Origin of the sequence: Neisseria subflava (assembly GCF_024205705.1) — a bacterium.
GTDB classification, from domain to species: Bacteria; Pseudomonadota; Gammaproteobacteria; order Burkholderiales; family Neisseriaceae; genus Neisseria; species Neisseria subflava_D.
Genome location: NZ_CP073115.1, coordinates 287,680 through 518,365, shown reverse-complemented (window position 1 = coordinate 518,365; position 230,686 = coordinate 287,680). Strand labels below are relative to the sequence as shown.

Sequence of the window (230,686 nt, the reverse complement as noted above, 5' to 3'; positions counted from 1 at the left end):
CAAAACCATTATTGCCGACTGGGGTTTGGACTACTGATGCTGATTCAAGCCATCACCATTTTCCCAGAGATGTTCGACAGTATTGTCGAATACGGCGTTACAGGCAGAGCAAGAAAACAAAATCTTTGGCAGTTTCAAGCCATCAATCCCCGAAAATTTGCCGACAACAAACTTGGCTATATCGATGATCGCCCCTTCGGAGGTGGTCCGGGAATGATTATGATGGCGCCGCCGCTTCAAGCAGCAATTGAAGAAGCCAAAGCAAATTCGCCCAAACCTGCCAAAGTAATTTATCTCAGTCCGCAAGGTCAGCCGCTGACACATAAAAAGGCCGCAGATCTTGCCGAACTGCCCCATCTTATTCTTCTATGCGGACGCTATGAAGGCATAGATGAAAGACTATTGCAAAGCAGTGTGGACGAAGAAATCAGCATTGGCGACTTTGTCGTCTCAGGTGGCGAATTACCCGCCATGATGTTGATGGATGCCGTCTTAAGATTGGTTCCGGGCGTATTGGGCGATATACAGTCAGCTGAACAAGACTCGTTTTCAGACGACCTTTTAGACTGTCCTCATTACACCAAACCCGTAGAATTCCAAGGCATGATCGTTCCCGATGTCTTACGCTCAGGAAATCATGGCTTGATTGCTGAGTGGCGATTGAAACAATCTCTACAACGCACTTTAGAGCGCCGACCTGATTTATTGGAAAAGCGCAGTTTAATCCCAAAGGAATCCCGCCTCTTAAAAGAAATCTTGCAAGAGCAACAGGAAATCCAATCATAACTTAGGAAAAACAAATGAACTTGATTCAACAATTAGAGCAAGAAGAAATCGCTCGCTTGAACAAAGAAATCCCTGAATTCGCTCCAGGCGACACCGTTGTCGTATCTGTACGCGTAGTTGAGGGTTCTCGCAGCCGTCTGCAAGCATACGAAGGTGTTGTTATCGCTCGCCGCAACCGTGGCCTGAACAGCAACTTCATCGTTCGCAAAATCTCTAGCGGCGAAGGTGTAGAACGTACTTTCCAACTGTACTCTCCTACCGTAGAAAAAATCGAAGTTAAACGCCGTGGTGACGTACGTCGCGCCAAACTGTACTACTTGCGCGGCCTGACCGGTAAAGCAGCTCGCATTAAAGAAAAATTGCCTGCTCGCAAAGGTTAATAGCCTTCATCAAAAACCCACTTCAATGAAGTGGGTTTTTTATTTTTATACAATATCTCCTCGTCTTTCTTACACAATCCTGCAAGCCAACCACCATCTCCATTTCACATATAAACTTAAACAGAATCGTAACTCCCTACCTCTTTTAACCTTTATACAAAAGGCCATCTGAAACAAAAGATTCAGACGGCCTTTAATCACATCGGGCGGTTATTTAAACCATCTTGCCAATGCTGGGATACGCGACAACAACATTGTATCCAAAATCCAAATGACAGCGATTGCGGCAATGGCCGTTGGGAAAATCACAGCCAAAATCAAAAGTGGCACAGCCATTGCCCACCATACCGGCAATTTGATTTTCTGTGCAGGAGGAACCAACCCTCGCGCTTCCGAAGGACGGCGTTTCCACCACATCACACAGCCGCTGACACAGATAAAGATAATCGCCAGACAGAACAAGACATTTGCCAATACGCTCCACCAGCCCAGTGTACCCATATGCAAAGCAATACTTGCCGCCATGAATTTACCAAACCAGTTGTAATCATCGAAATGAATATCAGCCAGGATTTTGCCACTGTATTGATCAACGTGTACCGTATGATCCGCAGTCGGACTAATCATATCGTAACTCATTGAGTCTTGCGACAGCGTCCATACACCGGTCTCACCCTTAGGCAAATTAAGCTGATAGCGACCTTTAAAGCCAATTTCGCGCGCAAAGCGGTCAACCGTCTCCAACGTCATCGGCTCACTCGGATTAATGCCGTTTTCACCCATTGTCGTACCGGAAACCGGCATAGGCGTCAGCTCCAAAATCCACGGCACTTCTTTGGATTTACCGTCATTCAGCACATCACCATGGGTTGGTACGGAAGATACCGGATTAGGCTCCACGCCCCATTTACCCGCAGGAAATTGGCTCCACGCCTGAACCACTTTACCGCCCCAAATACCTGCCCAAGCAATACCTGACAGACAGAACAGCAATAAAATCAAAGAAACCCAAGAGCCAAATGCACCGTGCAGGTTGCGCCACCAAGAACGACCTTTGCCTGCTTTAGGCAAAAAAACAGCCTTCAGACTACGCTGTTTTACCCACCACAAATAAATACCGGTCACAATCATGATGATGGTTAGCGACGCAGCGGTTTCCAACAGGTAGTCACCTGTCGCCCCTAGCATAATATCGCCGTGAATTTCATCCATCGTGTGATACCAGCCTTGCCCGCGCGGCATCGTATTCACAACTTTTGCTGTATAGGGATCAACGGCAACCATAGTGGCTTTATCGTCATTGTTTACGCGAAATACGGCAACCATATCATCTGCGCGCGGCGCAATATATTGCACCACAGAGGCAGTTTCCGGATTCACAAACTGTCTGGCAGCTTCAGCCTGAGCCGACAAAGGCTGCACCACTGCCTGCGGCGTAACATGTATGCGTTCGCCTTCTTTACCGGTGATATTGGCAAATAGCAGCATTCCCAACCCTGTAACAGCGAGCAGGGTTAAAAACGGCGCAACCAAAAGTCCGGCATAAAAATGCCATCGCCAAACAGTCAAATAACGGCGGTTAGCCTGTTGTTCATTTTGGGAAGTTGGTTTTGTTTCCATATATTCTCTTTATATAGTTAAAGCAGACTAATTATTACGAATTAGCATCAGACATTTTAATTAAAAATATTCATTTAAGAAACTGTTTTTCCCATGCAGCTTTGAAATACTTCAATATTTAGTTTTCAGGCCGTCTGAAAAAAAAACAAAATAGACAGAAAACAACACTTTACTGAAAATCCGTTTTAATCATTGCGGTTTCGGCAGAATTTGGTAGAATACGGGCATTACTTATTTATCAAGCCGCCAAGCTTTGGCGGCTTGTATTTTTATTTCCAATCCGGCTACCGCTCGTGGCCGGATAAAATTTTAAAAGCATCATCATGCTTTCATGGAGAATTCAATGCAAAAAATCCCTTTGACCGTCCGTGGTGCAGAATTGTTGAAACAAGAACTTCAACACCTGAAAAGCGTAGCACGCCCAGAAGTCATTGAAGCCATCGCCGAAGCACGCTCACACGGCGACTTGTCTGAAAACGCAGAATACGAAGCCGCCAAAGAACGTCAAGGCTTTATCGAAGGCCGTATCGCCGAGTTGGAACACAAACTCTCTATGGCGCACATCATTAACCCTGCTGAAATCCATGCTGAAGGTAAAATCGTGTTTGGCACAACTGTGACACTCGAAGATTTGGAAACTGAAGAACAAGTTACCTACCAAATCGTCGGTGAAGATGAAGCAGACATTAAAGAACGCAAAATCTACGTTGGCTCCCCTATTGCCCGCGCCCTGATCGGCAAAGAAGAAGGCGACGTTGCAGAAGTTCAAGCCCCCGGCGGCGTGCGTGAATATGACATCATTGCCGTGCAATATATTTAAATAAACAAAAGGCCGTCTGAAAACATTTTCAGACGGCCTTTTGTTGTACCTAAAAACACCATAATCAAAGAAAACGAAATCTTCCCAGGAGAAGCATAATGAATCTACCGTACAAAATTATCCAAACCGCTGCCGCCATGTGGCTCGGTATGCAGCTGACCGCAGGCTATGTTACCGCCCCTATCCTATTCCGTCTTTTACCTAAAATGCAGGCAGGAGAAATTGCCGGCATTTTGTTTGCGATTACAGCACTATGTGGCTTAGTTATTTTTGGCGCAGCCTATGCCTTTTTCAGACGGCAACTGGCCTCACTTTCTTGGTGGATCTTGGTACTTTGGCTACTCTTAGCCTGCAACCATCTTTTGGTTACGCCGGTTATCGAGGCACACAAGTACGGACTAGATAACTGGCTGCTGTCCCTAGTTGGCGGAACATTCGGCGTTTGGCACGGCTTGTCCAGTATCATCTTTTTGATTTGTACAATACTCGCCGCTGTTTGCGTATGGAAATGGCCCAAGCCAAACTAATCTGTCTTAATAAAAGGCCGTCTGAAAATAAGTCTTTCAGACGGCCTTTTATTTTGAATCATGAATTCCCCGACTCTTCAATATAAACCATAAAAAAATGCCCTGCATATTGCAGGGCATTTTTCACAAACCGATTAAGGTTTAGCGTAACCGTGAACGCCATTGTAAGGAGCTGGGATCCAACCTTCATCAGTAGCAGGCAATTCGCCTTGACCTTCGATAGTTTGGCCTGGAGCAACTTGACGAGTAACGACGCTGCGGATTTTAACATCAACGCGACGGTCAGGTTCGATACAAGCGATAAGATCAGCACGTTTCTTAGCTTTAGAAACTTTTTTGCCCAATTTAGCAACTTCAGCTTCACAAGTAGCAGTCATGCGAGCTTGAGATTCGCCCAGACCTACTGCAGAGATTTTGCTAGAAGCAACGCCACGACCTACCAAGTAGTTAGCTACTACGTTAGCACGACGCTCAGACAAATCTTGGTTGTATTGCTCAGAACCCATGAAGTCAGTGTGACCTTCAACACGTACAGTTTGTACGCTTTCGTTGCTCAGGCGTTGAGCCAAAGCGTTCAAGTTTTCTTGAGCTTCAGGACGCAGGTTGTCTTTGTCGAAGCCGAACAGAGTTTTAGTAGACAGGGAAACAGTTTCATCAACATACTCAGGAGCTTGTTGTACAGGAGCAACTGCTTCACGATCACCACATTCAACACGGCCTTGGGTAGCTTTGTCGAAGTAGCTGTTTTTCCAGCATTCGCCGTAGTTGTTACGGACGATTTCTTGAGATTGGCTGCTTACGGTGTAACCGTGTTTGGTATGCGCTTCGCTGGCCATTGCGGTGCCAGAGGCAGCCAAGGCAACGAACAATGCGCTTAATTTCAGCTGTTTGGTCATTTTATTCCCTCATCAAATTGTTATGCGGCGGACTAGGAAAGCAACCGCTGCAAAGTACCAATATACAGGCCGCAGTATCAAAACAGCGGCAAATCGGATATATCAGGTTGCACTATAAAGAAGCGCAAGGCAAACTGTCAATACTCGATGCCTTCAAACAATCATGAAGTGCCTGCTTCCTAGTAGTTAATCATGCCGAAAAATCAATCTTGTGTCATTAATTTAGGGCAAAATCAGACAATTCACCTACCTAAAGTTGTACAAAAACAACAAAACCCCTTTCCCTCTTCTTTCCTGAATTTCCTGTTTTCATATCATTAAAAGATATTTTCATTAAAAACAACCATTTTCAAAACTCGGGGCAAAACTGGGCAAAATATGTTAAATTACATGCCGTTTGTCGCACAAAATCCACAATAACAACGTATTCGGTACTGCTACCATGAAACTGCAACAATTACGTTACGCCCTTGAAGTTTACCGGCACAATCTGAATGTCTCCGAGGCTGCCGATGCGCTTTTTACATCCCAGCCCGGCATTTCCAAACAAATCCGCCTACTTGAAGAAGAATTGGGTATCCAAATTTTTATCCGCAGCGGCAAGCGTGTGGTTTCCGTTTCGCAACCAGGCAAAGCCGTGTTAGAAATTTCGGAACGAATTTTGCGCGATGTACAAAACATTAAAAATATCGGCAGCGAGTTTACCGATCATGACAGCGGTTCGCTGACCATCGCGACAACGCATACCCAGGCGCGTTATGCTTTGCCCAAAATCGTTGCGGAATTTGTCAAAAACTACCCTAAGGTCAATTTGACCATCAAACAAGGCAGCCCTCTGCCATTGCGCAAATGGTCAGCAGCGGCGAAGCTGATTTGGCAATTATTACTGAACGCATTGACGATCATCCTGAGTTGGGCAAGCTGCCCTGCTACGAATGGAACCATGCCGTCATTGTTCCGCACGACCACCCTCTTTTGGACTGCCGCAATCCTTTAAGCCTTGAAGATTTGGCTTCTTTTCCACTGGTTACTTACGAATTTGCTTTTAATTCCGGCAGCAGCATCGCGCGTACATTTAATAAAGCGCATATTGAGCAACCTGATGTTGCCTTATCGGCTGCCGATACAGATGTACTGAAGACGTATGTCCGCTTAGGCTTGGGCGTTGGTTTGATGGCTAAAATGGCGTACGATCCCGTTGTCGATCAAGATTTACAGCTTATTGATGCGGCACACTTATTTGAACCGTCGCCCACTTGGATAGCCTTACGCTCGGATACCTACCTGCGCGGTTACGCGTATGACTTTATCCAGATGTTTGCACCGAAACTGACCAGAGAAGTAGTCGACCGCATTCTGTACACGCCGGTCGTGGAAGATTTTTCAATTTAATATCTGACTATCACTTGCGTAACTTAACAATTATTCTTTAATTCTTGTTAAAAAGGCCGTCTGAAATATTTCAGACGGCCTAAGATTCAGATAGCGTGCGAACAACCGGAAACCATTTTCTTCAAGGTTGTCGCATCTAAGATTTTGATGTGCTTGTGTTCAACCGAAATCAAGCCTTCATGATGGAATTTAGACAAGGTGCGGCTGACTGTTTCCAGTTTCAGCCCCAAATAGCTGCCGATTTCCTCACGCGACATCCGCAAGATAAAATCATTGGCGGCGAAGCCTCGTGAATAGAGTCGCTGAGACAGGTTGAGCAAGAATGCTGCCAATCGCTCTTCAGCGCGCATATTGCCCAAAAGCAGCATAACGCCCTGATCTCGGACAATTTCACGGCTCATCAAGCGGAAAAAGTGAGAACGAAGACTGGGAATATCCTGTCCAAGTTCTTCAATATGTGTAAACGGAAGCTCGCATACCTCGCTGTCTTCCAAAGCCACAGCATCACAGCTGTGAATATGGGAACAAATCCCATCCATACCGATCAGCTCGCCCGACATAAAAAAGCCGGTTACCTGATCTCGTCCATCTTGGCTGGCAACTGTTGTCTTAAAGAAGCCCGCACGGATGGCAAACAAAGAGGTAAACGGCTCGCCGGCACGGAACAGGTATTCACCTTTTTTCAGACGGCGGCTTTGACGAATAACCGCATCCAATTGTGAAAATTCGTTAGGCATTAGTCCGACAGGCAAACACAGTTCTCGTAAAGAACATGTGGAACACAAGGTTTTCATTTGATGTGTTGCATTGTGTGTAGCCATAACGCACCTTTAATTTGCTTAATTCTCTCAACCCCTGATTAAGCCGAATAACTATTGACCCATGTCAAAGTCGGCATATCATTATGAGGCATTTTACCAAACTATCGAAATTTTGACTAAAATTTTCCCTAATTTCCTTACTTCATACTACAAGCCCCGACCATGAAAATCATCCCTATCTCAAATAACACGAACACAAACAATGAATTACCGGAATTTGACCGTGAGTTGATTGCCAGTTTGCCATCAAGCGGTCCCCGTTATACATCCTATCCGACCGCCGACCGCTTCCATGAAGGCTTTAAAGAAGCCGAATATATCCAAGCTTTAAACCTGCGCAACATGGGTGCGCTCAACAAACCCCTTTCGCTCTACATCCATATTCCCTTCTGTAATACCATCTGCTACTACTGCGGCTGCAACAAAATTATTACCAAAGACAAAAGCCGTGCCGATGCCTATATCCAGTATCTGGAAAAAGAAATGGAATTGCTGGCACCGCATTTGGGCGGAAGACACCAGCTTGCGCAACTCCACTTCGGCGGCGGTACGCCGACATTCCTAAGCGACGACCAACTCGAACGCGTCTTCGAAATGATCCGCAAATACTTCCAGCTCATCCCCAACGGCGAATACTCCATCGAAATCGACCCACGCAAAGTCAGCCGCGAAACCGTCCTCAAATTGGGCAAACTCGGTTTCAACCGCATGAGTGTCGGCATTCAAGACTTCGATCCTAAAGTGCAGGCAGCCGTCAACCGTATCCAAAGTTACGAAGAAACCAAAGAAGTCATCGATGCCGCCCGCGAAGCCGGGTTCAAATCCGTCAGCGTCGATTTGATTTACGGCCTGCCGCACCAAAACACCGAAAGCATCAAAACCACCATCGATACGGTCTTATCCCTCGATCCCGACCGCCTTGCCCTCTACCACTACGCCCACCTGCCGCATATCTTCAAACCGCAACGCCGTATCGACACCAATGTCGTTCCCGGCAGCGAAGAAAAACTCGATATGCTGCAATATTGCGTCCAAACCCTGACCGAGCGCGGCTATGTTTTCATCGGCATGGACCACTTTGCCAAACCTGACGATGAACTCTCCATCGCCCTCAAAGAAGGCTTCCTGCAACGCAACTTCCAAGGCTACTCGACCTATGCCGACTGCGACCTGGTAGCGATCGGCGTGTCCTCTATCGGCAAAATTGGTAGCACCTACTCCCAAAACGAGCGCGACATCGATGCCTATTACGCCGCACTCGATGCCGGACATCTGCCGATTATGCGCGGCTACCAGCTCAATCAAGACGATATTTTGCGCCGCAACATCATTCAGGATTTAATGTGCCGCTTCTCGCTTGATTATCAAATTTACGAAAGCGTGTTCGGCATTCCGTTTAGCCGCTATTTTGTAGCGGAATTGGAAGATATGAAGCAACTGGAAACCCTCGGTCTGGTTCGTCTCAAACCGCACGGCCTGACCGTTACGCCGAAGGGCCGTTTCTTGATCCGCAACATCGCTATGGTGTTCGACTACCATTTGCGCCATAAAGAAACCAAAGCCAAATACTCGCAAACCGTATAAACAGAAATGGAAAAGATGATATATTGACATGTCAATTATTAAAATAAGTTAATTTCCTATATTTATGTTTTTAATAGATATTTAGTTATTGCATTTTCAACAGAAACGACAAAGAACGGCTGTTTTTACAGCCGTTTTGTTTTGTATAAATTCGTTAAACCGTCTGATGTCGCGCTTTATCAAACGGCTTTTTAGACTTGTGTATATAAAATGCGATTTTTGCCAATTTCTGCATTAGTGCAACGATGATTATCATCTTAGGCTTTTTTGCCGCTTCTAAATTTCTGACAAGTTGAGGAAATGCATTCATGCGATAGGCAACAAGGGCAGGCATGAACAAGGCGCGTTTTAATTGGCGGTGTCCGTATCGGCTCAATCTGCCTTTTTTATTGACACTTGTCCCTGATTGTTCAATTTTTGGACTTAGACCGGCAAATGCTACAAATTTATTCGCTGTTTCAAAATTTTTATCTGTCAGGTGTCTTAGTAGGATCACTGCGGTTTCTTTACCTATTGCCGGTATGGTTTGCAGGTTTTGATATTCGATATTTAGACTTTCTTTCTGTTTTATCATGCCTTCTATCCGCTTTGATGTCTGATCTATTTTTTCTTCAAGTAGTTCTATGATTGCTTCATGGGTTGATTTTATGTATATGTCTTTTGCGGTATGCAACCTGTTTTGTGTTTCTTTTTGCTGTTCTTTTATTTGTTGCAGAAGATTAACCAGCTTATAGAGTATGGGATTTTCAGACGGCCTAAACGGTGTCAGTTTGTCTAAGTGTCGGTTTGCAAATTCGGCGATAAGTTTTGAATCTGCTTTATCTGTTTTGGTATTGCTGAACTGACTTTTTGCGTATTCTTTGATTTTTAAGGGATTAATTACAAAGATCGTATATAGCGCGCTCAAATATTCTGCCGCCTGTTCGTAGTAAATGCCTGTTGCTTCCATACTTATGGCAATTTTTCTAATTCTTTTTGTTTTTATCCAATTAATCAGATTCTCAAATCCTTCTGTATTGTTGGATATTTTTATATAGTCTTTGCTTCCTTTAGTTGTAATCAATGTTGCGTCTATCGTGTCTTTAGATACGTCCAACCCTATGACATTCATTTCATTTTCCTTATTTATTCAGCCTGATACGGCTATGATGATATTCAATCTTTAAGGTAATTGGACGGTTCGACATATCTTTTCCTCAGTTTTCAACTCTGGTCGTTATACTGTCTAAACCGTCTAGGCTTTTGTTTTGCGCTTAAACAAAAACCTGTAAACCGCCTTAATTAAAACGATTTACAGGTTTCAATTTAATTTACCCAATTTCAAAAAGGCGGGAGTTCCCGCACCCCGTTGATATTTATTTAACCGTTGATTCCGCTTAGGCTACATCAACAATTAAATAAATATCTCTTAACTGCCGACCTTTGCACCGTTTTGGAATCCTGTTTTTTCGCCTGCTTCAACATAGCCGTCATACATCAAGTTTTGAGGGCTTTTGCCGCCCATCGTAAGTACTTGTCCATTTTCAGGCGCGTAGGCTGTCTGCGGTGCTGTTTGTGGCTGTTGTACGGTGTGCTGTTCATCCTTATAGGGATTGAAAGGCAGGCCGTTTTTCACGTAGTCCTTACACATGGCTTTATTAACTTCTTTTAGCGGCGTGCCTTGGGTGCTATAACAAGTACAACCACTATTACCACCTTCAACGCAACCGGCGATGTATTCAAAGGTTTTAACTTGTCTTACATTGTCATAGATGGGTTTACTTTCAGGTTTTTCGGCTAGAGTAGGTACAAAATCTTCAGGCTTAAGATTTGTTTTTATATCTTGATGACTTTTAGGTTGATCAGTTTCCGTGATTGCCTGTGGTTCAATTGCAGACGAATCAGAAACAGATTGAACTACTTCAGATTGGCCGCTACCTTGTTTATAAATCTGATAAACGTTGAAACCTTTCCAAGCCATGAAAGCAAAAATAGCTACCAAAGCCCAAACAGCAAGCGGAATATTCTTTTTAAACTTCTGATGCTGGCTGGATGATTTGTAATATTTAAACGCCTCTTTTGGCGGCTTCCAGCTTGATGATTCAACGCCTGTTACTGCGGCAGGATTATCTAGGCTGGTAACACATTTGTACCATGTATATTGCTTCATACCTACTGCTTTGCGCTCAAGGTGCGTATGTTTTGAAACGAGATTGCGTACAAATACGTCAAGCTGACTTGGATGCTGTGTCATTAAGATAACCGTATGGCCGTGGTGACGAAGTTCGGTTAATTCTTGAATATAAGGCGGAACAGGGCGACCGGCAGCGCGAACAGGATAAGTATAATGCGCTTCATCGACAATCAATACTGCACCAGTAGGTAAAATATCCCTTAAAGGCGCAGACATAATTTCTTCTTCTGTGAGTTCGTGTGCGTTGAATTTACGTTTATCCAAACCGTCAATATGGCAGAAATAAAGCGGACGATCTACTTCCGTACCGTCTTCAAGCTTCATTTTGAACAAACCGTCTTCATTGTTCAGAATCATGGATACCACACGCGAAGTCTTGCCGGTACCCATATTCCCAGTAAACAAATAAATCATAACGCTACCTTGGCATAATAAAAGTTAATTTATTTAATGTAATCATTCCAATATAAAAGCTGAATGCGCCGAATAAATAACCGAGACCTTGGCCAAAACCACCTATTAAAAGTAAATTAAGAATATCAGACGGCATAGAATTTATGGCATTCAATGTGTAATCTTTAAATTTATTCAGCGCAATAATATAGCCTGCATACGTTACAAACGTCATGCCAGTAGCAATAATTATTCTGACAATTAGCATTTTGAGCAAAATTGCCAATAAAGGTATAAGACCTGCAAGTAATGGCATAAGTACCTCTTATTTCCTCAACGACCCAAAAACAATAAACGCGGACATGATGATGAATCCGAGCAGAACGGCAAAACGAACTTTTTCCATGAAAACGCAGAGCGGTTCATAGCTGATTTGTACCGGCTTTCCCCAAATGTTAAAACTTTTTGGCTGAGGACAAACGCCGTTTGGCGGTAGGAAATCGTCTGACGACCATGTCCTATCATCGGTAGTTTGAGGAATACTTATAGCGTCAAACATTCCCTCTTCAGGCTTGCCCATTTTGTCACAGGCTAAAATGTCTGGAAAAAAATCACAAAGTAAGCCTTTTGATTCTTCTTTCTTGTTATCTTTTTTATCTTCTTTCCTTTTATCAGATGGATCATCATCCGGATCAGGTTTATCATCCGGACGTTTATCAGGCTTATCATCTGAATCAGGATTGTCATCAGGTTTTTTATCGGGCTTTCCATCAGGATTAGGCGCAGGATCTGGATCAGGCTTTGTATTGGGTGCTTCAGATCCGCCCGGTGTCAGATCGGGACGTTGAGTAGTTGCGACATCTGCCGTTGAATTGCCGTTGGAGTCTTTGCCGAAAGTAATGGTAATTTGAACCGGTTTGCCGTTTTCGGGAGTGACAGGGCCAATGGTTACAACAGTACCGGCAGGGACTGATACTTTTTCGTTATATTCTGGTTTGCCTGTGCCTTCTACAAAGGGCGTTGGGTTGCTATCTATTGAAGGGGTAGCGATTTTTAAGAATTCTTGAGAATCCAAGACTGTAGGAAATGTACCTTCTTTCAATTTGAAAAAAATAGAGCTACGTGAATCACTACCATTTGAAACTGAACAACTTCCGCCGTTTAAATCGAATAAGCATTTACTAACATTGTATTTAAGATATTCTTTATTGCCTGTATCAACTAAATATTGCCTACGTTCAGGCCAATAATTATTAGCCATCGCTTCCATTTTCGATTTCATCAAAAATTCTGCTTCAGACCTACTTTTTCCTCCGAGTTTATATGCTCTAATGATTGAAGAATCAACACCTGTACATTCATATTCTTTATATATTTCATTTGGATATTCGCCCCTTCTATCCCAGATGCACAATTTATTATCCCAATATTTAAGGAATTCTTCAGATTTTTCATCGTATTTGTATTCAGCAGATTCAATGGGGGATTTAACAGCTTGATAAGCTTCGTAGGCAAAATATGCAGCTGTACCCCAACCGGATAAACGTGTGCCTAAAGCAGCGCCTCTTTTTACCAGGCCAAATGCGCCTGAAAGAACGGCTTTTCGGGATACTCTAGCTTCTAACGTTACAGGTACAGTTGAGGTAGATCTAAAGCCTGTTGATACGTCACGGACAGCTAGGGATTTACTGGAATTTTCATGATAAAACATATTCCCACCCATACCACCACGACCATTATCTAAATACCGCCAAGTTCTAACGCCATTTTGATTAAAACCGCCAGTTGAAACACGTACTCTACCATTTGATTCAACAACTAATTCAGCATGAACTTTAAAATTAAATCCTAATAGAATAACGGCCATAATAATAAGCCGTAGAAATTTGACCATCATAGAACTCTTTGCATTCAAAGCCATGTTCTAAAAACTGAAATTTTAAAAAAGAGCCATCTTCAAAAAAAACTAACATATCATCAAGATATGTTCGATTTAAGAAATATTGAGCTGCACTTTTTACCATGTTCTTAAAATCAGAAATTGGATAAATTTCTTTAAGTTTGAACATTTCAGCCATAAAAACATGACACAATTTTTCATTTAAATAATCTGGATTCGTGTCTTTTTTGAATCTCAATTCTTCTTCTGAAATATAAAACATAATACTAACTTTCGTAATGATTGCTGAAAGTTAGATTTTGACATTACCCGAATAGGGTATCAATCCTTAAATAAAATAGCCCCTATCAAAACAGGTACCGCCAGACCCAAGTAAAAATAGTAATCCATCATTTGAGAACCCTTTTCAAAATGGATACGAAATACACAGCAGCCATCACGCCGAACAAGAGCCATCCTGTATCCAAACCGCTTTTCAGATTTTCACTTGGATCGCATTTGGGCAAATCGGCTTTAATCGTCTGTCCGTTGAGTTTCCATACTGTACCGTTGTACTCAGGTTTGATAATTTTGCCGTCTTGGCTAATTTGAGGTACTACCAAGCTGAAATAGACGTTTTCAGCTTGGCTTTGCTCAAGACATTTATTCCCGACTTGGTAGTACATCTTAATTACCTATTAGCGCAATAAGCGTTTAACAATGGCAATAACGAACAAAGCGGCAAATACGCCGACTACCAACCATCCTGCTTCAAGGCCGTCAGTTTTTGCGGCTTCAAGGGCTGATTTTGCACCTTCATCAAGAGCGGCATAGGCTTGTGTAGCCAAAGCCAGAGGAGCTGCGGCAACAACGGCCAGTTTTGCGCCGTATTTACGGCAAGTGTTCATCAATTTCATGATGTTTTCCTTTACGAAATGTTTAAAAAAATGTGTTTGCGGGCTATGTGAAGGTTTTAGAGACCGCCCGCCGAGCCTCTTAAACTTAGTCTTCTTTTGTATAAAAACTGAAAATTAAAAATTCGCCGCCGATTTCTTCAATCGCCGAATTGAAAGCATCTTCATAGCTTTCATATTGACCGGCAGATTTAATATTAGGAGTGAAACCAATATCACCGAATGGATCGGGATAGATGAATTCATGATTTTCGAGTTCTTGAACAATAAATTTTTGCTGATACTTACTCATGATTCAGCCTTTCTTAGGCTTTGGGCGCTGAGCCTTTAACTTGGAAATCAAGCAATTTAGGAACTAGGCCTTTACCTGTTGATTCCATGGCGACGGTTACATCAACCGCGCATGGGAATTTAAGATTTTTCAGCTTGTCGAAATTATGGCTATCGCCAAACTTCATGCTTGCCGCGGTAAAACCTACGGAATTGCCGTTTGAAGGCATGGGGCTGGCTACCAAAACTGTGCAAGAATCGATTTTGTTACCGTCAATTTCGCCTTTGAATTGTTTTGCACCCAACAGGGTTGCTGAATACGTGGTTACTTGGCTTTGCTCAAACATTTTGAATTTCCTTTACTTGTTTAAAAAATTTGAAATAATTTTCTCTTCGAGTTCGATGTCTTTAATGTGTTGTTTTTCCCTGTCTTGTGGAAATGCGGTTTCTTTCTCATCAAGCAAATCATCAAGTAATGTTTGCATATTCAAATCATCAATTGCTTTTTGCTCTTCGTGGATATACTGAATCTTTTGTGTCTGATCTCTACAATCGTATTGTTCAGGTTGTAAACCTTTGGGATAACCTTCAATGCCTTTTACAAGTTCATCGACGATTTTTGTATCATCCCATCCTATATCGCGAAGGAAATTAACCATTTTTCCAACCTGATTACGCGCATGGAACAGTTTGTGATCGAAAGATAAATTTACTGTTTCTGTCTTGGCATCCATCCGCTTAGCTTCTGTTTTGAATATCGCCGAACATATCGGGTAAGCACCACCAAGATACGAACCGGGATAAAGCAAAACATCTAAGGGGATTTCTATATCGCCTGCCCGAAATTCAGTTTCAAACCTGACCCATGGACTGTTGACATCGCCAAATTGTTTTCCTTTCTCATAAACACGGGTAAATTTAGAATTTCCGCGTTTACCTACATAAAAGGTTTTGCCGCTACCGTCATCATTGCGCCATGCAGTACCTCGGCATTCGCTTTTTGGCCTCATGTTATGAACGTCAAAATGGCCGTTGTCATGATCAAGTAATGCCTGATCGGGTGTGTATTCGCCGTTAAAAAAATCATGGGCCACATCAACACGGGTAATTTTTGGACGTATGCACTTACTTAAAAACTCATACAGTCGGTTTTCCCAACCGGGTATAGCAGCCTGACAACCTGTACCATTCAATTCAACCAACATTGTTTCACGCTGACCGCCGTAATGAACCTTGCCATATTCGACGTTATCCGGACCAAGTTGGTAACAGCTTTTATAGAAAAACTTGCCTTTAAACGGTAGTTTTTGGGTAATGCCAAAACCTAAAATTTCTTCTAAAAGCTCGCTATACTTCACAACAAATTCTGTATCTGACACCAATCCTTTACCTGTTACTTTAGGCAAACTGTCTTCATGAATTGTAAAAGTGATTTGGTCAATAAATGCACCGTCATCCCTGCCACGTCTTAAAGGTATTTCGATGAATTTGCCTTTTCCATCGGATACGAAATGGCTGAAATATTCAAACTCAAAGTCTTGGTTATCCGATTTTTCCGCACCCTTCGGATTATGGGTTTTATTTTGCTCCCCCCCTATTAGCCTAGGGGGCAGCCTTCGGCGGTTGTCGCAGCCTTGCCGTCCGCTGACGCGTCCGCCATATCCGCGACCACCGCCACGGCTTTATCTTCCAAGGCTTTCACGGTTGCATTCCTCATTCATCAATCCCCTTACTAAAAGTCTTCCGCATTCGTTTGCGGCGTTTTCGGTTTTTTGTTTCAAAGTAGGATTGCGGATAGGGAAACAAACTGTTTTGATGCATTGGGATTCGTTGTCTTTATCCCTGAACACTTTCAAGATGTATGCTTTCGGGAAAGATAAGGGTTCGGGATTGACGGTATAGAAAATAAACATGATTAAGCCCCTTCACTGGCTAGAGTTAAGGGGCTTTACAAGAATTAAAAATATGCGCCCCTGATGGAACGCAATATATAAGGTCGTCTGAAAATTTTCAGACGACCTTTGTTTTTATTTTCAATACTTTCGGGTAACATAAAACCATATTTTCCGCTTTATCAGAATTCAAAGTTAATTTGTATAGGCGCGTATCCTATGGTTACCGAACAGCAAAACGATATCCTCAGCATCAATCAAGTACAGCTTCTCCTTGCAGAAAAACGCACGGCACTTGCTATCATGCGTACGGGCATTGCCGTTTTCGCACTCCCTTTGTCTATTTTCAGTGCGCTGATTGCGACATCGAAATGGTACGAGGCCGTTGATGTTTGGCCTTTGCTCGTACTGGTCAGTCTGATGAACATCAGCTTGATTATTTTCTCGGTCTATCTAATTACCCGCTCGCTCCGTAGAATGCACCAATATGACCAGCTGATTGCCGATATCAAATACAACAATCAGTCTTTGCGTAAACTGATTAAGTCATAAAATGCAGATAGTTGGGGCTACACATAGGTCGTCTGAAAATCAAAATATAGCGGAACTCCAAATATGTATTAAAACATGATTCTGCCAAATATACCGTAATTGTTCTTGGAGACGTTACTGTACACTTTGCTCCCCCATTTGAATGGATACGATACCATTGCAGTAATTGAGATTAAAATGAACAACAAATATAAAGAATGGATAAAAATCATACTGCTCCCTCATTTAATAACGGCTATTTTTTTAGGGCCGGCAATAATTATTTTTTGGTCAGGTGGATTTATCGGTCTCTATTCTGTTATAAACGTGTTCAGTGAATTAGGTTCGCTTAAATATTATATTTATATTGGAATTCCTTTAATTTTTATAATGTTCTTACTTGGGTTTTATTGGAAAAATCTGACGATAGGGAAGGTACTGACTTCTTCTGCGATATATTTATGGTTTCTCTTAGGTTTTTTATGCCTAGGGTGGCAGATATAAACTTATTGAAATGATCAACTCAATTGGATATTAGGAACCCTGCTGGATACACCGATCGTGTGTAGACAAATACGAATGCAGTCTGCAATTTTGGTTTGTCCGGTCTCTTGTCTCAAACGCTTTTAAAATATGGAACAACCCGATTTTTTCCCCATCCCCAGTCCCTGTATAGGTGTCTGCGAAGCCAATGCCAAAGGTTATTGCAAAGGCTGCCTGCGCAGCCGGGAAGAGCGCTTGTACTGGCTCCAGATGACCGACAGCCAAAAGCATCAAGTCATGCACCTTCTGTCCCTCAGGAAGGCCAAAATTCGCAACCGCAAACTGGAAAAAACCGAAACGGACGAACATCCAGTTCAAAACCTGCTCGATTTCTAAATTGCCCTTGCCTACCGCACACCACAATAAGGAAAAACATGAAAAAACTGCTTGCCTGCCTGCTTGTGCCATTGACCGCCCTCACCCTGGGCGCCTGCAAACCCGCCGCGACTTCACCCGAAAGCAAACCTGCCGAACTTAACTTGCATCAGCCTAAACTGACCAGCAATGTTTGGAAAATCAGCAAAGAAGGCCAACCCGATTCCTACCTGCTCGGCACCATCCACATGGGACGAACCAATCAGACCTTGTCTCCCGATGCAGTCAAACTGTTGCAATCCACCGCCCAACTGACGACAGAAGTTGACGCATTGCCAGACAGCAGTCCGGAAACGAAAAAAATGTATCAAAAATACTTCAAAGAAATCATGAGTACCGAACCGCTCAGTCGCAAGCTTGGCAAAACAGATTTCCGTCTTTTACAAGAAATCTATTCGCAAAATGAAGAAAGCCGCCCCATCGCCCAAATTGCCGACAAGCTCCATCCGTGGGCGGCATTCATTTTTGCCGGCAGTACATTTCCCCAAGGGTATAGCTCAGAAACCGGTGCAGATATGTTACTGACCAACGCGGCTGCCGACATCAATAAGCCGCGTGGTTCATTAGAAAGCTTGGACGATGTTACCGCGATCTTCAAAGCCCAGCCTGAAGAAACCATGCTCAACTTTCTGAAAGCCAGTATTAAAACCAATAAAGAAGAAACCGAAGATATCAAAAAACTCCATCAAGCCTATTCAGACGGCCGCTTTGAAGAACTCATCCCACTTTTGGAAGAAACCGAACAACGCACCCTCAAACGTGTTGATACCAAGTACGCCAAAGCCATGTCCGATTGGCTGAAAAACGACCTCCTGATCCGCCGCAACTTGGCATGGCTGCCTGAAATCCGCAAGCAATCGGCCAAACAAAGCACCCTCTTTGCTGTAGGCATTGCCCATTTACCCAGTGAAAAAGGCCTAATCGAACTATTGCGCCAAGAAGGCTATCAAGTAACGCCCGAACCCAAAGTTCTGATTTGGCAATAAACCCAATCAAACAACAAGGCCGAGACCTTTGCAAAATTCCTTTCTTTCCGACAGCCGAAATCCAAACACAGGTTTTCGGCTGTTTTTGTTTCAAATATCCACTGATTCTACTCAAATACCCTCTTAATCCTCCTTGGATACCTGATTAATCAGGCATCCGGCCGCCTTTTAGGCGGCAACAGGCGCACTTAGCCTGTTGGCGGCTTTCAAAAGGTTCAAACACATCGCCTTCAGATGGCTTTGTGCACTTACTTTAACCAGCCCGAAATAGGCTGCCCGGGCATAGCGGAATTTACGGTGCAGCGTACCAAAGCTTTGTTCGACCACATAACGGGTCTTCGACAAATACCGGTTGCGTTTGGTTTGCGCTTCCGTCAGCGGATGGTTACGGTGTGCTTTGCGCATAATGCCGTCCAGCAGCCGATGCTCTTCCAGATGTTGCCGGTTTTCTTCACTGTCATAGCCTTTGTCGGCATAGACGGTCGTACCTTCGGGCAGACCTTCCAATAAAGGCGACAACTGTTTGCACTCATGGGCGTTGGCGGGGGTAATATGCAGTTTCTCGATATAGCCTTCCTCATCGGTGCGGGTATGTTGTTTGTAACCGAGTCTGTATAAACCGTTTTTCTTTGTCCAGCGGGCATCGCTGTCTTTACTCGGTGTGGTTTGTCCGCTGACTTGTCCTTCTTCATCGACTTCTATGGCCTGACGCTGTTTGCTGCCGGCGGTCTGAATAATGGTGGCGTCAATGACGGCGGCGGATGCTTTCTCTATTTTTAGGTTTTTTTCGGTCAGTTGGCGGTTAATCAGTTCCAGCAATTCGGACAGGGTGTCGTCTTGCGCCAGCCAGTTGCGGTAGCGGCATAAGGTGCTGTAATCGGGGATGCTCAGTTCGTCAAAACGGCAAAACAGGTTGAAATCGATGCGGGTGATGAGGCTGTGTTCGAGTTCGGGATCGGAGAGGCTGTGCCATTGGCCGAGCAGGACGGCTTTGAACATGGACAACAGGGGATAGGCGGGACGGCCGCGGTGGTCTCGAAGGTAACGGGTTTTTTGACGATTCAGGTATTGTTCGATCGGTTGCCAATCAATCACCTGATCCAACTTCAATAGTGGGAAACGGTCGATGTGTTTGGCAATCATGGCTTGGGCGGTTTGCTGGAAGAAGGTGCTCATGGAAAATCCCCTAAATGTCTTAGTGGGAATTTAGGGGATTTTGGGGAATTTTGCAAAGGTCTCAGGCCGTCTGAAAGTCTTTCTTTCAGACGGCCTTTATTTAATCTCTATTAAATGAAGCGGTAAGCAGCGTTGAGCACAAAACTCAATCGCCCAATGCCGCTACCATCACCGCTTTAATCGTATGCATCCGGTTTTCTGCCTGATCAAACACAATGCTGGCTTCGCTTTCAAAAACTTCTTCCGTTACTTCCACGCCATTCAGGCCGAATGTCTCATAAATCCATTCGCCGACTTTGGTTTCGCGATTATGGAAAGCAGGCAGGCAATGCATAAACTTGACTTGCGGATTTTCCGCCGCTGCCATCAATTCTGGGGTAACGCGGTAACCTTTCAGCAAATCAATACGTTCCTGCCAAGCCTCTTTAGGCTCACCCATGCTGACCCACACATCGGTATGGATAAAATCCACGCCTTTCACGGCTTCTTTCACATTCTCCGTCAACAGAATCCGTCCACCGGTCTCTTTGGCAACAGCCTGCACCGTCTCGATAATGTTTTCAGACGGCCACAAACTTTTCGGCGCACCGATACGCACATCCATGCCCAGTTTCGCAGCCAACACCAGCAACGAATTGGCCATGTTGTAACGCGCATCGCCGACATAGGCAAACGCAATTTGGTTCAAAGGCTTGTAGCTATGCTCGCGCATCGTCAGCGCATCAGCGAGCATTTGAGTCGGGTGGAACTCATTGGTCAAACCGTTGAACACAGGCACGTCTGCATATTTGGCCAGTTCTTCCACTACATTCTGTCCAAAGCCGCGATACTCGATACCGTCAAACATCCGCCCTAAAACACGCGCCGTATCCTTAATGCTTTCCTTATGCCCGATTTGGCTGGCAGACGGCTCCAGATAAGTTACCCCTGCCCCTTGGTCGCGTGTGGCCACTTCAAACGCGCAACGGGTACGGGTCGATGTTTTCTCGAAAATCAGGGCGATGTTTTTTCCCTTCATCCGCTGCACTTCGCGCCCTGCTTTTTTAGCGGCCTTCAATTCGGCGGCAAGGTCGAGATAGGTGGTGATTTCTTCCGGCGTAAAATCCAAAAGTTTTAAAAAATGGCGGTTTTTCAGGCTCATGTCGTATTTCTCTTTTCTAGCGTGGGCGTTGCCCAACATTTTTCTCCATGCAGATTTCGTCGGGCTTCCACCGACCTTCTGCTACTCAATTTTTCAGCGTGCGAAGCCTGCCCCTAATGCAGCCTCTTATCCTCTCAAAACAAGGCCGTCTGAACCTCGCCTCGCTCCAAGGCAAGCAACGATTGTTTGCGGTTCAAACCACCTGCGTAGCCGGTCAGCTTGCCGTCGCTGCCGATAACGCGGTGGCAGGGAATCAGGATAGACACCTTGTTCTGCCCGTTTGCAGCGGCAACGGCGCGAATGGCTTTGGGATTACCCAACTGTTGCGCCTGCTCCTTGTAGCTGCGCGTTTCGCCGTAAGGAATGGTCAGCAGTGCCTTCCACACCCGCTGCTGAAAGGCCGTGCCTATCGTTTCCAAATGCGTCGCAAAAACTTTCAGACGGCCTTGAAAGTATAAATCCAATTCTTGGCGCAAAAGTTGCGTTTGCTCATTTTCTTGGAAAATAAACTGCCCGCGCAAAGCTTTTTGGACAGCCATTATTTCCTGTTCCATATGTTTTTGCCCGACAAATTCCAGCAGACACAAACCCTTGCTGCCGAACACCGCCAACATCTCGCCCAACGGCGTGGCAACCGTAGCCGCAGTCAGTTCGTTCGGGCTATCAGGATAACGCGTTTCCAACAGTCGGATAGCTCGGCGGATACGGACATATTCTTCAGGCGCACAACCAATACAGTCAATAAAATCCTGCTCGAACTGCTTGGCTTCGTGTTCAGTAAGACACTCGTGCAGCAAGGCTTCGAGAGTAGCGGGAAAGTCAGTTTCCAATTGCTCTCGGATTTCATTCCACCTTGATGGAAGGTCGTTTAAAGAAGGCAGAGTAATCATATTTTGCCTTGTCCAATTATCGATAACTTAAACGAAAACAAAAAGAGCAAAAGAATCATATCGCCCTATCGTTTTTCAAAGCCTATACGGCCTTTTCACTTCAACAAACGTTTCAACATACCTTCATATACTGCCGACAGCTTCGGAATATCTTCCAAACGTACGTTTTCGTTGATTTGGTGGATGGTCGCGTTAGACGGGCCTAATTCGATGAGTTCTTTGGCAATGGCTTTGATGAAGCGTCCATCCGAAGTACCGCCGGTAGTGGACAATTCGGCCTCAACGCCACAAATCTCGGCAATGGCTTCGCGCGCCACATCGGTCAGTTTGCCCGCGTGGGTTAGGAAAGGTTGGCCTGAACAAGACCACTGCAAATCGTATTGCACGCCGTGTTTGTCCAAAATGGCGTGGACGCGTTGTTTCAGCCCTTCTTCGGTGGACTCGGTAGAGAAACGGAAATTGAATTTGACGTTCAGCTCGCCCGGAATCACATTGGTCGCACCTGTGCCGCCGTTGATATTGGAAATTTGGAAACTGGTCGGCGGAAAGTATTCGTTGCCCTCGTCCCAGACTTCTTGTGTCAACTCTAACAAGGCCGGGGCAAAAGTATGCATGGGATTGATTGCCAAATGCGGATAGGCAATATGGCCTTGCTTGCCTTTGACGTTCAGATTGCCCGACAGCGAGCCACGGCGGCCGTTTTTCAACATATCGCCTAATTTATCCACGGCAGTCGGTTCACCGACGATACAGTAATCAATCAACTCGCCGCGCGCTTTCAACACATCGACGACTTTAGTCGTACCGTCCAGCGCATCGCCCTCTTCGTCGGAAGTAATCAGGAGCGCGATACTGCCTTGATGATCGGGATGTTCGGCAACGAAACGCTCGCAGGCGGTAACGAAGCAGGCAATGCTGGTTTTCATATCCGCCGCGCCGCGGCCATACAGACGGCCTTCACGCTCGGTCGGTTCAAACGGTGGCGAATCCCATTTTTCAACAGGGCCTGTCGGCACGACGTCGGTATGTCCGGCAAAGCAGAACACCGGAGCCTGCGTACCGCGTCGCAACCAAACATTTTTGGTGTCGCCAAAATGAAGCTCTTCTACGGCAAAACCGATTTTTTGCAGGCGTTCGGCCAGCAGTTGTTGGCAGTTTTGATCATCCGGCGTAACAGACGGGCGGGAAATCAGCTCTTTGGCAAGCTCTAGGGATTGAGTTTCGGTCATATTTGTTCACTTTGAGAAACAGGCCGTCTGAAACGTTCTGAAGATAATTTTCAGACGGCCTTGATTTATTTGAAGATACTGAATAGGCAGTCTGCCTTTCGGCATTCTGAGTTATTTTCCATGACAAGCTTCATACAGCGGCAGTAAGTCTTCCACTGTTTCCGCTATCCATTTCGCGACATCCTGCTTACCCAAATCATCACGCTCGATGTGTTTCCCGATACAGAAGAAATCTTTGTCGTCTCGAAGCTTTCTATCGCCGTCGCTTTGTTGGGCGACGGTACGATAATCGTCATATTCGCTTTCCGCGCCGTGCCACATATCGAAGGAAGCGTATTTTTCAGTATCAAAATTATCCAGCCAGCGGTTGTAATCAGGCAGCGCAATGGGAGAAACATCTGCTTTATAGCAATGCCAGTCCAAGCTGACGCTCAAACGGCGGCGATTCAGCAAAATCGATAAAATGGCTGCGGAATTTTTATATTGTTCGTATTTGAAATAGGCAAAGAAATGAGCGCGTACCTGCCAGCCGTTACACCAGCGTTCGATATGCGGCGGCGCGAACGGTGCACCCAATTCAGCGGCAACCTGCTGAATCAGCTGCTGCCATACCTGCCAGTTTTCTTTATAGTCTGCCTTGATTTGCGGAATGCTTTCAGGCTGGTATTTTTTAAGCTGGGAAAACTGGAAAAAAGGGATATTGAACAAATCGCAACTTTTTGGGGTCAGCATAGTGTATTCCTTGAGACGATTGTTTCAGACGGCCTTATTTGCGGCGGCGTGCGGCCATAATTTCGCCGATTTCGGTCAGTTTTTCTTTGGGGATAAAGGTTTTGCCCATATCAAACAGCGGCTCTTCAATCGCCAGATGAACATCATATCCTGCGACAAAGCGTTTGAACGTTTCCGCATCGGGGACATAGGCGTTGTCCGCTTCAAGCTTGGCAAATTCAGCCGCTACGCCGTCCCAGTTGTTGTGCAGGCTGATATGTTGGCGCAAAAGCTCGTCAACGCTTTCTTGAGCTTGCGGCGCATATTGCAATAGAAGCGGGAAGAAATTTTCTTCTTCATCTTCATGGTGTAATGGCGCGGCAACATTAAAATATTGGGCAATCTGGCGGATGGTTTGCAAAACGATTTGATTGCAGCCGTTTTCGGCAATATAGTCCGACAACATGGCAACCTGGCTGCAGAAACGGCGCACTTTGCCATGACAGGCGTACAGCATTTCAATGGGTTCGGCAAAAGTAACGCTTTTGGTTTCAAACGGATTCATGGTTTTGAGGTTTTATTCTTAAATTAATGTTTCCAGATTATAACAAAACAGCCTGCGCAAGGCAGGCTGTCTGTTTTCGAGCTTTAGACGGATTAGTCAACCAAAGTAACTTTACCGTTCATCAAAGCGCCGTGACCTGGGAAGGTACAAGCGAATTTGTATTCGCCGCCAGCCAATTTAGCAGGATCCAGAGTCAGGGAAGCTTCTTCGCCGCCGCCAACCAGTTTGGTGTGAGCAACAACGCGTGCGTCGTCAGGTTTAACGTAGTCAGTTGCAGCAGCACCGGCACCGTCTTTGAAAATACCGTCCATGTCTTCGGCTTTACCGACGACGATGTTGTGACCCATGCTTTCTTTAGGTTGGGTACCGGTGTGTTTCAAAGTGATGGTGAATTCTTTACAAGCTTTGCTTACTTGGATTTCTTTAGTGTTGAACTGCATAGCGTCGTTGGCTTCAACAGTAGTTGCGCAGTTGCCGGCAGCAGGAGCGGCGGCAGCATCGGCTGGAGCAGCTTCAGAGGCAGGAGCGGCATCGGCAGGTGCAGTAGTTTCTGCAGGAGCAGCTTCAGAAGCAGCGGAAGCAGCAGGTGCTTCAGCAGGTTTTGCAGCTTCTTGAGAGCATGCAGCCAAGCCGATAACGGCAGCGGAAATCAGAGCCAGATAAGCTTTCATTGATGTATCTCCTAATGATGAGAGTCTTGTTAAATTCTATTAATAGAACCCGCGCGAATATATTAACAAAGGCAAATGTCAAACTTAAACTTATTCACGCAGAGTGATAAGAAATTCAGGCGTTATTTTGCTACAAACTTCACACGAAATCAAAATTTCAGGCCAAGTTTACATCAGTTTACCTAAAAGAAAACAGTTACTGTTTAGGTCGTATTTCTTTAGTATTAGATGCTATCAGTCAAATGAAATAAATTTTAACATTTATTAACCATAATCCCATTCAGCATGATTTTAGCGGCTGTGCTTGCGTACCAATTCTGCCAATGCCGCTGCCAATTCGGGATGCTTACCTTCCAATTTGGCCGCAGCTGCATCGAAGCTGTCCAAAGCAGCCTCGCTCAATCGCAAGCTGTTGGTTTTCGGCTGAGGAGGCGGTTTTGGGACCACCCTGACCGCCACTTCGCGTATTCCGTCATGCAATGCTTGCAACTTAGGCAATATGGCAGGCAGGATCATTTTTAAACGCGAAGCAGCCATATTGTTGGCAGCAAGCAAAACCAATCTTCCGTCTTCTACGCAGGCCGTCTGAAAATGCGGATGCAGGTTGGCCGGCAAAACCGTTTTGACTTTTGCATCCAATTTCCGCCATTGTTGCGATTGTTGCAACAAGCCCGCCAGTAAATGATCGCGCTTGCCTAATTGTGCTAAATCCATAGTTTCAGACGGCCTCTCAGTAAATTAACCAAACAATTACAATTGAAATACAGCAAAACCGCCTTTATTTCAAACAGCATTACCGCGTTATACAAGCGCTTGTGTTAAAATCCCAATTTCGCCCACTATTATATCAAGGCGCAGGAATTATTCATGCTGACAAACATTGCTAAGAAAATCTTCGGCAGCCGCAACGACCGCCTGCTGAAACAATATCGTAAATCCGTTGCTAAAATCAATGCACTCGAAGAACAGATGAAAGCGTTGAGCGACGCAGATTTACAGGCCAAAACCGCCGAATTCAAACAACGCCTCGCTGACGGACAAACGCTAGATGATATTTTGGTTGAAGCCTTTGCCGTCTGCCGCGAGGCATCCCGCCGCGTATTGGGCATGCGCCACTTCGATGTACAACTGATCGGCGGTATGGTCCTGCACAACGGCAAAATCGCCGAAATGCGTACCGGTGAAGGTAAAACATTGGTGGCCACCCTTGCCGTTTACCTGAATGCATTATCAGGAAAAGGTGTACACGTCGTTACCGTCAATGACTACCTCGCCTCCCGTGACGCAGGCATTATGGAGCCGTTGTACAATTTCTTAGGCTTGAGCGTCGGCGTGATTATAGCCGATTTGCAACCTTTCGAACGCCAAACCGCTTACGGCGCCGACATTACTTACGGTACCAACAACGAATTCGGCTTCGACTACCTGCGCGACAATATGGTTACCGACCAATACGACAAAGTTCAGCGCGAATTGAACTTTGCCGTTGTCGACGAAGTGGACTCCATTCTGATCGACGAAGCGCGTACGCCGCTGATTATTTCCGGCCAGGCAGATGACAACATCCAGCTCTACCGCGTGATGGATGCCGTTCCGGCCCACCTTATCCGCCAAGAAACCGAAGAAGGCGAAGGCGATTACTGGGTGGACGAAAAAGCACACCAAGTTATACTAAGCGAAGCCGGTCACGAACACGCCGAGCAAATCCTGACCCAAATGGGCTTATTACAGGAAAACGACTCGCTCTACTCTGCCGCCAATATTTCCCTGATGCACCACCTCATGGCGGCATTACGTGCGCACACCCTGTTCCACAAAGACCAACACTACGTCATTCAAGACGGTGAAATCGTGATTGTGGACGAATTCACAGGCCGTCTGATGGCCGGCCGCCGTTGGTCCGAAGGCTTGCACCAAGCCGTTGAAGCCAAAGAAGGCGTAGAAATCAAACGCGAAAACCAAACGCTTGCATCTATTACCTTCCAAAACTACTTCCGCCTGTACAGCAAACTGTCTGGCATGACCGGTACGGCCGACACCGAAGCCTTCGAGTTCCAAAGCATTTACAACCTCGAAACCGTCATCATCCCGACCAACCGTCCGGTACAACGTAAAGACTTCAACGACCAAATCTTCCGCTCAGCCGAAGAAAAATTTGAAGCCGTTGTCAAAGACATTGCCGAATGCCACAAAAACGGCCAACCGGTTTTGGTCGGTACCACCAGCATCGAAAACTCCGAACTGGTTTCTGACTTATTACATAAAGCAGGTCTGCCGCATAACGTTCTGAACGCCAAAGAACACGAGCGCGAGGCATTGATTGTGGCCCAAGCCGGTAAAGTTGGCGCGATTACCGTTGCCACTAACATGGCAGGCCGCGGTACCGATATTGTCTTGGGCGGCAACCTCAAACATCAAATCGAAGCCATCCGTGCCGATGAAACCTTGAGCGAACAGCAAAAACAAGCGCAAATTTCCGCCCTTGAAAGCGGTTGGCAAGCCGAACACGACCAAGTTGTGGCCGCAGGCGGTTTGCACATTATCGGTACAGAACGCCATGAAAGCCGCCGTATCGACAACCAATTGCGCGGTCGCGCGGGCCGTCAGGGCGACCCCGGCTCCAGCCGTTTCTATCTGTCGTTTGAAGACCCATTGTTGCGCCTGTTTGCACTCGACCGTGCCGCAGCCATCCTCAACCGCCTGGCACCCGAGCGCGGCGTTGCCATCGAACACGGCCTGCTGACCCGTCAAATCGAAGGCGCACAACGTAAAGTCGAAGGCCGCAACTTCGATATGCGTAAACAAGTTTTGGAATACGATGACGTTGCCAATGACCAACGTAAAGTGATTTACCATCAACGTAACGAAATCCTGACCAGCAAAGACGTCAGCGATTTGACCCGCGAAATCCGCGCCGACGTTGTCAGCGACTTGGTTGATTACCACATCCCACCTGACAGCATGGAAGAGCAATGGGACATTCCGGCACTGGAGCACCAACTTGCCGCTGATTTCCGCCTCCATGTCGATATTAAAGGCTGGCTGAAAGAAGACAGCACTTTGGACAACCAAGACATTAAAGAACGCCTCATCAAACGCATCGAAGACGAATACGCTGAAAAAGTCGAATTGGTCGGCAAACAGGCTATGTCTGACTTTGAACGCAATGTTATGTTGCAAGTTATCGACAACCAATGGCGCGAACACCTCGCTGCTATGGACTACCTACGCCAAGGCATCCATCTGCGCAGCTATGCTCAGAAAAATCCAAAACAGGAATACAAACGCGAAGCTTTCGCCATGTTTGAAAACCTGTGGCGCGGTATCAAACAAAACATTGCCGCTTTGCTGACCGCCGTTCAAATCGAGCGCAACAGCGAATACGACCACACTGCCGCACAAAGCGTCAGCGATGTTCAAACCGTCCACTCCGATGCGCCTGATATGGAAGAATTGCTCGGTCAATCGCAAACCGATTTGGTGACCGAAGCGTTCGACCCGGACGGCACAGACTTCAGCCCTGAAGCGCTTGCACAAAACGGCCTGATTGTTCACCGCAACGATCCTTGCCCTTGCGGCAGCGGCCTGAAATACAAACAGTGCCACGGTAAATTGAACTAAGCAGTCATCTCAAAAGGCCGTCTGAACGGTGAAACGAGAATCTTTGATTTCGTTCTCACATCTGTTCAGACGGCCTGAGAATTATCCAAATAAGCAAAAAACTTCCAAACCCAATTTCAAAAGAGTATCCCTATGGCAGGCAATACCTTCGGACAAATCTTTACCGTTACCACTTTCGGCGAAAGCCACGGCGCAGGCTTGGGCTGCATCATTGACGGCTGCCCGCCCGGATTAGAATTGAGCGAAGCGGATATCCAATTTGACCTTGACCGCCGCAAACCCGGCACCAGCCGCCACGTTACCCAACGCCGCGAAACCGACCAAGTCGAAATCCTCTCCGGCGTATTCGAAGGCAAAACCACCGGTACACCCATTGCCCTCCTGATCCGCAATACCGACCAACGTAGCAAAGACTATGGTAATATCGCCACCAGTTTTCGTCCCGGACATGCTGATTATACCTACTGGCACAAATACGGTACACGCGACTATCGCGGCGGCGGTAGAAGTTCCGCCCGCGAAACCGCTGCCCGCGTTGCTGCCGGAGCAGTCGCTAAAAAATGGCTGAAAGAAAAATTCGGTACTGAAATTACCGCCTACGTGACCCAAGTCGGCGAAAAAGAAATCCAGTTTGAAGGTTACGAATACATTTCCCAAAATCCTTTTTTTGCCGCCAACCAAAGCCAAATTGAGGACTTGGAAAACTATATGGACAGCGTGCGCAAATCATTGGATTCTGTCGGCTCAAAACTTCATATCGAAGCGGCTAACGTCCCCGTCGGCTTGGGCGAACCGGTTTTTGATCGCCTCGATGCAGAAATTGCCTATGCCATGATGGGTATTAACGCCGTCAAAGGCGTGGAAATCGGCGCAGGTTTTGATAGCGTAACGCAACGCGGCAGCGAGCACGGCGACGAGCTCACGCCTCAAGGCTTCCTGTCCAACCACTCAGGCGGCATCTTGGGCGGCATCAGCACCGGACAAAACATTCATGTGAATATTGCCATCAAACCGACCAGTTCCATCACCACACCGCGCCGCAGCATTGATATAGAAGGCAACCCTGTCGAACTTGCCACACACGGCCGCCACGACCCCTGCGTCGGATTACGCGCCGCTCCGATTGCAGAAGCTATGCTGGCATTGGTCTTGATCGATCACGCCTTACGCCATCGTGCGCAAAATGCCGATGTTCAGGTTAATACACCGGACATTGCCAAATTGGAAAAATAACCGTTTATTTCTGAATATTCTCAGAAAAATTTAGCCAAATCACAGTCTTTATACTACAATAGCACCTTATTGTCGTATGACGAAAATACGGATTTATATTAGAGGAATACAACCGCAATGGCACAAGAAACCGCTTTGGGCGCTGCGCTGAAATCTGCCGTCCAAACCATGAGCAAGAAAAAACAGACAGACATGATTGCCGACCACATTTACGGCAAATATGATGTATTCAAACGATTCAAACCGTTAGCCGTCGGCATCGACCAAGACTTGGTTGCTGCCCTACCCCAATACGACCCTGCACTGATTGCACGCGTACTGGCTAACCACTGCCGCCGTCCGCGCTATCTGAAAGCCCTAGCTCGCGGCGGCAAACGTTTTGACTTGAACAACCGCTTCAAAGGCGAAGTCAGCGCAGAAGAACAAACCATCGCCCAACAGCACCCAGCCGTTCAACAGGCATTGGCTGCACAAGCCGAACGCCAAGCCGCTAAGGCTACCGCTGAAACAGAAGCGGCTCCTGTACAAGCGGAGACCAACAAAGCTGCCGAATAATGTTCAGACGGCCTGATAAGGCTTGCACTAAATAAATAGAGACCCCAATTCAATACGACATCTTTAACGTCGATGAATTGGGGCTTTTTTACTGTCTTAACCTTATAGTGGGCTGATTAAAAATAGCTTTGCCTGTTCATAACAAACTAAAATCTCCTCTTATGAACATAAGTAAAGGCCGTCTGAAATATCTTTCAGACGGCCTTTTGAAATAAAATAATCAATTAAAACACGGCTTGTAAAACCAAATAGCTGACAACAGACAAAACGGCAGCGGCAGGCAAGGTAATAACCCAAGCAAGGCCGATCGGTTTCATCAACTTCCAGTTGGCATTGCGGTTAACCAAGCCGATACCCAAAACTGCACCCACCAAGATATGGGTACTGGAAACAGGCAAGCCCATAAATGATGCGGCCATCACGACGGCGGCGGCAGAAAGCTCTGCTGAGAAGCCTGACGCGGGGTGCATTTCTGCCAAGCTGGTGCCTACGGTTTTAATCACTTCTTTACCGACAAACCATAAGCCGACGATCAAAGCGATACCGAAAGTCAACATGGCAATCGGCGGCACGGCGTTTTGGGCAGTAATGCTGTTGGTACGCAACACATCCATAATCGCGGCAAACGGACCAATCGCATTGGCAATATCGTTCGCACCATGGCTGAATGCGAAACCGCAAGCGGTAAATACCTGCATCCATGAGAACATTTGGAAAGTCGATTTATCCAAATCTTTGCGTTTTAAACTTTTGGCAAATACAAACGTACCCATCCAAATAGCCGCACCGATCATGAAAATGGTCAGGAAGCTGTTGACGTTGCTCATGCCCAAATGCAGATTTTTCAGACCTTTGAAAATCAACATGGCCGCAATCATCATGCCGCCGACAGAAGCGATAAACGGCACCCAAGAGTGCAGGGCTTTGTAAGAATCTACTTCGCCCTTACGGCTGTCAAAGCGGTGCAGACCGCGATAATACTCAGACTGCAATTCTTCAGGATCAAAGTCCGGCTCATCATAAATTTGGGCATCGTGCGCCATTTTGGTGGCGTATTCGACTTTTTCAGATTCACTCAAGGCTTCAAAAAACAGGCGGTGTTCTTCTTTATAGGCTTTCTTCTCCAGCTTGATGCCTTTGAGCGTATTATCGGCCCAAGAGTTGTAGTCCAAAACGTTTTTCTTAATTCGTGAAAACAACAGATAGGAAACGATACCGCCCAATACCGGAGACAAAATCCAAGACAAGGCAATTTCGCCCAACTTGTCCCATTGAATCAGCGCAACGGAATCCACACCGTTCAATGCCGCCATACACAAGGCACTACCGACGATACCGCCGATAATGGCATGTGTAGTGGAAACCGGCAGACCTTTGCGTGATGCGAAAAGCAGCCACAATGCCGCAGCCAAAAGCGCAGACATCATAATAAAGACAAACTGCATCGGATCCAGATGCATGCCATTCAAATCGATAATACCCTTACGGATGGTATCTGTTACCTCGCCGCCGGCAATCACTGCGCCGCTGACTTCAAATACTGCCGCAATCAGCAAAGCTTGCGGAATGGTCAATGTGCCGGAGCCGACACTTGTACCGAAAGAGTTGGCAATATCATTACCACCCACATTAAACGCCATGAAGACGCCGAAAAAGGTAGCAAGGATAAACAGGACTGAGTGGTTGTAGTGGGTATAACCCAAACCCCAATAAATAAAATAGCCGACCATGCTCACAAGCATAGCGGCAAAAACCGTATTAATCAGCTTCAAGTTCGCACTCGACTGAGTTTGAGCCATGGAAAGTTTCCTTTTGGAAAACATGTTGAGTCGCGTTATTTTAACCTTTTTGTAATCTTTCTTGCACCAACTATTTACATTAAATGCCGAAATTCCCGTAAAAACGTCAAAAGGCGTTAAAATGTCGTTTTACCTTCTCTTTCTGTAACCGAAATGCAACCCCAATACTATATCGGCATCATGTCAGGAACCAGCATGGACGGTGCCGATGCCGTACTGATTCAAATGCAGGGCAAGCAATGGCAACGAGCCGTTGCCCACAGCTTTCTACCCTATTCAGACGGCCTGCGCCAAGAATTGTTGGCACTGCAAGACATAGGCGAAAATGAATTGCACAGAAGCAATATCCTGGCGCAAACACTCAGCCGCCTATACGCCCAAACCGTCCAACAACTATTGGCAGAACAAAACCTGTCGGCCAAAGACATTGCCGCGATCGGCTGCCACGGACAAACCATCCGCCATGCGCCTGAACACGGTTACAGCATTCAACTGGTCAACCTCTCCCTGTTAGCTGAACTGACCGGCATTTTCACTGTCGGCGACTTTCGCAGCCGCGACCTTGCCTGCAACGGCCAAGGTGCACCCCTCGTTCCAGCCTTTCACGAAGCGCTGTTTCAAGATGCGAATGAAACCCGCGCCGTACTCAACATTGGCGGTATTTCCAATATCAGTATCCTCCCACACGACAGCCCTTCTTTCGGCTTCGATACCGGCCCCGGCAATATGCTGATGGATGCATGGATGCAACATATTTGGCAGCAGCCTTACGACAAAAACGGGGAAAAAGCTGCACAAGGCAAAATCCTCCCTGATCTGCTCGCTTCCCTGCTCGACCATCCTTATTTCAGCCGCCCTTATCCCAAAAGTACAGGCCGAGAGTTGTTTTCCCTAAGCTGGCTTCAAGGCCATCTGAAAGGTAATGAAAAGCCGGAAGATGTGATACGTACATTGGTCTTTTATACCGCACAAACCATTTTTGACGCGGCCAAACAAGCTGCTCCGGTGATTCATCATCTTTATATCTGCGGCGGCGGCATCCGCAATCCTGTTTTGATGCAAGACTTGGAAACCCTGTTTTCTCCCGACACCAAATTGCACAGTACAGCCAAGCTCCATCTTGACCCGCAATGGGTGGAAGCCGCCGCTTTTGCCTGGCTTGCAGCCTGTTGGTGCAATCAAGTCCCGAGCAATCCCCACCATGCAACCGGCGCACATTCACACCGAATTTTAGGCTCAGGACATTACGGCAACTAAAGTTAAATCAATAAAAAGGCCGTCTGAACATTTTCAGACGGCCTTTACTATATTAGCCTTTCCTTATTCTTCTTCCGGCAAACGATTGATTTTCACACGGGCAATCCGTTGTCCGTCCTTCTCAACCACTTCAAAACGCCAGCCATGATAATCGATGAAGTCGCCCACATCAGGAATACTTTGCAATTCTTCCATAATCAAACCGGCAACGGTATGAAAGTCCGCGTCTTCCTCTTGAGCAGGCAGATTTAACTGTGAAGCCAATTCCACATACTCCAATGCACCATCCACAGACAGCGTTTCATCCTGACTGGCTGGAGCAGCTTCTTCTTCCTCACGCTCAAACTCTTCGGGGAACTCACCGGCAATGGTTTCCAATAAATCTTTCATGGTCACCATACCCAGCACCGCGCCAAACTCGTCCACCACCAACGCATAATCCGCGCTGCTTTGACGGAACAATTCAATCGCATTTAACGCCGTCGTACTGTCCGGCAAAATCAATGGTTGGCGCAAGGCCGTCTGAATATTGATTTCTCCTGATTCAAGCAGCTGGTTCAGCAAATCTTTTTTACTGATATAGCCCAAAGGCTCATCTACACCTGCCTTGCCGACAACCAGCAAACGGCTATACGGCGTATTTTTCAACTGCGCATTTTGTTCTTCCCGACTTTGGGAAATATCCAATTTCTCGATTTCCCGACGCGGAATCATCACGCCCATAATCGGGCGTTCCGCCAAAGTCAGCACGCTGCGAATCATGGATTTTTCGTTTTCTTCAAAATGCTCGTCATCGCCGCCGTTATCGCCTGCTTTTGCCAAAATGCTTTCGCGGATACCCATCATACCCAACACATTTTCAGCGGTACGCTTACGCCAAGAAGTGCTGATGTAGTCATTTTTACGGGCATTCTTTTGAGAAACCTGATTAAACAGTTCTATCAAAATCGAGAAGCCAATCGCCGCATACAAATAGCCTTTCGGAATATGGAAATGGAAGGCTTCTGCAATCAGGCTGAAACCAATCATCAACAAGAAACCCAAACACAACATCACTACGGTCGGATGCTTGTCCACAAAGGCGGTCAACGGTTTGCTGGCGGAAATCATCACCGTCATCGCCACAACAACCGCCCCCATTGCCACCACAATATGATCCACCATCGCCACTGCCGTGATAACAGAATCGATAGAGAAAACAGCATCCAAAATCAAGATTTGCGCCACAACGCCCCAAAAAGCAGAATGCTTCTTCTGCCCTTCAGCAACAGCAAATTGATTGTGGCCTTCAAGGCGTTCGTGCAGCTCGGTAGTCGCTTTATAAAGCAGGAAAATACCACCGGCAAACATAATCATGTCTTTGCCGGAAATCTCCAGACCACCCAGCTCAAACAAAGGACGCGTCAGCGTCATGATGTGTGCCATGAAGCCCAGCATGAAAATCCGAATAACGACAGCCAAACCCAAGCCCGTTATCCGCGCCCTATCCCGTTGCAACGGTTTGACCTTGTTTGCCAAAATCGCTACGAAAACAAGGTTATCAATACCTAAAACAACTTCCAAAACCAGAAGCGTGGCAAAGCCTATCCAAGTATGTGGCTCTGCCAACCAACTGAAATCCATAATGATTGCGTTCCTTTAAAATACAAAAAGGCAGCCGTTCCGCTTAAAACGGACAGACTGCCAAAGTTCGGGCATAAATAAAGGGAAAGAAGCGGTATAACAACTACTCTGCTCTGCGTCTTTCATGAAAAAATTATGCCTCGGTCAACAATAATGGCAAACAGTTTATCAGTTTGACGAAAGAAAGGCAAAGTCTGACAGCATATTTTCTTTTAAAAACAGTCTACAGCTGCCAACAAATCACTTTCTCCAGCGTTAACAAAAGGAATCGGTCGATATATTTGGTGATCATAGTTTGTTCGGTTTGCTGAAAGAAGATTCTTATAAGAAATCCCCTAAATGTCTGGGTGAAAATTTAGAGGATTTTGCCAATACCTCAAATCTTACACATTATACCGTCTCATAAATATCAATATTCGGTATGCCATCCAAACCTATGGTGCTCAAAATATCCCACCAAAGCCATTCCAAGTAATACCAAAGGTCTTCAGGAAAGACTTCTTGGGCATATTCCAAAGTCGGCCATATGTCTTTTAATTTCTGCACCTGTTCTTTTGAAGTTCCAGTCAGAGGAGTTCCAATACCATTAGTATAATCATACAAACGAATTGAACCATCATCTATAAGCTCTTCAAGAAAAGAACAGAATTTATCTTTTAAGTTCGGATCTTGAAGATCAATATGCATGTATTCTTTATATGAATTAAAGATCGCAGACAACTTCAAATTAAAATCAAGAATCTCAAATTTTTGTTTCTTATCCACGGGAATATCCTTTATAAATTATTGAAATTTAAGCTCCAATACACCACCCTTAAGAGATGATGGTACCTTGTGGAACTCTAATGTCCATCGAGCGTTAGTTAAATGTTGAAACCTTTGCAAAACCCTCTGTAGCCAATCGCCGCAACCCGGACACAAGATTTCAACTATTCCATATCTAAATTTCTTTTTCCCCAAAAGTCTCCCTTTTCCCCGGATACCCAGATGCTCCTCCTAAATAGGTAGGAATTTAGAAGGTTTTGCCAAGGTCTCAAGCCGTCTGAAAATTGGGATTTTTTCAGACAAAATGGTTTATATTGACATTAATTTTCTAAGAAAATATACGTTTTCCCGATTATACACTTTCAGAAATTACAGATATATTTAATCTCCATACAGTTAAAGTAATTAATCTGCCATCTAAATAAGAATATTCTAATTGAAGAGCATCATCTTCAAAGCAAATATTTCCAGCTGTAAATGTATTACCATCTAGCCTACCTGTTATCTTATATTGTGTACTATTACCTATTCTTTCAAAAGGAATAATAACAGATTCATCTGTATTAACCTCTTCCAATATAAACTCATCAATAATGAAATAGTCAAGTTCCACATTGTAAACTTTATTCACTTCAATAGCCATTGGACAACAATTAAGGAAACAATATAGATTGTTATTTTCTATAGAAAAATATGCAAATTCCTCAATTCTTTCATCCATTTTTTTTAGCTTTGCTGAGTAAATCATTTTTAACCTTTCATAAATTATTTTATCTTTTGGATTGCTACGATTTATAGCTCTCCAAAAGTCTTTTCCACTTTCATATGGATGGTTGTGATGGCACTTTAATAATTTGTTTCTATGAAGGCTAATGAATTAAGTATAATCATTTAATCAATCATCATCAAAATATCTTAAAATATTAACCAATAGATAAAATAAAAACCACCATGTAACATGGTGGTTTTAAAATTTGGCTCCCCGACCTGGGCTCGAACCAGGGACCTGCGGATTAACAGTCCGTCGCTCTACCGACTGAGCTATCGGGGAATTAAAGATGAAATTATATAGAAAATATCAGAAATCTGTCAAGCAACAATCTATATAAAAACAAAAATATTTTTATATCTTTTTAATTTATAAAAATTTTATAAGATTTCAGAAATTTGTTTGGCCGCACGTTTCGCATCCAACAAAATCAAGCCCAATTTACCGCTTTCTTTTGCCATCAATGCCAATACTGCATTTTCACCTGCTTGACTCAACAGAATATAGCCATTTTTACCTTTAACCATTACCTGATCCAACTCACCGCAAGCCAACTCATGTACGGAACGATTGCCCAATGCCAGAAGCGTTGCCGACATCGCGCCTACACGGTCTGCATTCAGGTGGGAAGGCAGCATGGTTGCGATCGGCAGGCCGTCTGTAGAAATAACTGCAGAAGCAGTGATATCAGCAGAGGTATTGTTCAAATCGCTTAATACAGAGATTAATAGTTGTTGCATAGTCGCTCCATTCTAAAATAAATATCGGTCAGGCAAAAATCAACGGCTGCCGTATCGGTGGTACAGCACTTTAACCAAAGTAACAAAAGCCTCTTTATTTAAGTCAGGCATTCCGCCAATTACCAAAATCAGCTTGGTCATGCCAATATACAGAGGGAAAAAGGTCAATTCACTTTGGCCTGAAGGATCACAAATACCCCATGCGCTATTATTGATATGCAGGTTATTGCGAATCAAAAGACGGTGATTGTCTTCCATTTTGGCCACTTCACTCGCCAAAAGACCCAACTCTTCCGCAGCCTCGTGATGGAAATTGGCATTGGCAAAATACAAACCGTTTTCATCAGCCAATAAAGCTTTGCCAGAATTAGACAACTGTTCCAACAATGTAGGCAATTGCTCGTCAGTCAAATGGATGTCGTCTGTGCTGATTTCCTCATTACCATACAAAAATTCCAAGCGTTGGAGGCGGTACAGCAGGTTCAAAGCGGTATTGATGTCGCTGGTATCCGCCCACGCCAAGATTTTTTCGCTGCTGATGGTTTCAGACGGCTCTGCACGCAACAGACCATACAATAAAGTTCTGCTGGCACTGGGCGTATCACTTGAAACAGCATAATACGCACCTGCCGGTGTAATCTTAGGATATAAATTTGCTTGTAAAGAGAGTGTCGCTTCCATCTTATACCTCTAATCCGGGGTCAATTGAGAACAACATGGCAGTAACCAATTGTTTTACATCGTCTTCTCGACGCGCATCAATCTCAAAAACCGGTACATTAAAATTATTCTGTGCTAAATATTTTTGATAAACATCCACGCTTGGTAAGGATCGGATATCCATCTTCGTTACCCCTACAACCAAAGGCGCTTTTTTCAGCAACTCGCGGAACGCATCCAAGAAGAATTGCAAGTCTTTCAATGGGTTGCTTCTTGTATTATCTAAAAGAAGTACCAAGCCCATACTGCCTTGGCTCAGAATTTCCCACATGAAATTAAAACGCTCCTGACCAGGCGTACCATAGAGGTGAACCTTGGTTTCCTCATCCAAATGAATGACACCGTAGTCCATCGCCACAGTCGTGTACCCCTTGCGGACAAGTGTCATATCGGATGCGGATGCATCGGTTTGAACCGGCGGTTCATCAGATAAAGCTGAAATTGCAGTGGTTTTACCTACGCCGACAGGACCGGTAAAGATAATTTTATTTTCTTTCATGACGTGTCCTTTACGATTTACCCAGCAACTTACGCATCAGGCGTTGCAACAGGCCGCGAGGTTGTTCTTTCGACGGACCGGCAATTTTTTGAGCCTCTTTGCTCATTGCTGTTTCAGGTACGTCTTTGCTATTCACATCAATCTGTTCGTTCAACGAAGGCGTATTGTTCGCATCAGTTGCAAACTCTGTATCTGTCGCCAAAAAGCCTGTCATATATGTTGCCGATAAATAATTCAAAATATCAGGCATTTCCAAAGGCATGACTTTATAGAGGATGTTCAGATTAACAGACGTTTTCGTCAGAAATGCCGACAAACGCATAGATTCTGGAACATGCGCCAAACGGGTTAAGTTTGGCCAACGCTTGAGTGTAAAGACTGTTTGCGGCGTCATCGGATAAATCAGACGGCCTGATGCAGTCCAAATAGCCATTTGCCACAAGCATGACATAATGGTGACTTTGGCTTTTTCTTTCCATTGAGGATTATCAGGGACAGCCTTACACACGACAGCCAAGTTATCGTTCTTACACAATTTCTCCAACTCATTGGCACTGACTGTCAGCAGTACTCGCTGGATACTAGGAAACACGATTAATATCGGCTTGCCTTCATGCAAGACGGCAATATCTTGGTGTCCTTGACTGGCAAATTTCAGCGCACCCAACAAGCCTTTATTTGGATTAAATCGGCGAATAGTTGCTTTTCTTGTACCGTCGGAATTTGATTGTTTTTTATTCTCTTCAGCCGCTTGTTGCTCAGACGGCTCAAAAACATTGCCACCTTGAGCCAGGCTACGCAAAACAGGAAACAAGGTATCGAATTTGACCGGCTTAGCCAAATAAGGAGTCGTTACTGTCGGCAACTCGGAAGAAAACATAGCCACAGATACTTCCGGATAAGTTTTCTTCAACTCTTTCCAAGCTTCTACACCTGCCGGAGTATCGGTATCAACCAATACCAAATCCGGTTTTTCATCAGAATCAGGAGAAACGATGACGTAATTCGTCGTATTGTGCATTTTAAATGCCATACGGAATACCGCCTGCTGTTGCTCACCCATCTCCTGTAACATAACCCGTATGGTTTTAATTTTTGGTAAATGATTATTCATCACTCGTACTTTCTACGATTATCTTATTTTTTTGAATATTGGTTCATTCGTTGCAAGAGACGGCTCATTGCCAAGACAACCTCTTCAGGCAAGCTGACAACACGCTCACGCAACAAGCGCAGAAATTGTTCCAAACGTCCCCAATCTTCAACGCGTTCGTACAAATCAAACAAGATAATGTACAACTGCGATTCTTGAGGATACTGCAAAACAGCCTGTTCCAAAGTACCGATGGCCAAATCCAACTGACCGTAGGCCAACAAAGATTCCACTTCTTTCAGAGCTTCATCAGCAGGTGAAGAGCTGGCGCTGATAACTGAAGAGTCTTTTTGAACCAACTCACGATATTTGGCTTTCATCTGCAAAAAACTTGGCTGAATATAACCGCGCTTTAAGCCAATCTCTTTAATTTGCTGCTCAGACGGCCCTTTTTCCAAATCATCAAAAATTTCGTGATAACCAAGGCTATAACCCCAACCAAGCATACGTTCTTTTACTTGACGGCCATATTGACCCAAAGAGTGGTAAAGCTTCCACAGATGCTTGGCAAACTGCCCTACTTCTTCATTCTGATAATCCAGACGCAAGGCATCGATAATGAGACCAGCAGGCTTCGCAGAAGTTTGGATTGCTTTGTTGTATTGATGCAAAGCAGTCTCGTAGCTAATCTTGTCTTTCAGGATTTTTGCACTGCGCTCCGGTTTGGCAAAACCAATAACCGCCCCCATCTCTTCAGGACTGATTTCGCCAAAATCTTTCTTGCCTAATACGATAGGCGCACGTTTGCCCATACCTGGAACAACAATGCGTTCAACCGAATCGCTCTCAAAGGCAATATGCTCGTCGGAAGCAACTTCCAAACCGCTTTGTTCACCAATTTGACGGTCCACTTCCTGCATATTCCAACCGAGATGATGCTCGGCAAAAACACGCAGGCGCAGGTTAGTAGAATCCAAAGCCAGACCGGCTTTCAGGTATTCGGCTACGCTGTCTTCAGAAAGGGAAGCACTATGACGCTCAAGCGTATCCGCCAGCATATCGATATTGCCGACTCGCAGATTCAAACCAATTAATTCATGAACCAGCTTTTCCGGCGCACCGTCTTCCAAAGTATTGAGATAACCGGCTAAAGACTCCGCTGCTTTGCTCTCATAGCCGAACTGTTTATAAACCTGATATTCGGTCAACGGATCGACTTCTTGTGCGGAAACAGAAGCTGTTACATCGTTTGAGCCGCTTCCGCCCCATTCCCAGTCTTGATTATCCGCATTGGAAACTGTCTGGTTGACTTTCTCAATCCAGTCGTTTCCATCCTCAGAGGAGGCTGTATGAGCAGCAGATGTACGGCCGCTTTTTGATGCATGCGCGCTTTGTTTGTCTGAATTGTTACTTTGTTTATGACGAACAAAAACCAACACCAGCAAAAAAAGCACCAGCAAAAAAATAGTTAAAAGTTGATAGTTCAAGAACACCTCCCAGTCTTGTGCTGCAAACTGCATTTATTAACATCTGTTGCTTTACACGCAACTTCAACGTTATTCATTCCCAAAACGAATGATGATAACATGAACGCACCCATTTTTACATTAGAAACCCTACCCACATAAAGGACTTGATACCAATTTACAACTCAAACACACCAATGGATTCAACATGCGAGGTTTGTGCAAACATATTCATGATTCCCGCCACCTTAAACTTATAGCCCTTATCAACCAAGACACCGGCATCTCGTGCAAATGTTGATGGATTACACGAAACATACACTATCTTCTGAGGCAAAAACGGCTTGTGTAGTGATTTGACAACAGCATAAGCTCCACTTCTCGGCGGATCGAGCAACATCTTGTCGAATTGTCCCCACGACTCAACAGTTTTTTCATCAGTATCGAACAAGTCGGCAACAGAAAACGTCATATTCTCGGCACAACGATTTAGGTGGGCATTTTCCTTTGCCCTATCTACCAAATAATCAGCGCCTTCAATACCGACAACCGATGCGCCACTTTTTGCCAACGGCAAACTGAAATTGCCCAAACCGCAAAACAGATCGGCAATCCGCTCCCCTTTTTGAGGATTTAAAAGTCTGACCGCCCTTGCCACCATCACTTCGTTTAGCTGCGCATTAATCTGCGTAAAATCACCGGGTTTGTAAGGCATTTCCACATCAAATTGAGCAAAAGTATAGTTCAGGGCAGGCGCATTCTCAGGGTAAAACGGCCAGGACTCGGCATGATCCTGCAACCATATTTGCCATGCCTTTTCAGCACCCGACAATATCTTATCAAACCAATTACGCAATTCGCTTAATATTTGTCCAAACGGTTGATTTACGAAACGAATGTTGAATACGGTCACATTTTTTCCGCAATAAAACTCAACAAATTTCACTTTCACACCGTCATCATGCAGCTTTTGCAGCAAATTGCGGACATCAGGCAACCTATCGGACACATGCTTAGGCAAAATATGGCAATGGCGGATATTGACGACATCATGGCTTTTTTTGGCCTGAAAACCGAGTTTCAGACGGCCTTGCTTATCCATCGAAACACTTAAACGTGCCCTATCGCGATAATACCAGGAGTAACCATATAAAGGGGGCAAAATTATCTCAGGCTTGACCTTACCTATCCGTTCCAACTGCTCTTCCAAAATCCGTTGCTTTAATGCAACTTGCGCGCCAAAGGAAACATGTTGAAGCGAACAACCGCCACATGTATCAAAATAGCAACAAGCTGGCTCAATGCGTTCGGAAGAAGGTTTTAAAACCGTTTCGACCTGAGCTTCTGCAAACTGCTTTTTTTCTTTATGAATGGCAAACGTTACACGCTCTCCGGGCAGCGCACCGCCGATGAATACAGTCTTCCCATCGACTCTGGCAACACCCCTGCCCTCATAATCCAAAGAAAAAACTTCCGCCTCTTGATACCGTTCTTTCACACTCATACCGTTTCCGTCAGACAGCCGCTTACCGGCCGTCTGACTGTCTTCCAATACCGAAAGCGCATATTTTCTCACAAAAACACAGAGTTTCAGGTATCATGCGCCAAAAACTTTCATTTCAAACCCTACAAAAAAAGACGACATGAAAAAAATACTGTTCGGCCTGACCGCCGCCCTTTTAACTTCAGCCGCTGCTGCAAACACACTTATTCCAGACGTCTCCCCCACCTCTTCCGGACAACACGTCGTTATCAATATTACGCAACAGCGTTTGTTCCTCTACGACAACGGTAAACTGAGCAAAATTTATCCTGTTGCCGTCGGCAAAGCCATGACCCAAACCAATCTGGGCGAACATAAAATAGGCGCAAAAGCCTACAACCCGGTTTGGCATATCCCTAAATCCATCCAAAAAGAACGCAATGACGGAGTTAAAAGCGTACCGGCCGGCCCGAATAACCCGCTGGGCCCGGTATTTGTCCGTCTTGGCGACCCTAAATTAAGCCTTGGCATTCACGGCACCAATGCCCCTGCCAGCGTACCCGGCGTCCGCAGCCATGGTTGCGTGCGCATGAAATCGCCTGACGCATTGGAATTCGCCAAAACCATCGCAACAGGTTCTCCTGCCTCCGTTATCTATCAAATGGCAAGTCTGAACGAAGATGCCAACCAAAACTTGTGGCTGGCTGCCTATCGCGACCCATACGACAAGAAAAACCTTGATACGGCTGCCCTGAAAAAAAGCATTGCCGCTTGGGCAAAAGCACACGGCAAAACCATTCCTGCCGCGCGTGTGGATGCAATCCTGAAAGGACGCACCGGCGCGGCAAACTGTCTGACTTGCGCCAAAGGTGTAAAACTCAAATCTCCTTTGAAGTCTTTAGCATGGACCAGCGGCACGGATGCTTACAGCAAACCTAAAGTCATGCCGAAACCGGCTCCTGCTAAAGATGTGGTATTGCCTCAAGGCACTGAAATCGAAGTCGATGCTACCGACGATACCAACAAGGCAGCATCCGAACCGAAACAAAGCGTTCGTCCAACTCCGGTGAAACCGGCAAAACCAGCTGCCAAACCGGCAACCACTCCGGCCGATGCTCCTGCTTCTGCACCTAAAGCCGCTTCTGAACCGGCTACTGCCCCAGCCTCTGCTCCTGTGAAAGGTGCTCCGGCAAGCAGCGAACCGGCAGATTTGCTGTTCTAAGCAGAACAAAATACATAGCCAAAGGCCGTCTGAAACTTAAATTTCAGACGGCCTTATATATTGCGTTCCATCAGGGGCGCATATTCTTAATTCTTGTAAAGCCCCTTAACTAAGTCAGTAAAGGGGCTTTAATTATGCTTATTTTCTACACCGTAAATCCTGAACCAGCATCTTTTCCAAAGTGTAAGGTCGTGGCGGATTTGTCATAGTTTCGCGGAAATTTTGACACTTTTAAAAATATCGACTGTGCCAAATAAATTGCAATTCAGAAATGAGAACAAAAGCGACGCTACCGTCGCTTTTTATTTTACCAATTACATACGACCAATTCTCCACTGGCTTTACCAGTTTTATTTCTTCCGACTGTATAAGCCAATTCAAGTTGAGTGATACGGAAATCTTTGAACAATTCCCTGATATCAGGGTGGTCATTAATGGATAGCATGACCTTACCCTTACTCTCTGCCATTACCTTGGCCAGTAATTCATACTGCTCCCAGCCAAATGATTGGTCATAGCCTGCGGTCTGCCAATATGGTGGGTCTGCATAGAAGAAGGTGTGCTCACGGTCATATCGCTTGAAGCAACGATCCCAGGATTCATTCTCTATATAAACACCTTTTAAACGGTCTTTAGCAGCCTTTAATTTAACCTCAATCTGAGATGCATCCCATGCTTTTGACGTGGTAGCTGTACCAAAATGCTGATGGACGGTTTTGCCGCCGAAGGCGTTGTGTTGAAGGTAGAAGAAACGAGCGGCACGTTGAATATCTGTCATGCATTCGGGCGGCGTGTTTTGCAGGCAGGAGAATGTCTCGCGGCTGGTAAGCGTCCACTCGAACTGACGGACGAACTCGTCGAAATGGTGTTGTATAGTTAATTAAAATCAAAATAGGATAATAGTGCATCGTCAAATCGAGCGTAATCAGACAAAACGGTTCTCAGATACCGCTTAATATTCGCCCACACCTTCTCAATCGGGTTGAGCTCAGGTGAATAAGGTGCAAGAGGCAATACCTTATGTCCCAATTTTTCCGCCATTTCCCGTAAGACACCCATACGGTGAAATCGTGCATTATCTAAAATAATCACCGATTTTTGAGTCAATGTGGGCTGTAGGCATTGCTGAAACCACGCTTCAAAAAAGACTCCGGTCATCGTATTTTGATAAACCATCGGAGCAATCAGCCGGTTGCCGACTTGTGCGGACACCAGAGATAAGCGTCGGTATCTTTTTCCACTTATCTGCGCTTTCACTATTTGCCCTTTTAGGCTGCGGGCATAGGGACGGAACAGGTAGCGGTCAAATCCTGTTTCATCCAAATAAACACGTTGGTAGTCGGAAAATTCGGCCAGCTGTGTCAAATAATGCGTTACTTTGGCCGGGTCTTGTTCTTTGTAAGTGGTGGTCTTTTTTTGCGCGTCATCCCCATCTGTTTGAGTGCATAGCAAACGGCGGCTGCTGTACAATCAAAATGTTTGGCGATTTCATGCAGATAGGCATCCGGGTGTTGCCCAACATATTGAGCCAGTTTTTGCCTATCCAATTTGACGGCATTTAGACCGGTGACTTGATGTTTTAGGCTGCCTGTTTGTTTTTTAAGGCGAATCCACAGGTAAAGCGTGTTTCTTGACAAGTTAAACGTTGCTGCGGTTTGGCTGATGTTTTTGCATTGTTCGTAATAGTTTAAAGCTTTGTTTCTTAAGTCCGCAGAGTATGCCATGGTTAGACCTTCAAAGTTGATTATTGTACTATTTTGTTTTTAATTGACTATACCACACGATAGAGATTGATGAGCTGTCCGTTGATGTCGTTGAGTACCTCTACTTTAGCAGGCGTTGGGCGCATAAAGAACAACGCTGCGCCACCGGAAAACAACTCAACATAACAAGAATGCTCGGGGAACATAGGCAAAAGATGTTTTGCCAAACGACGTTTGTCGCCCATCCAGGGGATAATAGGTAGAGACCTTTGCAAAATTCCCCAAAATCCCCTAAATTCCCATCAAGACATTTAGGGGATTTTCCATGAGCACCTTCTTCCAGCAAACTGCACAAGCCATGATTGCCAAACACATCGACCGCTTCCCACTATTGAAGTTGGATCAAGTGATTGATTAGCAGCCGATCGAACAATACCTGAATCGTCAAAGAACCCGTTACCTCCGAGACCATCGCGGCCGTCCCGCCTATCCCCTGTTGTCCATGTTCAAAGCCGTCCTGCTCGGACAATGGCAGCCTCTCCGATCCCGAACTCGAACACAGCCTCATCACCCGCATCGATTTCAACCTGTTTTGCCATTTTGACGAACTGAGCATTCCCGATTACAGCACCTTATGCCGTTACCGTAACTGGCTGGCACAAGACGACACCCTGTCCGAATTGCTGGAACTGATTAACCGCCAACTGACCGAAAAAGGCCTAAAAGTAGAGAAAGCATCCGCCGCCGTCATTGACGCCACCATTATTCAGACCGCCGGCAGCAAACAGCGCCAGGCTATAGAAGTCGATGAGGAAGGACAAGTCAGCGGCCAAACCACACCGAGTAAGGACAAAGATGCCCGCTGGACAAAGAAAAACGGCCTCTACAAACTCGGTTACAAACAACATACCCGTACCGATGCGGAAGGCTATATCGAGAAACTGCACATTACCCCCGCCAATGCCCATGAGTGCAAACACCTGTTGCCTTTGCTGGAAGGTATGACCGTCTATGCCGATAAAGGCTACGTCAGTAAGGAAAACCGGCAACATCTGGAAGAGCATCGGCTGCAGGACGGCATTATGCGCAAAGCCCACCGCAACCGTCCGCTGTCGGAAGTGCAAACCAAACGTAACCGATATTTGTTGAAGACCCGTTATGTGGTCGAACAAAGCTTCGGTACGTTGCACCGTAAATTCTGCTATGCGCGGGCAGCCTATTTTGGTCTGTGTAAAGTGAGTGCGCAAAGCCATCTGAAGGCGATGTGTTTGAACCTATTGAAAGCCGCCAACAGGCTAAGTGCGCCTGTTGCCGCCTAAAAGGCTGCTGGATGCCTGATTAATCAGGTATCCAAGGGGGATTAAGGGGGAATTTGGGTAGAATCAGTGGATATTTGAAACGAAAACAGCCGAAAAACTGTATTGGGGTTTCGGTTATCGGGGGAGGAAGGAATTTTGCAAAGGTCTCAGGTAATGTTTGTTGCATTTTTTGCATCATATATACTCCTGAATTATGGCATTCGCGATGCTCTAAATCAGATTTAATATGATGCTCAAAGGCATTCTTTTGATTTATTAATTAGCTGAAAGAATTGATGCTTTTACAACGAGTGCACTTTATTTGTACACAACCGCTGCCTTTTGCCAGCAATTTCCCACAAAACTTACAGCGTAATTCACGATAGATTTGCATTTGCATCCACTCCTGTATCAGATAGAATGCCTCGATCTCTAGAGACTAAGGCGGCCTTAGAAGTCAATGCAGGTATGCTCTGCTTGGCTGGCGTAACAGTGTTGCCGCACTGTTACGTCGCCGTCCCACTTATATTTAAAATCCTCCCAAAGGCCGCCTTATTCAGACGGCCTTTTATTTATATTTGCCTACAAATAGCGCAACTCTTTCGCTTTTGCGATGATACGTTCGGCACATAATTATTTTAAGACGTTATCAAAACCTACAAACCATACCGACAATAGGGAAAGAAACCGCAGTGATCCTACTAAGACACCTCACAGATAAAAATTTTGAAACAGCGAATAAATTTGTAGCCTTTGCCGGTCTAAGTCCAAAAATTGAACAATCAGGAACAAGTGTCAATAAAAAAGGTAGATTGAGCCGATACGGAAACCGCCAATTAAAACGTGCCTTGTTCATGCCTGCCCTTGTTGCCTACCGCATGAATGCATTCCCTCAACTTGTCAGAAATTTAGAAGCGGCAAAAAAGCCTAAGATGATAATCATCGTTGCACTAATGCAGAAATTGGCAAAAATCGCATTTTATATACACAAGTCTAAAAAGCCGTTTGATAAAGCGCGACATCAGACGGTTTAACGAATTTATACAAAACAAAACGGCTGTAAAAACAGCCGTTCTTTGTCGTTTCTGTGGAAAATGCAATAATTAAATATCTATTAAAAACATAAATATAATAAATTAACCTATTTTAATAATTGACAGGTCAATATATCATCTTTTCATTACATCCCAAACTATTCGATATGAGGAAAAATAAAACGCATACGCGAAATCTGCATAGCAGCCACCTTCTGAGTAGCAGAATAATTTTCGATTTTTTCTTGAATTCTGATTTGATGCATATTGCCGTGATGCTTAGGAGCAGATTTTTGAGGCTCGCTTGTCGCCTGCAACTCTTGCTCTGTTTTCAACGCTTCCTCTGCCTCAATCGCCGAAAGTGCTGCCTCATCCCTTACCAAACCGAAACGCTCGATAATGGCATTGGCTTCATCTATATAATGAGATTTGTCCGCGCCATTTTCTAACACTGCATCTTCAAGTACGACCGACAAATGCTTGCCGCAATTTTCGATACGCTCTGCGATACGCGAATAAACCATCCAACGTTTCAACCTCAATGCGCCTGCATCGTCATTGGGTGAAGCGGCATCCAGTTTAATCAAACCATAATGCTTGCCGTAATACAGACGGAACACCAGCTGCTTCAAACCTTCTGTTTCGTCCAGCATCCGATAAAGTTCACGAACCAACAACAGCAAACGGTCAAATGCGCCTGCTTTAGACAGATATTCCGGATCATCGGAAGCGAGCGCGTAAATCAGTTTGGACAGCTTGGCGTTGAGTGCGTTATTCATCTTTTTTCCTTTTATTTTTAAGCGATGGATTGTCTTAAGAGCCGTTCCAAAAAATTTGGTTGCATAGCGAAATGTAAATTTTGCATGAAAACCAAATCATTCAAAACGGAATAGAAAGTATAAAACGGCAGATTGCCGTGAATTTTAAGTGTCTTGCCGTATTTTAACGCAACTATGCTATTTTGTTAAAAAATAGCGCCATCATTTATCTGCCCATCTTCTGTAAAACAATCTGGCAGTCCGACTTCTTCTTGATTAAAATAATTACTAATAGCCCAAACTCAATAAAGGAACACATCATGAAATGGACAGATACCCAACGCATCGCCGAAGAACTCTACGACTTACACGGAGACAGCATCGATCCGAAAACCGTACGCTTTACCCAACTGCGTGATCTGATTATGGCTTTGCCTGAATTTGACGATGACCCAGCGCGTTGCGGCGAGCGTATTCTCGAAGCTGTGCAACAAGCATGGATAGATGAAGCAGAATAAGCTTTCTTCCCTTACATCAAACAAGACCTCAGGCTATTTTTCAGACGGCCTGAGGTCTTTATTAAATCTATTCATACAATTTCGGAAAATTTCGAAATTGACTCATACTAACCTCAAATTTATTATGCAGTCTGACAACAAATAAAAGATATGCAGAAGGTGCATAAGCATGAATCACGCTAGAGAAATCGCCGCTTTAAACAACAGCCTTTCTGATTTGAAAGGCGACATCAATGTTTCGTTCGAATTTTTCCCGCCGAAAAACGAACAAATGGAAACCATGCTATGGGATTCCATCCATCGCCTGCAAACTTTGCATCCGAAATTCGTTTCCGTAACCTACGGTGCAAACTCCGGCGAACGCGATCGCACACACAGTATCGTTAAACGCATCAAACAAGAAACCGGTCTTGACGCAGCCCCTCACTTGACCGGTATCGATGCCAGCCCTGACGAGTTGCGTCAAATCGCCAAAGACTATTGGGACAGCGGCATCCGCCGCATTGTTGCCCTGCGTGGTGACGAGCCGCCCGGCTATGAGAAAAAACCTTTCTATGCCGAAGATTTGGTCAAACTGTTGCGCTCCGTTGCCGACTTTGACATTTCCGTAGCGGCCTACCCTGAGGTGCACCCGGAAGCCAAATCTGCCCAAGCCGACTTGATCAATCTGAAACGCAAAATCGATGCGGGTGCCAACCACGTTATTACCCAATTCTTCTTCGACGTGGAAAGCTATCTGCGCTTCCGCGACCGTTGCGTGATGATGGGCATTGACGTTGAAATTGTTCCCGGCATCCTGCCTGTAACCAATTTCAAACAATTGACCAAAATGGCCCAAGTGACCAACGTCAAAATCCCAAGCTGGCTGTCTAAAATGTACGAAGGTTTGGATGACGACCAAGGCACGCGCAACCTTGTTGCCGCCAGCATCGCCATCGACATGGTCAAAGTCCTCTCGCGCGAAGGTGTCAAAGACTTCCACTTCTACACCCTCAACCGCAGCGAACTGACTTACGCCATCTGCCATATTTTGGGTGTGCGCCCCCGTTAATAAAACAGACGGCCTCACCATTCTGATTTACAATATCGAACATTCAGGCCATACCGGCCTGATTCAAAATTCCAACTAGGAGAGTTAACATGACAACATTACATTTTTCAGGCTTCCCGCGCGTCGGTGCCTTCCGCGAATTGAAATTCGCACAAGAAAAATACTGGCGCAAAGAAATCAGCGAGCAAGAATTGCTGGCTGTTGCTAAAGACTTGCGCGAGAAAAACTGGAAACACCAAGCTGCTGCCAACGCTGATTTCGTTGCTGCAGGCGATTTCACTTTCTACGACCACATCCTCGACCTGCAAGTTGCCACCGGTGCCATCCCTGCCCGCTTCGGCTTCGACAGCCAAAACCTGTCTTTGGAACAATTCTTCCAACTGGCCCGTGGTAATAAAGACCAATTCGCTATCGAAATGACCAAATGGTTCGACACCAACTACCACTACTTGGTGCCTGAATTCCACGCCGATACCGAATTTAAAGCCAACGCCAAACACTACGTTCAACAACTGCAAGAAGCCCAAGCTTTGGGCTTGAAAGCCAAACCAACCGTTGTTGGTCCGTTGACTTTCCTGTGGGTTGGTAAAGAAAAAGGCGCTGTTGAATTCGACCGTCTGAGCCTGTTGCCTAAACTGTTGCCTGTTTACGTTGAAATCCTGACTGCTTTGGTTGAAGCCGGTGCCGAGTGGATTCAAATCGACGAGCCAGCTTTGACTGTTGACCTGCCTAAAGAATGGGTAGAAGCATACAAAGACGTTTACGCTACTTTGAGCAAAGTAAGCGCCAAAATCCTGTTGAGCACTTACTTCGGTTCTGTTGCCGAACACGCGGCTTTGCTGAAATCCCTGCCTGTTGACGGCCTGCACATCGATTTGGTACGCGCTCCTGAACAACTGGACGCATTTGCCGACTACGACAAAGTTCTGTCTGCCGGCGTTATCGACGGCCGCAACATTTGGCGCGCCAACCTGAACAAAGTGTTGGAAACTGTCGAGCCTCTGCAAGCCAAACTGGGCGACCGTTTGTGGATCTCCAGCTCTTGCTCTCTGCTGCACACTCCATTTGACTTGTCAGTTGAAGAAAAACTGAAAGCCAACAAACCTGATCTGTACTCTTGGTTGGCATTCACCCTGCAAAAAACCCAAGAATTGCGCGTTCTGAAAGCCGCATTAAACGAAGGCCGTGATTCTGTTGCCGAAGAACTGGCCGCCAGCCAAGCAGCTGCCGACTCCCGTGCCAACAGCAGCGAAATCCACCGTGCAGACGTTGCTAAACGCCTGGCCGATTTGCCTGCCAACGCAGACCAACGCAAATCTCCATTTGCCGACCGTATCAAAGCGCAACAAGCATGGTTGAACCTGCCTCTGCTGCCGACTACCAACATCGGTTCTTTCCCTCAAACTAACGAAATCCGCCACGCACGCGCCGCCTTCAAAAAAGGCGAACTGTCTGCCGCTGATTACGAAGCCGCGATGAAAAAAGAAATCGCCTTGGTGGTTGAAGAGCAAGAAAAACTGGACTTGGACGTACTGGTACACGGCGAAGCCGAGCGTAACGACATGGTTGAATACTTCGGCGAACTGTTGAGCGGTTTTGCATTCACCCAATACGGCTGGGTACAAAGCTACGGCTCACGCTGCGTTAAACCACCTATCATCTTTGGTGACGTAAGCCGTCCTGAAGCCATGACCGTGGCTTGGTCTACTTACGCTCAAAGCCTGACCAAACGTCCGATGAAAGGTATGTTGACCGGCCCTGTTACCATCCTGCAATGGTCTTTCGTCCGCAACGACATTCCTCGCTCTACCGTGTGCAAACAAATCGCACTGGCTCTGAACGACGAAGTATTGGATCTGGAAAAAGCCGGCATTAAAGTCATCCAAATTGACGAACCTGCTATCCGCGAAGGTCTGCCTTTGAAACGTGCCGATTGGGATGCCTACCTGGACTGGGCCGGCGAATCTTTCCGCCTGTCCTCTACCGGTTGCGAAGACAGCACCCAAATCCACACTCATATGTGCTACTCTGAGTTCAACGACATCCTGCCAGCCATCGCCGCTATGGACGCTGACGTCATCACCATCGAAACTTCACGTTCCGATATGGAGCTCTTGACTGCGTTCGGCGAGTTCAAATACCCGAACGACATCGGCCCAGGTGTTTACGACATCCACAGCCCACGCGTACCGACTGAAGCTGAAGTTGAGCACCTGTTGCGCAAAGCCATCGAGGTTGTACCGGTTGAACGTCTGTGGGTTAACCCGGACTGCGGCCTGAAAACACGCGGCTGGAAAGAAACTTTGGAACAACTCCAAGTAATGATGAACGTAACCCACAAACTGCGTGCCGAACTGGCTAAATAATGTGAGTTAGATGAAAAGGCCGTCTGAAAATTTTCAGACGGCCTTTTTTCTTTATCGATATTTAAACCATAAAGATTACAGCTTCAACAGCTTACAAAATCCCTGTCGTTGTATGATGTTCTTCCACTCCTGATGTATACACATTCTTAGTATGGTGATACACAGTATCTTTAGTTGTTGCGACAATATAGCTGGCTTCTGACAAGATATCGCTCAAAACAACTTTACTGCCGGTCGTATTCACCTTTGTCAGCGCTTCGCCGTTATGGCTATTGCCTTCTGAATACGTTTTGATGTTATTTTCAAAGCGCAACCATGAATCATACAGTTCGTCTTTGATGTCCGTCATGATTTTATTGTTGGCTACATTTAAAGATGCCTTGCCCTTAGGGCTGGTACTGTGTACGTCTACCAAAACATCATCCAGGGCACCACCAAGTTTTAATGTGTTATTGGTGATGTTGTACTCTTTGGCATTACTTTTCAAATAAGCAAATTCGACATAGCCGTCAGATTTTTCACGCACGGAAATTTTGTTGTTGTGAATGGTCACCGCACCATGCATAGCGACATTGCCATGATGTTCTTCCACATAAACCGGTACTGCACCTTTCATAATCTTGCCGATATCGGCATCGTTGCCGCTAATAGTAATGGTACCACTACCAATGCCGTTTTTAGATAAAACGCGGTCGTAGGTATCGTTGATAACGGCAATCAGATATTTGGTGGATTCGCCGCTGATCTTGTTGTTTGCCATATTGAGCGTGTAATCCATTTTGCTTTCATGGTTACGGAACTCAATCGCGTAGGTCTGAATATTGTTTTGATAAACTGTCAGATTTTTAATGACATTATTGCTGATATCGAAATAGCCTTTGTTAGCCGAGTACAAATCTTTGTATTGGGTATTGGTTTGCACCTGGATACCTGAATACATGTGGTAGTACTTGCCCAAGTCATCATCAACATTCAAACGGAAGCTCGGGTCTTGGATAATGGTATTGCCGGTAATTTTGACTTTATCCATAGAAAACTGGCGGTTGTAAGCAGCAATACCATACAGCCGGTCACCTGTTAACACATTGTCTTCAATGACAATGCCTGTACCATCATGCACATCCAAGCCTTTGCGGTAGTTGTGGTTGGTCGTGTTTTTACGGTATGTGACACCGTAATTGTAGCTGCCCGCAACCACAGCCATACCGTAGCCGGTACCGCCGTCCGCTTCGTGGCCGTTCCAATCCAAACGGTTGCCCTCGCCGATAAAGTTTTGTTGGAAACCGATCAGCGCACCGGCAACGCGGTTGTGGTGCAGATACGAATCAACAATACGGTTGTTTTCACCCAAAGGCAGCGCTTCATATTTTTCATCAATTTCGCCGCTTTGTACGCGCTCTTTAAAGGTCAGCTTTTGACCTTTTTCCTTTTCCAAAGAAGCGGTCGACGTGAACATCACACCAGCACGATTGGCACCGGAAACCTCTACTTTACTGATTAAAGTATTGTCCGCATCGTTCACCAAAATGCCGTTTACCTTGCCAAAATAGCTTAAGCCTTTGCGGTAAAAATCAGGGTTGGTATATTGAACCGACAAGTTGGCAATGGTTTTATTGTTTTGTCCATCGATCAAGATACCGGCAAATTGGCGAATGTCATCATGGTTGGTGTTCGGATTGAACACGCCTGTCTGCGCCTTATCAAACGTTACTTTGGTTTTACCCATCCCCGAACCAAACAAACCGCGTGCGCCGGAAACGGTTTTATCCATCACAATCTGGTTGGAAATATAGTAGGTACCATCCAAGAAGACCATGGCTTTTTCTTTATGAGCAGCTTCTAAAGCCGCTTTAAATGCCTGAAGGCTGTCTTTTTTACCCTGCGCATCGGCACCAAAATCATTCACACGAACATAATTACCATACTCTTTAGATTGATACACGCGGTATTTTCCAGAGACACCTGCCCTGTTTTCGGTATGATCGTCAATTTTGTTTTCTTTGACTGAACTGAGGTGGCTATCGTGACTCATGGCTGTTTTTTTGCCGGAAGAAACGCTCACGACTTTGTTATGGCCGTCTGAATCGTTCAAAATCTTTTTATGCACAATTTCGACTGTTTTTTTCCTTCGGCAATTCTGTCTTCTGCCTCTTTTTCTTTGCGGGCAGCGTCTTGTTTGGCTTTACGCTCTGCAATCGCTTTTTCGACTGCTGCTTTATGCGCTTCTTTTGCATGCTCGACGGCGTTTGCTTTGGCTGTGGCGGCTTCGGCTATTTTTTTTGCTTTAGCCTCTTCGTATTTTTTTTGCTTTTCAGCCAAAATTTTTTCCATCGATTGATTAACCGGTTTGTTTACCGGCTCTTTTGAAACAACCTGTTTGTCCGTTACTTTAGACGTAATGGTATTTTTACCAGAAACGTTACTTGCAGAAGCAACACTGGCCCGTACGACACGCATTTTTGTTACAACGCCGTCTGAAGATGATGAGGTACTGTTCAATCTTGCCGCCTCAGCCACATGAACCGCATCTCTCGTTACAGTATTTTTACCGCTTAATTGCTTGGGTTCAGGAAAAACAGACGGACTTCCCCCAAAATTTTGGGTGTGTATCCATTCTTTTAGAGGAGAAGATGATTCGGAAGTGGTTTCAGGAGTTGAGGAGCCTTGACGGATATGGGTACGGCCAAGAGGGGCAAGTTTATGTGACATAATCAGCGTATTTCCTTGTATCAAATATCGTCCTTTTCCACCGCACAAGCGTGCAACAAAAAAGTTCGATGAATAAAGAGGTAAGACGGATTCTGTCGTAACAGCAATTGCCTGTATAAAGCTAGCCACTTTGAGAAACTCGGCAGCGTTTCCCCTTCTGCCGATTTTCTGATTGAAAACGGTAATGGTGTTTGGACAGAACCCTTGGATGGCTTTTATAGGCAATCTGTCCGCGTACCATGTGTCCGGTTATTTTTGACGGAAAATGTATCAGAGTCCCTTTTTAATTAATTAGTTCATCCAAAGTTAAGTTATTTTTGATTTTTATAGCAAAATAAAAATGGTTTTATCTTGCATTGTTTTTCTTTTTGGCGTGACAGAGTTAATACCGCGAAGCCAAAAAGGAGGGGAATTCTAACACAATATGTTTTTAGCATTTCCCATTTAACTAAATTTACAAAATATACAAAATAAATATCTATAAATGTTTTTAACTTCATCGAAAAATCAATAAAATTCGATATTTTCAATGTGTATTTTTACAACATAATTGCGCATTATATACCGATTATCTTAAAATGCTACCGTTTGTTTGTAAAATTTAGCATTTTATTATTTGTCTTCCCTCTCTAAAATCCAATAAAAAAGGCCGTCTGAAAAAATATTTCAGACGGCCTTTTTTATTGAATGCGTTCTATTTAACAAACTTCGACCAACCAGCCATGTTTGTCTTCTGCCAAACCGTATTGAATGTCAGTAATCGCCTTACGGATTGCATAACCGCGCTCTTGGCTCTTCACTTCGATTTCTTCGCCATCAATCACGAAAGAAGTTACCGGAGAAATAACCGCAGCCGTACCGGTCAGAATCGCCTCTGCGCCATTTTCCACAGCTACTTTCAGCTCATCAACGGTAAAGTTGCGTTCGGTAACGGTGTAGCCCAAATCTTTGGCAACTGTCAGTACGGAATCACGGGTAACGCCGTGCAGGAATTCGTCTGTCAACGGTTTGGTAATGATTTCATCGCCGTTAATCAGGATAAAGTTAGACGCGCCGGTTTCCTGAACGTCGCCATTCGGACAGAACAACACTTGGTTTGCACCATATTCGGCTTTGGCTTTTAATACCCAAGGCATGGCGGAAGCGTAGTTGCCGCCGCATTTCACACGACCCATATGTGGGGCGCAGCGGATATGTTCGGTTTCAACTAAGATTTTAACGGGCGAACCGGCTTTGAAATAGTCGCCGACAGGAGAAGCCAGAATGTACAGCAAAGCAGTTTCAGAAGGAGAACCAGCTTTACCGATCACAGGATCGGTACCGATCAAAGTCGGACGCAGGTACAACGCAGCTGGCGCATCAGGGATTTCCTCGGCGGAACGTTTGACCAATTCGATCAAAGCATTCAAATAAGCTTCCGTTTCAGGACGAGGCAGGTGCAGAATATCTGCGCTTTGCTGCATACGCGCGATGTTGGCGGTCGGGCGGAACATCACGATTTTGCCGTTTGCCTGACGGAATGCCTTCAAACCCTCAAAACATTCGCTGCCGTAATGCAAAGCATGCGCGCCAGGGGCGATTGTCAGGTCTGTGGAAGATTGCCATTCTACCGGCTGCCATTTACCTTCACGATAAGCGATAACGGGCATTTCAGCGTGGAAAACGCTGCCGAATACGGCTGGGACTGGTCTGCTCATGATGATTGCCTTTCTTATTCTGATTTGTAAGATAATAACTAAAGACTGAACAATACGCCTTTCAATATGGGTTTGACAAGTACCCGTCAGCATTAAAGATACCCTTCCCATGCCGTCTGAAACATGCCGTCCTATCCGAAATCCGGCAAATCGTTTAAACTGATACCATTTTTCAGACGGCCTGCCCCAACCGCGGCCCACCCGGAGCAACCCATGAAACTCATCTCTACCATCATCAAAATCCTGATTCTTCTTGTTTTCCTCCTGCTGGCCATCACCAATACCCACACCGTATCCTTCTTCTACCTGCCCGGCCAAAACGTCAATCTGCCGCTGATTGTCGTGCTTTTCGGCGCCTTTATTATCGGCATCGTGTTCGGTATGTTTGCCCTCTTCGGCCGTCTGCTGACCCTGCGCAGCGAAAACAACCGCCTGCGTGCCGAAGTGAAAAAATACGCCCACCTTTCCGAAAAAGACCTGACCCCGGTCAAAACCGAAACACCGGCAACGACTTCCGAAGCCACTCCCAAAGCGTAACGCCACCAATCAATAAAGGAATACCATGGACAACGAATTGTGGGTCATCTTACTGCCCATCGTCCTCCTCCCCGTTTTCTTCGCTATGGGCTGGTTTGCCGCGCGCGTCGATATGAAGACCGTCCTGAAACAGGCCAAAAGCATACCGGCCGGCTTTTACAAAAGCCTTGACGCCCTCGTTGACCGCAACAGCGGCCGCGCCGCGCGCGAATTGGCAGAAGTCATCGACCAGCAGCCGCAGTCATATGACTTGAACCTGACCTTAGGCAAGCTCTACCGCCAACGCGGCGAAAACGACAAAGCCATCAATATGCACCGCGCCCTGCTCGATTCGCCCGACACAGTCAACGAAAAACGCGCGCGCGTGCTTTTTGAATTGGCGCAAAACTACCAAAGCGCAGGCTTGGTGGACCGTGCCGAACAAATCTTCCTCGGCTTGCAGGAAGGCGATATGGCACGCGAAGCCCGACAACACCTTTTGAGCATCTACCAACAAGACCGCGACTGGGAAAAAGCCATCGAAATGGCGCAGCTCTTGAGCCATGACGAACAGACCTACCAGTTTGAAATCGCACAGTTCTATTGCGAAATCGCCCAAGCCGCTCTGTTCAAATCCAACTTCGATGCCGCACGCTACAACATCGGCAAAGCACTCGAAGCCAACAAAAAATGTACGCGCGCCAACATCATTCTCGGCGACATCGAATACCGTCAGGGCAACTTCCCTGCCGCCGTGGAAGCGTATTCCGCCATCGAACAGCAAAACCATGCCTATTTGAGCATGGTCGGCGAGAAACTCTATGAAGCCTATGCCGCACAAGGCAAACAGGAAGAAGGCCTCAACCGCCTTATCGGCTATATGCAAACCTTCCCCGATCTTGACCTGATCAATGTCATCTACGAGAAGGCCCTGCTGCTTAAAGGCGAAACTGAAGCGGCGCAAATCGCTGTCGAACTCGTCCGTCAAAAACCTGATCTCAACGGCGTGTACCGCCTGCTTGGCTTGAAACTCAGCAGTATGAATCCGGAGTGGAAAGCCGATACCGATATGATTCGTTCGATTATCGGCCGCCAGCTGCAAAAAAGCGTCATGTACCGCTGCCGCAACTGCCACTTCAAATCCCAAGTCTTCTTCTGGCATTGCCCAGCCTGCAACAAATGGCAAACCTTTACGCCGAATAAAATCGAGATTTGATAAAGCGTTAAGCATTAAAAAAGGCCGTCTGAAATCTATTCAGACGGCCTTTTTATGACAAAGCAAAATATCAAAGCAGTTCAAAACATGGCTGTACACACCAGCAATATCTGCTCAACAACGCTGCTCTGCCCATGCCAACGCCGCTACAATCTGCGCCTCAATATCGGCATTAAATTCGCCTGCTCGGTACGCATCGCGCAATTCTGTGCGACGGGTTTCATCTGCCGCAATTTGGTTTAACACCACTTTCGGAAACTCGTTAAACACAGGCCCTTCCTCTTCATGACCCATCAAAAACAGCGCAGGAATTTTTTGATTGGCGCGGACGATTTCCTGTTGGCGTGGATTATCAAAACGGCTGCTGTCGTCAAAATTGCTGCGGGCAATATAGTTGACGCGGATATTGGGGTTCAGCTCCGCCATTTTTTGAATAAACGGCACAAATACGCGGCAATCGGGACAATATGGCGCAGCGGCAAGCAGCCAGTTTTGCGGACGGCTGATCTTTTTGACCGCCGCTGCCGTTTGCGCCGACAGCTCGGTCGCCTGATAGAGCTGCTGTTGTTTCAATTTGTCTTCTTCGGTATCAAAATCCAAATATTCTGTATAAGTGGCCATGCTTTACTCCTGTTCTGTTGCATTGTTTTTCCCTGCCGCGCTGTTCAAAAGCGGAACAAGCAGATTGACGACAAGGTTTTCAAATAGCGGCTCTTCAAGAGGCGATTCTTCCGAATGACCAAACACCAGCTTCACTTCGGTATATTCTTTCTGCCCTTTGCTCATTTTATTGCCGTTAAAAACCTCATGGGCTTTTCTCAAGGTAGCATCCCAATCCTCTTTCTTGTTGTACTCCTCCGCAGCGGCAAGACTGGTTTTGGCGAAAAACGGCAAGGGGGTATTTTGTCCGATTCGGAAATATACCAACCATTCTTTCAAAAGTGCCCTCGCCGCCTCTTGCCCGATGGCGGCATAGGTTTCGGTCTGCCCCAAGCTGACAATATAGGTTTGTCGGTTTGCAACGGATTTAGGGGCGACGGCGCAAAAAATCAAATGCTCCAGTAAACGGGCAATACGGTTGGGCGCATTGTCTTTTGGGTTTAGAAACACAATGCGGCCGCATTCATAAAGATTGCCGATGGTACCTTGTAAAACCAAGTCGTCAAAGGATTCTTCATAAGGTTCAGACGGCCTTTTGTTGCTGCGTATCAACTCGGCATCCACATTTTTCGCAGATATCTGATACTGCTTCTGCCACAAACCGCCCAACTCGCCTACCGGCATCAGACTTTCGGCATTCAGCCGAATGGCCGTATCTTCAAAATCTTCCCCTTTGCGCCGCGCATCCAAATAAGCATCGGCAATCCGACCTTCATGTTGCGGCTCAAACGGTTCGGCAGACTCCCATGCGCCGTCCAGATACGGCTGATCCCAGCTTAAATTTTTCTTCAGCCAAACTTTGACAGGGTTGCGCCAAAAACTGATGAGCTCGCCTTGATGAATGGTTTTGCCCGGCTCTTCCTGACTTAAAGCCTCAAGGAAAAACGGCTGCGCTTCCGCTGGCGGTTGGCTCAACGCATCGGCGTAATCTTGGCGCGTACTGAAGAGACCATCTGAAAGCGCATCCTTTTGGAAATAACGGCGCGAAAACGCCTGCAACGGATGATGTTTCACCCATTTCTCCGATAACTCGCGCCCACTTTTCCCTGTCATGGCGGCAATAGTATCCAGCAGCTCGCTGATTAACGAAGACGGCGCGAACTCGGCATCATTGCGTATATCGCGGCCGATATAAGACAAATACAACATTTCGCGCGCGCTGATTAAGGCTTCGAGGAAGAGATAACGGTCGTCGTCACGGCGGGCGCGGTCGCCTTTTTTCGGATGTTTAGCAATCAGGTCAAACACCGCCGCTTTGGTATTGCGCGGAAAATCGCCGTCATTCAAACCCAACAGGCAAACCATTTTAAACGGCAGGCTGCGCATCGGCACCATACTGCAAAAAGTAATGCCGCCGCTCAAAAATCCGGCTTGGCTTTCGCTGTCCAAAAAGCGGCGGATATGGCGGATAACGGTTTTACACGGCAACAATCCGTCAAATTCGGCCAACTGCGCCTCTTCCTGCCATTTCGCCAAAGATTGCTCAAACTGTTGCTTGGCGTATTGGTCGTCCGTATCCGGAGCAAACAGTTTCTCCAGCAAATCGCGGCAACGCTGCACCCAACTTTCCACATTAGCAGGCTCATTCCATTGCGCCGCCATATCGGCCAAAGTACGGATAAATTCAGCAAAACCGCTGAACACGTCCAACTGGTTGACATTGCTATGCCACGCGCTCACGCCCTGCCACATGCCGTTGCCGCCTTCAGGCAGCATCCAGCCCAAGGCCAAACGCTCTACCGCCTGCTGCCAAGTAAAGAGGTTGTCTTTGCCCTCGCGCATGGTTTGGTCCAAACCCCAATGCACATTTAATCCGGCAACAGCCTCATGCAGCAGCGGCAAATCTTCCTCGCTCAAACCGAAGCGTTGCAACACCAACCGGCTTTCCAGTAAAGGCAAAACCTTGTCCACTTCAAACCGGCTCTTCAGCAAGTCCAAAGTTTGTGCCAAAGCATACAGCAACGGCTGACGGCGGCTGAGCTTCACATCCGAAATCGAATACGGCAAAGCCTGGCTGCCTGCCTGCTCCTGTCCGAAAACGGCTTCGATAAACGGACTGTACGGCTCAATGTTCGGCGTCAACACGGCAATATCGTGCGGCTGCCAGTCGGGATTTTTTTGCAACACCAGCGACAGCTCTTCTTTCAAAATCTGCAATTCGCGCAAAGGGCTGTGCGCCGCGACGATTTTGACGGAGCCGTCGTTCAGCAGCTTATCCGGCTCGACACACACTGGATTGCCGTCCGCATCGTGAACCTGAACCAAAGCCTGTTGCCCGCCTGCTTCGCCTTCTTCCTGTTGATATAAGCGTTCAGACGGCATGATTAAGTTTTGGATATCGTTTTGCAGACAATGCAACAAGGTATCGTCTTTTTCCTCTTCATAAACCTGAATATCCTGCTCGGTTTCCACTTCCGACAGAAAATCAAAGAAATCGCGTCCCTGCTTGCCCAAAGAAGCCAACAGCGGATGCCCTGCCTGCGACAAATCCGCCTCATCGCCCCTTTTCAAAATCTGCGCCTCATCGATGATCTCGCCCCAATACTGGCTGCTCGGGTTGAGTGCGAACACAAATACATCGCAATGCTTGGAAATTTGGTGCAGCAGTTGCAGATACATCGGCGCCATTGTCGAAATGCCGAATACGAACAACCTTTGCGGCAAAACCGATTTATCCAACTGCGCCAACAGCTTTTCCCACAAGGCCACGCGGTGCGGCGCAGATTGGCTGCCATCGTCCAAATAACGCCACAGCCGCGCCTGCCAATCCTCATCATCGCCCAAACCCAGCAGCTTCCCAGCCTGCCACGCATCAATCCAATCCGGACGGTACACCAAATATTGGTCGAAAATATCTGCCATCTGTCCGGCAAGCTGATAATCCGCCGATGCCGAGCTGTGCAAATAACTTTCCAGCTTCAGGCGCACGTTTTCGTATTCCGGGGCCGTCTGAAACTCTTCGCTGCGGAACAAATCCAGCAAACGCCAACGCATGACCTCAGGCGAAAACGGGCTGAGCGGCGGCACATCGGGAACCAATTTACGCATCAGCTGCCACGCCAAACCGGCCGGCAGGCTGAACTTCAAATTCGCCGCCACGCCGAGTTTGCGCGCAAAAAACACATTCAGATACCGCCGCATCCCCTGGCTCTGCACCACCACTTCTTCCTGCGCCAATACCGCATCCAAAGGCAAGGCCTGATGAATACGCGCGCACATTTCGGCAAGCGCTTCCAAACGGTCGGACTGATAAAGATAAAACATAGCAGACAATCTAAAAAACAATTGCCCACATTATAATGCCATTAGGACAAATGCTTCAGCAGAAGCGGCAAACAAAAACACAGGCCGTCTGAAACACATCGCTTCAGACGGCCTAAAACAAACCCATCGGCAGCCAATTATTAATTATTTATCGACCCCTGTACAAACCGGCTTCTCCTATCCTATAATTCCCCACATTCGGAATGTAGCGCAGCCCGGTAGCGCACTTCGTTCGGGACGAAGGGGTCGGAGGTTCAAATCCTCTCATTCCGACCAAATACAAAACCTGCTTGAGTCCAAGCAGGTTTTTTACATTCGCAAGCCTATATTTCCGGCGGAGGGAAAGGCGCGCCTTCGGGATGTTTGTAGCGGTTGTACATAAACAAATATTGTTCCGGAAAACGGCGTATCCAATATTCGGTATTTTCATTGATCACGCGCGCATCGTTCTCCTTATCGCCGTTCAATTCGCCGCTCAATGGCTCAATGTGCAAGACAAAGCCTTTACCGTCGGGCAGACGCTCGCCGCAGAAAAACAAAGCCTTCACGCCTTTGACTTGCGCCAGCTTGCCCGCCAACGTCATGGTGTAGGCAGGTTTGCCGAAAAAGTCCACCCACACGCCGTCGCCGCCTTCTTCCGGAGACGGCACATGATCCGGCAACACAATAGTCGCTTCGCCGCCGCGCAGGGCCTTGATGATTTGTTTGACGCCCTGAATACTGGTCGGCGCAGTCTTGCCTTTGCCGCGCACGCGCCCTGCCTGCATCACCGCATCAAAAGCCTTGATTTTCGGCGGTTTGTACATCGCCGTCAGCGGAAACGGCAGTTGCTGGCTGATGTAGCGGCCCGCCAAATCATAGCTGCCGATGTGCGGCGTGATAAACAGCAAACCTTCACCCGCGCTCAAGGCCGTCTGAACATGTTCCCAACCGTTGACGCTGACAAACAGGTTTTCAATTTCCTCAGGCCGTCTGAAAAACGCCACCGGCAATTCCAAGCCGCCTTTTGCCGTTTCACGAAAAACTTTTTTCACCGCCTCGTCCGTCGGGTTCAATCCGGCAAGTGTCATGTTTTCGAATACCCTTCGGCGATCTTTCGACAGCACGCGGAAACCCAAACCGCCCAGCAGATTGCCTAATTTGTGCAACCAAGCCAAAGGCAGCGCGGCCAAAAATTTAAAAACAAAGGTGACAAGCGTTTGCATAAGGTTTTACCAAAATGAAGTGGACAGATTGTAAACGAAACAGGCCGTCTGAACAAAACAGACTTCGGGCAAATATATTGCGGCACACCTGCTTTTCTGCTACTATCCGCGCTGCATTAAGAGTTGGGAATTCCATGCCAACCTGCTTTTCAAACGGAAAGGTAAGGTGGACGGTTGAAAAACCGATGTGGCTCGCCAGAGCAATCCAAACCCGCTTAATGCGGGAATTTTTTTGCCTGTAAGAAACGCGCAACAGGATTCCGAAACAGCAGGCAAGTGCTAATGTTTCTCACTTGTATAGAGAAAAAGCGGAGTTTTTGTTATGATTTCCGCTGTCCGAAATAAAAGGCCGTCTGAAAACACAGCAGCCTGTTTTTAATGAAAGAATAGCAATGAGCGAATATCTGTTTACTTCCGAATCGGTATCCGAAGGCCATCCGGATAAAGTTGCCGACCAAGTATCCGATGCGATTTTGGATGCCATCTTGGCACAAGACCCCAAAGCACGTGTCGCCGCAGAAACCCTAGTTAACACAGGCTTGTGCGTATTGGCAGGCGAAATTACTACTACTGCCCAAGTGGACTACATCAAAGTCGCACGCGAAACCATCAAACGCATCGGCTACAACTCCTCCGAGCTGGGCTTTGACGCCAACGGCTGCGCAGTCGGCGTGTACTACGACCAACAATCTCCGGACATCGCCCAAGGCGTGAACGAAGGCGAAGGCATCGACTTGAACCAAGGCGCGGGCGACCAAGGCTTGATGTTCGGCTACGCCTGCGACGAAACCCCGACCCTGATGCCGTTTGCCATCTATTACAGCCACCGCCTGATGCAGCGTCAAAGCGAATTGCGCAAAGACGGCCGCCTGCCTTGGCTGCGCCCTGATGCCAAAGCCCAACTGACCGTGGTTTACGACAGCGAAACCGGCAAAGTAAAACGCATCGACACCGTCGTCCTGTCTACCCAGCACGATCCGTCTATCGGTTACGAAGAGCTGAAAAACGCCGTGATCGAACACATCATCAAACCGGTTCTGCCGTCTGAACTGCTGACCGACGAAACCAAATACCTGATCAACCCGACCGGCCGCTTCGTTATCGGCGGCCCGCAAGGTGACTGCGGTTTGACCGGCCGTAAAATCATCGTCGACACCTACGGCGGCGCAGCTCCGCACGGCGGCGGCGCATTCTCCGGCAAAGACCCGTCCAAAGTAGACCGTTCCGCCGCTTACGCCTGCCGCTATGTTGCGAAAAACATCGTAGCCGCCGGTTTGGCAACCCAATGCCAAATCCAAGTTTCCTACGCCATCGGCGTTGCCGAACCGACTTCGATTTCCATCGATACTTTCGGCACCGGCAAAATCAGCGAAGAAAACCTAATTGCCTTGGTTCGCGAACATTTTGACCTGCGCCCTAAAGGCATCGTCCAAATGCTCGACCTACTGCGCCCGATTTACGGAAAATCCGCCGCCTACGGCCACTTCGGTCGCGAAGAGCCTGAATTTACTTGGGAGCGCACCGATAAAGCAGCCGCATTAAAAGCAGCCGCAGGCGTGTAAAAAAATAATAAAGGTCGTCTGAACGGGAGTTTCAGACGGCCTTTTTACATCTAAATATTCAAAACCTTTTTACGAACGACACATCGTATTTTCACAAAAACAGCGCAACGAAACCTTGGATTGCTATGCTGTCTTTGTGAATCCACATAAATAAAATTGAAAGAATGCATCATGAAAAAATGGCTGCTGGCTGTTTTGCCTGCCACCGCACTGGCTGCTCCGCCTCAAGGCTTTTATCAAAATTACAAAGACTGGGACATTGCTTGCGACAATACCGGCACCTGCCGTCTTGCCGGATATCAGGCAGATGAAACAGAACCACCGGTTTCCATCTTGTTTACCCGAAAAGCGGGGGCGAATGCCGCCGTTGCCGGCGAAGTTTCCCTACTGCCGTTTAACGACGATGACCGCCAACTCGCCCGCGTGGCAGCCCGCAGCGAATTGATGCTGAACGGCAAATCACTGGGCAAATTGGCGTTGAACAAAAAAGGCACAGGCAAATTGAGCAGCGCGCAAACCAACGCCTTGCTCGAAGCGTTGAAAAAAGAAAGCAAAATCAGCATCCGCGCGGGAAAATATGAATGGCACTTGTCCGATAAAGGCGCAGCGGCGGCAATGTTGAAAGCGGACGAATTCCAAGGTCGTCTGAATACGCCTTCCGCGCTGATTCGCAAAGGCGGCAGCAGTCAGGCAGTCCTCAGCCCGCAGCCCAAACCCGTCATCCGTGCCGTTGCCGTGCCGAAAAAAGAGGGCGATATGCTGGAACAAGGCACACCGCGCCACAGCGCCGTCATGAAGCTCTTGAGCGACAGCAACCGCGTTTCCGAAGGCGACGATAATTACTGTTACGCCCTGCACAATAAAGAGCAAATGGATTGGAACCGCAGCCTGTATGTCCATCCGCTCAACGATCGTCAGGTTTTGATTTCGGCCATCTGTATCGGCGGTGCTTATCAAACCAGCGGCTACTATGCCATTGCCGATAAAGAATTGACCAAAATTGAACAAGTGCTGCCGCCAATGACATACGGCGGGCACGGCGGATTCGATGAGAAAACAGCCACCCTTAGCGGCAGCTTCAAAGGCCGAGGGATCGGCGACTGCTGGTCTGGCAATGCAGCGGTGTGGGACGGTAAAACGTTTGTCCGCAGTGAGGAACACACCACCGGTTCATGCAAAGGCTTCACAGGCGGCGCGTGGCTGATGCCTGTTTTTGAAGCCCGTGTTGAACGTTAAAATACACGGAATATTTACGGCAGAAAGCAAAAGCCATCTCAAAAATTCTCGTTTTCAGACGGCCTTTTTCCTTATACAATAGCCACTTGAATTTCTATATACATTCTGAATAAAGGATACGGATTATGTTCGGCAAACAACTTTTTGAAGAAGTCAGCTCCAAAATCAGCGAAACCATCGCCAACAGCCCTGCCAAAGACATGGAAAAAAACGTTAAAGCCATGCTCGGCAGCGCATTCAACCGCATGGATTTGGTGACCCGCGAAGAATTCGACATCCAGCAACAGGTTTTGATTAAAACCCGTACCAAACTGGCTGAATTGGAAGCCCGTTTGGCCAAACTCGAAGCTGCTCAAGAGCCTGAAGAAGCAGCTTTGAAAGCTGCCGAAGCCGCTGCGGAAGAAGCTGTTGCCGAAATCAAACAACAAACCGAAGCTGCCGAATAAGGCCGTCTGAAACATGTCGCTTGCTTTGGTTTACAGCCGCGCCTTAAGCGGCATGAATGCGCCGTTGGTCGAAGTGGAAGCCCACCTTGCCAACGGCTTGCCACATTTCAATATCGTCGGTTTGCCTGATACTGAAGTCAAAGAAAGCCGCGACCGTGTGCGTGCCGCCATCATCCAAAGCGGCTTCGACTTTCCCGCAAAGAAAATTACCGTCAACCTCGCACCGGCCGACCTCCCAAAAGAATCCGGCCGTTTCGATTTGCCGATTGCCTTGGGCATTCTTGCCGCTTCGGGACAAATTAATCCTGAAAAGCTCTCGCAATATGAGTTTGCCGGAGAATTGGCACTGTCCGGCCTGCTGCGTCCCGTACGTGGCGCGCTGGCTATGGCATGGCAGGGAATGCAGGCAGGCCGTTCGTTCGTCTTGCCGCAAGAAAATGCCGAACAGGCTGCCGTCATGCGCGGTATCGCGGTTTATGGCGCGTGTTCTTTAGGCGAAGTGGCCGCGCATTTAAACGGTATCGAACCGTTGACACAAACTGAATGCAAGCTGACGCAAAGGCCGTCTGAACAAAGTAAAATTCCTGATTTAGCCGATGTTAAAGGCCAACATACCGCCCGCCTTGCTTTGGAAATTGCAGCGGCAGGTGGGCACAGCCTGCTGATGATGGGCCCTCCGGGTACGGGCAAATCCATGCTTTCGCAACGTTTGCCCGGTATCCTCCCACCTTTGACCGAAGACGAATTGGTCGAAGTATGGGCATTGCGTTCGCTCCTACCCAACCATCAACAGCAACTCGACAGCAACCGTCCTTTCCGCAGCCCTCATCACAGCGCCAGCTCGGCTGCCATGGTGGGTGGCGGTTCAGACCCACGTCCGGGCGAAATCTCATTGGCACACCACGGAGTGTTGTTTTTAGACGAATTGCCCGAATTTGACCGTAAAGTATTAGAAGTGTTGCGCGAGCCTTTGGAAAACGGCGAAATCCATATTTCCCGCGCCGCACGCCAAGCTGTTTATCCGGCCAAGTTCCAACTTGTTGCCGCCATGAACCCCTGCCCTTGCGGCTATCTTGGTCATCCGTCCAAACCTTGCCGCTGCACGCCTGAAAGCGTTGCCCGCTACCGCAACAAAATTTCAGGGCCATTGCTCGACCGTATTGATTTAACCATCGAAGTACCCAGCCTTTCCGCTGCCGAATTGATGCAACAAGAAGCAGGCGAATCCAGTGCCACCGTATTGGAACGCGTTACCGCCGCGCGCAAAATCCAATACAACAGACAAGGCAAAGTTAATGCAGAACTGAGTGTCGGCGAGCTCGATGGCAAAGCCCGTATTCAAAAAGAAGCGCAAGAAGCCTTGGGAACCATGCTTGAAAAACTGTCCCTTTCCGCACGAAGTTTCCACCGCATCATGCGCGTCGCCCGTACGCTGGCCGATTTGGCAGGGGACGAAGAAGTCAGCAAAACACATGTGATGAAAGCCATCGGCTTCCGTCGCGCTCTTTAACTTTTCAGACGGCCTGAATCTTTATGTTTAAGTAAAACTAGAGTAAACAAAGCATCAGGATTTTGCCGTCTATAACGGTTATTGATAAAATATCGAATCCAACTCAGACAGTCTCCTTTCAGGCCGTCTGAACACATTATTACAAGGTAAGTCATGAAAAAATCTACACAATATGGTAAAGGCTTGTCCGGTTTCTTTTTCGGCCTAATACTGGCAACAGGTATTATTGCCGGTATTTTGTTCTTCTTGAACCAAGGCAACCAAAACGTTTTCAAAGAGCTGACTCAGCCTAAACAAAGCGAAGAACCTGAAATCCTGAAACCTCAGGACAAAGCAGAGAAACGCCCAGCTACAGACACTTCATCTACCCAAGTAGATGAAGAAAAAGCCAAAGCAGAAAAAGAAGCAAAAGCTAAAGAAGAGGCTGAAAAAGCTGCCAAAGAAGCTGAAGAAAAAGCTCAAGCGGAAAAAGAAGCTCAGGAAAAAGCCGAACAAGCAGAACGTGAAGCCAAAGAAAAAGCGGATAAAGCTGAAGCAGAAAAAGTCGAACGCGAAGCCAAAGAAAAAGCGGATAAAGCTGAAGCAGAAAAAGTCGAACGCGAAGCCAAAGAAAAAGCTGAAAAAGCCGCCACCGACAAAGTTGAACGCGAAGCCAAAGAAAGAGCAGACAAAACTGCCGCCGACAAAGCCGAACGTGAAGCCAAAGAAAAAGCCGCAAAAGCGGAAGCAGAAAAAGAAGCCGCCAAGAAAAAACTGGCCGAGAAAAAGCCGAATTAGAAAAAAAACGCGCAGAAAAAGCCAAAGCTGAAAAAGAAGCTGCTGATAAAACTGCAAAAGATAAAAAAGCGGCCGACCAACTGACCGACAAACAAAAAGAGCGTGCCGAGCGCAAATTGGCTGAGAAAAAAGCAGCCGAAGCCAAAAAACAAAACAAGCCGACACCTGAGCAAATCCTCAACAGCGGCAGCATCGAAAAAGCACGTAAAGCCGCAAATGCCTCTGCAACAAAAGAAAGCAGCAACGCCGCTGGCAAACAATCGTCAGAAAAAGCCGAAGCAACTGCCAACAGCGGTAAAAAAGCCTTCCTGCAACTTGGTTCATATGCAGACCGTTCCAGCGCAGATTCACAACGTGCGAAATTGGCTATTTTAGGTATTTCTTCCAAAGTGGTTGAATCGCAAAACGGCGACAAAACCATTTACCGAGTTCAAAGTAACACCATGCCTCAGGAAGCCGCTGTAAAACTGCAAAAAAACCTGCAAGGCCATAATATCAACAGCTTGGTTCGTTCTACCAAATAATGGAATCACTGATGAAGCAGCGTATGAAACAAACTATTGCCGCACTCAGCCTGAGCCTGCTCAGTCTGAGTGCACAGGCTGCTACCGAAGGCGTGGACTATACTGTCCTCAATCGCCCTATTCCGCAGCAGCAAGCCGGAAAAATTGAAGTGCTAGAATTTTTCGGCTACTTCTGCGTCCATTGTTACCATCTCGATCCAGTTTTGTTGCAACATAGCAAAACCTTTGCCAAAGATGTTTCCTTACGGACAGAGCACGTCGTTTGGATGTCTGAAATGTTGGGTTTGGCCAAGGTTGCCGCAGCCGTTAATCTTTCAGGTTTGAAATATCAAGCCAATCCAGTCATCTTCAAAGCAGTTTACGAACAAAAAATCAACCTGGCCGATACCAATGTATTCCGCTCATGGGTGGGTAAACAAACGAGTTTTGAAAGTAAAAAACTGCTTCAAGCCTACAACAGTCCTGCTGCCACATCGGCTGCTGCAAAAATGAAGCAATTGACGGAAACTTATCGAATTGAAAACACACCAACTGTCATCGTCGGTGGTAAATACAAAGTCAATTTCAACGGTACCGACTGGAAAGCCGGTATGAAAACCATAGATGAGCTCATCGTCAAAGTTCGCCGCGAACAATCCTCAAAACCAATTTAACTATTCAACAAAAGAAAGACGGCCTCAAGGCCGTCTGAAAACTTATGGATATTCTGATTTTATTCAAAGCACTTATTCTCGGTATTATCGAAGGTTTAACCGAGTTTCTCCCTATTTCCAGTACCGGTCACTTGATTGTATTCGGTGACTTAATGAACTTTCAGAGCAACGGAAAAGTATTTGAAATTGCTATTCAACTCGGTGCAGTTTTAGCTGTCGTATTCGAATACCGCCAACGATTTACCCATATCATAAAAGGACTCGGTAAAGAACGGACAGCCAATCGCTTTGTACTGAATTTATTTATTGCCTTCATACCTGCTGCGGTTGTTGGCCTCTTGTTCAGCAAACAAATCAAATTACACCTTTTCAACCCAATTACCGTTGCTACCATGCTGGTACTCGGTGGCTTCTTCATTTTATGGGTTGAAAAACGCCAAGTAACAGCCAAACCTAAAGTCAATCATGTAGATGATATGCGCCCAATCGACGCATTTGTTGTAGGATGCGCCCAAATTTGCGCCCTTATCCCTGGTACATCACGTTCAGGCAGTACCATCATGGGCGGTATGTTGTGGGGGCTGGAACGTAAAACAGCTACCGAATTCTCATTCTTCCTTGCCGTGCCGATGATGATTGCGGCAACAGGTTACGACATCTTAAAAAACTACAAACTCTTTACCTTGCAAGATGTCGGACAAATTACCATCGGTTTTATCGCAGCATTTATCGCCGGTTTATTGGCAGTAAAAGCTTTGCTGAAATTTGTCTCCAGTAAAAACTATGTGCCTTTTGCCTACTACCGCATCGTATTTGGTGGTCTGATTCTCCTTACTTGGATGCTGGGCTGGGTCAGCTGGAGCGAATAACCCCTCTCCCCCCAAAGGACGTGTCCACACACGTCCTTTTCTTTTGCCCTTTTTTCTTTTATCCCTTCAGACGACCACCCTATGCGCCAAATGGTTTACACTCCGCATCATTGCCCCTAAATATCTCCTCACCGTCCGTACAACTGCCCTTCCCCTTCATCTTCCCGCACACCACCGCCGTCAGCGACTCATTCAAGCGCAGCACCCTCGGCTCCGCCTCCCTGTCCAGCGCCACCGCCTTCAAGGTAAACTTACCCTCCAGGATACCCTTAGCCTGGCCGCTCATCCTGATACAGAAACCGCCCGCCTCCTTCACCGGCAATTCCGGCCACTTCGTCGACGTCAGCTTAAAGCTGCCCTTTTTCGTATAGAACTGCTCCATAAAGCGCGCATTTTCCAGCAGTGCGGCATGAGCCGCACGCAGGTTGGCCGAGCGGACCGATTCCCGATAGACCGTAAAGGCCGCCGTCGCCAAGATCGAAACCAGCAGCATCACCACCAGCAGCTGTATCAAGGAGTAGCCCCTCTGCACAGTTGCCCTATCCCGTTTTCTGTCAAATGCTTTTAAGTACATATCTTTCTTCCCTTTATCTTCTATATCCCTATCCAACAAGAGGCGCCCTATCCGTTTATCCCTTCACCCCATGTAAAGTCTCCACTGGTTCAAGTTTTATTCCCCCCCAAACAAAGCCGCCCCGTGGCCCAACCGGCAAACGGTTCGGCCGCAGGGCGGCATTACGGTACGATCGTCCGTCAGGTTATTTTTTCACGGCAGGCTGGGCAGCCTTAGGCGCGGCAGAAGAAACCGTCGCCTCCGCCTTCAACTTGTTCAGCACCGCATCACCAATGCCCTTCACGTTTTTCAGCTCCTCCACCGATTTGAACGCACCGTTCTTCTGGCGGTATTCTACAATCGATTTCGCCTTAGCCGGGCCGATACCCGGCAAGGCCTCCAGTTCGGCAGAAGATGCGGTATTGATGTTCACGGCGGCCAAAGAGAATGCTGCACAAACAGCGGCAAATGCACCAAATAAAAATTTCTTCATCAGATTTTTTCCCATAACGTGTTTGATTGAATCAGTCAGGAAGTCTACCGAATGGTTTTATTCCACTCTGTAAACACTGTCACATACGCAGATAGGGCAACAGCCCATACCACATAAATGCTTACGACATATTAACTCAAATATCGTTTGATTTCAAATATTCTAAACAGTTAACCGTAACTTTCGGTACTTTTGTGCAAGAATAACAACAGGGTAAATATTTCCGATCCCAATACCAAGATGCACGAATACTCCATAAACACCGGCACATTACTACCCCAATGTTTGATCCCAACACCTGTTACCCCAATTCTGCCACCAAACCGACAGAAACAACAGGCATGTAAAAAGCCCCCGACATCAGTCGGGGGCTTCGGAATGGTTGTTTGGCGGTGACCTACTTTCACATGGAAGAACCACACTATCATCGGCGCTGAGTCGTTTCACGGTCCTGTTCGGGATGGGAAGGCGTGGGACCAACTCGCTATGGCCGCCAAACTTAAACTGTTACAAATCGGTAAAGCCTTAATCGGTATAAATGGTGATGACTGAATCAGTCAGTAAGCTTTTATCTTTGAAGTTCTTCAAATGATAGAGTCAAGCCTCACGAGCAATTAGTATGGGTTAGCTTCACGCGTTACCGCGCTTCCACACCCCACCTATCAACGTCCTGGTCTCAAACGACTCTTTAGTGTGGTTAAACCACAAGGGAAGTCTCATCTTCAGGCGAGTTTCGCGCTTAGATGCTTTCAGCGCTTATCTCTTCCGAACTTAGCTACCCGGCTATGCAACTGGCGTTACAACCGGTACACCAGAGGTTCGTCCACTCCGGTCCTCTCGTACTAGGAGCAGCCCCCGTCAAACTTCCAACGCCCACTGCAGATAGGGACCAAACTGTCTCACGACGTTTTAAACCCAGCTCACGTACCACTTTAAATGGCGAACAGCCATACCCTTGGGACCGACTACAGCCCCAGGATGTGATGAGCCGACATCGAGGTGCCAAACTCCGCCGTCGATATGAACTCTTGGGCGGAATCAGCCTGTTATCCCCGGAGTACCTTTTATCCGTTGAGCGATGGCCCTTCCATACAGAACCACCGGATCACTATGTCCTGCTTTCGCACCTGCTCGACTTGTCGGTCTCGCAGTTAAGCTACCTTTTGCCATTGCACTATCAGTCCGATTTCCGACCGGACCTAGGTAACCTTCGAACTCCTCCGTTACTCTTTGGGAGGAGACCGCCCCAGTCAAACTGCCTACCATGCACGGTCCCCGACCCGGATTACGGGTCTGAGTTAGAACCTCAAAGACACCAGGGTGGTATTTCAAGGACGGCTCCACAGAGACTGGCGTCTCTGCTTCAAAGCCTCCCACCTATCCTACACAAGTGACTTCAAAGTCCAATGCAAAGCTACAGTAAAGGTTCACGGGGTCTTTCCGTCTAGCAGCGGGTAGATTGCATCTTCACAACCACTTCAACTTCGCTGAGTCTCAGGAGGAGACAGTGTGGCCATCGTTACGCCATTCGTGCGGGTCGGAACTTACCCGACAAGGAATTTCGCTACCTTAGGACCGTTATAGTTACGGCCGCCGTTTACTGGGGCTTCGATCCGATGCTTGCACATCTTCAATTAACCTTCCAGCACCGGGCAGGCGTCACACCCTATACGTCCACTTTCGTGTTAGCAGAGTGCTGTGTTTTTAATAAACAGTCGCAGCCACCTATTCTCTGCGACCCTCCAGGGCTTACGGAGCAAGTCCTTAACCTTAGAGGGCATACCTTCTCCCGAAGTTACGGTATCAATTTGCCGAGTTCCTTCTCCTGAGTTCTCTCAAGCGCCTTAGAATTCTCATCCTGCCCACCTGTGTCGGTTTGCGGTACGGTTCAATTCAAACTGAAGCTTAGTGGCTTTTCCTGGAAGCGTGGTATCGGTTACTTCATGTCCGTAGACACTCGTCATCACTTCTCGGTGTTAAGAAGACCCGGATTTGCCTAAGTCTTCCACCTACCGGCTTAAACAAGCTATTCCAACAGCTTGCTAACCTAACCTTCTCCGTCCCCACATCGCATTTGAATCAAGTACAGGAATATTAACCTGTTTCCCATCGACTACGCATTTCTGCCTCGCCTTAGGGGCCGACTCACCCTACGCCGATGAACGTTGCGTAGGAAACCTTGGGCTTTCGGCGAGCGGGCTTTTCACCCGCTTTATCGCTACTCATGTCAACATTCGCACTTCTGATACCTCCAGCACACTTTACAATGCACCTTCATTGGCCTACAGAACGCTCCCCTACCATGCCAGTAAACTGGCATCCGCAGCTTCGGTTATAGATTTGAGCCCCGTTACATCTTCCGCGCAGGACGACTCGACCAGTGAGCTATTACGCTTTCTTTAAATGATGGCTGCTTCTAAGCCAACATCCTGGCTGTCTGGGCCTTCCCACTTCGTTTACCACTTAATCTATCATTTGGGACCTTAGCTGGCGGTCTGGGTTGTTTCCCTCTTGACAACGGACGTTAGCACCCGCTGTCTGTCTCCCGAGGAACCACTTGATGGTATTCTTAGTTTGCCATGGGTTGGTAAGTTGCAATAACCCCCTAGCCATAACAGTGCTTTACCCCCATCAGTGTCTTGCTCGAGGCACTACCTAAATAGTTTTCGGGGAGAACCAGCTATCTCCGAGTTTGTTTAGCCTTTCACCCCTATCCACAGCTCATCCCCGCATTTTGCAACATGCGTGGGTTCGGTCCTCCAGTACCTGTTACGGCACCTTCAACCTGGCCATGGATAGATCACTCGGTTTCGGGTCTACACCCAGCAACTGTTCGCCCTATTAAGACTCGGTTTCCCTACGCCTCCCCTATTCGGTTAAGCTCGCTACTGAATGTAAGTCGTTGACCCATTATACAAAAGGTACGCAGTCACACCACAAGGGTGCTCCCACTGTTTGTATGCATCAGGTTTCAGGTTCTATTTCACTCCCCTCCCGGGGTTCTTTTCGCCTTTCCCTCACGGTACTGGTTCACTATCGGTCGATGATGAGTATTTAGCCTTGGAGGATGGTCCCCCCATATTCAGACAGGATTTCACGTGTCCCGCCCTACTTTTCGTACGCTTAGTACCACTATTGAGATTTCGAATACGGGACTATCACCCACTATGGTCAAGCTTCCCAGCTTGTTCTTCTATCTCGACAGTTATCACGTACAGGCTCCTCCGCGTTCGCTCGCCACTACTTGCGGAATCTCGGTTGATTTCTTTTCCTCCGGGTACTTAGATGGTTCAGTTCTCCGGGTTCGCTTCGCTTATCCTATGTATTCAGATAAGGATACCTCCTAAGAGGTGGGTTTCCCCATTCGGACATCGCGGGATCATAGCTTTATTGCCAGCTCCCCCACGCTTTTCGCAGGCTTACACGTCCTTCGTCGCCTATCATCGCCAAGGCATCCACCTGATGCACTTATTCACTTGACTCTATCATTTCAAGAACCTCTTTGACTTCGTCTGCCTACCCGTTGACTAGGGAAGCAAACTTGAAATTCCTACTTTGATAAAGCTTACTGCTTTGTTGTGTCTTAATCCTGCCTTTTGTGTTTCAGGATTAAGTCGATACAATCATCACCCAAATACTGTGTTTGTTTTCTTTTCTCTTGCGAGAGATTTTTTATCCTTTGCAAAGAACAAAAAATCAAAACAAACTCATTGTCTTTGTTTGTTGATTTCGGCTTTCCAATTTGTTAAAGATCGATGCGTCGATATTTCACTTCGCAAATCAAAATAAGCTGCTAAGTATAGCAGGCTTCCTTTGATTTGTAAAGTTCTTGGTGGAGGCAAACGGGATCGAACCGATGACCCCCTGCTTGCAAAGCAGGTGCTCTACCAACTGAGCTATGCCCCCGTTCTTGGTGGGTCTGGGAGGACTTGAACCTCCGACCCCACGCTTATCAAGCGTGTGCTCTAACCAGCTGAGCTACAAACCCGGATTCTCTTCTTAAGCGAATCTTGTCTTCACTCAAGCTTTTCTCTTCCGCATCTTTTACAGTTTACCGATAAGTGTGAATGCATCAGACCTCTTCTTTCTCTAGAAAGGAGGTGATCCAGCCGCAGGTTCCCCTACGGCTACCTTGTTACGACTTCACCCCAGTCATGAAGCATACCGTGGTAAGCGGGCTCCTTGCGGTTACCCTACCTACTTCTGGTATCCCCCACTCCCATGGTGTGACGGGCGGTGTGTACAAGACCCGGGAACGTATTCACCGCAGTATGCTGACCTGCGATTACTAGCGATTCCGACTTCATGCACTCGAGTTGCAGAGTGCAATCCGGACTACGATCGGTTTTGTGAGATTGGCTCCACCTCGCGGTTTGGCTACCCTCTGTACCGACCATTGTATGACGTGTGAAGCCCTGGTCATAAGGGCCATGAGGACTTGACGTCATCCCCACCTTCCTCCGGCTTGTCACCGGCAGTCTCATTAGAGTGCCCAACTAAATGATGGCAACTAATGACAAGGGTTGCGCTCGTTGCGGGACTTAACCCAACATCTCACGACACGAGCTGACGACAGCCATGCAGCACCTGTGTTACGGTTCCCGAAGGCACTCCTCCGTCTCTGGAGGATTCCGTACATGTCAAGACCAGGTAAGGTTCTTCGCGTTGCATCGAATTAATCCACATCATCCACCGCTTGTGCGGGTCCCCGTCAATTCCTTTGAGTTTTAATCTTGCGACCGTACTCCCCAGGCGGTCAATTTCACGCGTTAGCTACGCTACTAAGCAATCAAGTTGCCCAACAGCTAATTGACATCGTTTAGGGCGTGGACTACCAGGGTATCTAATCCTGTTTGCTACCCACGCTTTCGAGCATGAACGTCAGTGTTATCCCAGGAGGCTGCCTTCGCCATCGGTATTCCTCCACATCTCTACGCATTTCACTGCTACACGTGGAATTCTACCTCCCTCTGACACACTCTAGTCACCCAGTTCAGAACGCAGTTCCCAGGTTGAGCCCGGGGATTTCACATCCTGCTTAAGTAACCGTCTGCGCTCGCTTTACGCCCAGTAATTCCGATTAACGCTCGCACCCTACGTATTACCGCGGCTGCTGGCACGTAGTTAGCCGGTGCTTATTCTTCAGGTACCGTCATCAGCTGTCGGTATTAGCAACAGCCTTTTCTTCCCTGACAAAAGTCCTTTACAACCCGAAGGCCTTCTTCAGACACGCGGCATGGCTGGATCAGGCTTGCGCCCATTGTCCAAAATTCCCCACTGCTGCCTCCCGTAGGAGTCTGGGCCGTGTCTCAGTCCCAGTGTGGCGGATCATCCTCTCAGACCCGCTACTGATCGTCGCCTTGGTAGGCCTTTACCCCACCAACTAGCTAATCAGATATCGGCCGCTCGAATAACGCAAGGCCCGAAGGTCCCCTGCTTTCCTCCTCAGAGAATATGCGGTATTAGCTAATCTTTCGATTAGTTATCCCCCATTACTCGGTACGTTCCGATATATTACTCACCCGTTCGCCACTCGCCACCCAAGAAGCAAGCTTCTCTGTGCTGCCGTCCGACTTGCATGTGTAAAGCATGCCGCCAGCGTTCAATCTGAGCCAGGATCAAACTCTTATGTTCAATCTCTAACTTATAACTTCTGGTCTGCTTCAAAGAAACCGACAGGACAATGTCTAAAACATCATCTTGTCTGTCTTTCAAACAGTGTGAGGCCTAATGCACTCACACTTATCGGTAATCTGTTTTTTAAAGAGCGAATCGAATTATACAGTACATTTAGCAAATGTCAACTAAAATTATCGAAAATTTTAACTAACTGTGTTATACTGTCTGCTTCGTTTTCTTCACCGCGTCAGCAGCGAAGAACCGAACTATACGCCTCACAATAAAACCAGTCAACACCTTTCGCAAAATTATTTTCAGAAATTTAACCACCGCCCTGTTTTAACAGGGTTTTTATTTTATAAAAAAACTCCAACAACCTTTCTACACAATCCATACATACAAAAAAACACAAAAAAAGGCCGTCTGAAATGCTCTTTCAGACGGCCTTTTGAATTTAACCTATGCTTTAATTTATATTGTTGCCGCTTGTTTTTTGGTATGATGTTTCCTTGATTCTTTTATATCAGCCTCGAGTTTGCTATGTCTGTCTATACCAGTGTTTCCGACGCTCAAATGCGTGATTTCCTACTGCAATATGATTTGGGAGATTTTGTTTCTTTGCAGGGGATTGCTCAAGGAATTACTAATAGTAATTATTTTTTAACTACTTCAACCGGTCGTTATGTATTGACTGTTTTTGAGGTTTTAAAATCAGATGAACTGCCTTTCTTTTTAGAACTCAACCAGCATTTGAGTCTGAATGGTGTTGCCTGCGCAGCTCCGATTGCTCGTAAAGATGGAGGACTGCATTCTATTTTGGCCGGGAAACCGGCTTGTTTGGTTACTTGTTTGAATGGTTCAGATACGGGCTGGCCAACTGAAGCTCAATGCTTCCATACTGGTGCTATGCTGGCCAAAATGCATTTAGCCGGTCAAGACTTTCCTTTAAAAATGAAAAATCCTCGTTATGATGACTGGTGGCATGATGCCTGCACTCAGTTGCTGCCTGTTTTAGATTCTGAGGATGCCGCACTGCTTCAATCTGAAATTGCTGCTTTAGATGAAAATCTGGGAGAGCATTTGCCTTCCGGTATTATCCATGCCGATTTATTTAAGGATAATGTATTGCTTAATGGAGATGAAGTTTCCGGTTTTATCGATTTCTATTATGCGTGCAACGGTAATTTCATGTACGACCTGGCAATTGCGGTTAACGATTGGGCACGAACAGCTGATAACAAATTAGACCCTGTCCTTTATGATGCTTTTATCCATGGCTATGAAAGTGTACGTCCATTATCTGATGAAGAACGTGCATATTTCCCTACTGCACAAAGAGCCGGATGTATTCGTTTCTGGGTATCGCGCCTGCTTAATTTCCATTTCCCTCAATCAGGAGAAATGACGTTTATTAAAGATCCGAACGCATTTAGGGATTTATTATTGAGTCTTGATGAGGGATAGCCATAAGACTATTACAATCCAATTTAGACAACTTTAAAAATTTTTCTCTTCCTTATAATCCTCTAAATTCTTTCTATTCAAATTTAGAGGATTTTTCATCACTCGTGTCTTTTGCCAGATTCTCTAATAACACTCCCCTATCAAATCATTATTCATCCACAAGCTATGAAACATTTTGCTTGATACTGTTTCCATACCCTAAATTCATCTATTAATATGAAAAACTCACTCTGAGACCTTTGCAAAATTCCCCAAAATCCCCTAAATTCCCATTAAGACATTTAGGGAATTTTCCATGAGTACCTTCTTCCAACAAACCGCACAAGCCATGATTGCCAAACACATCGACCGCTTCCCACTATTGAAGTTGGATCAGGTGATTGATTGGCAACCGATCGAACAATACCTGAATCGTCAAAAAACCCGTTACCTCCGAGACCACCGCGGCCGTCCCGCCTATCCCCTGTTGTCCATGTTCAAAGCCGTCCTGCTCGGACAATGGCACAGCCTCTCCGATCCCGAACTCGAACACAGCCTTATTACCCGCATCGATTTCAACCTGTTTTGCCGTTTTGACGAACTGAGCATCCCCGATTACAGCACCTTATGCCGCTACCGCAACTGGCGGCACAAGACGACACCCTGTCCGAATTGCTGGAACTAATTAACCGCCAACTGACCGAAAAAGGCTTAAAAGTAGAGAAAGCATCCGCCGCCGTCATTGACGCCACCATTATTCAGACCGTCGGCAGCAAACAGCGCCAGGCTATAGAAGTCGATGAGGAAGGACAAGTCAGCGGCCAAACCACACCGAGTAAGGACAAAGATGCCCGCTGGACAAAGAAAAACGGCCTCTACAAATGTAAGGTCGCGGCGGATTTGTCATAGTTTCGCGGAAATTTTGACACTTTTAAAAATATCGACTGTGCCAAATAAATTGCAATTCAGAAATGAGAACAAAAGCGACGCTACCGTCGCTTTTTATTTTACCAATTACATACGACCAATTCTCCACTGGCTTTACCAGTTTTATTTCTTCCGACTGTATAAGCCAATTCAAGTTGAGTGATACGGAAATCTTTAAACAATTCCCTGATATCAGGGTGGTCATTAATGGATAGCATGACCTTACCCTTACTCTCTGCCATTACCTTGGCCAGTAATTCATACTGCTCCCAGCCAAATGATTGGTCATAGCCTGCGGTCTGCCAATATGGTGGGTCTGCATAGAAGAAGGTGTGCTCACGGTCATATCGCTTGAAGCAACGATCCCAGGATTCATTCTCTATATAAACACCTTTTAAACGGTCTTTAGCAGCCTTTAATTTAACCTCAATCTGAGATGCATCCCATGCTTTTGACGTGGTAGCTGTACCAAAATGCTGATGGACGGTTTTGCCGCCGAAGGCGTTGTGTTGAAAGTAGAAGAAACGAGCGGCACGTTGAATATCTGTCATGCATTCGGGCGGCGTGTTTTGCAGGCAGGAGAATGTCTCGCGGCTGGTAAGCGTCCACTCGAACTGACGGACGAACTCGTCGAAATGGTGTTGTACCACACGATAGAGATTGATGAGCTGTCCGTTGATATCGTTGAGCACCTCAACTTTTGCAGGAACCGGGCGCATAAAGAACAACGCCGCTCCACCGGAAAACAACTCAACATAACAAGAATGCTCGGGGAACATGGGCAAAAGATGTTTTGCCAAACGACGTTTGCCACCCATCCAGGGGATAATAGGTAATGTCTGTTGCATTTTTTGCATCATATATACTCCTAAATTATGGCATTCGCGATGCTCTAAATCAGATTTAATATGATGCTCAAAGGCATTCTTTTGATTTATTAATTAGCTGAAAGAATTGATGTTTTTACAACGAGCGCACTTTATTTGTACACAACCGCTGCCTTTTGCCAGCAATTTCCCACAAAACTTACAGCGTAATTCACGATAGATTTGCATTTGCATCCACTCCTGTATCAGATAGAATGCCTCGGTCTCTAGAGACTAAGGCGGCCTTAGAAGTCAATGCAGGCATGATCTGCTTGGCTGGCGTAACAGTGTTGCCGCACTGTTACGTCGCCGTCCCACTTATATTTAAAATCCTCCCAAAGGCCGCCTTATTCGGACGGCCTTTTATTTATATTTGCCCACAAATAGCGCAACTCTTTGGCTTTTGCGATGATACGTTCGGCGCATAATTATTTTAAGACGTTATACAAACGCAACGCCTGGCTATACTGCACTTAGCCTTATACGCCAAGCTCTAAAACAGTCGTATCGGGAGCCTGACCAAGGATACGGTTGCTCAAGACATCATAAAACACGCGCTGATTTAAAGCGGCTTGCCCGCTTAAAACAAGATTGCCGCCACTTTGCGTTTGCGCCGCCCATGAGCCGCCGCCCAAATCGCCCGTTATTTTGGCAATGCCGCGCTGTTCGCGCTTGAGTAGTGCCGTCAGGTTTTGATACAGATTAGTCATTTTGTTATCCTCAACAAAAAGATAAAAGGCCGTCTGAACATGGCTTTCAGACGGCCTTTAAAGCATCTTTAAACCAGCTTTAATCATTCGTCAAAATAGCGGTCTATCGTTACATTTTGAGTCACGACAGGCGCATCGTTTTCGATTTTGACTTCGACCGACATACCAACCACCACGCCTTGCCAGCTCCCCGTAGGCTCATTGATTTGCCAAATCTCGCCTAAATTCGCCATAGGAATGGCGTATTTATCCGATACCGGCAAAGACACCGTTTCGCGACCGTCGGCACGCAAGGCAGCCATACTGCGCTCCAACGCAGCTTGTTCGGCAGCAGAAGCACGATATTCGGCTTGCAGGGCTTTGACGGCGGTTGCCTCTTCTTCAGCTGCCTTTTTCTTGGCGGCGGCAGCTTTTTCGGCGGCTTCAGTAGCCTTTTTGTTTGATTCTGCAAGCTCGCGCTTGATTTCAGCGTCAGTTTTGAAAAATTCGTGATATTTATCCAAACTTCCCGTTGTTACCAGACTCTCTATCATGGCGATCGGGCGTGCTATCTCGTCAAAAATACCGCGTAGGCCCGGGATGTGTTCGTATAGGTCCTGAATGAATGATCCGAGGGCTTCACCGGCGGTTACCGCCAACGTCCCAATCAGTCCCCATCGGGAGGCGACCGCAGAGAGTCCCGATGCCAAACCACTCACGCCGCGTGTTTGCGCCGCACCTGCCGCCGCACTTATTCCATATTCTTTAGCCGCCAAACCGGCTTTGCCATATGAAACAGTCAATGCATCGACAGCAGCTTTTTGAGACACCAAACTTTTCAGCGCGGCAGCACCACCAAGACGCACAACTGCAGAATACGCCTCCATTGCAACACGGGCGGCCGCAAAGTAAATCGCCAGCTTGGACAATACCGGGAAATCTTTTGTGAAATCGCTAATTGCCGTTGCAACCGTTTCAACTGTGGATGCCGTTATTTTTAAAATAGGCAATAAGGCATTACCCAGTTCTCCCGCCATATTGGAAACTGCCGCCTTGGCCTTATTTATTTGCCCTTCGGTAGTATTTAATGCAGCTGCCGCCTCCTTCTGCATCGCGCCTTGTATTTGTGATTGGTCGTTTACCAAGCCCAAAGCCTTTTCGTACTCGCCGAGCGAGCCGACCAAGAGGGCGATGTCGTCGCTGTACTCGGTGCCGAAGAGTTGCGAGAGCGTCAGGGCGCGGCTTTGTTTGTCCAAGCCTTCAAGTTTATGCAGGAACTCGGTCAAGGCCTGCTGCGGATTCGCGGCGATATTGGCCGCCATCTCGTCTGCAGACGTACCGATACCTTCCAAGGCCGCCTGAAAGTCTTTGCCCTGGCTTTGCGCGGTTTGCAGTTTTTGCAGCATGGCGTTGATGGCGGTCTCAGCCACTTCGGGCGGTTTGCCCAATGCGATAAAGGCGTCGGCAAGCGCGGCGGCTTCGTCTGCGGCCAAGCCGAACTGTTTCGCCGTACCGCCGATACGCGCCATTGCGGCGACAATGTCTTTTTCTCGTGCGGCGGTATTGTTGCCCAAAACGTTGATGGCATCGCCGAGTTTCTCCACTTCGCCGATTGGGAGCTGGAACACGTTGGCAATCGTCGCGGCGGCATTGCCTGCCTCTTCAGCGGTCATGCCGAAGGCGGTTGCCATAGTCGCGGTAACGCGTGCAAATTCATCCAACTTATCGGCAGCAATACCTAACTGACCGCCAGCGGCAACAATTTCAGCCATCTGCTCCGGCATCATGCCGAACTCTACCGCCAGTTTTTTAACTTGCTCGCCCAACTGTTCGATCTGCTCAGGAGTGCCGTCCACGACTTTCCGAACACCTGCCATTGCGCTTTCAAATTTTACTGCCTCACGAGCAGCGTAAGTCAGCCCGGCAGCACCACTTGCCACCCCTCGGAACTCATTGGCAAAGTCGGAAAGTGTAGGACGCAAATCCGATAAGCTCTTATTCAACTGGAACACTTTATCGTTATAGTGGGCAGTTGCACGGGATAGCTCTTCCTTGGTTAACGTGCCGCTACTTTTTAAAAGGTCATAGCTTTTCTTAAGCTCCTGCAACTCACGCAAGGCTTTCTCATCGGTATCGATACCAAGTTTGATTTTTGCATCGGCAATGGCTTTAAGTTCCGATGCCTCGGCTGACAGCTTATCCAATTTTGCCGTCGCAGTTGCTGTCTCAGCAGTCAGTCGTCTTTCTTCGGCAGCAAGGTTTTTGACGGACACGCCCGACGCATTCATCGCCTGTGTGGTGAGAGCAAGACCGTCTTTCAGACGGCGTTTTGCTCCTTCGAGCCTGTTGACCTGTTCGGAAAGTTTTTGGTATTCCCGTTCCTGTGCCTTGGTTGCGCTGTCCTTCATTTGCGCCGACAAGGCGGATAGGCTGGATTTTGCCGCCTTCAGCGCAACATCCGTTTCTTCAAGTTCGCTGCCGAGCTTGCGGTAATAGTCGATAAGCCCCTGCTGCTTGGCAATTTCAGCAAATTCCCGACCTGCTTCATCGGTACTTTTTGCCAAAGCCGACGTATCCACACCCGCTGCTTCGATTTGTGCCGACAGTGCCTTGATGTTTTCAACACCCTCGACGCCCGCCTTAATCTCAATCCCTGCTTGAATATTCGCCATTATTTTGATACCTTTACTATCTCGAATGAATAACCCTTAACAGATTTCAGCCAATGAAAACCCTCGCTATAACCATACTTTTCGCCGTCGGCGCATTCTTCGGTTTCGCCGCGCTGTATCTCGGTTTCGATATGTTGGCGCACATCCGCGACATGAAACTGCTGGAACTTTTCGCCTTTATGGCCGTTAGCGGATACCTGATTAAATCAGCCCTGTATCGGTTCTAATCTGTTTTTAAAACCAGTTTAAAAAAGTCCGTCTGAAACCTGCCGCCGCTGCGCCTACACGCAGAAGCCAGTTTCAGACGGCCTTTGTTTATTACCGAATCTTTAGTTGTTGTACGACGTGAAGGAATAGGTCGAGGTTTCGCCCGAAGCCAACACCGCCGTCCCTTTGAATTCCGCCTCATTAAAGTCGTCGCCGAACCAGTCAATACTGCCGTCCGCAGCTAGTACGGCATGGGGAATGTGCAGAATGCCGGTCTCGCCGGTAACGCGGTTGCGGCCGTCGACGTAGATTTCCAAATCCAAGCGCGACAAGGTCGCAGCGGACACTTTGTAGCCACCCGAATCGCGGGTTTTGTAGTCGACGGTGATGTTTTCGTCGTCGTTGACAGTATCGGCGGCCGGCAGGATGGTAATCATGCCCAAGGTGGCATTGATGTCCAAATGCTTGGCATCGACATTGTTTTGGGATTTGTTTTTGACTTTGACGGTAGCCGGGTCGATGTTGCCGTTTGCCAGTTTGTACGCCATGCCTTTTTTGCCGATGGTCACGGTCTCGCCCGTAACGGTATCCGCCGTAGCCGCGATGACGGCGGCTTCGCCCATCAGGGCAAGCGCGAGGTTGTCTTTGTCGAAAGTGTCGAGCTTCAGACCGATTTCGGTAGGCTTGACGGTTTTCAGGCTGTCCAATGCGCTGCCGTAAGTGCCTTTTTGCTTGGACACGCGCTCTTTGGTTTCCACGCTGGTTTGCGTGGTCAGGGCGGTGGTATTGCCGATGTCGATAAAGCCCGAGCCTTTTTGGTTGAGGTTGCGTACCTTGACGTCGCCCTCAAAGATTAAGCCGTGGTCGTTTTGTTTTGCCATGTGGCAGCTCCTTTAGTTTGCCTGCACGGTGTCGCAGGCGAATGAAATAGGGTAAAAAGCAAAGCCGTCGTTGTATTCGATGGATGGCGAGGCGATGCGGCGGAAAGGGGTAACGGCATATTCGTCGCCCGCATCCCAGCCTGAAAACGCCCGTTGGATTGCCGTCAGGGTCTCGCCGACCTCGTACAGCGTGGATTTGCCGTTGGCGGTATAGCTGCGCGCGAGAACAAAGGTAAAGTGCAGCGTCGATTTGAGGAATTTGCCGTTTTTCGCTTCGTCGGCAAAGGTCGAGCCGCCGTAAACGACATAGACCGCGCCGTCCAGCGGGGCGGCTTTGCGTTTCGCCACGCCTTGGGCGAGCAGCTCGGCAAGTTCGCCGATCTCCTTGACTGCCTTAATGCCTTTGACGGTTTTCAGACGACCTAGGATTTCGGGATAGACCGCCAATAAGTTTTCATGCTGTTTTAAAGCCATATCAGACAATCAATCCTTCCAGCCAATCGGACATTAAATCGTCAATGTCCTGATAATCTTGCGAAGACAAGCCCAAAAACGGGCGGGCAGGCATGGTTTTCGTACCTTCCTGTACATAAACCGAGTAGCCCATGATTGAGCCGGTAATCACGCTTTTTGCCGATGCCTCGTGCGTAATACTTGCCAAGAGGTTGCCGTGGTCCACCAAAATCCCGCCGCGTCCGTTTTTGGCTTCTGCCGTAGCGGGGCTGACATCCTGCCAGCGTTTGCCGTCAGGCGCGGTTTTGGTTTCGGCGATACGGCGGCGGGTCGAAGATTCGAGGATGCCGCCGATAGCGCGCAAAGGCTCTTCAAGGCTGCCGTTCAACCTGCCCGACAGGCGGTTCAGGCTTTGGGCGATACGCGACAAGTCGTGCGATACCGTAATCCGCATTGCCTACTCCTTCAGCCATTCCCGCAAATCGGGTTCGGCATTCACATAAACGGCACACGTTGACGGTCTGCGGTCATCCGATACGCGGCTTTCGTCCAGCATATTCGGATTTTTGACGACCATCTTCAGCCAAGCGATTGCCGACTGATAACGCTCTTCGACAATACCTGTTACCGCATCGTCGTAGAGGTAGTAGCGGGCGATGTCGCAGACTTTGATTTTCAAAACCTGCGGCGCGGTGTCGTTGGTAAAAAACAGTTTCGCCGCCCGAAGGTAGCTTGCCGCTTCTTCTTCCGCATCGGCAATTGCCGCCGCTATCACCGCTTCGTCTATGGTTTCGTAGTTCTCATGATTCGACCGTTCCGCCATTTCCTGCTCGCCGAAACGCGTAATCATGTCTTGGATGGTAATCATGCCGTCCTCCGTTTTCAGACGACCTTTAAAACTGCCTTAAAGGCCGTCTGAAATCCGTTTAAGACATGGTCAGCGTTGCCAACAACTCGGGGCGCAGCGCAATCGGCAATGGATTGGACTGCATGTGCAGGCTCCAGCCTTTGTCGTGCTGCAATTTCTCGCGGCTGGCGTAATACGGCAGGGCGCGGGTGTTGACGGTCGCGTTCATGTCGGCAGGGGCGAAATACTCTTTGTAAAGATTACGGCCGACCGGCAGCAGAATGGCTCTGTCCGCACCGATGTCGGCTGCGCTGCCGAAATGGTTGGCATACTCGATAAAGCGGATGCCTTTGTGGACAAACTCGGTCGGATTGAGCGTATCGCCTTCGCGGTAGGCGCGTGCTTCGTCAAAGCGTTTGTACACTTCGAAGATGGACTTATGCTCTTTGAGCGCGCTCAAAAACTCTGCGCCGCAATACACGACCCAGCCGCGCACTTGCGCACCGTTGAATTTTTGGCGTTGTTCGGACAAGAGCTTGTCCAATACCGCGCCGACTTTGGTCGTGTCTTTCGACAATTCGATGTTTTGCGTTTTGCGTGTAACGCCGAAATCGGTGTTGATGTCCAAAATCACGCTGCCGTCCGCATCCAAAATCTTGCCTTGCAACGCGCCGAGCATGAGGTGTTCGCGGGTGTATTCAAGGTCGGATTTGCCGCCGGCCAGCTTTTCGTTGACCTTGTCCATGACGGTTGCGGCTTGGGTCGTGCCGAAAGCGCGCAGGTTTTGTACGTCATCGGCACGGATGACGTCATGAATCGGCAGGTGTGGGATTTTGACGGTACGCACGGTGCGTTTCGGACTTTCGACCGCCTGGCCGGCCGTACCGCGCTCTTTGCTGGCTACCAAGTGGACTTTGCCGTCTTGGAACTCAATGTCGGCGTAGGTAGTGGTTAGATATTCGGGCTCGAAAATACCCAGCTCGCGGATTTGGCTTGCGCCCGGGTCGATTTTGTTGACGGCGGTGGTCAAAGCCTGCACGCCGAATTTGCTGTTGTCAGATAAAGGCATATTTTTTCCTTGTAGTTACAGAGTGTCGCCATTTGGTTTGACAGTACGGTTTACAACATAAACGATGCTGTATGGATCGCCGTCTTTATTCAGCTGCTCAATCACATCAGCTGACGATCTCGACATGCCGTCGCGAATTGCATCGTCTGAGCATCGATTCAGATTGATGATGCAATTGTGCGGCTGTACGATGACTTTACCGTCGGTTTCATCTGTCAATGCCAGCAGTTTGTTCTCATTGCGAAACTTCCAACTAACAAATGTACCGGCTTTTGTGCCTTGCGGAGCAGCAATCGCCACACGCGTCAACGGCGTCGCTTCGTATTTCAAAAAGTCGGAAATAGCAGGGCCTAAGATTTCGGTTTTGACTTTAGACATAAGAACCTCCCAATAAGCCTTTGTGGCTGGCGACGGAGAACTTGCCCTCCGCCTCGCCGGTGTGTTCGGATTCGCCTTTGCCTGCGCCTTCGCTCAACAGTGCGGGTGGTACGGCAGACTGGGTGGCTTTCGGCTTCAGATCGGCAATCATGGCTTCCGCCGCTTCGATGTCGGCAGACAAAAGCACGGTCATGGTAGCGTCGGACAAGCCTTCAAACTTGCCGTTTTCGCCTTCCTTAAAGCCGGCGGCGGACAATTTCGCCTTGACTTGGTTTTTCTTGGCAGCCGCTTCGGCTTCTTTCAGCTTTTTCTCGGCTTCGGCTTTTTCAGCCTTGAGCGTATCGACTTCCGCTTTCAGGTCGTCAAACGCTTGCTTTTCTTCGGGTGTCATAGATAACTCCAAAGGTTGTTTAAAAATATCCGGCAAGGGACTGCCGTCCGACAACACCACCGCCTCCGTCTCACTGTCCACGCCGACGGCGGTAAACGATACTTCGCGGATGGTGCAGTGGCGCAAAATCACCGCAGGACCTGTTACCTCGTTGCCGTTGACGGACAATACCGCGCCCGCCGCCAACTCTTCATAGGATTCCGCCTGCGCGTAAACCGACATCTCCCAAGGGAAACCTTGGTCGGCTGCTTCGGCAATCTGCGTGCCAAACTCGTTGGATAACAGGCTGCCTTCCGCAATCAGGCCGTCCGCCGTTACCGACAGGCTGCACACGCCCGCCATTTTCAGCGGCGAATGCTCCAGCAGGACGGGGACGGACGCTTTGTGCGACAGCTGGGCCAAATCAACGACGGTTTGATAACCGCCGTAGCCGAAGGGCTTGCCCGAATTGGCAACGCCTTTAAAAGTACGCACCTTGTCGGCACCGGTCGCCAGGGCAACCGGCAGCGCGGCGGACAATTTGATTTTGAGGGGGGTGTTGTTCGTATCCATTGCTCCATTTTGCCTTGCTAAGTTCAAAAAGACGGACGGCAGGATTTCACTTCCCAATCCAAATGCAAAAGCCGCCTAAAACCCGAATATCAGGTTTCAGACGGCCTTTGAAAATCCTCATGCGTAAAATATGAAAATACCCACTTTAAAACCGCTTTAGAATCGCGTTAGATTGATTTTCGAGATTCTGGCGGGGGTTTGCCTGTCTTTAGTATCCTACCCGCCTAAAATCGCAAATTTGGGGCATATCCGAAAATGCAGACGGAGGCGGTTTAAAAAAACGTTTTCAGGGGGCTTTTAGGGATGCGTCAGATTGCATTTAAACTCTCGGATATATCTTTGCCTATCCTGACCGATAAAACGCGCTTAAACGCGAAATTTGAGCGGTTATGAAAAAAGGCCGTCTGAATCGGTTTCAGACGACCTTCGGAGTTATACAGGTTTAAATCTCGGATCAGCTTCAAGCGCGGTTTTTAAATCGGACTTGTACGGCTTAATCCACTCGGACTTTTCAGCAGCCTCAAGTATCCATCCGCATACACGGGCGAATGCCTCCGCGGATAAATCCGCGATCGAAAACACGCAGCCCGAAAACTCGCCCTGCATTTGGTCGGCTGCTTCCTTGTCGATTTCGGCAAGGCGCGGGTACAGATAGTCCAACAATTCGGACGGGGCGGTTTTACCGCCTAAAAATACTTTTACCTCGCGGCTGACATACAGTTCAGACGGCATGACTTACTCCGATATTTTTACCAATAAGCGGACTTTATCCCGCTGTTCTTTCGGCAATGATAACACACACTGCAACAATTTATGCCGGTTTGCCGCATTCAGATGGCGTAAATCAAGCGGGACAATATCGGCTTTATCAAAATGCTCCTGAATCTTATCGACCTTAGTATTCCACGCCCCGGCGGTGGGCGCAAAATAACGGTTCATCAATTCCGCACGTTCTGGATTTTCGGTAAACATAAAATCCAGTGTTACCCATTGCTCACGGGGCAGGTCGTCTGAAACAATCAGATAATCGGCTTGACCCTTACCTTTCTCTACGGGCAAATCAAACACTTCCAGCCTGTCGCCCGTTTCAGCCTGCCACGCTGCCGCAGCTCTCGCTTCGTGGTCTTTGGTATTGTTGGCAGACTGCTCTTTTGTCAGCCTGCGCACTTCTTTTTCCGACACCTTATCCGGCAAAGCCAACACCGCCACTTTATCAGACGGCACGCTATACCGCTTGTCCAACCACGCCTCACGCTCGGCAATCATGGCGGCCAGGGCTTCTTCGCCGTTTTTCTCGCCAAACAGCGCGTCCATTGCGCCCAGCCTGTCGCCGTGATTGTGCGCGAAGCTCGGCGTGATGTCGTCGGGAATCAATACCGTTTTCCCCGTGCGCGGATTGGTAAACTCGACCATATCTACATCAGGCTCGCCGCTGATGCCCTCGCGCGCCGCCTGCCGACGGGTCAGGGCGGACACCGAACATTTGCAGCCGTAGCCGTTGGGTGGAAAGATGACTTTCCAAATGTCATGGTCAACCGGCAGGACTAAGCCGTAGTAGCGTTTATGGCTGTCGCGCGGATGCCCGGCGGCGGAATGGTTGTAGCGCAAATACGGCAAGGCTTTTTTGTTTGCCTGAATCCGCTGCCACTGCCCCGCCGCAAAGGCGGTTTGCATATTGGTGTTGAAAATGGTCTTCAGACGACGTGTACTGCCGAGCTGTACCAATTTCGGCTCGCCGTCCAGTGGGTCGGTCATCACTTGCTCGCCCCACCAGCCTTTCGCCATCAAATACGGTTTTAAACGCTTTTTAAAATCGGCAAATGCCGTGCCGTTTTGCTGCGCGGATTCGACGGCGTCTTTGACTTCGGCGAGCATATCCGCGTCCATCATCTTGGCGACGGTAAAGGCAAGGCTGTGTTGATACAGCCAAACATCGTAATGACTGAATCCGGGCAGGATTTTCTTGGATTTGAAATGCTCGAAAGCGGCTTTATCGACCAGCCCTGCGAAGTTGTATTCAATCCCGTCCATCGTCCGCTCCGTCAGCCCAAGCCGAAAGGCCGTCTGAAACCAAACGCTGAATTAAGAGATTGTCGCCCTGGCTCAAATTAAGTTTGAACAGTTTCGCCTCAAATTCGGCGTAGTCTTTGCAGCTTTCCAGTAAACCCAACACCGCCTCCATCTTCGGTCGGGCGATTGCCTGCTCCGCCGTATCAGGCGCATTGCGGGCAAGGCCGTCGGACAGTCGCAGGCTGAATTTGGCGGACGCAGGGTTTTCAGACGACGCTTTCGGGTCGCGCAGCTCGAAATGTTCCGGCTCAAAGCCCAAGATGTCGCGGTAGTAGGTTTCGGTCAACACGAGCTGCCCCGTATCCATATACATCTTGTCGCGTTCGGCGCGGGTCTTATCAACTTTGATTTCGTCTTCAAACTCAAACCATACGCCTTTGGGCGCATTAATCGGCTTGCCGTAGGCGTTGTTGACCATCACAAGCGCGTCGATAAAGTGCTGTGCAGCGCGGGAGAGCAGAGCGAGATACGCGCCGATGCGCTCGTCGCGGTTGTTTTCTTCGGTCTCTTGGCTCGCGCGGCTGGCGGTCTCAAGGTCGCTGGTTTTGACTTTGCCTAACAGCGTTTTTTGGATGCGCGCATTGGCGAGGTTTTCCAATCTGCGAAATGCCTGACCGTCCGCGCTGTTTTGCAGCATCATCACATCGTCTTCGCGTTCGATACTCAACGCGCCGCCGGAAACAAAGCGGTAAAACCGGCTCATGAAGCTGTCGTGGTCGTCGTTGCTGTTGGCTTGGATTTTGGCAATCAGATAAGGCTGGGCGTAGCGCGTAATAAATTGCGCCGCATAAATAAAGCCTTTTTTACGCAACGCAACCGGCGCATACAGCCGCGCCGCCGCCATTTCGCCCGCAGGATTGGTTGAAGTGGCGCGGTGGGTAATAAAGAGATACAGCACGTCCGTATTGCAGGCTTCCTCGCCACCGCTGCCGCGATACACCAGCGAGCCGTCGCGGTAGGGAACGTATTTCGCCAATTCGCCGCTTTTGTTGCTGATATGCTTAATCGTCAAAAAGCCGTCGGGTTCGGGCTGATAAACGTACCGACCGACACCATAGCCGCCCAAACGCGCCGTCAACACGATTTCGGCAAGTGCGGGCAGATGGCGTTTCAGCGTTTTCCACAAGCGGTCTTTGTCATCGTCATTCAAGTCCTCGCCATAAATGCGCCACGCCTTGTTCTGCATGGCGGAATGCAAATCCTCCAAACAGGCAGCCACCTCGTCATCGCTTACCACCGCGTCCAATGCCTGCTGCCTGTCCACGCCGAGACGCGAAAGCAGCGCGTCCGTGCCCTCCATATTGGAAAACAGGCTTTCCAGCGCATCTTCAGTCGCGCTCATCAATGTCTTGATGGCGGTTTTCCGCGTTGCGCTTTTAATCAATCCGAACATATTTTCTTACTCCAAAGGTCGTCTGAAACCGTTTTCAGACGACCTTAAAATCAATACTCTTCGCCACGAGCCGCCAAAAAACCTTCAATTCCAGCGACAATAAAATGTAGATTTAATAGCCGCCCAGCCTTATAGCAGGAGACAACCTCTTGCAGATGTGCAATCGCTTTATCCAAACCACGCTCGAGGTACTCAACATCCTCTGTCAGCTCTTTTTCACGAGCAGTTATACGTTCTCTTCCGTCACACATTTTTAAATATCCAACATCGGCGCAGGCAAATCAATCGCTCGCGCTCTGTTTGACACATTGCCCGTCGTTTCCGCCATCCACAGCATATGAAGCGCATCGGGGCCGTCGTCGTGGTCGGCGTCGGGAAATTCCCGCAACTGCTCAATCAATACACGCTGTTCCGGTAACAGTTTGATAAATCCGTTGGCAAAATGCGGTTGGATACTTTCAATCCTCATCACTTTTTCTGCGCTCGGTTTGACTCCACGCGCAGGAACATGCGTCCCTTGTTTTGCCGCCTCTTTAATCAGTTCGTCTTTGAAAAATTCTTGGAACTGGACGGTCTCGATGACCCACAGCAAACAGCCGTATTGCTTTTGCAGTCTGATGACGTCCTGAATAATCAGGCTCGGTACACGTTTCTTAATGGATGCCTCCACAACAAACAGCGTACCTGTGGCGCGTTGGTAGCCGCCGACCAGAATGGCGGACGGGTCAGTGCCTTTACCCTGTTTGCCAAGCGAAGGGTCAACCGCACCAAAATACACGACATCATGCGGCAGAGTGCGGTAATAACAGTTGTCCAAATAATCAGCAAAAATCGCATTTTCGGGATTGCCCGGCTGGTTTTGGTACTCACAGTTGAAGACATGGATACCGTCGCGGGCGCGGATTTTCATCAGGGCGAGAAGCGGTCGTTTGCTCCAACTCACTTCGCTGCCTTCCAACATTGCCGATTCGTTTGCTTCATAAAACGCCTGAGCTGCCTTTTCATTGGCGCGGTTTTCTTTTGGCGTGTTACGGTAGATGTTTTCCCATTCCGCCCACAAATCCATATTGACAGGCCACTTCATGATGGCGGAAAAGCGCACACTGCGCCAAAACGGATTTTTCAACACCCGCGCCAATACGCTGTCCAAACATAAAATCGTACCGACATACAAAATGTCGCACTTCGCGCCCGCACCACCCAAAGGATTGATGACACTGCCTATCCACTTGGTCAGTTTGTCGCGCAGGCGGATGTTTTCGGAATGTTTTTCATTTTCCAAGTCGTCGAGATAGACCGCATCGGGGCGCACCTCGCCTTTTTTCGCGCCGCGGATGCCCTGTCCCGCGCCATAGGCTTTGAATTGGTTGTTTTGGCGGGTTCGGATTTCACCGATACGCCATACCTGCCCCTGCCCACAGACTCCAGGAAAGTCCAACTGCAACGCGGGATTGTCGGTCAGTTCGGTTTTAATGGCCTCGACGATGGCGTCGGCTTGGTCTTCGGTGTCAGATACGATGACGGTATTGTGTTTGGCATTGCGCACTTCGCGCCAAAGGGCAAACGCCTGTACGGTCAGCGATGTTTTCGCTTCGCCGCGCGATGCCGCACAACCCTGCAAGACCGACTCCGGCTCTTTTTCGATTTCGGGCAGCTCTGTGTATGCCCATCTATGGAAAACAGATTCGCTGTCGTCGGGGAAATAATGCGGCAGATAAGTCTTGCAGAAAAAACGGAAAGCCTCGGGCGTACACTGCATCACTTGGGCGCGACGCTCGGCAATATCCGCAGGCGCAGCAGACAATCCGATATCCGCCGCACTGATGCGCCGATTGATGTCTGCCCGAATAGCGGACATTCGGGCACGCAGTTCGGATTGGCTTAATTTTCCCTGCATGATTAAAACTCTTTCTCAATGACAGTTTGAAAGCCTTGCAAGACCGTATCAAATGCAGCCAACATATCTGTATGTTGGTCGGCAATATAGGCAAACAGCTTTTCGATGACTTTAATGGCAATCGCAGATTCTTGAACTTCAGGCAATACCCGCTTATTTGCCGCCACGGTCTTGGTAAACGCATCCGACAGGCTCGCCAACAATTTGGCGCGCTCAGACGGCATCAACTCCTCGACCGACGTGTCTTGCAACATTGTCATCGTTGACTGGTACTGCATCAAAAACCCCGCCAACAGCGAACGGCTCAAGTCTTCGATGCCTCCGCCAGCCAGCGTGTAGGCGGCGCGCACTTTGTCCCAATCGTCGCCGGTCTCTTTGGCGGCACGTTTCCAGCTACGGGCGGTCGCAGTCGGGATTTCGCACATCATCGCCGCGATTTCAAGTGTTTGCCCGTCGCTGACGTACAGTCGGCGCAGCTTTTCGCGGGTTTCTTTCGGGTGTGCCATATCAGCCTCCGAACTTGGCTCGCAGCAGCTCCCAGCCGGTCGTTACAATCACGCCGCCGAGACCGCCATAAACCGCAGCAGATTTCTTGCAGTCTTTCTTAATTTGCTGCAATTCCTCGTCCATGCGCGCCTGATTAGCAAGCAGGTCATCCTGCTTGGCTTCAATACGCGCCAAGGCTTCTAAAATCGGGTCGCTCATGATTTATCTGCTTTCCTGTCCAGTTTTTCGTTTACTTTTTCCAACTTGTTTTCAATTCGTTCCAAGGCCGCCGCAATATTAGTGCTGTCTGCCTTGGCATCCTGCTTGGTGTGATAAGAGAGCTTGACCGCGTGCAACTCCTCTTTAAGGTCGTCGATACGCTTGTCCGCCTCTTTCAGACGGCCTGAAATACCGTTGACCCAAAACCAAAACGCGGCAGTCGCAATCGGCCAAAGGGTTTTGAACCCGAATTCGAAATCCATTTACCCCCCTTAAACCGGCACATCGCCGAATACGATACGGACGGAGTAGCCGTCAGGATGACGACTTGCCACCTCGAATTTGCCATCTCCTGAAAAAATCAGGTAATACGGCGACACCGCAGAATAGACAGCCGCTTGCGCGTTGCCGTCAAACTCCACACAAAAGGTCGTCTGGAAATCCTTATCCATACGCACTGCGTACTCAATGCCTGCCTTATCCAACAGGTCGGAAACATGAATGACAAACGGCTCTTGCTCGCGTGCGCGGCTCAATCCCAGCTCTAAATCCGCATGGCGGCAGGCGACCGTACGTTGTACCAACTCACGATAAGTCGTCATCGCGCGCCCTCCGAACTGTCAACTTCAGCTTGACTGTTGGCCCAGTCGCGCCAAGCCTGATTTTGATTTTCCAGCTCCGCCACATAGCCGCTAAACTCGGCGGCGTGTTCCAACAGCGTGGCCGTCTTGCCGTCTTTCGGCGCATTCGGGCGCACCGGTGCGACCATTAACGCGGCAGGCGGTATCGGCATGACCGCCTTTTCGACAACCTTAATTTCCGTAGCCGAGGGCGCGGTTGTAGAGCTGCAGGCCGTGATGGCCAAAGCCGTCAATACAACCGCCGCTTGCATTTTTACGGTCTTGAGTAAGGACATTTTCGATTTCCTTTTTATTTTCCGTTTTCAGACGGCTGACTTCCGCCTGTTTTTTCGCCAAAGCCATGCCGACGGCGTGCGCCTTGACTTCATATTTTTTAGCTTCCGCACGCGCATTTTCCAGCTCACGCGCATAGTTTTGAGCCGACAACAGCAGGGCTTGCGCCTTATCGTGCTCCATCTTGTCGATGACCGCTTGCTGTTTGGCAAAGGCTGCCTTGTAGCCTTGATGGTGCGACACCGCCAAACCCGTGCCGATAAGTGCGATGATGGCAATCGGCTGCCAGTTATTCGCCAGCAGTTTCACGAGATTCATTCTCGACCTCCTGACGTTTGACGCTGACAAACGAGCGCGCCACCGCATAGCCGCCGACAATGCCCAAATACACCGCCCAAATTTCCGCCGACGGGTCGGGCAACATCACAAACTTAAACGTCCCCGCCGCGCAGGCAACATTTGCCCACAGTTTCGAGTGCGACACATTGCCTGTCGCCGGGTTTTTAAAAATATCCAAAATACGCATTGCTATTCCACACTTTTGGTTTGCAGGTGCCGTTTCAGCATTTCCCGATAATTGGCCAGTTCGCCCTCCGCAAATTCAAACGCAGCCAAATCTGCCTGTTCGCTTGCCTCGAGGCTTTTGCGCGACCATTGCTCAATCATCTTTTCGTAAAACTCAACCTGTCCCATGATTAACGACGATTCTTGCGTTTACGCGCCGCGCGTTTGGCTGCCGCCACGCCTGATTTACCCAAGCGCAGGCTCGGATGTTGTTTCAAAGAGCCTACCCGAACAGGGCTTGGCGTGATTTGGATTTCAGGTAACAGCGGTACGCCAAAACCGTTTTTCAACTTTGCCCAATAGGCAATAGATAAAGCAATCAAAGACTTTTTCATACCTTAGCCGCTCCCAATTCCATCGCAATCGCGTCCGCAATCGCGCGGCAGATGCCCCATTTTGTAGCCTTAAACAAGGCTAAATCAGCATCGTTGCTGATAAAAAACGGCTCAAACACAATGCCGCCGGCTTGTACATAAGCCAGGCGCGAATGCTGGCCCGCATTGTCGGGTTTAAAGCCGTCTTCGCCGCGCAGTTTCCAGCCGGTTTTCTTGGCAACGGCTTTGCTCAACACCTGACACCAGCGTTTGTTTTTGACGGTACTCAACGCCTCAATGCCAGTGGCCGTTTTCGCGGCGGCCGCATTGGTATAGAACTCAATCGCCACATCTAAGCCGCGAATCAGCTTGACCGCTTCGCGAAGCGGCATATTGCCTTTGCCTTCGCCGTCGGTGCGTACGGTCAAGCCGTAATCGTTACGCAGGATTGAAGCCACGATGTTGCGCATATCCTGCGCCAAGTCCGCCTCACGGTCGCTTCCGTTGACCGCGCCCGGGTCGGTGTTGCTGTGTCCTGCGGTTAAAGTTACAGTTTTGCCCATAAACATCTCCGAAAATCAAATCACAATTTATTTTCAAAACCTTATTTAACCTTTTCAGACGGCATAAGACGGTCGGCACAAATGCACTTACTGTTCCGCATACAAAAAAAGCCCTGCAAAAGCAGGGCAAAGGTCCACTCACAAGAAACACACAACACAATCAAGCTACAAATAAATCCGTCTGCGCTCTTGCCGCCGCCTCGCGGTCGGCCTCTTTCAAAATGTATCGGATATTGCGCGTAGACAGCCGATGAGCCAATACCAGCTCGCGCACAATAACCAAATCGCTCAAACCCTCCGCACTCATCGCATCATACTGGCGGCGGATAAATCGGTTGCGCAGCTCGCGCATCGCGTCCCAGCAGCGCGGGATAGCCAAGAAAGGTTGACCGGCATAAGCTCGCTCCAATCGTCCCGCAGCCTCCTCACCAATGTCCTCGACCAGTTGTGCGTGTAAGATTCGGCTCTGGCGCGTATTGCGCCGGCGGTTGGAAATCGGGTAATTCGTCCCGCCCCAAACCTTGACCATGTGAAACGCCGCTTCAAGCCCGATGACCGTAATCATCGCCACCACGCTCTGCGGCAGAAGATGTTTCACATCCTCAAAGTCCTGCTCTGTCATCTCCCAGTTCAAACTCATCCCGTTTTCTCCTTTTTCTTGCGGTTCGCGCTAATCTGCAAAGCCGCCACCAACTTGTGCATATTGCCGTCGGACAACCATTCCACGCGGTCAACCTTAAACATCTTTTTCGCCGTACCGTGCGCATAATTCCAAGACCAGCCGTTATCCAGCAGCAGGGCTTCGATTTTGCGCATCATCGGGTCGGCAGCCTCGCGGCGGTTCGGCCGTCGACCTGCCGTTTTTTTCGGCGCAAACCCATGTTGGCGCAAATCCTCGACCACGCGCTCCAGCTCAGGGATGCTGCACTCGGTACACGACCGCTTACCCGTCACACGCTCCAAGACCGCACGATAGGTAACGTCGTCCAAGCCCAGCTCCTTTTGAGCAATCTTGATTTTCGCAATCAACGCACGGCGCATTCCAAACTCCTAAAACACAATATATTGATTAATTAACGCATATTATACAGATAAAATACTATATGTTGTAGTAAGCCGATGTTTTTTTGCGAAACTGATAGGCATAAAAAAGCCGTCTGAAAACGAGCCTTGCGAGTTTCGCCAAAACGTTTCAGACGGCCTTTTTTACTACAATCTAATCACTGTCTTTTTCGCGCCGTTGCTTTCCCAAGGTTTGCGCTTTACCTCTGTTGATTCCTGCAAAATATCCCAAAGCTACCGCCCCGCCGATTTTGACAATTTCAATAGCGACGCTGTCCTTATCGCGCCATAAAGCAATAATCAGCACGGCGGCAATGAGAAAAGCAATAGCAATCACGGCATTCAGACGGCGTTTGTGTACCTCTTTGAAAATCTCACCATGTTGCTGTTCACCCTGTTTTTGCGCTTCGATGGTAGCCAGTGCAATGCGTTCGTGAGATTGGATTTCGTCCTTACGGCTTTCCAACTCCTTCTGTTTGACCGCAATATCCTGTTTTTGAAGTTCTAAAACTCCTGAAGCATTTTCTGCTGCTCATCGACCGGCAGATTCTCGGATTTTTCCCCGCTCATAAATCAACCGCCACTAAGGTTTTGTAACGGACTTTGAATTTGCCGTAACCCCGAGCCCCGATTTTCGGCGGCACAAATTCCACGGACACAATATTGCTCGTCTTACGGTCTTTACGGACTTCTTCCAAATAATCGGCAGCATTGAGCAGCCGTTCGCGGACTGCCGTATATTCTTTGATGGCATTCATTTTTTAACCTCGCTTAAATAGTGCAAATATTAGCATATAGGATTTATTTTTCAAGAAAATCAAACCTATATAAAATAAATGTATAATATTTTAATACTATATATGGTAAATTTCTTCCAAAAATACACACTAAAATACCATATCTTGATTTACATGCTCGCAACGTCGCACAAATGGCAGGGCATTGATGCCCGACAACAACAAAAGGTCGTCTGAAAACGTTTCAGACGACCTTTTTCTCTGATTATGTTTGGGAAATGCTTGATTAATTATGTGGACACATATATAATTTAATTTATCGGGGCAGTGAAGCCCGATACGGGAAAAGCCCCACCGAAGCGGGGCTGTTACGGGAGAAAGAAAATGAAGTCCTACCTTCAAATTCTGTTCTTTCTGTTTCTGATATTGGTAAGCGGTAAGGCTTACTAGGAAACTGAAAGCTAAGGGCGGTAGCCGCCGCCCTTAGTTCCCATCTTATAAAAGACGGCTAAAAAAATCAAGGAGTTTACCTATGGTTGATGAAAAATTGGCTGAATACCGTAAAAGGGCGGAAGCCAAGCGTGTTATTAAAAAAGTTTCTTTTAACCGCGAAACAGAAAGGGATATTTTGGAAATAGCCAATAATCTTGATTTTTCTCAATGGGTTAAAGAAAAAATACGCGAAGATTTCAAAAATCAGCTTGACTAATTATGTGGACACATATTAATATACAAACACTGCTTAGGCAGTAATGAAATTCCCCCGAAGTTGGAGCTTCGGGGGAACAGGTGGAAAGCAGAGCAGCAACTCTCTTTCCTCGTCATTCACGAAAAATGAAAGGTAATAATACCATGAATACCCAACTCATCCCAACTGTTTCAGGTCAATTGGACAATCAAACACAAGCACTGGTTGATGCTCATGACCTGCATAAGTTCTTAGGTGTGGAAACACCATTTTCTAAATGGATTCAGCGTCGCATTGAAGAATACGGATTTACACAAGCCCTTGATTTTATCGGCGTGGACAAAATTGTCCGCACCGAAGCAGGTTTCTTTGGACAGCGTGATAAAACTGTTCAGGGGTATTATTTATCCCTCGATATGGCAAAAGAGCTGTGCATGGTTGAACGTAACGACAAAGGACGCCAAGCCCGCCGATATTTTATCGAAATGGAGAAACAGGCAAAAGCCCTGCCCGATGCCGTGCTATACCGCATCGATGCATTGGAAGACGCCTATTTCCAAGCCGCGCCCGAAATGCTCGCGCTGCTGCGCTACCGCAGTATGGGCTTGAACCTGACCGAAATAGGCAAACTCTTGGACATGACCCCCGGCGCGGTTTCCTACCGTCTCAAAAAACTCAACGATTTGGGTTTCTTGGAATATGTCCCTAAGCCCAAAATGGTGGCACAACAACAGTCTTTGGGATTGGAGGGTTAAGCCATGAATACCGAATTTGCCTTGAACCAGCTTTCAAACGCTTTGAATTTTATCGGCACAAACCTGTTGGACCGCAAAGCAATGGGGAAAGAGGAGATGGAACAATGTGGCTGCCTGCTGCTAGTGTTGTCCGAATACGCCAACATACTTGACCAAAAACAGAAAGAAGAGGAGGTGTGAGCCATGAATACCACCTATACTCTGACTTTCGACCAAGACAGCCTCAAAGCCCTGAATCTGCTGGTGTTCACGCTCAACCATCTGAAAGTTTTGGATATGGACATGGAAGGAATTGAAGACGGTTTGTCTGCCGTGATTGAAACCGCCTCCGAGAAAGCCGACAAGCTGTCCGCCGCTTTCTACAACGCCGTGTACGAGCAGGAAGAGAAAGCAGCCTGAATCTAGGGCATTAAAAAAGGCCGTCTGAAACAGGTTTTAAACCCCATTTCAGACGGCCTTTAACATTGTTTTAAATCATCACATCAACTCCTGCTCCGTAGGCTCAATCACGTTTCAACACACTGAATTGAAATCAGGCTGTTGATTTTATAGAATTTGTTCGCTCGGCTCAATCACAAAATCCTCAAGCCCCGACACAATCTTAATCCCCGGCACTTGGCCGTCTGAAAAACGCTCTTTTTGATTCAGGATGGCGTCTTTATCGATTTCCTTTTTCGTGCGTACAAACTCAGCAAAGGCGGATTTCTCCGAGAGCCACGCCAAGACGGCAGCCACGCCCGTTACCTTGACAGATGGCGGACGGATGCGCCATTTAATCAGGCCGGTAGTAAAGTCCACGGTTTTGGTTTTACCGTTTTCCGTCAGCTCGTCCTTATGTGCCTCGCAGTATGCGGCCACACGTTCGGTCAGGCTCATGATTTCGGCACACATCGGCGCGGCTTTGGCGGCATATTCTTCTTCGATGACCGCTTTTTTGTCTCCGGCTTCGGTTTCCAGGCGTTTGACTTCGCGTTGCAAATCGCCGATTTTGCGGATAAACGCAGTAACTTCCGCTTTATCTTGTGCCGCTTCGATAGCGGGCTGTTTGATTCGGGTTTTAGCCATTTTTTCTTTCCTTTCAGGTTGGGTTTAACATTTCGGCTTGCTCAAGCCTTGTTCGCGTTCGCGCTTGGCAAGTGCTTCAACTTTCGCGCGGTTTCTCAAAATCTGCTCGGTGGCGGTTTCAGCCGGAGACGGTATCAGTGACTTGCCTCTTAACACCTCTTTAATTACGCCCTGAATGCGGTTTAAAGCTGATTTCCCTTTCGCTTTTTCCTCCGCCGTGGGGTGGTAGCGGTGTTCCAATTTCAGCGGCTCCGGCGGTGGCGGCAGCTTGTCTAAAAAGTCTTTGGGCGACGGCCAGCGGTCGGTTTCATTCGCCAATACCATAAAGGCCGTCTGAAATCGCGGTACATCTCGCGTTTCGTCCCACGCCCGGCCGTGCGCCAATACACGGTTCCATGTTTGCGCAGTCGCGGCCACAGTATCGGCAGCCGGCGAACCACTCAGACGCAGGGTCAAAAGCATGGTCAGGCCGTCGATCATGGCGTTATGCAGTTGAGTAGGCAGTTCTTTCATTTTTTCAGTCCTTGCAGTGAGGCGGCTGCGGTAAGGGTTTGGCTGGGGTTGGCCGGCAGAGCGGCGCGGCGGTTGGGTTGGTTTGTCTGATTCCCTGCTCTTGGCTGGCCAACCCAGCCCGCAAGGATTTCGTATAAGTATCCGTGCGACTTCAGCGGCGTTTTCAGACGGCCTTGGTCGCGTGCGTTGACCGTCTCGTTAAAACCATGAATCCAAGCCTCGGTAGGGGCAGGAAAACAAACCCCGTCGCGTGCCGCCTCCTGTGCCTTAATCATAGGCATTAACTCGTTCAGCAGTTTCGCGGTACGCGCCCAAGAGAGCTGGGACTTGGCAGGGCGGAAGAGACCGATGTAGCGGATAGCCGCTTTCCCGATATCAGCATCAAGTTCCAGCAACATCTTCAGCACTTCGGCTGCTTCGGCGTCGCTGACCAAGCTATCCAAGCTGTTGGCCGCCCCGCAGTTAGGACAACGGCAAATCATGATTCAATCTCCCAAATATCGCGGCGGCGAATAACTTTTTCGGTTTTAACTTTCCTCCGTATCCATTGGCCGCAGTATTCGCAGCACCGGCTGTTTTTATTAACTTCGCGCCATTTATGCGCATGCCCGTCAATAGCACAGGCTCCAATACGTTTGTAATCACACCATTTAACTTGTTCGACAACTTGTCCGCCTGGCTTAAATGCATAAATCTCTACCTTGCCATTGGGTAAAAAACTGATGGGAGCACCGGTAAACCACCCGTCGTTGTCATGCCATCCGATCCTCCAGATACCTAGTGTGTCAAACTTTTCGATAACCGGCATTCCTCTATGCGGTATAATTTTTTTGTTCTTTTTCAAAAATCTATAAATAAAATTGCTATATTTCGGACTCTTTTTAGGGTTGTATTGCTCAATGTCCATCACGCTTCCTCCCATAAAGTTATCGCCTGAGCCAAAGTTCCCGCCTCGGCAGTCTTCCACATCCCATCCGGCGACCGCGCAGCGATTACAAAGCCTTCGCCGTCCTTCTTCATGATCATCAGCTCGCCACGGTCTTCGATCCATTCTGCAATTTCTTTTCCATTCATTTCTTAAATCCTTTTAAATCAATACCTTATATTTTCAATAAGGCAAAAAAATATAGAGCAACATCAACGGCTTACCGTTTTAATTGTCGTCATAACCGTCATGGCCTTCGCCGATCATGTGCAACACGACGATTCGGGCCAACATTTCAAGCCAAATCCCCAGCAGTACCAACACCGCCAATCCGACAACAAACCAAATCATTTTTTCTCCTCCTTCTTCTCGGCAGGCCGTTTAAAACGCGCCTGATATTCCTCGATTTCGCGCTCTCGGTTTTTTTGCGCCATTCGCGCCGTCGCACGCCTGCGGTGTTGTCCCCAAGCCTGCCAATCCGTATTACGTCGTCCGAAACTCATTTCACACATCCTTTCACAATCGCCTTATCGCCATATTTCGCGCGGATTTCCTTAAGCGCACGTTCCAAAGCCTCTTGTTTCGCCGTAGGACTCAATGGCTTATCGCTCATAAACAATCCCTTTCATTTTTTCCTCCGTACTCATCGATTCGTATTGCTCGCCCAAAGCTTGAGCCTCCAAATCCGCCATCCGCTCGCGGCGTGACATTTCCAACTTCGCCGCTGACACCACTGGCTTAGAGCAGCTGTGAAGCATCGTTCCCACCAAAACCGCCCAAAACAACAACCAAAAAGCCAAACTGATCCACTTGGTTTTTCGTTCGCAAAACAAATTAGACATTTTCCTATTTCCTTATAAATCAATTAGTTAATATTTTCTTAAGGCAAAAAAATTATTGCGTACCCAATCCGCCTTAACCTGCGCCGCCCATTCCTTGGCTTCCTCTTTGCTCTCGAAGCGTTTCCGCAGTCGGCGGATTTGCAACCATGCAAAGCCTTCTTTCCGCTTGCCGCGCACATCCGCCCGCCAAATCTGCCTCCGTTTATGGGTTTCATAATCGTGCCAAGTGTCCTCATAGACTCCGGCGTGTACCGCATATTCTTGTCTCATTTCAGCTAACCTTTTTACGCTTTTCGCATGGTTTAATTTCACACTTTTGACATGCTCGCCAGTGCTGCATTTTGATAGGGTTATGCGTCGGAGCGGGGGAGAGAGAGATTTCAATACATTCGGCTCGTTCCATCCGTCGACCTTCAAACGGACACATCACCTTGCGAAATACATCCGTCACTTTCGCAGCAACTTTGTCAGGCTTGCCGTTGTATTTGCCGTTCAAAATCAGACTGATGCTTGTCGCGCTGTATCGGAGTTTTGCCGCAGTCTTCATCAGTCCGTCTTTCTCGACCTCTTCCTTCAAAACCGCGTACCAATCTTCTTTCATATAATCTTTTTCATTCATAATCAGGAACCTCCCTTAATACAATTTCGTTTATATTTGGGTCGTACACCTCTCTGACAGCCAGAAGCTGCGGTGCTTTCGACCCTGTATTCTTCAAAAGGACAAACGATTTTTTCCGAGCGTTGCCCGTATTTTTCAGATAACCCGCCGCTTCAAGGTGTTGAGCATAAACCTTGGCCATACTGCGGCTGACAGGGTGTGTCATATTGACGTGGGCCGTCAGGCTGTCCAAGTCAAAGGTTTTCAAAATCCGCATCGTCCGCCACAAGGCTTCCGTTACCGGACATTTCAACGGCTGACCGTCATCAGACAAGCGGGGCGCATCCACACCCGCATCCCGCTCCAGTCGGTATCCGTACGGGCTGCAAAAGTCCGAACCCTTCTGTATCGACACAAACCCGCCTTTATTAAGAGCTTTCAGATACGTGTACACCGTATTCCCGCTCAGTTGGCAGGCTTTGGCGATTTCAGAGACCGTCTGAAGCCTGTCCTTATTACCCCGCAGACAGTTCCAAATCTCTTGTCGGCGGTTGCGGGGCTTCGTCAATGTCGTCACGCTCATAATTTGACCCCGCGTTTAGGTGCTTCGCCCTTGTACAGGTCGGCTTTCGCACAAACCTCGCGCGTTACCGTATCCAAGCCTTGCTGGTTGGCAAGCTCCAACAGATTGACCAAATTGACCGTTACGCGGCGTACCGAGTCGTGCGCCAAATCCACCAAATAAGACAGCGCATCTTTTTCAAACGTCAAATCAGGCGCGTAAACCTTCGCCAACTCTTCCGCGTCTGCCAAATCGACAGGTTGCGCAGGTACCCAAGCCAGCACGCGGCCGTGGAAACGCTCGAATTTCTTAAGTTTAGTCGGCAACATCTCCTCGCCCACCAACATCAGCGGGGCTTGGCTGCCCTCGTAGATGTCGCGCACCAGCTCGACCAATCCCTTATGCGTAACCAAATAGTCCGCCTCATCCAAAATCAACGGACGTTGGCTGGCGGCCAACTGTTCGCAGATCACATCCAAACAACCCGCCGCCGTCCGGGCAGGCGGCAAGCCCATCTCGAAGCAGATTTTTTCCAACAGCGTCTTTTTGCTCCATGCGCTGCGCAGCTGGACATAGTAAGCGCGTGTCTCATTCGCCACCGCCACCGTCGCCGTCGTCTTGCCGAAACCCGAAGGGCCGTACAACACACCCAAGCCCGGCAAACCGTCCTGACGGTTGACCAAACGCTCCATTGCAACAGAGACCAAAGACAGATTGTTGATATTTGCAATTTTCATTTTTAAAATCCTTTTAAAATAGTGAATAAACCTTGTTTAAGACCCCGAAAGGTCGTCTGAAATCAAGCCAGCATCGCCCGCTTGGACAACGCCTTATACTCATTGCTTTGCGGGTAACGCTCCAGCCATCTTTGCGCCTGCGGCGGCAAATCCGTCTGACCGCAAAGACGCTGATACAGCGCAAACCGCTCCGATGCTTCGGACGGTACCGACCAGCCCGCGGCAGCTTCCGTTTCAGACGGCATTTCCACCGCCTTCACTGCCACAGCCTCGACCGTTAAATCGTCCTCACGGTTTCGGCGTGCTGCCAATGCGGCAGCCTTAGCCTTGATTTGGCCCATATCCAGCACCATCCCCCCGATATTGACCGAGTCCTGATGTTCGATGGTCGGTACGCGGCGTTCTTTCAGGATGTTTTGCTGTTGCAGCTCGTTGCGTTTCAGACGCTCGTCGTTGCGTTTGTCTTCCGCGCGTTCCAAGACGCTGACAGGCATATAGTCCGTCGAGTTGCCATGCCATTCCGCTTTGCAGATAAGCCGTCCCAAATCGTCGTAAATCCAAACCCAAAGCGCGTCCTGCACGTCGTAGCCGACCCTTACCGTTTCGCCGTTGAACTCCATCAGTTCGGCGGAATAATAAGTATTGCTGAACAGCGATACCTCCCCGCGCCGTACCGTGCGCATCACCTGCGGTCGGAACAAATATCCTTCCTCCTCCGGCGACACTCTTGGCGGCTCGCCAAACTCCGCCACCTTCAAAGCCCAAAATTCATTAGGCGACATATGCCGGCGTTTGCCTTCACGGTCGGTAAACTTAGGCAGCGAACGGTGCGGTCGGTCGTTATATTCGTCCACCACCCGTTCGATATAACCCTTAAACTCATCCCAAGTCGGAATCGGCGAATTCAAAATCTTCCCGTGCAGGCGGACTTCCTTACGCGACAGCTTAAACAGCTTCTGCCGCGCCTCATCGTCCATATTTTTCCCCACAAAAGACGGCAGGTTCGCCGCCGCCCGCGTGAAAATATTATGGCTGCGTTCCGACGCGCCCTTCGCTTGCGAGTTATAAGCCCGCGAATGCGTCATCGTCATGCCCAGCCTGCCCATCAGACCCGTTGCCTCATCCGTCATCATCAAGTTTTCAAAGCCACGTCCCCAGTCCACATACCAAAGCGCACCGATGGCCGCGCGGCTCGCGTGGCTTAAAGCCTCAAGCACAGTAAACCGGCTTTCCGCCAATCCCACGCTCCAGCCCATACACCGTCTTGTGCCAACGTCCAAAACCGTCGTAATTTCAGGTCTGAACGGCAGACCCGACAACGGATTCAATACCTCCGCATCAAATGTATGACCGTCGGCGGTGTAGATGGCGGCAGGTTTCAAGTGCAGGAAATCGCGCCGTTTGTGCGGCAGGATATTTTTCAAATCCCGCGCACCGCGTCGTCCGCGTTCACGCTCCACATTGCCAAGCTTTCCCAACCACCGGCGCACTTGATGAATACTTGGCACATCGCCCACTCTCCCCGTGGAAGAGGGTTGGGGAGAGGGCAAAGCCTCCAGCCTGCTAACAAACAAGCGGTAAGCTTCGGAAACAGAAGGCTTCATCGGCAGCCGGTAGCATTCCAAAAACACAGGCAGCCAAGACGGGACGTTCATATCCTCGGTTCTGGATTTCGGCGCAAGGCTGTTAGATTCCCGCGCCGCAAACCACCGCTTGATTGTCCGTACGCTCGGCAGTTTCCCACCGCCGCCACGCCCGTCGGCAGCCAAAGAAAACAGCTTCGCAATATGCTCGAAGCCAGGCATCTTCGCCTGCGTCAAAACAGTCGTCATCGCCGCCTCCTTCGACACACCCGATTCCGCCATTACCCGCTCGACCGCAGACAAAACCCCGCGTCGTGCCGATTCACACAGCCGTTGTTGCTCCGTCGAGCCGTCCGCAACACCGATTGTCAGCTGTCCCCCTCTCACATCAGGAGAGGGCAGCCCCGCCGCCTCGTTGCCTTTTTCTTCATAAGAAGACAGGGGAGTGGGCAAATCTGACAAACCGCCCAAAACCTCGTTCAACTTCTTCGCCTGAATCAGTTTCAATACTTCAGGGGGCGGTGCATATTCGCGGCGTTTTCCGTTTTTCCCCCCTGACAAGAGGCTTCAATAAAAGACCACTTCTCTCGTTCAACCTTATATAAGATTGCTCTATTCGTTTTAGGAAATTTTTCTAAGTTCATTTCCAATAACTCGGAAATCGAGTAATGCGTTTTCATGCTGCTGCCTCTTTATATAAATAAGTGTAGCGAGGGCGGATGCGCCGCCCGTCTTTCGTCCACCGTTCCGGCCACAGCTCATACAATGGCTTGCCCAACACTTTCGCAATCGCCATCTCGCCGGCAGTCGATGGCTTTCTCAAAGCCTGACGCACTGTGCTTTCTCCTATACCTGCCATCGCAGCCACATCGGCAAGCGTCAGCCCCTTCATCTTAATTTCCGCCCGTATTAGTTCTGGGTGCATAAATACTCCTTAATATATGTAGCGTGGGTGTTTACCCACGAAATCAAATTAAAACCGTTTAATCGGTCGTCCGAACCGTTTCAGACGACCTGTTAAACAGTCTCCTTCCTGACGGGTCGGATACCCGTCATTTTTTTGGCTATTTCCAAATTGTTAAAGAACACTGCAAAATCGGTTATACTGTTTTAAAGTTGCCGTTTCGCTGTTTTTAAAATTATATAACTTGGAAATTATTTCGTAACTAAAATTTCCATGCTTTTCTATATTGTTTTAACAAGTGATTGTTTTAAATATGAAAATAATTTCTAAGATTTTTTCCATGTTTTTGATTGGAGCATGGAAATGAAAGAGCCAAAATTCAGCATCTCTGAAATTCAGAATTTGATTACCCAGTTGAATCTAATAAGCCTGCCGAATACAACTCGCGCCATTCAATACAGGGCAGAAAGAGAACATTGGGAATATGAAGAAGCACCTTCACAAGGTGGGAAGAAAGGTGTTAAAAGAATCTACCCTCTTCCTCCTTATGTTATTGATGAATTGGAACAAAAAGGCTTGCTCCATTTGATAGATGGCGCGGAAACAGACACACCGCTTGAAGTCCGCAACACTCAACCCGATGTAGCACATATCGAAAATATGGATTACGCAGACTGGGCAGCACGTCAGGATACGCGCGACATCGTACCCGTCCGCTATTACAAAGAAGTCTTCGCAAGCACAGGCAGCGGCGCAATACCGTGGGATACCAACCCCGAAGCCATGTGGTTCCGAACCGCCTTCTTCAAACACCTGCAGCTTTCCCCCGCAGACTGCTTCTGTACCCGTATCGACGGGGACAGCATGTTTCCAACCCTAATCGACCAAGGCACCGTCCTATGGCAAACCGCCACGCGCTACACCCGTGAAGGAATCTACCTGTTTCGACAACAAGACGAACTCCGAGTCAAACGTCTGCAACGCCTGACCGCCGATACACTCAACATCATCAGCGACAACCCAAATAAATCCATCTACCCGACAACCCAACTGACCCTGTCCGCCACTACCCCCGCTGACTTCCAAATCCTCGGCAAATACCTATGGAGCTGCGGCATATCAAAATAACCAGCTTCCCGATAATTCCCATGACAAAAAAAGCGCGAAACTGACAAAAAACTGTCAGATTTCGTGCTTTTTTCGCAATTCTAAAATTTTCCCCAATTTTTTAAATATCTTCATGTTTTCAATAATTTCTACCTTTTTTTCTCGTTATATATCTATGACAAAACTAACACCACCCCACAATCACCCCCGCCAATGCCCATGAGTGCAAACACCTGTCGCCTTTATTGGAAGGACTGCCCGAAGGTACGACCGTCTATGCCGACAAAGGCTATGACAGTGAGGAAAACCGGCAACATCTGGAAGAGCATCGGCTGCAGGACGGCATTATGCGCAAAGCCCACCGCAAACATCCGCTGACGGAAACGCAAACCAAACGTAACCGATATTTGTCGAAGACCCGTTATGTGGTCGAACAAAGCTTTGGTACGCTGCACCGTAAATTCCGCTACGCCTGGGCAGCCTATTTTGGTCTGCTCAAAGTGAGTGCGCAAAGCCATCTGAAGGCGATGTGTTTGAACCTGTTGAAAGCCGCCAACAGGCTAAGTGCGCCTGTTGCTGCCTAAAAGGTGGCCGGATGCCTGATTATCAGGTATCCAAGAGGGATTAAGGGGATATTTGGGTAGAGTCAGCGGATATTTGAAACAAAAACAGCCGAAAACCTGTGTTTGGGTTTCGGCTGTTGGGGAAAGGACTTTTTTGCAAAGGTCTCACTCTACTTTTTTAAGTAAGCTTTTCATATTAATTGCTCTATCTCCCAACTCCTCATGAGAGCATATTACACATGGTATTCTTATTGTTCTTCCTTATAAAAAACCAACAAACCTCATTCAAGATATAAAAAAATGCGGCCTAAATAGGCCGCATTTACTTTGCTTCGTCTTTTCAGACGGCCTTTTCAGGCCGTCTGAAAGTCAGATTACCATTGGTAACCAACTGCTGCGGTAGCACCGAAGTGACCACGTGAGTTGCCGGAAGCAGTACCTTTGATGATCCAGTTACCACCATCGGAGATGCTAGAGAAGCCGACAGCGTAACCGGTTTCACCGCGGTAGTGACCGCCACCGATAGCCAGCATGCTCTTACCTGGCAAGTAAGCTTGTGGCAGACCGGCAGTAGCCAGAGCTTGAGCCACACCTGCGCGGGCGTTGTTGTCAACCTTGTTCACATTGCTGTTCACATCGCCGATTTTTTGGTTCAACTGGTCAACGTTAACCGCATCGGTACCTTTCTTACCTGGAGCAACATTTTGGATAGTAGTGTTGCCGGCATCGATACCACCTTGGTTGATGGTTACAGGACCTGCTTTCAGTTCGTTAGTAGTAACACTGTTAACGGTCAGATCAGGGTTCATGCTGACTTTCAGCGCATCGCCGTCTTTCTTAACGAAGATGTTTTGAACTTCTTTCTCTGAAGTCTTACCGGTTGCTTTGTCGAATACTTGAACTTTAGTACCCGCATCACCTTTAATCTGAATAGTGTTATTCAGAGGTTTGGAGATAGAGCCGTCAGTAGTACCAGTCTCGTCAACCAGACCGAAGGTGCCATCAGCATCTTTACCGTCTTTACCGTCTTTACCATCTTTACCATCTTTCACGGTTGCAGTAGAAGTAGAGATGACTTTACCGTCTTTATCGAAGTTGTTGATAGTGATGGTAGAAGTACCTTTAGCTTCATCACGCTCAACTTTACCTTCAGCAGACTTACCGTTGTCACCGGTATCACCTTTAGCTGCAGCTGTACCATCTTTAACAATGGTAGTAGTGGTATTACCTTCGCCATCAGTGATGGTTACAGTGTGAGTGCCGTTGCCGTTGTCTTTAACTTCGGCTTTAGCATTCTTACCGTCTGCACCAGTTGCACCGGTAGCGCCAGTTGCACCGTCTTTAACGATAGTAGTAGTGGTATTACCTTCGCCATCAGTGATGGTTACAGTGTGAGTGCCGTTGCCGTTGTCTTTAACTTCGGCTTTAGCATTCTTACCATCTTCACCTTTAGCACCGGTATCACCCTTAGCTGCAGCTGTACCATCTTTAACGATAGTAGTAGTGGTATTACCTTCACCATCAGTGATGGTTACAGTATGAGTGCCGTTGCCGTTGTCTTTAACTTCGGCTTTAGCATTCTTACCATCTGCACCAGTTGCACCGGTAGCGCCAGTTGCACCGTCTTTAACGATCGTAGTAGTGGTATTACCGTTACCGTCTTTGATGGTTACAGTGTGAGTACCGTTGCCGTTGTCTTTAACTTCGGCTTCAGCGTTCTTACCGTCTTTAACGATAGTAGTAGTGGTATTACCTTCGCCATCAGTGATGGTTACAGTGTGAGTGCCGTTGCCGTTGTCTTTAACGTCGGCTTTAGCATTCTTACCGTCTTCACCTTTAGCACCGGTATCACCTTTAGCTGCTGCTGTACCATCTTTAACGATAGTAGTAGTGGTATTACCTTCACCATCAGTGATGGTTACAGTGTGAGTACCGTTGCCGTTGTCTTTAACTTCAGCTTTAGCATTCTTACCATCTGCACCAGTTGCACCGTCTTTAACGATGGTAGTAGTGGTATTACCGTTACCGTCTTTGATCGTTACAGTGTGAGTACCGTTGCCATTGTCTTTAACTTCGGCTTCAGCGTTCTTACCGTCTTTAATGATGGTAGTAGTGGTATTACCTTCGCCATCAGTGATGGTTACAGTGTGAGTGCCATTGCCGTTGTCTTTAACGTCGGCTTTAGCATTCTTACCGTCTTCACCTTTAGCACCGGTATCACCCTTAGCTGCAGCTGTACCATCTTTAACGATAGTAGTAGTGGTATTACCTTCACCATCAGTGATGGTTACAGTATGAGTGCCGTTGCCGTTGTCTTTAACTTCAGCTTTAGCATTCTTACCATCTGCACCAGTAGCGCCAGTTGCACCGTCTTTAACGATGGTAGTAGTGGTATTACCGTTACCGTCTTTGATGGTTACAGTATGAGTACCGTTGCCGTTGTCTTTAACTTCGGCTTCAGCGTTCTTACCATCTTTAATGATAGTAGTAGTGGTATTACCTTCGCCATCAGTGATGGTTACAGTGTGAGTGCCATTGCCGTTGTCTTTAACGTCGGCTTTAGCATTCTTACCGTCTGCACCGGTATCACCTTTAGCACCAGTTGCACCGTCTTTAACGATGGTAGTAGTGGTGTTACCGTTACCGTCTTTAATGGTTACAGTGTGGGTACCGTTGCCGTTGTCTTTAACATCGGCTTCAGCGTTCTTACCATCGGCACCGGTTGCACCAGTTGCGCCGGTATCGCCTTTGGCACCAGTTGCACCGTCTTTAAGGATGGTAGTAGTGGTGTTACCGTTACCGTCTTTAATGGTTACAGTGTGAGTACCGTTGCCGTTGTCTTTAACTTCGGCTTCAGCGTTCTTACCGTCTTTAATGATGGTAGTAGTGGTATTACCTTCGCCATCAGTGATGGTTACAGTGTGAGTGCCATTGCCGTTGTCTTTAACGTCGGCTTTAGCATTCTTACCGTCTTCACCTTTAGCACCGGTATCACCCTTAGCTGCAGCTGTACCATCTTTAACGATAGTAGTAGTGGTATTACCTTCACCATCAGTGATGGTTACAGTATGAGTGCCGTTGCCGTTGTCTTTAACTTCAGCTTTAGCATTCTTACCATCTGCACCAGTAGCGCCAGTTGCACCGTCTTTAACGATGGTAGTAGTGGTATTACCGTTACCGTCTTTGATGGTTACAGTATGAGTACCGTTGCCGTTGTCTTTAACTTCGGCTTCAGCGTTCTTACCGTCTTTAATGATAGTAGTAGTGGTATTACCTTCGCCATCAGTGATGGTTACAGTGTGAGTGCCATTGCCGTTGTCTTTAACGTCGGCTTTAGCATTCTTACCGTCTGCACCGGTATCACCTTTAGCACCAGTTGCACCGTCTTTAACGATGGTAGTAGTGGTGTTACCGTTACCGTCTTTAATGGTTACAGTGTGGGTACCGTTGCCGTTGTCTTTAACTTCGGCTTCAGCGTTCTTACCGTCTTTAATGATAGTAGTAGTGGTATTACCTTCGCCATCAGTGATGGTTACAGTGTGAGTGCCATTGCCGTTGTCTTTAACGTCGGCTTTAGCATTCTTACCGTCTGCACCGGTATCACCTTTAGCACCAGTTGCACCGTCTTTAACGATGGTAGTAGTGGTGTTACCGTTACCGTCTTTAATGGTTACAGTGTGGGTACCGTTGCCGTTGTCTTTAACTTCGGCTTCAGCGTTCTTACCATCGGCACCGGTTGCACCAGTTGCGCCGGTATCGCCTTTGGCACCAGTTGCACCGTCTTTAACGATGGTAGTAGTGGTGTTACCGTTACCGTCTTTAATGGTTACAGTGTGGGTACCGTTGCCGTTGTCTTAACTTCGGCTTCAGCGTTCTTACCATCTTTAATGATAGTAGTAGTGGTATTACCTTCACCATCAGTGATGGTTACAGTGTGAGTGCCATTGCCGTTATCTTAACATGGCTTGTGCATTCTTACCGTCTGCACCAGTTGCACTTTGTCGCTTTCGCCTTTAGCGCCGGCTTCACCTTGTCACCTTTGTCGCCTTTTTCGCCTTTAGCACCGGCTTCACCTTGGTCACCTTTGTCGCCTTTTTCGCCTTTAGCGCCGGCTTCACCTTGGTCACCTTTGTCGCCTTTTTCGCCTTTAGCGCCGGCTTCACCTTGGTCACCTTTGTCGCCTTTTTCGCCTTTAGCGCCGGCTTCGCCTTGGTCACCTTTGTCGCCTTTTTCGCCTTTAGCACCGGCTTCGCCGTCTTTACCGTTCTTACCATCTTTTACGATAGTAGTAGTGATTGAACCATCATCTAAATTAGTAATAGTAATAGTGTGAGTACCGTTTTCGTTATTATCTTCAACTCCAACAGCTAAGCCGCGAGCGCTATCACCTTTTTCGCCGGTATCGCCTTTAGCACCAGCAGGACCAGCATCACCTTTTTCGCCTTTAGGGCCAGCAGGACCAGCATCACCTTTTTCGCCTTTAGGGCCAGCAGGACCAGCATCACCTTTTTCGCCTTTAGGGCCAGCAGGACCAGCATCACCTTTTTCGCCTTTAGCACCACCACCAATTACGCTCAGGGTGTATTCGTTAGTGCCGTTTGAAGTCATTGTCAAACCGTCACCGGCGATCAGTCTCAGGCGGTTTTCGTATATACTCGGGTCACCGGCTGACTTCGGGTTATAGATAAAAGTACCGTCAGGAGCATTGGCGTTACTACCGTTGACGCCTTCGAATACGAACGGATTCAGGTTTTCGATGCGATTTGCAACAGCGTACAATTGAGAGCCGTTGATTGCATCGGTAGAAGTTGCAGAAATACGGCCTGCGGCAACGTTTTGGATTTGACGTTCTTTACCTGCAGAACCTACAGACAATACTGCGCCATTGCCCAAACCGCTGGTTGCACCTGCGAAGCCGCTGTAAGTGTAGCTGTAAACAGTAGCACTTTGGTCAATGCTGTAATTGTAGCTGCGAATAGTAGCAGTGTTAGTAGGTACGAAGTCGCTGGTTGTAGAGCCGTTACCCAGAGCTACGCTGTTTTCGATAGTAGATTTAGCTTCAGTACCCAAAGCCAAAGTGTTTTTAGCTGTTGCTTGAGCATCGTTACCCAGAGCAGTTGCATAATCACCACCATTGGCTTTAGCACCACGGCCTAATGCAATCGCTTGCGTAGAAGCAGCGTTACTTTGTACACCCAATGCTACCGCGTATCGAGCACCTGCTTTAGCAGCAGGACCGAATGCAGCCGCAGAAGTACCATCAGCTACGGAACCACGACCGATAGCTACGTCAGAACCTTGTTTCGCTTGAGCGTCGCCACCCAATGCTACTGCACCGTTTTGAAGGGCTTGGGCGCGCTCACCGACAGCAATTGCTACGATACCAGTTGCTTGAGCTTCTGTACCGATTGCCGTTGCCGAACCGGCATTGTTTACTGAGCCTTCCGCATTAGTACCGGCAGAAGTACCATTGGCTTTAGCACCATGGCCTACTGCAACGTCGGAAGCTTGTTGGGCATTTGACTTAGAACCTACTGCAATAGAGTTATTACCAACTGCTTGAGCAGCTTCTTTTGCCTCCATTGAACCACCGACTGCAACAGAGTTTACACCAGCAGCATTAGCTGATGTACCACCAGCAAAAGAGGCTGTACCTGATGCTTTAGATGCAGCACCAACCGCAGTAGCGCGTTCAGCTGAAGCAGCAGAATAACCACCTAATGCAGTTGCCGAACGACCAGAAGCATTAGATTGGACACCAACCGCAACGGCATTATCAACACTTGCAGCAGCGTTCTTACCTGTCGCAACCGTATTGGCTGCAGATGCATTTGCATTAAGACCAACAGCTACTGCTGCGGTACCAGTACCTTTATCAGCACCAGCTGGTACTTCACCACCAGCTTTTGCATTTTGACCAAGAGCAACTGCGGAATCCGCACTAGCGTTAGAGTATGAACCGATGCCAACAGATTGAACACCCAATGCGGTTGCTGATGTAGCCATAGCAAGTGCATGGTCTTTGCTTGCTACAGCGAGTTCACCAATAGAAATAGCATTGGTCCACTTGGCAGTAGCATCGTTACCAATCGCAATTGAGTTTTCATGTGAGGCAGTTGCGTTAGGGCCTACGGCAACAGCATGGCGTCCGGCAGTAGGGTTGGGCACATTATTTGGCGCAACATTAACTGCATCATTAGTAGTAAGATCCGCGGAAGCAATTGCACCGTTTGACACCGCCAAAGCACCTGCCGCCGCAACTGCAGCAGCTACGGCTTTACGCTTGTCAGAAGCGGATTTTTTGCCGTGCGCATGGCTGATCTCGGAAACCGCGGTCCATGTCTGGGTCGCGTGGTTCCAAATGACTTTAAAGACTTTATTCATATCGATTTTCCTGTAAGGGGTTTGATTTCTTTTGGGACGTGTTGCTCGGCTGTAAACCACCTGTCCACACATTTGCCGCATTTCAGAGTCTCCCCTTTATGCGGTTTCATGCCGTAATCTCCTGTATGCAATTACCGTGCCAAAAGTCTCCACTCGGCCGAATAACAGCTAAAAGCCTGTTTTATGGGATTTTATGCTGATACATTTTGGGAAGCTTGTGAAGTTTGGGAAACGATGTGCCGTTTTTTGTCAGCTTGTTTCTTAACAAGTCACTTTTTGTCAGCTTCTATCAATGCATTCGGAATCCTTGTCCAAATTTTATATGCGTTTGGTTTTACAAATCAATTCTTCCGATAAAGTGTTATTTTTTCGGCCTCAACGGTCATACCCGTTAGATTTACTTGTTGCTTTTTTTAAACGCTTTTTTCTAGTTATTTGATTTTAAAGCTTTATTCTAAAACAATAATGATTATTAAATAATATATGATTTGGATAGTTTCTTTAGTAATAGATTTGAATATTATATTTTATTTAGAAAAATAATGAAGTTTATATTGAAAATCCGATTAAAACGTGAGACGGTTTTCCATAACCTGTTTTCAGACGGCCTTTGACGTTTTCTAACATAGCAAACAGCAGGCAAATGACACGAATTTATGCGCTATTGAGCCGATGGACAGCGTTAAAAAGGCAAGTGTAAAACTTGCCTTTACGTTTGGGATTTGTTTGTTCTCTATTGTAGAAAACTGTGTTGTTTTTTCAGACGGCCTTACCAACGGAATGTTTGGGTCACGCCTGCGGAGGCGCCGTTGTTGCCGGCATAGCCGTAGCCACCGGTATGGCTGGAGGCACAGGCGGTGAGTGTGGCGAGGGTGAGAATGAGGAGGATGTGTTTCATGTTTTTTCTCTGAGTGGGTTGGTTTTAGACTTGTGTGGCGTTGTGTTGCCGTATTAATCGGACGGGCTGGAGCTTGGTTGCTTTGTCCTGATTTACAGTTAGGCCGCTAAATTGTTTGATGATTGAAAAAGGCCGTCTGAAAACGGGTTTCATGATATTGAAACTTTGTTTTCAGACGGCCTTTATTTTATATCAGCTTACTAGAGACAGGAATATTTGAAATCCTAACCACTTATCCGCCCTACTTACTCGTCTGCAGTCAAACGACGGACAAAATCAGCAAAGCTGTCGGCAATATATTCCTCATGAAAATTATCCAAATAAATATTGATAACCGATGGCTCACCATCGGCATTTATATTGCGGTAATCCAGCGCAAAAAATCCGTGTCCGCTATCTTCTTCGGCAAAGTAAACGCCAACATGCGGCAATGCGTGATTTTTAGAATCCTCCAAAAAACGGCTACCCATTTGACCGCACAGGGAATTATTATTCGCAAAACCAATACCATATATACCACGAACCATTAGTTCGCATTCATATCCATCCGTATCGGCATAACGAAAAAAACAGCGTTTCAAACTACCGCCATTTTTCAGGCGCATCAAAGCGATATAGTCAATGGGCAGAGAATAGCCCAGCTCCTCTTCCACGCGCGCAATAATCTCATCCGTAAGCGGCGTATCTCCTTCAAAACCTTCGTCATAGTTAATGAAAAGATTTGCAGCAAAATCTGCTAACTCAGCTTGGCTAAAAGACATGACTTATCCCATTTATTAAAACTTAGGCCGTCTGAAATCAGGTTTCAGACGGCCCTTATTTTATATCAGCTTATCAGTGGCGGAAATGGCGGATGCCGGTTACGACCATGGCGATGCCGTGTTCGTCTGCTGCGTCAAAGACTTCTTGGTCGCGCATGGAGCCTGAGGGATGGATGATGGCTTTGATGCCCTGCTCGGCAATGACATCTACGCCGTCGCGGAATGGGAAGAAGGCATCGGAAGCGGCACATGCGCCGTTGAGGTCGAGATTGGCATCTTGCGCTTTGCGGGCAGCGATGCGTGTGCTGTCCACACGGCTCATTTGGCCTGCGCCGATGCCGTAGGTTTGACCGCCTTTGCCGAAGACGATGGCGTTGGATTTGACGTATTTTGCGACGTTCCAGACAAACATCAGGTCGTTCCATTCTTGCTCGGTCGGTTGGCGTTTGGAGACGACTTTCAAATCGGCGCGGTTGAGGCGGTGGATGTCGGGGGTTTGTACCAATAGTCCGCCGCCGACGCGTTTGAGTTCAAAGCGGTTTGCTCCTGCTTCAAGCGGCACTTCCAATACACGCACGTTTTTCTTGGCGGCAGCGATTTCGAGGGCTTCCGCGGTGAACTTCGGAGCCATGAGGACTTCCATAAATTGGTTGTCGGTAATTTGTTTGACAGTTTCGCCGTCCACTTCGCGGTTGAAGGCGATGATGCCGCCGAATGCGCTGGTGGTGTCGGTAGCGTAGGCGAGCTTGTAGGCGTCCAAGGTATTGGAGGCGATGGCTACGCCGCACGGATTGGCGTGTTTGACAATTACGCAAGCTGGCGCGTCAAAGGATTTGACGGCTTCCCAAGCGGCATCAGCATCGGCGATGTTGTTGTAAGACAATTCTTTGCCTTGCAGCTGTTTGTAGGCGGAAAGGCTGCCTGCGGCTGGGTAAATATCGCGGTAGAACGCGGCGCGTTGGTGCGGATTTTCGCCGTAGCGCATGTCTTGCACTTTAATCCAGCTTTGGTTGAACTGGCTTGGGAACTCGCCGATTTGGGGCTGGCCGCTCAAGACGTCGTCTGAAAGCGAGGTCAGGTAGTTGGAAATCATGCCGTCGTATTGGGCGGTATGGCTGAATGCTTTGCGTGAGAGGTTGAAACGGGTTTTGTCGCTCAATGCGCCGTTGTTGGCTTCGAGTTCGGCGGCAATGGCCGGGAAATCAGCGGTGTCGGTAACGATGGCGACGTGTTTCCAGTTTTTCGCGGCAGAGCGCACCATGGTTGGGCCGCCGATGTCGATGTTTTCAATCGCGTCTTCCAATGTGCAGTTTGGTTTGGCGATGGTGGCGGCGAAGGGGTAAAGATTGACACACACAAGGTCGATATTGCCGATGCCGTGTTCTTCCATCTTGGCGACGTGTTCGTCCAAATCGCGACGGCCGAGGATACCGCCGTGGATTTTCGGATGCAGGGTTTTCACGCGGCCATCGAGCATTTCGGGAAAACCGGTATAGTCGGCAACTTCGATAACGGGAACGCCTGCATCAGCCAAGAGCTTTGCTGTACCGCCGGTAGAGAGGATTTCAACACCGAGCTTGGTCAGAGTTTGGGCAAATTCGACTGCGCCTGTCTTGTCGGATAGGCTGATCAGGGCGCGTTTGATGGAAGACATTTGGATTTCCTTTGTTGAAGGTTTAATCGATATGGGATGAATTTTCAGGGCGGTATTATCCTCTATTTTCGCCTTTTTGGCAGTAGGTTTTTATAGATATTGTTGACAATTTTATTGTAAAAGGCCGTCTGAAACTCGGTTTCAGACGGCCTTTTGCTTATTTAAATCCCATTTTCTTTGCCACCCATACTGCGCCTGCCATGCCTGCACATAATGGCATGAGTAAGGCGACGGGGGCGTAGGTTAGCTCCAAAATAAAGGCTATGGCTGTCAGTGGCATTTTGAGGGAAACGCCGAGGAAAACGGCGGCGCCGACAACGGCCGCGCTTTCGGACGACATTTCCGAGAAAACGCTGTTCCACGCGGCGGCAGCGGCAAAGGCGATGGTACTGCCGAGCATCATGGACGGGGTAATCAGGCCGCCGTATGCGCCGGCGGTAAGTGCCATCAAGACGACCAGCCATTTGACGGCGGTCAGCTCAAGGCTGTGTTGCCAGTCGGTCAATCCGCCAAAGGTCAGTTGGTTGCCTGCTTTGCCGTTGCCCAAAATTTCGGGAAACCAAACGGAAATCACGCCAATGAGTGCAAACATACAGACGGCCAAGGGAATGATTTTGATGTTGTCGCGCTTGATGAAGGGGAACTTTTGGGCGGTGCGCTGGAAAAAGACGGCGGTTGCGCCCAGTATCGGGCCGATAATGACGGAAAACCAAAATAATGAGGTGTTGATGGAAAGGTTGGTCGGATGATATTGCTGCACGTCGCCCAAACCGATGCGTGCGACGGCGGTGGCGATGACTGAAGTCAGCAATGCGGCGGCGACTGCTTGCTGCGTCCATAAGCCAAGCATGGCTTCGAGGATGAAAAGTGTGGAGGCGAGCGGCACGTTATACACGGCCGCCAAACCTGCACCCGAGGCGCAAGCGATGACCAGCCTTGTGTCGTCTTCGCTCAACCCGAAACGGTTGACGCCTACTGAAGCAAAGGCAGCAGTCATTTCGCGCGGCGCAACTTCGCGGCCGAGCGGCGAGCCCAGCCCGACAGTAATGATTTGCAACAGGGCATGGCTGACGGTTTCAAAAAATGGAAAACCCGCGAGCGGATTTTTAACCACGGCTTTAATGCCCGGTTGCGGCCTGCCGTAGCGTTTGAGCAACCACCACCCCAAACCAACCACCGCGCCGCAAAAGGCCATCACGCCGATACGTCGCTCCGGACTTGCCTGCGCTACGCCCTCTCGGAATGAAACGTATAGGCCGTCTGAACCGTAACCATAGGCAAGATGTTGAATCGTATGCATGATTTCGGTTAATACAATGCCGACCATGCCGCCGATAATGCCGGTAATGATGAGGGCGGCCCAAAGTTTATGCGTTTCTTTCACGGGATTTGACTTGAGGTAGTAGTGGTTTAATCAAAGCGTTTTTTGAGGAGACTATTACCCGCCTAAGGGATAGTTTTTGGGGGCGACGTGGGTTTGGCCGTTATAAGGGAAAATATATTTCTGATTTTTATAATTTTTCTTTCTTGATACGCCGCTGAGTTTTGCAGTCAACGCCCATACGCCGGATACGGCAGGACGGCTTTTGTCAAAAGCAATTTTGGCTTCCAGGCTGACAAACGTGTCTTCGCAGCGGCGTTTTTCGCGCCCTTTATATTCATCGCAATTGCCGTAATATGCGCCGTTATCATTACCGCTGATAATTAAGCTTTTACGGACACGGTTGCTATTATCGGTAAACAGGAAATTTTCTCCGGTTGTCGTTTCACCCTGACCTGTATAACCTGATTCGACAGTGTAGCCCCAGTTCTGCTCCCCCATCTGGACAAACCGCCAATCCTTATTCTCCGGTGTTTCGCCCCATGCGCCAATTTCATCGCTTCCATGTTGTTTGATTGCCCACTTTCCGTCTGTTTTTTCCAAAACAAACAATTCCGCCAAACCCGAAGAAGCATGCGCATCCTGTTTGACTTTAAGCTTCATATCGTAGGCAAAACCCGTGTACAACACATAGCGCGTGGCTTTACCGTTGCGTGTTACGGTATGGTCGGCAACGGGTTTCATGCAATACATAATATTGTCAGATGCTGTCTCACTGTCTTTCGGCGGCTTGGCGAGCTGGCATTTGTGCGCGGCAAGCGGTCGGTTGTAGTACTTGGCAATGACGGCCTGTACGGCGGCTTTGTCGTTATCGGGTGCAGCCGACGCCAAAATAGGGCAGGCAAGCAAAAGCAGGGAGATAATGCGTTTCATAGAAATTTTCCCAAAATGTTTTATTGAAAAAAGTACTGCTTACTTCAGGCCGTCTGAAACCATTTTCAGACGGCCTTTTTGTGTTTGTTGCTGACACGCGCCAGCATACCGGCGACAAAAGTGGACGCAATAACGACGGTAATGCCCATCGCAGACATAGCACTTAAATGTTCGCCCAAAATTAGCACCGCCATGATAACGCCAATGACAGGCTCAAGCGAAATCAGCAGGCCGGAGACGTTGGCAGGGACTTTATTCATGCCTTTGTTCCACAACAGATAGGCAAGCCAGCTGCAACCGATCCCCATATACAAAATCGACAGCGTACCGCCCCATGACCAGTTGATTTGATAACTGTCTGCCAACACCAGCGAAAACGGCAGACACAACACCGCCGCCACAGCCATGGAAGCCACGGTAAATGCAGGCGCACCAATACGGGCAACCATCTGCTGGCTCGGACGTATCACGCCTGCAAAACCCAATCCCGCAAGCAAAATCAACAGACAGCCGAACCAGTCAATCGTACCGCCCTCTTCCGCGCCGCCCATTACCATCATGCCCACGCCTGCAAACGCCGCCGCACCGCAAATCCAGTGGTAAATTTTCGCTTTGTCGTTGAAAAAGAAATGACCGACAAAAACCACCAGCAAAGGCTCCAACCCCACCATGGTAACCGCGCTGGCGGCAGACGTGTATTTCAAACCGATAAACTGAAGCATTAAAACGACAACGTAGTTAACAAAGGAAATCCACAACAACGGCTTCCACTCGCTCCGCGGAATCCTACCCAAATGGCGGCGGCACGACGGCAGCACCATCAATGCGGCAATCAACAACCGTGCCTCAACCATCAACGCAGGGTCGATCATCTCGTAAGAATACTTGGCAGCGATAAAAGAGCTGCCCCAAATCAGCAGGGCAAGTATTTGATAGAACATGGTCCGACCTTTTAAAAAGGGTTAATCGTTTCTTCTCTATATTTATTATTCAGACGGCCTGGAGAGTTAGCCTTTTTTATTTTGTCTTCGTCAGCGAATCCAAAAAGTCGAAGAGTTTGGCATTCATTTCACTGAAATCCGCCGCTTCGATTTTATCCGGATGCTGGACATAAGTTTGGGCTTGGCTTTGTTCGGCCACATTTTCGCGTCCGTCCGCCGCAATCAGCAGCCCGACGGCTTCACGGTCAAACTCCAAATGGGCCTGTAAGGCATAATGTTTGGGCGCAAAACGGATAATCTGGCACGGACAGCCTTTGCTGGTTGCCAACACAACCGCCTCATCCGTCAAACCGGGCATATCGCCGTGCCAATGGCCGGTATTCAGGGTTTTGCCCAACAGGGAAACATGGGCATCCGCCAAACCTTCCGCCGTCAACTCAATCGGATAAATGCCGATTTCACGCTCAGGGCTGCGTGTGTGGCGCGCGCCGTAGGCAACGGATAAAAGCTGCGCACCCAAACATACGCCGACAATATATTTATCCGCCGCCATCGCCTGACGCATCAGGAGCAGCTCGGATTCGGGGTCGTAATACGGGAATGCCTGCCTGTCTTCATCAGGCGATTGCGGCCCGCCCATCACAATCAAAAAATCTATATCGTCCACATTGTCAGGCAGGGTTTCCCTTTCGTACACTTTGGTTGTACTGATGTTATGTCCGCGCCATTGCGCCCATTTCAAATATGCTCCCGGCACTTCAAATGCCTCGTGCAAGATGAAATGGATATTTAATTTATTCGGATTTTGCATTGTTATTTCTCCTTCGACCGTCAGGACGGATTGCCCTGCCGTATTACAGCATACCGTGCTGTTGTAATTTTTTACGCAGGGTATTGCGGTTCAAACCCAAAATAACGGCCGCTTTAGACTGGTTGCCGCCGCATTGCTCCATCACGCAGGCAAGCATCGGCTTTTCCACTTGATGCAATACCATATCATACACGCCGCAAGGTTCCGTACCATCCAAGTCTTTGAAGTATTGTCGTAAGTTTTGTTCAATACATTGCGCAATGTCAGTCGTCGTTTGATTCATCGTGATTGTCTTTCTTTAGATTTGTTTTTAAATGATGAGGCCGTCTGAACATTCAGACGACGTTTATTTGATTTGATTGAATTTACCCTATCCGATTTATATTTATTTTTGATTAACTATCGATTTATTTTGAAATAGATTTCTTTAACTCCTGTTCCCAATCCACATGTTCGAAATGATTGCGTGAAAACATAGAATCAGCTTGATGTTTTTTGACAAACAGTTGTTTTAATAAATTAAACATAGGGTTTCCTGAAACCATCTCCTCACGCAACCTACTCCTCAAAGCAAGTAATCTTGCCAACCTTTTCTCCGTCAGGTTCGATTTCTGCTACATTATCTCCATATTTATTACCCCAAAAGAAACGCCCGTTCTCCTCATACCAAGGCTTGCCCAGTACATACCAAGCCTTGTCCAAACTGTCACCGGGGCGGATGGTTTCGCATGTTGCTTTATCCTTCCCTGCACTCAGCATACAAGCATCATGTTGACGACAATCAGGATTCATGCACCTGCCCTTGTCTTCATTCCAATAGCGATCCATTAATTTACAGGCTATCAGATTGTAGTCATAAGCATAAATACCAAATCCTGTCAGCAACAGCGCGGCTATGCCGAAGCGTTTGAACCGTGAGGTCAATTTCATATTTACTTCCCAAAAAGAAAAAGGCCGTCTGAAACCCTTTAGCCTTCCCGATAGTGGCATACCCAGCGGTCGGTTTTTTCTGAAAGCGTCTCAAGATAGGCGGCAAGGGTGTCGTATTGTGCTGCGGTGCTGTCCAAGCGGTTGATTTCTCGGCGTGTTTGTTCGCCATCGGGCATTTCATCGATATACCAGCCTATGTGTTTACGGGCGATGCGTACGCCGGCCACTTCGCCATAAAATTCATGCATGGCGCGGATGTGGTTCAAAATGGTGGCGTTGCATTCTGCCAAGCTTAAGGCCGGCGGCAAAACGCCGTGTTCGGCGTAATGTTTTAAATCACGGAAAAGCCACGGCCTGCCTTGTGCGCCGCGCCCTATCATGATGCCGTCGGCAGCGGTTTGCTTGAGGACGGCGGCGGCTTTTTGCGGCGAAGTAATATCGCCGTTGACCCAAACGGGAATGTTCAGACGGCCTTTGGTTTCGGCAATCAGTTCGTAACGCGCTTCGCCTTTGTACATCTGCGTACGGGTGCGGCCATGGATGGCAAGGGCAGCGATGCCTGATTCTTCGGCAATTTTGGCGATGGTCGGCAAGTTTTGATGTTCGTCGTGCCAGCCCAAACGGGTTTTGAGGGTAACGGGTACGTCCACCGCGTTGACAACGGCTTTCAAGATTTCGGCAACCAAAGGCTCGTTTTGCATCAATGCGCTGCCTGCCTGCACATTGCAGACTTTTTTGGCCGGACAGCCCATGTTTATATCAATGACCTGAGCGCCCAAGCCGACGTTATACCGCGCGGCTTCCGCCATCTGCTGCGGATCGCTGCCGGCAATCTGCACGGCCACCACTCCGCCCTCGCCTTCAAAATCGCTGCGGCGCAAGGTTTTTTTGGTATGGCGCAAGCTCGGATCGCTGGTCAGCATTTCGCACACCGCCCACCCTGCGCCAAACTCGCGGCAAATCCGGCGGAACGGTTTGTCCGTAATGCCTGCCATGGGGGCGAGTGCGATGGGGTTGTCAATGAAATAACCGCTGATGTACATGATGTGTGCGCCAAATTGAAAGGGCTGAAATTGTACAATTTTTAAGCAACTTTTCCAATCGTATTTACATGTTGCACAATGAAAAAGGCCGTCTGAAACTGGGTTTCAGACGGCCTTTTCAGACAAAACATTTAAATAAACAACATAACAACCATCTGCACTGCGGCCTGAATCATGGCGATAATCGGCCAAATCAGTTTGGCCAGCAGGCCGGTAAACAACAGGATCAGGATAATCCATGTACCGTATGGCTCGATTTTACGGAACTGCATGGACTGCTTGGCATTAAGGAAGGTATCAATAAAAATACCGCCGTCCCAAGGCAAAATCGGAATCAGGCTGAATGCGACCCAAATCGAGTTCACCATCACGCCGTAACCTGCCATCTGCACCAATGGCGCTTGATAAGACTCAGGCACATACGCAGAAAATACGACGACAAAGCCCCAAAAGAACGCCAAAATCAGATTGGCAATCGGACCTGAAATCGACACCCAACGCCACGCGCGGCGCGGATCACGGAAATTGCGCGAATCAATGGGCATAGGACGCGCCCAACCAAACAAAAAACTGCCTATCATCAGACACACCAGCGGCACGACAATCGTACCTACAGGGTCGATGTGCGGCAGCGGATTGAGGGTCAAACGCCCAAGCTGCTCGCCGGTATGGTCGCCCCAATAACGCGCCGTATAACCGCGTGCCACTTCGCGCACGGTAATGGCCAACAACACGGGCAATACTGCCAGCAAAAATACGCCTAAATCAAAATTTGCAAACATGTTTTTCCTTATCAAACACGCCGTCTGAAAACAGAAAATATCCTTTCAGACAGCCCGAGGCTTTAATCGTCTTCTTTTTTATTCGAACTGAAAAACTCTTTCAGCTCTTTCCAAGTAATACCCTTACCTTGCGGATTCAATTTGAAGACCGGTTTGCCGTAATTGCTGTACACACTGTCGCCGATAATATTAATGGCCTTATGTGTGCCGTTGATTTGCATATACATGCGGGAAGCCAACATGCGGCCTTTGCGGTCGAGATAATAGTCGACAACAAGATTGTTACCGAATATCCGCTGGACGCTAAGTGGCTGGTTATCACTTATGTTGACAGACATACTGAAAAATTCCCGCGCATTTTTATAATCTTCTTCTGTTGACCCTGGTTGAGGCGTTTTCTGTAATTTCGACAATTCTTCATCAAAAGCCTTAGCCATTGCCTTCATTACGACAGAATCATACTCCGGTTTCATGACATGACGTACACGATAGCGTGCATGGTTTGCCTTACCAAAGGCATCCATTTCTTTAAATACATATGCATCGGCAGGCATAGCCTTATTGGCACTCAAAAAAGCACGTACTCCCGCCTCTGCAACATGATCAAAAGGCATACGTTTCGAATCACCGATTTCTTTCAAACTCAATTTTAAAGGTTCTTTGATTAAACGTTTACCGATTTTCTCATCGGTGTACACACTAATAATGGCAGCAGCACTGGCGGGCGGATCTATATAAATTTCCCATTTTTCCGCATCCAGTTTCATAGGAAGTTTGATACTAAGTTTTTCATTGTGGTTGTTGATGGTCAATTCAGGAATCAACTCAAATTGACGCGTTGACAAATCAACTGCCGACTCATAATTCAGATGAACCCCTTCTATATAACTGGATATGGCAGGATATTTATCCAGATAATCAACGGCAACTTGTGCGATATTGCCGTCCGGCAAGGCATCAAGCATTGCAGTGCGGAACTCAGCCTCTTCTCGTTCAGAAAACTCCTGCTTCAAAGCAGCGTCGTCTTCTTGAGCAACCTTCATAGAGGCTGCCGTCTCCCCCTCTTTGGCTTTGGCATCCTCTGCTTTCGCTTCGGCTTTCTTTTCCACCTTTTCATCTGCCAATACAGCTTCAGCCAATGGGCTGATATATATTCGAGAGCTGCCTGTGATGTTAAAGCTGCGGTCTTCTTTTAAAATACGGTCATTGGAAATCGACATGACCTCGTGTGCGGTTTTGTGATCCAAATTACTGCACGCGCTCAAACCAAATGCCGCAGCAATGGCCAAACCAATTATCTTCTTCATTCTGCCCAACCTTTTTGACGAAATGATTTCATTAGCACAATTTAACACAAGGCACCGATTCCATAAAGGCTTTCCAACGGCATGATTTATTGCTTCTCGCTATCATGCCCAATTCGAGCACCCCATTTATTTCAAGCCTAAAGGCCGTCTGAAACTTCAAATCCAGTTTCAGACGGCCTTTGATTTCCTATTTAAAATGTTTCAGCTGTTTTACAGGCTGTAATACATTTCAAATTCCAGCGGATGCGGCGCCATGCGGATACGGCGTACGTCTTCCTCTTTGAAGGCGATGTAGCTGTCGATCCAGTCTTTGCTGAACACGCCGCCGCGCAGGAGGAATTCGTGGTCGGCTTTGAGGGCGGCGAGGGCTTCTTCCAAAGAAGCGCAAACGGTCGGCACCAATGCATCTTCTTCTGGCGGCAGGTCGTACAGGTTTTTATCGGCAGGGTCGCCCGGATGGATTTTGTTTTGAATACCGTCCAAACCGGCCATCAACAAAGCGGCAAACGCCAAGTATGGGTTGGCGGTCGGGTCAGGGAAACGCGCTTCGATGCGGCGTGCTTTGCTGCTGTTCACAGACGGAATGCGGATGGAAGCGGAACGGTTTTTAGCAGAATATGCCAGTTTGGTCGGTGCTTCAAAGTGCGGCACGAGGCGTTTGTAGGAGTTGGTGGACGGATTGGTAATCGCGTTCAGGGCTTTGGCGTGTTTGATGATGCCGCCGATGTAATAAAGGGCGGTATCGGACAAACCGGCATAGCCGTCGCCTGCGAACAGGTTTTGACCGTCTTTCCAAATGGATTGGTGGACGTGCATACCGCTGCCGTTGTCACCCATAATCGGTTTAGGCATAAATGTAGCGGTTTTGCCGAAGTTGTGGGCAACGTTTTGAATCACGTATTTCATGTCTTGGGTTTGGTCGGCGCGTTTAACCAAAGTGGCAAAACGGGTACCGATTTCCATTTGGCTGCCGGTACCGACTTCGGCGTGATGAACTTCCACTTCGATGCCGAGTTCTTCCAAAACATTGACCATGGCAGAACGCAGGTCTTGACCGCAGTCAATCGGCGCAACAGGTGCGTAACCGCCTTTGACGGTCGGGCGGTGGCCGGTGTTTTGACCGTCCATGTGCAGGCCGCTTGACCATGCGCCGCTTTCGGAAGTGATTTCGTAACGGGTTTTGTGCATATCGGTTTCAAATTCTACGCCGTCAAAAACGAAGAATTCAGGCTCAGGGCCGAAATAGGCAGTGTCGCCGATACCGGAAGATTTCAAATAGGCTTCGGCGCGGCGTGCGATAGAGCGAGGGTCGCGGTCGTAGCCTTGACCGTCGGCCGGGTCGATAACGTCGCAGGTAAAGACAACGGTGGTATCGTCGTAGAAAGGATCGACGAAGGCCGTAGACGCATCGGGACGCAACTGCATATCGGAAGCCTGAATACCTTTCCAACCGCCAATGGACGAACCGTCAAACGCTTGACCGTTTTCAAACCATTCTTCGGGATCGTCGAGGACGATGCGTGCGGGGATGGTAAAGTGGTGCTGCTTGCCTTTGGTATCGGTAAAGCGCAAATCTACGAAGCGGGCTTCGCTTTCTTCAATCAGTTTTACAGCGTCTTTGATGGACATCTTCAGCTCCTGAGGGAATGGGTTTAAGTTGTTATTCTACCACGGTAAGGCCGTCTGAAATACATCAGGGCACCCGTTTTTACGCAATGAAATATAGTTTCAGACGGCAAGATTGTCAACAATATGCTTCGGTTTGTCTGTTCAAAAGCGGAATGCCCGCCCTTTTGTCCGAATGCCGACAAAACAGATGCCGTCTGAAAGCAGTTCAGACGGCATCTGTTGTTTGGTTTAAAAACGGTCAGCGAGGATAGCGGTTGCAGACAAATTTGTACACACTCTCTCCACCCGTACCGGGAATAACATAACTCCATTCGGCATAGGATGGTGTATAAGAACCGATAGGGTTTCCCGATTCGGAATACCACGTTACTGTCAAAGCCCTAAAACGTTTACCACTGCAATCCATTTCTTCCAACGCTTTAGCTGTATTATAAAATTTTCCATTGCTAATCATCTTTTTCGGCTCGGCGTACCTTGTTTCAAACCATGCACTATTGTCCGTACGGCTGTCTGCATCACCAAATATGGTAGTATTGTTACTGTTAATACCTAGCAACACCCAATCTTCCGCCACCGCCGGCGTTGCCAACCCTAATGCAAATACTGCCAAGCACAACATCTTTTTCATGTCCGTCCCTTTCGTCCTTATCAACAAAATAAAGTTAAATTGTAAAAAAATAAAGTTAAATTGTAAAAAATGACTTTTTTTTCAAGAAACAAATATTCCATCATGCTACCTGACAACCGTTTCAGACGGTATCGTTTCCATCTGTACGCCGCCGTTATAAAATAGCCGTCCCGTCTTTTGGAACACGACCATGACTACCCTCCCCCGTTACGCCGTTTTCGGCAATCCCGTTGCACACAGTAAATCGCCGCAAATCCATCAGCAGTTTGCACTGCAGGAAGGTGCGGCCATCGAATATGGACGCATTTTTGTCGAAATCGGCGGTTTTGCCGAGGCTGTTGCGGCGTTTCGTGCCGAGGGCGGGCAAGGTGCGAATGTAACCGTTCCGTTCAAGCAGGAAGCTTTTGCGCTGGCGGACGAACATTCCGAACGCGCTTTGGCTGCCGGCGCGGTCAATACGCTGGTGTGGTTGGAAGACGGCAGGATACGCGGCGACAACACCGACGGTATCGGTTTGTCCAACGACATCACGCAGGTCAAAAACATTGCCATCGAAGGCAAAACCATTTTGCTTTTGGGCGCGGGCGGCGCGGTGCGCGGCGTGATTCCAGTGTTGAAAGAACACCGCCCTGCACGTATCGTCATTGCCAACCGTACCCACGCCAAAGCTGAGGAATTGGCGCGGCTTTTCGGCATTGAAGCCGTCCCGATGGCGGATTTGAACGGCGGTTTCGATATCATCATCAACGGCACGTCCGGCGGCTTGAGCGGTCAGCTTCCTGCCGTCAATCCTGAAATTTTCCGCGACTGCCGCCTTGCCTACGATATGGTTTACGGCGACGCGGCGCAGGCGTTTTTGAACTTTGCCCGAAGCAGCGGCGCGGCCGAAGTTTCAGACGGCCTGGGCATGCTGGTCGGTCAGGCTGCCGCCTCTTACCATATTTGGCGCGGATTTACGCCCGATATCCGCCCTGTTATCGAATACATGAAAGCCCTGTAACCATGTTCCGCATCATCAAATGGCTGATTGCCCTGCCCATCGGCATCTTCATTTTCTTCAACGCTTATGTGTACGGCAACATCATTACCTACCGCGCCGTCGCGCCCAGCAAAACCGCCTTCATGTCCATGCGCATGAGCCAGTTTGCAAGCGAAGGGCGCGATGTCGAGCTGGACTACCGCTGGGTGCCTTACGACCAAATTTCCGTCAACCTCAAAAAAGCCCTGATTGCTTCCGAAGACGCCAATTTTGCCGAACACAGCGGCTTTGACTGGAACGGCATCAAATACGCCATGAAACGCAATAAGCAAAGCGGCGAAGTCAAAGCCGGCGGTTCGACCATCAGCCAGCAGCTGGCGAAAAACCTGTTTCTCAACGAAAGCCGCAGCTACATCCGCAAAGGCGAAGAAGCGGCGATTACGGCGATGATGGAAGCGGTTACCGACAAAGACCGCATTTTTGAGCTGTATTTAAACTCAATCGAATGGCACTACGGCGTATTCGGCGCGGAAGCGGCATCCCAGTATTTCTATAAGAAACCTGCCTCCGCCTCACCCGCCAACAAGCCGCCAAACTCACGGCGCGCGTTCCGGCTCCGCTGTTTTACGCAGACCATCCTAAGAGCAAACGGATGCACAACAAAACCAATATCATCCTGCGCCGCATGGGTTCGGCAGAATTGCCCGAAAGCGATATGGATTAATTAAAAAGGCCGTCTGAACATTTCAGACGGCCTTTATTTTTAGGCTTTCTCTTCCGGCTCCGGTACGTCAAACACTTGGCGCAGGTAAGCGAGGAAGGTGTTGTTGGTGGTCATGGTTTTGCCCGGGGAGTCGGAGAGCTTGGCGACAGATTGGCCGTTACACTCGACAAGCTTCAAGACAATATTCAAAGGCGTGTGTCCCAAATCGTTGGTCAGGTTGGTACCGATACCGAAACTGGTTTTGAAACGGTCTTTGAAGTATTGGTGCAACGCCCATGAACGCTCAATATCGAGGCCGTCTGAAAAGGTCAGCATTTTGGTGCGGCTGTCGATTTTGAGTTTTTTGTAATGCTCGTAGGCTTTGTCGCCCCAAACATAAGGATCGCCGCTGTCGTGGCGCAGGCCGTCGAAGAGTTTGGCGAAGTAAAGGTCGAAGTCGCGCAAGAAGGCATCCATGCCGACCACGTCGGTCAGGGCGATGCCGAGGTCGCCGCGGTATTCGTGTACCCAGCTTTCCAGCGCGGCTTTTTGGAAATTGCGCAAACGTACGTCCAAGGCTTGGAAGGCTTGGAGGAACTCGTGAGCCATGGTGCCGATGGGTGTGATGCCGAGTTTTTTGGCCAGATAAACGTTGCTGGTACCGCGCACGATATCGGGAGCGGCTTCTAATAAGGTACGGATAACGTGTTCCTGCCATGCGAGGGTGTAGCGGCGGCGCGTACCGAAATCTGAAATCAGGAACGGCGGATCATTCGGATTTTGTGTAGCTGCGATTTCTTTCAGCTGTTGCGCTTTGGCCTGCAAACGGCGCTCGCCTTCTTCGATGACGGCAGGCGTTTCCAAGCGGCGGAAATAGAGTTCGTTGACGATGGCAAGAATGAAAATCTCGAAGAACATCGCCTGTATCATCGGGCCTTCGATGCGGATGTTCAGACGGCCTTGGTCATCGGGGCTGACTTGGACGAAGCGGCGTTGGAGTTGGAAAAGTTCGAGATAATCGACAAAGTCGCTTTTGATAAAACGCAGGCTGCGCAGATAGTCGAGTTCGTCATGGGTAAAGCGCAGCTGGCACAGGGCGTCGAGCTCGCGTTCCAAGTCTTCTTGAATATCGGCCAGCGGATACACCATCTCTTTGTTGCGGCAACGGAATTCGTAGAGGCTGTGGGTTTGCGGGAATTGGTGCAACACGACTTGCAGCATGGTGAATTTGTACAGGTCGGTATCAAGCAGGGATTGGATAATGGGCTGATAAGCGGACATAAGTTTTCTCTGAGTAAACGTGGGCGTTGAGGTATCGATTTTAATGGAAAAGGCCGTCTGAAAGAAACCTTATTCAGACGGCCTTTATCTTAATTTAATCCAACTGCGCTACGGAAACCGGCAAAGAGCGGATGGTAGACAACATCGTGCTGGCATCTTTTTGCTGTTTGCGGAACGCGGCCATATTGGTCGGGGTCAATTTCGGCGTCGGCAGGGCGACGGTAGTCGGGTTGACCGGCTGGCCGTTGACGCGTGCTTCGTAGTGCAGGTGCGGGCCGGTCGAACGGCCGGTTGTACCGACAAAACCAATCACTTCGCCGGCACGGACTCTGCCGTCGGCAGGGCTGAACGCGCTCATGTGGCCGTACAGGGTTTCCACACCATTGGCATGGCGAATCATCACGGTATTGCCGTAGCCACCTTTCCAACCTTTGAAAATCACTTCACCATCGGCAGCGGCCTTAATCGGCGTACCGGTCGGTGCGGCATAGTCGATACCGGTGTGCATACGGACGGTATGCAAAACCGGGTGGACACGGTAGCCGAACGGGGAAGAAATGCGCGTGTATGCAACAGGCTCGGTATTAAAGCCTTCTTTTTGTTGCAGGGACTTACCGTTTTGGTCGTAGTAGCTACCGCTTTCTTCATCACCTTTGCCTTGGCTGTAATAATAGGCTTGGTAGGTTTTGCCGTCTTTAACCACTTCAGCCGCCAAAATATCGCCAACCGCCATTTGCTGGCCGCGGAAATACATGCTGTTGTACAAAAGACGCACGGTATCGCCTTCTTTCAAATTGCTCATATTGAACGAGTCGGCAAAGATTTCTTTGAGCTGGATATACACTTCGGAAGGGATTTCGGCACGGAGCATATCGCCGATGGCGGAAGTGCGGATTTGCACGGAGCGCAGGGTCGGCATGGTTTTCATGTCGATTTCAGCATTGGAGATGCGCCATTTACCTTTGACTTTTTCCAAAGCCACCAAGTTGCGTTCCAATTCTTCATCGGTAAAGAATTGAACGTCGGTCACTTGGCCTGAAGAATCAATGCGGATGTTGACGGATTGGTTGGTCCGCAGGTTTTTCATGTCGAGGTTGGCATTGTTTTTCGCCATGATTTGCTTGATGTCTTCTTGGTTGACACCCATGCGCGTCAAAACGTCTGCCAAAGAGTCGCCGGCTTGGACGACTTCTTGCACCCAATAGCTGGATTGATAGGTATTGGTTTCCACATAAACGGCAGGCAGCTCTTCGGAAATACGCTCGACTTTGAAATCGGTTTGTGCAGGTTGAGGGTCGGTAATGGCGTATGCGGTCATGATGCCTGAAGCCGGCAACAGAAACGCTAAGAGGGTTGCTTTGAATCGAGTGGAATATTTGTTTTTAATCACGCGTTATCCTTAATGGGGCGGTCTGTTTTTTTAAAGTTTGCAGAATGCCGGCACATCCGGCCTGCCGCGACCGCCTGCTGGTTTAAACAGTTTTGGGGATAAAGGACTTTGAGTCTTTTTTCCGATCTGAAAATCAGGTTTTCATTCGGAATGAATGAGGTCGTGTTTGAGATTGACGTTATTATCAGGGCTATTGTGTTGATTTACACCCTGTTTTTCTGAAATTTACGCCACACATTCTAGCATGACAGCCCGTTTTTTCCAAACCGGCCGTCTGAACGGCTCTTTTTCAGGGCGTGAGGGCAAGGTTCCGAAACGCATCATTTGTCGCGTAAAATAACGGTTTTTCTATCTATTTGCGCTTATGAAGCTGACCCTCGCCCTCCCCTCGCTCAACCGCTTTGCCGACGAATCCGTCCCTGCGCTTGCCTTACCTGCTTTTAACCGTCTTTTGCGTTACGGCACATTACGCAAAGAAACACTCAGGCCGTCTGAATTTTACGGACGCCATTTGTGGAACGGCAGCCTCATTGCCCAAGTGCAACGTTTACGCCACACAAGCCAAAAACGCACAGCCGCTTTTGCCTCTCCGGTTTGGCAACAAATGGGCATGCACCATGTCAACATTATCAGCAGCGAGTTTATCGGCATCCAAAAAGAAGAGGCGCAGCAGTTATGTGCGGATTTGTCGGCGTTTTATCAAGATAAAGATTGGCAATTCGAGCCGCTTTGCGAAAGCATGTGGCTGCTCAGTATGCCGAAGACTGAAGATTGGGGCGCGGAATGTGTTTTGGATGTGTGCGGACAGCCGGAAATGGACGGTCAGGCACACGGCAAAGATGCGGTGTCTTGGTTGGCCATGCAGACGGAAATCCAAATGTTTCTCCACTCGCATCCGATTAACCAAGCGCGCGAACAACAAGGGCTGCCGGAAATCAACGGTTTGTGGCTGTGGAATGATGCGGACGGCACACAGTCTGCGGATATCGTCGCCTCAGACAGCGCATGGGCGCGTTTTTCAGATACGCCCAAAATCGATGCGCCATATGATTTGAAGGCTTGGTTTGAGATGGTTCAAGAAACAGGCAATGCGGTTTCAGACGGCCTTATCTTTTTGGACGACTTGGTTTCCACCTTACAAACAGGCGATGTTTGGGCATACAAAGATATTTTGGAAAGCTGGGAAACCCGTTGGTTTGCGCCTTTATGGGACGCACTCGATTCAGGCCGTCTGAAAACCGTGTGCATTGCCACAGACGGCGAAAACGGCGGCACGCTGGAAATCGGCCGCCGTTCCAAATGGGCATTTTGGCGCAAAGCTAAAACGTTTAACGGATCATGGTAAACGGTTTTAAGCTTCCAACGCTTCCAATTTGGCCGAAATTTTGTCCCACACATCCTGCAACGGAATCGCTTTCAACAAACGTGTCGGATCGTTGGTGTCGATACTGTCAGGGTGAGGCAGTTCGGCATAATCGCCGGCATAAATGACTTCAGCCTGTTCGGAATACGGACGCCATTTATCCACCCATGACGCGCCAAACAAAGCGATTTGCGGTTTATCCAAAGCAGCGGCGATGTGCATCGGTGCGGAATCGACACCGACAAACAGCTTCGCTCCCTCAATGGCCGCCGCCAATTCACGCAGGCTCAAGCATCCGGACAACACATATACTTTTCTACCCTCCGGAATATTCAGACGGCCTATAATTTCCTGAAGCATGTATTGCTCGACAGTGTCGGGAGAAGCGGTCAATACGACATTCTGCCCACTGTTGAGCAGAAGCTGTACGATGGCGGCATTCTTGCCGTCTTCCCAACATTTGAAATGCCAGCGCGCCCCCGGGTGCAGCAACACATAGTCTTCGCCGTTCCAACCCTGCTCACGCAATTTCTGCCGCATGCTTTCCCTTGCATCTTGTGCCACCCAAAGGCGTACTTTCGCATCGGCCACGTCTTCCGGCTGGATAAGCGGCGCAAGGATATTCAATTGATTTTCAACGATATGATGACTGGTATCAAGCTCATGGTTGATAAAATCATGACAGAAACGCCACCAGAAACCGTCGCGCTTGATGCAGTCCAAACCCACGCTACAACGGGCGCACAGTTTGGCGATTATTGCCGCGCGCCATTGGTCGGACAGGTTGAAAGCCCAGTCATAATCGCGCGCCTTCAGCTTAGACAAAAGGTTTTTCTCACACGCCAACTGCTTGAATACGCCCAGCTTCTTCCAATTTCGATCAATGGTAAAAATCTGCGCAATCTGCGGATTATCGGCAATCAGCTGCTCCGTACCGGCATACACCAGCATATCAATTTCGCAATCGGGGAAACGGGTTTTCAGCGCATCGACCACTGGCGTGCTCAACAGCACATCGCCATGATGGCGCAATTTGATGATCAGAATACGTTTGGGTTGAGCTAAAGACATACAAAACTTTCAGACGGCCTGTTGATTGGTTGCTATTGTAAAGCGGAAAACAGGTTTCATAAAATACAAAACAGGCCGTCTGAAACCTATCCTGCTGATTCATCGTTATAAAATCCGCACAAGCCATGCAATTTATATTACAATCCGCACCCCGTGGTTCGAAAACCTCCCACATTAAAAAACTAAGGAAACCTCATGTCCCGCAACAACGAAGAGCTGCAAGGCATCTCCCTTTTGGGCAACCAGAAAACCCAATACCCGAGCGAATACGCGCCTGAAATTTTGGAAGCGTTCGACAACAAACACCCCGACAACGAATATTTCGTCAAATTCGTCTGCCCCGAGTTCACCAGTCTCTGCCCGATGACCGGCCAGCCCGACTTTGCCACCATCTACATCCGCTACATCCCCATATCAAAATAGTGGAAAGCAAATCACTGAAACTCTATCTCTTCAGCTTCCGCAACCACGGCGACTTCCATGAAGACTGCGTCAACATCATCATGAAAGACCTCATCGCCCTAATGGATCCGAAATACATCGAAGTATTCGGCGAATTCACACCGCGCGGCGGCATCGCCATTCATCCGTTTGCCAACTACGGCAAAGCAGGTACAGAGTTTGAAGCTTTGGCGCGCAAACGCCTGTTTGAGCACGATGCACAATAATCCTATTCAGACGGTCTAACGCACTTTTCATTGCAAGACTTTCTTTATTGCACAGTCTTGCAAGGCTTCATGCCGTCTGAAAAACTTCCGAAAGATTTCCATGTACGAATTTACTGCTGCACAGCAGAAGAAAGCGCTCTTCTGGCTGGTGCTTTTCCATATTTTTATTATTGCCGCCAGCAACTATCTGGTGCAGTTCCCCTTTCAAATTTTCGGTATCTTTACCACTTGGGGCGCATTTTCCTTTCCCTTTATCTTCCTCGCTACCGACCTGACCGTGCGCATTTTCGGCGCGCCGTTGGCGAGACGGATTATTTTTTGGGTTATGCTCCCGGCCCTGCTGCTCTCTTACGTCTTCTCCGTCCTCTTTCATAACGGCAACTGGACAGGCTGGGCATCTTTAGCCGAATTTAACACCTTCGTCGGCCGTATCGCATTGGCTAGCTTTTCCGCCTATGCGCTCGGGCAAATCCTCGATATTTTCGTGTTCAACAGATTACGCCGTCTGAAATCATGGTGGGCGGCCCCTACTGCTTCCACCGTTGTCGGCAACGCTTTGGACACGCTGGTGTTTTTCGCCATTGCCTTTTACGCCAGCAACGATGAATTTATGGCGGCAAACTGGCAGGGCATCGCATTTGTCGATTATCTGTTCAAACTCGCCATCTGTACCCTCTTCTTCCTGCCCGCCTACGGCATCGTATTGAGCATCTTGACCAAAAAACTGACTTCCTTAAACGTCCGTCAAGAAATGCCCGAATCGGTTTTAGCCAAATAAGCAGCAGATAAAAAACAAGGCCGTCTGAAACTTTAATCGTTCAGACGGCCTTTTATGTTTTAAACAATTAACCGGTCAATTGTTTGGTAATCAGTTTTTTCAGCGGCGGGAAATTATTGCTTGCACGCAATACCAAACCGCGCAGCAGTTTCGCCGGAGCAGTTTCATTGGTAAAGAGTTTCAGCAGCATATTGGTGCCGTGGTAAATCGGATGGGCGTGGAGCATATGCTTGGTGCTGTATTTTTCCAGCAGGCTCTTCGCACCAATATCCTGACCGCGTTGCTCGGCTTCAAGAACCAATTTAGCCAAAAGATCGGCACTTGCCAAACCCAAGTTGAAACCATGCGCAGTAACCGGATGCATACCGACTGCGGCATCGCCGATCAACGCGCTGCGTTTGCCGTAGAAACGTTGGGCAATCATGCCGACCAAAGGATAATTGTGAATGGTGCTGACCAATTCCATATCGCCCAAACGGCCTTTGAGTTGCTCTTTCACGCTGGCTGCCAACTCTTCCGGCGACATATTTTTAATCGTTTCGGCTTTATCGCTGTCCACCGTAATCACTGTATTGGTCAAGTGTTCTTCCAAAGGCAGCAACGCAATGGTGCGGCCGTAGTGGAAACATTCATATGCGGTATGCAGGTTGGACAAGGTATGCTTCATGCGGCACACAAACATGGTACGGCTGTAATCGTGCATATCGGAAGAAATGCCCAGTTGACGGCGCGTTTGCGAGAAGCGGCTATCGGCGGCCAACAACAGACGGCCGGTCAATACTTCTCCGCTTTCCAAAATGACTTGCGCCTCATCATCAGAAGTTTTGACTTCTTTAACATTGGTGCCGGTCAGAATTTTGACGTTGTCCAATTTGGACACAACTTCATAAGCGGCTTTGCGGATATTGTGATTGGAAATCAAATAGCCCAAGCAGTCCGCAGGCTCGCCGCGCGCCTGAGTCGGTTGCGGGAAATGGAGCTGGTAATCGGAATGGCCGTTCAACACTTTGGCATCGCGCAAAGGATAAATTTCGTCTTTTGGAATCAAATCCCACATACCCAATCGCTGCATGATTTCACGCGACAAGTGAGTCAATGCGATTTCACGGCCATCATACGGCGGATTTTGCAACACTTCTAAAGGACTTCTTTCAATCAGGGTTATGTTCAACCCGCTTCCGGCCAACTCTGCGGCAAAACTTAATCCGGCAGGGCCTGCGCCGACGACGAGAATATCACTGTGTAAGCTCATGGGAGGAATTCCTTGTATTCAACTGATACGGATTTTTTCAGACGGCCTTAAGTTTACTGTGTTTAGCTACATGAGGGTAAATCAAAGGCATTTGATAGATTATATAGAAAGAGTCGATAGAATAAAACAAAGGCCATCGATTGTAAGCACGTTTTTACTTTGGCCTTAATATAAATCAAGCTTCAAGACATACGGATTTTATCAAACGGACAAAACAGTCTGACAAACAAAAACCGCATTCCGAAAAGGAATGCGGTTTTCAATCGTAAAACGATTATTCTTCAGAACCGGTGTAAGGACGGATGCTGACAGTTTTACGGTTCAGCGCGCCTTTGGTTTTGAATTCAACGTAACCGTCGACTTTAGCAAACAAAGTGTGGTCTTTGCCCATGCCTACGTTGTCACCTGCGTGGAATTTAGTACCACGTTGACGAACGATGATAGAGCCTGCCGGAATCAGCTCGTTGCCGTAGGCTTTAACGCCCAAGCGTTTGGCTTCTGAATCGCGACCGTTGCGGGTGCTACCGCCTGCTTTTTTACTTGCCATTTGTAATACTCCTGAACTTACTTGAAATTAGGCGATTGCCACGATTTCGATTTGGGTGAAATTTTGGCGATGGCCTTGGCGTTTTTGGTAGTGTTTGCGACGACGCATTTTGAAAATGCGTACTTTCTCGCCACGACCATGAGCAACGACTTTAGCTGTTACTTTTGCGCCTTCGATAAAAGGTGCGCCTACTTTTACAGATTCGCCGTCAGCAATCATCAAAACTTCAGTCAGTTCGATTTGGCTGTCGAGTTCGGCTGGTATCTGTTCTACTTTCAATTTTTCGCCAACGGAAACTTTGTATTGTTTACCGCCGGTTTTTACGACCGCGTACATACTCAACTCCATGAGAATTAGGTTAACATTCCGCACACCATGTGCGAAACGAGCTATTCTATTTCTATTTGCCTGTTTTGTCAAAATTTATTTTATTTACAAGTGAAAAGGCCGTCTGAAAGATATGTTGCATGCTTTTTAACTGATATAATCACGCGCTGGATTGCTGATATCTTTATGCAACGTTATTACCCCGACCGAATGTACGGGTTTAAACAGATTCATTGGAGCCTCCGCTCCGTTTTATCAACAGAGAATGTTTTATGCTCGAAAACCTGCCTTACTTCCAACGCCACCTGCCCGATGACCTTGCCAAAGTTAATGCGGTCATCAACCAAGCTGTTCAATCCGATGTTGCGCTGATTTCGCAAATCGGCACATACATCATCAGCGCAGGTGGTAAGCGCCTGCGTCCGATTATTACCATTTTGGCAGGCAAAGCAGTCGGGCATGACGATGAAAAACTGTACTCGCTGGCAGCGATGGTGGAATTCATCCACACCTCCACCCTCCTGCACGACGATGTCGTCGATGAAAGCGATTTGCGCCGCGGCCGTAAAACGGCAAACAACCTCTTCGGCAACGCGGCGGCTGTTTTGGTCGGCGACTTCCTCTATACACGCGCCTTCCAACTGATGGTCGGTTCGGGCAGTATGCGTATCTTGGAAGTGATGGCAGATGCGACCAACATCATCGCCGAAGGCGAAGTCATGCAGCTGATGAACATCGGCAATACGGATATTACCGAAGAGCAATACGTCCAAGTTATCCAATACAAAACAGCAAAACTGTTTGAAGCGGCCGCACAAGTCGGCGCAATTTTGGGCAAGGCTTCCCCCGAACACGAGCAAGCCTTGAAAGACTACGGCATGTACGTCGGTACAGCTTTCCAAATCATTGACGATGTATTGGACTATTCAGGCGAAACCGAAGAAATCGGCAAAAACGTCGGCGACGATTTGGCAGAAGGCAAACCTACCCTGCCATTGATTTACCTGATGCGAAACGGCTCCGAGCAGGCTGCAAACGATGTGCGCCACGCTTTGGAAAATGCCGACCGCAGCTATTTTGAAAAAATCCACGACTATGTCGTTAACTCCGACGCTTTGCCATATTCGATTTCCGAGGCGAAAAAAGCTGTCGACAAAGCCATCGCTTCATTAAACGTGTTGCCTGACAGCGAAGTCAAAGAAGCCATGATCCAACTGGCAAAAGAATCTTTGGCCCGAGTATCTTAATCCGATGAATTTCAGTTTTGTCCCTTTGTTTCTGGTTACGCTGATTTTTTTGGGCGTCGTCAGCAACAACAACTCGATTACGATTTCGGCGGCGGTATTGCTGCTCATGCAGCAGACGGCCTTGTCGCAATATCTTCCCTTGGTGGAAAAACACGGTTTGCATCTGGGCATCATCCTGCTGACCATCGGTGTATTGAGCCCGCTGGTTTCCGGTAAAATCCAGATCCCGCCGGTTTCCGAGTTTATCAATTTCAAAATGATTGCCGCCGTCCTTATCGGCATTTTGGTTGCATGGCTTGCCGGACGCGGCGTTCCATTGATGAGCGAACAGCCTGTTTTGGTAACCGGATTATTAATCGGCACGGTCATCGGCGTTGCCTTTGTCGGCGGCATTCCGGTCGGCCCTTTGATTGCCGCCGGCTTATTGTCTTTTTTTGCCGGAAAGGTTTAAAATCCCTCCTTTACCGCCTCGCCATAGTTCAACGGATAGAACGTATGCCTCCTAAGCGTAAAATACAGGTTCGATTCCTGTTGGCGAGGCCACAGTTTCAATAAAAGCCTTTCATACTTTGAAAGGCTTTTTTGTTATCAATAAATAAAGGCCGTCTGAAACTTTTCAGACGGCCTTCTCATTTCGCTAAACCGTTAACCCGGACGACCATCCGAACGCGGACGAATCAACCAAGGAATATATTTCCATGCGTACAACAGCAAAGAAGCGGCAAACAAAGCGGCGGAGCAACGGATACTGTGCGTATATGCTGTACCACTCACAAAGGTTGCCAAAACACGGACAACCGTTGCGGCTATCATCAACCAAAAGGCAACAGGAACCACTTTAGGCGGCGGATAAATGGAGTTGCCGGTATGGCCAAGCGCAGTTCGCGCCATCATGCCCAAAGTCAGCACGCCGATACCGCCAACGCCGATAAGGTGCACGCCCAAATTCAGGAAATTTGGAACCCAATAAGAAATGCCGACAGCAATCAAGCCCAAGCCTGTAAACAGATAGCCGGCAAACAAAATCCAAAGCATAGGCTCTTTCAGTACGGCTTTATACCACCAGCGGTACACCTGCACGGTAAAAATCACACCGGCAGCCAGAGCAAACAACGCGGCCAGTCCCGGCAAAATGTTATGCGCCATCAGCATGGCGGTCAGCATAGGCAGCCAAAGTGAGGCGTGCGCCACCCATTGAGGGCTGGGAATTTGCGGCACGTTCAGGCGCTTGGACGTAAAGAACGAGATAATCCGCATACCGATCAAACCGATAAATCCGGCCACCATAATCAAACCGGATTGCAAACCGGTCATCAGCGCAATGGCATCAAACGGCTGCACTTTCAGATGGAAGGCGAAATGGGTGCCGCCCAAAACAAAAATAGCGAACACGGCAACATAGTTGCGCTTGTTTTGAGAACGAATTACCGGCAAAGCCATGCATACCGCGCCATACCAGAAAAAAATCGTACCGAATATGCCGCTTGCCGTTACCCCCCAACCAGGAATAAACATACAAATGCGGGCCAACAGCCAAAATGCGGTCAAACCGGCCAACGCCTTACCGCGTGTCGGCGGCTGGCCTGTCCAAGTTGCCACAGCCGTCAATAAGAATGCAATGACAACCAATCCGGCGTAGCCCCAAATCATTTCATGGGCATGCCAATAGAAACCCGGCAACTCAGGCGTACCCTGAAAGCCGAAGCCCCAAAGCAGTATAGACAATGCGCCATACAAAGCCGCCAACGAATAAAACGGGCGGAAGGCCATTGCCCATACAGGATGTTTGAACAAATCGTTCATGGTGGTTCCTTCAATTTTTATATCATAATAAAACAGCAACAGAGGCCGTCTGAAACTTTTCAGACGGCCATCGATTCCCTTCCCTATTACACATTCTCAGGCAAAGGCAAAAAAGGTTCAATCGCAGGAAAAAGCTCGCGTTCCTCAAAACGCGCATGATCGCGCAAAGTCACCGCAAAATCCTTATTCCATGATTCATTCATATATTCAGGATGAGCCATCATCGCACGCAACTTGGCATGATCACCTTCAAAACGCTGTCTCAACGCCGGATCAACCTTATCCCAATACGGCGCAAACATGGTTTCCTCCTCCAAAAAATGTGGCTCAAGCTCAACAAAATGAGGCTCCAGCTCCGCCTGATGGCTTTGATCGGGCGTACGCAGGAGACGGACGCATAACGACAGCGAGCCATGATGTTCGCGGGAAAGTTCTATTAAGGCAGGATGGCGTTTCAAGGGCTTCATAAGTTCGTTATAATGGTAACAGTTTGTCAAACTGGATTAATTCAAATGTTTCAGATATTATGAAACCCAATCCCACATAAAGTCAAACAGCCCCTCTCCAAGTACTACGCTTTTGACATATAATAAAAATATCTAAAGAGCCAGCCATGTATCTGACCCAACATACCGATTACGGATTGCGCGTATTGGTTTATACCGCCATCAACGACGACACCCTCGTCAATATCGGCACCATTGCCGAGACTTACAATATTTCCAAAAGCCATTTGATGAAAGTAGTTACCTCATTAGTCAAAGGCGGTTTTCTGGTCAGCGTGCGCGGCAAAGGCGGCGGTTTACGCTTGGCAGACAATCCTGAAAACATCAATATCGGTGCAGTTGTACGCCATCTTGAGCCGATGCAGGTCGTCGAATGCATGGGCGACAACAACGAATGCCTCATCACCCCATCCTGCCGACTGACCGGCATCATTACCGGCGCCATCAAAGCCTTCTTCAACCATTTAGATCAATACTCCCTGCAAGATCTTTTGGACAAACCAACCTACGACATACTCTATACCCCGCGCATCCCCATCAACGAAATACGCAGAATGGTTGATTAAACTTTCAGGCCGTCTGAAAAACAGTCCAGCTATATCGAAATAATCATCAGCCTCTCAATATAGGGGCATGTAGTATTACTCGGAAAAATTAATAGTAGAAAGATATCGACCAGAGCAAGCAAAAAGTAACTGCTCTCCATTTACTTATTCCCTAGTCAAAAAGTACGCCAAGTATCTTCCCAATCAACGTAACGGTCTTTTTCCAATACAAAATTGGGAATGTTAGTAAAACTTTCGTAGCCATGATGAACATAATTTTGATTATGAGTCCATAGAGTTTTACCTTGTAAATATTTCTTTAGAATATAAAATACCGTCTGGATTGTGAAATCTCAGACGGTATTATTTTGGTTTATAAAATATCAACCATTAAAATGATTACACTTTTTCTACAGATTAACCTTCTGGCAATGGTAATGAAGCCAAATACCGTAGAGTAATTACATAATCAATCTAACGTCCTTAAAATAACAATAGCATTTTTATCATTGCTGAATATTCTATCTGCGTGTGGTATTCCGCGCGATGAAGTGCTTCGATCGTACTCAATATACACTCTTTTACCTGATGGAAGCGTTGCTTGCAAGTCTGGGCGACATATTCCTACACGACAAAAATTTCCATACTGCTAATCTACGTCAGCCCCAAAAACAAAGATTTGTTTTTTTCATTCAACATATCTATCCTAAATACGCCATCACTCCATTGAGTTTTTAATTTGTATTTCGCTCTTGTTAAATGTTTTTCTGTTTGCCGATTTCTTTTGCTAATGTAAAAAATACTCTACCACTCTCATTGGTTAAAGTTTTCAAGTATTCATCAACATCAGTAACATTAATAACAACTGTTTCATTTGTATGTTTATTAAATTCTAAATCAACAATAATATTCCCATTAACCAATATTTCATATATATCTTCTTCTTCAGGCAGCATAGACAAACAATAAGCACTTGAAGCTGAAAACTCTTTTTTCAGATACTGAAGAAGAAAAGTATTTTTAATTAAAACATCATTAAATTCATCTAATGATTGCTTGACTTCTTCCGTTGTCCAATTTTTAACATTATTCTTCATTGTATTCTACCTGGGGTCGTAGTTATGGGGCTTAGGAAGCAAAATCACAAAATATAATGATAAGCTTCTAACAGAAAAATAATTGTAGCAAAGATACAATTTATTCTTAATGCCCTTAAATAAGATCTATTTGATATTTTTTTCCACCCAAATAAAACCCTAAAAAACTTAAGGTCATTCCTTCTGATTTTAGAATTTTATAGACCAATACAAAATTAGTTACTATAGTAACAAGATACAAAAATATCAAACCAAAAAATATATAAGGTATTAATGCTATCATTTAATTTTTCCTTACATTTGCACTAAACTTAGATATTGGTGCTTTTAATCTTATATTTGGTGTTTTTTTTCTTAAATGCTTTCCATTACCACCCCATAGTTCCATTTGTCGAAAATCCACTACCTGAACCTAATTTCGCAGTGTAAATTATCTCTTCACCTTTATCAATTTGAATGTTAACCCCATCAAAAACAATGAATACAAAAATGCCCGAAGCCAAAAGCCTCGGGCATTTTTAATATTTGGTGGGTCCGGTGGGTTTCGAACCCACGACCAAGGGATTATGAGTCCCCTGCTCTAACCCCTGAGCTACAGACCCGTCAAGAGTAGATGCGGATTATAGCATAACTTGTTGCTTGTTCAAGATACCGGGCCAATGTTTCAGACGGCCTGTTGGTTTTCTATTCGGGTATTATGCCGATATACCCAATGCTTCCCAAACTTTCAAAGCGTCCGATGTTGCTTTGACATCGTGAACACGGATGATTTGCGCTCCTCTAGCCACTGTGGCCAAAGCGGCTGCGACGCTGCCGTGTACGCGTTTGGCGGCATCTTGTTCGCCTGTCAGCTCGCCAATCATACGTTTGCGCGATACGCCGATCAGAAGTGGGAATCCGGTTGCTTCCATCAATTCAGGCAAATGTTTTATCAGGGTAATGTTGTGTTGCAGGTTTTTGCCGAAACCGAAGCCGGGGTCTAGCGTGATGCGTTCAGGGGCAATGCCTGCTTGAACGCATTCTGCCGCACGTGCTTTTAAATAACGCGCGACTTCTTCGACGACATCTTGATATTGCGGATTCAGCTGCATGGTTTTGGGCAAACCCTGCATGTGCATGAGACACACGCCTGTATTCGGCTGTTGCGCCAGCAATGCGACTGCGCCTTCATCACTCAATGCGGCAACATCGTTGATAATGTCCACGCCGCCTTGCGCCAAGGCTTTTTCCATAATCACCGTGCGGCGCGTGTCCAAACTGACGGGAACATTCCACTTGGCGACTTCCGCCAAAACCGGCTGCACCCTGGCCCATTCTTCTTCGAGAGAAACATCATCCGAACCCGGACGGGTAGATTCGCCGCCGATATCGAGAATATCCGCACCGTCTTTCAGCAACTGCTCGGCATGTGCCAATGCTATTTGGACATTTTGCGAATAGGTGCCGCCATCGGAAAATGAATCGGGGGTCAGATTGACAATGCCCATGATTTTCGGTTTGTCTAAGGCGATTTCAAATCGGCCTGCCTGCCAAATGTGCGTGTTCATAATGCTTCCATTGATGAAATAATAGGATAGAGGCCGTCTGAAACTTTTCAGACGGCCTTTAGATTTTGACTTTAAAACAGTAAATTACATCCCGCCGTAATTTGGTCCGCTCCCGCCTTCGGGGCAAATCCAAGTGATGTTTTGCGTCGGGTCTTTGATGTCGCACGTTTTGCAATGAACGCAGTTGGCGGCGTTGATTTGCAGACGCGGGCTGCCGTTTTCTTCGACGATTTCATATACGCCGGCCGGACAATAGCGGGTTTCGGGCGAGGCGTATTCTTTGTAGTTTACGTCTATCATGACCTGCGGATTTTTCAGTACCAAATGGTCTGGCTGGTTTTCTTCGTGCGCGAGATTGGCGAGGAAAACGCTACTCAAACGGTCGAAGGTCAACACGCCGTCGGGCTTCGGATAATCAATCGGCTTGCATTCGGCTGCTTTTTTAAGCTGCTCGTTGTCTTTGCCGTGATGTTTCAAAGTCCAAGGGGCTTTGCCTCTGAAAATCATCTGGTCGATACCGGTATAGATTGAGCCGAGGTAAACGCCCCACTTGAATGACGGACGGACATTGCGCGCGGCGTAAAGCTCTTGATACAGCCAGCTTTGTTCAAAGCGTTGCTGATAATCGGTGGTCTCTTTGCCGCTGTCGAAGCTTTCCACTTCTTCGAGGTTTTCCAACATAGGGAACACTGCTTCTGCGGCAAGCATGGCGGATTTCATGGCCGTATGGATGCCTTTGATGCGTGGCATATTCAGGAAACCTGCGGCATCGCCGATTAAAACGCCGCCTTTAAACGAGAGCTTCGGCAGGCTTTGCAAACCACCTTCAATCAGCGAACGCGCGCCATACGCGATACGGCGGCCGCCTTCAAAGGTTTTGCGGATTTCAGGATGGGTTTTGAAACGTTGGAACTCTTCAAACGGCGACAGATAAGGGTTTTGATAATCCAAACCGACCACAAAGCCGACAGCGACTTTGTTTTCGTCAAAATGATAAATAAACGAGCCGCCGTAGGTTTTGCTGTCGAGCGGCCAGCCTGCACTGTGCATCACCAAACCGGGCTGATGTTTTTCAGACGGCACTTCCCAAATTTCTTTAATGCCCAAGCCGTAAGTTTGCGGCTCGCTGTTTTGGTCGAGCTGGAAACGTTCGATGACTTGTTTGGAAAGCGAACCGCGGCAGCCTTCGGCAAACAGGGTTTGCTGCGCCCAAAGCTCCATGCCTGGCTGGAATGAATCGGTCGGTTCGCCGTCTTTGCCCACGCCCATATTACCGGTCGCAATGCCTTTGACCGAACCGTCTTCGTGATACAGCACTTCGGCGGCGGCAAAGCCCGGATAGATTTCCACGCCTAAACTTTCCGCCTGCTCTGCCAGCCAGCGCACGACTTCGCCCAAGCTGGCAATATAGTTCGCATGGTTGTCGAAATTCGGGGTAACGGGTAGATTGAACGCTTTTTTCTCGGTCAGGAACAAAACCCTGTCCTTCGTCACTGTACGCGTCAGCGGCGCGCCTTTTTCTTTCCAATCGGGAATCAGCTCATTCAAAGAAATCGGATCGATGATGGCACCGGCAAGCGAGTGCGCACCGGCCTCCGAACCCTTCTCCACCACACAAACACTGATTTCGCGTCCATTCTTTTCAGCAAGCTGCTTGAGTTTGATGGCGGCGGATAAACCCGACGGGCCTGCGCCGACAATCACGACATCGTATTGCATACTGTCGCGTTCGATGGTTTCTGTCATGGCGGTTCCTGTATTGTCATTATTCAATTTAATCCGCTAATTATACAGCCTGGACATATAGTTACCAAATACAACAAAAGGCCGTCTGAAACTTTACTCAAATTTCAGACGGCCTTGACTGTATTCAAAAGATTATTGCGCTTTGGTTTCCGTTACAAAACCGATTTTGCTGATACCGGCTTCGCGCGCCGCTTGCAGGGCTTGGTTGACATAATCGTATTCAACCGCTTTATCCGCCGCAATCGCCACAATCACATCTTCGTTTTTCGCTTTGGCTTCTTTCAGCTTGGCGGTTACCGTTGCCAAATCCACTTTGGTATCTGAATCTCCGCCAACGATATAAGCACCACTGGCATCAATGCTCAAACGCAAAGGATCTTTAGGCTGCTTATCCTCTTTCGCCGCTTTTTCCGAAGCAGTCGGCAACTCCAAAGGAATCGAGTGGGTCAGCACCGGCATGGTAATCATAAATACAATCAGCAACACCAGCATCACGTCCACCAAAGGCGTAACGTTGATATCCGACATCGGCGCATCATCGCCGGAATTCATTGATCCGAAAGCCATGGTTTAATCCTTTTGGTTCAGAAGGCGGACATGCAGGTCATGTGCAAATGCGTCCATATCTTGCGCGATGGTTTTTGTACCGCGATTGAGGAAGTTGTACGCCAATACGGCCGGAATCGCCACAAACAGGCCGACGGCAGTCGATACCAAAGCCTCGCCAATCGGGCCGGCTACAGCAGCAATGCTCATTTGGCCGCTTTCGCTGATGCCGATCAGGGCATGGTAAATACCCCAAACAGTACCCAACAGGCCGATAAACGGAGCGGTTGCGCCGATGGAGGCCAACGCGGTCATGCCGTAGTCGAACTGACGCATGGTTTGGGACATGCTGTTGCGGATGTGAACAACCAAGTATTCGTTCAAAGGCAATTCGTCAATCAGCGATTTGCTTGTCGTTTGACGGTAGTTTTGGTATGCGCGCAGAGACTCATCGGCAACATTGCTCATCGGTGCTTCTACCGCTGTGGCTTTTTGTACGGCATCAGCCAGCGTAAACGCATTCAGCATCAACTCTTTTACCTGAGCATTGCCCTTTTTCGCTTTGCGGTATTTGATGCAGCGGATCACAATGACGCTCCAAGTCACCACACTCATCAACAACATCAGGACAAATACACCAATCAGTACCACATCACCTGATTTGAAAACTAAACTTAAATCCATAATTTTTCCAAGTTAAAAATAAAATTAAAATTTCTATCGGGTCATTTAAAATTATTTCCCAACAGCATATATTTTCTAATCAATCAGCTTAGGCCTAGATACTTATTCAAGCGTGAATTTGACAGGTACTTTAAATTCAGTCCAAACGCTTGCATGACAGCTACCATCTTTAACGGCTTTACGCGCTGCATTATCCAGACGACTATAACCACTTGATTTATTGACACTAATTGAATCCACTTTACCGCCGGGACCAACCAAGACTTTCAAAACAACCAAGCCCTCTTCACCATTTTCAGTGGACAATGAAGGATACGGAGGTCTTGGAATATGGCAGGTTCCTTTTGCCGGATTGCCTTTACTGCTGCCGGCACCTGTACCGCTGCCACCACCTCCGCCACCGGTACCGGAGCCATGTTCGCCTTTCGCACCGCCGCTGCCGGATCCGCTGCCTTCGCCACGGCCGCTGCCTGTACCTTTCGTACCGCCGCCGTTGCCTTTTCCTTCTCCGCTCAAGGCCTTACCTTCACCGTTGCCTTTACCGTTTTCAGCAGTATTCGGCCCGGTTTTGCTGCCTGAGTGTTCAGATGCTTTGGGAGATGGTTTAGGTTCTGCCTTCGGCTCTGGTTTTGGTTCAGGTTTTGGCTCGGGCTTCGGCTCTGGTTTGGGTTCCGGCTTAGGCTCGGGCTTAGGTTTCTCGATAGGTTTCGGTTTTTCCTTTTGCTGTACGATATCCGCTTTTTCTTTTTTCGTTACCACAGGTTTGATAACAGGTTTGGGCGGCTCGACAGGCTTAGGTTTGGGTTTCGGCTTGGGTTTCGGTTGTTCGGGGGTAGGCTCGGGGCGGCAGGTGCGCCTTCGCCCTCAGGACTACCGTCGCCACCGCCGAAATCGCCTAAATCGACAAATTCAATATTCGCCATTTCGACAGGAGGCGGTTTGTGCGCGTGCCATAAAAGTGCAACCAAACCGACGTGAATCAACGCAACGGAAGTCACGACGGCTGGAGTTAAAATTCGTTTTTTATCCATAATTCCGTTATGTTAATAGCAACAATTCCCGTTTGCAAGTCGTTTTACAGTCAAAATAAGCATTAATGCTTATAGAGAAAGTTTATAGACCTGCTGTTTTAAAGGCTGTATATCATAATATGATATTAGCTCTCATTACTAATATTATCAAACAAGCGGCCATCTGAAAAGATAAACGGTATTAAAAAAGCCATCGACTCTTACAATCTTTATGCCATCCGCACATCAGGCGAATATTTAAACCTCATCAGACCGATAAAAACTCAAATGGTTTCAAATCATCTACATTTTTACCATCAATAAAACATCAGGCCGTCTGAAAACATTCTTTCAGACGGCCTGATTCAAACAAAATTATTTTTTCCGTTTCGCCCTTGGGTGCGCCTCATCATAAACGCGCGCCAAATGGTCGAAATCCAGCTTTGTATAAACTTGCGTAGCGGAAAGGTTGCTGTGGCCCAACAATTCCTGTACGGCGCGGATATCGCCCGATGCCTGCAAAAGATGGGTTGCATAGCTGTGGCGCATCATGTGCGGCGAGATATGGCTGGCGCTGCCCACGCGCACTGCCCACGCCTGCAGGCGTTTTTGAATTTGACGTTGCCCCAGCCTGCCGCCGTTCTTATTAGTAAACAAGGCCTGCTCGCCCTCTTTGGCAATACGCACTGCCAAATAATCACGCAATGCCGCAATGCTCTTGCCCACCAAAGGCACTTGCCGCTGCTTGCCGCCTTTACCCTTCACACTGACCCAGCCTTCGTCCAAAACGATACCGTCCAGATTCAAACCTTGTATCTCGCTCAGGCGCAAACCGCTACCATACATCAATTCAAACATGGCCTTATCGCGCACGTCCAATTCGTCATCAACAGGCGCATGGTCAAGGATATGGTTTAAAGGTTCTTGCGGTAGTGCTTTAGGCAAGCGTTCGGGCAGGCGCGGCGCTTTCATATTAAATGTCGGATCGCTTTCCATGACTTCTATCTGCACCAGCCAACTGCAATACTGCCGCCATACCGACAATTTCCGCGCCAAGCTGCTTTCGCTCAAGCCCTTTTGCGACAGCTTTTTCAATACCGCCACAAAATCACGGCGCGTCGGCAGACCGTTTTCCAGATTATCGGGCAATAGGCGCATCAATTCACTCAAATCGCGCCGATAAGCGGAAACGGTATGCTCCGACTTGCCTTGTTGCAGCAAGGTTTTCAGATAGCGTTCAAGATGAAGCGCAAAATTATTTGATTCCGCCATTTCAGACGGCCTCCAATGCTGCTTTCAAGGCCGAAGGCAGACGGCAGACGCGTTGTTTGCCATAATCAAAACACACCATGCCTGTCTGTACTTTCGCCAGCACAAGGCCGTCTGAAATCCTGCGGATACGGTACAACAAAGAAAAGCCCACACCGGCCATGCCTGCCGCCCCCATTTCTACCGACAGCTCATCGCCATGATGACCTTGCGCCAAATACTGCACCGCCGCATCCGCCATAATCAGGCCTGCCCCTCCAGCATCCATTTCGCTCCAACCCAGCTTCGCCAACCAACGCATCCGCACTTCATGGCACAAACGCAACACAGCATCGTTCGCCAAATGGCCGCCATAGTTCACATCGCCCACCTGCACCGTCAAGGCCGTCTGAAACAAAGGCTTATCACACTTGGCCACCGAAATCCTATCCATTTTGCACACCCGTTTTCAATACCACGCCATTATAAACCGAGACCCTGTTCGTTAATATATAAAAACAATGTAGCAGCTTGTAGTTTTTCATTTCAAAAAACATTATAATTTATCGGATAAATTTACCCTTCACTACTTCAGGAGCTTCTCATGGCACTCGTATCCATGCGCCAATTATTGGACCATGCTGCCGAAAACAGCTACGGTCTGCCCGCATTCAACGTTAACAACCTCGAACAGATGCGCGCCATCATGGAGGCGGCCGACCAAGTCAACGCCCCCGTTATCGTTCAAGCATCCGCAGGCGCACGCAAATACGCAGGTGCCCCATTCCTGCGCCATCTGATTTTGGCCGCAGTTGAAGAATTCCCGCACATCCCTGTCGTAATGCACCAAGACCACGGCGCATCTCCTGATGTGTGCCAACGCTCCATCCAACTGGGCTTCTCCTCTGTGATGATGGACGGCTCGCTGATGGAAGACGGCAAAACCCCTTCTTCTTACGAATACAACGTCAACGCCACCCGTACCGTCGTTAACTTCTCCCACGCTTGCGGCGTGTCCGTCGAAGGCGAAATCGGCGTATTGGGCAACCTCGAAACCGGAGAAGCCGGCGAAGAAGACGGCGTCGGCGCAGTGGGCAAACTTTCCCACGACCAAATGCTGACCAGCGTCGAAGATGCCGTACGTTTCGTTAAAGATACCGGCGTTGACGCATTGGCTATTGCCGTCGGTACCAGCCACGGTGCATACAAATTCACCCGTCCGCCCACAGGCGACGTATTGCGTATCGACCGCATCAAAGAAATCCACCAAGCCCTGCCCAACACCCACATCGTGATGCACGGTTCCAGCTCCGTTCCGCAAGAATGGCTGAAAGTCATCAACGAACACGGCGGCAAAATTGGTGAAACCTACGGCGTACCTGTAGAAGAAATCGTCGAAGGCATCAAACACGGCGTGCGCAAAGTCAACATCGATACCGACTTGCGCCTCGCCTCTACCGGTGCCATCCGCCGCTTCATGGCAGAAAACCCATCCGAATTCGACCCGCGCAAATACTTGAGCAAAACCGTCGAAGCCATGAAACAAATCTGTCTTGACCGCTACCTCGCATTCGGTTGCGAAGGCCAAGCCGACAAAATCAAACCGATTTCTTTGGAAAAAATGGCAACCAAATACGCCAAAGGCGAATTGAACCAAATCGTTAAATAATCCGTATATCGGATTAACACTAAGGCCGTCTGAAAACTTGGCAATAAAGTTTCAGACGGCCTTAGCTTTTGGGAAATTTATAGTAAAATCTTCCACCGACCACACATCAAAACACATCGAAAGCAAACATGAAACTCGCCGTTATTTTGCCGGCCTATTGCGCCGAAGCTTATTTGCCTGAATGTTTGGATTCGGTATTGAATCAAACATTCCGCGACTTTTTCGTCATCGCCATCAACGATGCTTCAACAGATAAAACCGGCGAAATCCTCGAGGCTTACGCAGCCAAAGATTCACGTTTGCAGGTTTTCCACCTTCCGGAAAACAGGGGCGAGCCGTTTGCCTGCCAATTTGCCATGGATATGCTCAAAGACGTAAAGGTCGAATATGTGGCACGAATGGACGCGGACGATATTTGCGCATTGGATCGTTTTGAAAAACAGATTCAGTTTTTAGACAGCCATCCCGAAATCGATATTGTCGGCAGCCAAGCCACCATCTTTTTCGATGATCAAACCGGAAGAGAACCCGTTTTAAGCGACCTTCCCCTGCTCGACAAAGACATTAAAGCCTTTCTCTCCTTTGCCGCCCAAAACATGTTCAACCCCACCACCATGTGGCGGCACGACAGCATTAAAAACCTCGGGATAAACTACACCGCGACAGAAACCGCGCCCGATTTCCATATGTGGGTACAATGCGCCCTACATGGCAAAACCTTTGCCAACCTGCCCGAGCCTTTGTTGTCATACAGGATACACACAACTCAAGAAAGCAAAAAAAGAGACAAAATCAACAGATCCGTCCAATACACCATGGAGTTGTGGATCAGTCATCTCTTCCCTGATTTGAACGCGACGGAAGTAACGCTCTTAAGCCGCATCTTGTACGAAAAGCAACTGCGCTTGACCACTGAAGAGCTGAAAACCATTTTTGCCGCTTATGACAGAATCAGCAAAGACCGCAGCATTTCATTGTTTGGCGAAGACCGCAATACCATGTTCGACATGATAGACAATTTCTTCAATTTCTTAAAAAGCCGGTTGAAATTCACTTAAATCATAAAAGGCCGTCTGAAACCTCGGTTTCAGACGGCCTTTATCTATTTCAAGAGCAATCTAAATTAGAACAAGCCGTGGATCACGCCTTCTGCGTCCACATCAATTTTCTCAGCAGCCGGAACTTTCGGCAGACCCGGCATTTTCATCATATTGCCGCACAACGCAACGATGAAACCTGCGCCTGCGGAAACAGTGATACCGCGCACGGTAATACGGAAGCCTTCGGGGCAGCCCAACAGTTTGGCGTTGTCGCTCAAAGAGTATTGGGTTTTCGCCATGCAGATCGGCATTTTGTCCAAACCCAGTTTTTCCAGTGAAGCGATTTCGGCAGACGCTTCCGCGCTGAAATCAACATCTTCCGCGCCGTACACTTTTTGGGCAATCGCACGGATTTTGTCTTTAATGCTCAATTCGACATCGTAGGCGAAGCCAAAGTTATTCGGTTGATTTTCGATGGCGTTGACGACTTTGTGCGCCAAGTCTGCACCACCCGCGCCGCCTTTGCCCCATACTTCGGTCAGGGAAACTTCAACGCCGTGTTCCGCGCAGGCTTTTTCAATCATGGCCAACTCGGCATCTGAGTCGGACACAAAGCGGTTGATAGCAACCACCACAGGCAGGCCGAATACGTTTTTCAGGTTGGAAATGTGTTTCAAGAGATTAGGCAGACCTTTTGCCAAAGCGTCGAGGTTTTCTTCGCCGAGGTTGGCACGTTCTACGCCACCGTTGTATTTCAACGCGCGGACAGTGGCGACGACGACAGCCGCATCAGGTTTCAAATCAGCCAGACGGCATTTGATGTCGCAGAATTTTTCTGCGCCCAAATCCGCACCGAAGCCTGCTTCGGTAACGGCGTAATCGGCAAGGTGTTTCGCCAGTCGGGTGGCGGTAACGGAGTTACAGCCGTGGGCGATGTTGGCGAATGGGCCGCCGTGTACAAAGGCCGGCGTGCCTTCGATGGTTTGTACCAAGTTAGGCTTAATCGCATCTTTGAGCAATGCCGCCATCGCGCCATTTGCTTTCAAATCTTTGGCGTAAACAGGGCTGCCGTCTTTAGCGTAAGCGACAAGGATGTTACCCAAACGCTCTTTCAAATCGCTGATGTCTTTGGCAAGACAGAATACCGCCATCACTTCGGAAGCAACGGTAATGTCGAAACCGTCAGGACGCATCACGCCGTCAACAGGTTTACCCATGCCGTCGATGATGTTGCGCAACTGGCGGTCGTTCATATCGACCACGCGCCGCCACAGGACGCGTTTAGGGTCGATGTTCAATTCGTTGCCTTGGTAGATGTGGTTGTCGAGCATGGCGGCGAGCAAATTATTCGCCGCGCCGATGGCGTGGAAGTCGCCGGTGAAGTGCAGATTAATGTCTTCCATCGGCAGAACTTGGGCATAGCCGCCGCCCGCCGCGCCGCCTTTGACGCCGAACACAGGCCCCAAAGAAGGCTCACGCAGGGCGATAACCGAGTCTTTGCCGATATGGCGCAATGCATCCGCCAAACCGATGGTTACGGTGGTTTTGCCTTCGCCCGCCGGAGTCGGGTTGATGGCGGTAACCAAAATCAGACGGCCTTGTTTTTGCGGCAGTTTAAACGCTTCGGCAGGATTGATTTTGGCTTTGTAATGACCATAGGGCTCGATGTTGTCAACGTTCAAACCCAGCTTGGCGGCAATTTCACCAATCGGGCGCATGGTGGAAGACTGGGCAATTTCAGCATCGGTTTTGAAGCTCATGATTTTCCTTTATTGAGAGAGGGAAAGGCCGTCTGAAACAATACAATAAAGACGGCTGGAAGAAAAAGAATATTCGTTCTATTATAGCGTTTTCCAAAGACAAACCGCAGTGAAAATTTCGATATTTCATCAACAAGCGGATTCATATTGTCAACAATTTGAAACAAAGGAAGAAAACATGAGCAGCAACGCATGGCTGTTTTGGGCATTGGCATCGGCAGGCTTCGCCTCATTGACCGCCATTTTCGCCAAAATGGGTTTACAGGGCATAGATTCAGATTTTGCCACCTTTATCCGCACCTTGGTCATCCTCGCCGCTTTGGTATTGTTTTTAACCTACACCGGCAAATGGCAGGGTGTGAACGGCTTTACCGGCCGCAACTGGACATTCCTCATCCTATCCGGCCTCGCTACCGGCGCATCTTGGCTTGCCTACTTCAAAGCCCTGCAACTGGGCAACGCCTCACAAGTCGCGCCCGTCGACAAATTCAGCCTGGTCTTGGTCGCCCTGATGGCCGTTGTTTTCTTAGACGAACGCCCAAGTACGCAGGAGTGGATAGGCTTAGGCTTGGTAACCGCAGGCGTATTGACTTTGGCTTTGAAACGATAAAGATTGGAAGATCAAAAAGGCCGTCTGAAAAATTTCAGACGGCCTTTGCTTTGCTTCAAACAATCAGCTCAATATTAATTTGAACCGACTTTGATTTTTTGCCACAAGTTGACAGACAGTTTTTTCGCATCTGCGCTCATTTGAGGCATGACGAAACCGTCTTTCATGTCTTGCTCGTTTGGGAAAATAGAACGTGTGCTCACCAGCTCGGCAGGCATTTTTTCTCGTGCAGGTTTGCTGGCCGGTGCGAAGGTTACGGCGATACCGTTTTTCGCAGCCACTTCGGGATCAAGCGTGTAGTTGATGTATTTGTGGGCATTAACGATGTTTTTCGCATCGGCCGGAATCAACCAAGATTCAATCCAGAAACCCATACCTTTCGGCGTCAACACTTCGACGCCGACATTGTTTTTCACTTCTTCAGAACGCGCTTTGGCCAAGTTCAAGTCGCCGCCATTACCTGCCGCCAAGCAGATATCGCCGCGCGCCAATTCGTCAATGATGGAAGGGCTGAAACGTTTCACGTCAGGACGGATAGACTTCAACACTTCCGCCGCCGCTTTCAAATCTTCAGGATTCGAGCCTTTAGGATCTTTACCCAAGTAGTTCAACAAGATTGGGAACATTTCGCTCGGGGTATCCCACAAAGCGATGCCGCAAGATTTCAGCTTGTTGGTGTATTCAGGTTTGAACAGCAAATCCCAGCCGTTTTCAGGCAATTTTCCGCCCAAAAGCTCCTTGCCCTTCGCCGTAATCGCAATCGTATTCACACCTGAGAAGTATGGAACGGCGTATTGATTACCCGGGTCGGCGGTTTCCAACATCTTCAGCAATTCAGGGTCGATGTTTTTGTAGTTCGGAATCAGATCCTTATTGATTTTTTGGTATGCACCTGCCTCAATTTGACGTGGCAGGAAGGCAATACCGGGCACAACCAAGTCATAGCCGGATTTGCCGGTCAGCATTTTGGCTTCCAGCGTTTCGTTGTTTTCATACAAATCGTAAGTCAGCTTCAAATTGTTGGCTTTTTTGAAGTCTTCGACTGTACTTTCGTCAACGTAGTTTGACCAGTTGTAGATATTCAAAGTATCGGTAGCGGCTGCCTCGGCATTGGCAGCAGGCGCGCTGCCTGCTTGAGGTTGCTCGGCTTTTTTCTCGCCACCGCCGCACGCGGCCAAAGACAATGCGGCCAATACGGCTAATACGGATTTTTTCATACGGGCAGATTCCTGATGAAAGAGTGGTTAATGTCAATAAATAAGAAACCCTGCCCCCCATAAACACCCCGGCGCAGAGTTAGGCTATTGTAATGGAAACGTAAGCAAACGCAAAGCAATATCCATCTGATTTTTATTGAAATAAGGCAAAGCAACACCATCTTTTTACCAAAAGCGTTGCACCGGCTGTCGTTTTTGGGCAAAATACGGCTGATTTGCGCGCGTTTATAGAGAAAAAGCTTGCATACAAGGAAATCTGTCTTTAAAATTGCGCGTTTACAGAATTTATTTTTCAGGAGATATTCAATATGGCAAACAGCGCACAAGCCCGCAAACGTGCTCGCCAGTCGGTTAAACAACGCGCCCACAACGCCAGCCTGCGTACTGCATTCCGTACCGCTGTGAAAAAAGTGTTGAAAGCAGTTGAAGCCGGCGACAAAGCTGCTGCTCAAGCAGTTTACCAAGAATCCGTTAAAGTCATCGACCGCATCGCTGACAAAGGCGTATTCCACAAAAACAAAGCAGCCCGTCATAAAAGCCGTCTGTCTGCTAAAGTAAAAGCTTTGGCTTAATACTGACGCAGATGCCGGAAATCCTGACAACCAAAGCAGGATAATCGAGCTGATACGATGCCCCTGAGGCCTTGCCTTTCAGGGGCATTGCCGTATTCACAGCCCAAACCGACTGAATAAAACCATTTCCCCTTTCATCAGGCCGTCTGAAAAACAACGGAAACTCTCATGAACAAGATGTTGAAACATTTCCTAAGTATCGGATTCATTGCCGCCGCCCCGCTGGCCGCCGCCGATACCGCCCTACACTGCACCACCATTCAAGACAACGCCACCCGTTTGGCGTGTTATGACAACATCTACTCGGCGCAACTCCCTCCTCAATCCCCACTGCCGCAAGCGCAAACCGAAACCGCCAAAACACCGGTTGACCTCGAACAAAGCGTCCGCAAGAGCATTGAGAAAAAAGAAGCGGCCATCGTATTCGACAACCCTACCCATCCGAATATTTCAGACGACGTATTAAGCGAAACTGCCGACAGCTACACCCCCTTAAGCCTGATGTACGATTTGGATAAAAACGACACGCGCGGCCTGTTGAGCGTACGCGAGCATAATCCTATGTACCTCATGCCCGTTTGGTACAACAGCAGCCCCAACTACTACCCGGAATCCCCCAGTCGCGGCGTAACCACGCAGGAAAAATTCAGCGAACAGAAACGCCTCGAAACCAAAATGCAGGTTTCCTTCAAAAGCAAGATTGCCGAAGATTTATTCAAAACCCGTGCCGACGTATGGTTTGGCTATACCCAAAAATCCGACTGGCAAATCTTCAACCAAGGCCGCAAATCCGCTCCGTTCCGCAACACTGACTACGAGCCTGAAATCTTCATTACCCAACCCGTTAAAGCAGGCCTGCCTTTCGGCGGCAAACTGCGTATGGTTGGCGCAGGTTTTGTTCACCAATCCAACGGTCAAAGCCGCCCCGAATCACGCTCATGGAACCGGGTTTACGCCATGGCCGGCATGGAATGGGGCAAGCTGACCGTCATTCCTAGGGTTTGGATGCGCGCCTTCGACCAAAAAGGAGATGACGATGACAATCCGGACATCAACAAATACATGGGCTACGGCGACTTGAAAGTCCAATACCGCTTCAATGACAAACAAAATGTTTATTCCGTCCTGCGTTACAATCCGAAAAGCGGACGCGGCGCCGTTGAAGCGGCCTATACTTTCCCCATCAAAGGTAAACTCAAAGGCGTTGTCCGCGGCTTCCACGGCTACGGCGAAAGTCTGATTGACTACAACCACAAACAAAACGGCATCGGCTTCGGCCTGATGTTCAACGACTGGGACGGCATCTAAATGACCCCATATTGTTTCAGACGGCCTTTGCAACCAAGGCGGCCGTCTGAAACAATAAAACAAAACAGCCATTCGTTTAAAATACTCGTTTCCTAGCGTCCAAACGCGTATAATGCAAAGTTTGGGCAAAACTTGCCGGAATGAAACAAAGATGACAGAAGCCGCAGCCGAAAGCGGAAAAATCGCCAAGGCTTTAAAGAAATACTTGATTACAGGCGTGCTGGTTTGGTTGCCGATTGCCGTAACCATCTGGGCGATGAGCTACATCATCTCCGCCGCCGACAGACTGATCAACCTATTACCGGAAAGCTGGCAGCCCCAGCATTTCTGGGGGTTCAACATTCCCGGCTTGGGCATCGTCGCCGCCACAGTCGTCTTGTTCGTTACCGGTGTATTCGCCGCCAACGTATTGGGCAGACGGATTCTCGGCGCATGGGACAGCCTTTTGGGTCGGATTCCCGTCGTCAAATCCATCTACTCCAGCGTTAAAAAAGTTTCCGAATCCCTGCTCTCCGACAGCAGCCGCTCGTTCAAAACCCCCGTACTGGTTCCCTTTCCGCAACCGGGCATTTGGACGATAGCCTTTGTTTCCGGCCATATCCCCGACAAACTCAAAGGCAGCCTGCCGCAAGACGACGACTATATTTCCGTTTACGTCCCAACCACGCCCAACCCGACCGGCGGCTATTACATCATGGTTAAAAAAAGCGACGTTCGCGAGCTGGACATGAGCGTGGATCAGGCATTGAAATATGTAATTTCGCTGGGCATGGTCATGCCGGACGACTTACCGGTTAAAGCCCTGCCAGCCCAAAAGCCATCAGAAGACGGTGATACCGAACATAACAATTAAGGTCTTCTTTTTTCAGACGGCCTTTCCTTCTTTTCAAATTGAACAATATAAAAAGGTGATTTTATGCGTACCAACTATTGCGGCCTTATCAGCGAGCAATACTTAGACCAAACCGTTACCGTCAAAGGCTGGGTACACCGCCGACGCGACCACGGCGGTGTGATTTTTATCGACCTGCGCGACCGCGAAGGCATCGTTCAAGTCGTTATCGACCCTGACACTCCGGAAGCATTTGCCGCTGCCGACTCTTCCCGCAACGAATACGTTTTGAGCATTACCGGCCGCGTACGCAACCGTCCTGAAGGTACAACCAACGACAAAATGATTTCCGGCAAAATCGAAATCCTTGCCAAAGAAATCGAAGTCTTGAACGCTGCTGCTACGCCTCCGTTCCAAATCGACGATGAAAACATCAGCGAAAACGTTCGCCTGACCAACCGCGTTATTGACTTGCGCCGTCCTACCATGCAACGCAACCTGCGTCTGCGTTACCAAGTGGCCATGGGCGTTCGCCGCTACTTGGACGCGCAAGGCTTCATCGACATCGAAACGCCGATGCTGACCCGCTCCACCCCGGAAGGCGCGCGCGACTACCTCGTACCAAGCCGCGTTCATCCAGGCGAATTCTTCGCTCTGCCGCAATCTCCACAATTGTTTAAACAACTGTTGATGGTTGCCGGTTTCGACCGTTACTACCAAATCACCAAATGTTTCCGTGACGAAGATTTGCGTGCCGACCGTCAACCTGAATTTACCCAAATCGACTTGGAAACCTCGTTCTTGAACGAGGATGAAATCATGGACATCACTGAAGGCATGGCCAAACAAGTCTTCAAAGATGCTTTGAACGTAGATTTGGGCGACTTCCCACGCATGCCTTACTCTGAAGCCATGTTCTACTACGGCTCTGACAAACCGGATATGCGCATCAACTTGAAATTTACCGAGTTGACCGACCTGATGAAAACGGAAGAATTTAAAGTCTTCCGTGGCGCAGCCGACATGAAAGGCGGCCGTGTGGTTGCTCTGCGCGTGCCTAACGGCGCAAAATTCAGCCGCAAAGAAATCGACGAATACACTAAATTTGTCGGCATCTACGGCGCGAAAGGTTTGGCATACATCAAAGTAAACGATGTGAGCAACCTTTCCAACGGCGAAGACAGCGGCCTGCAATCTCCAATCGTCAAATTCCTGTCTGAAAACGCCCTGAAAGAAATCATCGAGCGTACCGGTGCGCAAAACGGCGACATCATCTTCTTCGGCGCAGACAAAACCAAAGTTGTGAACGAAGCCATCGGCGCATTGCGTATTAAAGTCGGCTTGGAACACGGTAAAGACAACGGCTACTTCGTAGACGAATGGAAACCTTTGTGGGTTGTCGATTTCCCAATGTTCGAATACGACGAAGAAGCCGACCGCTACGTAGCCGTACATCATCCGTTTACCGCGCCTAAAGAAGGTCATGAAGACCTGATGGTTTCCGACCCTGCAAACTGCCTGGCTCGTGCCTACGACATGGTATTGAACGGCTGGGAAATCGGCGGCGGCTCTATCCGTATCCACCGTGCAGACGTACAAGAGAAAGTGTTTGCTGCGCTGAAAATCAGCCCTGAAGAGCAACAAGAGAAATTCGGCTTCCTCTTGGACAACCTGAAATTCGGTGCGCCTCCTCACGGCGGCCTTGCATTCGGCCTCGACCGTCTGGTTACCCTGATGACCGGTGCAGAATCTATCCGCGACGTGATTGCCTTCCCGAAAACACAACGTGCACAATGTCTGCTGACCAATGCACCTAATGTGGTCGACGACAAACAACTTCGCGAATTGAGCCTGCGTCTGCGTCAGAAAGCAGTTGAAACAAAAGAAGCGTAATTTATCGGCTTAACCTTTAAAATATCAAGGCCGTCTGAAATTTTTGAAATTTCTTTCAAATTTTTCAGACGGCCTTTCTACATTTTGGTCGTTTATATATAATCAACCCGCAAACTGTTTTATTTTAAACGTTTTCTTTAATGACGTTAGAGTACAAAAAACAACCGTTTGTAAGAAAAACAAACAAATAGACTTCGCAAGCAATATCATAGCTGTTATACGATAAAGGAACCTGACAATGTTTCTAATACTAACGGGGCTGATACTGACTTTTTTTGTTACATTGCTTATTATTACTTCAATTATTCATAAAAAACAGTTTGCCTACAACACACACCAAGACTATAACTATCCCTCCCTTCCCTCTACCGCGCATGCTACCCTCAAGGGTGGCAGCCTGACTTTACCCGCTGCTATCAGCGGGCAAGATACCGTTATTGCCAAACTCCGTATCAAATCCACTTGGGTAGGATTGCTGGCATTGCCTTTTGTTGAAACCATTTCATCTAAAGGCAAGTGGAAGCAATATTTCGAATACGGCGCAAAAGGCGTGCGCTATATCAATCTGAGCGATACTTTCTCCGACAGCGACAAAACCATCCGCCTGGAAGGCAAATACCTAACCTTGCCCGATCAAGAAATCGAACTCTCTGTTTATCCGCGTGAAAACCTCGACGGCAAAAAAATCCTTGTCCTTGCACCCCATGCTGACGATGCAGAATTAAGTGCATACGGTTTGTATGAAAAACACGCCGCCAATTCAATGATCTGCACCTTAACTGCCAGCGAAGGCGGCAGCTTCCACTATGGCAATCTTTACAGCACATGCGACTGCGACACTCAGGCACAATATCTGCAAAAAGGCAGGATGCGCGTTTGGAACAGCCTGACCGTGCCCATTTTGGCCGGTGTGCCGTCTGAAAACATCCTGCAACTGGGCTACTTCGACAGCACATTGACCGCCATGCGCCAAAATCCGGAAAAAGAGATTAAATCGACCAAAATCGATACGACCGATGTCGACATTTTCCGCCGTGCCAACACCTCCTCATTGGCGAAACACCTCAAGCCCGGCTCGACTTGGACCAGCTTGGTAGACAACCTTGGCTATCTGATAGAAACGTTCCAGCCGGATATTATCGTGACGCCGTCCCCCAATATTGATGCGCATCCCGACCACCAACATACTGCGCTGGCCGCCATCGAAGCCCTGCGCAAAATCGATTACCGCCACGGTAATCTATTTTTGCACACCATACATTATCTGAGCGACGACTTCCCTATCGGCAAAGTAGGTTCTTCCCTCAGCCTGCCGCCGCCCTCCGAGCAACCGTTTTACTTCCAAAGCATCTATTCCCATCCTTTGGATAAAGAAGAGCAAAACCGCAAACTTCTCGCCCTTGATGCCATGAACGACATCCGCCCCAATTCAGACGGCTATATGCGTTGGAGCACCATGATATTCAAAGGCTTAAACAAACTGCGACACCACGTCCTCCATCTCGACAAAGACTTGGTCAACCGCTTTGTCCGCAGCAACGAATTCTTCTATACCGTCCCTATCAGCGACCTATACCAAGAAGAGACACTGAAACAAATCACCTATCAGGGCAAAGCCCAATAAACCACAAAGGCCGTCTGAAAAGATGTTTCAGACGGCCTTTATCACACCAAATCAAAACAATAAAATCACCGCATTACAAACGAAAAACACCAAGCTCAAATCCAAACGCAACAACCCAAGTTATAATAAAACCCTTCCCACACGTCCCACATCATCATGCCGATTTACTTCATCGCCGATTTGCACCTGAGCGAATCCCATCCTCAACTGACCGCACTCTTCCAAAAATTTATCCAAGAAAAAGCCGTTCATGCCCAAGCCGTATACATTCTTGGCGACCTTTTCGACTTTTGGATCGGCGATGACGAAAACAGCCCTTTGGTTCAAACCATCAAACAAACCATCTGCAGCCTAACCGAGCGTGGCGTCGCCTGCTATTTTATCCATGGCAACCGCGACTTCCTCATCGGCAAAACCTTCGCCCGCGATACCGGCATGACCTTACTGCCCGAGTACGCCGTTATCGACCTGTTCGGCACACCCACCCTACTCTGTCACGGCGACACCCTCTGCACCGACGACCATTCTTATCAAAAATTCCGCCGTACCGTCCATCAAAAATGGCTGCAACGCCTGTTCCTGCTCCTGCCGCTCACACTCCGGCTGAACATCGCCACCAAAATCCGTAAGCAGAGCAAACAGGACAAACAACACAAAACCGCCGACATCATGGACGTCAATCCAACCTTTACCCACGATACCGTCCAACGCTTCCACACGCCCCTACTCATCCACGGCCATACCCACCGCGAAAACATCCATCGCAACGCCGATTACACCCGCATCGTACTCGGCGACTGGCGCGACAATTACGCCTCCATTCTCGAAGTCGATGCCGAGGGCTACCGTTTTATCGCCTTATAAAACATCAGGCCGTCTGAAAACCGGTTTCCCGATTGTTCAGACGGCCTGACTGACAAACATTCAAACAGTTTACGCAAACCAACCGCGTATCCGCTCCAAACCACCAAAGCGCACACACGCATCCGCATTCGCTTCGGTTTTCGGTTTCGCCCGATAAGCAATACCGAACCCAGCTTCCAATATCATCGGAATATCATTCGCACCATCTCCCATCGCCACCACCTGCCACGGAGCCAAACCCAGTCGCTCACGGTATTCACGCAATAAATCCGTCTTAGCCTGCGCATCGATAATCCGCCCTTTCAGACGGCCTGTCAGCTTGCCGTTTTCCACTTCCAACACATTCGCAAAATGGAAATCCAAGCCCAAACGCCGTTGTAGGCGTTCCGTAAAGAACGTAAACCCGCCCGACACCAGCATAAACTTCACATCATTCCGTTTGCACTCTTCCAACAAAAATTCCGCGCCCGGCGACAGCTGCAACACATTCTCGTACACCTCTTCCAACACGCGCTCATCCAAACCGGCCAGCAAAGCCACACGCTTACGCAAAGACTGCTCAAAGTCCAGCTCGCCGCGCATCGACTGCTCCGTAATCGCCGCCACCTCATCCTTCAGCCCAACACCGGCCGCAATCTCATCCACACACTCAATCGTAATCAGCGTCGAATCCATATCGCTGACAATCAGCCCCAAATCAGCAAAAGCCACATCCGGCAACACCGCACCATCTATCTGCTGCGCAATCAACGCAGCCCGCATCTCGTCCGTCAATTCAAAATCATCATCAACCGGCACACGCAATACCGACTTCCCTGATGACGCAGACACCAAACCGCCAAACGCCGACCAGTCGCAAGCGCCCAAATCTCCATGTTGCAACACCAAAACTTTCTTCATCTCATTCTCCTCATACCCCAAAACCTTTGCAAACATATCGGGTACACATTCAGCTTAAAATAACAAAACCATATTTTTGCAAAGGCCGTAAAAAACCAAAACAGCATTATAGCCGAACCACCCCGAAAATTTTCAGACGGCCTGTCGCTTGATTCCCTTAGCTAGTTTAATTTTAAAAACACCTTCAAAAACCATAGAAACAACATAAATCCGCTAAAAAACCTCAAAACCTTGTTCTTAAATTACAAAACAACAAAATTATCGTAAAATATAATTATTCTTATTTTGGTTCGATTAAATTTTAATTATAGAAAGACGTTCATGAACGCCTCAGCCCTTAAAACATTAGCACTCATTATTGCCACTCTGCCTTATGCAGCCTTAGCAGAAAACACTGCAACACCCCGGCCAGAACAAACTGCCGAGCTGCAAACCGTCAATGTAACCGGCAAAAACCGTTCCACCCGCACCGAAAACCGCGACTCTTACACCACCTCTGCCATGCGCACCACCACCGGGCTTGCCTTGTCTCCGAAAGAAACGCCGCAGTCGGTAAGCGTGATTACCAAAACGCAGCTGGATAACCAAGGCATGACCAATATGGAACAAGCCTTAAAAACCACAACCGGCATCAACGTGATTCCCGATTCCGGCCGTTGGCGTTATCAGTCGCGCGGCTTTTACATCGATCAAATTGAAGAAGACGGCTTATCCACTACCGTTGCAGGTTCGTCCGGCAACCCGTACAACGACCCTCAAAGCATGAGCAATCTGGCCATCTACGACCATATCGAAGTTGTCCGCGGTCCGACTGGCCTGACCCAATCCAACAGCGAACCCGGCGGCACAATCAATGCCGTACGTAAACGTCCGACCGCCAATACGCAGGCAACCTTAAGTTTTATGGCCGACCGTTTCGGCGCAGCAAGCCTGATCGGCGACGTATCGGGCAGTTTAAACAGCAGTCACAGCGTCCGCGGCCGTTTGGTTTCCAGCCTGACACGCAATAAAACTTTCCAAGACAAAAACCCAACCAAAGGTCAAATGCTGTACGGGATTTTAGAGGCCGATATCGGCGAGAACAGCAAAGCCACACTTGGCGGCCTGTACCAACGCACCGAAGAAACACCCGATTTTTACGGCGTACCGATGGGCAATGGCTTTGACCTTAACCTTCCGAGAGATACCTATCTGGGCGCGGAATGGAATCAAATCCGCTTTTACAAACGCAATGTCTTTGCCGAATTCGACCATCAAATCAACGACAATTGGAAATGGAGCAGCAAGCTCAACTACAACCGTTCTTCATCCGCCCAAAACTTCGCCACCGCAGCCAATACAGGCGGCAGGTTCGCCGGCATCGGACAGAACGGTATTTTTACCGGTGCAACCGACAACATCCAAAAATACGACAATACCGGCAAACAATTTGCCTTCCAAACCGGCGTATCCGGCAAATTCCAAGCCTTAGGCAACGAACAGCAGGCATTTGCCAACTACACTTATTCACGGGAAAACAACAGCTCCTACAACCTATGGAAAGCCCGTACTTCTAACGAATACAATATTTTCGATTACGACTGGAAGAGCGTGGCGCGCACCGATTGGACAAGCGGCAACGCCAACTATACCGATACCGAACGTACCATCACCAACCATGCCGTATCGACAGGCGTTCTCTTTACCCCTTGGCACAAACTCCACATTTTGGGCGCATTGCGTTACACACACTGGGTATACGACTTCGACAACCGCAAAACAGGCAAACTGTCCGAATACCGAAAATCCAGCCTTGTCCCTTACTTGGGCATTACATTCGATGTCGACAAAAACCACAGCATCTATGCCAACTACACCCAAATCAAAAAACCGCAGACCAACCGCGATATGGACAACAACCTCCTGAACCCGATTACCGGTACCAATACCGAAATCGGCTTCAAATCCGACTGGTTCGGCAACGGCAGGCTCAACAGCTCGTTTGCCCTCTACCAAATCATTCAAAAAAACCGTCCGTATGATTTAGATAAACGCAACGCTATGGGCGAATGGGCATATCAGGCCATTGGCAAAGTTCAAAGCCGCGGCTTTGAAGCCGAACTCTCCGGCGACCTCACCGAAGATTGGAAAATATCGGCAAACTACGCTTTCAATATGAGCAAATATAAAGAAAGTGAAGGGGCGCGTTACCCCATCGGCACAAACTTCAGCAAACATACGCCCAAACATATGTTCCGCCTGTACACCAGCTACCGCCTCCCCTTTACCGACCGTAAATGGACCATCGGCGGCGGCATGACCGTACAAAGCAAAACCAACAGTTTGTGGAATGTAGGCCAAGGCGGCTACCTGCTTTGGAATGCCGATGTTCATTACACACCGACCAAAAATCTCAACCTCAGTTTGATCGGCAGCAATTTGGGCAACCGCCGCTACTATGAAAACCACCGTATTCGCACAATGGGCATTAACAATATTTACGGCCAACCGCGCAACGTCATGTTCAAAGTCGATTACAAGTTCTAATCCCACTTGATTCAAAGGCCGTCTGAAACCGATTCTTTCCGTTTTCAGACGGCCTTTTCCAATCAAACCTTTTTTTAAATCTTGATATAAAGCAAACAGTCTAAAAAATTTTCTCAACCGAAAAAAATTCTTGTTGATTTTTTTCACCGTTTCGATATAGTTATTTATAGCTAGTTTGATACTACCCTTTGTATCTAGCTTTCATTGCATTACCACCTCCATTCGTTGCCAACGGCTCCCTTTCCGGCGGCAACCTTTTTTTGACCCGATGGTTTGGCAAAATCGAAATTGAATCAAATAAAATGATTCGGAGATTTAAATTTAATTTTTAAAACAAAACGGATTATAAAAAATAACTGCTCAATTTAAACAGATATTGCCGCCAATATTTAAAAACAAACAGATTTTTCTTTATCAAGGACCTCATCAAATGCATCATTCTGAGAAACTATTCAAACTGAGCACACTTGCTCTCTGCCTTGCCGCATTGCCCCAAGCCGCACAAGCTGCCGAAGAGGTACAACAGGCTGAAGTAGAACAAGTTACCGTAGTGGGTAAAAACAAAAGCCTGCGCACTGAAAGTCAAAACAGCTACACAGTATCCGCCCTGCGCTCAACCACAGGGCTGGTCCTCTCTCCGCGGGAAATCCCTCAATCTGTCAGTGTCATTACTAAAAAACAAATTGAAGACCAAGGCATCACCGACTTAGAAGGTGCGTTGCAAAACGCTACGGGCATCAATGTTTTCAAAAGCGGCGGACGCACGCATTTCATGTCGCGCGGCTATTTTATCGAACAGTTTGAAGAAGACGGCATTGCCACGCAACTTGGCTCACCCGGCGGATTCGGCTTAGGCGGCCCGGCCGGCGACCCAACCAGTGCAACCGATATGGCAATGTACGACCACATTGAAGTGGTGCGCGGTGCGGCAGGTTTGACACAGGCAAACAACGAACCCGGCGGCACGGTAAACGCCGTCCGCAAAAAGCCGACTGCAAAACGCCAGCTTTCCGCCGATTTGATGGCAAACTCATGGGGCAAAGTAAACAGCGTCTTTGATGCATCCGGCACCTTAAGCCAAGAACACGGCCTGCGCGGACGCTTTGTCGGCTCGGTTGGCAGTAACAAAACTTTCAAAGACCAATCCGGCGGCCGCGACATCCTGCTTTACGGCGTAATGGACAAAGACATCGGCGACAACAGCAAACTTACTTGGGGTGCAAGCTATCTCAACCAAACCGAAACACCCGATCCGGACGGCCTACCTATGCGTGCAAACGGCAAAGAGTGGAAACGCAGCCGCTATCTGGGTGCGGATTGGAACGAAGCCCGCCTGAAAAAATACAATCTTTTTACCGAATTTGAACATTATTTCAACGACAACTGGAAACTGAGCAGCAAGTTGGACTGGCGTAAGAACACCAGTTCAAAAGAATATTACACGCTGGGCGGCACAGGTAACGGCATCGGTACAGACGGCCTAGGAACCACATACAGCTTCGACCGTTACGATGCAGGCAACCACCAGTTCACTTTCCAAAACAACCTGACCGGCCGCATCTTCGCTTTCGGCCAAAATCACGACCTCTTCTTCATGCACAGCTATTCCAAAGAGAACGTGAATTCAAGCAACCGCTGGCTCAACGACAGCAGTACCTATGACGCAGATGCCTTCAACGGCAGCGAAAAAGCCAAACCCGATTGGGATGCCGCTACAGCCAAAGCCCGTGGCGGCAACGGCCGTTATACTACCCATGCCTTCGGTCTGGGCGCGCGCATCAATCCTACCGACAAACTGCACATCATCGCAGGCGGACGCTACACCAGCTGGAAACGCGGCTACTATTGGGATCGCGACCTCAAAGACGGGGTAGCAGGTTCATCAGACTCGCTCAAACGCAACCGCTTCGTTCCTTATGCCGGCATCACTTACGACATCACGCCTAAACAAAGTATTTACGCCGCCTATACGTCCATCTTCAAACAAACAATGAACCGCGACTACAACGACAACCTACTGCCGCCGATTATGGGTCGCAACTACGAAATCGGCTGGAAAGGCGAATGGAACGAAGGCCGTCTGAATACTTCCGTCGCCCTCTACCGCACCGACAAAGACAACAACAACCAACGCGTCAATGCCAAGCCGCATCCCTATTGGGAACCGCTCAACCAAAGTAGCCGCGGCTTGGACGCCGAAATTTCCGGCAGCCTGACCGACCGTTGGCAAGTTTATGCAGGCTACACCTTCAACCGCAGCACCAACCGCAGCAGCGTTACCGGCAATGTTGAATCGCGCCAAAAAGGCTACAACTTCAGCAGCCATACGCCGAAGCATATGTTCCGCCTCTACACCAGCTATATCCTGCCGGTGGATGACGGCAAATGGACGGTCGGTCTTGGCTTGAAGAGCAGCAGCAAAACCGCCAATTCCTACGGCTCCATCAAGCAAGGCGGCTACACCATTTGGAACACTAACGTCCAATACCGCCCAAGCAAAAACCTGCAACTGGGCTGGCAGTCAACAACCTGACCGACAAACGCTACTACGAAAACCAATACAGCCGTGCCGCCAACAGCGGCAACTTCTACGGCGAACCGCGCAATGCCGTGTTCAGCCTGAAGTGGAAGATGTAAGTAGCGGCAAACCGAGAGTGGATTACCCCCACTCTTCAAAAGCATATAAACCAACTATTGCTGATAAAAAGGCCGTCTGAAAGTACAATTTCACTTTCAGACGGCCATTCGCACGCATTCACAAGCATTATGAAAACACTCAAAAAATTCTTTTACCTTGCCCGCCCTTTTTGGTCGGGGGCGCACGGCCGCCTCCAATGGCTGATGCTCGCCGTTTTAATAGGGTTTACCCTATTCTCCATCACCATCAGCGTTTGGATTGCCGCATGGGACAAACGCTTCTATGACGCGCTGGCCGCGTTTGACGGCGCATCCATGCCATTACTCATTGTCGAATACCTCGGCTATATGGCGATGGTTATCGGCTGTATCGTTTGTGCCGACTGGCTGCAAAAACGCCTCATCTTCCGTTGGCGCACCCATCTGACCGAGCAATTTCAAAAAAACTGGCTCGAAGGCCACAAACACTACCGCCTGCGCCTGACGGGCGAACCGGACAACCCCGACCAGCGTATTGCCGAAGACATCTACCTCCTCGCCGACAAAAGCATCAACCTCTTTCGCTCCTTCATCAATAATATTGCCAAATTCAGCGCGTTTGTCGCCGTACTGTGGACGCTCTCCGGCGTACAGACTTTCAACATCGGCGGATACAGCATTACCGTTTACGGCTATCTTGTTTGGGTTGCCCTGATTTATTCCATCTTCAGCACCGTCATCGCCCATCTTGTCGGCCGCAAACTGAAAAACCTCAACATCGACCGCCAGCACCGCGAAGCCGACTACCGCGCAGCCCTTTTACGCGTACGCGACCATGCCGAACAAATCGCCTTCTACAACGGCGGCGAAGCCGAAACAGGCCGTCTGAAACAACGTTACCTCCGCATCTGCTACAACTGGCGACGGCTGACCAACTGCGAATTTCGCCAAGAAACCTTCTGGGCAACCTATGTCCGCATCAGCATCTTCATCCCCATCCTCGCCACCCTGCCCATGTACCTTGCCAAAACCATGACCTTCGGCGACATGATGCAGACCCGCACATCATTTGCACGCGTCCAAGACAGTTTCGGCTGGTTTACCGATGCATACCGCCGCCTGATTGAATGGGCGGCAGTCATCGAACGGCTTTCCGGTTTTCAGACGGCCTTGGAACAAGCAGAACAAAAAAGCCCCTCCCTTCAGTCACACCAAACAGATTTGCCGTATCATCGCGGCAAGGCAGTCCTGCAAAACCTTACCATCCACACCCAAACCGGCAGTCCCCTGCTTACTGATATTCACCTCCAAGCCCGTTCTCCGGAATGGGTATTGCTTGAAGGACGAAGCGGCATCGGCAAATCCACGCTGCTTCGCGTGCTTGCCGGTTTATGGCCATATTATCACGGCAGTTTTTCCCTTGAAGGCAGCCGCCTGTTTTTCCCGCAACGCCCTTACCTGCCTGCGGACACATTGCGTCAAACTGTCAGCTATCCCTATGCGGCCTGCCAAGACGACCATTTGATTCAAACCGTTTTGGAACAAGTCGGCTTAAGCAGCCCCACGGGTAGGCTGCACACGTTGATGAACGATTTGGACACTTCATACGAATGGCACGGCATCCTCTCCGGCGGCGAACAACAACGCCTCAGCCTTGCACGCGCACTGCTGCACAAACCGCAAATCCTGTTCCTAGATGAAGCCACCAACCAGCTTGATGGCGAATCCGCCCTGATGTTGATGCAGACCCTCAAGCAACATTTGCCCGATACTTTGGTCATCGGCATCAGCCACCAACCCAAGATTCAAGCCCTGTTTGATAGTTCCCTGAATTTGAATGAAAAAATTATTTAAATGTTAAAATGTGCAAAGTACTTGCTTTCAACTCTAACAAGGAATATAGTACCAAGTAACTAGTTCTTATTGATGAGAGCTATTCCTTGGATACTTGCCTCCGGTCCTCCAACCCGGGGGCATTTTTTTACATTTTTATTTTGTGTTCGTATGGATAGGATAAAGACGAAACACCCACCACAAATCAACAGACAAATCGAACCGCAAACTGCGTTTTCCAAACGCTCAGGCCGTCTGAAATCCTCTCTCCAATATCGTTAATCCCATATTTCAGACGGCCTGTTTAACCCTCTATTGCAAAGCTTGGCACAAGCACCGCTGACCGACGGCAATTAATTACTATATAATCAAATGCATTGTTACCTCTACAAAGGAGCCACACCATGACCACAAAAATTAAAATTGGTATCGTTGGTGCAACCGGTTACACAGGCGTTGAATTGTTGCGCCTGCTCAGCAGCCACCCCAACGCAGAAGTCACTACCGTCACCAGCCGAAGCGAAGCCGGTATTGCGGTTGCCGACTACTTTCCCAGCCTGCGCGGCATTTACGACCTTGCATTCCAAACGCCTGAAGATGCCGGGCTTGACCGTTGCGACCTCGTATTCTTCGCTACGCCCAACGGCGTAGCCATGAAAGAAGCACCGTCCCTTGTCGAAAAAGGCGTACGCGTGATTGACCTGTCTGCCGACTTCCGCATCCGCGACATCCCCACATGGGAAAAATGGTACAAAATGACCCATGCTGCGCCGCAACTCGTTTCCCAAGCAGTGTACGGCTTGTGCGAACTTTACAAAGACGACATCGCCAAAGCCATGTTGGTGGCCAATCCGGGCTGCTACCCTACCTGCGTTTCCCTGCCCTTATTGCCACTGCTTCAGGCTGGCCGTCTGAAAGCCAACGCGCCTCTGATTGCCGACTGTAAATCCGGTGTTTCCGGTGCAGGCCGCAAAGCCAGTACCCATGCCCTGTTGTGCGAAGCTGGCGATAACTTCAAAGCCTACGGCGTCGGCGGCCACCGCCATCTGCCTGAAATCCGACAAACCCTGTCCGGACTGCAAGACCATGTTTCAGACGGCCTGATTTTCGTGCCACACCTTGTTCCGATGATACGCGGTATGCACGCCACCCTGTATCTGCACCTGCAAGAACATACCGATCCTGAAGCTTTGTTGCGCGAATACTACCGCGACAGTCCTTTTGTCGATATTTTGCCTTCAGGTTCGACACCTGAAACCCGCAGCGTGCGCGGCGCCAACCTTTGCCGTATCAGTGTTCAAAGAGCGCCCGAACAAGACGATGTGTGGATTGTTCTTTCCGTCATCGACAACTTGGTTAAAGGCGCAGCCGGTCAAGCCGTGCAGAATATGAACATTATGTTCGGCCTGCCCGAAACCACCGGCCTGACTAATGCACCATTAATGCCTTAAGCCAGCCATCCTTATTAAAAACACAAGGCCGTCTGAAACTTTGATCGTTCAGACGGCCTTTATCGATTCATTCACAAACATCACTCATACACCACGCCGGCAAGCATTTCTTCTTCATTCAAGTTGCCGTACTGTTGCTCCCAATCGTGGGTAGCCTCCACCATATCGCATTCTTTCGCAAAAGCCAGCAGCCTGCCGTCCATCTGATCCAAACTCAAGCTGCCCAAGCGTTCGCATTCCGAAGCCGTCAAATTACCGTCCGCTTCATGCGCTTCCGAAGATCCGAAAGGCAGGGCAAAAAAACCCAGCACCAACGCCAGCAGCACCCAAAAAATATTTTTACGCGAACGAGTCATTTCACACCTCTCATCATAATCATATAGCAGGTTTAAATCAGAAAAACTAAACCAAATAAAACTAAACTAAGAAAAATCAAATATAAAACTAGAAATATCGATTTATCTAAGACAAAACGAATAATACTAAGAAAAAATAAAATATGCAATACTTTTTCTTAGATTGAGTAATTTTTTTCTTACAATTTTATAAAAACTAAGGTAAAATACACTCAAATCGTCCAAACCATATAAAAAACATACCTCCATAAAGGCATAAACATGGATACCTTTAAAGACCGCCTGGCTTTCTTATGGAAAGATGAAGCCCGCCAAGCCAAAATTGCCGCCGACATCGATATGACCATCGCCGGATTCAGCCGTATCTGGAACGAAGGCGGCCTGCCGAAATCGGAAACGCTAAAAAAAATCAAACAACTTAAAGGCTGTAGCATAGACTGGCTTTTGACAGGCGAAGGTTCTCCCTTCCCCGATTCCGAAGCCCCAAAAGCCACGGCAACCGACACACTGGGCAACCCTGTCGATATAGACGAATTTGTCTTCGTACCGCGTTACGACATCCAAGCAGCGGCCGGACACGGCCAGCTCGTCGGCGATGAACAGCCCATGTTCGCCATGGCGTTCCGACGCTATTGGATAGAAAATTATGTGACGCGCGACATCAAAAACCTTTCCGTTATCTCAGTCAAAGGCGACTCGATGGAAGGCGTGCTTAATGATGGCGACACCATCCTCATCAACCACGGCCAAACCACGCCGCGCGACGGCCTCTATGTTTTGCGCCTCAACGAAAACCTTTTAGTCAAACGCCTGCAACTGATACCCGGCGGCATCGTCAACGTCATTTCCGCCAACGAAGCCTACCCTACTTTTGAAATCGACTTGAAAAACCCGACCGACGACGTTGCCATCATCGGCCGTGTAGAATGGTTTGGCAGAAGCATCTAAATCTGACATACTGGTGCTTGAAATTTCTGCCATGCCCTCCATGTAAGCTGGCAGACCCTGTCTGCACAAACTTGCCTTGACTAACGGTTTGCGCGACAATAGTAAAAATATTCATATAAAAGGAATCACATCATGTCAGACGAAAGCCCTATTATCTTTACTGACAGCTGCTGCACCAAAGTTGCCGACCTGATCGCCGAAGAGAACAATCCCGATTTGAAATTGCGCGTATTCGTCAACGGCGGCGGTTGCTCCGGCTTCCAATATGGTTTTACCTTTGATGAAATCAAAAACGACGACGATTTTGAAATCCAGAAAAACGGCCTGACGTTCTTGGTTGACCCGATGAGCTACCAATATCTGGTTGGTGCGGAAATCGACTACACCGAAAGCCTGCAAGGTTCTCAATTCGTCATCCGCAATCCGAATGCCGAAACGACTTGCGGTTGCGGCTCGTCCTTCTCCGTATAAACAATCCGTTTCTTCATGAAAAACAGGCCGTCTGTATCTTCAGATGGCCTTTTGTGTGAATTTATTTTAAACAATATTGGATTTATCTTATAATAATAATATCGGGCGTGAATATTTACTCTACAATAGACATAACATTGGACATACATATTGCCATATAAATAAAAATTTATTGTCCAGCCGATTAACGACACGAAGGCAAACCGTACTTGGTCTGCCTGAGACTGCAGCCTCTGTTCCGGCTCGTATCATAAGCCAAAACAGCTCAAACACAATAACAAAACCTTAGGCTAAACCCATTTGGTTGACGCAGTCGAAATACTCATGGGATATCAATGAGCAAACAAGAAAAATTTTTCGACGTATACGTTTCCTATCCGCCGAACACGGATAGGGAACGCATCCATGCCTGCCTGTATGACAACCTGCCTGAAAACGAAGTCGAGAGCCTGATTCAAGCCTTGGCTGAGCGTCCGCAAGCCATTGTGGCCGAGAAATGCACCCAAGACGAGCGCGAAAATGCGCAGCATTACTTCAGCTATTTGGGTTTGGACGTGATCGTCCGTCAGGCTATGGAATTGGAAGCGGTTGAAGAAGAACCCGTGTTGGCAGTCAACACTCCCGACCCTATCCAATGCCCCGTCTGCATGACGATTATTGACGAATTAGACGCACAGGAATGTAAAACCTGCCACTTTGATTTGACAGAGAAAAATGAGCTGGCTATCCAGCGCAAGCGCATTGAATGGCAGGAAAAAATCTCTTTCGAGCATAAAAAACAAACTGAAATTGCCCACAAGCTCAAATACGAACGTGAGCAGGAAGAGAAAAAGCTGCGCAAAAAAATCCGCGCCGAATTGGAATCCCAATTACGCGAAGAGTTAGGCCAAAATCCTGAGTTGGCCGCACTTGCAGCGAGGAAGAAAACACAGTTTCTGCTTACAATGGCTATCGTATTCGCCGTTTTGAGCCTGCTTGCACTCGGCTATATCGCTGCAAAATTCTTCTAAACTGATTCAAAAACTTAAGGCCGTCTGAAAACAGATTTTCAGACGGCCTTTTATTTCCTTATCGATTGAATCATTCCAATCAAGCCTCTTGCACATCAACATCCACCGACCATCTGATTTTACCGTCGCGATTTTGCTGCAACACCTGCACCCACAAACTCACGGCGCGGTGCAAATCCTGTCGGGATGTTGATTCGAGGAAAATTTGCGCGCGTTCGCGTTCGGCGAGGCGAACCATCAGCATCGGGGCGGCGCCGAACTGTGAGACGCTTTCGGGCAACAGCGGGGCAAGGGTTTCTTTGGCGGCGTTGAGAAATTCCATCGCATCAGCAACACGCGGCGCATCGGCACGGACGGCCGTCTGAAAACCGAAGGGCGGCATAGTAAACATTTGCCGCTCGTTCAATTCGTTTTCGGCAAATACGGCGTAGTCCTGCGCTTTGACGGCGGCGAAGACGGGATGCTCGGGCAGTTGCGTCTGTATCAACACCTTGCCGGGTTTGTCGGCGCGCCCCGCCCTGCCGGACACTTGCATCAGCTCGGCGAACAGCCTTTCCGGCGCACGAAAGTCCGCGCTATACAGGCTGCCGTCGGCGTTCAATACAATAACAAGGTTGAGCCGCGCGAAATCATGACCTTTGGCGAGCATCTGCGTGCCGACCAGAATGTCGATTTCGTTGTCGGCAATGCGGCGGTACAAATCCGCCCAATCGTTTTTGTGCGCAGTGCTGTCCCTGTCAACGCGGACGATGGTTGCTTTAGGGAGAAAGGCGCGCAGGGTTTCTTCGACGCGCTGCGTGCCGTGGCCGACGGCGGTCAAGTCTTGGTTGCCGCAGTCGGGGCATTTGTACGGAATGGGTTCGCGGTGGTCGCAGTGGTGGCAGCGCAGTTGACGGGCGCGTTGGTGCAGCACCATTTTGGCGGAGCAGTTCGGGCAGCCGAAGGTATGGCCGCAGTCGCCGCAAAATAATGCGGGCGCGAAGCCGCGACGGTTGAGGTACACCAACGACATGCCGCCCGCTTCAAAGTTCTGTTTCAAAAGCTGCAAGGCTTGCGGCGAGAAGCCGTTGTCGAGTTTCAGACGGCCTACGTTGAGAATTTCTACTTGCGGCAGTTGCGCGGAAGCATGGGCGCGCTCGGTCAATTGCAACAGGCGGTAGGCGCCGCTTTGCGCCTTGTGCCAACTCTCCAAGCTGGGCGTGGCGCTACCCAATACGATGGGGCAGCCGCTCTGCTTCGCCCGCCACACCGCCAAATCGCGGGCATGGTAGCGCAATTCGTTATCCTGCTTAAACGAGCCGTCGTGTTCCTCATCGACCACAATCAAACCGACATCAGGCAAAGGCGTGAACACCGCCAGCCGCGTGCCGATCACCAGCTTCGCCTGCCCCAACATCGCGCGCAGATAATCCTGCGTACGCCTGCCTGCCGCCATCTGGCTGTGCAACACGGCGGTCGGTATGTCGGCAAAACGGTTTTCCACACGCTTCAAAAGCTGCGGCGTGAGGTTGATTTCGGGCAACAAAAACAACACCTGCCGTCCCTGCGCCAACACTTTCGCCATCACATCAAAATAAACTTCAGTCTTGCCACTGCCGGTGATGCCGTACAGCAAAAACGGCTGAAATTTACCAAAGGCCGTCTGAATTTCATCGGAAGCCTTCTGCTGGTCGGCATTTAATACAAATTCAGAGTGCGAAGCCTGCCCGTGGCACGACCTCAATACAGGCTTTGCCGCTTCCGTTGTTTTAATCCAACCCTGCTCCACCCAATCTTCGATTAATTTCGCTGCCTGCGCGTTCACCTGCTTCAACGCCGCCATTGTCATTCCGCCCGACAGCAGTGCGTCCCACAAAGCCGCTTTTTTGTTGAACCGAGCCGGCGGCGGCGTTTGCGCCCTGCCCGCTTCGTTCAGCGCGTAAAACAACGGCGGCTGCGGCATTTCCACCGCGCGCGTTTCCTTCAAACCCTGCGGCAGCGCGGCAAACACCGCCTGCCCGGTCGGATAGTGGTAATAACGCGACGTAAACGCCAACAAATCACGCCAGCTTTGAGGCAACGGATTTTCTTCTACAAAGGCCGTCTGAACGCTCAAAATCCGCGCCGTATCCATATCGGGCGCAATATCCGTTTCCCACACAATCCCGACAACGGTTTTATTGCGAAAAGGCACAAGCACCCGCGTTCCCGGAGGAAGAGGCTCGGAATGGGAATAAGTCAAAAGGCCGTCTGAAAGCGGCACGTTTACGGCAATACGGTGATAGAACATACAAACAATCAAATCATTTTTTCGTATTTTAACAGCCGAAAGCTATTTTCAGACGATAATTTGAGCCTGAGTACAATGCAGACATGACAGAGGTTTGATACAATGCCTTACTTTTAACACACGCAAGTCTCTCGCATGAAAACCAAGTTAATCAAAATCTTAACACCGTTTGCCGTCCTTCCTTTGTTGGCATGCGGTCAACCTGCAGTATCCAACGCCAACGCGGCGCCTGCTCCGGCTGCCAAAGCGGAAGCGCCTGCCGACAAATCCATTGCCGCTTCTTTAAAAGCGCGTCTGGAAAAAGTCTATGCCGCCCAAGATTTGAAAGTTTTGAGCGTCAATGAAACACCGATTAAAGGCATTTACGAAGTTGTCGTCAGCGGCAAACAAATCATCTATACCGATGCCAAAGGCGACTATATGCTCGTTGGCGACCTCATCAACGTCAACACGCGCCAAAGCCTGACTGAAGAACGCGCCGCCGATTTGAACAAAATCGACTTCGCTTCCCTGCCTTTGGACAAAGCCATCAAAGAAGTGCGCGGCAACGGCAAACTGAAAGTCGCTGTTTTCTCCGATCCGGACTGCCCGTACTGCAAACGCTTGGAGCATGAATTTGAAAAAATGACCGACATCACGATTTATACCTTCATGATGCCGATTCCAAGCCTGCACCCTGATGCTGCGCGCAAAGCCGAGCTGTTGTGGTGTCAGCCTAATCCGACCCAAGCATGGATCGACTGGATGCGTAAAGGCAAACTCCCAAGCGGCAAAGCAAACTGCGAAAACCCTGTTGCGGAAACCACTTCATTGGGCGAACAATTCGGCTTCAACGGCACACCGACCGTGGTCTTCCCTAACGGCCGCAGCCAAAGCGGTTACAGCCCTATGCCTCACCTCAAAGAAATCATCGAGAAAAACCAGTAATACAGGGTTTAATCTCCATAAAGGACGCTCTACGCGTCCTTTTTTTCATGTCGCCCGCCATCAACTGCCTTCAGACGGCCTCGATACTGACAAGTACAAAAAAGGACGTGTCCAACACGTCCTTTTTCCCTTTACCTTACAGGTAGAATTTTTCAATTACTTTCAGGTTTTCATCCAATTTGTACACCAGCGGCTGACCGGTTGGGATTTCCAAGCCCATGATGTCTTCGTCGGAAATGCCTTCGATGTGTTTGGCCAACGCACGCAGGGAGTTGCCGTGTGCCGCAACCAATACACGTTTGCCGCTCAAGATGGCCGGAGCGATTTGGTCTTCCCAGAAAGGCAGGACGCGCTCGAGGGTAACTTTGAGGTTTTCGCCATCAGGTACGACATCGCTAGGCAGGTTGGCATAGCGGCGGTCGTTGTGGGCGGAGTGAGGGTCTTTAGGATCAAGCAGCGGAGGCAGGGTATCGTAGCTGCGGCGCCAGATGTGGACTTGTTCGTCGCCGTATTTTTCTGCGGTTTGTTTTTTATCCATACCTTGCAGCTGGCCGTAGTGGCGCTCGTTCAAACGCCATGATTTGATTTGTGGAACAAACAGTTGGTCGGATTCTTCCAAAACGATGTTACAGGTTTTGATGGCACGGGTCAGAACGGAGGTAAAGGCGATGTCGAACTCATAGCCCTTCTCTTTCAGCTTTTTACCTGCTGCCGCGGCTTCTGCCAAACCTTGCTCGCTCAGCTTGACGTCGCGCCAGCCGGTGAAAAGGTTTTTCGCGTTCCATTCGCTTTGTCCGTGACGGATGAATACTAATTCCATGATAGTTTGCTCCAATAAAGTTTGGGAAAGGGTATTTATATCACACTTTGCCGCCGCGCTGATAACGCCGGCGGTTTCTTTTGATATGTTGCAAGTTTGCTTCTAGTCTTCAGACGGCCTTGTCGGAAGGTAAACGTCAAAACGCGTGCTTTTGCCTGTGTATTGATAAGCAGGTTTGCGCCCGTCGAGAAATTCGCCCAAGCGTGGGCGTTTGACGACAATGCGTTTTTTGGCGGTATTCAACGCTGCGTCCAACAACTCGGCTTCATCTTGTGCCGCGCCGACCAAGTCGTGAAAGTAAGCCATTTCTTTTTTCACGGCGGCGGTTTTGCGGCGTTCCGGATACATTGGGTCTAGGTACACCACATCGGGCCTGCCGTTTTGCGTTGCCAATTCCTGCATTAAATCAACGGCATTGCCGAAGTGCAAAGTAATGCGTTGGGCAATCTCCCGTGCCTCTTCACTTTGCCCTGCCCTGTTGAGGCCGTCTGAAAGTAGACAGGCAACGGCAGGATTTTGTTCAAAAGTTTGTACATTCAAACCCAACGAGGCAAGCACGAAGCTGTCGCGTCCCAGTCCGCCGGTAGCGTCCCAGACAGTCGGTTGCGCAGTGTGGTTGACGGCTTTGGCAATCAACTCGCCGCCGCCTTTAGTGCGCCGGTAATGGGCGGCACCGCCATCAAAATCAACGCGGACACGGCCTTTTTCACCGGCGCGGCACAAGCTGATGCCGCTTTCGTCAGCAATAAGGAAACTGCCTTCCTTAGGCTGCCGGTCGATAACGGTCAGCCCGAAAGGCGCGGCAAGGCTGCGAAGTTCGGCAGATGCGGTTTCGTCAAAATAAATCTTGTACATAAGGCTTATGTTTCAGACGGCCTTGAAAACTTGGGCCGTCTGAACGTTTTAATTGATGTCCAAGCGTTCCATGCGGTAGCGCATGGAGCGGAAGCTGATGCCCAAAAGTTTGGCGGCTTGGGTACGGTTGTAACGGGTTTGCTGCAAAGCCTGCTCGATGATACTGCGTTCCACTTGGTCGAGGTAATCCTGTATCTGCATGGTGCGCGGATCAAACGGCGGAATGGGACTGTGATTGAGCGTAGTTTCACGCGCGTCAGGTTCGGCAATATCGTCAAAGGAGAAGCCACTGCGTTCAGCCTTAACTTGTGGGGCGTTTTGAATCTGCAAGTCGTCCACTTGTATCACTTGGCCAACCGTCAGCGCAACGGCGCGTTCGAGGATATTTTCCAACTCGCGGAAGTTGCCGGGGTAGCTGTAATGCAACAGGGCTTCTTGGGCTTTCGGGCTGAGTTTGTAGGTTTGATTGCCGTGACGGTGTTTATACAGCAGATACAAAATCAGCGCGCCCAAGTCTTCGCGCATTTCGCGCAAAGGCGGCATGTGCAGGGAGACTACGTTAAGGCGGTAATACAAGTCCTGACGGAATGCGCCGCTTTCAACCAATGCTTCGAGGTTTTTATGGGTTGCACAAATAATGCGCACATCCACAAAGGTTTCCCGCGCATCGCCGATACGGCGCACGGCTTTTTCTTGAATGGCGCGCAAGAGTTTAACCTGCATGGCAAGCGGCAAATCGGCAACTTCGTCAAGGAACAAAGTACCGCCGTCAGCGTGTTGGAAAAAACCTAAACGGTCTTGATCCGCGCCGGTAAAGCTGCCTTTTTTATAACCGAAAAATTCGCTTTCCATCAGGTTTTCAGGAATGGCACCGCAGTTGACGGCAATAAACGGTTTGTCGGCACGGTCGGACAGCTCGTGAATCGTGCGCGCCGCCTGCTCTTTACCCGTACCGGACTCGCCGGAGATATAAACGGGAACAAGGCTGTGGGCCAATCTGCGAATCAGGTGGCGTACTTCGACCATTTGCGGCGAAGTACCCAACAGGCGCGGCATATCGTCCTCGCCTTCCAATATAGGTGCGTCTTGTTGCAGAGCAGGATTGATGCTGCCTGCCGAAAAACGCTCTTTTAAGGAATTGAGCCCTTCCGGAACAGTCAAAGGCCGGTTAAATTCGCTCTGTACGCTCTTAGGAGGCGTAACGATAGGCTTGGCCGGTTGAGGTTCGGGTTTATACAGGGCGGCAGAAACAGGCGCAGGCTGCGATTTGACTTTTTCAGACGGCGTGGGTTCGGCAGTATTATCGGAAACCGATACTGCCGATTTGACCAATGAACGCAATTGCGACAGCGTAATCGGTTTTTGCAGATAATCAAACGCCCCTGCTTTCAAGGCTTCAACGGCTTGGTCGGCATTGCCGAAGGCCGTAATCACGGCGACGGGTGTGTCGAGCATCAGTTCATCAATGTATTGGACAACCTCGAGACCCGAGCCGTCGGGCATACGCATATCGGTCAACACCAGCGAATAATCGTTGTTGTCCAGCCTGTCTTTGGCTTCTTCAACACCAGCCGCAGTATCGACGCGCAGACCCATTTTCATCAGGGTCATTTCCATCAGGTCGCGGATGTCTGCCTCGTCATCGACAACCAAAACCGGCTCTTGCAATTTATTCATCCTGCGCTTGCTCCTTCGGTAAAATCAATTCAAACCCGTTCATTTCAGGGTGATAATGCAGCTGCCCCATATTGGCGTGTGCCAACTCGCGTGCGACGTAAAGCCCCAAGCCGGTGCCTTGTTTTTCGGTGGTGTAAAACGGCTCGAACAAATGATTTCGTACATCGGGTGGCACGCCTTTGCCGTTGTCCGCCACTACGATGGAAATATGCATCCTGCCGCTTGAACGGATAAGGACGGTAATGGCGTTTTCGTCCTGACGGCTGTGTCGCCACGCATTGTTGCACAAGTTCCACATCACTTGCTGCAAATGCATAGGATCGACCAATACGGTCAGGTTGTTGCCGTCCATATTCATGCGCAAACAGCCGATGGCATCGGGATTGTTCAAGGTAAATTCCTGCTTGAACTCTAACCAGAATTTCATCAGATTAATCGGCTGGCGGCTGATGTTGTCTCGTTTGTTAAGCAGGGATACGTCTTCCAACATCTTGTCGATGCGTTGGATATTGCTGTCGATGATGTTGTAGAGCTTGGCCTTGAGCGGATCTGCCTCATCGCCCTCTTGCAACAAATCGCTGGCATGACGGATGGCGGACATCGGATTACGGATTTCGTGAGCAAGGTTGGCAGTCAACTGTCCGAGCGAAGTCAGCTTGGTGGACATGGCCTCCGCAGCCACTTCACGCAATGAACGGACGTACAGCATCAGCAGCTCGGTCTGCTCCTGAATCAGCGGAACGGCACGGACGTGCATGGCGTGTTGGAAAATATGGATATCGGTTTCAAAAGGTTTGTCGGGTTGACGCTGCCAGCGTGCCACCAATTCGCCAAACACGATTTCCTGCTGATCGATAATCAGGCTGGGGAAATAGATTTTTGCCTGCTTGTTAAACAGCCACACGCGTTGGGTCGCATCAATCACCACAACCGCTTCCTGTACGCGGTTCAAAACCAAATGATTCAAGCCGCTGATACGGCGGTAGGCCAGTTGATGACGGCTGGCGGACTCTGTGGCCTGCTCCAGATAACGGGCAGCAAACGATGTCAGCATTGCCACCAGATAGCCTGCGCCGATCAGCATCGAAGAATTCACCATTGATTTTGCGTCCCAATTAAACGAATCGAAACGCATACTGCCGTCTAAAAACAGGTTCAAAATAAACAACATTGCCGTATAGCCTGCATACAGCATGGGGTAATGGCCATAACTGAGCAGACACGACGTGGCGACAAACGGCAAAACCAAAATCCCGAAACCGGAAGCCGTACCGCCGGAGATATACACCAAAACCATCATCATGGTAATGTCGACCACAGCGCTGGCATTGGGTAAATCCAAAGACTGCCACTGCCAGCCCGGGCGGAACACGGAGAGCATAATCAGGAAGAAATACAGCGTTACCCAGATATAAAACTCAACGTCCGGCAACGAAACGCCAATCAGGTTGCCGCCTGTGTAGCTGCCGAAAGCGTGCAAAACCAAAAGCGGTAAGACGATGGCTATTCGGGCAATGTTGATTACACCGGGAATCCGCTCCCTCAGATTACCCAGTTCTTGAAGATTGGCTCTGTTCATAAGTGAACCTTTTTTATTATCATGCAATGTCGTATAAATTTAATTTATTTAGATATATTTGTTCTTGTTTCAGGACAAACTTTTCAGACGGCCTGATATTTCCAATACCTTGCCTTTTTTACCGCGTTTGCCGTCAATATCGGCAATACGCAGTTTTTCCTGATGTTCTGCACCGCGTCGGCCGACCGATACAACGGTAAATTCAGGAGAAGTCGTCACCATAATGTGTTCCAAAGATGCACCATCAGCCAACGACATCAGCTGCAAACCGCGGCCTTTAGGCATGACTTTAAGCTCGCCGATGGAAAACGCCAAGAGGCGGTGGTCGCTGCTGGCCAGTACGACTTTGCAGTCGGGATTGATCAGCGAAGAAGCATAGACGGCAACCGGCGGCAGGACGGTTTCGCCGCTGTCCACGGTCATCACCACTTTACCCGCTTTCACGCGTCCGACCATATCGGCCAACTTGGTGATAAAGCCGTAGCCGCCGCTGCCTGAAAGCAAGTAATGCTGTTCGGGCTGGCCGGTGAGCATGGCGACAGGTTTCGCGCCATTTTGCAGCTCGATTAAAGATGAAACCGGCACTCCATCGCCGCGTCCGCCGGGGATTTCGGCGGCATCGAGCGTGTAGGTTCTGCCCAATGAATCCAAGATGACAACGGGTAAAACAGTGCGGCCTTCAAGGGTTTGTTTGAGGCGGTCGCCTTCTTTGAACGCGGTTTGGCTCAAATCGAGGTTGTGTCCGGCACGGCTGCGTATCCAGCCTTTTTCCGACAGAATCAGCGTGATGGGTTCGTCGGCAGTAGTTTGCGTCAACACGGCGCGTCCGGCTTCTTCCACCAGTGTGCGGCGCGCGTCGCCGAACTGCTTCATGTCCGCCTGCATCTCTTTGATAATCAGCTTGCGTTTTTCGTTTTCGTCGCCCAAAAGGATATTCAGACGGCCTTGTTCTTCGCGCAACTCGTTCAATTCTTTTTCGAGTTTGAAACCTTCCAAACGCGCCAACTGACGCAGGCGGATTTCCAAAATGTCTTCGGCTTGAATTTCGGTCAGCCCGAACGCCGCCATCAAATCGGCTTTCGGGTCGTCTGATTCGCGGATGACTTTAATCACTTCGTCAATGTGCAGAAAGACTTTCAGACGGCCTTCAAGGATGTGCAGCCGTTTTTCCACTTGGTTCAAACGGAATTTCAGACGGCGTGTTACGGTCACGACGCGGAAATCCAGCCATTCCTGCAAAATCGTTTTCAGGTTTTTCTGCGCGGGGCGGTTGTCCAGCCCCATCATCACCAAGTTCATGGACACATTGCCTTCCAGCGAAGTCTGTGCCATCAGCGTGTTGATGAAGGTATCCGTATCGATGCGGCTGGATTTTGGTTCAAATACAAGGCGCACAGGATGTTCGCCATCTGATTCGTCGCGCACGCGGTCGATTAAATCCAGCATCAGCTTTTTGGTATTAAGCTGGTCTTGGTTGAGCTGTTTCTTGCCTGCTTTCGGTTTCGGGTTGGTCTGCTCTTCGATTTCGGCAAGGATTTTGGCGGAGTTGGCGTTCGGCGGCAGCTCGGTCACAATCACGCGCCATTGTCCGCGCGCCAGCTTCTCGATTTCGTAACGCGCACGCACACGCACGCTGCCTTTGCCGGTTTCGTAAATCCGGCGCAATTCGTCCGCCGGCGTGATAATTTGGCCGCCGCCGGCAAAATCGGGCGCAGGGATGTATTGCATCAGGTCGGCGGTTTCCAGCGTCGGTTTCTTCAACAGCGCAATCGCTGCCTGCGTGACTTCGTTTAAATTGTGTGATGGGATTTCGGTCGCCATGCCCACCGCGATGCCCGACGCGCCGTTGAGCAAGACCATAGGCAGACGTGCTGGCAGGTGTACAGGCTCGTCAAACGCGCCGTCGTAGTTCGGCACAAAATCCACCGTCCCCTGATTGATTTCGGACAACAGCAATTCCGCAATCGGCGTCAGCCGTGCTTCGGTGTAACGCATCGCCGCCGCTCCGTCGCCGTCGCGCGAACCGAAGTTGCCGATGCCGTCGATTAAGGGATAGCGCAAGGTAAAATCCTGCGCCATGCGGACCATCGCTTCATAGGCAGAACTGTCGCCGTGAGGGTGATATTTACCCAAAATCTCACCGACCACGCGCGCCGACTTCACCGGCTTCGCACCCGCCGTCAAACCCATATCGCGCATGGCAAACAAAATACGCCGCTGCACAGGCTTTTGGCCGTCTGAAACTTCAGGCAGCGCGCGGCCTTTGACCACGCTCATGGCGTATTCGAGATAGGCGCGTTCGGCGTATTGCCCTAACAGCAGGTAGTCTTCGCCGATAGGAGATGGGCTTGGAGCGGAAATGTGTTCTGTCATCAGGATGGTAAAACGAAATAAATTAAAGAAGGATATTGTAAAGCAAAATCGGTAGTCATAGCCAATTTGAGTGATGAACGGTAGCACAGCAACAATAAGGCTTACCGAATCAGGTCTGCAAATGGAATCCGTTTCGACAAAAAAGGCCGTCTGAAACCATTTCATGTTTCAGACGGCCTTTTCATTTTGGTATTAAATCAAAACTTTATTATTCCGCAGTAGCCGGTTTGGCCGCAGTTTTAATGGTTAAGGTCAACGCGGCGGCGATGGCGAGGAAAACACCGGCAAAAGTCATCGCGTTGGCAGGGTTTGAACCCAAGAAGGTTTTGTACACCCAGCCGAAAGATACGGTTTCAATCAGCATTGGAATCACAATCATCATGTTCACAATACCCATGTACACGCCGTAACGCTCTTTCGGAATAGAACCGACCACAATCATAAACGGCACGCCCATCATACTTGCCCAACCGACACCGAAACCAATCATCGGCGCAAACATCAGATATTTGTTGCCGATGTGCGGAATGGTGAGCAAGGCCAGCGCGGCAAGGGTTACGGCGAAGGCGTGAACATATTTGGCGGCATATTTGCGCGCCATCCACATCAGGCCGAAGGCGGAGATAAAGGTTACAACGTTGTAGAAACCGTTTACCAAACCGGTCCATGCAACCGCTTGACTATACGCTTCGGTATTTTCAACAGTCGAATCCCAAACGGATTGAACGATACTATGGGAAATATATTGCCAGTAGATGAAGAGTGCGTACCATTGGAAGAGATACACCAAGGCCAGTTGCCACAGGGCTGTCGGCATTTCGCGGACAGCAACGATAATATCTTTAACGGCATGGGCCGGACCGCTCGGCTGGGCTTTAATGGCCGCCATTTCTTCAGGGCTGGGCTCGCGTTCGGCCGTTGATAAAACGGTAACCAAAACCGAACCGATGGAGCAGACCGCACCAATATAAAACGAACCGAATACCCAATACGGAATACCTGCTTCGGAAGTTTGTTGCAACCAGCCGATTTGTTGGAAGATGTAGAGGGAAACGTTGGCCAGTGTAATACCCAAACCGGTAAACACAGACTGCATCAAGAAACCGGTGGATTGCTGGTGTTCAGGAACGGTATCGGCAATAAAGGCACGGAAAGGTTCCATTGCCGTGTTGTTGCTGATGTCCAAGAGCCACAGCAGCAATACGGCCACCCACAAGGCGGTAACGTGCGGATAGATAAAGAGACAGAGGCTGCAACCGATGGCACCAATCAAGAAATACGGACGGCGGCGGCCCAATCCAGGTACCCAAGTGCGGTCACTCATCGCACCAATCATCGGCTGCACCAGCAAACCGGTAATCGGACCTGCCATATTCAAAATCGGCAACTGGCTCGGGTCGGCATGAAGAAAGCTGAAAATCGGATTAATCGCAGTTTGCTGCAACCCGAAGCTATATTGAATACCGAAGAAACCGAAGTTCATCAGCATAATCTGGCGAAGTGTCATCGCCACTTGTGGGGAGATTTTCATAGGAAGGCTACTCCTGGGTAATAAACTATGGAAACAACAAACTCCAATTTCAGCGGTATGACGCTTTTATTGTATTTGGGCTGCCCTTTTTACTGAGGCAACTCCGTTTTCAGACGGCCTTTATTTTGACCGTTTACATGAATCTTATTTTGATGTGTGTTTGTGTTGTTTAAAGCTTATTTTCAGGCCGTCTGAAACTATTTATTCATCACAGACTGACGCCAGATGATTTCCCCAACGACCTTGACTGACTGAACCGCACCGGTCGGATGTTCGATGTATTGGAACAGCAAATCCGCCGCCATCGCGCCCATACGCAGATACGGCAGTTCTGTACTGGTCAACGGCGGAAACAGCGTTTCCGCAATCGCGCTGTGGTTATCATATCCGGCAACCGAAACTTGCTCGGGAACCCGCACGCCGCGCGTCCTCAAAATCCCGTACACGCGCACTGCCATTTCATCGTTACCGCAGCAAATTACCGTCGGCGGAAGCGGCAAAGACAGCAGCTTCAAAATAGCCGAAATTAAAGACCCGCTGTCGTTACTGAAGTCAGGATAACCAGTTTGCACCAAATCAGGATCGAAGACAATATCCGCATCAGCCAAAGCACGGCGGTATCCGGCCAATCTCAATCTCGTCGCTTCCACGCCCGGCTGCAAAGTCACATAAGCAATCCGCTTGTGCCCGCTTTGGATAATCCGGCACACCAAGCCATACTGCCCTGCTTCGTCATCCGGCAAAACCGCAGGCGTACCCGCCGAATCGAAGCAGTTAACCAACACCATCGGGCAACGGTTGGACACTTCCGGCAGCAATACTTCCTGATGGAAACCTGCCACATATAAAATCCCCTCGGCACGATGCTCCATAAAGGTACGAATCAGCGGCTCCATCTGACCGGGCTGACCCGGCTTGTTGTCGATGTCGGCAATCATCAAAATCTTGCCTTGTGCGCGAATCTGCTGCTGAATGCCCTTAATCAAGAACATATCCGGTATGCCGTGCCCGCCCGTATTTTCGCCTGTCCGCGAAATGGCGCCGGTAATCAGACCGACCAATCCGGAACGGTGTGAGCGCATAATCCGAGCCGCAGAAGACGGGATATAGCCCAAAGCAGCAATCGCTGTTTCTACTTTGGAACGGGTTTTATCACTGACCGGCGCATCGCCGTTAATCACCCGGCTGACCGTCTTGGGAGATACCCCGGCATAAGCAGCGACATCATAAATTGTAGCCATCTTACGGACCCGTCCCGACAAGATTTCAATAATATTACATAGGATAACACAGCAGACATCGGTGTCATACCCCCTTTTTTACAGAAACTTGATGATAATCAACCATTTCTATTGCATTTTGCATACATTTCTTAAGCAAAACCGACCCTACCACCTCCCAAAAGTTGTGCAAATTTGTTAAACTACAAACAACTATAAAAAGCAGAAAATAGATACCCTGCTTGTTTACCGTTACATACTAAGGAAACGAGATGTCCTCATACTCAGACGCATGGCAGGCCTTGGAAGCCCATCATGCCGATACTCAACACGTTACCCTGCGCGAACGCTTCGCCGCAGATGCCGAACGTTTCAATAATATGCACGAAATTCTGCACGGTTTGTTATTTGATTACAGCAAAAACCGCCTAGATGAAAACACCCTTGATTTATTGTGCCAACTGGCCGAAACGGCCGATTTGCCGCAATATATGCAGGCCATGAGCAGCGGTGAAAAAATCAACACCAGCGAACACCGCGCCGTCCTCCACACTGCCCTACGCCTGCCTGCCAATGCCAGACCTGTTTACGTTGACGGCGAAAACATCGTGCCCCATATTCATCACGAACTCAACCGCACCCTCGAATTCGCACGCCAACTCCTAGACGGCACCCACGCAGGCATTACCGGCAAGCCGATTACCGACTTGGTTCATATCGGTATCGGCGGCTCCGATTTAGGGCCGCGCATGGCCACACAGGCGCTGCAACCTTATTGGCAAAACATCCGCGTCCACTTTGTCAGCAACTCCGATGATGCCGACCTGACCCAAACCCTTCTCGGCCTCAACCCCGAAACCACCGTATTCAGCATTGCCAGTAAATCATTCCGCACACCGGAAACCCTGCTCAATGCCTATGCAGCGCGTACTTGGTACCGTGATGCAGGTTTGCCCGATTCCGGCATCTACCGCCACTTCTGCGCCATTTCCGCCGATGTGGCCGCTGCCCAAAACTTCGGCATTTCCCCCGACAAAGTCTTCGCCATGTCCGACTGGGTCGGCGGCCGCTATTCCGTTTGGTCGCCCATCGGCCTGCCGCTGATGGTTGCCGTCGGCGAAAAAGCATTCCGCAAAATGCTGGCCGGCGCACACGCGATGGATACCCATTTCTTCGAGACACCATTCCGCCGCAACATTCCCGTCCTGATGGCGCTCATCAATGTTTGGTACAACAACTTCCAACATGCAGACGGCCAAACCGTTGTCCCATACAGCCACAACATGCGCCTCTTTACCCCGTGGCTCAACCAACTCGATATGGAAAGCCTCGGCAAACAGCGTACTTCAGACGGCCAACCTGTTTCCTGCACCACCGGCGGCATTGTCTTTGGTGATGAAGGCGTCAACTGCCAACATGCCTACTTCCAGCTTCTGCACCAAGGTACGCGTCTGATTCCGGTTGATTTCATCGTCCCCATGACCACAGTCTACGGCAACCACCGCCAACACCGCTTTACCGTTGCCAATGCCTTCGCACAAGCCGAAGCGCTGATGAAAGGCAAGACCTTAGACGAAGTGCAAATCGAATTGGCCGCCCTGCCCCAAGACGAACGCGACCGCCTTGCACCGCAGAAAGAATTCCCCGGCAACCGTCCGAGCAACAGCCTACTTATCGACAGCCTGACGCCTTTCAACCTCGGCATGCTGATGGCGGCTTACGAACATCGTACTTTCGTTCAGGGCGTAATTTGGCGTATTAACCCCTTCGACCAATGGGGCGTGGAATACGGTAAAGAGCTGGCTAAAACCATCGAACCCGAGCTCGAACGCGGCACGCCGGTACACGACAGCTCCACCAACGGTCTGATCGCCTTCTACCGCAACTGCAACGCAGCATCGAAGACCGTCTGAAAATAAAATGTCCGTAAAACAAGCATATCTGCCTGTCTTACGGACATTTCAAAACCCGATCGGCTTATTCCAACAAAAGGCCGTCTGAAACTTAATTTGTCAAAGTTTCAGACGGCCTTTTATTATTCGATAAAGATAGCAGAAGTTCATTCGCCATATCCCCATCTTTGCTACAATATCCCTTTTCTTTTTTATTGATTCCAATATGACAACCGCACCCCAACCCAGCACTTGGCGCAAGATTTTTTCGCGCAAAATGCTGATCTGCATTTTCACAGGCTTCACTTCGGGGTTGCCGCTTTATTTTCTATATAGCCTGATTCCAGCATGGCTGCGTAGCGAACACATTGATTTGAAAACCATTGGCCTATTTGCATTGATTGGTTTCCCCTACACTTGGAAATTCATCTGGTCACCTCTTTTGGACACCGTACGCCTGCCATTTTTAGGTTTACGGCGCAGTTGGATGCTGATTACCCAAATAGCACTCCTATTGCTTTTGGCTTCCTATGCATTTGTCCGACCGCAAGAGCATTTATCCATCATCTTAGGCTTAGCTTGTGCTACAGCATTCTTCTCCGCCAGCCAAGATATTGTGATTGATGCATTCCGACGCGAAGTACTGTCAGATGAAGAATTGGTATTAGGCAACTCGCTGTATGTGAATGCCTACCGTATTTCTTCATTAATTCCGGCCTCATTAAGTCTGATTTTGGCCGACAGATTGCCTTGGTCAACCGTCTTCATCATTACTTCCCTGTTTATGATCCCAGGTTTACTTGCGACCTTGTTCATAGCACGCGAGCCAGATCACTCAACTCTTGAAACCAAAGGCTTAAAAGAAACCGTTATCGAACCATTTCACGATTTCTTTACCCGCCAGAGTGTGAAGCAGGCTTTGACTATTTTGGCGTTCATCTTGCTGTATAAACTGGGCGACAGCATGGCAACTGCTTTGGCTCAACCGTTTTATCTCGATATGGGCTTCTCTAAAACCGATATTGGTCTGATTGGAAAAAACGCAGGTTTATGGCCGGCTGTAATTTTTGGCGTTATCGGCGGCATTTGGATCACCAAACTTGGGGTTAATCGTGCTCTGTGGTTATTCGGTTTGATACAGTGGGTCACCATTTTAGGCTTTGCATGGCTGGCAAGCTTCGGACATTTTGACCATGTCGGTGCATCGGAACGAATCTTTTTAGCGGTTGTAATTGCGGCTGAAGCAATCGGCGTCGGCTTAGGCACAGCAGCGTTTGTCTCGTATATGGCGCAACAAGCCAATACAGCATTTACGGCAACTCAATTAGCCCTTTTTACAAGCCTATCTGCCGTACCGCGTACATTCATGAACGCAACGGCAGGCTATCTGATTGAAGCGATGGGTTACTTCAATTTCTACTGGCTGTGTTTCGCTTTGGGCATACCGGGCATGTTGCTGCTGTTTAAAGTGGCACCATGGAATGGCGAAAAAGTGAGTAACTAGATTGCCAGTCTAAAACTTCTAGTAAAACAAAAGGCCGTCTGAATGTTCAGACGGCCTTTATCATACAAAAACTTTATTCGGCAGCAGGTTTGACAGTACTGCGGACATCACCGCTTTTTTCTTTATGTTTCAAAACAGCGCGGTCAAGCTTATCCATCAAAACATCAATCGCGGCGTACATATCCTGTTCAATCGCTTCAACGTGCAAATCTTTGCCTGCCAAATGCACATCGGCTTCGGCTTTTTGATTGACTTTTTCCACCGAGAGCGTAATGGTCACAGAGATGATGTTGTCAGCATGGCGATTGATTCGTGCCAACTTATCGGAAACATAGTTTTTGATGGCTTCGGTAACATCAAAATTCAGACCGGTGATTTTCAGATTCATGATACAGCTCCTTCGGTTGATTAGTCCGTCAAAACGGATCGGAATATATCTACTCGGTAAATTTTCGTTTGTGTGCCGGTGGTATGTCTAATGATTCTCTATATTTAGCAACTGTACGTCTAGCGATTTCAATGCCGCGTTGTTTTAATAATTTGACGAGGGTCTCGTCCGAATAGGGTTTGCTGCTGTCTTCACTTTCAATCAGCTGGCTTAATACGGCTTTGATTGCGCCTTGGCTGAACCCTTCGCCATCATCGTCGGCATTGACTGCCTGTGTGAAGAAATAGCGTAACGCAAACAGGCCGCGCGGGCAAGACAAATATTTCTGGTTGGCGGCGCGCGAGATGGTACTTTCCGCCAAACCCAATTCGGCGGCGGCATCTTTCATCAGCATGGGCGACAGGCCGATTTCTCCGAAAATGAAAAAATCTTCCTGATTTTTGACGATATACTCGGCAAGGCGGAGGACCGTGCTTTTACGCAGTTCCAAAGAATCAATGCGCTGTTTGGCTTCACTGATTTTTTCCTTCCACTCCGGCACGCCCTCTTCCGCCGATTTCATCAGGTCGCAATATTCCTGATTGAGCTGCAGCTTCGGCCAAGCCGCCTCGTTGCTGATGACTTCCCAGCCGTCCTTGCCCTCTTTGACCCAAACGTCAGGCTGAATATAAGGTGTAGGCGTGGCAGAGGCGAAACCGTAGGCCGGATAGGGATTGAGCTCGGCAATCATATCGAGCGCGGCTTCTATGGTTTCGCTGTCGGTATCGGGATAGAGTTTGCGGAAACGCAGAACGTTTTGTTTGCGGTTTTTGCCTAACTCTTGAAGCGAACTTTGCACCAAATGCGCGGCCATTTGTCTAGCCGGAGAAGCCGGCAAACGCATTAATTGCAGCATGAGCGACTCGGTCAAATCGGCAGCCGCTACGCCGGGCGGCTCAAAGGTTTGCAATACATCCAGCGCATTTTGCAGGACCTCTTCGTCCAGCATCCAATCCAACGGCGTGTGGTCGATGATTTCTTCGAGGCTGTCGGTGAGGTAGCCTTGTTCATCCAAAAAATCAATCAAAACGTGAACATAGGCCGCTTCCACTTGCGAGAGCGGATGCTCGCACACTTGGGCATGCAGATAGTGTTTGAAATCCTCTTCTTCGGCGATGTTGCTCCAAATATCTTCGGCATCGTCGCCACTCAACTGCTGACCTGCGCGCGGCATGGTGACGGCACGGTTGAGCCCACTATCGGCAAACTCATCAGTTTCCGGACGCTCAAGCAGAGGATTGTCCAACAACCAGTCTTCCACTTCGCGCTCAAGCTCAAGACCCGACATCTGCAAGATGCGCAAAGACTGCTGCAGCCGCTGGTTAAGCTGCTGGGTCTGTTTAAGTTTAAGGACGAGTGAAGACATAATGTTTGATAGTAAATGTGCTTTATGGATTTCAGACGGCCCGTCAGATACAGGCCGTCTGAAAGTATCAAATATATTGTTTATATATTAGATGATTATTTCAATATATTATTCTTTTATCAACCGATAAATGAATTATTCAACAGTAGAGATGGTTTCTAACGGTAAAGCAAACGTAATAGGCAGAACAAAAACCATGGCAACAGGCTTCCCGTGATAGGTAGCGGGTTGAAATTTTGTCTTCAAAACTGCTTTTCGTCCTGCCGCATCTAAACGCGGGGACCCACTACTCTTTTGTATCCATACAAATGCTTTGCCATCTATATTGATAAAGACATTTAATACCACAGTCCCTTCCTCGCCATTCTCTGTAGAAAGCTGTGGATAAGGTGGGGGAGCAACTTGGACAGGTTTCGTCTTTATCTCTTCTTTGAATCCATTTGGCACAGTATAAAAGAATCTGAATTTTTTAAGGCTTTCCAGTGTCTTACAATCCATTTGTTGGGTTTTCTGATTATAAGTACACTCTTTATAAGGCTCGACTTGTTTTGGCAAACCTACTTCTTGAGCAAGTTTCAACAATTCCAGCGCATCCACTTCCCAATGGAGGCTTTTTCCCAATTTACCCTCTTTATCCACGATAGCTGTCGCCGTTACGATACCGGTTATCGGCCTGCCATTTTTATCTATCACGCCTTGGCGCACACCCATATTCTGCAATGGCAGTTCTGGCATTGCATGCACAGTGGTAGCTGCCAAAACGGCAAAGGCAAACAAAAAAATTCGTTTCAACACAGATGCACCTTTTCAGACGGCCTAAACTCAATATTTGAAATTTTCACCCAAATAAACCGAACGGACTTGTTCATTGTTGACCAAATCATCCGGCTTGCCTGAAGCCAATACCGTACCGTCGCTGATGATGTAGGCACGGTCGCAGATGCTGAGGGTTTCGCGCACGTTGTGGTCGGTAATCAATACGCCGATACCGCGTGATTTGAGGAACTCGATGATTTTCTGAATATCGATGACGGCAATCGGGTCAACGCCGGCAAAAGGTTCGTCCAACAAAATGAAACGAGGCTGCATGGCCAGCACGCGCGCGATTTCGACACGGCGGCGTTCGCCACCGGACAAGGACGGCGCAGGGTTGTTGCGCAGGCGTTCGATATTCAAATCGGCCAACAGTTTTTCCAGTTCGGCATCGATGCGGCTTTTGTCCTTCATGCTGATTTCCAAAATGGCGCGGATATTTTGTTCCACGGTCATTTTGCGGAAAATCGAGGCTTCCTGCGGCAGATAGCCGACGCCGAGGCGGGCGCGTTCGTGAATGGGCAGGTGGCGCAATTCTTGTCCGTCCAGCATCACGCTGCCTGCATCGGCGGCAATCAGGCCGACTATCATGTAAAAGCTGGTGGTCTTACCCGCGCCGTTGGGGCCGAGCAGGCCGATGACTTCGCCGCTTTCGATTTCAAGGGAGAAGCTTTTGACGACTTGGCGTTTTTTGAAACTTTTTTGCAGGTTTTGAACCACAAGACGGCTGTTGTTTGCGCTCATATTCTGTTGACTTTCGATATTGATCTCAGGCCGTCTGAACCTTTTTCAGACGGCCTTTTTGTGTGTTTTCTTATTTGTTTTTCTGCGTGCTGGACGGCTGGATGACCACGCTGACGCGGCCGGATTTCGCGGCGGATTTCACACCGGATTTGGCGCTGCCGTTGATGGTGTAAACCTCGGTTTTGGTGTTGTACGTGATGACCGCACCTTCGGCCACATCGCCGCCGCGCTGTACTTTGGCATTGCCGGACAGGGTAACGAGGTTGGCTGCGGAAGAATACGTCACGGTATTGGCTTGGCCGTTGACCACGCCTTTGCCGCCGTCCAACTCTTGGCTGAATTTGACGGGCGAGCCGGTGGCTTTCATCAACTGCTCGCTTTTGTCGTTGCGTGAAACGGTTACGCTGCCGGCACGGATATTGAGCGTGCCTTGTTTGATGATGACGTTGCCGGAAAAGGTGGTGCTTTGGTTGTTTTGGTCAAGCGAGCCTTGGTCGGCTTCGATTTGAATCGGCTGCTTGCTGTCGCTTTGCAAGGCAAAGGCCGGGCTGGCGGCAAAAACGGCAACAAGGGCTAAGGTTTTACAAATTTTTTGTATCATAAATTGTGGCTTTCACTTTGGAAGGGAAATTCAGCAAACCGGTTTTGTGGTCATAAGTCATGCCGTTTGCCTGACCGCTGGACTGTCCGTATTGGAAAGTAACCGGGCTGTCGGTATGGGCGTATTGTGCTTCGGTATCGACATTCAAACGTTCGGTTTTGACAATGCCGGCCAAACGCTTGGCATCTGCCGCTTTGTTTAAGACAACATTCTGTTCGAAAACGACTTTTTTGTTTTGGATATTGTACACGGCCTTGTCGCTGCCGACTTCGTACAACAGGCTGCCGTCGCGGTAAAACGAAAGATGCGGTTTGTCCAAATGCACGTCCACGCTATTGGGATATTGAACGGCATCGGCCGCGCTCAGGTTTTCTTTCAGACGGCCTTCTTGGTCAAAACGTTTGCCGTTGATGCCTTTCATCGAATATTGCGGCTCATTCGGATTGAGGACGACTTCTTCGACCTGCACTTCGCTGATGCGGCCGAGCCACGCCGCCAGTGCGCCGAGTGAAACGGCCAACACCAGCGGAAAGGCGATTCCGTAACGCCATCTGATTTTCATCGTACATACTCTTTCAAAGCAGGTTCAAGCGTACCTTGCGCCTGCATAATCAAATCGCACACTTCACGCACCGCGCCTGCGCCGCCGGAACGTCGGGTTACATAATGGGCGTATTGCAAAGTAAACCAATGCGCTTCAGGGACGGCGACCGCCAATCCGCAACGCACCATCACGGGCAAATCGACAACATCGTCGCCGACAAAGGCGCACTCATGCTCCTCCACACCGGCCTGTTCGCGTAATTGGGCGTAGGCGGCACGTTTGTCGTGAATGCCTTTGAAGTAATAGTTGATACCGAGCTGCTTCACGCGGATACCGACGGAAGGCGCATCGCGGCCGGTAATAATCGCCGTTTGCACGCCGCTGGCCTGAAGCATTTTCAAACCGTGTCCGTCCAAAGTGTGGAACGATTTGATTTCTTCGCCGTTGTCGCGGATAAAAATGCGGCCGTCGGTCAAAACGCCGTCCACATCCAGTATCAGCAGTTTGATGCCTGAAGCGCGTTGTTGCAGGTCGGAAGAGAGGTTTTGCATAAGGTTTCCTTATTTCAGACGGCCTATTCTAGCATAAGGCTGTCTGAAAACGTTTTTGCCGTCGATTTAGACAATTCGTGCCATCAATAAATCGTGCATGTTCAGTGTGCCAATCAGCATGCCGTTTTCTTCGACCACCAGCAAACCATTCACATGGCCGCTTTGCATGGCTTTCAAAGCTTCGGTGGCAAGGCGGTCGGCGGAGATGGTTTTCGGCGAAGCGTGCATGATGTCGTCCACTTTCAAACCGGCAAAGCTGTCGCGTTCTTGAAACAGACGGCGCAAGTCGCCATCGGTAAATACACCTTTCAGACGGCCTTCGGCATCGGTTACCGCCAACATGCCCAAACCTTTTTCACTCATACGGACAATGGCCTCTTTCAACGGCGTACCCAACAAAACGGCAGGCAGGGCTTCGTCTTTGTGCATAATATCAGCTACGCGCAACAGCAGGCGTTTGCCCAAGCTGCCGGCCGGATGGCTTAAAGCAAAATCGTCGGGCGTGAACGCGCGTGCGCGCAGCAATACCACCGCCAGCGCATCGCCCAAGGCCATCACGGCGGTCGTACTGGAAGTCGGCGCAAGGCCGAGCGGGCACGCCTCTTTGGAAACCGCCGCGGTAATGTGAATATCGGCATGACGCGCCATGGTCGAAGTCGGATGGGCAGTGATGCAGATAAGCGTGATGTTTTTACGTTTCAACGCCGGAATAATCGCCGCAATTTCATCGCTTTCGCCGGAATTGGAAATGGCAATCACGACATCGTGGTCCACAATCATGCCCAAATCGCCGTGCGCCGCTTCGGCAGGGTGGACGAAAAACGCAGGCGTGCCGGTCGAAGCCATGGTTGCCGCCATTTTGCGGCCGATATGTCCGGACTTGCCCATACCGGTAATGACGACCCTGCCCTTGCAGTGCAACAACGCTTCCGCCGCACGGACAAAATCATGGTCCAAAGCCGACGCAATTTCACGCAAACCTTCGGCTTCCGTATCCAATACATCGCGCGCCCAGTCGAGATAAAGTGTGTTTTCCGCCATCAAAGCCGCCTTTCATGCTTGAATTTAGGTTTGTTTTGCCCAAATTAATCGGCTGTAAACTGTTCAAATTCATCGAATCGGCGTAGCATTACCGCCACTTCACAAACAAACCTATTATGTAAAAGGAATCAGAGATGACTATTTTATCGGACGTTAAAGCATTAGGACAACAAATCTGGTTGGACAACCTCTCCCGTTCGCTGGTACAAAGCGGCGAATTGGCCGAAATGCTCAAACAGGGCGTATGCGGCGTAACTTCCAATCCTGCCATTTTCCAAAAAGCCTTTGCAGGCGATGCCCTGTACGCCGACGAAGTAGCCGCGCTCAAACAGCAAGACCTGACCCCGAAACAACGCTACGAAACCATGGCGGTTGCCGATGTGCAATCCGCTTGCGACGTGTGTCTTGAAGAACACGAATCCACCGGCGGTAAAACCGGCTTCGTCAGCCTCGAAGTTTCGCCTGAATTGTCCAAAGACGCACAAGGCACGGTTGAAGAAGCGCGCCGCCTGCACGCCGCCATCGGCCGTAAAAATGCCATGATTAAAGTACCGGCAACCGACGAAGGCATCGAAGCGCTCGAAACCCTCGTTTCAGACGGCATCAGCGTCAACCTGACCCTGCTTTTCTCCCGTGCCCAAACCCTCAAAGCCTATGCGGCCTACGCGCGCGGCATTGCCAAACGTTTGGAAGCAGGACACGACGTTTCCCATATCCAAGTTGTCGCCAGCTTCTTTATTTCCCGTGTCGATGCCGCATTGGATGCCACCCTGCCCGACCACCTCAAAGGCAAAGTCGCCATTGCGCTGGCCAAAGCCGCCTATCAAGATTGGGCGCAATATTTCGGCAGCAGCGAATTTGCCGCACTTGCCGAAAAAGGTGCCAACCGCGTACAACTTCTGTGGGCATCTACCGGCGTGAAAAACCCTGTCTATCCTGACACGTTGTACGTTGACAGCCTGATTGGCGCCCATACCGTCAACACCGTTCCCGATGCCACACTCAAAGCCTTTATCGACCACGGCACCGCCAAAGCCACTTTGACCGAAGGTGTGGATGAAGCCAAAGCGCAGCTTGCCGAAACCGCGAAACTCGGCATTGATGTCGAAACCTTGGCAACTCGTTTGCAGGAAGACGGTTTGAAACAATTTGAAGACGCTTTCGCCAAACTGCTTGCTCCCTTGGCTTAAGCGGATTGAACGGACGGCCGAGAAACTTAAATCATTTTGAAAAGTCTCAGGCCGTCTGAAACCCAAATTCGGGCGTGTACGGCACGCCCTTTTCTATCACGATTTGAACACCGTGCAGGCATACTGCCCCTGCCCTACAAAAACACCTTACCATGTATATAGGACGTTTCGCCCCCAGCCCTACCGGCCTGCTTCATATCGGCTCCCTACTGACCGCCGTCGCCTCCTATGCCGACGCATGCGCTCATCAGGGCAAATGGCTGGTCCGCATTGAAGACCTTGACCCCCCGCGCGAAATGCTCGGCGCCGCCGCCGACATTTTGCGCACGCTTGAAGCCTTCGGCTTTGAATGGGATGGCGAAGTCGCCTATCAAAGCCGCCGTTACGACCTATATCAAGACACCCTCGACCGCCTCAAAGCAGCCGGGCTGGTGTATCCCTGCTATTGCAGCCGCAAAGACTGGCAGGCGGCGGCAACACATGGCGCAGACGGATTTGTATATAACGGCCGTTGCCGCAATCCTCAGCAAAGACCCGATACGCAAAACAAAACTCCGGCATGGCGCATTCAAGTTCCCGATCGCGTAATCGGTTTTTCAGACGGCATTGTCGGACATTACGCACAAAATCTGGCACACGACATCGGCGATTTTGTCCTGCTTCGTGCCGACGGCTATTGGGCATATCAGCTTGCCGTGGTTGCCGATGATGCCGATCAAGGAATAACCCATATTGTCCGTGGTCAAGATTTGCTCGTTTCCACGCCGCGCCAAATCTATCTGCAACAATGCCTCGGCATTCCCACACCGGCCTACGCCCACCTTCCCCTATTGACCAACAGCCAAGGGCAAAAATGGTCGAAACAAACCCTTGCCCCGGCTTTGGATTTGACTCAAAAAGAACAGCTTCTCCGCCAAGTCCTAACCTATCTCAACCTACCTGATGCACCTGCTGTGAACCGTCCGCAGGAATTGCTTGATTGGGCGGTGACACACTGGCAAATGGACAAAATCCCAAAATCGTCCATTATCACGGACTGAATTAGCATGATTACAACAAAATTACTCTAGGTATTACAATATTTCATAAAATTATGTAAGTAATCTTCCGATTCATCCCAAACCATGCCCAAGAAGCGAAGAAATCATGTATATTCCAAAAATTTCCTAAAATTGTCACAAACTGATAATTTCAAGGTTGTAACAACATACGGCTGACGCGTTATTGAGGATGACAAAACGCGGCAGATCTCCCACGATACAACAAAAAGAATACCGCTATGCCAAGTGCCATTATTGTAGAAGACGAAGTATTAGCAGCAGAACGCTTACGTGTATTATTGGAAGAGTGCAATGTCGTACTGCTGAACGTCTTTCACCATGCCATGCCAGCATTGGAGTGGCTGAGCGTCCACGAAGTCGACATCGTCTTTGCCGACATCGGCATGCCGGAAATCGACGGTCTCGAATTTGTCGAACGCATTAAGCGTACCGCCAAGCGCCAGCCGGAAATTGTATTCACCACAGCCTACGAAGAACACGCCCTGCGCGCGTTTGAGCTGGCTGCCGCAGACTATCTGCTCAAACCGATCAAAATGACCCGCCTGCAAACCGCACTTGACCGCATCATCGAGAAAAACCGCGAAAAAGCAGACAGTTTCACCCATTTCAAAGTGTACAACCGCGAACGCATGGTCGAAATCCCATGGCAACAGGCACGTTACCTGATGGCGGAACACAAAACCGTCTATCTGTTTACCGGCGACGGCCACAGCTACGAATTACCGAAGACCCTAGTTTACTGGGAAGAGTTGCTTGGCGACAAAGTCATCCGCATCCATCGCAATGCCCTCGTATTCCGCCACACCCTCGACAGCCTGATTCGACTGGACGATGACGAAAACGACGAATCCGCATCCACATGGGGCGCTAAAATTCTTGATATTCCGACCCCACTGCCAGTCAGCCGCCGACAACTGTCCACTCTACGGAAAATCATTAAAAACAGCATCTAAAATGCACTCCTTGAATGGCTCTTTTTAAATCAAAGGCCGTCTGAAAAGATATTTTCAGACGGCCTTTTAACTTATCAGCCAAATAGTAGAAAATTAAAAAAATAGCCCAAGTCTGTCATTTAGCTTTATCCAAGCTTTCAATTTGATCAAACCCTGTTATATCCACAAACAAACTTTTCCATTTTTTAATCCAGTATCTCTCAATTACTACCACTCAACAGAAAAGGCCGTCTGAAAAATTCAGACGACCTCAATATCCAAGCCTTACAGATTAAAAGAACAATTCACGCCAGCTGATACGTTTGAGTCCGCATGTACGGCCTTGAACTTCCAGACTGTCCAATTGGTTAGACAAGAGACTGCGATCACCTTTGGTTGCAAAACATTTATTGTTTGGCACGCTCGGCGTAGCGTTCAGCTCCTTATCCGTACCCGTGCCGCCACTATCGCCATCGGCAGTTACCGGAGAATCGTCGGCTTTACTGGAATTCATATAAGTAAAGTTGATAACGCCATCAAAAGTCATACCGTTGGCGTAATAAATCTGGCCATTATTCTCGCGCTTGATAAACTGACGATCCTTACTGGAGATACGCGCATCACGCAAGCCCAAACGGCCGCCGTTTTCGGCATTTACGCCCAGAATAATCGTTTTTGCAGTCGTTTGTGTGGATGTACTGTCCGGCAAACAAACATCGGTACTGGAAGAATCAGTATGAATTGTTTTGGTTTCATACTTACGAATGGTCAGAACAGCTGTACGCAAAATCATCGTCGGTTTGACAGTCACACGTTCATTCGGACCTAAAGTCAGACTCCAGCCTTTTTTGCCTTCACCAACCTTATTGTCGCTGACATAAATGTGTTCGTCGACACTTTCTCTGGTTTGCTGTTCCAACTCACTACTTTTCGCCAAAACTGCATCAGTAGATACATCATCGTAAATACCGTAAACGGCATTGATTTGTCCATTGGTATTGGTCAATTCATTCTGATAAATCTCGCTACCCGTACCAAAAATAACGACATACTTATCTTTACTGCGGCGTGATACCGCAGGCGCAGACGTAATCGGTTGATTACCCGAACCTTGGAAAATCATTTGTGCCGACCATTCAGACGGGGTTTTACCTCTTAAGTCGAAGCGGAACATATTGCCGTAACGGTCGCCTGCATAGGCAATATCGACAATGCCATCAAAATCAGTGTCCACCAAAGTTGGTGTAGAAAGCCCACCTTTGCCATTTGGTGCAGGAATTTTTTTATCCCTAAAAAGTTCACCGGCTTTAGAAACCTGATCACCAGTATTTTTTGTGCCCGCTTCTTTACCTGTCATATCATAGACATATAAAGCTGTGTCATTATCCTCACTATTCACGTCCTCAGTACGATAGCCGCTAGCCAAGAAACCCGCATAACGCACATTAGATTCCAAATTAACCGGAGTGGTATCGCGCTTGATGGAAACACGGCCGATTTGTGTCGAACCAATGGTATAACCGAGCTTATTGTCAGAGCCTTTTTTTGTTTCAAACAAAGGCACAGTCGTATTCCAACCACTACGATCACTGTTAGCTACCGCACCAATATCCAACGCATACGCACCGCGTCCACCCTGACCCATCGCACCAAACATAAAGGTTTGCTTCTTATCAGGCGTTTGACGGAGAACAAAGCCACCATTGACCATATAGCGGTGTGGCGTACTGGAGCCATAGCCATCGCGTGCAATATCTTTCAGAACTTTACCCAAAGTTGTTGCTTGACCTTGATTGTCCTCGCGCTCCATAGCTGCCGGAATATAGCTTAGTTTCAAGTCATAAGGATTACTAGACGTACCATTACGGAAAATATGTACCATGCCGTCATTGGCAGCGGCGACCAAAAACTCTTGACGGTTGTCGCGCTTATCGCCAATAGTCGCAACCGAACCGTCTAAAATATCGCCCAAATTACGTTCATCTTTATTTGGATCATTAGGGTCAGTTGGACGGATACGATAAGACTGGTTATAACCTTTTGCCTCTGCATCCGCTTTGATGGCTTCATCACTACCTGCTCGGCCAGTCCATTTCAGCAATGCATTTTTCCATTCCAACTTATCTTTCGCACTGCCGTCTGAAATGCCAAAATCGGCGTTTGAAGCCTCATTATCTGCAACTCTATCGATGAAATAGGTCTTACTGCCATCATTAACCAAAGTAAGACGGTTATTAAATGATGGCTGAACAAACTCAGTCGTATTAATAGGCGTACCATCGCGGTTTAATTTATAAAACCGCAACTGACTGCTCCAAGAGCCGGTATTTAAATGAACCGTTGCTGCCATATCGGGAATACCCATACTGGTCGTTGCCGGCGCAGTTGAAGCTGCCCCTTCAAATTTCATTATTTTGCTGTCAGTTTCAATATTGTCGATAATGGTTTTAAAGGCCTCAAGCAAATCTTCTTTTTTCTCAGCGTTAAAGTACCAGTCTGGACGGCTCGCACCATTTTTCAGATACTCTCTCCCAACTTCAGAGATTCCTTCACCAAAGCCCACGGTAAAAGTCTGAACCAACTGTTTGCTGTAATCTACGCCTTTAGGATCGCTTGGATCACCATCCCAGCTCTTGCCTGCATCATCTAGACGCTTTGTTGGCTCAATCGCAGGTTTAATATCTTTTTCTGCCAAAGTCTGGCTAAAGAAACGCATACCGCGTTTTTCATCCTTATAGTTTCTATCCCAATAAGGAACAATAATTTCGCCAATACCTTCAACTTCAGGTTTACCATTCTTATAATCAGGTAAAAAAACCCAATTGCCAGATGCATCTTTTCTATACCTTGTATTTTGACATTGGAATTTTTTTTTCGCTTCCGGAATCTCTTGGGTCGGATCATAAATCGGCAAATCAAAATAGCCAAATTTTTCACCCTGCTTATGATTATTCTCATAAGCTTTTGCCTCAGACGGCCCAAAATATCGGTATGCAGGCGTATCTGCACTATGCTCAATAGCACGGTAATAACCTGAATAATAATAATCTCTATCGTAGTTAAAGTTGGTATTACGCGACTTACTCGGATCCTCCCCATAACTCTGATTGCTACAACTCATATTGGCATCACCGTCCGACATCACAATCACATAAGACTTCTGACAACGGTATTTGATGTTGGGCATCACAAAGTTTTTGACTACTTCATAGTAGCGACGCGTGATTGGCGTAGCATGACCGGGATCAATACCATCTACCCTCTTTTGAACGTCCTGCCAATCATCGGTAAAGCCCTCCTTATCTGGAATATCAGTACCACCATTATTATGCAGGGTTTGCAAACCCCACTGGAATTGTTGTTTTTTGCCATACTCCTGCAATACTGACTTTAGAGCCTCCTTGGTAATCGTTATTCTTTTATCAGCCAATACAGGTGTTTCCTTACCTTGCACATTCCATTGCATACTGCCCGAGTCATCAATCAAAAACATAATATTGTGTTTGACTTTGGGTTGGCCGCTGACGTCGGTTTTGTTTTGCAGGTAAAAAGGAGTTTGGGCAAATTGCTGCGTATTTGCCTGAACGGAAATGCTGATGAGCGCTAAAGCGGAAGCGACGCTTGCATGAATGAGGCGATGACGGCCTGATGGAGCGTTTTGCATAATGTGTTCTTTTTTCATCGGATAATCTCAGCTAAAAATGACGTTGTTTTTATTTTTTATGGGGCTACGATTTTAGCATAAACAGCCTGTTTCATGTTTGATTCGGATGAATTTCCCTACACCTGCATTTCAAACACAACAAAAATGAAACAATCTGCCTGCTCAGTTTTCAGACGGCCTGACTGAATATTTAGTTCAACCTTATTCATCAGGCATTCCAAAAGCAAGGGACTGTACCATAAAGATAAAACGTTTTTAGATTATCGATTATTTGCTCTACGCTTGAAATTCCTATTACTTTGACTTAAAATACACTGCTTCTACGGCATAGACCGCTATGTCTGAAAAAGCACGTTACACAGCAAAATCAAAGCTGCGGAGCGTGTTTTTTTTTAGCCGAGATTTCCGAAGGCTGTCTTTTTTGTAAACAATTTTTATTTTTCAGACGGCCTGACCCATTTTTTCGAACCGACCATCATCAGGCAAACAGGATTCCATCATGACCACTCCGGCTCTTCTCGTTCTCGCTGACGGCAGCGTATTTCACGGCACATCAATCGGTTACGAAGGTTCGACTTCCGGCGAAGTCGTGTTCAACACTTCCATGACCGGCTATCAGGAAATCCTGACCGACCCTTCCTACTGCAAACAAATCGTTACCCTTACCTATCCACACATCGGCAACACCGGCACCAACGCCGAAGATGAAGAAAGCCGCAGCGTTTACGCCGCCGGTTTGATTATCCGCGACCTGCCGCTCTTGCACAGCAACTTCCGTGCCTCCGAAAGCCTACACGACTATTTGGTACGCAACAAAACCGTCGCCATCGCCGACATCGACACCCGCCGCCTGACCACCCTGTTGCGTGAAAAAGGCTCACAAGGTGGCGCGATTTTGACCGGTGCGGATGCCACCGTTGAAAAAGCACAAGAACTGATTGCCGCATTCGGCAGCATGGTCGGCAAAGACTTGGCAAAAGAAGTTTCCTGCACAGAAACTTACGAATGGACCGAAGGCGAATGGGAATTGGGCAAAGGTTTCGTTACACCTTCCGAACAGCCTTACCACGTCGTCGCCTACGATTTCGGTGTCAAAACCAACATCCTGCGCATGCTCGCCTCACGCGGCTGCCGCCTGACCGTCGTTCCCGCACAAACCAGCGCGGAAGACGTCTTGGCACTCAATCCTGACGGCGTATTCCTATCCAACGGCCCCGGCGACCCCGAGCCTTGCGGCTACGCCATCAAAGCCGTACAAAAACTGATGGAAAGCGGCAAACCGATTTTCGGCATTTGCTTAGGACACCAACTGATCAGCCTCGCCATCGGCGCCAAAACCCTGAAAATGCGCTTCAGCCATCACGGTGCCAACCACCCTGTACAAGATTTAGACAGCGGCAAAGTCGTCATCACCAGCCAAAACCACGGTTTCGCCGTCGATGCCGACACTCTGCCCACCAACGCACGCATTACCCACAAATCCTTGTTCGACAACACCTTGCAAGGCATCGAACTGACAGACAAACCTGTATTCTGCTTCCAAGGCCACCCCGAAGCCAGCCCGGGCCCGCAAGACGTCGGCTATCTATTCGACAAATTCATTGACAATATCAAAGCAGCAAAACAATAAAGCTGATTTTTTCAGACGGCCACACTCAACTCGACAACAGGCCGTCTGAAAACCAAACTTCAAAAATATAAATTCAGCCCCCTCTCAACATCTGTACAGCCTGAAAACCCAATCGTCTAATCAGAAAGGAAAACCAATGACTGAAAAACAAATGCACATTCTTTCCGTCACCGCCACCCTGGCCGGCGTCGGTATGTACGTTTCTTATATCCCGCAAATCCAAAACAACCTTGCCGGCAACCCCGGCTCGCCGTTGCAACCCCTCGTCGCCGCCATCAACTGCACATTATGGTTTGCCTACGGCTTTTTGAAAGAAAAACGCGACTACCCCATCATACTGGCAAACGCCCCAGGCATTATTTTGGGTTTGATTACATTTATCACTAGTTTTTAAGGAAGTTTTCAGACGGCCTGTGCAAATCAACATCTGTACAGCCTGAAAACCCAATCGTCTAATCAGAAAGGAAAACCAATGACTGAAAAACAAATGCACATTCTTTCCGTCACCGCCACCCTGGCCGGCGTCGGTATGTACGTTTCTTATATCCCGCAAATCCAAAACAACCTTGCCGGCAACCCCGGCTCGCCGTTGCAACCCCTCGTCGCCGCCATCAACTGCACATTATGGTTTGCCTACGGCTTTTTGAAAGAAAAACGCGACTACCCCATCATACTGGCAAACGCCCCAGGCATTATTTTGGGTTTGATTACATTTATCACTAGTTTTTAAGGAAGTTTTCAGACGGCCTGTGCAAAATAAAAACGCAAACGGTCGTCTGAAAAAAGTGGCCAAAATATCAATAGCAGGAATTTTTCAGGTAGTTTTTTATCGCAAGGCAGATGGAACAAACCCCGCGAGCGTTTTTTCAGACGGCCTTTAATATGTACCGCAAGGCACGCACGCGATGGGTTAAAGTGCAGGGAAAATGGAGAACGCGTGCGTATCGCACGCACCCTGCATACAAGCTAATAGCTTGCTATCTAAATACATTTGAGGAAAAAAGAATATGGACAAGTTTTCATCTGAAGTTTGCAAAGCCCTTGCATATTACGTTTACCGCTTAATTGACCCAAGAAATGGTGAAACTTTTTATGTAGGCAAAGGCAAAGACAACCGGGTTTTTGAACATTTGAAACAATGTTTGAAAATAGCGGAAGATGGCGAAGATGAACTGAATTTAAAATATAGTAGGATTCGCGCTATCCAAAAAGCCAAATTGGAAGTTATCCATGTCATTCATCGACATGGCATGAATGAGAAAACCGCTTTTGAAGTAGAAGCTGCTTTAATAGATGCCTATCCGGGGCTATCAAATGAACAAAGCGGACATGGCAATAGTGAATTTGGTTCGATGCATGTATCTGAAATACAAGATAAATACGATGCACCTGTTGCACAATTTGACAGCGATCATAATCTATTGATTATTAATATTAATCGTTCTTTAGATAAAGAAAAATCGGCTTATGATGCTGTTCGCCTAGCCTGGCGGCTTGATGTTGAGCGGGCAAAACGTGCGCATTACATCTTGGCGGTTGAAAAAGGCTTAATTGTGGATGTTTTACAAGCGCATGAATGGCTGCCAGCTACTAAGGAAAATTTTCCTGAGCTTAATGAAACCATAGTAGGACGTTTTGGTTTTCACGGCGAATCACTTTCTAAAAATGATGAAGTCCGCCAAAAATACCAACGTAAAAGGCTGCCTGAAGAATATCGTAAACGGGGTGCCAGCAATCCCGTTAAATATAGTTTTAAATAACCTGAAATCTCTAAGGTAAAACACCATGCCCAAACGTACCGACCTAAAATCCATCCTTATCATCGGCGCCGGCCCTATCGTTATCGGTCAAGCCTGCGAATTTGACTATTCGGGCGCACAGGCCTGCAAGGCTTTGCGTGAAGAAGGCTATAAAGTCATTCTGGTGAATTCCAACCCCGCCACGATTATGACCGACCCTGAAATGGCGGATGTTACCTACATCGAGCCGATTATGTGGCAGACGGTGGAGAAGATTATCGCCAAAGAGCGGCCCGACGCGATTCTGCCCACGATGGGCGGCCAGACTGCGCTGAACTGTGCGCTGGATTTGGCGCGCAACGGCGTGTTGGCGAAATACAATGTCGAGTTAATCGGCGCAACGGAAGACGCGATCGACAAGGCGGAAGACCGCGGCCGCTTTAAGGAGGCGATGGAGAAAATCGGCCTCTCCTGCCCGAAATCCTTTGTCTGCCACACGATGAACGAAGCCTTGGCGGCGCAGGAACAGGTCGGCTTTCCGACGCTGATTCGTCCGTCTTTCACCATGGGTGGTTCGGGCGGCGGTATTGCCTACAACAAAGATGAGTTCTTGGCGATTTGCGAACGCGGTTTTGATGCATCGCCTACTCATGAGTTGCTGATTGAGCAATCCGTTCTCGGCTGGAAAGAGTACGAGATGGAGGTGGTGCGCGATAAGAACGACAACTGCATCATCATTTGTTCGATTGAAAACTTCGACCCGATGGGCGTGCATACAGGCGACTCCATCACTGTTGCGCCTGCACAAACATTGACCGACAAGGAATACCAAATCATGCGTAATGCTTCGTTGGCAGTGTTGCGTGAAATCGGCGTGGATACCGGCGGCTCAAACGTGCAGTTTGCGGTAAATCCTGAAAACGGCGAGATGATTGTGATTGAGATGAACCCGCGCGTGAGCCGTTCTTCCGCGTTGGCATCTAAAGCAACCGGCTTCCCAATTGCCAAAGTAGCGGCCAAACTGGCTGTCGGCTTTACGCTGGACGAGTTGCGCAACGATATCACCGGCGGCCGCACCCCAGCGTCGTTCGAGCCTTCCATCGACTATGTCGTGACCAAAATCCCGCGTTTCGCATTTGAAAAATTCCCCGCCGCAGACGACCGTCTGACCACGCAGATGAAATCGGTGGGCGAAGTGATGGCGATGGGACGCACGATTCAGGAAAGTTTCCAAAAAGCCTTGCGCGGTTTGGAAACCGGCTTGTGCGGTTTCAACCCTCGCAGCGAAGACAAAGCCGAAATCCGCCGAGAACTGGCCAACCCTGGCCCTGAGCGTATGCTGTTTGTAGCCGATGCGTTCCGCGCAGGCTTCACTCTGGAAGAAATCCACGAAATCTGCGCCATCGACCCTTGGTTCTTGGCGCAAATCGAAGACTTGGTAAAAGAAGAGCAGCAGGTAAGTGCAGGCTGCCTGCAAGATTTGGATTACGCCGCTTTACGCCGTCTGAAACGCAAAGGCTTCTCTGACAAACGTTTGGCACAATTGTTGAACGTAAGCGAAAAAGAAGTCCGCGAACACCGCTACGCGCTGAACCTGCATCCGGTTTACAAACGCGTTGACACCTGCGCCGCCGAGTTTGCCACCGAAACCGCCTACCTCTACTCCACTTACGAAGAAGAATGCGAATCCCGTCCTTCCGACCGTAAAAAAGTGATGATTCTCGGCGGCGGCCCAAACCGTATCGGCCAAGGTATCGAATTTGACTACTGCTGCGTTCACGCCGCACTCGCCCTGCGCGAATCCGGTTTTGAAACCATCATGGTCAACTGCAACCCTGAAACCGTATCCACCGACTTCGACACCAGCGACCGCCTGTACTTTGAGCCGCTGACCTTGGAAGACGTATTGGAAATCGTCCGCACCGAAAACCCATGGGGCGTGATTGTGCATTACGGCGGCCAAACTCCGCTCAAACTGGCCAATGCTTTGGTGGCAAACGGCGTGAACATCATCGGCACATCTGCCGACAGCATCGATGCTGCCGAAGACCGCGAACGCTTCCAAAAAGTATTGAACGACTTAGGCCTGCGTCAACCGCCTAACCGCATCGCCCACAACGAAGAAGAAGCCCTCGTTAAAGCCGAAGAAATCGGTTATCCGTTGGTTGTCCGTCCTTCTTACGTACTCGGCGGCCGCGCCATGCAGATTGTTCACTCTGCCGAAGAGTTGCAAAAATACATGCGCGAAGCCGTACAAGTTTCCGAAGACAGCCCCGTATTGCTCGACTTCTTCTTGAACAACGCCATCGAAGTGGACGTAGACTGCGTTTCAGACGGCCAAGACGTCGTGATCGGCGGCATCATGCAACACGTCGAACAAGCAGGTATCCACTCCGGCGACTCCGGCTGTTCATTGCCTCCATACTCATTGGATGAAGAAATTCAAGATGAAATCCGTCGTCAAACCAAAGCCATGGCATACGCACTGGGCGTAGTCGGCTTGATGAACGTACAGTTTGCCGTACAAGACAGCGTGGTCTTCGTACTGGAAGTGAACCCACGCGCCAGCCGTACCGTACCGTTCGTATCCAAAGCTACCGGCGTACCGCTCGCCAAAGTCGGCGCACGCGTGATGGCAGGCATTTCGCTGAAAGAGCAAGGCGTAGAAAAAGAAGTCATCCCAGACTTCTATGCCGTTAAAGAAGCCGTGTTCCCATTCATCAAATTCCCGGGTGTGGACACCATTCTCGGCCCTGAAATGCGCTCTACCGGCGAAGTCATGGGCGTAGGTGCAAGCTTCGGCGAAGCCTACTTCAAAGCCCAACTCGGCGCAGGCGAACGCTTGAGCACAACAGGCAAAGTGTTCCTCGCCGTACGCGACGAAGACAAACCGCTCATCGTCAAAACCGCACAAAACTTCCAAGCACTCGGCTACGGTGTCTGCGCCACTCGCGGTACCGCCGAATACTTGAAAGAACACGGCATCATCGTGCAAGCGGTCAACAAAGTGCAGGAAGGCCGCCCACACATCGTGGACGCAATTAAAAACGGCGAAATCGCACTGGTGGTCAACACCGTCGGCAGCACAGTACAATCTGTTACCGACAGCCACAGCATCCGCCGCACCTCCCTCACCCAACGCGTACCGCAATACACCACCATCGCCGGCGGCGAAGCCATGAGCGAAGGCGCAAAAAGCCGCGAACACTTGGGCGTGTACAGCGTACAGGAATTGCATGGCCGTCTGAAAAACAAAGCCTAATCAATCCTATCGGATTTAAATAGTTAAAAGGCCGTCTGAAACCTGATTGCTCAGTTTCAGACGGCCTTTTCATATTTCAAATTCTAACCGTCTGTCCATCAAAACAACCTTTTCTGCCGTCTCCCAACAAGGGATAACAACATGAAATATAATTTCGTTATTGATTGGATTCATACGACAAAATTGTTGTTTTTTCATCATAATCCAAAAATATCGAGTTTAACGCCTATTCTCCTTGCTTTATAATGGCCGTCCGAAATAAAAATACAATTAAAGCAGAAGCATGTCTTTGCAACTTAAGCAGATTTGCATAATTAACATATGCTTTAATCATAATAATGATAAAATAATACGGCTTTCCTCTAAATTAAAGGGAAAACTGCACAAGAAACGGAAAATAAAATGAGTGTCGGATTATTGCGTGTTTTGGTTCAAAGCCAGACCATCTCAAATCAACAAGCGGAACATTACAACAGCCTTTTACAATCGGGCAAAGAAATCCTGCCCAAACTGTTTTCAGACGGCATCATCTCCCCTAAAGCTTTGGGAGAGTTAGTCGCGCGCGTATTCAGCTATCCCCTTTTGGATTTGCGCTACTACCCGCGCAATAATGTAGTCAGCGACATTCTGACGGAAGAGCAAATGGTGCAAAATCGTTGCATTCCGATTTTCAAACGCGGACGCAAGGTTTATTTCGCCGTATCCGATCCGACCCAAATCCAAAACTTTCAAAAAATCGCTTTTGCTTCAGGTTTAAGTGTCGACTTGGTCGTAGTTCCAGACGACCAGCTCAGCTCACTGCTGGAATGGCTAGGTCAACGTTCGACCACCATTCTGAAAGAAATCAACGACGAACATGAAGCAACCCAGCAATCTCAATCGCTTTATATCGATAACGAAGAAGCTGAAGACGGCCCTATCCCCCGTTTCATCCACAAAACCTTATCCGATGCCCTGAACGCAGGCGCATCGGACATCCACTTTGAATTCTACGAACAAATGGCGCGCGTCCGTTTCCGTGTGGACGGGCAGTTGCGTGAAGTCGTACAGCCGCCTGTCGCCGTGCGCGGCCAGTTGGCATCGCGCATCAAAGTGATGGCGCGTTTGGATATTTCCGAAAAACGTATTCCGCAAGACGGCAGAATTCAAATTGCCTTCCATAAACACGGCCGTCCGATTGACTTCCGTGTCAGCACATTGCCGACATTGTTCGGCGAAAAAGTGGTGATGCGTATCCTAAATTCCGATGGTACATCGCTCAATATCGACCAGCTCGGTTTAGAGCCTTTCCAAAAAGAAATGTTGCTTGAGGCCATCAACCGCCCTTACGGCATGGTATTGGTTACCGGCCCGACAGGTTCGGGCAAAACCGTTTCGCTCTATACCTGCCTGAGCATTTTGAACACGGAAGATGTGAACATTTCGACGGCAGAAGATCCGGCCGAGATTAACCTGCCGGGCGTCAACCAAGTCAACGTCAATGAAAAACAAGGCCTGACGTTTGCTGCCGCACTCCGATCCTTCTTACGTCAAGATCCTGATATTATTATGGTCGGTGAGATTCGTGACTTGGAAACCGCCGACATCGCCATTAAAGCCGCCCAAACCGGCCACATGGTTTTCTCTACCCTGCATACCAATAATGCACCGGCCACGCTGTCCCGCCTTTTGAACATGGGTGTCGCGCCTTTCAACATCGCCAGCTCGGTCAGCCTAATTATGGCGCAAAGGCTGTTGCGCAGACTGTGTCCGAACTGCAAACACGAAGTTGAGCGCCCACCGGTTCCGGCATTGAAAAAAGCCGGCTTTACCGATGCGGACTTGGCTCAAGATTGGAAGCTCTACCGCCCGGTTGGCTGCGACAGCTGCCGCGGCAAAGGCTTTAAAGGCCGCGTCGGTATTTATGAAGTCATGCCGGTCAGCGATGAAATGCAAAAAGTCATTATGAACAACGGTACAGAAGTTGATATCATGAATATGGCCTATCAGGAAGGCATGGTAGACTTGCGTCGTGCCGGCCTCATGAAAGTCATGCAAGGCCTGACCTCGTTGGAAGAAGTGACTGCTCATACCAATGACTAAACTGCCATATTTTCGAAAATTAAAATAAAGCGGCACGGGGAAACAGTCCGCTTTATTTCTTACTAACAAGGGATAACTCATGGCTCAAGCAGAGCAAAAAAGAAGTCTGTTCGGTTCAAGAAGCAAAGGCAAGCGTTTTACATTTGAAGGAAAAAATACCGAAACCGAACGTCTTGTCCGTGGTGAAGTAGTTGCCAAAGACGAAGAAGAAGCACGCAAAAAACTCCAACGCAGAGGCATTCGCCCTTTGCGCATCAGCAAAGTCAAAACCGCACGCAAACGCCGTATTACCCAAGAAGACATTACAGTATTCACCCGCCAACTGGCAACGATGATGAAGGCAGGCTTACCGCTGATGCAGGCTTTTGAAATCGTTGCGCGCGGCCACTCCAATCCGAGTATGACCGAAATGCTGATGCAGGTTCGCTCCGATGTCGAACAAGGCAGCGCATTGGGTAAATCGTTCTCCAAATATCCAAAATATTTCGACCGTTTCTATTGCAATCTGGTCAGCGCAGGCGAGTCCGGCGGCGTATTGGAAAGCCTATTGGACAAACTGGCTGTTTATAAAGAAAAAACCCAAGCCATTAAGAAAAAGGTTAAAACCGCGCTGACCTACCCGATTGCTATTATCGTGGTAGCCATCGCGCTTATCTTCATCATGATGATGTTTGTACTGCCTGCCTTTAAAGAAGTTTATGCCAATATGGGTGCAGAGCTGCCAGACCTTACCCAACTCGTCATGAACTTGTCTGATTTATTTGTCGATTACGGCTGGATTATGATCATCCTTTTGATTGCTTCCGCCTTCGGCCTGTACAAACTCCATGAGAAATCGCCCACCTTCCAAAAACGAATCGATGCTTTGATTTTGAGGCTGCCTGTTTTTGGCGCCATCGTCCGAAAAGCGACCATTGCCCGTTGGGCGCGTACGACTTCTACCCTCTTCGCAGCCGGCGTTCCTTTGGTGGAAGTATTAGATTCAGTTGCAGGCGCATCCGGCAATATTCTCTATGAAGAAGCCACTCAAGACATCCGCGCCAAGGTAACCCAAGGTCTGTCGCTGACATCCAGTATGCAAAGTACAGATATGTTCCCCAACATGGTGATCCAAATGGCGGCCATCGGCGAAGAGTCAGGCTCTTTGGACGATATGCTGAACAAAGCAGCCGAATTCTACGAAGATGAAGTAGACAACTCCGTCACCCGATTGTCTCACTTGATGGAGCCTATCATCATGGTGGTATTGGGTTCGCTCATCGGTATTTTGCTGATTGCCATGTATCTGCCGCTGTTTAACTTGGGTAATGTCGTAGGTTGATATGCTTGATAGTATTTACTCTGCCATCGACGCCCTCTCCGTTCTTGCGCCATTCGCGATTCCTTTAGCCGTTATTTTAGGATTACTGATTGGTAGCTTTCTGAATGTCGTCATTTATCGCACGCCGATAATGATGGAGCGTGAATGGACACAATTTTCCAAAGAGCATTTGGGCATCGAGCTGACAGACGAAGAAAAACAGCCATTTAATCTGCGTAAACCGGATTCACGCTGCCCAAAATGCAAAAGTCCGATCAGAGTTTGGCAAAATATGCCCATCCTCAGCTATGTTTTCCTAGGTGGGAAATGCCACGCCTGCAAAACCCATATCAGCATACGCTATCCGTTGATTGAGCTGCTGACAGGTGTCTTATTCGGTATTGTCGCGTGGCAATACGGCTGGTCATGGGCAACTATTGGCGGATTAATTCTGACTGCCATATTGATTGCGCTGACCTTTATCGATGCCGATACGCAATATTTGCCCGACAGCCTGACTCAGCCCCTAATTTGGATCGGCCTGCTGTTTAATCTGAATGATACATTCGTTCCCCTGCATTCAGCCGTTTGGGGTGCGATTGCAGGCTATATGAGCCTTTATACTTTATGCGCCGTCTATAAACTTCTGACCGGTAAAATCGGCATGGGCAATGGCGACTTCAAACTTTTGGCCGCACTCGGTGCATGGCTGGGCGTAGGAATTTTGCCTGTTCTGATCTTTATGGCTGCCTTAGTCGGGCTGTTAGGCGTACTCATCGCCCGCGTCGGCAAAGGCCAATATTTTGCTTTTGGTCCCAGCCTCGCTGTAGCAGGATGGATTATTTTGGTTGCCAATGCACCTATTACCCAACTGGTTCAATGGTGGCTCGTACAATCAGGATTCCGATAATGACATTATGGATAGGCTTGACCGGCGGTATCGGCAGCGGCAAATCATCTGTCGCCCAAATGTTTGCCGAACTTGGCGTACCCATTATCGATGCCGATGCCATCAGCCGCTCACTGACCGCTGAAAACGGCGAAGCGCTTCCAGCCATCCGTCAGCTTTTTGGTGATGAGGTTTTTGACAACGAAGGCCGTCTGAATCGTACGGCTTTACGGGAAGAGGTTTTCAGACGGCCTCAATCCAAAAAACAACTGGAAAAGCTGCTTCTGCCATTAATCTTAAACAAAATCCAACAGCAGAAACAACAACTTGCTTCCTCTACTTACGGCATTGTCGATGTCCCGCTTTTAATTGAGAATCCGGCATTTAAAGCGGAGACCGACCGCATTTTGGTTGTAGATGTTCCAGAGTCCGTCCAAATCGAACGCGTATATCAACGCAATGGTTTTTCAGAAGAACAGACGCGCCAAATCATGTCTACCCAAGCTTCCCGATCTGACAGACTGCTTCATGCTGACGACGTATTGAACAATACTCATAGCTTGGAAGAAGCGAAAATCAAGGTTTTCCGCCTGCATCAATACTATCAATCCATTGCACAATCACTGAAAGAAACTGCATGACCGCTCCTGTTGTAAAATGTCCGACCTGCCACAAAGAAGTCGTTTGGAATACCGACAGCCCCTACCGCCCTTTCTGCAGCAAACGGTGTAAACTCATTGATTTAGGCGAATGGGCGCAAGAAAAATACACCGTTTCTTCAGAAGACGACCCTTTTTCAGACCTATTGGACGGCAAATAACCTACGCCGCTTCCTTCAGCCTATCCAAAACAGGCTCAAAACAGTAAAATACCCTCTTTATTCCAATCTATTCCATCCACCATGCTCACCTTCCAACAAATTATTTTCAAATTACAAAACTACTGGGCAGACAAAGGCTGCACCGTTATCCAACCTTTCGATATGGAAGTCGGTGCCGGGACTTCCCATCCAGCCACCTGCCTGCGTGCATTAGGCCCGGAGCCTTGGTTTGCCGCTTACGTTCAACCCAGCCGCCGCCCCAAAGACGGCCGCTATGGCGACAACCCCAACCGTCTGCAACACTACTATCAATTCCAAGTTGCGCTCAAACCTGCACCAGCCAATATTCAAGACCTCTACCTCGATTCCCTGCGCGAATTGGGTATCGACCCTAAAGTACACGACATCCGCTTTGTCGAAGACGACTGGGAAAACCCTACTCTCGGCGCTTGGGGCTTGGGTTGGGAAGTTTGGCTCAACGGCATGGAAGTAACCCAATTCACCTACTTCCAACAAGTCGGCGGTATCGACTGCTCCCCTGTACTTGGCGAAATCACCTACGGCATCGAGCGTCTCGCCATGTATCTGCAAGGCGTGGAAAATGTGTACGACCTCGTTTGGGCAAAAACCCTTGATGGCAACATCGTCACTTACGGCGACGTTTATCATCAAAACGAAGTCGAACAATCTACCTACAACTTCGAATACAGCGATGCCGATTGGCTCTTGCGCCAATTCAACGACTACGAAGAACAAGCCAAACGCCTACTTGCAGTTGAAGATACCAGTCTTGCCCTGCCTGCTTACGAGCTTGTACTCAAAGCCGGCCACACGTTCAACCTCTTGGATGCACGCGGCGCCATTTCCGTTACCGAACGCGCAACCTACATCGGCCGCATTCGTGCACTGAGCCGTATCGTTGCTCAAAAATTCGTAGAAAGCCGCGAAAAACTGGGCTTCCCATTGCTTAAAAACCAATAAGCCCTCACATACATGCCACGCCGCCCTTTGATACATTCAAATGGCGGCGTTTCGATTTTCAGACGGCCTTAACGTCGTTGCCATCGCAAACACTTCCTGCCTGCTTTCAGGTAAAATAAGCCCTTTATTACATAAACCGTCTGAAAACATGAGTTCATCCTCTTCTGCAAAAACACCCTTTTTCTTACTTTCCCTCGTTGCCATCATTCTTGACCAACTGAGCAAATGGGAAATCTTGAAACACTTTACCGAAGGCGAACGCCTCAATATCATTCCAGACTTTTTTGACCTGACGCTTGCCTATAATCCAGGCGCGGCATTCAGCTTTTTGGCCGACCAAGGCGGCTGGCAAAAATTCTTCTTTTTAGGTCTGGCCGTCGTCATCAGCCTGTATTTGGCCCGTGCCATCTGGCGCGATGAGTTTGGACGCTGGGGCAAACTGGGGGCAGCCATGATTATCGGAGGCGCGATTGGCAATGTAGTTGACCGTCTGATTCACGGCCACGTTGTCGATTTTCTGCTTTTCTATTGGCAAAACTGGTTCTATCCAGCATTTAACATTGCCGACAGCTTTATCTGCGTTGGCGCGGTTTGCTTGGTATTAGATGGTTTGCTGCACAAAAAAACACCTTCAAACGACACAAAGGCCGTCTGAAAACGGAACACACATGACTCAAAAAACCATTATCCTTGCCAATCCCCGCGGCTTTTGTGCCGGCGTTGACCGCGCCATCAGCATTGTTGAACGTGCACTCGAAGAATTCGGCGCGCCTATTTACGTCCGCCATGAGGTCGTTCACAACAAATTCGTCGTGGACAATCTACGGGCAAAAGGTGCCGTCTTTGTCGATGACTTGGCGGATGTCCCAAAGGGTGCCACGCTGATTTACTCGGCTCACGGCGTATCCAAAGCCGTACAGGAAGAAGCGGCACAACGCGGTTTCCGCGTTTTTGATGCCACCTGCCCTTTGGTAACCAAAGTCCATAAAGAAGTAGCCCGCCTCGATGAGCAAGATTACGAAATCATCATGATCGGCCACAAAGGCCACGTCGAAGTAGAAGGTACAATGGGACAATTGCCTCCGGGCAAAATGTTTCTGGTTGAGACAGTGGACGATGTAGCCGGACTGAACGTCAAAAATCCTGACAAACTTGCCTACGTCAGCCAAACCACTTTATCGGTGGATGAAACCAAAGACATCATTGCAGCCTTAAATCAACGCTTCCCAAATATCCGCAATCCGCACAAAGAAGACATCTGCTACGCCACAACCAACCGCCAAACTGCCGTTAAAGAATTGGCGGAAGAATGCGATCTCGTGATTGTTGTCGGCTCGCCTAACTCTTCCAACAGCAACCGCTTGCGTGAAGTAGCCGCATTGCGAGGAGTTGATGCCTATATGGTCGATAATGCTTCCTACCTGAAAAAAGAATGGTTTGAAAACAAAACCAAGGTTGGTGTAACTGCCGGGGCATCCGCACCCGAAGTCTTGGTTCGAGAAGTCTTACAAACCATTCAAGATTGGGGACATGAAACCATACGTGAAGGTGACGGTGCAGAAGAAAGCATTGTATTTGTCTTGCCCAAAGAGTTGCGTCGTGAGGGTGAAAACAAGCAAATTCTCAATAAAGGGTAAGTTTGTTATTTGCTTTATTTGAACTTAAGGCCGTCTGAAAATTTTCAGACGGCCTTGAGTTTATTTTGCCAATAAAAAAGACCTGCCTTAAAGGCAGGTCTTTTCATACCTTATCCTGATTATTTCTCAGGAGTGTGTTGCTGACGGCGCAAGATTGCTGGAATTTCAAAGTCATCCAGTACAGACTGGTTGCTGAAATCAGCCGCAGTCAGATTCATAGAACGAATATTGCGGTTGGTACGAACCAGGCTTTCAGCACTGCTTTGGCTTTGAGCTTGAGGCGCTTCTTCCGCACCGCGTACCAATTGTTGGGTACGGGCAGCAGCACGCAGTTGGTTGTCAGTACCGTTTTCTTTCAAGCCGGTAGCAATAATGGTAATACGGATAGCGTCTTCGCTCATGCTCTCATCTTCGGCAGCACCAAATTTGCATTCCACTTCAGGGTGTGCATTTTGGTTGACGATGCGCATAATCTCGTTGAACTCAGACATTTTCAGGCAGCCAGGAGCAGTGGTAATGTTTACCAATACACCGCGTGCACCATCCAAAGTAACATTATCCAAGAGCGGGCTGGAGATAGCTTGATCGGTAGCCAAACGGGCACGGTCGATACCTTGCGCAAAACCTGAACCCATCATGGCGATGCCGCGATTGCTCATCACAGTTTTCACGTCGGCGAAGTCCAAGTTGATCATGTCGCTCGGGCAAGTCACCACTTCGGAAATACCGGCAACCGCGTCACGCAGTACATTGTCGGCCGCACGGAAAGCTTCACGCATGGTCACATCTTCGCCCAAGGCAGTCATCAATTTGTCGTTCGGGATAATAATCAGGGAGTCAACGCGCTCTTTGAGCTGATCCAAACCTGCTTGAGCGATGTGTACGCGTTTGCCTTCGTAAGCAAACGGACGTGTTACAACCGCAACGGTCAGGATACCCATTTCTTTAGCGATTTCAGCCACAACAGGAGCAGAGCCGGTACCTGTACCGCCACCCATACCGGTAGTGATGAACAGCATGTTTGCACCGCGGATGGCATCTTCGATGGCTTCGCGATCTTCTTGGGCTGCGGCGCGGCCTATTTCAGGATTTGCACCGGCACCCAAACCGCGAGTCAGGTTTGTACCCAATTGAATGCGTTTAGCCGCATTGTTTTTAGCCAATGATTGCGCATCGGTATTGGCACTGATGAACTCAACACCGTGAATAGTGTTGGCAACCATGTTGTTGATGGCATTACAGCCGCCGCCACCCAAACCGATAACTTTGATAACAGCAGGGCTTGTTGCTGATTCTGCTACGTCGTAAACAAATTCCATTCAATAATCCTCCGCGCCCCGCTTTATAAGGACGGTTCAAAAATAACTTATTATCCGTATTATATAAGAAGTATCCTGATACTGGCAAAAATCTTCTTATCATCCGACTGTCGGCGTTATATTTTTACTACAATTTTTAACAGAAAATATACAAGTTTTAAATTATTCACTTGGCAATTATTTAAAACCGTTTAATTCTACTTAAATATTCAGGACAAACGGATTCTACACCGCTTGCCCTGAACGCTTTTATCAGAAATTGTCTCTGAAGAATCTTTGGATTTTTTCCCACAGACCCATTTTTTTACCTGAATCATTCAGGGCAATCGCACCGGTTCGGCTGGTTTGTTCACCCTCTTCGGCAGCATAGGCCGTCTGAAGCAGGCCAATTGCTGTTGAATAGCGTGGATTGCGGATACGCTCGGATACACCGCCCATTTCTTGTGGAACACCGATACGTGCCGGCAAATTAAAGACTTCTTCCGCCAACTCAACAATACCGGTCAACATAGAAGCACCGCCGGTCAAAACGATACCGGAAGTCAGCACTTCTTCAGGGAAGCCGGAACGGCGCAATTCGTTCAGCGTCAATTCCAAAATCTCTTCTACGCGCGGACCGATGATTTCAGCCAATACACGGCGTGAAATTTGACGTGATTGACGGTCGCCAACACTAGGAACTTCAATCATTTCATCCAAGCCGTCCATAGTCGGAATGGCGGCGCCGTAATGGATTTTGATGTACTCGGCGGCACTGTGCGGCGTACGCAGGGCTTGCGCCAAGTCTTTGGTAATCAAATCGCCGGCAACGGGAATAACCGCAGTATGGCGGATGGCGCCATTGGTATAAACCGCGATGTCGGTCGTACCGCCGCCGATATCGATGACGCACACACCCAAATCTTTTTCGTCTTCAGTCAAAACAGCGTGACCGCTTGCCAAAGGCTGAAGCATGATTTGATCCATTTGCAGGCCGCAGCGTTGGATACATTTTTGGATATTTTGCAAAGCAGTGTTCGCACCGGTAATGATGTGTACACGGGTATCCAAACGCACGCCGCTCATGCCGATAGGCTCTTTCACACCGGGTTGGTTGTCGATGATGTATTCTTGAACCACGGTATGCAAGATGTTGTGATCAGGCGGAATATTGATGGCTTTGGCTGTTTCGATGGCACGATCGATGTCGGCTTGCGATACTTCGCCATCTTTAATTTTGACCACGCCTTGTGAATTCAGGCTGCGGATATGGTTACCGGCAATACCGGTAACAACGTGGGAAATTTTGGTATCTGCCATCAACTCGGCATCTTCTACCGCCTGACGAATGGCTTGCGCGGTAGCGTCGATATTGGTCACCATACCTGCACGCAGGCCGCGTGAAGGGCTTTGTCCCAAGCCGACAATGTGGATTTCATTATCTTCCCGAATCTCGCCGATTAAGGCGATGACCTTGGACGTACCAATGTCTAAGGCACTGATATATTTATTTTGTTGTTGTTCCATAATTGCTCGTTCGCTATGTTGTCTGACTGACGGTTTGATTATTTTTGAAACAAGATTGCTTCACGTCTAATCGGCTATTCACTGTCGGAAGGATTTTCAGACGGCCTGTAACGGACTGAAAAACCATCCTTATAACGCATATCGACATACTCGATACGACTTTGTTTTTTACGCAGCAGCGACGGCCAAATCTGGGCAAACTGCTGCAAACGTTTGATTTCGTTTTCACGCCCCAAGCGCACGGTAATGCCGTTGTCCAATACAAGCAGCCATGCCGAACGCGGCGTGTAGATCAATTCTTTGATGGTCAGTTTCAACGGACTCAAAATACCGGAAAAGTCCGCATAATGTTTGACCATGTCTTTGCCTGTCCCCTGCTGCCCTTCAAATATAGGCAGGTCCTGTTTCAGGCTTGCGGCAAACACATTACCCTTACTGTCCACCAAGCCGCCAGCGCGCCAGTGTGCAACCGGCACGCGCTCGGTCAGGATAATTTCCACGGTCTCCGGAAAACGGCGGCGAACCATTGCCGAGTCAATCCAAGGCAACTCCTGAAAAGCGGCCTGCGCCGCATCAATATCGGCACGGAACATATTACCCCTGATATGCTCTCGTGCAACATTTTGCAATTCTTTGCCGGAAGCATATTTCAGCTTACCCTGAATGGCAATCTGTTTCACAGGGAAATATTTGGAATTGTAAAGCCAAGCTATGCCCGAACCTATCAGCAGAAAGGCCATCAGCAACAATAGCCGGCGGGTCAGCCGACCCAGTGCGCCTGCATCATCCCACATGAGCGGTCTTCAAAATCTCAATACATAAATCAGCAAAATCTACGCCAGTATGGGCTGCAGATTTTGGCACCAAACTATGACTGGTCATACCGGGCAAGGTATTGATTTCCAAGAGATACAGCTTACCATCCGTATCTTTCAGGAAGTCCACGCGCGAACAGCCGTCCGCACCAATCGCCTGCGCGCCACGTACGGCCAGTTCGCGCATCAGGTTTTCCTCATCCTCGCTCAAATCTTCCGACGGGCATTGATAAACCGTATCGTCGCGGTTGTATTTGGCTTCGTAATCGTAAAACTCGGTAGCCGGAATAATATGAATGCTCGGCAGGCCTTTGCCATTCAATACCGGGCAAGAATACTCGCCGCCGCCGATAAAGCGTTCGGCAATAATTTCGCCCTGCAAATGTTTCAATTCTTCGTAAACGCTTTTCAGACGGCCTTTTTCTTTAACTTTTACCACACCGACGCTGCTGCCTTCCGCGGCGGGTTTCACAAACATCGGCAGGCCCAATTTTTCTTCAACGGCATCAAAGTCGCTGTCGTCATGCAATACAGCAAACTCAGGAACAGGCAAACCCACGGCCTGCCAAATCAGTTTGCAGCGGTATTTGTCCATACCCAGCGCAGAAGCGGCCACACCGCTGCCGGTATAAGGAATACCCATCAGTTCCAACGCGCCTTGAATCGCGCCGTCTTCGCCGAAAGTGCCGTGCAAAATATTGAAGGCCGTCTGAAACCCTTGGGTTTTCAATTCAGACAACGGGGTTTCTTTGGGATCGAACGCATGGGCATCGACGCCTTTGCTTTTCAAGGCAGCCAAAATAGCGGCGCCGCTGTCCAGAGAAACTTCGCGCTCGCTGGAGAAGCCGCCCATCAACACGGCCACTTTGCCAAAATTCTGCATAATTTCTACTTTCTTAAATACTGATACAGGCCGTCTGAAATATTGTTCAGACGACCTATGTGTCCTCAAAGGCAAATATGCCTGTTTATTATGATTGTTTCGACAACTCCACCAATACAGACGGAACGCGGTTGATGCTGCCGGCACCCATATTCAGTACAACATCGCCGTCTTGCAAAACATTCAGCAGCATTTGCGGCAAATCGGCAACGTTTTCGCAGTAAATCGGCTCAAGTTTGCCCAATACGCGGATGGCGCGTGCCAAGGCGCGGGAATCGGCTGCAGCAATCGGCTCTTCGCCTGCGGCATAAACTTCGGTCAACACCAGCGCATCGACAGTATTGAGGACTTTGGTAAAGTCTTCAAATAAATCGCGCGTGCGGGTATAGCGGTGCGGTTGGAAAGCCAAGACCAAGCGTTTTTCAGGGTATGCGCCACGTGCGGCGGCCAGAGTTGCCGCCATTTCGACGGGATGGTGGCCATAATCGTCCACCAGCAGCGCAGTTCCGCCGTTTGGCAATTTGATGTCGCCATATTTTTGGAAGCGGCGACCGACACCTTCAAAGCCGAGCAAGCCTTTTTGAATGGCTTCAACCGATGCGCCAACTTCCAGCGCAACGCCGATAGCCGCCAACGCATTGAGGACGTTGTGGCGGCCGGGCATATTCAAAACAACTTCAAACGGCTCTTGCTCATGTCCTTTCATTTGAACATGAACGGTAAATTTCATTTGTGCACCGACGTTTTCAATATCGGTCGCGTAGATATCGGCAGTATCGTCCAAGCCGTAAGTGGCGTAAGGTTTGCTGATTTTCGGCAAAATCGCGCGGACGTGTTCGCTGTCGATACACAAAAAGGCTTTGCCGTAGAACGGCATACGGTGGATGAAGTCCACAAACGCCTGATGCAGTTTCTCAACGCTGTGTCCGTAAGTGTCCATATGGTCTTCGTCGATATTGGTTACGACGGACATAATCGGCGTCAGATACAGAAAAGAAGCATCGGATTCGTCGGCTTCGGCAACAATGTATTCGCCTTTGCCCAAACGGGCGTTGGTACCCGCGGCGTTGAGCTTGCCGCCGATAACGAAAGTCGGGTCAAGTCCTGCCGCGCCGAGAATAGAAGCGGTCAGGCTGGTGGTTGTGGTTTTACCGTGCGTACCGGCAATGGCGATACCATCGCGGAAGCGCATCAATTCTGCCAACATCAACGCGCGCGGAATCACGGGAATCTGCTGCTCCAACGCGGCAACAACTTCAGGATTGTCTTTTTTGACTGCAGTAGAAGTAACAACCACGTCGGCACCATTGACGTGTTCGGCAGTATGACCTGGGTAAACTTGGATGCCGAGAGCGCTCAAATGCTCAGTAACGGCATTACGCGCCTGATCCGAACCGGAAACTTTAAAGCCCAAATTGTGTAAAACTTCGGCAATACCGCTCATGCCGACGCCGCCGATTCCGACAAAATGGATGTTGGTCACTCGATTTTTCATCATAACGTTGCGTTCCGGTTGGTTTTTAGTGCGTAAAGGCGTTATTTTAAAGGGCTATCCGCTTCTGCGCCATGCTTTTATTGTAAAGGAATTTTAACAAAAGCAATAAAGGCCGTCTGAAACGCCGTTAATCAATTTTTCAGACGGCCTTGAACGAAGTCTGCCTGCTTATTCGGTACAGGATATGGCAATTTCCGCCACATCGTCCGCACTGTGCGGCAGTGCCAAGGTACGGGCATTTTTCGCCCATTTCAGGCATTTTTCACGATTCAAGCCGCCGAGGATTTCGGCCAGTTTTTCCGCCGTCAGTTGAGTTTGCGGCAGCAGTAAACCAGCTTCGGCCTGCACCATAAAACGCGCATTGGCTGTTTGATGGTCATCCACCGCGTGCGGATACGGCACCAGTAGCGCCCCCAAACCCGCAGCCGTCAGCTCGGCAATCGTCAGCGCGCCGGCACGGCAAATTACCAAATCGGCATCACGGTAGGCGGATACCATATCGGTAATAAATTCCACGCACTCGGCTTGCACACCCAACGCATCGTAATCCGCCTGAAGGTTGCCCAATTTATTGCGTCCGGACTGATGATACATTTGCGGACGGGCCGCCTCAGGCAACAATGCCAAAGCTTGCGGGACGGTTTTGTTCAACACATCCGCACCCAAACTGCCGCCGACCACCAAAACTTTCAGACGGCCTTGACGGTTTTCAAAGCGTTCTTCAGGAACAGGCAATGCCGCAATATCGGCACGGACAGGGTTACCCACCAAGCCGCCTTCATGTTGAAAGGCTTTGGGGAAAGCGTACAGGACACGTTTTGCCCAACGCGACAGTTGGCGGTTGGACAAACCGGCTACGGCGTTTTGCTCGTGAATCACAATCGGCACACCGGAAATTTTTGCCGCTAAGCCGCCGGGGAAAGTAACGAAACCGCCAAAACCGATAACGCACTCGACACGGTGTTTCTTAATAATCTGCTGCGCCTCGCGGACGGTTTTGTACAGCGTAAACGGCAACATCAGCTTACGTTTGATGCCGTTGCCGCGGATGCCTTTAATCGCCAGCGTTTCCAAGCGTATGCCGTATTGCGGCACGATACGCTCTTCCATCGAATCTTTACTACCCAGCCAAATCACATGATGGCCGCGCTTTTGCAGCGACTCGGCAACCGCCAATGCAGGGAAAATATGACCGCCCGTACCGCCGGCCATCAGCATAAAAGTTTTACCGCTCATGGTTTTACTCCACCGAATAACCGCGCATTTTTTGGCGGTTTTCATAATCAATGCGCAATAACAAAGTAACGCACACCAGCATGATAAAGACAGCCGAACCGCCGTAAGACATAAACGGCAAAGTCAGGCCTTTAGTGGGCAGGATACCGATGTTTACACCGATATTGAAGAAACTTTGAATACCAATCCAAATACCGATGCCGTTGGCGATGTACGCGCTAAACATCAAGCCCGAATCACGCGCCTGTTTGCCGATGGAAAACGCGCGCCAAACCAGCCAGCCGTAGCAGAACACCAAAACCAGCATCCCTAAAAAGCCGAATTCTTCGCCGATGACGGCAAAAATAAAGTCCGTGTGCGCTTCAGGCAGATAGAAACGTTTTTCCAAACTTGCGCCCAGACCTTCGCCAAACCAGCCGCCGCGCGCAATCGCCATCAAAGAATGCGTCAACTGATAGCCTTTACCCAAAGGATCGCTCCACGGGTCCAAAAACGCCGCCACACGCGCCATACGGTAAGGCGCGGCCAAAATCAGCAAACCCATTCCGCTCACAACGGTCGCCACCAATACGGCAAAATACTTCCACGGAAAGCCTGCCAGAAACAGCATACCCATGGTAATCACGACAATCACGACAAACGAGCCGAAATCCGGCTGGCCCATAATCAAAACCAAACCGACCGCCACCGACATAATCGGCAGAATCAGGGTTTTAAACTTACGGAAGCGTTCCTTCACCCTTACCCAAGCTTCACTTTTAAAAGGGCTGCACACCAAATCGCCAATACCGGTAAACAAAGACGACCAACCCAAAGAATCCAAATCGCGCAACATTTCTTCACGGCGCGTAAACAGGCTGGACAAATACAAAACCGTTGCCAATTTGAAAAACTCGGTTGGCTGCAAGTTGAGCGGCCCAATATGAATCCAGCGCGTCGCGCCGTTAATCTCACGGCCGACAAACAAA

219 protein-coding genes, 6 tRNA genes, 3 rRNA genes, 11 pseudogenes and 2 riboswitches (2 of these 241 running past the window's edge) are annotated in these 230,686 nt (G+C 48.7%); of the genes and pseudogenes, 84 read left to right on the top strand and 155 right to left on the bottom strand.

Annotated elements, in window-relative coordinates:
- The 3 genes in view from rimM to rplS are tightly spaced (at most 14 nt apart) and all read left to right on the top strand, a layout consistent with a single transcriptional unit that may run on beyond the window.
- Positions 1-37 carry the 3' end of a ribosome maturation factor RimM gene (gene rimM, locus KCG54_RS02575; protein WP_254324561.1) on the top strand. 473 nt of this gene lie to the left of the window's left edge, so only the last 37 of its 510 coding nucleotides appear in the window; its start codon lies off the left edge, out of view; its stop codon occupies positions 35-37.
- Positions 37-786: a tRNA (guanosine(37)-N1)-methyltransferase TrmD gene (trmD, locus tag KCG54_RS02570; protein ID WP_254324560.1), complete on the top strand. Its 750-nt coding sequence runs from the start codon at positions 37-39 to the stop codon at positions 784-786. Before rimM ends, trmD begins: the two co-directional genes overlap by 1 nt.
- Positions 787-800: 14 nt before the next feature.
- Entirely contained in the window at positions 801-1,166 is a 366-nt protein-coding gene (gene rplS, locus KCG54_RS02565; RefSeq protein ID WP_003679470.1) for a 50S ribosomal protein L19, read from the top strand.
- Positions 1,167-1,376: 210 nt separating this feature from the next.
- Here the strand turns inward: rplS and KCG54_RS02560 are convergent, their stop codons facing one another.
- A complete protein-coding gene (locus KCG54_RS02560; RefSeq protein WP_254324559.1) occupies positions 1,377-2,786 on the bottom strand; it encodes a PepSY-associated TM helix domain-containing protein in 1,410 nt (469 codons plus the stop codon).
- A 343-nt stretch (positions 2,787-3,129) separates the two neighbouring features.
- Between KCG54_RS02560 and greA the strand changes: the two genes are divergently transcribed.
- Together greA and KCG54_RS02550 are read left to right on the top strand one after the other, a co-directional pair.
- Positions 3,130-3,606 carry a transcription elongation factor GreA gene (gene greA / locus KCG54_RS02555; protein WP_003684304.1) on the top strand — a complete coding sequence of 159 codons (477 nt, stop codon included), beginning with the start codon at positions 3,130-3,132 and terminating at the stop codon, positions 3,604-3,606.
- A 98-nt stretch (positions 3,607-3,704) separates the two neighbouring features.
- The gene (locus KCG54_RS02550; protein ID WP_254324558.1) at positions 3,705-4,133 is read left to right on the top strand and encodes a DUF4149 domain-containing protein; all 429 of its coding nucleotides are present in this window, start codon (positions 3,705-3,707) and stop codon (positions 4,131-4,133) included.
- Positions 4,134-4,267: 134 nt separating this feature from the next.
- On the opposite strand, the gene KCG54_RS02545 is transcribed toward KCG54_RS02550, so the two are convergent.
- Entirely contained in the window at positions 4,268-5,029 is a 762-nt protein-coding gene (locus KCG54_RS02545; RefSeq protein WP_254324557.1) for an OmpA family protein, read from the bottom strand.
- A 442-nt stretch (positions 5,030-5,471) separates the two neighbouring features.
- Here KCG54_RS02545 and KCG54_RS02540 point away from each other — a divergent pair.
- A pseudogene (locus KCG54_RS02540) lies at positions 5,472-6,421 on the top strand (CysB family HTH-type transcriptional regulator).
- Positions 6,422-6,507: 86 nt separating this feature from the next.
- Here the strand turns inward: KCG54_RS02540 and fnr are convergent.
- Positions 6,508-7,242 (bottom strand): fumarate/nitrate reduction transcriptional regulator Fnr, encoded by a 735-nt coding sequence (fnr, locus tag KCG54_RS02535; protein WP_039862092.1) that lies wholly within the window; start codon positions 7,240-7,242, stop codon positions 6,508-6,510.
- 162 nt (positions 7,243-7,404) lie between these two features.
- On the opposite strand from fnr, the gene hemN reads away from it, so the two are divergent.
- On the top strand, positions 7,405-8,826 hold the full coding sequence (gene hemN, locus KCG54_RS02530; RefSeq protein ID WP_254324556.1) for an oxygen-independent coproporphyrinogen III oxidase: 1,422 nt from the start codon (positions 7,405-7,407) through the stop codon (positions 8,824-8,826).
- 154 nt (positions 8,827-8,980) lie between these two features.
- Here hemN and KCG54_RS02525 read toward each other — a convergent pair whose 3' ends face one another.
- From KCG54_RS02525 to KCG54_RS02475, 11 genes are all read right to left on the bottom strand, one after another.
- On the bottom strand, positions 8,981-9,937 hold the full coding sequence (locus KCG54_RS02525) for an IS110 family transposase (protein WP_254323775.1): 957 nt from the start codon (positions 9,935-9,937) through the stop codon (positions 8,981-8,983).
- 297 nt (positions 9,938-10,234) lie between these two features.
- Positions 10,235-11,413 carry a zonular occludens toxin domain-containing protein gene (locus tag KCG54_RS02520; RefSeq protein WP_254323774.1) on the bottom strand — a complete coding sequence of 393 codons (1,179 nt, stop codon included), beginning with the start codon at positions 11,411-11,413 and terminating at the stop codon, positions 10,235-10,237.
- A 4-nt stretch (positions 11,414-11,417) separates the two neighbouring features.
- Positions 11,418-11,708, bottom strand: a complete 291-nt coding sequence (locus KCG54_RS02515) for a DUF2523 domain-containing protein (protein ID WP_254323773.1) — start codon at positions 11,706-11,708, stop codon at positions 11,418-11,420.
- 9 nt (positions 11,709-11,717) lie between these two features.
- Positions 11,718-13,289 carry an IgG-binding virulence factor TspB family protein gene (locus KCG54_RS02510; RefSeq protein WP_254324555.1) on the bottom strand — a complete coding sequence of 524 codons (1,572 nt, stop codon included), beginning with the start codon at positions 13,287-13,289 and terminating at the stop codon, positions 11,718-11,720.
- Positions 13,234-13,554: a hypothetical protein gene (locus KCG54_RS02505; protein ID WP_254324554.1), complete on the bottom strand. Its 321-nt coding sequence runs from the start codon at positions 13,552-13,554 to the stop codon at positions 13,234-13,236. Before KCG54_RS02505 ends, KCG54_RS02510 begins: the two co-directional genes overlap by 56 nt.
- A 127-nt stretch (positions 13,555-13,681) precedes the next feature.
- Positions 13,682-13,957 carry a hypothetical protein gene (locus tag KCG54_RS02500; RefSeq protein ID WP_254323770.1) on the bottom strand — a complete coding sequence of 92 codons (276 nt, stop codon included), beginning with the start codon at positions 13,955-13,957 and terminating at the stop codon, positions 13,682-13,684.
- A 12-nt stretch (positions 13,958-13,969) separates the two neighbouring features.
- Positions 13,970-14,188 carry a major capsid protein gene (locus KCG54_RS02495; protein WP_070646583.1) on the bottom strand — a complete coding sequence of 73 codons (219 nt, stop codon included), beginning with the start codon at positions 14,186-14,188 and terminating at the stop codon, positions 13,970-13,972.
- Between the two features lie 85 nt (positions 14,189-14,273).
- A complete protein-coding gene (locus KCG54_RS02490) occupies positions 14,274-14,477 on the bottom strand; it encodes a hypothetical protein (RefSeq protein ID WP_063075624.1) in 204 nt (67 codons plus the stop codon).
- Positions 14,478-14,490: 13 nt separating this feature from the next.
- Positions 14,491-14,802, bottom strand: coding sequence for a hypothetical protein (locus KCG54_RS02485; protein WP_254324553.1), 312 nt, complete (start codon positions 14,800-14,802; stop codon positions 14,491-14,493).
- Positions 14,803-14,814: 12 nt separating this feature from the next.
- Complete coding sequence (locus KCG54_RS02480) at positions 14,815-16,068, bottom strand: replication initiation factor domain-containing protein (protein ID WP_349306440.1); 1,254 nt, start codon at positions 16,066-16,068, stop codon at positions 14,815-14,817.
- 69 nt (positions 16,069-16,137) lie between these two features.
- Positions 16,138-16,368: a hypothetical protein gene (locus KCG54_RS02475; RefSeq protein WP_254324551.1), complete on the bottom strand. Its 231-nt coding sequence runs from the start codon at positions 16,366-16,368 to the stop codon at positions 16,138-16,140.
- A 198-nt stretch (positions 16,369-16,566) separates the two neighbouring features.
- On the opposite strand from KCG54_RS02475, the gene KCG54_RS02470 reads away from it, so the two are divergent.
- The 3 genes from KCG54_RS02470 (at position 16,567) to KCG54_RS02460 (ending at position 18,782) form a co-directional block, all read left to right on the top strand.
- A complete protein-coding gene (locus KCG54_RS02470) occupies positions 16,567-16,899 on the top strand; it encodes a hypothetical protein (protein ID WP_004519629.1) in 333 nt (110 codons plus the stop codon).
- Positions 16,900-17,511: 612 nt separating this feature from the next.
- Positions 17,512-17,757: a DUF1289 domain-containing protein gene (locus KCG54_RS02465; RefSeq protein ID WP_254324550.1), complete on the top strand. Its 246-nt coding sequence runs from the start codon at positions 17,512-17,514 to the stop codon at positions 17,755-17,757.
- A 38-nt stretch (positions 17,758-17,795) separates the two neighbouring features.
- Positions 17,796-18,782: a TraB/GumN family protein gene (locus tag KCG54_RS02460; protein ID WP_254324549.1), complete on the top strand. Its 987-nt coding sequence runs from the start codon at positions 17,796-17,798 to the stop codon at positions 18,780-18,782.
- A 168-nt stretch (positions 18,783-18,950) separates the two neighbouring features.
- Here KCG54_RS02460 and KCG54_RS02455 read toward each other — a convergent pair whose 3' ends face one another.
- The 8 genes from KCG54_RS02455 to KCG54_RS02420 form a co-directional block, all read right to left on the bottom strand.
- Positions 18,951-19,958: an IS5 family transposase gene (locus KCG54_RS02455; protein ID WP_254324231.1), complete on the bottom strand. Its 1,008-nt coding sequence runs from the start codon at positions 19,956-19,958 to the stop codon at positions 18,951-18,953.
- A gap of 145 nt (positions 19,959-20,103) precedes the next feature.
- On the bottom strand, positions 20,104-21,099 hold the full coding sequence (argF, locus tag KCG54_RS02450; protein WP_254324978.1) for an ornithine carbamoyltransferase: 996 nt from the start codon (positions 21,097-21,099) through the stop codon (positions 20,104-20,106).
- A 134-nt stretch (positions 21,100-21,233) separates the two neighbouring features.
- A complete protein-coding gene (locus KCG54_RS02445) occupies positions 21,234-21,989 on the bottom strand; it encodes a methylated-DNA--[protein]-cysteine S-methyltransferase (RefSeq protein WP_254324548.1) in 756 nt (251 codons plus the stop codon).
- A gap of 95 nt (positions 21,990-22,084) precedes the next feature.
- Positions 22,085-23,218: a succinyl-diaminopimelate desuccinylase gene (dapE, locus tag KCG54_RS02440; RefSeq protein ID WP_254324547.1), complete on the bottom strand. Its 1,134-nt coding sequence runs from the start codon at positions 23,216-23,218 to the stop codon at positions 22,085-22,087.
- Between the two features lie 111 nt (positions 23,219-23,329).
- A complete protein-coding gene (locus KCG54_RS02435; protein WP_254324546.1) occupies positions 23,330-23,950 on the bottom strand; it encodes a glucose-6-phosphate 1-dehydrogenase family protein in 621 nt (206 codons plus the stop codon).
- Positions 23,951-23,984: 34 nt separating this feature from the next.
- Complete coding sequence (locus KCG54_RS02430; protein WP_101755895.1) at positions 23,985-24,494, bottom strand: hemerythrin domain-containing protein; 510 nt, start codon at positions 24,492-24,494, stop codon at positions 23,985-23,987.
- 92 nt (positions 24,495-24,586) lie between these two features.
- Positions 24,587-25,165, bottom strand: a complete 579-nt coding sequence (azu, locus tag KCG54_RS02425; protein ID WP_254324545.1) for an azurin — start codon at positions 25,163-25,165, stop codon at positions 24,587-24,589.
- A gap of 291 nt (positions 25,166-25,456) precedes the next feature.
- On the bottom strand, positions 25,457-25,879 hold the full coding sequence (locus tag KCG54_RS02420) for a DciA family protein (protein WP_254324544.1): 423 nt from the start codon (positions 25,877-25,879) through the stop codon (positions 25,457-25,459).
- 153 nt (positions 25,880-26,032) lie between these two features.
- Between KCG54_RS02420 and secA the strand changes: the two genes are divergently transcribed.
- The 3 genes from secA to KCG54_RS02405 all read left to right on the top strand — a co-directional run bounded on the left by secA (position 26,033) and on the right by KCG54_RS02405 (position 30,574).
- Positions 26,033-28,786 (top strand): preprotein translocase subunit SecA, encoded by a 2,754-nt coding sequence (secA, locus tag KCG54_RS02415; protein WP_254324543.1) that lies wholly within the window; start codon positions 26,033-26,035, stop codon positions 28,784-28,786.
- Positions 28,787-28,918: 132 nt separating this feature from the next.
- Positions 28,919-30,019 (top strand): chorismate synthase, encoded by a 1,101-nt coding sequence (gene aroC / locus KCG54_RS02410; protein WP_254324542.1) that lies wholly within the window; start codon positions 28,919-28,921, stop codon positions 30,017-30,019.
- Between the two features lie 117 nt (positions 30,020-30,136).
- Complete coding sequence (locus KCG54_RS02405) at positions 30,137-30,574, top strand: ProQ/FINO family protein (RefSeq protein ID WP_254324541.1); 438 nt, start codon at positions 30,137-30,139, stop codon at positions 30,572-30,574.
- 224 nt (positions 30,575-30,798) lie between these two features.
- Here the strand turns inward: KCG54_RS02405 and KCG54_RS02400 are convergent, their stop codons facing one another.
- A complete protein-coding gene (locus KCG54_RS02400) occupies positions 30,799-32,373 on the bottom strand; it encodes an inorganic phosphate transporter (RefSeq protein ID WP_070460128.1) in 1,575 nt (524 codons plus the stop codon).
- Between the two features lie 153 nt (positions 32,374-32,526).
- On the opposite strand from KCG54_RS02400, the gene KCG54_RS02395 reads away from it, so the two are divergent.
- Positions 32,527-33,630: an anhydro-N-acetylmuramic acid kinase gene (locus KCG54_RS02395; protein ID WP_070460125.1), complete on the top strand. Its 1,104-nt coding sequence runs from the start codon at positions 32,527-32,529 to the stop codon at positions 33,628-33,630.
- Positions 33,631-33,693: 63 nt separating this feature from the next.
- On the opposite strand, the gene KCG54_RS02390 is transcribed toward KCG54_RS02395, so the two are convergent.
- The 10 genes from KCG54_RS02390 to rlmD all read right to left on the bottom strand — a co-directional run bounded on the left by KCG54_RS02390 (position 33,694) and on the right by rlmD (position 42,809).
- Positions 33,694-35,253: a TerC family protein gene (locus KCG54_RS02390; protein WP_128581231.1), complete on the bottom strand. Its 1,560-nt coding sequence runs from the start codon at positions 35,251-35,253 to the stop codon at positions 33,694-33,696.
- 390 nt (positions 35,254-35,643) lie between these two features.
- Positions 35,644-36,018 carry a DUF596 domain-containing protein gene (locus KCG54_RS02385; protein WP_254324540.1) on the bottom strand — a complete coding sequence of 125 codons (375 nt, stop codon included), beginning with the start codon at positions 36,016-36,018 and terminating at the stop codon, positions 35,644-35,646.
- Between the two features lie 352 nt (positions 36,019-36,370).
- Positions 36,371-36,766, bottom strand: a complete 396-nt coding sequence (locus KCG54_RS02380; RefSeq protein WP_254324539.1) for a hypothetical protein — start codon at positions 36,764-36,766, stop codon at positions 36,371-36,373.
- Positions 36,767-36,993: 227 nt separating this feature from the next.
- A tRNA-Asn gene (locus KCG54_RS02375) sits at positions 36,994-37,069 on the bottom strand.
- A gap of 98 nt (positions 37,070-37,167) precedes the next feature.
- Positions 37,168-37,527 carry a roadblock/LC7 domain-containing protein gene (locus tag KCG54_RS02370; RefSeq protein WP_070587466.1) on the bottom strand — a complete coding sequence of 120 codons (360 nt, stop codon included), beginning with the start codon at positions 37,525-37,527 and terminating at the stop codon, positions 37,168-37,170.
- Positions 37,528-37,566: 39 nt separating this feature from the next.
- Positions 37,567-38,208, bottom strand: a complete 642-nt coding sequence (locus tag KCG54_RS02365) for a peptidase M23 (protein WP_254324538.1) — start codon at positions 38,206-38,208, stop codon at positions 37,567-37,569.
- A 1-nt stretch (position 38,209) separates the two neighbouring features.
- A complete protein-coding gene (locus KCG54_RS02360) occupies positions 38,210-38,746 on the bottom strand; it encodes a GTP-binding protein (RefSeq protein WP_003748733.1) in 537 nt (178 codons plus the stop codon).
- A 10-nt stretch (positions 38,747-38,756) separates the two neighbouring features.
- A complete protein-coding gene (locus tag KCG54_RS02355; RefSeq protein WP_254324537.1) occupies positions 38,757-39,860 on the bottom strand; it encodes a response regulator in 1,104 nt (367 codons plus the stop codon).
- Between the two features lie 23 nt (positions 39,861-39,883).
- A complete protein-coding gene (locus KCG54_RS02350) occupies positions 39,884-41,359 on the bottom strand; it encodes a 23S rRNA methyltransferase (RefSeq protein ID WP_254324536.1) in 1,476 nt (491 codons plus the stop codon).
- A gap of 124 nt (positions 41,360-41,483) precedes the next feature.
- On the bottom strand, positions 41,484-42,809 hold the full coding sequence (rlmD, locus tag KCG54_RS02345) for a 23S rRNA (uracil(1939)-C(5))-methyltransferase RlmD (protein ID WP_254324535.1): 1,326 nt from the start codon (positions 42,807-42,809) through the stop codon (positions 41,484-41,486).
- Positions 42,810-42,948: 139 nt separating this feature from the next.
- On the opposite strand from rlmD, the gene KCG54_RS02340 reads away from it, so the two are divergent.
- Complete coding sequence (locus tag KCG54_RS02340; protein ID WP_254324534.1) at positions 42,949-44,010, top strand: L,D-transpeptidase; 1,062 nt, start codon at positions 42,949-42,951, stop codon at positions 44,008-44,010.
- 307 nt (positions 44,011-44,317) lie between these two features.
- On the opposite strand, the gene KCG54_RS02335 is transcribed toward KCG54_RS02340, so the two are convergent.
- The 3 genes and pseudogenes from KCG54_RS02335 to KCG54_RS02325 all read right to left on the bottom strand — a co-directional run.
- Entirely contained in the window at positions 44,318-44,812 is a 495-nt protein-coding gene (locus KCG54_RS02335; RefSeq protein ID WP_254324977.1) for a DNA adenine methylase, read from the bottom strand.
- Positions 44,813-44,886: 74 nt separating this feature from the next.
- Positions 44,887-45,734, bottom strand: a protein-coding gene (locus tag KCG54_RS02330) for an IS630 family transposase (RefSeq protein WP_254324533.1) whose coding sequence is annotated in 2 segments (ribosomal slippage) — positions 44,887-45,419 and positions 45,419-45,734 — 849 coding nt in all. Because the reading frame shifts where the segments join, the coding sequence is not laid out codon by codon here.
- Positions 45,735-45,784: 50 nt separating this feature from the next.
- Positions 45,785-45,958 (bottom strand): annotated as a pseudogene (locus KCG54_RS02325) (DNA adenine methylase); the annotation flags it as partial.
- Between the two features lie 80 nt (positions 45,959-46,038).
- On the opposite strand from KCG54_RS02325, the pseudogene KCG54_RS02320 reads away from it, so the two are divergent.
- Positions 46,039-47,032 (top strand): annotated as a pseudogene (locus KCG54_RS02320) (IS5 family transposase).
- 259 nt (positions 47,033-47,291) lie between these two features.
- On the opposite strand, the gene KCG54_RS02315 reads toward KCG54_RS02320, so the two are convergent.
- Entirely contained in the window at positions 47,292-47,405 is a 114-nt protein-coding gene (locus KCG54_RS02315) for a Com family DNA-binding transcriptional regulator (protein WP_254324532.1), read from the bottom strand.
- Between the two features lie 253 nt (positions 47,406-47,658).
- Between KCG54_RS02315 and KCG54_RS02310 the strand changes: the two are divergent.
- Positions 47,659-48,045: pseudogene (locus tag KCG54_RS02310) on the top strand (transposase); the annotation flags it as partial.
- Positions 48,046-48,203: 158 nt separating this feature from the next.
- Here the strand turns inward: KCG54_RS02310 and KCG54_RS02305 are convergent.
- The gene (locus KCG54_RS02305; protein ID WP_254324531.1) at positions 48,204-48,824 is read right to left on the bottom strand and encodes a hypothetical protein; all 621 of its coding nucleotides are present in this window, start codon (positions 48,822-48,824) and stop codon (positions 48,204-48,206) included.
- 299 nt (positions 48,825-49,123) lie between these two features.
- Here KCG54_RS02305 and iscX point away from each other — a divergent pair, with 299 nt between their 5' ends.
- From iscX to metE, 3 genes are all read left to right on the top strand, one after another.
- Positions 49,124-49,321 carry a Fe-S cluster assembly protein IscX gene (iscX, locus tag KCG54_RS02300; RefSeq protein WP_003682097.1) on the top strand — a complete coding sequence of 66 codons (198 nt, stop codon included), beginning with the start codon at positions 49,124-49,126 and terminating at the stop codon, positions 49,319-49,321.
- Between the two features lie 169 nt (positions 49,322-49,490).
- Positions 49,491-50,372 carry a methylenetetrahydrofolate reductase gene (gene metF / locus KCG54_RS02295; protein WP_049323818.1) on the top strand — a complete coding sequence of 294 codons (882 nt, stop codon included), beginning with the start codon at positions 49,491-49,493 and terminating at the stop codon, positions 50,370-50,372.
- An 89-nt stretch (positions 50,373-50,461) separates the two neighbouring features.
- Entirely contained in the window at positions 50,462-52,738 is a 2,277-nt protein-coding gene (gene metE, locus KCG54_RS02290) for a 5-methyltetrahydropteroyltriglutamate--homocysteine S-methyltransferase (protein ID WP_254324530.1), read from the top strand.
- Between the two features lie 91 nt (positions 52,739-52,829).
- Here the strand turns inward: metE and KCG54_RS02285 are convergent.
- Positions 52,830-55,069, bottom strand: a pseudogene (locus KCG54_RS02285) (right-handed parallel beta-helix repeat-containing protein).
- 1,076 nt (positions 55,070-56,145) lie between these two features.
- The gene (ilvE, locus tag KCG54_RS02275; RefSeq protein ID WP_254324527.1) at positions 56,146-57,144 is read right to left on the bottom strand and encodes a branched-chain-amino-acid transaminase; all 999 of its coding nucleotides are present in this window, start codon (positions 57,142-57,144) and stop codon (positions 56,146-56,148) included.
- A gap of 213 nt (positions 57,145-57,357) precedes the next feature.
- Here ilvE and KCG54_RS02270 point away from each other — a divergent pair, with 213 nt between their 5' ends.
- Both KCG54_RS02270 and lapB read left to right on the top strand, forming a co-directional pair.
- Positions 57,358-57,681: a LapA family protein gene (locus tag KCG54_RS02270; RefSeq protein WP_107768909.1), complete on the top strand. Its 324-nt coding sequence runs from the start codon at positions 57,358-57,360 to the stop codon at positions 57,679-57,681.
- A gap of 25 nt (positions 57,682-57,706) precedes the next feature.
- Complete coding sequence (gene lapB, locus KCG54_RS02265) at positions 57,707-58,876, top strand: lipopolysaccharide assembly protein LapB (protein WP_003684462.1); 1,170 nt, start codon at positions 57,707-57,709, stop codon at positions 58,874-58,876.
- Between the two features lie 114 nt (positions 58,877-58,990).
- Here the strand turns inward: lapB and KCG54_RS02260 are convergent, their stop codons facing one another.
- Positions 58,991-59,497, bottom strand: coding sequence for a thioredoxin family protein (locus KCG54_RS02260; RefSeq protein WP_107768910.1), 507 nt, complete (start codon positions 59,495-59,497; stop codon positions 58,991-58,993).
- A gap of 3 nt (positions 59,498-59,500) precedes the next feature.
- Complete coding sequence (gene recC / locus KCG54_RS02255) at positions 59,501-62,800, bottom strand: exodeoxyribonuclease V subunit gamma (RefSeq protein WP_254324526.1); 3,300 nt, start codon at positions 62,798-62,800, stop codon at positions 59,501-59,503.
- Positions 62,801-62,999: 199 nt separating this feature from the next.
- Between recC and KCG54_RS02250 the strand changes: the two genes are divergently transcribed.
- A tRNA-Pro gene (locus tag KCG54_RS02250) sits at positions 63,000-63,076 on the top strand.
- Positions 63,077-63,123: 47 nt separating this feature from the next.
- Here KCG54_RS02250 and KCG54_RS02245 read toward each other — a convergent pair.
- Positions 63,124-64,005 (bottom strand): lysophospholipid acyltransferase family protein, encoded by an 882-nt coding sequence (locus tag KCG54_RS02245; protein ID WP_254324525.1) that lies wholly within the window; start codon positions 64,003-64,005, stop codon positions 63,124-63,126.
- Between the two features lie 108 nt (positions 64,006-64,113).
- Positions 64,114-64,224, top strand: a riboswitch (SAM-I-IV-variant riboswitch).
- A gap of 173 nt (positions 64,225-64,397) precedes the next feature.
- Between KCG54_RS02245 and metK the strand changes: the two genes are divergently transcribed.
- From metK to KCG54_RS02205, 8 genes are all read left to right on the top strand, one after another.
- Positions 64,398-65,567 carry a methionine adenosyltransferase gene (metK, locus tag KCG54_RS02240; RefSeq protein ID WP_254324524.1) on the top strand — a complete coding sequence of 390 codons (1,170 nt, stop codon included), beginning with the start codon at positions 64,398-64,400 and terminating at the stop codon, positions 65,565-65,567.
- A 171-nt stretch (positions 65,568-65,738) separates the two neighbouring features.
- The gene (locus KCG54_RS02235; RefSeq protein ID WP_254324523.1) at positions 65,739-66,803 is read left to right on the top strand and encodes a DUF1176 domain-containing protein; all 1,065 of its coding nucleotides are present in this window, start codon (positions 65,739-65,741) and stop codon (positions 66,801-66,803) included.
- A gap of 125 nt (positions 66,804-66,928) precedes the next feature.
- Complete coding sequence (locus tag KCG54_RS02230; protein WP_003684455.1) at positions 66,929-67,249, top strand: accessory factor UbiK family protein; 321 nt, start codon at positions 66,929-66,931, stop codon at positions 67,247-67,249.
- Positions 67,250-67,262: 13 nt separating this feature from the next.
- A complete protein-coding gene (locus tag KCG54_RS02225) occupies positions 67,263-68,759 on the top strand; it encodes a YifB family Mg chelatase-like AAA ATPase (protein WP_254324522.1) in 1,497 nt (498 codons plus the stop codon).
- Positions 68,760-68,912: 153 nt separating this feature from the next.
- Positions 68,913-69,536, top strand: a complete 624-nt coding sequence (locus tag KCG54_RS02220; protein WP_254324521.1) for a hypothetical protein — start codon at positions 68,913-68,915, stop codon at positions 69,534-69,536.
- 116 nt (positions 69,537-69,652) lie between these two features.
- A complete protein-coding gene (locus tag KCG54_RS02215) occupies positions 69,653-70,060 on the top strand; it encodes an SPOR domain-containing protein (RefSeq protein ID WP_254324520.1) in 408 nt (135 codons plus the stop codon).
- Positions 70,061-70,071: 11 nt separating this feature from the next.
- A complete protein-coding gene (locus tag KCG54_RS02210; RefSeq protein ID WP_254324519.1) occupies positions 70,072-70,713 on the top strand; it encodes a thiol:disulfide interchange protein DsbA/DsbL in 642 nt (213 codons plus the stop codon).
- A 44-nt stretch (positions 70,714-70,757) separates the two neighbouring features.
- Positions 70,758-71,582 carry an undecaprenyl-diphosphate phosphatase gene (locus KCG54_RS02205; RefSeq protein ID WP_254324518.1) on the top strand — a complete coding sequence of 275 codons (825 nt, stop codon included), beginning with the start codon at positions 70,758-70,760 and terminating at the stop codon, positions 71,580-71,582.
- A gap of 79 nt (positions 71,583-71,661) precedes the next feature.
- Here the strand turns inward: KCG54_RS02205 and KCG54_RS02200 are convergent, their stop codons facing one another.
- The 7 genes from KCG54_RS02200 to KCG54_RS02170 all read right to left on the bottom strand — a co-directional run bounded on the left by KCG54_RS02200 (position 71,662) and on the right by KCG54_RS02170 (position 78,262).
- Positions 71,662-72,156: a type IV pilin protein gene (locus KCG54_RS02200; RefSeq protein ID WP_254324517.1), complete on the bottom strand. Its 495-nt coding sequence runs from the start codon at positions 72,154-72,156 to the stop codon at positions 71,662-71,664.
- Positions 72,157-72,340: 184 nt separating this feature from the next.
- A complete protein-coding gene (locus tag KCG54_RS02195) occupies positions 72,341-72,628 on the bottom strand; it encodes a ComEA family DNA-binding protein (protein WP_036472233.1) in 288 nt (95 codons plus the stop codon).
- Between the two features lie 384 nt (positions 72,629-73,012).
- Positions 73,013-73,126, bottom strand: a 5S ribosomal RNA gene (rrf, locus tag KCG54_RS02190).
- A gap of 95 nt (positions 73,127-73,221) precedes the next feature.
- Positions 73,222-76,110: ribosomal RNA gene (locus KCG54_RS02185) — 23S ribosomal RNA — on the bottom strand.
- Positions 76,111-76,458: 348 nt separating this feature from the next.
- Positions 76,459-76,534, bottom strand: a tRNA-Ala gene (locus KCG54_RS02180).
- A gap of 5 nt (positions 76,535-76,539) precedes the next feature.
- Positions 76,540-76,616, bottom strand: a tRNA-Ile gene (locus KCG54_RS02175).
- A gap of 105 nt (positions 76,617-76,721) precedes the next feature.
- Positions 76,722-78,262: ribosomal RNA gene (locus KCG54_RS02170) — 16S ribosomal RNA — on the bottom strand.
- The 16S, 23S and 5S rRNA genes sit together here with 2 tRNA genes alongside, the layout of an rRNA operon.
- Before the next feature lie 525 nt (positions 78,263-78,787).
- On the opposite strand from KCG54_RS02170, the gene thrB reads away from it, so the two are divergent.
- Both thrB and KCG54_RS02160 read left to right on the top strand, forming a co-directional pair.
- The gene (gene thrB, locus KCG54_RS02165) at positions 78,788-79,711 is read left to right on the top strand and encodes a homoserine kinase (protein ID WP_254324516.1); all 924 of its coding nucleotides are present in this window, start codon (positions 78,788-78,790) and stop codon (positions 79,709-79,711) included.
- 295 nt (positions 79,712-80,006) lie between these two features.
- Positions 80,007-80,572 (top strand): annotated as a pseudogene (locus tag KCG54_RS02160) (transposase); the annotation flags it as partial.
- A 125-nt stretch (positions 80,573-80,697) separates the two neighbouring features.
- On the opposite strand, the gene KCG54_RS02155 reads toward KCG54_RS02160, so the two are convergent.
- From KCG54_RS02155 to KCG54_RS02140, 4 genes are all read right to left on the bottom strand, one after another.
- Positions 80,698-81,477 (bottom strand): DNA adenine methylase, encoded by a 780-nt coding sequence (locus tag KCG54_RS02155; RefSeq protein WP_254324515.1) that lies wholly within the window; start codon positions 81,475-81,477, stop codon positions 80,698-80,700.
- A gap of 81 nt (positions 81,478-81,558) precedes the next feature.
- Positions 81,559-81,672: a zinc finger domain-containing protein gene (locus KCG54_RS02150; protein WP_079453713.1), complete on the bottom strand. Its 114-nt coding sequence runs from the start codon at positions 81,670-81,672 to the stop codon at positions 81,559-81,561.
- A 290-nt stretch (positions 81,673-81,962) separates the two neighbouring features.
- Positions 81,963-82,193: a hypothetical protein gene (locus tag KCG54_RS02145; RefSeq protein ID WP_049323799.1), complete on the bottom strand. Its 231-nt coding sequence runs from the start codon at positions 82,191-82,193 to the stop codon at positions 81,963-81,965.
- 83 nt (positions 82,194-82,276) lie between these two features.
- Positions 82,277-84,844 (bottom strand): phage tail tape measure protein, encoded by a 2,568-nt coding sequence (locus tag KCG54_RS02140; protein WP_254324514.1) that lies wholly within the window; start codon positions 84,842-84,844, stop codon positions 82,277-82,279.
- A 53-nt stretch (positions 84,845-84,897) separates the two neighbouring features.
- On the opposite strand from KCG54_RS02140, the gene KCG54_RS02135 reads away from it, so the two are divergent.
- A complete protein-coding gene (locus tag KCG54_RS02135) occupies positions 84,898-85,071 on the top strand; it encodes a CDP-diacylglycerol--serine O-phosphatidyltransferase (RefSeq protein WP_254324513.1) in 174 nt (57 codons plus the stop codon).
- Positions 85,072-85,173: 102 nt separating this feature from the next.
- On the opposite strand, the gene KCG54_RS02130 is transcribed toward KCG54_RS02135, so the two are convergent.
- From KCG54_RS02130 to KCG54_RS02010, 25 genes are all read right to left on the bottom strand, one after another.
- The gene (locus KCG54_RS02130; RefSeq protein ID WP_254324512.1) at positions 85,174-85,932 is read right to left on the bottom strand and encodes a hypothetical protein; all 759 of its coding nucleotides are present in this window, start codon (positions 85,930-85,932) and stop codon (positions 85,174-85,176) included.
- Between the two features lie 12 nt (positions 85,933-85,944).
- Entirely contained in the window at positions 85,945-86,406 is a 462-nt protein-coding gene (locus KCG54_RS02125) for a Gp37 family protein (protein WP_254324511.1), read from the bottom strand.
- Position 86,407: 1 nt separating this feature from the next.
- Positions 86,408-86,839, bottom strand: coding sequence for a phage virion morphogenesis protein (locus KCG54_RS02120; RefSeq protein ID WP_254324510.1), 432 nt, complete (start codon positions 86,837-86,839; stop codon positions 86,408-86,410).
- Between the two features lie 3 nt (positions 86,840-86,842).
- The gene (locus KCG54_RS02115; RefSeq protein ID WP_254324509.1) at positions 86,843-87,253 is read right to left on the bottom strand and encodes a phage protein Gp36 family protein; all 411 of its coding nucleotides are present in this window, start codon (positions 87,251-87,253) and stop codon (positions 86,843-86,845) included.
- 58 nt (positions 87,254-87,311) lie between these two features.
- Positions 87,312-88,301, bottom strand: coding sequence for a major capsid protein (locus KCG54_RS02110; protein ID WP_254324508.1), 990 nt, complete (start codon positions 88,299-88,301; stop codon positions 87,312-87,314).
- Positions 88,302-88,316: 15 nt separating this feature from the next.
- Positions 88,317-88,679 (bottom strand): oxaloacetate decarboxylase alpha chain, encoded by a 363-nt coding sequence (locus KCG54_RS02105; RefSeq protein WP_254324507.1) that lies wholly within the window; start codon positions 88,677-88,679, stop codon positions 88,317-88,319.
- Positions 88,672-89,622: a hypothetical protein gene (locus KCG54_RS02100; RefSeq protein WP_254324506.1), complete on the bottom strand. Its 951-nt coding sequence runs from the start codon at positions 89,620-89,622 to the stop codon at positions 88,672-88,674. The genes KCG54_RS02105 and KCG54_RS02100 overlap by 8 nt, the downstream gene beginning before the upstream one ends.
- A 432-nt stretch (positions 89,623-90,054) precedes the next feature.
- Positions 90,055-90,354: a glycine cleavage system H protein gene (locus KCG54_RS02095; protein WP_254324505.1), complete on the bottom strand. Its 300-nt coding sequence runs from the start codon at positions 90,352-90,354 to the stop codon at positions 90,055-90,057.
- Between the two features lie 3 nt (positions 90,355-90,357).
- Positions 90,358-91,653 carry a phage minor head protein gene (locus tag KCG54_RS02090; protein WP_254324504.1) on the bottom strand — a complete coding sequence of 432 codons (1,296 nt, stop codon included), beginning with the start codon at positions 91,651-91,653 and terminating at the stop codon, positions 90,358-90,360.
- Positions 91,640-93,085, bottom strand: a complete 1,446-nt coding sequence (locus KCG54_RS02085) for a phage portal protein family protein (protein WP_254324503.1) — start codon at positions 93,083-93,085, stop codon at positions 91,640-91,642. Before KCG54_RS02085 ends, KCG54_RS02090 begins: the two co-directional genes overlap by 14 nt.
- A gap of 253 nt (positions 93,086-93,338) precedes the next feature.
- The gene (terL, locus tag KCG54_RS02080) at positions 93,339-94,982 is read right to left on the bottom strand and encodes a phage terminase large subunit (RefSeq protein WP_254324502.1); all 1,644 of its coding nucleotides are present in this window, start codon (positions 94,980-94,982) and stop codon (positions 93,339-93,341) included.
- A gap of 2 nt (positions 94,983-94,984) precedes the next feature.
- Positions 94,985-95,488: a DUF1804 family protein gene (locus KCG54_RS02075; RefSeq protein ID WP_254324501.1), complete on the bottom strand. Its 504-nt coding sequence runs from the start codon at positions 95,486-95,488 to the stop codon at positions 94,985-94,987.
- A gap of 1 nt (position 95,489) precedes the next feature.
- Positions 95,490-95,687 (bottom strand): hypothetical protein, encoded by a 198-nt coding sequence (locus KCG54_RS02070; RefSeq protein ID WP_049227001.1) that lies wholly within the window; start codon positions 95,685-95,687, stop codon positions 95,490-95,492.
- Positions 95,684-95,950, bottom strand: a complete 267-nt coding sequence (locus KCG54_RS02065; protein ID WP_002213614.1) for a hypothetical protein — start codon at positions 95,948-95,950, stop codon at positions 95,684-95,686. Before KCG54_RS02065 ends, KCG54_RS02070 begins: the two co-directional genes overlap by 4 nt.
- A 9-nt stretch (positions 95,951-95,959) precedes the next feature.
- On the bottom strand, positions 95,960-96,289 hold the full coding sequence (locus KCG54_RS02060; protein ID WP_254324500.1) for a hypothetical protein: 330 nt from the start codon (positions 96,287-96,289) through the stop codon (positions 95,960-95,962).
- Entirely contained in the window at positions 96,286-96,603 is a 318-nt protein-coding gene (locus KCG54_RS12000; RefSeq protein WP_349306431.1) for a hypothetical protein, read from the bottom strand. Before KCG54_RS12000 ends, KCG54_RS02060 begins: the two co-directional genes overlap by 4 nt.
- The gene (locus KCG54_RS02050) at positions 96,500-96,919 is read right to left on the bottom strand and encodes a hypothetical protein (protein ID WP_254324498.1); all 420 of its coding nucleotides are present in this window, start codon (positions 96,917-96,919) and stop codon (positions 96,500-96,502) included. The genes KCG54_RS12000 and KCG54_RS02050 overlap by 104 nt, the downstream gene beginning before the upstream one ends.
- Complete coding sequence (locus KCG54_RS02045; RefSeq protein ID WP_002219316.1) at positions 96,891-97,127, bottom strand: hypothetical protein; 237 nt, start codon at positions 97,125-97,127, stop codon at positions 96,891-96,893. The genes KCG54_RS02050 and KCG54_RS02045 overlap by 29 nt, the downstream gene beginning before the upstream one ends.
- Positions 97,128-97,129: 2 nt before the next feature.
- Positions 97,130-97,294, bottom strand: coding sequence for a hypothetical protein (locus KCG54_RS02040; RefSeq protein ID WP_254324497.1), 165 nt, complete (start codon positions 97,292-97,294; stop codon positions 97,130-97,132).
- A gap of 2 nt (positions 97,295-97,296) precedes the next feature.
- Positions 97,297-97,500 (bottom strand): hypothetical protein, encoded by a 204-nt coding sequence (locus KCG54_RS02035; protein WP_070646193.1) that lies wholly within the window; start codon positions 97,498-97,500, stop codon positions 97,297-97,299.
- Positions 97,497-98,042 carry an N-acetylmuramoyl-L-alanine amidase gene (locus tag KCG54_RS02030; RefSeq protein WP_254324496.1) on the bottom strand — a complete coding sequence of 182 codons (546 nt, stop codon included), beginning with the start codon at positions 98,040-98,042 and terminating at the stop codon, positions 97,497-97,499. The genes KCG54_RS02035 and KCG54_RS02030 overlap by 4 nt, the downstream gene beginning before the upstream one ends.
- Positions 98,043-98,202: 160 nt before the next feature.
- Complete coding sequence (locus KCG54_RS02025; protein WP_254324495.1) at positions 98,203-98,571, bottom strand: Mor transcription activator family protein; 369 nt, start codon at positions 98,569-98,571, stop codon at positions 98,203-98,205.
- Between the two features lie 107 nt (positions 98,572-98,678).
- Positions 98,679-99,083, bottom strand: a complete 405-nt coding sequence (locus KCG54_RS02020; protein ID WP_254324494.1) for a gp16 family protein — start codon at positions 99,081-99,083, stop codon at positions 98,679-98,681.
- Positions 99,084-99,258: 175 nt separating this feature from the next.
- Complete coding sequence (locus KCG54_RS02015) at positions 99,259-99,570, bottom strand: hypothetical protein (RefSeq protein ID WP_254324493.1); 312 nt, start codon at positions 99,568-99,570, stop codon at positions 99,259-99,261.
- Positions 99,571-99,670: 100 nt separating this feature from the next.
- Positions 99,671-99,862 (bottom strand): hypothetical protein, encoded by a 192-nt coding sequence (locus tag KCG54_RS02010; RefSeq protein ID WP_254324492.1) that lies wholly within the window; start codon positions 99,860-99,862, stop codon positions 99,671-99,673.
- Positions 99,863-100,373: 511 nt separating this feature from the next.
- Here KCG54_RS02010 and KCG54_RS02005 point away from each other — a divergent pair.
- The 4 genes from KCG54_RS02005 to KCG54_RS01990 all read left to right on the top strand — a co-directional run bounded on the left by KCG54_RS02005 (position 100,374) and on the right by KCG54_RS01990 (position 101,683).
- A complete protein-coding gene (locus tag KCG54_RS02005; protein ID WP_168160662.1) occupies positions 100,374-100,550 on the top strand; it encodes a hypothetical protein in 177 nt (58 codons plus the stop codon).
- 143 nt (positions 100,551-100,693) lie between these two features.
- Complete coding sequence (locus KCG54_RS02000) at positions 100,694-101,284, top strand: antA/AntB antirepressor family protein (RefSeq protein WP_254324491.1); 591 nt, start codon at positions 100,694-100,696, stop codon at positions 101,282-101,284.
- Positions 101,285-101,287: 3 nt separating this feature from the next.
- Positions 101,288-101,464 carry a DNA polymerase III gene (locus KCG54_RS01995; RefSeq protein WP_254324490.1) on the top strand — a complete coding sequence of 59 codons (177 nt, stop codon included), beginning with the start codon at positions 101,288-101,290 and terminating at the stop codon, positions 101,462-101,464.
- 3 nt (positions 101,465-101,467) lie between these two features.
- Positions 101,468-101,683 (top strand): hypothetical protein, encoded by a 216-nt coding sequence (locus KCG54_RS01990; protein ID WP_002213624.1) that lies wholly within the window; start codon positions 101,468-101,470, stop codon positions 101,681-101,683.
- A gap of 147 nt (positions 101,684-101,830) precedes the next feature.
- Here the strand turns inward: KCG54_RS01990 and KCG54_RS01985 are convergent, their stop codons facing one another.
- The 14 genes from KCG54_RS01985 to KCG54_RS01925 all read right to left on the bottom strand — a co-directional run bounded on the left by KCG54_RS01985 (position 101,831) and on the right by KCG54_RS01925 (position 109,034).
- Positions 101,831-102,349 (bottom strand): host-nuclease inhibitor Gam family protein, encoded by a 519-nt coding sequence (locus KCG54_RS01985; RefSeq protein WP_106740709.1) that lies wholly within the window; start codon positions 102,347-102,349, stop codon positions 101,831-101,833.
- Between the two features lie 24 nt (positions 102,350-102,373).
- Positions 102,374-102,862: a hypothetical protein gene (locus KCG54_RS01980; RefSeq protein ID WP_254324489.1), complete on the bottom strand. Its 489-nt coding sequence runs from the start codon at positions 102,860-102,862 to the stop codon at positions 102,374-102,376.
- Positions 102,859-103,344, bottom strand: a complete 486-nt coding sequence (locus KCG54_RS01975; RefSeq protein ID WP_254324488.1) for a hypothetical protein — start codon at positions 103,342-103,344, stop codon at positions 102,859-102,861. Before KCG54_RS01975 ends, KCG54_RS01980 begins: the two co-directional genes overlap by 4 nt.
- Entirely contained in the window at positions 103,341-103,769 is a 429-nt protein-coding gene (locus tag KCG54_RS01970; protein ID WP_254324487.1) for a hypothetical protein, read from the bottom strand. The genes KCG54_RS01975 and KCG54_RS01970 overlap by 4 nt, the downstream gene beginning before the upstream one ends.
- Positions 103,769-103,936 (bottom strand): hypothetical protein, encoded by a 168-nt coding sequence (locus tag KCG54_RS01965; RefSeq protein WP_254324486.1) that lies wholly within the window; start codon positions 103,934-103,936, stop codon positions 103,769-103,771. Before KCG54_RS01965 ends, KCG54_RS01970 begins: the two co-directional genes overlap by 1 nt.
- A 79-nt stretch (positions 103,937-104,015) precedes the next feature.
- Positions 104,016-104,138 carry a hypothetical protein gene (locus KCG54_RS11945; protein ID WP_256388733.1) on the bottom strand — a complete coding sequence of 41 codons (123 nt, stop codon included), beginning with the start codon at positions 104,136-104,138 and terminating at the stop codon, positions 104,016-104,018.
- Entirely contained in the window at positions 104,135-104,290 is a 156-nt protein-coding gene (locus tag KCG54_RS01960) for a hypothetical protein (RefSeq protein ID WP_168162045.1), read from the bottom strand. Before KCG54_RS01960 ends, KCG54_RS11945 begins: the two co-directional genes overlap by 4 nt.
- Before the next feature lie 99 nt (positions 104,291-104,389).
- On the bottom strand, positions 104,390-104,629 hold the full coding sequence (locus tag KCG54_RS01955) for a hypothetical protein (protein WP_249552283.1): 240 nt from the start codon (positions 104,627-104,629) through the stop codon (positions 104,390-104,392).
- A 27-nt stretch (positions 104,630-104,656) separates the two neighbouring features.
- Positions 104,657-104,899: a toxin PIN gene (locus tag KCG54_RS01950; RefSeq protein ID WP_254324485.1), complete on the bottom strand. Its 243-nt coding sequence runs from the start codon at positions 104,897-104,899 to the stop codon at positions 104,657-104,659.
- Position 104,900: 1 nt separating this feature from the next.
- Positions 104,901-105,248 (bottom strand): XRE family transcriptional regulator, encoded by a 348-nt coding sequence (locus KCG54_RS01945; RefSeq protein WP_254324484.1) that lies wholly within the window; start codon positions 105,246-105,248, stop codon positions 104,901-104,903.
- On the bottom strand, positions 105,241-105,810 hold the full coding sequence (locus KCG54_RS01940; RefSeq protein WP_070695161.1) for a helix-turn-helix transcriptional regulator: 570 nt from the start codon (positions 105,808-105,810) through the stop codon (positions 105,241-105,243). The genes KCG54_RS01945 and KCG54_RS01940 overlap by 8 nt, the downstream gene beginning before the upstream one ends.
- Positions 105,807-106,526, bottom strand: coding sequence for an AAA family ATPase (locus KCG54_RS01935; protein WP_254324483.1), 720 nt, complete (start codon positions 106,524-106,526; stop codon positions 105,807-105,809). The genes KCG54_RS01940 and KCG54_RS01935 overlap by 4 nt, the downstream gene beginning before the upstream one ends.
- Before the next feature lie 62 nt (positions 106,527-106,588).
- The gene (locus KCG54_RS01930) at positions 106,589-108,670 is read right to left on the bottom strand and encodes a Mu transposase C-terminal domain-containing protein (protein WP_254324482.1); all 2,082 of its coding nucleotides are present in this window, start codon (positions 108,668-108,670) and stop codon (positions 106,589-106,591) included.
- A gap of 115 nt (positions 108,671-108,785) precedes the next feature.
- Positions 108,786-109,034: a helix-turn-helix domain-containing protein gene (locus KCG54_RS01925; protein ID WP_254324481.1), complete on the bottom strand. Its 249-nt coding sequence runs from the start codon at positions 109,032-109,034 to the stop codon at positions 108,786-108,788.
- 342 nt (positions 109,035-109,376) lie between these two features.
- Between KCG54_RS01925 and KCG54_RS01920 the strand changes: the two genes are divergently transcribed.
- Together KCG54_RS01920 and KCG54_RS01915 are read left to right on the top strand one after the other, a co-directional pair.
- Positions 109,377-110,141, top strand: coding sequence for a S24 family peptidase (locus KCG54_RS01920; protein WP_254324480.1), 765 nt, complete (start codon positions 109,377-109,379; stop codon positions 110,139-110,141).
- 179 nt (positions 110,142-110,320) lie between these two features.
- Positions 110,321-110,704: pseudogene (locus KCG54_RS01915) on the top strand (transposase); the annotation flags it as partial.
- 353 nt (positions 110,705-111,057) lie between these two features.
- Here KCG54_RS01915 and KCG54_RS12045 read toward each other — a convergent pair.
- From KCG54_RS12045 to KCG54_RS01835, 17 genes are all read right to left on the bottom strand, one after another.
- Positions 111,058-114,507 (bottom strand): YadA family autotransporter adhesin, encoded by a 3,450-nt coding sequence (locus tag KCG54_RS12045; protein ID WP_432761024.1) that lies wholly within the window; start codon positions 114,505-114,507, stop codon positions 111,058-111,060.
- Between the two features lie 2 nt (positions 114,508-114,509).
- Positions 114,510-114,608 (bottom strand): hypothetical protein, encoded by a 99-nt coding sequence (locus tag KCG54_RS12040; RefSeq protein WP_432761023.1) that lies wholly within the window; start codon positions 114,606-114,608, stop codon positions 114,510-114,512.
- Between the two features lie 50 nt (positions 114,609-114,658).
- The gene (locus tag KCG54_RS01900; protein ID WP_254324477.1) at positions 114,659-117,067 is read right to left on the bottom strand and encodes an ESPR-type extended signal peptide-containing protein; all 2,409 of its coding nucleotides are present in this window, start codon (positions 117,065-117,067) and stop codon (positions 114,659-114,661) included.
- Between the two features lie 769 nt (positions 117,068-117,836).
- Complete coding sequence (locus tag KCG54_RS11940; RefSeq protein WP_256388401.1) at positions 117,837-117,965, bottom strand: hypothetical protein; 129 nt, start codon at positions 117,963-117,965, stop codon at positions 117,837-117,839.
- Positions 117,966-118,210: 245 nt separating this feature from the next.
- A complete protein-coding gene (locus KCG54_RS01895) occupies positions 118,211-118,726 on the bottom strand; it encodes an SMI1/KNR4 family protein (RefSeq protein ID WP_254324476.1) in 516 nt (171 codons plus the stop codon).
- A 73-nt stretch (positions 118,727-118,799) separates the two neighbouring features.
- Positions 118,800-120,380 (bottom strand): bifunctional phosphoribosylaminoimidazolecarboxamide formyltransferase/IMP cyclohydrolase, encoded by a 1,581-nt coding sequence (purH, locus tag KCG54_RS01890; RefSeq protein WP_254324475.1) that lies wholly within the window; start codon positions 120,378-120,380, stop codon positions 118,800-118,802.
- Positions 120,381-120,537: 157 nt separating this feature from the next.
- Positions 120,538-121,707, bottom strand: coding sequence for a chloride channel protein (locus tag KCG54_RS01885; protein ID WP_254324976.1), 1,170 nt, complete (start codon positions 121,705-121,707; stop codon positions 120,538-120,540).
- 111 nt (positions 121,708-121,818) lie between these two features.
- Entirely contained in the window at positions 121,819-122,634 is an 816-nt protein-coding gene (locus KCG54_RS01880; RefSeq protein WP_254324474.1) for a hypothetical protein, read from the bottom strand.
- Between the two features lie 65 nt (positions 122,635-122,699).
- Positions 122,700-123,575, bottom strand: a complete 876-nt coding sequence (locus tag KCG54_RS01875) for a DMT family transporter (protein WP_254324473.1) — start codon at positions 123,573-123,575, stop codon at positions 122,700-122,702.
- Positions 123,576-123,651: 76 nt separating this feature from the next.
- Complete coding sequence (locus tag KCG54_RS01870; protein ID WP_254324472.1) at positions 123,652-124,386, bottom strand: glutamine amidotransferase-related protein; 735 nt, start codon at positions 124,384-124,386, stop codon at positions 123,652-123,654.
- Positions 124,387-124,429: 43 nt separating this feature from the next.
- The gene (locus tag KCG54_RS01865) at positions 124,430-124,669 is read right to left on the bottom strand and encodes a Fis family transcriptional regulator (protein ID WP_003684241.1); all 240 of its coding nucleotides are present in this window, start codon (positions 124,667-124,669) and stop codon (positions 124,430-124,432) included.
- Between the two features lie 275 nt (positions 124,670-124,944).
- Positions 124,945-125,316, bottom strand: a complete 372-nt coding sequence (locus tag KCG54_RS01860; protein ID WP_254324471.1) for a toxin — start codon at positions 125,314-125,316, stop codon at positions 124,945-124,947.
- A gap of 38 nt (positions 125,317-125,354) precedes the next feature.
- Complete coding sequence (dusB, locus tag KCG54_RS01855; protein WP_254324470.1) at positions 125,355-126,359, bottom strand: tRNA dihydrouridine synthase DusB; 1,005 nt, start codon at positions 126,357-126,359, stop codon at positions 125,355-125,357.
- Positions 126,360-126,490: 131 nt separating this feature from the next.
- A complete protein-coding gene (locus tag KCG54_RS01850) occupies positions 126,491-127,141 on the bottom strand; it encodes a site-2 protease family protein (RefSeq protein ID WP_101755958.1) in 651 nt (216 codons plus the stop codon).
- 62 nt (positions 127,142-127,203) lie between these two features.
- The gene (locus tag KCG54_RS01845; protein WP_101755959.1) at positions 127,204-128,448 is read right to left on the bottom strand and encodes a hypothetical protein; all 1,245 of its coding nucleotides are present in this window, start codon (positions 128,446-128,448) and stop codon (positions 127,204-127,206) included.
- A 210-nt stretch (positions 128,449-128,658) separates the two neighbouring features.
- Complete coding sequence (gene glnA, locus KCG54_RS01840; RefSeq protein WP_070843343.1) at positions 128,659-130,077, bottom strand: type I glutamate--ammonia ligase; 1,419 nt, start codon at positions 130,075-130,077, stop codon at positions 128,659-128,661.
- Positions 130,078-130,315: 238 nt separating this feature from the next.
- Complete coding sequence (locus tag KCG54_RS01835; protein WP_070459789.1) at positions 130,316-130,705, bottom strand: surface-adhesin E family protein; 390 nt, start codon at positions 130,703-130,705, stop codon at positions 130,316-130,318.
- A gap of 190 nt (positions 130,706-130,895) precedes the next feature.
- On the opposite strand from KCG54_RS01835, the gene aroE reads away from it, so the two are divergent.
- Both aroE and mtgA read left to right on the top strand, forming a co-directional pair.
- Positions 130,896-131,705: a shikimate dehydrogenase gene (gene aroE, locus KCG54_RS01830; RefSeq protein WP_254324469.1), complete on the top strand. Its 810-nt coding sequence runs from the start codon at positions 130,896-130,898 to the stop codon at positions 131,703-131,705.
- Positions 131,706-131,707: 2 nt separating this feature from the next.
- Positions 131,708-132,408, top strand: a pseudogene (gene mtgA, locus KCG54_RS01825) (monofunctional biosynthetic peptidoglycan transglycosylase).
- A 39-nt stretch (positions 132,409-132,447) separates the two neighbouring features.
- Here the strand turns inward: mtgA and pncB are convergent.
- Together pncB and KCG54_RS01815 are read right to left on the bottom strand one after the other, a co-directional pair.
- Positions 132,448-133,668: a nicotinate phosphoribosyltransferase gene (pncB, locus tag KCG54_RS01820; protein ID WP_107768755.1), complete on the bottom strand. Its 1,221-nt coding sequence runs from the start codon at positions 133,666-133,668 to the stop codon at positions 132,448-132,450.
- Positions 133,669-133,762: 94 nt separating this feature from the next.
- Positions 133,763-135,058, bottom strand: coding sequence for a M23 family metallopeptidase (locus tag KCG54_RS01815; protein WP_254324468.1), 1,296 nt, complete (start codon positions 135,056-135,058; stop codon positions 133,763-133,765).
- Positions 135,059-135,422: 364 nt separating this feature from the next.
- Here KCG54_RS01815 and KCG54_RS01810 point away from each other — a divergent pair, with 364 nt between their 5' ends.
- Positions 135,423-136,403 carry a hypothetical protein gene (locus tag KCG54_RS01810; protein WP_254324467.1) on the top strand — a complete coding sequence of 327 codons (981 nt, stop codon included), beginning with the start codon at positions 135,423-135,425 and terminating at the stop codon, positions 136,401-136,403.
- 6 nt (positions 136,404-136,409) lie between these two features.
- Here KCG54_RS01810 and rfaQ read toward each other — a convergent pair whose 3' ends face one another.
- The gene (rfaQ, locus tag KCG54_RS01805; RefSeq protein ID WP_254324466.1) at positions 136,410-137,492 is read right to left on the bottom strand and encodes a putative lipopolysaccharide heptosyltransferase III; all 1,083 of its coding nucleotides are present in this window, start codon (positions 137,490-137,492) and stop codon (positions 136,410-136,412) included.
- A gap of 147 nt (positions 137,493-137,639) precedes the next feature.
- Positions 137,640-137,684, top strand: a riboswitch (PreQ1 riboswitch).
- A gap of 3 nt (positions 137,685-137,687) precedes the next feature.
- Between rfaQ and queF the strand changes: the two are divergent.
- A pseudogene (queF, locus tag KCG54_RS01800) lies at positions 137,688-138,160 on the top strand (preQ(1) synthase).
- Between the two features lie 100 nt (positions 138,161-138,260).
- Positions 138,261-138,938, top strand: a complete 678-nt coding sequence (locus KCG54_RS01795; RefSeq protein WP_254324465.1) for a 7-cyano-7-deazaguanine/7-aminomethyl-7-deazaguanine transporter — start codon at positions 138,261-138,263, stop codon at positions 138,936-138,938.
- 67 nt (positions 138,939-139,005) lie between these two features.
- Here KCG54_RS01795 and ubiM read toward each other — a convergent pair whose 3' ends face one another.
- From ubiM to rplU, 3 genes are all read right to left on the bottom strand, one after another.
- Positions 139,006-140,190, bottom strand: coding sequence for a 5-demethoxyubiquinol-8 5-hydroxylase UbiM (gene ubiM / locus KCG54_RS01790; RefSeq protein WP_003680095.1), 1,185 nt, complete (start codon positions 140,188-140,190; stop codon positions 139,006-139,008).
- Positions 140,191-140,464: 274 nt separating this feature from the next.
- The gene (rpmA, locus tag KCG54_RS01785) at positions 140,465-140,737 is read right to left on the bottom strand and encodes a 50S ribosomal protein L27 (RefSeq protein ID WP_002212328.1); all 273 of its coding nucleotides are present in this window, start codon (positions 140,735-140,737) and stop codon (positions 140,465-140,467) included.
- Between the two features lie 27 nt (positions 140,738-140,764).
- Positions 140,765-141,073, bottom strand: a complete 309-nt coding sequence (gene rplU, locus KCG54_RS01780; RefSeq protein WP_002216394.1) for a 50S ribosomal protein L21 — start codon at positions 141,071-141,073, stop codon at positions 140,765-140,767.
- A gap of 263 nt (positions 141,074-141,336) precedes the next feature.
- Between rplU and ispB the strand changes: the two genes are divergently transcribed.
- The 3 genes from ispB (at position 141,337) to KCG54_RS01765 (ending at position 142,854) form a co-directional block, all read left to right on the top strand.
- Positions 141,337-142,311, top strand: a complete 975-nt coding sequence (gene ispB / locus KCG54_RS01775; RefSeq protein WP_070765665.1) for an octaprenyl diphosphate synthase — start codon at positions 141,337-141,339, stop codon at positions 142,309-142,311.
- 4 nt (positions 142,312-142,315) lie between these two features.
- The gene (locus KCG54_RS01770; protein WP_004518807.1) at positions 142,316-142,762 is read left to right on the top strand and encodes a DUF441 domain-containing protein; all 447 of its coding nucleotides are present in this window, start codon (positions 142,316-142,318) and stop codon (positions 142,760-142,762) included.
- Positions 142,763-142,779: 17 nt separating this feature from the next.
- Positions 142,780-142,854 (top strand) — tRNA-Arg (locus KCG54_RS01765).
- Between the two features lie 102 nt (positions 142,855-142,956).
- Here KCG54_RS01765 and KCG54_RS01760 read toward each other — a convergent pair.
- Both KCG54_RS01760 and KCG54_RS01755 read right to left on the bottom strand, forming a co-directional pair.
- Entirely contained in the window at positions 142,957-144,114 is a 1,158-nt protein-coding gene (locus KCG54_RS01760) for an NnrS family protein (RefSeq protein WP_254324464.1), read from the bottom strand.
- Between the two features lie 86 nt (positions 144,115-144,200).
- Positions 144,201-144,581, bottom strand: coding sequence for a hemerythrin domain-containing protein (locus KCG54_RS01755; protein WP_254324463.1), 381 nt, complete (start codon positions 144,579-144,581; stop codon positions 144,201-144,203).
- A 146-nt stretch (positions 144,582-144,727) separates the two neighbouring features.
- Here KCG54_RS01755 and KCG54_RS01750 point away from each other — a divergent pair, with 146 nt between their 5' ends.
- On the top strand, positions 144,728-145,186 hold the full coding sequence (locus tag KCG54_RS01750; RefSeq protein WP_070608546.1) for an RrF2 family transcriptional regulator: 459 nt from the start codon (positions 144,728-144,730) through the stop codon (positions 145,184-145,186).
- Positions 145,187-145,920: 734 nt separating this feature from the next.
- Here KCG54_RS01750 and KCG54_RS01745 read toward each other — a convergent pair.
- From KCG54_RS01745 to KCG54_RS01705, 9 genes and pseudogenes are all read right to left on the bottom strand, one after another.
- Positions 145,921-146,262, bottom strand: coding sequence for a hypothetical protein (locus KCG54_RS01745; RefSeq protein WP_070645840.1), 342 nt, complete (start codon positions 146,260-146,262; stop codon positions 145,921-145,923).
- 526 nt (positions 146,263-146,788) lie between these two features.
- Positions 146,789-146,864 (bottom strand) — tRNA-Ile (locus KCG54_RS01740).
- 93 nt (positions 146,865-146,957) lie between these two features.
- A complete protein-coding gene (folP, locus tag KCG54_RS01735) occupies positions 146,958-147,809 on the bottom strand; it encodes a dihydropteroate synthase (protein ID WP_254324462.1) in 852 nt (283 codons plus the stop codon).
- A gap of 84 nt (positions 147,810-147,893) precedes the next feature.
- Positions 147,894-149,555: an electron transfer flavoprotein-ubiquinone oxidoreductase gene (locus tag KCG54_RS01730; protein ID WP_254324461.1), complete on the bottom strand. Its 1,662-nt coding sequence runs from the start codon at positions 149,553-149,555 to the stop codon at positions 147,894-147,896.
- A gap of 132 nt (positions 149,556-149,687) precedes the next feature.
- Positions 149,688-150,122 (bottom strand): ExbD/TolR family protein, encoded by a 435-nt coding sequence (locus KCG54_RS01725; protein WP_049328855.1) that lies wholly within the window; start codon positions 150,120-150,122, stop codon positions 149,688-149,690.
- 3 nt (positions 150,123-150,125) lie between these two features.
- Complete coding sequence (locus KCG54_RS01720; protein ID WP_254324460.1) at positions 150,126-150,785, bottom strand: MotA/TolQ/ExbB proton channel family protein; 660 nt, start codon at positions 150,783-150,785, stop codon at positions 150,126-150,128.
- Between the two features lie 102 nt (positions 150,786-150,887).
- Positions 150,888-151,816: pseudogene (locus tag KCG54_RS01715) on the bottom strand (energy transducer TonB).
- A gap of 354 nt (positions 151,817-152,170) precedes the next feature.
- Positions 152,171-153,067, bottom strand: a complete 897-nt coding sequence (locus KCG54_RS01710; protein WP_070625055.1) for a tyrosine recombinase XerC — start codon at positions 153,065-153,067, stop codon at positions 152,171-152,173.
- Between the two features lies 1 nt (position 153,068).
- The gene (locus KCG54_RS01705) at positions 153,069-153,497 is read right to left on the bottom strand and encodes an acyl-CoA thioesterase (RefSeq protein WP_070588022.1); all 429 of its coding nucleotides are present in this window, start codon (positions 153,495-153,497) and stop codon (positions 153,069-153,071) included.
- Positions 153,498-153,647: 150 nt separating this feature from the next.
- Between KCG54_RS01705 and fba the strand changes: the two genes are divergently transcribed.
- Positions 153,648-154,712, top strand: coding sequence for a class II fructose-bisphosphate aldolase (gene fba / locus KCG54_RS01700; protein ID WP_003686828.1), 1,065 nt, complete (start codon positions 153,648-153,650; stop codon positions 154,710-154,712).
- Between the two features lie 128 nt (positions 154,713-154,840).
- Positions 154,841-155,770, top strand: a complete 930-nt coding sequence (locus tag KCG54_RS01695) for a glycosyltransferase family 2 protein (RefSeq protein ID WP_254324459.1) — start codon at positions 154,841-154,843, stop codon at positions 155,768-155,770.
- A 65-nt stretch (positions 155,771-155,835) separates the two neighbouring features.
- On the opposite strand, the gene KCG54_RS01690 is transcribed toward KCG54_RS01695, so the two are convergent.
- A complete protein-coding gene (locus KCG54_RS01690) occupies positions 155,836-157,512 on the bottom strand; it encodes a formate--tetrahydrofolate ligase (RefSeq protein WP_049332329.1) in 1,677 nt (558 codons plus the stop codon).
- Between the two features lie 178 nt (positions 157,513-157,690).
- Between KCG54_RS01690 and KCG54_RS01685 the strand changes: the two genes are divergently transcribed.
- Positions 157,691-158,122: an EamA family transporter gene (locus tag KCG54_RS01685; protein ID WP_003680126.1), complete on the top strand. Its 432-nt coding sequence runs from the start codon at positions 157,691-157,693 to the stop codon at positions 158,120-158,122.
- Positions 158,123-158,196: 74 nt separating this feature from the next.
- Here the strand turns inward: KCG54_RS01685 and KCG54_RS01680 are convergent, their stop codons facing one another.
- Positions 158,197-159,339 (bottom strand): extracellular solute-binding protein, encoded by a 1,143-nt coding sequence (locus KCG54_RS01680; RefSeq protein ID WP_254324458.1) that lies wholly within the window; start codon positions 159,337-159,339, stop codon positions 158,197-158,199.
- Between the two features lie 308 nt (positions 159,340-159,647).
- Here KCG54_RS01680 and rpsT point away from each other — a divergent pair, with 308 nt between their 5' ends.
- From rpsT to lpxH, 6 genes are all read left to right on the top strand, one after another.
- Positions 159,648-159,911, top strand: coding sequence for a 30S ribosomal protein S20 (rpsT, locus tag KCG54_RS01675; protein ID WP_002212556.1), 264 nt, complete (start codon positions 159,648-159,650; stop codon positions 159,909-159,911).
- Positions 159,912-160,079: 168 nt separating this feature from the next.
- Positions 160,080-161,219 carry a phospholipase A gene (locus KCG54_RS01670; RefSeq protein ID WP_254324457.1) on the top strand — a complete coding sequence of 380 codons (1,140 nt, stop codon included), beginning with the start codon at positions 160,080-160,082 and terminating at the stop codon, positions 161,217-161,219.
- 151 nt (positions 161,220-161,370) lie between these two features.
- Entirely contained in the window at positions 161,371-162,072 is a 702-nt protein-coding gene (locus tag KCG54_RS01665; protein WP_254324456.1) for a DUF502 domain-containing protein, read from the top strand.
- A gap of 63 nt (positions 162,073-162,135) precedes the next feature.
- Positions 162,136-163,944, top strand: coding sequence for an aspartate--tRNA ligase (aspS, locus tag KCG54_RS01660; RefSeq protein WP_150536867.1), 1,809 nt, complete (start codon positions 162,136-162,138; stop codon positions 163,942-163,944).
- A 238-nt stretch (positions 163,945-164,182) separates the two neighbouring features.
- Positions 164,183-165,568, top strand: coding sequence for a PIG-L deacetylase family protein (locus KCG54_RS01655; protein ID WP_254324455.1), 1,386 nt, complete (start codon positions 164,183-164,185; stop codon positions 165,566-165,568).
- Between the two features lie 153 nt (positions 165,569-165,721).
- Positions 165,722-166,432, top strand: a complete 711-nt coding sequence (gene lpxH / locus KCG54_RS01650; RefSeq protein WP_432761022.1) for a UDP-2,3-diacylglucosamine diphosphatase — start codon at positions 165,722-165,724, stop codon at positions 166,430-166,432.
- A gap of 69 nt (positions 166,433-166,501) precedes the next feature.
- On the opposite strand, the gene serB is transcribed toward lpxH, so the two are convergent.
- The gene (serB, locus tag KCG54_RS01645; protein WP_254324453.1) at positions 166,502-167,332 is read right to left on the bottom strand and encodes a phosphoserine phosphatase SerB; all 831 of its coding nucleotides are present in this window, start codon (positions 167,330-167,332) and stop codon (positions 166,502-166,504) included.
- A 321-nt stretch (positions 167,333-167,653) separates the two neighbouring features.
- On the opposite strand from serB, the gene KCG54_RS01640 reads away from it, so the two are divergent.
- The 4 genes and pseudogenes from KCG54_RS01640 to argC all read left to right on the top strand — a co-directional run bounded on the left by KCG54_RS01640 (position 167,654) and on the right by argC (position 175,758).
- Positions 167,654-169,858 carry a TonB-dependent siderophore receptor gene (locus KCG54_RS01640; protein WP_254324452.1) on the top strand — a complete coding sequence of 735 codons (2,205 nt, stop codon included), beginning with the start codon at positions 167,654-167,656 and terminating at the stop codon, positions 169,856-169,858.
- A 430-nt stretch (positions 169,859-170,288) separates the two neighbouring features.
- Positions 170,289-172,495, top strand: a pseudogene (locus KCG54_RS01635) (TonB-dependent siderophore receptor).
- Between the two features lie 129 nt (positions 172,496-172,624).
- Positions 172,625-174,328, top strand: a complete 1,704-nt coding sequence (locus KCG54_RS01630; RefSeq protein WP_254324451.1) for an ABC transporter ATP-binding protein/permease — start codon at positions 172,625-172,627, stop codon at positions 174,326-174,328.
- Between the two features lie 383 nt (positions 174,329-174,711).
- Complete coding sequence (gene argC, locus KCG54_RS01625) at positions 174,712-175,758, top strand: N-acetyl-gamma-glutamyl-phosphate reductase (protein ID WP_254324450.1); 1,047 nt, start codon at positions 174,712-174,714, stop codon at positions 175,756-175,758.
- An 80-nt stretch (positions 175,759-175,838) separates the two neighbouring features.
- Here the strand turns inward: argC and KCG54_RS01620 are convergent, their stop codons facing one another.
- Positions 175,839-176,114 (bottom strand): hypothetical protein, encoded by a 276-nt coding sequence (locus KCG54_RS01620; protein WP_003748371.1) that lies wholly within the window; start codon positions 176,112-176,114, stop codon positions 175,839-175,841.
- A 261-nt stretch (positions 176,115-176,375) separates the two neighbouring features.
- Here KCG54_RS01620 and KCG54_RS01615 point away from each other — a divergent pair, with 261 nt between their 5' ends.
- The 3 genes from KCG54_RS01615 to KCG54_RS01605 all read left to right on the top strand — a co-directional run bounded on the left by KCG54_RS01615 (position 176,376) and on the right by KCG54_RS01605 (position 178,543).
- The gene (locus tag KCG54_RS01615; RefSeq protein WP_003680158.1) at positions 176,376-177,062 is read left to right on the top strand and encodes a S24 family peptidase; all 687 of its coding nucleotides are present in this window, start codon (positions 176,376-176,378) and stop codon (positions 177,060-177,062) included.
- A 132-nt stretch (positions 177,063-177,194) separates the two neighbouring features.
- Positions 177,195-177,533 (top strand): iron-sulfur cluster insertion protein ErpA, encoded by a 339-nt coding sequence (gene erpA, locus KCG54_RS01610; protein ID WP_003680162.1) that lies wholly within the window; start codon positions 177,195-177,197, stop codon positions 177,531-177,533.
- Between the two features lie 335 nt (positions 177,534-177,868).
- A complete protein-coding gene (locus tag KCG54_RS01605) occupies positions 177,869-178,543 on the top strand; it encodes a hypothetical protein (RefSeq protein ID WP_004518836.1) in 675 nt (224 codons plus the stop codon).
- Positions 178,544-178,622: 79 nt separating this feature from the next.
- On the opposite strand, the gene KCG54_RS01600 is transcribed toward KCG54_RS01605, so the two are convergent.
- Positions 178,623-180,812, bottom strand: coding sequence for a primosomal protein N' (locus KCG54_RS01600; RefSeq protein ID WP_254324449.1), 2,190 nt, complete (start codon positions 180,810-180,812; stop codon positions 178,623-178,625).
- Positions 180,813-180,947: 135 nt separating this feature from the next.
- Here KCG54_RS01600 and KCG54_RS01595 point away from each other — a divergent pair, with 135 nt between their 5' ends.
- The gene (locus KCG54_RS01595) at positions 180,948-181,739 is read left to right on the top strand and encodes a DsbC family protein (RefSeq protein ID WP_254324448.1); all 792 of its coding nucleotides are present in this window, start codon (positions 180,948-180,950) and stop codon (positions 181,737-181,739) included.
- A 136-nt stretch (positions 181,740-181,875) separates the two neighbouring features.
- Here the strand turns inward: KCG54_RS01595 and KCG54_RS01590 are convergent, their stop codons facing one another.
- The 7 genes from KCG54_RS01590 to KCG54_RS01560 form a co-directional block, all read right to left on the bottom strand.
- Complete coding sequence (locus tag KCG54_RS01590) at positions 181,876-182,559, bottom strand: 2,3-diphosphoglycerate-dependent phosphoglycerate mutase (RefSeq protein ID WP_003679823.1); 684 nt, start codon at positions 182,557-182,559, stop codon at positions 181,876-181,878.
- 102 nt (positions 182,560-182,661) lie between these two features.
- Positions 182,662-183,414 carry a class I SAM-dependent methyltransferase gene (locus KCG54_RS01585; RefSeq protein ID WP_254324447.1) on the bottom strand — a complete coding sequence of 251 codons (753 nt, stop codon included), beginning with the start codon at positions 183,412-183,414 and terminating at the stop codon, positions 182,662-182,664.
- Between the two features lie 48 nt (positions 183,415-183,462).
- Positions 183,463-185,091, bottom strand: a complete 1,629-nt coding sequence (locus KCG54_RS01580) for a sigma-54-dependent transcriptional regulator (protein ID WP_254324446.1) — start codon at positions 185,089-185,091, stop codon at positions 183,463-183,465.
- Positions 185,084-186,670: a two-component system sensor histidine kinase NtrB gene (locus KCG54_RS01575; RefSeq protein ID WP_254324445.1), complete on the bottom strand. Its 1,587-nt coding sequence runs from the start codon at positions 186,668-186,670 to the stop codon at positions 185,084-185,086. The genes KCG54_RS01580 and KCG54_RS01575 overlap by 8 nt, the downstream gene beginning before the upstream one ends.
- A gap of 69 nt (positions 186,671-186,739) precedes the next feature.
- Complete coding sequence (gene parC, locus KCG54_RS01570; RefSeq protein WP_254324444.1) at positions 186,740-189,043, bottom strand: DNA topoisomerase IV subunit A; 2,304 nt, start codon at positions 189,041-189,043, stop codon at positions 186,740-186,742.
- Between the two features lie 208 nt (positions 189,044-189,251).
- Positions 189,252-190,574, bottom strand: a complete 1,323-nt coding sequence (locus KCG54_RS01565) for an MFS transporter (RefSeq protein ID WP_254324443.1) — start codon at positions 190,572-190,574, stop codon at positions 189,252-189,254.
- Positions 190,575-190,771: 197 nt separating this feature from the next.
- Positions 190,772-191,815, bottom strand: a complete 1,044-nt coding sequence (locus KCG54_RS01560) for a LacI family DNA-binding transcriptional regulator (RefSeq protein ID WP_254324442.1) — start codon at positions 191,813-191,815, stop codon at positions 190,772-190,774.
- Between the two features lie 251 nt (positions 191,816-192,066).
- Between KCG54_RS01560 and pgi the strand changes: the two genes are divergently transcribed.
- Together pgi and KCG54_RS01550 are read left to right on the top strand one after the other, a co-directional pair.
- Positions 192,067-193,707: a glucose-6-phosphate isomerase gene (gene pgi, locus KCG54_RS01555; protein WP_254324441.1), complete on the top strand. Its 1,641-nt coding sequence runs from the start codon at positions 192,067-192,069 to the stop codon at positions 193,705-193,707.
- Between the two features lie 205 nt (positions 193,708-193,912).
- Positions 193,913-195,190, top strand: coding sequence for an AmpG family muropeptide MFS transporter (locus tag KCG54_RS01550; protein WP_254324440.1), 1,278 nt, complete (start codon positions 193,913-193,915; stop codon positions 195,188-195,190).
- A 73-nt stretch (positions 195,191-195,263) separates the two neighbouring features.
- Here KCG54_RS01550 and hpf read toward each other — a convergent pair whose 3' ends face one another.
- From hpf to KCG54_RS01510, 8 genes are all read right to left on the bottom strand, one after another.
- Positions 195,264-195,578: a ribosome hibernation-promoting factor, HPF/YfiA family gene (gene hpf, locus KCG54_RS01545; RefSeq protein WP_049335299.1), complete on the bottom strand. Its 315-nt coding sequence runs from the start codon at positions 195,576-195,578 to the stop codon at positions 195,264-195,266.
- A 49-nt stretch (positions 195,579-195,627) separates the two neighbouring features.
- Positions 195,628-196,983, bottom strand: a complete 1,356-nt coding sequence (gene rpoN, locus KCG54_RS01540; protein ID WP_254324439.1) for an RNA polymerase factor sigma-54 — start codon at positions 196,981-196,983, stop codon at positions 195,628-195,630.
- Positions 196,984-197,118: 135 nt separating this feature from the next.
- Positions 197,119-197,760: an energy transducer TonB gene (locus tag KCG54_RS01535; protein ID WP_254324438.1), complete on the bottom strand. Its 642-nt coding sequence runs from the start codon at positions 197,758-197,760 to the stop codon at positions 197,119-197,121.
- A gap of 45 nt (positions 197,761-197,805) precedes the next feature.
- A complete protein-coding gene (lptB, locus tag KCG54_RS01530; protein ID WP_003679854.1) occupies positions 197,806-198,540 on the bottom strand; it encodes an LPS export ABC transporter ATP-binding protein in 735 nt (244 codons plus the stop codon).
- A 70-nt stretch (positions 198,541-198,610) separates the two neighbouring features.
- On the bottom strand, positions 198,611-199,141 hold the full coding sequence (gene lptA, locus KCG54_RS01525; protein WP_003748337.1) for a lipopolysaccharide transport periplasmic protein LptA: 531 nt from the start codon (positions 199,139-199,141) through the stop codon (positions 198,611-198,613).
- The gene (gene lptC, locus KCG54_RS01520; RefSeq protein WP_254324437.1) at positions 199,122-199,703 is read right to left on the bottom strand and encodes an LPS export ABC transporter periplasmic protein LptC; all 582 of its coding nucleotides are present in this window, start codon (positions 199,701-199,703) and stop codon (positions 199,122-199,124) included. The genes lptA and lptC overlap by 20 nt, the downstream gene beginning before the upstream one ends.
- Positions 199,700-200,236 (bottom strand): KdsC family phosphatase, encoded by a 537-nt coding sequence (locus KCG54_RS01515; RefSeq protein ID WP_049348781.1) that lies wholly within the window; start codon positions 200,234-200,236, stop codon positions 199,700-199,702. Before KCG54_RS01515 ends, lptC begins: the two co-directional genes overlap by 4 nt.
- Before the next feature lie 66 nt (positions 200,237-200,302).
- Positions 200,303-201,277, bottom strand: a complete 975-nt coding sequence (locus tag KCG54_RS01510) for a KpsF/GutQ family sugar-phosphate isomerase (RefSeq protein ID WP_254324436.1) — start codon at positions 201,275-201,277, stop codon at positions 200,303-200,305.
- 134 nt (positions 201,278-201,411) lie between these two features.
- On the opposite strand from KCG54_RS01510, the gene tal reads away from it, so the two are divergent.
- The 3 genes from tal (at position 201,412) to KCG54_RS01495 (ending at position 204,481) form a co-directional block, all read left to right on the top strand.
- Positions 201,412-202,467, top strand: a complete 1,056-nt coding sequence (tal, locus tag KCG54_RS01505) for a transaldolase (protein ID WP_254324435.1) — start codon at positions 201,412-201,414, stop codon at positions 202,465-202,467.
- Between the two features lie 152 nt (positions 202,468-202,619).
- Complete coding sequence (gluQRS, locus tag KCG54_RS01500; protein WP_254324434.1) at positions 202,620-203,507, top strand: tRNA glutamyl-Q(34) synthetase GluQRS; 888 nt, start codon at positions 202,620-202,622, stop codon at positions 203,505-203,507.
- 239 nt (positions 203,508-203,746) lie between these two features.
- The gene (locus KCG54_RS01495; protein WP_036493381.1) at positions 203,747-204,481 is read left to right on the top strand and encodes a LytR/AlgR family response regulator transcription factor; all 735 of its coding nucleotides are present in this window, start codon (positions 203,747-203,749) and stop codon (positions 204,479-204,481) included.
- 271 nt (positions 204,482-204,752) lie between these two features.
- Here the strand turns inward: KCG54_RS01495 and pilC are convergent, their stop codons facing one another.
- Positions 204,753-208,142, bottom strand: a complete 3,390-nt coding sequence (gene pilC / locus KCG54_RS01490) for a PilC family type IV pilus tip adhesin (protein WP_254324433.1) — start codon at positions 208,140-208,142, stop codon at positions 204,753-204,755.
- A 481-nt stretch (positions 208,143-208,623) separates the two neighbouring features.
- Between pilC and carA the strand changes: the two genes are divergently transcribed.
- The 13 genes from carA to ispH all read left to right on the top strand — a co-directional run bounded on the left by carA (position 208,624) and on the right by ispH (position 222,464).
- Positions 208,624-209,754, top strand: a complete 1,131-nt coding sequence (carA, locus tag KCG54_RS01485) for a glutamine-hydrolyzing carbamoyl-phosphate synthase small subunit (protein ID WP_254324432.1) — start codon at positions 208,624-208,626, stop codon at positions 209,752-209,754.
- A gap of 136 nt (positions 209,755-209,890) precedes the next feature.
- Positions 209,891-210,148 (top strand): SemiSWEET family transporter, encoded by a 258-nt coding sequence (locus KCG54_RS01480; RefSeq protein ID WP_049225703.1) that lies wholly within the window; start codon positions 209,891-209,893, stop codon positions 210,146-210,148.
- 78 nt (positions 210,149-210,226) lie between these two features.
- Positions 210,227-210,484: a SemiSWEET family transporter gene (locus KCG54_RS01475; RefSeq protein ID WP_049225703.1), complete on the top strand. Its 258-nt coding sequence runs from the start codon at positions 210,227-210,229 to the stop codon at positions 210,482-210,484.
- 277 nt (positions 210,485-210,761) lie between these two features.
- A complete protein-coding gene (locus tag KCG54_RS01470) occupies positions 210,762-211,514 on the top strand; it encodes an LEM-3-like GIY-YIG domain-containing protein (protein ID WP_049344526.1) in 753 nt (250 codons plus the stop codon).
- A 25-nt stretch (positions 211,515-211,539) separates the two neighbouring features.
- Positions 211,540-214,755, top strand: coding sequence for a carbamoyl-phosphate synthase large subunit (gene carB, locus KCG54_RS01465; protein WP_254324431.1), 3,216 nt, complete (start codon positions 211,540-211,542; stop codon positions 214,753-214,755).
- Positions 214,756-215,157: 402 nt separating this feature from the next.
- Entirely contained in the window at positions 215,158-216,837 is a 1,680-nt protein-coding gene (gene pilB, locus KCG54_RS01460) for a type IV-A pilus assembly ATPase PilB (protein WP_254324430.1), read from the top strand.
- Positions 216,838-216,916: 79 nt separating this feature from the next.
- Positions 216,917-218,158 (top strand): type II secretion system F family protein, encoded by a 1,242-nt coding sequence (locus KCG54_RS01455; RefSeq protein WP_254322302.1) that lies wholly within the window; start codon positions 216,917-216,919, stop codon positions 218,156-218,158.
- A gap of 1 nt (position 218,159) precedes the next feature.
- Positions 218,160-219,047, top strand: coding sequence for a prepilin peptidase (locus KCG54_RS01450; protein ID WP_254324429.1), 888 nt, complete (start codon positions 218,160-218,162; stop codon positions 219,045-219,047).
- Positions 219,047-219,667, top strand: a complete 621-nt coding sequence (gene coaE, locus KCG54_RS01445; RefSeq protein ID WP_254324428.1) for a dephospho-CoA kinase — start codon at positions 219,047-219,049, stop codon at positions 219,665-219,667. Before KCG54_RS01450 ends, coaE begins: the two co-directional genes overlap by 1 nt.
- Positions 219,664-219,846 (top strand): DNA gyrase inhibitor YacG, encoded by a 183-nt coding sequence (gene yacG, locus KCG54_RS01440; RefSeq protein WP_003682475.1) that lies wholly within the window; start codon positions 219,664-219,666, stop codon positions 219,844-219,846. The genes coaE and yacG overlap by 4 nt, the downstream gene beginning before the upstream one ends.
- 81 nt (positions 219,847-219,927) lie before the next feature.
- A complete protein-coding gene (glyQ, locus tag KCG54_RS01435) occupies positions 219,928-220,827 on the top strand; it encodes a glycine--tRNA ligase subunit alpha (RefSeq protein ID WP_003685919.1) in 900 nt (299 codons plus the stop codon).
- A 148-nt stretch (positions 220,828-220,975) separates the two neighbouring features.
- Positions 220,976-221,482, top strand: coding sequence for a signal peptidase II (lspA, locus tag KCG54_RS01430; RefSeq protein ID WP_049331903.1), 507 nt, complete (start codon positions 220,976-220,978; stop codon positions 221,480-221,482).
- A 13-nt stretch (positions 221,483-221,495) separates the two neighbouring features.
- A complete protein-coding gene (ispH, locus tag KCG54_RS01425) occupies positions 221,496-222,464 on the top strand; it encodes a 4-hydroxy-3-methylbut-2-enyl diphosphate reductase (RefSeq protein WP_254324427.1) in 969 nt (322 codons plus the stop codon).
- A gap of 119 nt (positions 222,465-222,583) precedes the next feature.
- Here the strand turns inward: ispH and ftsZ are convergent, their stop codons facing one another.
- From ftsZ to KCG54_RS01390, 7 genes are all read right to left on the bottom strand, one after another.
- On the bottom strand, positions 222,584-223,783 hold the full coding sequence (ftsZ, locus tag KCG54_RS01420) for a cell division protein FtsZ (RefSeq protein WP_003748303.1): 1,200 nt from the start codon (positions 223,781-223,783) through the stop codon (positions 222,584-222,586).
- Positions 223,784-224,035: 252 nt separating this feature from the next.
- Positions 224,036-225,289: a cell division protein FtsA gene (gene ftsA / locus KCG54_RS01415; protein WP_003682483.1), complete on the bottom strand. Its 1,254-nt coding sequence runs from the start codon at positions 225,287-225,289 to the stop codon at positions 224,036-224,038.
- A 74-nt stretch (positions 225,290-225,363) separates the two neighbouring features.
- Positions 225,364-226,083, bottom strand: coding sequence for a cell division protein FtsQ/DivIB (locus tag KCG54_RS01410; RefSeq protein ID WP_254324426.1), 720 nt, complete (start codon positions 226,081-226,083; stop codon positions 225,364-225,366).
- On the bottom strand, positions 226,073-226,987 hold the full coding sequence (locus tag KCG54_RS01405; RefSeq protein WP_254324425.1) for a D-alanine--D-alanine ligase: 915 nt from the start codon (positions 226,985-226,987) through the stop codon (positions 226,073-226,075). The genes KCG54_RS01410 and KCG54_RS01405 overlap by 11 nt, the downstream gene beginning before the upstream one ends.
- 88 nt (positions 226,988-227,075) lie before the next feature.
- Positions 227,076-228,485: a UDP-N-acetylmuramate--L-alanine ligase gene (gene murC / locus KCG54_RS01400; protein WP_254324424.1), complete on the bottom strand. Its 1,410-nt coding sequence runs from the start codon at positions 228,483-228,485 to the stop codon at positions 227,076-227,078.
- 165 nt (positions 228,486-228,650) lie between these two features.
- The gene (murG, locus tag KCG54_RS01395; protein ID WP_254324423.1) at positions 228,651-229,718 is read right to left on the bottom strand and encodes an undecaprenyldiphospho-muramoylpentapeptide beta-N-acetylglucosaminyltransferase; all 1,068 of its coding nucleotides are present in this window, start codon (positions 229,716-229,718) and stop codon (positions 228,651-228,653) included.
- A 4-nt stretch (positions 229,719-229,722) separates the two neighbouring features.
- Positions 229,723-230,686: the 3' portion of an FtsW/RodA/SpoVE family cell cycle protein gene (locus KCG54_RS01390; RefSeq protein ID WP_003748295.1), read on the bottom strand. 299 nt of this gene lie beyond the right edge of the window; only the last 964 of its 1,263 coding nucleotides appear in the window; its start codon lies beyond the right edge, outside the window; its stop codon occupies positions 229,723-229,725.

What these genes read in the sequence shown, in the direction of transcription:
- trmD (WP_254324560.1), top strand. Translation starts at nt 37, where the DNA reads ATGCTGATTCAAGCCATCACCATTTTCCCAGAGATGTTCGACAGTATT.
- rplS (WP_003679470.1), top strand. Translation starts at nt 801, where the DNA reads ATGAACTTGATTCAACAATTAGAGCAAGAAGAAATCGCTCGCTTGAAC.
- KCG54_RS02560 (WP_254324559.1), bottom strand. Translation starts at nt 2,786, where the DNA reads ATGGAAACAAAACCAACTTCCCAAAATGAACAACAGGCTAACCGCCGT.
- greA (WP_003684304.1), top strand. Translation starts at nt 3,130, where the DNA reads ATGCAAAAAATCCCTTTGACCGTCCGTGGTGCAGAATTGTTGAAACAA.
- KCG54_RS02550 (WP_254324558.1), top strand. Translation starts at nt 3,705, where the DNA reads ATGAATCTACCGTACAAAATTATCCAAACCGCTGCCGCCATGTGGCTC.
- KCG54_RS02545 (WP_254324557.1), bottom strand. Translation starts at nt 5,029, where the DNA reads ATGACCAAACAGCTGAAATTAAGCGCATTGTTCGTTGCCTTGGCTGCC.
- fnr (WP_039862092.1), bottom strand. Translation starts at nt 7,242, where the DNA reads ATGGCTACACACAATGCAACACATCAAATGAAAACCTTGTGTTCCACA.
- hemN (WP_254324556.1), top strand. Translation starts at nt 7,405, where the DNA reads ATGAAAATCATCCCTATCTCAAATAACACGAACACAAACAATGAATTA.
- KCG54_RS02525 (WP_254323775.1), bottom strand. Translation starts at nt 9,937, where the DNA reads ATGAATGTCATAGGGTTGGACGTATCTAAAGACACGATAGACGCAACA.
- KCG54_RS02520 (WP_254323774.1), bottom strand. Translation starts at nt 11,413, where the DNA reads ATGATTTATTTGTTTACTGGGAATATGGGTACCGGCAAGACTTCGCGT.
- KCG54_RS02515 (WP_254323773.1), bottom strand. Translation starts at nt 11,708, where the DNA reads ATGCCATTACTTGCAGGTCTTATACCTTTATTGGCAATTTTGCTCAAA.
- KCG54_RS02510 (WP_254324555.1), bottom strand. Translation starts at nt 13,289, where the DNA reads ATGATGGTCAAATTTCTACGGCTTATTATTATGGCCGTTATTCTATTA.
- KCG54_RS02505 (WP_254324554.1), bottom strand. Translation starts at nt 13,554, where the DNA reads ATGTTTTATATTTCAGAAGAAGAATTGAGATTCAAAAAAGACACGAAT.
- KCG54_RS02500 (WP_254323770.1), bottom strand. Translation starts at nt 13,957, where the DNA reads ATGTACTACCAAGTCGGGAATAAATGTCTTGAGCAAAGCCAAGCTGAA.
- KCG54_RS02495 (WP_070646583.1), bottom strand. Translation starts at nt 14,188, where the DNA reads ATGAAATTGATGAACACTTGCCGTAAATACGGCGCAAAACTGGCCGTT.
- KCG54_RS02490 (WP_063075624.1), bottom strand. Translation starts at nt 14,477, where the DNA reads ATGAGTAAGTATCAGCAAAAATTTATTGTTCAAGAACTCGAAAATCAT.
- KCG54_RS02485 (WP_254324553.1), bottom strand. Translation starts at nt 14,802, where the DNA reads ATGTTTGAGCAAAGCCAAGTAACCACGTATTCAGCAACCCTGTTGGGT.
- KCG54_RS02475 (WP_254324551.1), bottom strand. Translation starts at nt 16,368, where the DNA reads ATGTTTATTTTCTATACCGTCAATCCCGAACCCTTATCTTTCCCGAAA.
- KCG54_RS02470 (WP_004519629.1), top strand. Translation starts at nt 16,567, where the DNA reads ATGGTTACCGAACAGCAAAACGATATCCTCAGCATCAATCAAGTACAG.
- KCG54_RS02465 (WP_254324550.1), top strand. Translation starts at nt 17,512, where the DNA reads ATGGAACAACCCGATTTTTTCCCCATCCCCAGTCCCTGTATAGGTGTC.
- KCG54_RS02460 (WP_254324549.1), top strand. Translation starts at nt 17,796, where the DNA reads ATGAAAAAACTGCTTGCCTGCCTGCTTGTGCCATTGACCGCCCTCACC.
- KCG54_RS02455 (WP_254324231.1), bottom strand. Translation starts at nt 19,958, where the DNA reads ATGAGCACCTTCTTCCAGCAAACCGCCCAAGCCATGATTGCCAAACAC.
- argF (WP_254324978.1), bottom strand. Translation starts at nt 21,099, where the DNA reads ATGAGCCTGAAAAACCGCCATTTTTTAAAACTTTTGGATTTTACGCCG.
- KCG54_RS02445 (WP_254324548.1), bottom strand. Translation starts at nt 21,989, where the DNA reads ATGATTACTCTGCCTTCTTTAAACGACCTTCCATCAAGGTGGAATGAA.
- dapE (WP_254324547.1), bottom strand. Translation starts at nt 23,218, where the DNA reads ATGACCGAAACTCAATCCCTAGAGCTTGCCAAAGAGCTGATTTCCCGC.
- KCG54_RS02435 (WP_254324546.1), bottom strand. Translation starts at nt 23,950, where the DNA reads ATGCTGACCCCAAAAAGTTGCGATTTGTTCAATATCCCTTTTTTCCAG.
- KCG54_RS02430 (WP_101755895.1), bottom strand. Translation starts at nt 24,494, where the DNA reads ATGAATCCGTTTGAAACCAAAAGCGTTACTTTTGCCGAACCCATTGAA.
- azu (WP_254324545.1), bottom strand. Translation starts at nt 25,165, where the DNA reads ATGAAAGCTTATCTGGCTCTGATTTCCGCTGCCGTTATCGGCTTGGCT.
- KCG54_RS02420 (WP_254324544.1), bottom strand. Translation starts at nt 25,879, where the DNA reads ATGGATTTAGCACAATTAGGCAAGCGCGATCATTTACTGGCGGGCTTG.
- secA (WP_254324543.1), top strand. Translation starts at nt 26,033, where the DNA reads ATGCTGACAAACATTGCTAAGAAAATCTTCGGCAGCCGCAACGACCGC.
- aroC (WP_254324542.1), top strand. Translation starts at nt 28,919, where the DNA reads ATGGCAGGCAATACCTTCGGACAAATCTTTACCGTTACCACTTTCGGC.
- KCG54_RS02405 (WP_254324541.1), top strand. Translation starts at nt 30,137, where the DNA reads ATGGCACAAGAAACCGCTTTGGGCGCTGCGCTGAAATCTGCCGTCCAA.
- KCG54_RS02400 (WP_070460128.1), bottom strand. Translation starts at nt 32,373, where the DNA reads ATGGCTCAAACTCAGTCGAGTGCGAACTTGAAGCTGATTAATACGGTT.
- KCG54_RS02395 (WP_070460125.1), top strand. Translation starts at nt 32,527, where the DNA reads ATGCAACCCCAATACTATATCGGCATCATGTCAGGAACCAGCATGGAC.
- KCG54_RS02390 (WP_128581231.1), bottom strand. Translation starts at nt 35,253, where the DNA reads ATGGATTTCAGTTGGTTGGCAGAGCCACATACTTGGATAGGCTTTGCC.
- KCG54_RS02380 (WP_254324539.1), bottom strand. Translation starts at nt 36,766, where the DNA reads ATGATTTACTCAGCAAAGCTAAAAAAAATGGATGAAAGAATTGAGGAA.
- KCG54_RS02370 (WP_070587466.1), bottom strand. Translation starts at nt 37,527, where the DNA reads ATGCAACAACTATTAATCTCTGTATTAAGCGATTTGAACAATACCTCT.
- KCG54_RS02365 (WP_254324538.1), bottom strand. Translation starts at nt 38,208, where the DNA reads ATGGAAGCGACACTCTCTTTACAAGCAAATTTATATCCTAAGATTACA.
- KCG54_RS02360 (WP_003748733.1), bottom strand. Translation starts at nt 38,746, where the DNA reads ATGAAAGAAAATAAAATTATCTTTACCGGTCCTGTCGGCGTAGGTAAA.
- KCG54_RS02355 (WP_254324537.1), bottom strand. Translation starts at nt 39,860, where the DNA reads ATGAATAATCATTTACCAAAAATTAAAACCATACGGGTTATGTTACAG.
- KCG54_RS02350 (WP_254324536.1), bottom strand. Translation starts at nt 41,359, where the DNA reads ATGCAGTTTGCAGCACAAGACTGGGAGGTGTTCTTGAACTATCAACTT.
- rlmD (WP_254324535.1), bottom strand. Translation starts at nt 42,809, where the DNA reads ATGAGTGTGAAAGAACGGTATCAAGAGGCGGAAGTTTTTTCTTTGGAT.
- KCG54_RS02340 (WP_254324534.1), top strand. Translation starts at nt 42,949, where the DNA reads ATGAAAAAAATACTGTTCGGCCTGACCGCCGCCCTTTTAACTTCAGCC.
- KCG54_RS02315 (WP_254324532.1), bottom strand. Translation starts at nt 47,405, where the DNA reads ATGCAAATCTATCGTGAATTACGCTGTAAGTTTTGTGGGAAATTGCTG.
- KCG54_RS02305 (WP_254324531.1), bottom strand. Translation starts at nt 48,824, where the DNA reads ATGAATAACGCACTCAACGCCAAGCTGTCCAAACTGATTTACGCGCTC.
- iscX (WP_003682097.1), top strand. Translation starts at nt 49,124, where the DNA reads ATGAAATGGACAGATACCCAACGCATCGCCGAAGAACTCTACGACTTA.
- metF (WP_049323818.1), top strand. Translation starts at nt 49,491, where the DNA reads ATGAATCACGCTAGAGAAATCGCCGCTTTAAACAACAGCCTTTCTGAT.
- metE (WP_254324530.1), top strand. Translation starts at nt 50,462, where the DNA reads ATGACAACATTACATTTTTCAGGCTTCCCGCGCGTCGGTGCCTTCCGC.
- ilvE (WP_254324527.1), bottom strand. Translation starts at nt 57,144, where the DNA reads ATGAGCAGACCAGTCCCAGCCGTATTCGGCAGCGTTTTCCACGCTGAA.
- KCG54_RS02270 (WP_107768909.1), top strand. Translation starts at nt 57,358, where the DNA reads ATGAAACTCATCTCTACCATCATCAAAATCCTGATTCTTCTTGTTTTC.
- lapB (WP_003684462.1), top strand. Translation starts at nt 57,707, where the DNA reads ATGGACAACGAATTGTGGGTCATCTTACTGCCCATCGTCCTCCTCCCC.
- KCG54_RS02260 (WP_107768910.1), bottom strand. Translation starts at nt 59,497, where the DNA reads ATGGCCACTTATACAGAATATTTGGATTTTGATACCGAAGAAGACAAA.
- recC (WP_254324526.1), bottom strand. Translation starts at nt 62,800, where the DNA reads ATGTTTTATCTTTATCAGTCCGACCGTTTGGAAGCGCTTGCCGAAATG.
- KCG54_RS02245 (WP_254324525.1), bottom strand. Translation starts at nt 64,005, where the DNA reads ATGCAAACGCTTGTCACCTTTGTTTTTAAATTTTTGGCCGCGCTGCCT.
- metK (WP_254324524.1), top strand. Translation starts at nt 64,398, where the DNA reads ATGAGCGAATATCTGTTTACTTCCGAATCGGTATCCGAAGGCCATCCG.
- KCG54_RS02235 (WP_254324523.1), top strand. Translation starts at nt 65,739, where the DNA reads ATGAAAAAATGGCTGCTGGCTGTTTTGCCTGCCACCGCACTGGCTGCT.
- KCG54_RS02230 (WP_003684455.1), top strand. Translation starts at nt 66,929, where the DNA reads ATGTTCGGCAAACAACTTTTTGAAGAAGTCAGCTCCAAAATCAGCGAA.
- KCG54_RS02225 (WP_254324522.1), top strand. Translation starts at nt 67,263, where the DNA reads ATGTCGCTTGCTTTGGTTTACAGCCGCGCCTTAAGCGGCATGAATGCG.
- KCG54_RS02220 (WP_254324521.1), top strand. Translation starts at nt 68,913, where the DNA reads ATGAAAAAATCTACACAATATGGTAAAGGCTTGTCCGGTTTCTTTTTC.
- KCG54_RS02210 (WP_254324519.1), top strand. Translation starts at nt 70,072, where the DNA reads ATGAAGCAGCGTATGAAACAAACTATTGCCGCACTCAGCCTGAGCCTG.
- KCG54_RS02205 (WP_254324518.1), top strand. Translation starts at nt 70,758, where the DNA reads ATGGATATTCTGATTTTATTCAAAGCACTTATTCTCGGTATTATCGAA.
- KCG54_RS02200 (WP_254324517.1), bottom strand. Translation starts at nt 72,156, where the DNA reads ATGTACTTAAAAGCATTTGACAGAAAACGGGATAGGGCAACTGTGCAG.
- KCG54_RS02195 (WP_036472233.1), bottom strand. Translation starts at nt 72,628, where the DNA reads ATGAAGAAATTTTTATTTGGTGCATTTGCCGCTGTTTGTGCAGCATTC.
- thrB (WP_254324516.1), top strand. Translation starts at nt 78,788, where the DNA reads ATGTCTGTCTATACCAGTGTTTCCGACGCTCAAATGCGTGATTTCCTA.
- KCG54_RS02155 (WP_254324515.1), bottom strand. Translation starts at nt 81,477, where the DNA reads ATGATGCAAAAAATGCAACAGACATTACCTATTATCCCCTGGATGGGT.
- KCG54_RS02150 (WP_079453713.1), bottom strand. Translation starts at nt 81,672, where the DNA reads ATGCAAATCTATCGTGAATTACGCTGTAAGTTTTGTGGGAAATTGCTG.
- KCG54_RS02145 (WP_049323799.1), bottom strand. Translation starts at nt 82,193, where the DNA reads ATGACTAATCTGTATCAAAACCTGACGGCACTACTCAAGCGCGAACAG.
- KCG54_RS02140 (WP_254324514.1), bottom strand. Translation starts at nt 84,844, where the DNA reads ATGGCGAATATTCAAGCAGGGATTGAGATTAAGGCGGGCGTCGAGGGT.
- KCG54_RS02135 (WP_254324513.1), top strand. Translation starts at nt 84,898, where the DNA reads ATGAAAACCCTCGCTATAACCATACTTTTCGCCGTCGGCGCATTCTTC.
- KCG54_RS02130 (WP_254324512.1), bottom strand. Translation starts at nt 85,932, where the DNA reads ATGGCAAAACAAAACGACCACGGCTTAATCTTTGAGGGCGACGTCAAG.
- KCG54_RS02125 (WP_254324511.1), bottom strand. Translation starts at nt 86,406, where the DNA reads ATGGCTTTAAAACAGCATGAAAACTTATTGGCGGTCTATCCCGAAATC.
- KCG54_RS02120 (WP_254324510.1), bottom strand. Translation starts at nt 86,839, where the DNA reads ATGCGGATTACGGTATCGCACGACTTGTCGCGTATCGCCCAAAGCCTG.
- KCG54_RS02115 (WP_254324509.1), bottom strand. Translation starts at nt 87,253, where the DNA reads ATGATTACCATCCAAGACATGATTACGCGTTTCGGCGAGCAGGAAATG.
- KCG54_RS02110 (WP_254324508.1), bottom strand. Translation starts at nt 88,301, where the DNA reads ATGCCTTTATCTGACAACAGCAAATTCGGCGTGCAGGCTTTGACCACC.
- KCG54_RS02105 (WP_254324507.1), bottom strand. Translation starts at nt 88,679, where the DNA reads ATGTCTAAAGTCAAAACCGAAATCTTAGGCCCTGCTATTTCCGACTTT.
- KCG54_RS02100 (WP_254324506.1), bottom strand. Translation starts at nt 89,622, where the DNA reads ATGGATACGAACAACACCCCCCTCAAAATCAAATTGTCCGCCGCGCTG.
- KCG54_RS02095 (WP_254324505.1), bottom strand. Translation starts at nt 90,354, where the DNA reads ATGCCGTCTGAACTGTATGTCAGCCGCGAGGTAAAAGTATTTTTAGGC.
- KCG54_RS02090 (WP_254324504.1), bottom strand. Translation starts at nt 91,653, where the DNA reads ATGGACGGGATTGAATACAACTTCGCAGGGCTGGTCGATAAAGCCGCT.
- KCG54_RS02085 (WP_254324503.1), bottom strand. Translation starts at nt 93,085, where the DNA reads ATGTTCGGATTGATTAAAAGCGCAACGCGGAAAACCGCCATCAAGACA.
- terL (WP_254324502.1), bottom strand. Translation starts at nt 94,982, where the DNA reads ATGCAGGGAAAATTAAGCCAATCCGAACTGCGTGCCCGAATGTCCGCT.
- KCG54_RS02075 (WP_254324501.1), bottom strand. Translation starts at nt 95,488, where the DNA reads ATGGCACACCCGAAAGAAACCCGCGAAAAGCTGCGCCGACTGTACGTC.
- KCG54_RS02070 (WP_049227001.1), bottom strand. Translation starts at nt 95,687, where the DNA reads ATGAGCGACCCGATTTTAGAAGCCTTGGCGCGTATTGAAGCCAAGCAG.
- KCG54_RS02065 (WP_002213614.1), bottom strand. Translation starts at nt 95,950, where the DNA reads ATGGATTTCGAATTCGGGTTCAAAACCCTTTGGCCGATTGCGACTGCC.
- KCG54_RS02060 (WP_254324500.1), bottom strand. Translation starts at nt 96,289, where the DNA reads ATGACGACTTATCGTGAGTTGGTACAACGTACGGTCGCCTGCCGCCAT.
- KCG54_RS12000 (WP_349306431.1), bottom strand. Translation starts at nt 96,603, where the DNA reads ATGTCCTTACTCAAGACCGTAAAAATGCAAGCGGCGGTTGTATTGACG.
- KCG54_RS02050 (WP_254324498.1), bottom strand. Translation starts at nt 96,919, where the DNA reads ATGAATCTCGTGAAACTGCTGGCGAATAACTGGCAGCCGATTGCCATC.
- KCG54_RS02045 (WP_002219316.1), bottom strand. Translation starts at nt 97,127, where the DNA reads ATGCGTATTTTGGATATTTTTAAAAACCCGGCGACAGGCAATGTGTCG.
- KCG54_RS02040 (WP_254324497.1), bottom strand. Translation starts at nt 97,294, where the DNA reads ATGGGACAGGTTGAGTTTTACGAAAAGATGATTGAGCAATGGTCGCGC.
- KCG54_RS02035 (WP_070646193.1), bottom strand. Translation starts at nt 97,500, where the DNA reads ATGAAAAAGTCTTTGATTGCTTTATCTATTGCCTATTGGGCAAAGTTG.
- KCG54_RS02030 (WP_254324496.1), bottom strand. Translation starts at nt 98,042, where the DNA reads ATGGGCAAAACTGTAACTTTAACCGCAGGACACAGCAACACCGACCCG.
- KCG54_RS02025 (WP_254324495.1), bottom strand. Translation starts at nt 98,571, where the DNA reads ATGGTCAAGGTTTGGGGCGGGACGAATTACCCGATTTCCAACCGCCGG.
- KCG54_RS02020 (WP_254324494.1), bottom strand. Translation starts at nt 99,083, where the DNA reads ATGCGCCGTGCGTTGATTGCGAAAATCAAGATTGCTCAAAAGGAGCTG.
- KCG54_RS02010 (WP_254324492.1), bottom strand. Translation starts at nt 99,862, where the DNA reads ATGAATGCCATCAAAGAATATACGGCAGTCCGCGAACGGCTGCTCAAT.
- KCG54_RS02005 (WP_168160662.1), top strand. Translation starts at nt 100,374, where the DNA reads ATGGTTGATGAAAAATTGGCTGAATACCGTAAAAGGGCGGAAGCCAAG.
- KCG54_RS02000 (WP_254324491.1), top strand. Translation starts at nt 100,694, where the DNA reads ATGAATACCCAACTCATCCCAACTGTTTCAGGTCAATTGGACAATCAA.
- KCG54_RS01995 (WP_254324490.1), top strand. Translation starts at nt 101,288, where the DNA reads ATGAATACCGAATTTGCCTTGAACCAGCTTTCAAACGCTTTGAATTTT.
- KCG54_RS01990 (WP_002213624.1), top strand. Translation starts at nt 101,468, where the DNA reads ATGAATACCACCTATACTCTGACTTTCGACCAAGACAGCCTCAAAGCC.
- KCG54_RS01985 (WP_106740709.1), bottom strand. Translation starts at nt 102,349, where the DNA reads ATGGCTAAAACCCGAATCAAACAGCCCGCTATCGAAGCGGCACAAGAT.
- KCG54_RS01980 (WP_254324489.1), bottom strand. Translation starts at nt 102,862, where the DNA reads ATGAAAGAACTGCCTACTCAACTGCATAACGCCATGATCGACGGCCTG.
- KCG54_RS01975 (WP_254324488.1), bottom strand. Translation starts at nt 103,344, where the DNA reads ATGATTTGCCGTTGTCCTAACTGCGGGGCGGCCAACAGCTTGGATAGC.
- KCG54_RS01970 (WP_254324487.1), bottom strand. Translation starts at nt 103,769, where the DNA reads ATGGACATTGAGCAATACAACCCTAAAAAGAGTCCGAAATATAGCAAT.
- KCG54_RS01965 (WP_254324486.1), bottom strand. Translation starts at nt 103,936, where the DNA reads ATGAATGGAAAAGAAATTGCAGAATGGATCGAAGACCGTGGCGAGCTG.
- KCG54_RS11945 (WP_256388733.1), bottom strand. Translation starts at nt 104,138, where the DNA reads ATGATTTGGTTTGTTGTCGGATTGGCGGTGTTGGTACTGCTGGGGATT.
- KCG54_RS01960 (WP_168162045.1), bottom strand. Translation starts at nt 104,290, where the DNA reads ATGAGTTTCGGACGACGTAATACGGATTGGCAGGCTTGGGGACAACAC.
- KCG54_RS01955 (WP_249552283.1), bottom strand. Translation starts at nt 104,629, where the DNA reads ATGTCTAATTTGTTTTGCGAACGAAAAACCAAGTGGATCAGTTTGGCT.
- KCG54_RS01950 (WP_254324485.1), bottom strand. Translation starts at nt 104,899, where the DNA reads ATGAGACAAGAATATGCGGTACACGCCGGAGTCTATGAGGACACTTGG.
- KCG54_RS01945 (WP_254324484.1), bottom strand. Translation starts at nt 105,248, where the DNA reads ATGAATGAAAAAGATTATATGAAAGAAGATTGGTACGCGGTTTTGAAG.
- KCG54_RS01940 (WP_070695161.1), bottom strand. Translation starts at nt 105,810, where the DNA reads ATGAGCGTGACGACATTGACGAAGCCCCGCAACCGCCGACAAGAGATT.
- KCG54_RS01935 (WP_254324483.1), bottom strand. Translation starts at nt 106,526, where the DNA reads ATGAAAATTGCAAATATCAACAATCTGTCTTTGGTCTCTGTTGCAATG.
- KCG54_RS01925 (WP_254324481.1), bottom strand. Translation starts at nt 109,034, where the DNA reads ATGCACCCAGAACTAATACGGGCGGAAATTAAGATGAAGGGGCTGACG.
- KCG54_RS01920 (WP_254324480.1), top strand. Translation starts at nt 109,377, where the DNA reads ATGAAAGAGCCAAAATTCAGCATCTCTGAAATTCAGAATTTGATTACC.
- KCG54_RS01900 (WP_254324477.1), bottom strand. Translation starts at nt 117,067, where the DNA reads ATGAATAAAGTCTTTAAAGTCATTTGGAACCACGCGACCCAGACATGG.
- KCG54_RS11940 (WP_256388401.1), bottom strand. Translation starts at nt 117,965, where the DNA reads ATGAAACACATCCTCCTCATTCTCACCCTCGCCACACTCACCGCCTGT.
- KCG54_RS01895 (WP_254324476.1), bottom strand. Translation starts at nt 118,726, where the DNA reads ATGTCTTTTAGCCAAGCTGAGTTAGCAGATTTTGCTGCAAATCTTTTC.
- purH (WP_254324475.1), bottom strand. Translation starts at nt 120,380, where the DNA reads ATGTCTTCCATCAAACGCGCCCTGATCAGCCTATCCGACAAGACAGGC.
- KCG54_RS01885 (WP_254324976.1), bottom strand. Translation starts at nt 121,707, where the DNA reads ATGGTCGGCATTGTATTAACCGAAATCATGCATACGATTCAACATCTT.
- KCG54_RS01880 (WP_254324474.1), bottom strand. Translation starts at nt 122,634, where the DNA reads ATGAAACGCATTATCTCCCTGCTTTTGCTTGCCTGCCCTATTTTGGCG.
- KCG54_RS01875 (WP_254324473.1), bottom strand. Translation starts at nt 123,575, where the DNA reads ATGTTCTATCAAATACTTGCCCTGCTGATTTGGGGCAGCTCTTTTATC.
- KCG54_RS01870 (WP_254324472.1), bottom strand. Translation starts at nt 124,386, where the DNA reads ATGCAAAATCCGAATAAATTAAATATCCATTTCATCTTGCACGAGGCA.
- KCG54_RS01865 (WP_003684241.1), bottom strand. Translation starts at nt 124,669, where the DNA reads ATGAATCAAACGACGACTGACATTGCGCAATGTATTGAACAAAACTTA.
- KCG54_RS01860 (WP_254324471.1), bottom strand. Translation starts at nt 125,316, where the DNA reads ATGAAATTGACCTCACGGTTCAAACGCTTCGGCATAGCCGCGCTGTTG.
- dusB (WP_254324470.1), bottom strand. Translation starts at nt 126,359, where the DNA reads ATGTACATCAGCGGTTATTTCATTGACAACCCCATCGCACTCGCCCCC.
- KCG54_RS01850 (WP_101755958.1), bottom strand. Translation starts at nt 127,141, where the DNA reads ATGTTTGCAAATTTTGATTTAGGCGTATTTTTGCTGGCAGTATTGCCC.
- KCG54_RS01845 (WP_101755959.1), bottom strand. Translation starts at nt 128,448, where the DNA reads ATGAAGAAGATAATTGGTTTGGCCATTGCTGCGGCATTTGGTTTGAGC.
- glnA (WP_070843343.1), bottom strand. Translation starts at nt 130,077, where the DNA reads ATGTCCATCAAAGACGCTGTAAAACTGATTGAAGAAAGCGAAGCCCGC.
- KCG54_RS01835 (WP_070459789.1), bottom strand. Translation starts at nt 130,705, where the DNA reads ATGAAAAAGATGTTGTGCTTGGCAGTATTTGCATTAGGGTTGGCAACG.
- aroE (WP_254324469.1), top strand. Translation starts at nt 130,896, where the DNA reads ATGACTACCCTCCCCCGTTACGCCGTTTTCGGCAATCCCGTTGCACAC.
- pncB (WP_107768755.1), bottom strand. Translation starts at nt 133,668, where the DNA reads ATGTCCGCTTATCAGCCCATTATCCAATCCCTGCTTGATACCGACCTG.
- KCG54_RS01810 (WP_254324467.1), top strand. Translation starts at nt 135,423, where the DNA reads ATGAAGCTGACCCTCGCCCTCCCCTCGCTCAACCGCTTTGCCGACGAA.
- rfaQ (WP_254324466.1), bottom strand. Translation starts at nt 137,492, where the DNA reads ATGTCTTTAGCTCAACCCAAACGTATTCTGATCATCAAATTGCGCCAT.
- KCG54_RS01795 (WP_254324465.1), top strand. Translation starts at nt 138,261, where the DNA reads ATGTACGAATTTACTGCTGCACAGCAGAAGAAAGCGCTCTTCTGGCTG.
- ubiM (WP_003680095.1), bottom strand. Translation starts at nt 140,190, where the DNA reads ATGAGCTTACACAGTGATATTCTCGTCGTCGGCGCAGGCCCTGCCGGA.
- rpmA (WP_002212328.1), bottom strand. Translation starts at nt 140,737, where the DNA reads ATGGCAAGTAAAAAAGCAGGCGGTAGCACCCGCAACGGTCGCGATTCA.
- rplU (WP_002216394.1), bottom strand. Translation starts at nt 141,073, where the DNA reads ATGTACGCGGTCGTAAAAACCGGCGGTAAACAATACAAAGTTTCCGTT.
- ispB (WP_070765665.1), top strand. Translation starts at nt 141,337, where the DNA reads ATGCTCGAAAACCTGCCTTACTTCCAACGCCACCTGCCCGATGACCTT.
- KCG54_RS01770 (WP_004518807.1), top strand. Translation starts at nt 142,316, where the DNA reads ATGAATTTCAGTTTTGTCCCTTTGTTTCTGGTTACGCTGATTTTTTTG.
- KCG54_RS01760 (WP_254324464.1), bottom strand. Translation starts at nt 144,114, where the DNA reads ATGAACGATTTGTTCAAACATCCTGTATGGGCAATGGCCTTCCGCCCG.
- KCG54_RS01755 (WP_254324463.1), bottom strand. Translation starts at nt 144,581, where the DNA reads ATGAAGCCCTTGAAACGCCATCCTGCCTTAATAGAACTTTCCCGCGAA.
- KCG54_RS01750 (WP_070608546.1), top strand. Translation starts at nt 144,728, where the DNA reads ATGTATCTGACCCAACATACCGATTACGGATTGCGCGTATTGGTTTAT.
- KCG54_RS01745 (WP_070645840.1), bottom strand. Translation starts at nt 146,262, where the DNA reads ATGAAGAATAATGTTAAAAATTGGACAACGGAAGAAGTCAAGCAATCA.
- folP (WP_254324462.1), bottom strand. Translation starts at nt 147,809, where the DNA reads ATGAACACGCACATTTGGCAGGCAGGCCGATTTGAAATCGCCTTAGAC.
- KCG54_RS01730 (WP_254324461.1), bottom strand. Translation starts at nt 149,555, where the DNA reads ATGACAGAAACCATCGAACGCGACAGTATGCAATACGATGTCGTGATT.
- KCG54_RS01725 (WP_049328855.1), bottom strand. Translation starts at nt 150,122, where the DNA reads ATGGCTTTCGGATCAATGAATTCCGGCGATGATGCGCCGATGTCGGAT.
- KCG54_RS01720 (WP_254324460.1), bottom strand. Translation starts at nt 150,785, where the DNA reads ATGGATTTAAGTTTAGTTTTCAAATCAGGTGATGTGGTACTGATTGGT.
- KCG54_RS01710 (WP_070625055.1), bottom strand. Translation starts at nt 153,067, where the DNA reads ATGGCGGAATCAAATAATTTTGCGCTTCATCTTGAACGCTATCTGAAA.
- KCG54_RS01705 (WP_070588022.1), bottom strand. Translation starts at nt 153,497, where the DNA reads ATGGATAGGATTTCGGTGGCCAAGTGTGATAAGCCTTTGTTTCAGACG.
- fba (WP_003686828.1), top strand. Translation starts at nt 153,648, where the DNA reads ATGGCACTCGTATCCATGCGCCAATTATTGGACCATGCTGCCGAAAAC.
- KCG54_RS01695 (WP_254324459.1), top strand. Translation starts at nt 154,841, where the DNA reads ATGAAACTCGCCGTTATTTTGCCGGCCTATTGCGCCGAAGCTTATTTG.
- KCG54_RS01690 (WP_049332329.1), bottom strand. Translation starts at nt 157,512, where the DNA reads ATGAGCTTCAAAACCGATGCTGAAATTGCCCAGTCTTCCACCATGCGC.
- KCG54_RS01685 (WP_003680126.1), top strand. Translation starts at nt 157,691, where the DNA reads ATGAGCAGCAACGCATGGCTGTTTTGGGCATTGGCATCGGCAGGCTTC.
- KCG54_RS01680 (WP_254324458.1), bottom strand. Translation starts at nt 159,339, where the DNA reads ATGAAAAAATCCGTATTAGCCGTATTGGCCGCATTGTCTTTGGCCGCG.
- rpsT (WP_002212556.1), top strand. Translation starts at nt 159,648, where the DNA reads ATGGCAAACAGCGCACAAGCCCGCAAACGTGCTCGCCAGTCGGTTAAA.
- KCG54_RS01670 (WP_254324457.1), top strand. Translation starts at nt 160,080, where the DNA reads ATGAACAAGATGTTGAAACATTTCCTAAGTATCGGATTCATTGCCGCC.
- KCG54_RS01665 (WP_254324456.1), top strand. Translation starts at nt 161,371, where the DNA reads ATGACAGAAGCCGCAGCCGAAAGCGGAAAAATCGCCAAGGCTTTAAAG.
- aspS (WP_150536867.1), top strand. Translation starts at nt 162,136, where the DNA reads ATGCGTACCAACTATTGCGGCCTTATCAGCGAGCAATACTTAGACCAA.
- KCG54_RS01655 (WP_254324455.1), top strand. Translation starts at nt 164,183, where the DNA reads ATGTTTCTAATACTAACGGGGCTGATACTGACTTTTTTTGTTACATTG.
- serB (WP_254324453.1), bottom strand. Translation starts at nt 167,332, where the DNA reads ATGAAGAAAGTTTTGGTGTTGCAACATGGAGATTTGGGCGCTTGCGAC.
- KCG54_RS01640 (WP_254324452.1), top strand. Translation starts at nt 167,654, where the DNA reads ATGAACGCCTCAGCCCTTAAAACATTAGCACTCATTATTGCCACTCTG.
- KCG54_RS01630 (WP_254324451.1), top strand. Translation starts at nt 172,625, where the DNA reads ATGAAAACACTCAAAAAATTCTTTTACCTTGCCCGCCCTTTTTGGTCG.
- argC (WP_254324450.1), top strand. Translation starts at nt 174,712, where the DNA reads ATGACCACAAAAATTAAAATTGGTATCGTTGGTGCAACCGGTTACACA.
- KCG54_RS01620 (WP_003748371.1), bottom strand. Translation starts at nt 176,114, where the DNA reads ATGACTCGTTCGCGTAAAAATATTTTTTGGGTGCTGCTGGCGTTGGTG.
- KCG54_RS01615 (WP_003680158.1), top strand. Translation starts at nt 176,376, where the DNA reads ATGGATACCTTTAAAGACCGCCTGGCTTTCTTATGGAAAGATGAAGCC.
- erpA (WP_003680162.1), top strand. Translation starts at nt 177,195, where the DNA reads ATGTCAGACGAAAGCCCTATTATCTTTACTGACAGCTGCTGCACCAAA.
- KCG54_RS01605 (WP_004518836.1), top strand. Translation starts at nt 177,869, where the DNA reads ATGAGCAAACAAGAAAAATTTTTCGACGTATACGTTTCCTATCCGCCG.
- KCG54_RS01600 (WP_254324449.1), bottom strand. Translation starts at nt 180,812, where the DNA reads ATGTTCTATCACCGTATTGCCGTAAACGTGCCGCTTTCAGACGGCCTT.
- KCG54_RS01595 (WP_254324448.1), top strand. Translation starts at nt 180,948, where the DNA reads ATGAAAACCAAGTTAATCAAAATCTTAACACCGTTTGCCGTCCTTCCT.
- KCG54_RS01590 (WP_003679823.1), bottom strand. Translation starts at nt 182,559, where the DNA reads ATGGAATTAGTATTCATCCGTCACGGACAAAGCGAATGGAACGCGAAA.
- KCG54_RS01585 (WP_254324447.1), bottom strand. Translation starts at nt 183,414, where the DNA reads ATGTACAAGATTTATTTTGACGAAACCGCATCTGCCGAACTTCGCAGC.
- KCG54_RS01580 (WP_254324446.1), bottom strand. Translation starts at nt 185,091, where the DNA reads ATGAATAAATTGCAAGAGCCGGTTTTGGTTGTCGATGACGAGGCAGAC.
- KCG54_RS01575 (WP_254324445.1), bottom strand. Translation starts at nt 186,670, where the DNA reads ATGAACAGAGCCAATCTTCAAGAACTGGGTAATCTGAGGGAGCGGATT.
- parC (WP_254324444.1), bottom strand. Translation starts at nt 189,043, where the DNA reads ATGACAGAACACATTTCCGCTCCAAGCCCATCTCCTATCGGCGAAGAC.
- KCG54_RS01565 (WP_254324443.1), bottom strand. Translation starts at nt 190,574, where the DNA reads ATGAAAATCTCCCCACAAGTGGCGATGACACTTCGCCAGATTATGCTG.
- KCG54_RS01560 (WP_254324442.1), bottom strand. Translation starts at nt 191,815, where the DNA reads ATGGCTACAATTTATGATGTCGCTGCTTATGCCGGGGTATCTCCCAAG.
- pgi (WP_254324441.1), top strand. Translation starts at nt 192,067, where the DNA reads ATGTCCTCATACTCAGACGCATGGCAGGCCTTGGAAGCCCATCATGCC.
- KCG54_RS01550 (WP_254324440.1), top strand. Translation starts at nt 193,913, where the DNA reads ATGACAACCGCACCCCAACCCAGCACTTGGCGCAAGATTTTTTCGCGC.
- hpf (WP_049335299.1), bottom strand. Translation starts at nt 195,578, where the DNA reads ATGAATCTGAAAATCACCGGTCTGAATTTTGATGTTACCGAAGCCATC.
- rpoN (WP_254324439.1), bottom strand. Translation starts at nt 196,983, where the DNA reads ATGTCTTCACTCGTCCTTAAACTTAAACAGACCCAGCAGCTTAACCAG.
- lptB (WP_003679854.1), bottom strand. Translation starts at nt 198,540, where the DNA reads ATGAGCGCAAACAACAGCCGTCTTGTGGTTCAAAACCTGCAAAAAAGT.
- lptA (WP_003748337.1), bottom strand. Translation starts at nt 199,141, where the DNA reads ATGATACAAAAAATTTGTAAAACCTTAGCCCTTGTTGCCGTTTTTGCC.
- lptC (WP_254324437.1), bottom strand. Translation starts at nt 199,703, where the DNA reads ATGAAAATCAGATGGCGTTACGGAATCGCCTTTCCGCTGGTGTTGGCC.
- KCG54_RS01515 (WP_049348781.1), bottom strand. Translation starts at nt 200,236, where the DNA reads ATGCAAAACCTCTCTTCCGACCTGCAACAACGCGCTTCAGGCATCAAA.
- KCG54_RS01510 (WP_254324436.1), bottom strand. Translation starts at nt 201,277, where the DNA reads ATGGCGGAAAACACACTTTATCTCGACTGGGCGCGCGATGTATTGGAT.
- tal (WP_254324435.1), top strand. Translation starts at nt 201,412, where the DNA reads ATGACTATTTTATCGGACGTTAAAGCATTAGGACAACAAATCTGGTTG.
- gluQRS (WP_254324434.1), top strand. Translation starts at nt 202,620, where the DNA reads ATGTATATAGGACGTTTCGCCCCCAGCCCTACCGGCCTGCTTCATATC.
- KCG54_RS01495 (WP_036493381.1), top strand. Translation starts at nt 203,747, where the DNA reads ATGCCAAGTGCCATTATTGTAGAAGACGAAGTATTAGCAGCAGAACGC.
- pilC (WP_254324433.1), bottom strand. Translation starts at nt 208,142, where the DNA reads ATGAAAAAAGAACACATTATGCAAAACGCTCCATCAGGCCGTCATCGC.
- carA (WP_254324432.1), top strand. Translation starts at nt 208,624, where the DNA reads ATGACCACTCCGGCTCTTCTCGTTCTCGCTGACGGCAGCGTATTTCAC.
- KCG54_RS01480 (WP_049225703.1), top strand. Translation starts at nt 209,891, where the DNA reads ATGACTGAAAAACAAATGCACATTCTTTCCGTCACCGCCACCCTGGCC.
- KCG54_RS01475 (WP_049225703.1), top strand. Translation starts at nt 210,227, where the DNA reads ATGACTGAAAAACAAATGCACATTCTTTCCGTCACCGCCACCCTGGCC.
- KCG54_RS01470 (WP_049344526.1), top strand. Translation starts at nt 210,762, where the DNA reads ATGGACAAGTTTTCATCTGAAGTTTGCAAAGCCCTTGCATATTACGTT.
- carB (WP_254324431.1), top strand. Translation starts at nt 211,540, where the DNA reads ATGCCCAAACGTACCGACCTAAAATCCATCCTTATCATCGGCGCCGGC.
- pilB (WP_254324430.1), top strand. Translation starts at nt 215,158, where the DNA reads ATGAGTGTCGGATTATTGCGTGTTTTGGTTCAAAGCCAGACCATCTCA.
- KCG54_RS01455 (WP_254322302.1), top strand. Translation starts at nt 216,917, where the DNA reads ATGGCTCAAGCAGAGCAAAAAAGAAGTCTGTTCGGTTCAAGAAGCAAA.
- KCG54_RS01450 (WP_254324429.1), top strand. Translation starts at nt 218,160, where the DNA reads ATGCTTGATAGTATTTACTCTGCCATCGACGCCCTCTCCGTTCTTGCG.
- coaE (WP_254324428.1), top strand. Translation starts at nt 219,047, where the DNA reads ATGACATTATGGATAGGCTTGACCGGCGGTATCGGCAGCGGCAAATCA.
- yacG (WP_003682475.1), top strand. Translation starts at nt 219,664, where the DNA reads ATGACCGCTCCTGTTGTAAAATGTCCGACCTGCCACAAAGAAGTCGTT.
- glyQ (WP_003685919.1), top strand. Translation starts at nt 219,928, where the DNA reads ATGCTCACCTTCCAACAAATTATTTTCAAATTACAAAACTACTGGGCA.
- lspA (WP_049331903.1), top strand. Translation starts at nt 220,976, where the DNA reads ATGAGTTCATCCTCTTCTGCAAAAACACCCTTTTTCTTACTTTCCCTC.
- ispH (WP_254324427.1), top strand. Translation starts at nt 221,496, where the DNA reads ATGACTCAAAAAACCATTATCCTTGCCAATCCCCGCGGCTTTTGTGCC.
- ftsZ (WP_003748303.1), bottom strand. Translation starts at nt 223,783, where the DNA reads ATGGAATTTGTTTACGACGTAGCAGAATCAGCAACAAGCCCTGCTGTT.
- ftsA (WP_003682483.1), bottom strand. Translation starts at nt 225,289, where the DNA reads ATGGAACAACAACAAAATAAATATATCAGTGCCTTAGACATTGGTACG.
- KCG54_RS01410 (WP_254324426.1), bottom strand. Translation starts at nt 226,083, where the DNA reads ATGTGGGATGATGCAGGCGCACTGGGTCGGCTGACCCGCCGGCTATTG.
- KCG54_RS01405 (WP_254324425.1), bottom strand. Translation starts at nt 226,987, where the DNA reads ATGCAGAATTTTGGCAAAGTGGCCGTGTTGATGGGCGGCTTCTCCAGC.
- murC (WP_254324424.1), bottom strand. Translation starts at nt 228,485, where the DNA reads ATGATGAAAAATCGAGTGACCAACATCCATTTTGTCGGAATCGGCGGC.
- murG (WP_254324423.1), bottom strand. Translation starts at nt 229,718, where the DNA reads ATGAGCGGTAAAACTTTTATGCTGATGGCCGGCGGTACGGGCGGTCAT.